General features: G+C 51.1%; 146 protein-coding genes, 2 pseudogenes and 1 riboswitch (1 of these 149 cut by a window edge). Of the genes and pseudogenes, 34 read left to right on the top strand and 114 right to left on the bottom strand.

From position 1 onward, the window contains the following. Positions 1-342 precede the first annotated feature (342 nt). From BJP58_RS24500 to bcp, 25 genes are all read right to left on the bottom strand, one after another. Entirely contained in the window at positions 343-1,713 is a 1,371-nt protein-coding gene (locus BJP58_RS24500; RefSeq protein WP_071220837.1) for an NCS2 family permease, read from the bottom strand. A gap of 211 nt (positions 1,714-1,924) precedes the next feature. Further along, positions 1,925-2,023: riboswitch (purine riboswitch) on the bottom strand. Between the two features lie 344 nt (positions 2,024-2,367). Beyond that, complete coding sequence (locus tag BJP58_RS24495) at positions 2,368-3,306, bottom strand: NADP-dependent oxidoreductase (protein ID WP_194540940.1); 939 nt, start codon at positions 3,304-3,306, stop codon at positions 2,368-2,370. A 234-nt stretch (positions 3,307-3,540) separates the two neighbouring features. Next, the gene (gene guaA / locus BJP58_RS24490; RefSeq protein ID WP_113059352.1) at positions 3,541-5,079 is read right to left on the bottom strand and encodes a glutamine-hydrolyzing GMP synthase; all 1,539 of its coding nucleotides are present in this window, start codon (positions 5,077-5,079) and stop codon (positions 3,541-3,543) included. 78 nt (positions 5,080-5,157) lie between these two features. After that, positions 5,158-6,654 carry a transglutaminase-like domain-containing protein gene (locus tag BJP58_RS33750; protein WP_233354749.1) on the bottom strand — a complete coding sequence of 499 codons (1,497 nt, stop codon included), beginning with the start codon at positions 6,652-6,654 and terminating at the stop codon, positions 5,158-5,160. Then, positions 6,645-7,481, bottom strand: coding sequence for a hypothetical protein (locus BJP58_RS33745; RefSeq protein ID WP_233354748.1), 837 nt, complete (start codon positions 7,479-7,481; stop codon positions 6,645-6,647). Before BJP58_RS33745 ends, BJP58_RS33750 begins: the two co-directional genes overlap by 10 nt. Then, a complete protein-coding gene (locus BJP58_RS24480; protein ID WP_194540939.1) occupies positions 7,453-8,751 on the bottom strand; it encodes a DUF58 domain-containing protein in 1,299 nt (432 codons plus the stop codon). The genes BJP58_RS33745 and BJP58_RS24480 overlap by 29 nt, the downstream gene beginning before the upstream one ends. After that, complete coding sequence (locus BJP58_RS24475) at positions 8,748-9,755, bottom strand: AAA family ATPase (RefSeq protein WP_071220842.1); 1,008 nt, start codon at positions 9,753-9,755, stop codon at positions 8,748-8,750. Before BJP58_RS24475 ends, BJP58_RS24480 begins: the two co-directional genes overlap by 4 nt. Positions 9,756-10,049: 294 nt before the next feature. Next, positions 10,050-14,483: an endo-1,4-beta-xylanase gene (locus tag BJP58_RS24470; protein ID WP_233354747.1), complete on the bottom strand. Its 4,434-nt coding sequence runs from the start codon at positions 14,481-14,483 to the stop codon at positions 10,050-10,052. A 57-nt stretch (positions 14,484-14,540) separates the two neighbouring features. Further along, positions 14,541-15,500 (bottom strand): carbohydrate ABC transporter permease, encoded by a 960-nt coding sequence (locus tag BJP58_RS24465; RefSeq protein ID WP_007127858.1) that lies wholly within the window; start codon positions 15,498-15,500, stop codon positions 14,541-14,543. Continuing rightward, a complete protein-coding gene (locus BJP58_RS24460) occupies positions 15,500-16,459 on the bottom strand; it encodes an ABC transporter permease (RefSeq protein WP_194540938.1) in 960 nt (319 codons plus the stop codon). The genes BJP58_RS24465 and BJP58_RS24460 overlap by 1 nt, the downstream gene beginning before the upstream one ends. Before the next feature lie 85 nt (positions 16,460-16,544). Then, on the bottom strand, positions 16,545-18,248 hold the full coding sequence (locus BJP58_RS24455) for an extracellular solute-binding protein (RefSeq protein ID WP_194540937.1): 1,704 nt from the start codon (positions 18,246-18,248) through the stop codon (positions 16,545-16,547). Between the two features lie 126 nt (positions 18,249-18,374). After that, the gene (locus tag BJP58_RS24450) at positions 18,375-19,907 is read right to left on the bottom strand and encodes a response regulator (RefSeq protein WP_194540936.1); all 1,533 of its coding nucleotides are present in this window, start codon (positions 19,905-19,907) and stop codon (positions 18,375-18,377) included. Next, the gene (locus BJP58_RS24445; RefSeq protein ID WP_194540935.1) at positions 19,879-21,723 is read right to left on the bottom strand and encodes a sensor histidine kinase; all 1,845 of its coding nucleotides are present in this window, start codon (positions 21,721-21,723) and stop codon (positions 19,879-19,881) included. Before BJP58_RS24445 ends, BJP58_RS24450 begins: the two co-directional genes overlap by 29 nt. A 17-nt stretch (positions 21,724-21,740) precedes the next feature. Further along, a complete protein-coding gene (locus tag BJP58_RS24440; RefSeq protein ID WP_194540934.1) occupies positions 21,741-23,288 on the bottom strand; it encodes a helix-turn-helix domain-containing protein in 1,548 nt (515 codons plus the stop codon). A 188-nt stretch (positions 23,289-23,476) separates the two neighbouring features. Then, positions 23,477-24,310, bottom strand: coding sequence for a carbohydrate ABC transporter permease (locus BJP58_RS24435; RefSeq protein WP_194540933.1), 834 nt, complete (start codon positions 24,308-24,310; stop codon positions 23,477-23,479). Positions 24,311-24,341: 31 nt separating this feature from the next. Beyond that, entirely contained in the window at positions 24,342-25,292 is a 951-nt protein-coding gene (locus BJP58_RS24430; RefSeq protein ID WP_113059341.1) for a carbohydrate ABC transporter permease, read from the bottom strand. A 30-nt stretch (positions 25,293-25,322) separates the two neighbouring features. Then, positions 25,323-26,645, bottom strand: a complete 1,323-nt coding sequence (locus tag BJP58_RS24425) for an ABC transporter substrate-binding protein (protein ID WP_194540932.1) — start codon at positions 26,643-26,645, stop codon at positions 25,323-25,325. Positions 26,646-26,785: 140 nt separating this feature from the next. Beyond that, the gene (locus tag BJP58_RS24420; RefSeq protein WP_194540931.1) at positions 26,786-28,339 is read right to left on the bottom strand and encodes a response regulator transcription factor; all 1,554 of its coding nucleotides are present in this window, start codon (positions 28,337-28,339) and stop codon (positions 26,786-26,788) included. Next, positions 28,314-30,092, bottom strand: coding sequence for a cache domain-containing sensor histidine kinase (locus BJP58_RS24415; protein ID WP_113059338.1), 1,779 nt, complete (start codon positions 30,090-30,092; stop codon positions 28,314-28,316). Before BJP58_RS24415 ends, BJP58_RS24420 begins: the two co-directional genes overlap by 26 nt. Positions 30,093-30,404: 312 nt before the next feature. After that, positions 30,405-31,580: an NAD(P)/FAD-dependent oxidoreductase gene (locus BJP58_RS24410; protein WP_071220853.1), complete on the bottom strand. Its 1,176-nt coding sequence runs from the start codon at positions 31,578-31,580 to the stop codon at positions 30,405-30,407. A 31-nt stretch (positions 31,581-31,611) separates the two neighbouring features. Next, positions 31,612-32,082, bottom strand: coding sequence for a DUF1641 domain-containing protein (locus tag BJP58_RS24405; protein ID WP_194540930.1), 471 nt, complete (start codon positions 32,080-32,082; stop codon positions 31,612-31,614). A 270-nt stretch (positions 32,083-32,352) separates the two neighbouring features. Continuing rightward, the gene (locus tag BJP58_RS33740) at positions 32,353-33,057 is read right to left on the bottom strand and encodes a stalk domain-containing protein (protein WP_233354746.1); all 705 of its coding nucleotides are present in this window, start codon (positions 33,055-33,057) and stop codon (positions 32,353-32,355) included. Then, positions 33,054-33,659, bottom strand: a complete 606-nt coding sequence (locus BJP58_RS33735) for a polysaccharide deacetylase family protein (protein ID WP_233354745.1) — start codon at positions 33,657-33,659, stop codon at positions 33,054-33,056. Before BJP58_RS33735 ends, BJP58_RS33740 begins: the two co-directional genes overlap by 4 nt. Before the next feature lie 89 nt (positions 33,660-33,748). Further along, complete coding sequence (locus BJP58_RS24395) at positions 33,749-33,949, bottom strand: hypothetical protein (RefSeq protein ID WP_194540929.1); 201 nt, start codon at positions 33,947-33,949, stop codon at positions 33,749-33,751. A 461-nt stretch (positions 33,950-34,410) separates the two neighbouring features. Beyond that, positions 34,411-34,893: a thioredoxin-dependent thiol peroxidase gene (bcp, locus tag BJP58_RS24390; RefSeq protein ID WP_194540928.1), complete on the bottom strand. Its 483-nt coding sequence runs from the start codon at positions 34,891-34,893 to the stop codon at positions 34,411-34,413. Positions 34,894-35,022: 129 nt separating this feature from the next. Between bcp and BJP58_RS24385 the strand changes: the two genes are divergently transcribed. The 3 genes and pseudogenes from BJP58_RS24385 to BJP58_RS24375 form a co-directional block, all read left to right on the top strand. Continuing rightward, positions 35,023-36,111: an LCP family protein gene (locus tag BJP58_RS24385; protein ID WP_194540927.1), complete on the top strand. Its 1,089-nt coding sequence runs from the start codon at positions 35,023-35,025 to the stop codon at positions 36,109-36,111. Positions 36,112-36,190: 79 nt separating this feature from the next. After that, a complete protein-coding gene (locus tag BJP58_RS24380; RefSeq protein ID WP_194545049.1) occupies positions 36,191-37,507 on the top strand; it encodes a glutamate-1-semialdehyde 2,1-aminomutase in 1,317 nt (438 codons plus the stop codon). Positions 37,508-37,692: 185 nt separating this feature from the next. Continuing rightward, a pseudogene (locus tag BJP58_RS24375) lies at positions 37,693-38,529 on the top strand (aminoglycoside 6-adenylyltransferase); the annotation flags it as partial. Between the two features lie 119 nt (positions 38,530-38,648). Here BJP58_RS24375 and BJP58_RS24370 read toward each other — a convergent pair. After that, a complete protein-coding gene (locus BJP58_RS24370; protein ID WP_194540925.1) occupies positions 38,649-38,801 on the bottom strand; it encodes a hypothetical protein in 153 nt (50 codons plus the stop codon). A 72-nt stretch (positions 38,802-38,873) separates the two neighbouring features. Here BJP58_RS24370 and BJP58_RS24365 point away from each other — a divergent pair, with 72 nt between their 5' ends. Beyond that, the gene (locus BJP58_RS24365) at positions 38,874-39,473 is read left to right on the top strand and encodes an RNA polymerase sigma factor (RefSeq protein WP_194540924.1); all 600 of its coding nucleotides are present in this window, start codon (positions 38,874-38,876) and stop codon (positions 39,471-39,473) included. Continuing rightward, positions 39,424-40,410: a DUF4367 domain-containing protein gene (locus BJP58_RS24360; protein ID WP_194540923.1), complete on the top strand. Its 987-nt coding sequence runs from the start codon at positions 39,424-39,426 to the stop codon at positions 40,408-40,410. Before BJP58_RS24365 ends, BJP58_RS24360 begins: the two co-directional genes overlap by 50 nt. Before the next feature lie 248 nt (positions 40,411-40,658). Here BJP58_RS24360 and BJP58_RS24355 read toward each other — a convergent pair whose 3' ends face one another. The 14 genes from BJP58_RS24355 to BJP58_RS24290 all read right to left on the bottom strand — a co-directional run bounded on the left by BJP58_RS24355 (position 40,659) and on the right by BJP58_RS24290 (position 56,618). After that, positions 40,659-42,107, bottom strand: a complete 1,449-nt coding sequence (locus tag BJP58_RS24355; RefSeq protein ID WP_194540922.1) for an ABC transporter substrate-binding protein — start codon at positions 42,105-42,107, stop codon at positions 40,659-40,661. A 130-nt stretch (positions 42,108-42,237) separates the two neighbouring features. Continuing rightward, complete coding sequence (locus BJP58_RS24350) at positions 42,238-43,104, bottom strand: carbohydrate ABC transporter permease (protein WP_194540921.1); 867 nt, start codon at positions 43,102-43,104, stop codon at positions 42,238-42,240. Position 43,105: 1 nt separating this feature from the next. Continuing rightward, entirely contained in the window at positions 43,106-44,041 is a 936-nt protein-coding gene (locus BJP58_RS24345) for a carbohydrate ABC transporter permease (protein WP_194540920.1), read from the bottom strand. A gap of 96 nt (positions 44,042-44,137) precedes the next feature. After that, complete coding sequence (locus tag BJP58_RS24340; protein ID WP_194540919.1) at positions 44,138-45,457, bottom strand: response regulator; 1,320 nt, start codon at positions 45,455-45,457, stop codon at positions 44,138-44,140. Beyond that, positions 45,457-47,289 (bottom strand): cache domain-containing sensor histidine kinase, encoded by a 1,833-nt coding sequence (locus tag BJP58_RS24335; protein WP_194545048.1) that lies wholly within the window; start codon positions 47,287-47,289, stop codon positions 45,457-45,459. The genes BJP58_RS24340 and BJP58_RS24335 overlap by 1 nt, the downstream gene beginning before the upstream one ends. Before the next feature lie 303 nt (positions 47,290-47,592). Beyond that, the gene (locus tag BJP58_RS24330) at positions 47,593-49,458 is read right to left on the bottom strand and encodes an SLC13 family permease (RefSeq protein ID WP_194540918.1); all 1,866 of its coding nucleotides are present in this window, start codon (positions 49,456-49,458) and stop codon (positions 47,593-47,595) included. Positions 49,459-49,724: 266 nt separating this feature from the next. Next, positions 49,725-50,987, bottom strand: a complete 1,263-nt coding sequence (locus BJP58_RS24325) for an SGNH/GDSL hydrolase family protein (RefSeq protein WP_194540917.1) — start codon at positions 50,985-50,987, stop codon at positions 49,725-49,727. A 74-nt stretch (positions 50,988-51,061) separates the two neighbouring features. Continuing rightward, entirely contained in the window at positions 51,062-51,397 is a 336-nt protein-coding gene (locus BJP58_RS24320) for a hypothetical protein (protein WP_194540916.1), read from the bottom strand. A gap of 185 nt (positions 51,398-51,582) precedes the next feature. Beyond that, positions 51,583-51,849, bottom strand: coding sequence for a hypothetical protein (locus BJP58_RS24315; RefSeq protein WP_071220868.1), 267 nt, complete (start codon positions 51,847-51,849; stop codon positions 51,583-51,585). Positions 51,850-51,913: 64 nt separating this feature from the next. After that, positions 51,914-52,777 carry an inositol monophosphatase family protein gene (locus BJP58_RS24310; RefSeq protein ID WP_411829542.1) on the bottom strand — a complete coding sequence of 288 codons (864 nt, stop codon included), beginning with the start codon at positions 52,775-52,777 and terminating at the stop codon, positions 51,914-51,916. Positions 52,778-53,041: 264 nt separating this feature from the next. Continuing rightward, on the bottom strand, positions 53,042-54,043 hold the full coding sequence (gene uvsE, locus BJP58_RS24305) for a UV DNA damage repair endonuclease UvsE (protein WP_194540914.1): 1,002 nt from the start codon (positions 54,041-54,043) through the stop codon (positions 53,042-53,044). Continuing rightward, a complete protein-coding gene (locus BJP58_RS24300; RefSeq protein ID WP_006208215.1) occupies positions 54,040-54,357 on the bottom strand; it encodes a hypothetical protein in 318 nt (105 codons plus the stop codon). The genes uvsE and BJP58_RS24300 overlap by 4 nt, the downstream gene beginning before the upstream one ends. A 98-nt stretch (positions 54,358-54,455) precedes the next feature. Next, positions 54,456-55,550, bottom strand: coding sequence for a D-alanine--D-alanine ligase (locus BJP58_RS24295; RefSeq protein WP_194540913.1), 1,095 nt, complete (start codon positions 55,548-55,550; stop codon positions 54,456-54,458). 45 nt (positions 55,551-55,595) lie between these two features. After that, entirely contained in the window at positions 55,596-56,618 is a 1,023-nt protein-coding gene (locus tag BJP58_RS24290; protein ID WP_194540912.1) for an amidase domain-containing protein, read from the bottom strand. Positions 56,619-56,934: 316 nt separating this feature from the next. Between BJP58_RS24290 and acnA the strand changes: the two genes are divergently transcribed. Beyond that, positions 56,935-59,652, top strand: a complete 2,718-nt coding sequence (gene acnA, locus BJP58_RS24285; RefSeq protein ID WP_071220873.1) for an aconitate hydratase AcnA — start codon at positions 56,935-56,937, stop codon at positions 59,650-59,652. 184 nt (positions 59,653-59,836) lie between these two features. Next, positions 59,837-59,992 carry a hypothetical protein gene (locus BJP58_RS24280; protein ID WP_194540911.1) on the top strand — a complete coding sequence of 52 codons (156 nt, stop codon included), beginning with the start codon at positions 59,837-59,839 and terminating at the stop codon, positions 59,990-59,992. Positions 59,993-60,195: 203 nt separating this feature from the next. On the opposite strand, the gene BJP58_RS24275 is transcribed toward BJP58_RS24280, so the two are convergent. After that, positions 60,196-60,936, bottom strand: a complete 741-nt coding sequence (locus BJP58_RS24275) for an IclR family transcriptional regulator (protein WP_194540910.1) — start codon at positions 60,934-60,936, stop codon at positions 60,196-60,198. Between the two features lie 221 nt (positions 60,937-61,157). Between BJP58_RS24275 and BJP58_RS24270 the strand changes: the two genes are divergently transcribed. The 6 genes from BJP58_RS24270 to BJP58_RS24245 all read left to right on the top strand — a co-directional run bounded on the left by BJP58_RS24270 (position 61,158) and on the right by BJP58_RS24245 (position 66,161). Beyond that, a complete protein-coding gene (locus BJP58_RS24270) occupies positions 61,158-62,150 on the top strand; it encodes an alpha/beta fold hydrolase (protein WP_194540909.1) in 993 nt (330 codons plus the stop codon). A 133-nt stretch (positions 62,151-62,283) separates the two neighbouring features. Next, positions 62,284-63,459, top strand: a complete 1,176-nt coding sequence (locus BJP58_RS24265) for a Fe-Mn family superoxide dismutase (RefSeq protein ID WP_194540908.1) — start codon at positions 62,284-62,286, stop codon at positions 63,457-63,459. 72 nt (positions 63,460-63,531) lie between these two features. Then, positions 63,532-63,939 (top strand): hypothetical protein, encoded by a 408-nt coding sequence (locus BJP58_RS24260; protein ID WP_194540907.1) that lies wholly within the window; start codon positions 63,532-63,534, stop codon positions 63,937-63,939. 292 nt (positions 63,940-64,231) lie between these two features. Further along, entirely contained in the window at positions 64,232-64,510 is a 279-nt protein-coding gene (locus tag BJP58_RS24255; protein WP_071220877.1) for a hypothetical protein, read from the top strand. 71 nt (positions 64,511-64,581) lie between these two features. Continuing rightward, positions 64,582-65,856, top strand: a complete 1,275-nt coding sequence (locus tag BJP58_RS24250) for a Tle-like phospholipase domain-containing protein (RefSeq protein ID WP_194540906.1) — start codon at positions 64,582-64,584, stop codon at positions 65,854-65,856. A gap of 32 nt (positions 65,857-65,888) precedes the next feature. Beyond that, positions 65,889-66,161 (top strand): hypothetical protein, encoded by a 273-nt coding sequence (locus BJP58_RS24245; protein ID WP_194540905.1) that lies wholly within the window; start codon positions 65,889-65,891, stop codon positions 66,159-66,161. A gap of 108 nt (positions 66,162-66,269) precedes the next feature. On the opposite strand, the gene folE is transcribed toward BJP58_RS24245, so the two are convergent. The 9 genes from folE to BJP58_RS24200 all read right to left on the bottom strand — a co-directional run bounded on the left by folE (position 66,270) and on the right by BJP58_RS24200 (position 76,752). Next, positions 66,270-66,863 carry a GTP cyclohydrolase I FolE gene (gene folE / locus BJP58_RS24240; RefSeq protein ID WP_071220880.1) on the bottom strand — a complete coding sequence of 198 codons (594 nt, stop codon included), beginning with the start codon at positions 66,861-66,863 and terminating at the stop codon, positions 66,270-66,272. Between the two features lie 124 nt (positions 66,864-66,987). Next, complete coding sequence (locus BJP58_RS24235; RefSeq protein ID WP_009594912.1) at positions 66,988-67,224, bottom strand: YneF family protein; 237 nt, start codon at positions 67,222-67,224, stop codon at positions 66,988-66,990. Positions 67,225-67,366: 142 nt separating this feature from the next. Beyond that, positions 67,367-69,208 (bottom strand): tRNA epoxyqueuosine(34) reductase QueG, encoded by a 1,842-nt coding sequence (gene queG / locus BJP58_RS24230; protein ID WP_194540904.1) that lies wholly within the window; start codon positions 69,206-69,208, stop codon positions 67,367-67,369. Between the two features lie 43 nt (positions 69,209-69,251). Further along, positions 69,252-69,854, bottom strand: a complete 603-nt coding sequence (lepB, locus tag BJP58_RS24225) for a signal peptidase I (protein WP_194540903.1) — start codon at positions 69,852-69,854, stop codon at positions 69,252-69,254. A gap of 205 nt (positions 69,855-70,059) precedes the next feature. Then, entirely contained in the window at positions 70,060-70,482 is a 423-nt protein-coding gene (locus BJP58_RS24220; protein ID WP_012819018.1) for a GNAT family N-acetyltransferase, read from the bottom strand. 439 nt (positions 70,483-70,921) lie between these two features. Further along, positions 70,922-72,010: an efflux RND transporter periplasmic adaptor subunit gene (locus tag BJP58_RS24215; protein ID WP_194540902.1), complete on the bottom strand. Its 1,089-nt coding sequence runs from the start codon at positions 72,008-72,010 to the stop codon at positions 70,922-70,924. 33 nt (positions 72,011-72,043) lie between these two features. After that, on the bottom strand, positions 72,044-73,321 hold the full coding sequence (locus BJP58_RS24210; protein WP_233354744.1) for an ABC transporter permease: 1,278 nt from the start codon (positions 73,319-73,321) through the stop codon (positions 72,044-72,046). A 68-nt stretch (positions 73,322-73,389) separates the two neighbouring features. Next, complete coding sequence (locus tag BJP58_RS24205) at positions 73,390-74,157, bottom strand: ABC transporter ATP-binding protein (protein WP_194540900.1); 768 nt, start codon at positions 74,155-74,157, stop codon at positions 73,390-73,392. A 27-nt stretch (positions 74,158-74,184) separates the two neighbouring features. Continuing rightward, entirely contained in the window at positions 74,185-76,752 is a 2,568-nt protein-coding gene (locus BJP58_RS24200; RefSeq protein ID WP_194540899.1) for a hypothetical protein, read from the bottom strand. Positions 76,753-77,079: 327 nt separating this feature from the next. Between BJP58_RS24200 and BJP58_RS24195 the strand changes: the two genes are divergently transcribed. After that, positions 77,080-77,688, top strand: a complete 609-nt coding sequence (locus BJP58_RS24195) for a superoxide dismutase (protein WP_100540176.1) — start codon at positions 77,080-77,082, stop codon at positions 77,686-77,688. 124 nt (positions 77,689-77,812) lie between these two features. Here the strand turns inward: BJP58_RS24195 and mutY are convergent, their stop codons facing one another. Beyond that, a complete protein-coding gene (gene mutY / locus BJP58_RS24190; protein ID WP_194540898.1) occupies positions 77,813-78,961 on the bottom strand; it encodes an A/G-specific adenine glycosylase in 1,149 nt (382 codons plus the stop codon). Positions 78,962-78,990: 29 nt separating this feature from the next. Then, on the bottom strand, positions 78,991-79,383 hold the full coding sequence (gene acpS / locus BJP58_RS24185) for a holo-ACP synthase (protein ID WP_194540897.1): 393 nt from the start codon (positions 79,381-79,383) through the stop codon (positions 78,991-78,993). 190 nt (positions 79,384-79,573) lie between these two features. Here acpS and BJP58_RS24180 point away from each other — a divergent pair, with 190 nt between their 5' ends. Continuing rightward, complete coding sequence (locus BJP58_RS24180) at positions 79,574-80,125, top strand: dihydrofolate reductase family protein (protein WP_194540896.1); 552 nt, start codon at positions 79,574-79,576, stop codon at positions 80,123-80,125. A gap of 73 nt (positions 80,126-80,198) precedes the next feature. Here BJP58_RS24180 and nadE read toward each other — a convergent pair whose 3' ends face one another. From nadE to BJP58_RS24165, 3 genes are all read right to left on the bottom strand, one after another. Further along, on the bottom strand, positions 80,199-81,008 hold the full coding sequence (nadE, locus tag BJP58_RS24175) for an ammonia-dependent NAD(+) synthetase (protein ID WP_071220892.1): 810 nt from the start codon (positions 81,006-81,008) through the stop codon (positions 80,199-80,201). A 114-nt stretch (positions 81,009-81,122) separates the two neighbouring features. Then, positions 81,123-81,557: a BrxA/BrxB family bacilliredoxin gene (locus BJP58_RS24170; RefSeq protein ID WP_194540895.1), complete on the bottom strand. Its 435-nt coding sequence runs from the start codon at positions 81,555-81,557 to the stop codon at positions 81,123-81,125. Positions 81,558-81,882: 325 nt separating this feature from the next. Next, a complete protein-coding gene (locus BJP58_RS24165) occupies positions 81,883-83,607 on the bottom strand; it encodes a two-component system sensor histidine kinase NtrB (RefSeq protein WP_194540894.1) in 1,725 nt (574 codons plus the stop codon). 211 nt (positions 83,608-83,818) lie between these two features. Between BJP58_RS24165 and BJP58_RS24160 the strand changes: the two genes are divergently transcribed. After that, a complete protein-coding gene (locus BJP58_RS24160) occupies positions 83,819-85,096 on the top strand; it encodes a BaiN/RdsA family NAD(P)/FAD-dependent oxidoreductase (protein WP_194540893.1) in 1,278 nt (425 codons plus the stop codon). 390 nt (positions 85,097-85,486) lie between these two features. On the opposite strand, the gene BJP58_RS24155 is transcribed toward BJP58_RS24160, so the two are convergent. Beyond that, entirely contained in the window at positions 85,487-86,749 is a 1,263-nt protein-coding gene (locus BJP58_RS24155) for an ABC transporter permease (protein ID WP_194540892.1), read from the bottom strand. A 14-nt stretch (positions 86,750-86,763) separates the two neighbouring features. Next, positions 86,764-87,495, bottom strand: a complete 732-nt coding sequence (locus BJP58_RS24150; RefSeq protein ID WP_194540891.1) for an ABC transporter ATP-binding protein — start codon at positions 87,493-87,495, stop codon at positions 86,764-86,766. Between the two features lie 251 nt (positions 87,496-87,746). Here BJP58_RS24150 and BJP58_RS24145 point away from each other — a divergent pair, with 251 nt between their 5' ends. Then, a complete protein-coding gene (locus BJP58_RS24145; protein ID WP_194540890.1) occupies positions 87,747-88,211 on the top strand; it encodes a MarR family winged helix-turn-helix transcriptional regulator in 465 nt (154 codons plus the stop codon). A 66-nt stretch (positions 88,212-88,277) separates the two neighbouring features. Here BJP58_RS24145 and BJP58_RS24140 read toward each other — a convergent pair whose 3' ends face one another. From BJP58_RS24140 to BJP58_RS24085, 12 genes are all read right to left on the bottom strand, one after another. Continuing rightward, positions 88,278-89,297, bottom strand: coding sequence for a glycoside hydrolase family 53 protein (locus tag BJP58_RS24140; RefSeq protein WP_233355160.1), 1,020 nt, complete (start codon positions 89,295-89,297; stop codon positions 88,278-88,280). Positions 89,298-89,620: 323 nt separating this feature from the next. Further along, positions 89,621-91,693 (bottom strand): beta-galactosidase, encoded by a 2,073-nt coding sequence (locus BJP58_RS24135; protein WP_269468906.1) that lies wholly within the window; start codon positions 91,691-91,693, stop codon positions 89,621-89,623. A 40-nt stretch (positions 91,694-91,733) separates the two neighbouring features. Continuing rightward, positions 91,734-92,612: a carbohydrate ABC transporter permease gene (locus BJP58_RS24130; protein ID WP_113058259.1), complete on the bottom strand. Its 879-nt coding sequence runs from the start codon at positions 92,610-92,612 to the stop codon at positions 91,734-91,736. 21 nt (positions 92,613-92,633) lie between these two features. Next, complete coding sequence (locus BJP58_RS24125) at positions 92,634-93,524, bottom strand: ABC transporter permease (protein ID WP_113058258.1); 891 nt, start codon at positions 93,522-93,524, stop codon at positions 92,634-92,636. 173 nt (positions 93,525-93,697) lie between these two features. Continuing rightward, complete coding sequence (locus tag BJP58_RS24120; RefSeq protein WP_194540889.1) at positions 93,698-95,383, bottom strand: extracellular solute-binding protein; 1,686 nt, start codon at positions 95,381-95,383, stop codon at positions 93,698-93,700. 97 nt (positions 95,384-95,480) lie between these two features. After that, a complete protein-coding gene (locus BJP58_RS24115) occupies positions 95,481-97,106 on the bottom strand; it encodes a response regulator (protein ID WP_194540888.1) in 1,626 nt (541 codons plus the stop codon). After that, positions 97,087-98,877: a sensor histidine kinase gene (locus tag BJP58_RS24110; protein ID WP_194540887.1), complete on the bottom strand. Its 1,791-nt coding sequence runs from the start codon at positions 98,875-98,877 to the stop codon at positions 97,087-97,089. The genes BJP58_RS24115 and BJP58_RS24110 overlap by 20 nt, the downstream gene beginning before the upstream one ends. A gap of 255 nt (positions 98,878-99,132) precedes the next feature. Then, a complete protein-coding gene (locus tag BJP58_RS24105) occupies positions 99,133-100,653 on the bottom strand; it encodes an MDR family MFS transporter (protein WP_194540886.1) in 1,521 nt (506 codons plus the stop codon). A gap of 170 nt (positions 100,654-100,823) precedes the next feature. Further along, a complete protein-coding gene (locus BJP58_RS24100; protein WP_194540885.1) occupies positions 100,824-102,455 on the bottom strand; it encodes an ABC transporter ATP-binding protein in 1,632 nt (543 codons plus the stop codon). 4 nt (positions 102,456-102,459) lie between these two features. Next, positions 102,460-102,990 carry an ECF transporter S component gene (locus tag BJP58_RS24095; RefSeq protein ID WP_071222298.1) on the bottom strand — a complete coding sequence of 177 codons (531 nt, stop codon included), beginning with the start codon at positions 102,988-102,990 and terminating at the stop codon, positions 102,460-102,462. Between the two features lie 182 nt (positions 102,991-103,172). Continuing rightward, complete coding sequence (locus BJP58_RS24090) at positions 103,173-103,931, bottom strand: energy-coupling factor transporter transmembrane component T family protein (protein WP_194540884.1); 759 nt, start codon at positions 103,929-103,931, stop codon at positions 103,173-103,175. A 1-nt stretch (position 103,932) separates the two neighbouring features. After that, entirely contained in the window at positions 103,933-104,514 is a 582-nt protein-coding gene (locus BJP58_RS24085) for a GNAT family N-acetyltransferase (RefSeq protein ID WP_194540883.1), read from the bottom strand. A 224-nt stretch (positions 104,515-104,738) separates the two neighbouring features. Here BJP58_RS24085 and BJP58_RS24080 point away from each other — a divergent pair, with 224 nt between their 5' ends. Further along, positions 104,739-105,761: an alpha/beta hydrolase gene (locus BJP58_RS24080; protein ID WP_194540882.1), complete on the top strand. Its 1,023-nt coding sequence runs from the start codon at positions 104,739-104,741 to the stop codon at positions 105,759-105,761. A 100-nt stretch (positions 105,762-105,861) separates the two neighbouring features. Here the strand turns inward: BJP58_RS24080 and BJP58_RS24075 are convergent, their stop codons facing one another. Beyond that, positions 105,862-106,167: a hypothetical protein gene (locus BJP58_RS24075; RefSeq protein ID WP_071221900.1), complete on the bottom strand. Its 306-nt coding sequence runs from the start codon at positions 106,165-106,167 to the stop codon at positions 105,862-105,864. Between the two features lie 188 nt (positions 106,168-106,355). Between BJP58_RS24075 and BJP58_RS24070 the strand changes: the two genes are divergently transcribed. Next, positions 106,356-106,841: a GAF domain-containing protein gene (locus BJP58_RS24070; protein ID WP_194540881.1), complete on the top strand. Its 486-nt coding sequence runs from the start codon at positions 106,356-106,358 to the stop codon at positions 106,839-106,841. 57 nt (positions 106,842-106,898) lie between these two features. Here the strand turns inward: BJP58_RS24070 and BJP58_RS24065 are convergent, their stop codons facing one another. From BJP58_RS24065 to BJP58_RS24045, 5 genes are all read right to left on the bottom strand, one after another. After that, positions 106,899-107,234 carry a hypothetical protein gene (locus tag BJP58_RS24065; RefSeq protein ID WP_194540880.1) on the bottom strand — a complete coding sequence of 112 codons (336 nt, stop codon included), beginning with the start codon at positions 107,232-107,234 and terminating at the stop codon, positions 106,899-106,901. Positions 107,235-107,344: 110 nt separating this feature from the next. Next, positions 107,345-107,953, bottom strand: coding sequence for a hypothetical protein (locus tag BJP58_RS24060; RefSeq protein ID WP_233354743.1), 609 nt, complete (start codon positions 107,951-107,953; stop codon positions 107,345-107,347). A 172-nt stretch (positions 107,954-108,125) separates the two neighbouring features. Beyond that, complete coding sequence (locus BJP58_RS24055) at positions 108,126-108,323, bottom strand: YwbE family protein (RefSeq protein WP_053490029.1); 198 nt, start codon at positions 108,321-108,323, stop codon at positions 108,126-108,128. Between the two features lie 189 nt (positions 108,324-108,512). After that, positions 108,513-109,319, bottom strand: coding sequence for a C40 family peptidase (locus BJP58_RS24050; RefSeq protein ID WP_194540879.1), 807 nt, complete (start codon positions 109,317-109,319; stop codon positions 108,513-108,515). Between the two features lie 416 nt (positions 109,320-109,735). After that, positions 109,736-110,500 (bottom strand): pirin family protein, encoded by a 765-nt coding sequence (locus tag BJP58_RS24045; protein ID WP_194540878.1) that lies wholly within the window; start codon positions 110,498-110,500, stop codon positions 109,736-109,738. A 237-nt stretch (positions 110,501-110,737) separates the two neighbouring features. Here BJP58_RS24045 and BJP58_RS24040 point away from each other — a divergent pair, with 237 nt between their 5' ends. The 8 genes from BJP58_RS24040 (at position 110,738) to BJP58_RS24005 (ending at position 119,271) form a co-directional block, all read left to right on the top strand. Next, complete coding sequence (locus BJP58_RS24040) at positions 110,738-111,424, top strand: response regulator transcription factor (protein WP_194540877.1); 687 nt, start codon at positions 110,738-110,740, stop codon at positions 111,422-111,424. Next, on the top strand, positions 111,421-112,914 hold the full coding sequence (locus BJP58_RS24035; RefSeq protein WP_194540876.1) for a sensor histidine kinase: 1,494 nt from the start codon (positions 111,421-111,423) through the stop codon (positions 112,912-112,914). The genes BJP58_RS24040 and BJP58_RS24035 overlap by 4 nt, the downstream gene beginning before the upstream one ends. Before the next feature lie 169 nt (positions 112,915-113,083). Next, on the top strand, positions 113,084-113,785 hold the full coding sequence (locus tag BJP58_RS24030; protein ID WP_194540875.1) for a response regulator transcription factor: 702 nt from the start codon (positions 113,084-113,086) through the stop codon (positions 113,783-113,785). Further along, positions 113,782-114,789 carry a HAMP domain-containing histidine kinase gene (locus BJP58_RS24025; RefSeq protein ID WP_194540874.1) on the top strand — a complete coding sequence of 336 codons (1,008 nt, stop codon included), beginning with the start codon at positions 113,782-113,784 and terminating at the stop codon, positions 114,787-114,789. Before BJP58_RS24030 ends, BJP58_RS24025 begins: the two co-directional genes overlap by 4 nt. Positions 114,790-114,973: 184 nt before the next feature. After that, a complete protein-coding gene (locus tag BJP58_RS24020) occupies positions 114,974-115,744 on the top strand; it encodes an ABC transporter ATP-binding protein (RefSeq protein ID WP_194540873.1) in 771 nt (256 codons plus the stop codon). Then, complete coding sequence (locus tag BJP58_RS24015; protein ID WP_194540872.1) at positions 115,719-117,668, top strand: ABC transporter permease; 1,950 nt, start codon at positions 115,719-115,721, stop codon at positions 117,666-117,668. Before BJP58_RS24020 ends, BJP58_RS24015 begins: the two co-directional genes overlap by 26 nt. Positions 117,669-117,711: 43 nt before the next feature. Next, a complete protein-coding gene (locus BJP58_RS24010; protein WP_113058241.1) occupies positions 117,712-118,323 on the top strand; it encodes a DedA family protein in 612 nt (203 codons plus the stop codon). 105 nt (positions 118,324-118,428) lie between these two features. Then, entirely contained in the window at positions 118,429-119,271 is an 843-nt protein-coding gene (locus tag BJP58_RS24005; RefSeq protein WP_194540871.1) for an undecaprenyl-diphosphate phosphatase, read from the top strand. A 142-nt stretch (positions 119,272-119,413) separates the two neighbouring features. On the opposite strand, the gene BJP58_RS24000 is transcribed toward BJP58_RS24005, so the two are convergent. From BJP58_RS24000 to BJP58_RS23970, 7 genes are all read right to left on the bottom strand, one after another. Beyond that, the gene (locus BJP58_RS24000) at positions 119,414-120,058 is read right to left on the bottom strand and encodes an N-acetylmannosamine-6-phosphate 2-epimerase (RefSeq protein WP_374198216.1); all 645 of its coding nucleotides are present in this window, start codon (positions 120,056-120,058) and stop codon (positions 119,414-119,416) included. Between the two features lie 29 nt (positions 120,059-120,087). Further along, on the bottom strand, positions 120,088-121,578 hold the full coding sequence (locus BJP58_RS23995; protein WP_194540869.1) for a PTS transporter subunit EIIC: 1,491 nt from the start codon (positions 121,576-121,578) through the stop codon (positions 120,088-120,090). Positions 121,579-121,802: 224 nt separating this feature from the next. After that, the gene (locus tag BJP58_RS23990) at positions 121,803-122,633 is read right to left on the bottom strand and encodes a MurR/RpiR family transcriptional regulator (protein WP_233354742.1); all 831 of its coding nucleotides are present in this window, start codon (positions 122,631-122,633) and stop codon (positions 121,803-121,805) included. Between the two features lie 205 nt (positions 122,634-122,838). Beyond that, positions 122,839-123,144, bottom strand: a complete 306-nt coding sequence (locus tag BJP58_RS23985; protein WP_194540867.1) for a DUF4406 domain-containing protein — start codon at positions 123,142-123,144, stop codon at positions 122,839-122,841. A 307-nt stretch (positions 123,145-123,451) separates the two neighbouring features. Beyond that, on the bottom strand, positions 123,452-124,351 hold the full coding sequence (locus BJP58_RS23980) for a helix-turn-helix domain-containing protein (RefSeq protein ID WP_194540866.1): 900 nt from the start codon (positions 124,349-124,351) through the stop codon (positions 123,452-123,454). Between the two features lie 223 nt (positions 124,352-124,574). After that, positions 124,575-125,570, bottom strand: coding sequence for a Gfo/Idh/MocA family protein (locus BJP58_RS23975; protein WP_194540865.1), 996 nt, complete (start codon positions 125,568-125,570; stop codon positions 124,575-124,577). Beyond that, positions 125,567-126,565: a Gfo/Idh/MocA family protein gene (locus BJP58_RS23970; protein ID WP_194540864.1), complete on the bottom strand. Its 999-nt coding sequence runs from the start codon at positions 126,563-126,565 to the stop codon at positions 125,567-125,569. Before BJP58_RS23970 ends, BJP58_RS23975 begins: the two co-directional genes overlap by 4 nt. 275 nt (positions 126,566-126,840) lie before the next feature. Between BJP58_RS23970 and BJP58_RS23965 the strand changes: the two genes are divergently transcribed. Next, positions 126,841-128,304: a carboxylesterase/lipase family protein gene (locus BJP58_RS23965; protein WP_194540863.1), complete on the top strand. Its 1,464-nt coding sequence runs from the start codon at positions 126,841-126,843 to the stop codon at positions 128,302-128,304. A gap of 230 nt (positions 128,305-128,534) precedes the next feature. Here BJP58_RS23965 and BJP58_RS23960 read toward each other — a convergent pair whose 3' ends face one another. The 11 genes from BJP58_RS23960 to BJP58_RS23910 form a co-directional block, all read right to left on the bottom strand. Continuing rightward, positions 128,535-129,353, bottom strand: a complete 819-nt coding sequence (locus tag BJP58_RS23960; protein ID WP_194540862.1) for a carbohydrate ABC transporter permease — start codon at positions 129,351-129,353, stop codon at positions 128,535-128,537. Next, positions 129,353-130,219, bottom strand: a complete 867-nt coding sequence (locus BJP58_RS23955; protein ID WP_194540861.1) for a carbohydrate ABC transporter permease — start codon at positions 130,217-130,219, stop codon at positions 129,353-129,355. The genes BJP58_RS23960 and BJP58_RS23955 overlap by 1 nt, the downstream gene beginning before the upstream one ends. Before the next feature lie 53 nt (positions 130,220-130,272). Further along, a complete protein-coding gene (locus BJP58_RS23950; RefSeq protein ID WP_194540860.1) occupies positions 130,273-131,493 on the bottom strand; it encodes an ABC transporter substrate-binding protein in 1,221 nt (406 codons plus the stop codon). Between the two features lie 205 nt (positions 131,494-131,698). Beyond that, a complete protein-coding gene (locus BJP58_RS23945) occupies positions 131,699-132,559 on the bottom strand; it encodes a transporter substrate-binding domain-containing protein (protein ID WP_194540859.1) in 861 nt (286 codons plus the stop codon). 214 nt (positions 132,560-132,773) lie between these two features. After that, positions 132,774-134,741, bottom strand: coding sequence for a methyl-accepting chemotaxis protein (locus BJP58_RS23940; RefSeq protein ID WP_194540858.1), 1,968 nt, complete (start codon positions 134,739-134,741; stop codon positions 132,774-132,776). Positions 134,742-135,198: 457 nt separating this feature from the next. Next, the gene (locus BJP58_RS23935; protein ID WP_194540857.1) at positions 135,199-136,419 is read right to left on the bottom strand and encodes a sn-glycerol-1-phosphate dehydrogenase; all 1,221 of its coding nucleotides are present in this window, start codon (positions 136,417-136,419) and stop codon (positions 135,199-135,201) included. Next, positions 136,416-137,183: a glycerophosphodiester phosphodiesterase family protein gene (locus tag BJP58_RS23930; RefSeq protein WP_194540856.1), complete on the bottom strand. Its 768-nt coding sequence runs from the start codon at positions 137,181-137,183 to the stop codon at positions 136,416-136,418. The genes BJP58_RS23935 and BJP58_RS23930 overlap by 4 nt, the downstream gene beginning before the upstream one ends. A 26-nt stretch (positions 137,184-137,209) precedes the next feature. After that, positions 137,210-138,526: an ABC transporter substrate-binding protein gene (locus tag BJP58_RS23925; RefSeq protein ID WP_194540855.1), complete on the bottom strand. Its 1,317-nt coding sequence runs from the start codon at positions 138,524-138,526 to the stop codon at positions 137,210-137,212. A gap of 61 nt (positions 138,527-138,587) precedes the next feature. After that, positions 138,588-139,421 carry a carbohydrate ABC transporter permease gene (locus BJP58_RS23920; protein ID WP_194540854.1) on the bottom strand — a complete coding sequence of 278 codons (834 nt, stop codon included), beginning with the start codon at positions 139,419-139,421 and terminating at the stop codon, positions 138,588-138,590. Positions 139,422-139,451: 30 nt separating this feature from the next. Next, on the bottom strand, positions 139,452-140,330 hold the full coding sequence (locus tag BJP58_RS23915) for a carbohydrate ABC transporter permease (RefSeq protein WP_194540853.1): 879 nt from the start codon (positions 140,328-140,330) through the stop codon (positions 139,452-139,454). Next, positions 140,323-141,378 (bottom strand): ABC transporter ATP-binding protein, encoded by a 1,056-nt coding sequence (locus BJP58_RS23910; protein WP_194540852.1) that lies wholly within the window; start codon positions 141,376-141,378, stop codon positions 140,323-140,325. Before BJP58_RS23910 ends, BJP58_RS23915 begins: the two co-directional genes overlap by 8 nt. Before the next feature lie 362 nt (positions 141,379-141,740). Between BJP58_RS23910 and BJP58_RS23905 the strand changes: the two genes are divergently transcribed. Continuing rightward, positions 141,741-142,502, top strand: coding sequence for a DeoR/GlpR family DNA-binding transcription regulator (locus tag BJP58_RS23905; RefSeq protein WP_071221931.1), 762 nt, complete (start codon positions 141,741-141,743; stop codon positions 142,500-142,502). Between the two features lie 1,011 nt (positions 142,503-143,513). On the opposite strand, the gene BJP58_RS23900 is transcribed toward BJP58_RS23905, so the two are convergent. Both BJP58_RS23900 and BJP58_RS23895 read right to left on the bottom strand, forming a co-directional pair. Beyond that, entirely contained in the window at positions 143,514-144,548 is a 1,035-nt protein-coding gene (locus BJP58_RS23900) for a lytic polysaccharide monooxygenase (RefSeq protein WP_071221932.1), read from the bottom strand. A gap of 381 nt (positions 144,549-144,929) precedes the next feature. After that, positions 144,930-145,229 carry a hypothetical protein gene (locus BJP58_RS23895; RefSeq protein WP_071221933.1) on the bottom strand — a complete coding sequence of 100 codons (300 nt, stop codon included), beginning with the start codon at positions 145,227-145,229 and terminating at the stop codon, positions 144,930-144,932. A 205-nt stretch (positions 145,230-145,434) separates the two neighbouring features. Here BJP58_RS23895 and BJP58_RS23890 point away from each other — a divergent pair, with 205 nt between their 5' ends. From BJP58_RS23890 to BJP58_RS23880, 3 genes are all read left to right on the top strand, one after another. After that, positions 145,435-146,850: an NAD-dependent malic enzyme gene (locus BJP58_RS23890; protein ID WP_194540851.1), complete on the top strand. Its 1,416-nt coding sequence runs from the start codon at positions 145,435-145,437 to the stop codon at positions 146,848-146,850. Beyond that, positions 146,843-147,448 (top strand): class I SAM-dependent methyltransferase, encoded by a 606-nt coding sequence (locus BJP58_RS23885; protein ID WP_194540850.1) that lies wholly within the window; start codon positions 146,843-146,845, stop codon positions 147,446-147,448. Before BJP58_RS23890 ends, BJP58_RS23885 begins: the two co-directional genes overlap by 8 nt. 73 nt (positions 147,449-147,521) lie before the next feature. After that, complete coding sequence (locus tag BJP58_RS23880; protein WP_194540849.1) at positions 147,522-148,037, top strand: DinB family protein; 516 nt, start codon at positions 147,522-147,524, stop codon at positions 148,035-148,037. Positions 148,038-148,199: 162 nt separating this feature from the next. On the opposite strand, the gene BJP58_RS23875 is transcribed toward BJP58_RS23880, so the two are convergent. From BJP58_RS23875 to BJP58_RS23835, 9 genes are all read right to left on the bottom strand, one after another. Beyond that, positions 148,200-149,129, bottom strand: coding sequence for an anti sigma factor C-terminal domain-containing protein (locus BJP58_RS23875; RefSeq protein ID WP_233354741.1), 930 nt, complete (start codon positions 149,127-149,129; stop codon positions 148,200-148,202). Positions 149,130-149,303: 174 nt separating this feature from the next. Next, a complete protein-coding gene (locus tag BJP58_RS23870) occupies positions 149,304-150,722 on the bottom strand; it encodes an alanine/glycine:cation symporter family protein (protein ID WP_194540848.1) in 1,419 nt (472 codons plus the stop codon). Between the two features lie 283 nt (positions 150,723-151,005). Then, entirely contained in the window at positions 151,006-151,776 is a 771-nt protein-coding gene (locus tag BJP58_RS23865) for a MerR family transcriptional regulator (protein WP_194540847.1), read from the bottom strand. Positions 151,777-151,932: 156 nt separating this feature from the next. After that, positions 151,933-152,706: a hypothetical protein gene (locus BJP58_RS23860; RefSeq protein WP_194540846.1), complete on the bottom strand. Its 774-nt coding sequence runs from the start codon at positions 152,704-152,706 to the stop codon at positions 151,933-151,935. 160 nt (positions 152,707-152,866) lie between these two features. Beyond that, positions 152,867-153,535 (bottom strand): hypothetical protein, encoded by a 669-nt coding sequence (locus BJP58_RS23855; protein ID WP_194540845.1) that lies wholly within the window; start codon positions 153,533-153,535, stop codon positions 152,867-152,869. Positions 153,536-153,821: 286 nt separating this feature from the next. After that, positions 153,822-155,015 carry an acyl-CoA dehydrogenase family protein gene (locus BJP58_RS23850; protein WP_194540844.1) on the bottom strand — a complete coding sequence of 398 codons (1,194 nt, stop codon included), beginning with the start codon at positions 155,013-155,015 and terminating at the stop codon, positions 153,822-153,824. 111 nt (positions 155,016-155,126) lie between these two features. Beyond that, positions 155,127-155,630 carry a GNAT family N-acetyltransferase gene (locus tag BJP58_RS23845; RefSeq protein ID WP_194545043.1) on the bottom strand — a complete coding sequence of 168 codons (504 nt, stop codon included), beginning with the start codon at positions 155,628-155,630 and terminating at the stop codon, positions 155,127-155,129. Between the two features lie 507 nt (positions 155,631-156,137). Further along, entirely contained in the window at positions 156,138-156,917 is a 780-nt protein-coding gene (locus BJP58_RS23840; protein ID WP_194540843.1) for an alpha/beta fold hydrolase, read from the bottom strand. A gap of 16 nt (positions 156,918-156,933) precedes the next feature. Continuing rightward, positions 156,934-157,539, bottom strand: a complete 606-nt coding sequence (locus tag BJP58_RS23835) for a TetR/AcrR family transcriptional regulator (protein ID WP_194540842.1) — start codon at positions 157,537-157,539, stop codon at positions 156,934-156,936. A 276-nt stretch (positions 157,540-157,815) separates the two neighbouring features. Here BJP58_RS23835 and BJP58_RS23830 point away from each other — a divergent pair, with 276 nt between their 5' ends. Continuing rightward, positions 157,816-160,932: a beta-galactosidase, LacZ type gene (locus tag BJP58_RS23830; RefSeq protein ID WP_194540841.1), complete on the top strand. Its 3,117-nt coding sequence runs from the start codon at positions 157,816-157,818 to the stop codon at positions 160,930-160,932. A gap of 149 nt (positions 160,933-161,081) precedes the next feature. On the opposite strand, the gene BJP58_RS23825 is transcribed toward BJP58_RS23830, so the two are convergent. The 10 genes and pseudogenes from BJP58_RS23825 to BJP58_RS23780 all read right to left on the bottom strand — a co-directional run bounded on the left by BJP58_RS23825 (position 161,082) and on the right by BJP58_RS23780 (position 174,886). After that, positions 161,082-162,149 (bottom strand): hemolysin family protein, encoded by a 1,068-nt coding sequence (locus tag BJP58_RS23825; protein ID WP_194540840.1) that lies wholly within the window; start codon positions 162,147-162,149, stop codon positions 161,082-161,084. 76 nt (positions 162,150-162,225) lie between these two features. After that, entirely contained in the window at positions 162,226-163,524 is a 1,299-nt protein-coding gene (locus BJP58_RS23820) for a hemolysin family protein (protein WP_194540839.1), read from the bottom strand. A 506-nt stretch (positions 163,525-164,030) separates the two neighbouring features. Continuing rightward, positions 164,031-164,525, bottom strand: coding sequence for a pyridoxamine 5'-phosphate oxidase family protein (locus BJP58_RS23815; protein ID WP_194540838.1), 495 nt, complete (start codon positions 164,523-164,525; stop codon positions 164,031-164,033). 230 nt (positions 164,526-164,755) lie between these two features. Continuing rightward, complete coding sequence (locus BJP58_RS23810) at positions 164,756-166,771, bottom strand: alpha-L-arabinofuranosidase C-terminal domain-containing protein (protein ID WP_194545042.1); 2,016 nt, start codon at positions 166,769-166,771, stop codon at positions 164,756-164,758. Positions 166,772-166,824: 53 nt separating this feature from the next. Continuing rightward, positions 166,825-167,717 (bottom strand): annotated as a pseudogene (locus tag BJP58_RS23805) (carbohydrate ABC transporter permease). Between the two features lie 14 nt (positions 167,718-167,731). Then, positions 167,732-168,694 carry an ABC transporter permease gene (locus tag BJP58_RS23800; protein WP_194540837.1) on the bottom strand — a complete coding sequence of 321 codons (963 nt, stop codon included), beginning with the start codon at positions 168,692-168,694 and terminating at the stop codon, positions 167,732-167,734. Positions 168,695-168,727: 33 nt separating this feature from the next. Continuing rightward, complete coding sequence (locus BJP58_RS23795) at positions 168,728-170,299, bottom strand: extracellular solute-binding protein (protein WP_194540836.1); 1,572 nt, start codon at positions 170,297-170,299, stop codon at positions 168,728-168,730. Positions 170,300-170,495: 196 nt separating this feature from the next. Continuing rightward, positions 170,496-172,136: a response regulator transcription factor gene (locus BJP58_RS23790; RefSeq protein WP_194540835.1), complete on the bottom strand. Its 1,641-nt coding sequence runs from the start codon at positions 172,134-172,136 to the stop codon at positions 170,496-170,498. 4 nt (positions 172,137-172,140) lie between these two features. Continuing rightward, a complete protein-coding gene (locus BJP58_RS23785; RefSeq protein WP_194540834.1) occupies positions 172,141-173,955 on the bottom strand; it encodes a sensor histidine kinase in 1,815 nt (604 codons plus the stop codon). 76 nt (positions 173,956-174,031) lie between these two features. Then, positions 174,032-174,886, bottom strand: coding sequence for an AraC family transcriptional regulator (locus BJP58_RS23780; RefSeq protein ID WP_194540833.1), 855 nt, complete (start codon positions 174,884-174,886; stop codon positions 174,032-174,034). Positions 174,887-175,012: 126 nt separating this feature from the next. Here BJP58_RS23780 and BJP58_RS23775 point away from each other — a divergent pair, with 126 nt between their 5' ends. Beyond that, positions 175,013-175,273, top strand: partial view of a sulfatase family protein gene (locus BJP58_RS23775; RefSeq protein WP_194540832.1) — the start only. 1,278 nt of this gene lie beyond the right edge of the window; the window shows 261 of its 1,539 coding nt (coding positions 1-261); its start codon is at positions 175,013-175,015; its stop codon lies beyond the right edge, outside the window.

Below are 175,273 nucleotides of genomic sequence, written 5' to 3'. Positions count from 1 at the left end.
TAATTTTTCAAATTCATTTTGGCTTGTTGTCTCTAGCGTTTGTTTCGACCGTATTTCTTGGCCGGAAATATAATATACCATGTGCAGATCAAGAATGCAAGTCTTTTTCGAAAAGTTTTTTTTATAGAATGCTTTCTATTAATATAATGCTCTTGATGACACGTCTACTCGGTGACAAACCCTTTCTATACTAATATGACTAACTTAACCCTAGCTTCCCCAACATCCTGTTATCTTAGCAATTACCCCTACCTGCATTGGCAGTCATAAAAAAGCGAAAGCTCCGGATGGATACCCGAAGCCTTCGCTCTATTTATTCATTTATATAGTAGTATTCCGAAATTACTCGGCACCGAGGAAAGCGTATCGGATCAGGATGATCACAAACAAGATCCACATCAGCCAATGCACCTTAGTATCTGTGCGTCCGATCAACTTGCCGAATACCGCAAGGATGACATAAGCAATGATACCAGCAGAGATGCCGTTAGCGATACCGCCAGTGAAAGGCATCAGGATGATGGTCAAGAATGCCGGGAATGCCTGCATGAAATCATCCCACTCGATATCCCGAACCTGACTCATCATCAGCACACCGACAATTACGAGTGCCGGCGCGGTAGCAGCCGAAGGAACAACCAGAGCAATCGGAGCCAAGAACAATGCCAATATAAAGAGCACGCCAGTAGTAACAGCGGTCAAGCCTGTACGTCCACCCTCGGCGACACCCGAAGTACTTTCCACGAAAGCTGTGATTGTACTTGTTCCAAGAAATGCGCCTGCGCTTACGCCGCCGGCATCCACGAGCATCGCTTTACCAAGCTTCTTCTCGCCTTCCTCTTTGTTCTTGAGGAGTCCCGCACGACCTGCGGTACCAACCAATGTACCGAACGTATCGAATAGTTCAACGAATGTAAAGATGAAAATAACTTCGATAAGACCAATGCCAAGCGCGCCCTTCAAGTCCATCTGTCCGACAGCCAGATTATCAAATGAAGGAATCCAGCTTGCAGTGCTCAGACCTGACAGATCGGTTACTCCCATCGGAATGCCAATCAGCGTCGTGAGCACGATACCAATAAGCAGAGCGCCTTTCAGTTTCAGGACCATCAGGATGGCGATCAGGAACAGCCCGATGATCGCAAGCAGCGTATCCTTGTTCTCAACGAAATTCCCAAGGCCAAGATTGAAGGCACCGCCTGGTACCGGATGAGTAATATCCGTTCCCGGGTTAATGGAAGCCGTCACAATGTTGCCTAGCTTAAGACCTACGATGGTAATGAACAAGCCGATACCGACCGTAATGGCAATCTTTAAGTTGTTCGGAACTGCAGTCAGCAGCATTTGGCGGACTTTGGTTACCGTGAGAATGATAAATACGATACCGGAGATGAACACTGCACCGAGTGCGGCCTGCCAAGTAATCGCACCGTTCGAGCTTAATACCACCGTCATGAAATACGCGTTCAAACCCATACCGGGTGCCAACGCAACCGGAATGTTAACGAAGAAACCCATGGCCATCGTCACAAGACCGGCACCTACTGCAGTAGCGAAAAATACGCCTTCCTGCGGAATACCTGCGCCATCAGGGCCAAGGAACAGATTGTTGACCAGCAGGATGTAAGCCATGGTCATAAAGGTCGTCAAGCCTGCGATAATCTCGGTTCTTACATTTGTTCCGTGTTCCTTTAGTTTAAAGAAACGCTCCATTGTAGAGATATCCCCCTTAAAATTAATGACCGGCAACATACAAAAAAGACCCTAAGGATAAATCCCCAGGGCCGTCGCTTGAAAAAAGAGCCGCAAAACAATCATTCGCATGCTGCAGGGCAGCATCCTTATCGAATAACCTGCTGCTTAATGGAACGCTGCTCCATCTTGCAGGCCGATATCTCGAATGCTGGACGAGTCCGCATCATTATATTGCCGCTCTTCTTTTCGTAGCGAGATCATTACGGTGACCTGTAGAGACTCCCGGGCCCATTCCCGGGATTATACGAAAAAGCTCGTTATTTGTAGTTGTCATGTCAGTTTCTACACATATTCTAGGACGAGAAGCCCAACCTTGTCAATAACAAAAACGAATATTGTGCTTGTCAATTTAAAGAAACGTTCGGGATTTGATATTCCACAACCTATTCATTCTAGGACAACCGAACTACATACGACAAAATACACCCCCGGAACAGGGACAATGTGCACATGACCCCTCAAATCCGCTCGCGAGGTACATTCGTTTTCAATTTTTAAATCTTAGCTGTCCTTACGCTCCCCACCTAGCCCTCTCATTTCACTCGATGGCAGCAGACGCGATCCAAACCGGATGGTTTCCACACGCAGAATAAACAGGGATCACTGTGCTCCTTAGGAGAAACTTATGGCTATTTTACCGACAGCATGGTGGGTCTCACTTAATGCGTGAGCATCGTAGAGCCCTTTTTGCGAAAAAGGAAACATAGCTCCGACTACGGATCTTACTTTTTTTTGCTCCAACAGGGCTGCTATTTCCTGAAGCTGCTGACCATTGGGATCCAGCCATATATTTTTGGCGGTTACGTCGTATTGTCTTACCAGCTCTTCATCAAAATCGCTGACAATGGATATGATTCGCCCGGTATGTTTCTTCAGCACTTTAAAGCTGTTCTTCTGAACGTCACCGCCCATCGTATCGAACACGACATCCACATCCGATAAAACATCTTCAAAAGGGGTCGTGCGATAGTCAATCATCTGATCAGCTCCGAGTGAAGCCAACAGCTCATGATTACGCTCACTGGCTGTCGTAATCACATAGGCGCCCGCTTGTTTGGCAAACTGGATTGCGAACATGCCAACGCCACCTGCGCCTGCGTGAATCAATACCTTCTCTCCATGAGTCAGTTCACCATATGTAAACAGCGCCTGCCAAGCCGTCAGTCCTGCGAGCGGAACGGATGCGGCTTCCTCCCATGAGATAGCAGCAGGCTTACGCGCCAGCAGGTGATCATCCACCAAAGTATATTCGGCATATGTGCCAAAACGGGTCGTTTCCGGACGGGCAAACACTTCGTCTCCCACCTTCCAATCCGTTACCTCGTCCCCAATTTCCGAAATCGTCCCGGCCACATCCCAACCCAAAATAATCGGAAACTCCCAATCCATCATTTGTTTTAAATAGCCCTCACGGAGCTTCCAGTCTATTGGATTTATCGAGGTGGCGGCCACCTTAACTAAGACCTGATGCGCTTGCGGTGAGGGGGTAGGCACTTCTCTTTCCTGTAGTTCTTCCTTGCCCCCATAACGATCAATGACGATAGCCTTCATTCTTTTTCCTCCTCACAGGTTTAGGTCTTGGTTCAACCTCCCTTAACGCTCGCACCTGACTTTTGCACCCTAACGTATTATTTATCTTAATTCACAAAAGATGCATGCAATAAAACCAATGGCATTTACCCGTCCAGAGGAGAACGGTTTTGGTCGTATAAGCACACAAAAAAAACCTTCAATTCCACAGGTGTGGATTTGAAGGTTTTTGGGTTTAGTACAGCTGTATAAAAACTATTCCCACTCGATCGTTGCTGGCGGTTTGGAAGTCACGTCATACACGATGCGGTTGACGTTCTCGACTTCGTTCACGATACGAACGGAGATTTTCTCCAGCACATCCCATGGGATACGCGCCCAGTCCGCTGTCATGCCGTCGATGGAGGTTACGGCACGGATACCTACGGTGTAGGAATACGTACGTGCATCACCCATGACGCCGACACTCTTCATGTTCGGAAGCGCCGTGAAATACTGCCAGATCTCGCGATCCAATCCCGCCTTCGCGATCTCTTCACGCAGGATGTAGTCGGAATCACGAACGATTTGCAGCTTGTCCTCCGTTACTTCACCCAGTACGCGGATCGCAAGACCTGGGCCAGGGAAAGGCTGACGGTGAACGATCTCATCCGGTAAGCCCAACTCCTCGCCGACTTTACGAACCTCATCCTTAAAGAGAGCTTTCAACGGCTCAATCAGCGTGAATTTCATGTCTTCTGGCAGCCCGCCGACATTGTGGTGGGATTTGATCGTATGCGCCGTGTCCGTACCGCTCTCAACGATATCGGTATACAGCGTGCCTTGAGCCAAGAATGCAAAATCATCAAACTTGCTGGACTCCTCATCGAATACGTAGATGAACTCGTTGCCGATGATTTTCCGTTTTTTCTCCGGATCGTCTACGCCTTTCAACTTGGACATGAAGCGTTCCTGAGCGTCAATCTTAACGACCTTCATATCAAACTTGCCGACGAAGGTTTCCATAACGCTCTCAGCTTCGCCCTTGCGCAGCAGTCCATGATCGATGAACATGCATGTCAGCTGATCGCCGATTGCCTTGTGAATCAGCATGGCCACAACGGAGGAATCCACGCCGCCGCTCAGTGCGCACAGCACTTTTTGCTCGCCAACGACTTCACGGATTTCACGGACCTGGTCCTCGATAAAAGTCTCCATGCTCCAGTTGCCTTCGCATCCGCACACTTCGTACAAGAAATTCTTGATCATTTCATTACCATGGACGGAGTGACGAACTTCCGGATGGAACTGCACGGCGTACAGCTTCTTATCCTCGTTACTCATCGCGGCGATCGGAGCGGATTCCGTTCCTGCATCCAGCTTAAAGCCGGAAGGCAGCGATACCACGTGATCACCATGACTCATCCATACCGTTTGTTTTTGCTCAATCCCTTTTACAAGCGTTGAGTTCGGTGCAAACTCCAATTCGGCTTTGCCGTATTCACGTTTCGAAGCACGTTCTACTTTTCCGTCCAGCTGTTGAGCCATCAGCTGCATGCCGTAGCAAATGCCGAAGATCGGCAGTCCCAGATCATAAATGGCGGGGTCCACATGCGGTGCATTCTCGGAATACACGCTGGAAGGACCTCCTGAGAAAACAATGCCGCGCGGGGAAAGTTCTTTAATTTTCTGAGCGGACGTGTTGTATGGCAGAAGCTCACTATAAACGCCGAGATCGCGAATGCGTCGTGCTATAAGTTGGTTGTACTGTCCACCGAAGTCTAAAACGACGATGATTTCATTAGGCTTATTCATTACCGGGCCTCCCTTGATTAATGAAATTAATTATACGCAACCCTAATTCATACCGTCAAGAAAGAGGGGCTTTTGTTTTCATGCCAGTTTTTTGACAATTCGAATACATTGGCGTAAAAAGAGTGCTTTTTCGGTACGGGACCACGGTTCGTCATCGAATGCCGCCCGCTCCCAGCGCTGCGCAAACTGCTCCAGCTCCGCCCTGAATTCGGCATCGGCAATCGACAAGGCATTGACGTATTGACGCATGGTCTGCCCTTTTTCCAAATCTCCAAACCTTCGCTGGAGCTTGTCCCAAACCCATACCGAAATCGATACGAGTCCCTCCCGCCCGCTTACCGCTATCGTTCTGGCCATCCTCAGAAAGGCCAAACTTTGGCGCACGGTCGGAATTTGATAAACAACCGCCACCAGGATGGGAAGAACTAATAGTAGCACGCCCCCAAACATCACAGGACCGATGGCGGTTATCAGAAAAAGTACTTTAACGGCTCCGTAAATCATGGAGTTCCACAGGCTGTTCCAGTACTTAAGCCCGGCAGAACCGGAATCACCAACCAGTGGAGGCGTGGACATCTGCTCGATGCTAAAGCCCGGGGTCGGATCGAACAGCACCCAGCCTTGTCCCGGAAAAAAAACCTCAACCCATGCATGCGCATTCTTTTGGGCTACCTCATAACGGTCAACCGTACCTGCCACCCGCTCACCCGGTGCAAATCCAGTCACGTAGCGTGCCGGGATGCCTTCGGATCGAAGCAGCACGGTCATCGTCGTAGCAAAATGAACGCAGTATCCTTCCTTCGTATCAAACAAAAAATAATCGGTAAAATCCTTGCCTTCCGGAGGCACGGACGTTTGCAGGGAATAGGTATAGTTCTGCTCCAAATAGGATTCGATAGCTTTCGCCTTTTCATACCTGTTCACAGCGTCCAATGTGATCTCCCTTGCTAAATCCCTCACCCTGAGGGGCAGCTGCTCGGGAAGCTGGAGGTACATTTCCTTCATATATTCAGGATCGTTGTTGGTTGCACTGCGGAGCGATTGCTCCTCAGGCTGACTATATAAAGTTTCTATGGTATAACCGGATACCGCCCTTTCGCCCTGCAAGGATACCGTTTCGGACAGCCTGTCAACGGCGAGCCTCGGTGTACCTCTCTCTTTGGAGAAATGGATCTCCTTTACGCTGGTAATAATGCCTCCTGACAGCACGGACTGGATCGGAGTATCTTGTTCAAAAGTCAGTGTCTGGACAAGCTTGTCTCCGGAAGGACGCTCCCAATAGGGCAGGATGCCACTCAGGTCCTCGGACAGCTTCACGGGCTTGCGGATGGAAGGATCCGCCTCCCACTTCCGTCCATCATACCGATTATATGTGTCTCCTCGCCAATAAGTCGGTTCAGGCGACTGCGCGGTAAAATACAACGCATCACTCAGCGTTAACGGACCTCCCAAATCTTTTCCCTGGGAAGCGTATCCGGCAACCTGGGAGGCAGGAATCGACGGTTCCCTGTTTCCCCAGACAAGGTCTCCCCATCCCGTCAGACGTGCCGCCATTTCGGACACCGTTAATCCCACGCCTGCCGACGGCTCGCTAATAACCCCCCCACTCGGGTAATACCGGCGATCAGACCGGAAGCAAGCAGCACCACCAGACTCCAGCGAAGCACAGGCAGCCCGGACAAGCGGCCGGATCGAACAGGCTCAGGGATGTCCAATTCAAAAGAGGTTCCCTCCACGGTTTCCTGCTTCAGCTTTAGGATCAGCATCATGCCCTGGGCCAGCAAAATGTACAGCACCGCACGCAGCATATCGCCATAGATGCTTTCTTCCATGGCAGATTCCAGCACCGCCAAATAAACCAGCGTCGAACCGCCAAACAACCACACGGTTCGGCGATACAAAGCCAGCATATGGACCGCGGATACCATGATAGCCCAGCCGACAAGCAGAATGATCGTTCTCGTCTCCTGGCTTAAGGCAGTAAACTCCCACGCATTTCCGAATGCCGAAACGTCACCCGGTAGTGTCTCCGAAGCATAATCGGACAGCCATGCCAACGGATGGCTATATTCAAACAACCGGGCACATAGCCAGACCACCAGAACGGCGTTCAGCGGCAGCCATACCCAGCCCCGCAGCGTGAACAATCCTTGGAGCAGCAAGAATAAAGCCCAGATGAATAAGGTTTGCAGCATAAGATGGCTGCCCATGTCACCTGCATCCCGAAGCGGCAATAGCCACTCTGACAGCAGTCCCATAACCGGCAGCGTAATCAATATACGATGAAGAATCGTTCCGTGCATCAATCGGGAGACGAAAATAGAGGGTACATTCCAGGCTCCGGATATTCCGGCCTTACGATGGCCTCCATCCCTAACGGGCGAGCTTCCCGGTCCGCTCATGGTCGGCACCTCCTATCTTCATTGGCTTCCTCTCTGTCCACTTTTCATGCAAGTAAACCAGCTTTCCGCCTTTGTTGAAAAACTCCCGTGCCCACTCAGGCAACGCCTGATTCTCTAATGGACTCACCTCTAAGCCTGAGTTACCAGCCGATTTCAGACGTTTTACACTTTGCGTACAGAAGATGGTAACCTTTCTGCTGCCCTCATTCAGCAGGTGGATTGCTGCGACAGCCGCTCCCTCATGAAAAACGCCCGTAATAATCGCCCAATCCTTATTCTTTTGCGAGGGAGAAAGAGACTTCACGAAGCTTCGGTCCCGTACAGGATCGTTCCCGGTTAGCTGAACGGAGGCAAACGGAACTAACGTGTCCTGCTGGCCCTTGAACACGTCCTTGTATTCGTTTCGCCGATCCTCTATCCCAGCCCCATCGATATATAGTTGATAGGGAACTTTGTAGCGGATGAGCCGGGATACAAATCCTGCTGCCGCAGATACCGCGTCTTCAAATGCATCCTCCGGTTTCAAGGCGCCAAGACCTGCATACCCTTGGAGCGATGTATCCAGCACAACCCCCTGCCTTGATCCATATCCCTCATGCGGCATGAAGGATTGCAGGCGTCCCAGCTTCGCGGAATTCTTCCAATGAATCCGGTTCATGGGATCACCGGGAACATAGTCGCGCACGCCCGATCCTCTCATTTCATTCCAAACATGGAAGCGTACCCGTTCATCTTCGAAGTCCATGACGCTTGCATGCATGGGCACTTGGGCCTCCGGCCACTCGGCGGGTCTTGGCAGCACAATTATGCCGCCAGTATCGCTTTTCACCCTCCGGCTTGTTCTGAACCAGCCGAACATATCGCCCCATTCCACCTCGCTATAGATCGAAGACCAGACTCCGCGGGGAACCTGGTTCAGTCTGTAGGTATACTCGAGCCTTCGCTTCATGCCGGGGAACAGCAGCTTACGGTATTCCCTGATGCCGAACCGGTCGGTTATGATAAGCCACGGCACGGGCAGAAGAGAACGATAGGTTACTTGAACCGTCATCTGAGCAGAATCTCCCGCTTGTATGCATGAAGGGGAGCTTGTATGCGCAATGGTGATTCGTGTTGGACCCAGCAAACTCGTCAAAGCTCCGCCAAGCAATAAAATCGTGCTTGCCCACCATACAAGCCGCAGCGATTCCCCGCCTAACCAAACATAAAGACCCAAAGAAACGGACCAGATGGCCACTCCTCTCGACCATTCCAGCAGACGGCGTTTCATGACGGATTCCCCTTCCGGCTTCGCTGGCGCGGCAGATCAAACCTCGTAATGATGGACTCCACCATTTCATAAGGCGTTATGCCGGCAGCGCGTGCCTCATGAGACAGATGAAGCCGGTGGGTGAGCACAGGAACGGCAACGCGCAGGCAGTCATCAGGGATGACATACATTCGTCCTGTCAAAAAGGCAGCCGCCTGTGAAGCGCGGAGCCACGCCAATGTCCCTCTCGGACTAATCCCTAAGGACACTCCCTGCTGTTTTCGGGATGCATCGGCCACACTGACCATATAACGTTTTATGGTGTCATCCACAAATACGCGGGAAACCATCTGCTGCATTCGTATGAGTTCGGATCCCATCATGAGGGGCTTCAGATCGTCCAGTCTGGAACTGCCCATCCCCCGCTCCAGCAGCTCCAATTCACCCTCCATATTGGGATATCCCAGCGATAATCTCATCAAAAAGCGGTCCAGCTGCGCTTCCGGCAGGCGGCTTGTGCCTTCATATTCGTACGGATTTTGCGTTGCCAGGAGGAAGAACGGGGCAGGCAGCGGATACGTATGGCCGTCCACGGTGACGCGCCCCTCTTCCATCGCCTCCAGCAGCGCGGATTGCGCCCGCGGCGATGCCCGGTTGATCTCATCGGCCAACACAATATTGGACATCACGGGTCCTGGCCTGAATACGAATTCTCCCGTATGCGGATAATAGACCGACGCCCCTGTAATATCCCCTGGCATCAAATCATACGTAAACTGAATTCGGCTGAAATCGCAGCCAATTAACGAGGCCACCGACTTCACTAGCATGGTCTTCCCGACTCCCGGCACATCCTCCAGCAGCACATGTCCTCCGGCCAGCAAGGCAATCATCGTTAACGAGATTTGCTCCTCATGTCCGACAATGACACTCCCGATCCGTTTGGTAACCCTCCCCAGAAGCTCGGGTGCCCACTCCGGGTGGTTCGCTTCTTCAGCATGAACGGATGAACTAAACAAGAACATCAACCCCCAACCTATATTCATAGATTATTAGATAGCGGTAACTTGGAATTTTGAATCTATGAATAGGTTTTCCAAGAAAGCAAGAAGATAGACGTCATTTGCTAGAAAAGCATTGGCCTGTCTTGCATGATTTATAGCGTACGGTCCGCCTGGCCTAATCGGCATTTACACAAAAAAGGCCAGCCCGTTATACAGGCTGGCCTCCAACTCATTCATAATTTTCATTCTGGCTTTCATCGTTCCATTCTGCCTTTCATCGTTCAAGTCTGATCATCGTATTAACGATTCACAGCCTTAATCATTCCAATTCCAAATCCGGTCAAGGATCACAGCCGCCTGAGCACGCGTAAAGTATGCTTTCGGCTCGATTTTGCCGTTCATTCCGTTCACGATGTCCGAACCTGCAAGCGCTGCTGCACTCGATTTAGCATACTCGGCGACCTGATCCCCATCAGCAAAAGAATCCAGTGACCCCTGTCCTTCCAGCTTCTTGCCGGCTGCCTCCAGAGCACGCTGCGTCGTTACCATCATGTCCTGGCGTTTCATTGGCGTGTCCGGCAAGAAACGGTTTCCTCCGACACCTTGAACGAGCCCAAGCTCTGCGGCGATCTGCACGTCTTCGTAATAATATGCCGAAGGCAAAACATCTCCGAACGCTGCCCGGCCTTCGCCCGAGCCTTCCAGCTCCAACGCGCGTACGAGCAGAACGAGGAATTCGGCTCGAGTAATCGGGTTCAACGGATTGAATCTTGTTTCGGTCTCACCTTGAATGATCCCGCGAGATGCCATCGTTTCGATTGCATCGATCGCCCACGGCACATGCTTCAGGTCATGAAACGTCTTGTATGCGGAGGCGACTGCAAACGTGCCGCCATGCGGCAGCGCAGCACGAACGATCCCATCTGCGGAGTTATACCGGCTGCTGGAAAGCGGAACCCCGCGCCCGTTAGAGTCGATATGCCAAACCATGATATGATTCGGTCGTGCAAGCTCTTCCTCGGTGGGGGAATAAGGCACCGACCAGATGAGACGATGCTTACCCTGTTTCCAGGACAAAGCCCTCTCGCCAGCAAGAACCTCTGCCCGGAACACCGGACGATCGCCGATCTTCTCGCGAAGGGCCGCATCCAGATTGCCGCCCGACGATTTCTCCAGACGCAGCGTTACGGTTTCCGTATCCGTTACACCGGTCCCCTGAATCAACACGCTTGGCATTTCCAGCGTACCGAACTCCGTTTGGACTAGGAGAACGGCCTGCGGATTCTCCAGCAGCCACTTACCCGGCAGCAGAATGTCATAGGACTGGGCTCCTCTCTGCGCCGGAACGTTAACAAGCGCCCGCTTCGTTCCGGTAGTTCCAGCCACTGCCTTTTCCATTGCCTGCTGAAGCACTCGGCTCGAGACTCCAACCGTGATCCGCCCGTCATGGTTCCGGATTTCGAGTGAAGACGTACTTGGAGCTGGACTCGGACTGCTTCCGCCACCGCCCGCAGTTCCGCCGCTTCCACTGTTGCCGCCCCCACTCTGTTCTCCGCCGTTTCCATTTCCTCCGCCGGGAGCGGAGCTCTTCGTAAATTCCAGCACGCCGAATCGGGTCGTGTTCTGATAGGATTGGCCGGTCGGATCCGACCATATAGCCACACTGTCTCTTGTACCTTGGCCGTCTTCATCGTTGTTCACCTGAAAATCGAAACCGATCACCGTCCCTTTCTCAGGTTTGATCTTATCCAGGCGGATCGCTGCTTCAACGACATATCCGCCTTCGATAACCTTCGCAGCGGATGCGAAATTATCCTCGCCCGCATGACCGCCGAAGGAACGCGCATTGTTGAAGTTCATCCGGTACTGTCCATCATCTTCTTGGTAAACATCCGTCTTTCCATTATTCTGATCCACAAAAATCTCTACCGAATCCTGCTCCCATACGTTGGGACTCGCATCCGATAACAAGCTGTCGCTAATAATGGCATAAACGTACAGGTGATCCTCATCCCATAGCGTCCGGAATGTGGCGGTCGCGCCGCTGTTTCCCTCGACCCACACGTCGGTTGCCAGTTCCCCGGCATCCTTCCAGATGCCGTCGAGTTCGCCGTCTACCGTTGGGGTGCCATAGCCGGCCTGGGCCGATTTCGGCGCAGCGGAGAGCGTTAGAATGCCGAGTCCCTCCTGATCGCTGTCCTGGGCATGCCTTGGATCGCTCCAGGACACCACCGCTCCGTTCTTGCCATGCTCGGAGCCGTCATCCGAGCCGGAATCCGTTACTCGGACATCGAAATAAATCTCGCCGCCCAGCGCTCCTGCTCCGTTTAACTGGAGGAGGGCTTCCCCAGCGTAACCCGCAGCGGTCTCGACCGTATTGGCGGCTCCACGCTGAATCTCGGCTTTTTGCACAGCACCGTTCACTACAGCGAATATTTCGGCCTGATCTCCGGGAGATATCGAGCCGTCCGACACGTCAACCTTGACGTAGACATGGTCCCTGTCCCATAGCGTCTTAAATTCGGCAGATAGCGAGCCAAGCTGCTCCGTCTTAAAGGCCGGAACCAGATTCCAGGCAAAATCCGGTTGTCCGTCAACAACCGCCTTGCCCTCCACGGCCATTCCGGTCTTTCTTACTATCGTTAGCCTGGAAGGATCGACCATCCCCCAATAGGCTGGCTTGGCCTGATACTGCTTGTCAAAAGGAAACGGGGCATCCTGTCGTCCCGTACCCGCGGGACGGTCATGCAGCCAGGTATGGTCGTCTGCGATCCCCCAAAGGGTGACATTGCTGATCCAGCCCCCTTCCACGCCTGCATCGGCGCCCATTTGATCCAGCCGCTTCAATTCTTCAAACAGCTCTTTGTACCGATAGCCTTGCTTGTCGAGCAATTCCTGGGGAACGGTCTGGTAGGTGTCGGTATTGTTCGTGTACACCGAAACGTCCAGCTCGGTAAGCTGATTATCAAAGCCGGCCTCGCCAAACATCCGGATGGAATCCGAGATTTGCTGGATGGACGGCCCGCTGATATTGATGTGCGTTTGATGGCCCACGCCATCGATTGGAACGCCTTCTGCCTTCAGCTGTTTTACAAGATTCAGCAAATAATCGCGTTTCTTCGGGTTGTGCGTGCTGTAATCGTTGATGTAGAGCTTGGCCTCGGGTCCGGCTGCATCTCGTGCCGCATGAAAGGCGGTCCGGATATAGTCGAGCCCCGTTATCCGGTACCACTGGCTGTCCCGCATGCCGTCCGGACGCCCTTCGTCAATGACCTCGTTCACGACGTCCCAATCGCGGGCATCTCCCTTGTAGCGGCCAACCACCTCATGGATATAAGCTTCCAGTCTCTGAAGGACGAGCGCTTTATTCTCCGGCGTGGCTTCGAGATATTGGCCCTGATCATCCTTCAGCATCCATTCGGCGCCTTGCTGATGCCACAGCAGCGTATGGAACCGGAGGTTCATGCCATGATCCCTGGCATAATCCCTGATGAGATCCGCGTTGGTAAAGTTATAGGTTCCCTCTCTCGGACTGAGAGATTCCGGCTTCATCACGTTCTCGGCAACAAGCGAGTTGTAATGGTAATCCAGAAGCTCCTTGTGCACGCCGGACAGATGCTTGGGCTCCACGGCTGCCCCGATCTCGAAATAATCCGCATACACATCCTTCAGCGCGGGAATATCCGTCTGAATCGAGCCCGGCAGTGCGAGCTTAATGTCATCGATATAGAAATTGGAAAGATCCGAGGTTTCCATATACAGCTTCAATGTTTCCATATCCGAAGTGAAGCCAAAGGTTCCTTTCAGCTCCACCCACTCCGTGCCGCTCGCGGAGGCTGAGGCAACGGTTGTATAGGACGTTTCTGCTGCGCCCGCTGCTTTGTTCTCCATCGAAAGGGATATTTTGACCGGAGCGGCAGGTGCCTGCTCAAGCCTCGCATAGGCTGAGATCGTATACGTTTTTTGGCTCACCATGATGTCTTTAACGTCTTGGCTGGGCCCGTTCCAGCTGTTCGCCCGCTCATGGACCTTTAAGCCGTAGCCGCCGCTATGGGCTGCTTCTGGGACAGCTTCTACGGTCTCCGAATCGCGTGGTCCCCAATCCATCGTCGTTCCGTCTTCAAAATCCCATACGACCGTATTCTTTCCCCCCGGTATCTCAATACCCGGGTCTGGTGCCGGCTCAATCAACCGGACCTTGAATTCGTCCATATAATAAGCGGCGTCCGCACTGCTTGGACTCTGCAGATATACCTGCAAGGCCGAAGCGTTAGCATCGTATTTATAATGGCCCTTCACCTCTACCCACCCGTCAGCAGTTACATCGACCGAACTGCTGAAGTTCACATATTCCGGCTCGGCTCCGGTTTGCTGCATGGCAAGCTGAAGCTGCTGAGTCCCTTGGGTGTCCTCCTTCAAATGGACATATGCGGAAATTTCATAGGTAGCTCCTTTGTCCAGCCGGTTCGTGGCGGATAGATCAAATCCCGGTCCGTTCCAGTTCGCCGTCCTTCCCTCCGTCAACAAGCTCCCTGTCCCTTCATAAGCATAGGTAGCGGAGGTCACCGTCTCCGTCCCCCGCTTAAACCACCCTTCCGTCCCTCCATCAAAATGATGATGAATCACAAGATTCTGATCAGCGGACGTTTGGACCGGTTCAACTGCCGCCGCACTCCGGCTGGGCGGAATGAGCAGCAGGGACGCGATCAGCATCAGGCTGATCCTCCTAATGATTGTTCTCTTAGACACGAAATGCTTGCCTCCTCATTGGTTGCATTTATGGTCTGTCATATAGCGAAACCTGGATTATTCCTTGACGCTGCCCACGTTCAATCCGACTACGAAATATTTCTGCATGAACGGATAAACCAGCAGAATCGGAACCGATGCCACGACCGTTACGGCAGCGCGAATCGAAATCGGCGTTACCATGTTCACCGCAGCGTCCTGCGTCATCCCGGCTCCTGCAGCCACTGCCGGGTTGCTGTTCGCGTTCATACTGGATGACAGCAGCTTCATCAGCTCATACTGCAAAGTGCTCAGCTCTTGGCGGGAGGAGGTATAGATGAATGCATCGAACCAGGAGTTCCAAGCCCCCACGGCCACGAACAGCGCAATGGTTGCCAACACCGGCTTACACAGCGGGAAGATGATCCGGATGAAGATTTTAAAATCTCCGGCTCCGTCAATTCTTGCCGATTCGACCAAGCTTTCCGGAATCGTTCCGATATACGTCCGGATAACGATCATATTAAATGCGCTGATCATCGACGGGATCACATATACCCAGAACGAATTCAGCAGGTGCAAGTCCTTCATCAGAAAATATCCAGGAATCAAGCCGGCGTTAAAGTACATCGTCAGAATAAAGATCAATGTAATCGGCTTGCGGAATACATATTCCCGACGGCTCAGCGTATACGCCAGCATCGTGGTCAAGACCAGATTCAGCAGCGTTGAAAGCACTGTTCTTGCCACGGAAATCCAGAACGCGTCATATATCGTTCCCGAAGCGAATACCGCCTTGTAGTTCTGCCAGGTAAATTCCCTCGGCCAGAGATAGATTCCGCCCCGGATCGTATCATTCCCCGCATTCAGGGAAACGACGATCGTGTTCAGAAACGGATATAATGTGACAACGACAAGACCAATCATAAACAAGGTATTGAATGTATTAAAAAGGATCGGCTCTACTCTTTTTTTTCTGACGGATTTAGGCGCTGCGGCAGCAGTTGCTGGCCCAGGGCTGATTGTTTGATTTGCCATTATAGCAGCCTCTCTTCCCCTAGCCGTTTCGCGACTCCGTTTGCAATCAATAACAGCGTCACACTAACGACCGTTTTAAATATACCGGCAGCCGTTGCTAATGAGTAATTGCCTTGGGCAAGCCCGTACTTCAGCACGAAAATGTCAATCGTTTGCGACCAGTCGACAACAAGACCGTTGCCCAGCAAGTATTGAACCTCGAAGCCTGCTTCCAGAATGTGACCGACCTGCATGATCAACAGAATGATGATCGTTGGCTTAATGCCCGGCAAAGTGACATGGAACATTTTCCGATAGCGGCTTGCCCCGTCCATATCGGCAGCCTCATAAAGCGCCGGGTCGATGGATGCCATCGCAGCCAAATATATAATCGTATTCCAGCCGACTTCTTTCCAAACATGCGACGCCCCGACGATTCCCCAGAAGTATTTGCCTTCACTGAGCCATTGGATCGGCTCCTTGATGAGATGCAGCTTCATAAGGATATCATTGATGATTCCGTTCGAAGCCAAGCTCGTCGCCACAATCCCGGTTACGATGATCCAGGATAGAAAGTGCGGAAGATAGGAGATCGTCTGTACGGTTCTTTTCCAAACCACTTTCTTGATTTCATTCAGTAACAATGCAAGGATAATTGCAGTCGTAAAGCCGAGAATCATATTGATAACACTCATTGCGAGCGTATTGCGAAGCACTTGCAGGAAACTTTCATCCTTAAAAAGAAATTCAAAATGTTTAAATCCTACCCACGTCTGTTCACTAAAGTCTCTAGCCGGCTTGTAGTTCTGGAAAGCCATGGTCCATCCCCAAATAGGAACGTAGGCAAACAAGATGATGTAAGCCATCAGAGGCACCGACATATAGATCAACTGTCTCTGTTCTTTGAGGACGGCCCAGGTGATTTTCTTGTTTGTCTTAGGCTTGCGGACGGCAGAGTCTTTGACTACGGTCTCTTCCATAAGTTTGTTCTCCCCAAAACCCTATATTTCGTAAAAAGGAAGGCAAGGAGCCTTCCCCATTCCGATTCATGTACCTTCCGCTGCTTTACTTAACAGACCAAGTGTCTCTTCTCCATTGCAGCACTTCATTAATCCGATCCTCGTAAGCCTTGATGTTGAGCTTGCGGATATCAGTGACGTACTCATCCCAGACGCTGTCGAATTCTTCCGGTTTAGCAAGAATGGCTTTTGGTAAGTACTTCGTGGACAACTCATTTTGCTTCGTATTCACGATTTTCGCTTCAGATCCGTCTACCAGGTCGACAGACCATGCCGGGTAAGCAATCTCGTTCTCAGGAGCTGGACTGAAGAAGTCAACATAGCTGTTGAAACCGTATTGGGCAAGGAAGTTCTTGTCATACTCTCTCAAAGCGGCTACCATTTCTTCAGGCTGTGCAGCGCCGTCTGTAGCGTTGCTGTCCGAGAATAAACCTTCCATTTTTGGTGCTTGACCGTGGAAAGAATCGGCTTTATTCGCGAGCTTCCAGGTTGCATCGGTAAACAGATCGCGCTGCTCTTGCGTTTTCATGAAGCGGCCGTCCTTGACAATGTAATCTTCCCCCTCGATCCCCCAGGACAAGATTTTTTGCCAATCTTCTTGAATCAGCGTATCCAACAATTTGATAATTCTGATCGCCTGCTCTTCGGATGCGTTGACCGTGATCCCGAAACCGTTATTGAGGTTCAGAGCCGGACGATCTTTGTAATGATCCTTGATACTTTCATCAAATACAAGCGGAAGACCGACATACGTTCTTTCATCTTTCTTCTGGGTAATCAGCGCGTCCTCTGCGCTTTGGAAGTTCCAGTGCTGGTCAAACATGCCAAGAACTGCGCCGCTGGAGATTTTCGCCATATACTGGTCAAAGTTCTGGGTGAACGTTTCCTTATCGATGATACCCAGGGCATTCATTTCGTTCAGTTTTTTATAATAACGTTTGGCATAGTCCTTATCGGCAAAAATTTCCGCCTTGCCGTCTTTAACAACTACACCGCCGTCATTCGGATGACCGATCAAATGCTGAGGAGCATTGAACAGGCCCCAGTTTTTCCAGTCATAGTTCAGAATTTCAAAGCCGATCGTCGGGGTACCGTCAATGGTCGGATGCTTTTCCTTGTATTGTTTAATGATGTCAAAATATTGATCCAAGGTTTTAACCTCTGGATATCCTGCCTCTGCCAATACGTCCTTCTGAATCCAGAAGGCTGGGCCCGAATAATAAGACGAGGTAACATCAGCATTCGTTACACCGTAATTTGGAAGATTGTAAATATGACCGTCATTCGGGTCTTTCATCATGTTCCAGTACTTCTCATAATGCTTCTTCAAGTTTGGCGCATGTTCTTCAATCAAATCCTCGAGCGGGATAAAGGCACCGGCAGCTGTCAGCTTTTGATTCGCTGTCATCATGTCCGGATAATCGCCGCCTGCAATCATAACGCCGAGCTTCTGGTCAATATCGCCTGCCAGGAACTCGAATTTGAAGGATGCTCCTGTCTTTTCCCTGATTAATTTATAAATCTTGTTGTCAGGTGTTGGTTGCTGGTCGGGCTGACCGATAAAAACACTCACCTCAAATGGTTCGATCTTATCCCCGTCCGTCCCGGGTGTTGTTTGTTCTGCGGAGTCCTTTGCTTCCGGCTGGGCCCCGCTATTCCCGTTTCCACCCCCGCAGCCCGTAAGGACGATGCAAAGCGACAACAGCAACACCGTGCCGAGCCGAAGCCATGATTTTGTCTTACCCCCCATAAAAGCACCTCCGTCATAATGTGGTTACATCGTTGGTCGATACGCCTCTTCATGTAACCTTCCTTTATTTTAAAAGCGCTTTCAAAGGCGGACTATACTATAATTAAAGCATTAACCTTAAAAACTTTAGAACATCTTCTTCTTGAACTCATTCGGTGCCATGCCCCATCTTTTTTCGAAATGCTTAAGGAATTGGTTGTAGTGGGTGTAGCCGACCCTTTCGGCGATTTCGCTGTTCTTCAGCTTGTTCTGCTTCAACAGCGCGGCCGCTTCCTCAATCCGCAAATTATGTATGAGTTCGTTGAAGCCAATCCCATTCTTACGCATCAGCAGCTGGCCGAGATAGACGGGATGCAGATAAAAAAGCTCCGCCAATCGCTTAATGGTCAGATTCTCCCGGTAGTGCTGCCGAATATAATCGTTAATCTCCTGGATTATGCCTTGCGAATGCCGGGCCTGCTCCTTGAGAAGAAGCTCGATGCACTCTTCCCCGAAGCGCAGCAGCTCTCCCATCAAGTCGTTCAAATGGAAGGTTCCGTCCGTTAATCCAGCTGCATTGGATTTGGCTGCCAGGATTCGAGCTTCCGCACCTTCCGCCTCCCTCACCAAATCCATGATTTTATACAAAACATGGATCACCATTTTCTTCACGATCCCCGGCGCGATTCGCTGCTCCGCAAACCTGGACGCAGCCAATCCGGCAGCCTCGCGGTATCCCTTCTTGTCTAGGAGTTCCACGGACCTGATGACATCATCCATCAGGTTCGTGGGGTAACGATAATGAAACGGCCGATCCCGTACCTCTTCATATGAAATCATCCCGCCGTACGCCGGATCGTAAAATTGATGCTCGATGGCTTCCTTGGCGGTTTCGTAGCAGCGACGGATATGCACCAGAGACTGCTGGCCTTCTCCTACAGCCATAAACAGCCGCTGTCCTGCATAATGGCGGACCAGCTCGCGGATCGTGCCTGAGGGTACGCTCCCGTTGTCAGGGGAATAACCGTTCACCAAACCAAGCCGGTTCGATTCCAGATCGATGACATACTCCGAATTCGCGTGGGCTGACAAGCGGGCGACGGTTTCCTTGACGTCAGGAAACAAGGCAGACTCTGCTTGGATCAGACATACGTTCCACTCTTGATGGGCGGAGGATAAAACCTGAAGCCTCGACAGGCCGCTAGCCCTAAGCGGCATCTCCAAGAGCGTTTGCATGATCAGCGAAACATCCTCTTCCCTCTTAGCAATCGCGCTCAGGCTTAATCTGCGATGCTCCTGCATCAGCTCAGCATGAATCTTGCCGAGCTCCTCCTCGGCTTCCTCTGCAATAATAGGCTTCAGCATGTAGTGATGGATGCCGTGCCGCAATGCCTTCCTTGCATATTCAAATTCACTGTAGCCGCTCATGATGGCAAATTTCACACCGCTATCCCGGTAGTGCTGCTGCCAGGTTTCAATCATATGAAGCCCGTCCATTAGCGGCATGTTTACATCGGTAATGACCAAATCCGGCGCAAGCCCATGAATCATCTTCAAGCCTTCCACTCCGTTGCCCGCGGTTCCGCAGACGCTAAACCCCAAGCGTTCCCAATCGATCCACAGCGCCAGCCCTTCCAGCGCACCCGGTTCGTCATCGATCAGCAGCACTTTGAAAGGCATGGTTCTCCCCCTCTCCGCCTTCATGCTCCCGAGACTCCAACAGCCGGATCGGAATCTCGAATGAAACGGTTGTCCCTTGATTCGGGGTGCTGGCAATGTTGAAAATGACATGATCGTCGTAGTACAGCTCCAGCCGCCGATATACGTTTCGAATGCCGAAGCTGTTGCCCGAGAACTGCTCGTTGCGAACCGAGAGAATAATGTCCCGTAGCTTGCTTTGCTCAATGCCCTTACCGCTATCCGTAATGACGATGCGAAGATAATCACGGGCAACCGAAGCGCTTATGGTCACCAGACCCGCTCCATCCATCGCCTGAAGGCCATATTTGCATGCATTCTCAACGAGCGGCTGAATGCTCATTTTCGGAATTTTATAATGAAGCGCTTCCATATCGATGTTGAATTGATATTCGAATTTATCCCGAAAGCGAAATTTTTCGATTTTGAGATACATTTCGATAAATCTGATTTCCTCCTCCACGGAGACCAAATCCTCTCTCCAGCTCAGGAGTCTGCGAAGCAGCTTGGACAAGCTTTTGATAATATCCGTCACATCCGTGTATCGATTCTTCGTGCAGACCACCAATATCGCATTCAGGGTATTGAACAGGAAATGGGGATTCATCTGGCTCTGCAAAAAGTTCAATTCAGCCCGAACCCGCTCCATCTCCAGGCTTTTCTTCTGAATCTCCAGCTTGTACACATTGTTGATCAGGGAGTTCATCTTCGCTGTCATCTGATTGAAATTCCGGATGAGTCCGCCGATTTCGTCCCGGCCTTCGTCCAGTTCAATCAAGTCGAATTTCTCGTTGCTCACCTTCTGCATATGACGGGACAAACGCTTCACCCGGTAATTGTAGGACCGGAGCATAACGGTAATAAAGACCGCCGCAACCAGCGTAACAACCGCTGCCAATACAACGGTAAACAGCTGCATATCCAGCATGGCGCTCGTAATCCGGCTCCCCCGGTTGATGCCGATCAGCTTCCACCCCTTCACGTACCTGGCCGTTCCGATCGAGAACACATGCCGATCCTCTTCGTCGTATTGCTCCAGGTCAAGCTTCGAATATGCGCTGTACTTCCCTCTTTCATAACCGCTGCTGGCCGACATAATAATCTCATTGTTCTCGTTCACCAAATACATATCCAGATAATCGCGTTCCCGTACAATAACGTCATAGATCTTGCTCAGGTCGATGTCGATGCGAAGCAGCTTCTCATAAGTGGAATAGCTATCAAAATAATCCATCTTCTCAATGACGCTTAAATACGGAACCGTCGAAGCCGAATTGCTTGCCTCCGTAGCCCTGTATGCCGCCACCAGCACCGGATGGGCCGAGCTCTTCCACAACGCATACCAGTCGCTCTCGAGCACGTTATCGTTGATCACATGATAATTGCCGCCGGACACAATGGTGGAATTTTCGGTGAAGATGCTAATCCGCTGAATCTGGTTGTTAACCGGTATGTAGCTCGTTACCCGATTCCGGAGCTGTTCATCAAAGGTTTCGTAGAAGTCCAGCTGGGACTCATACTCGCGATCGAGCATTTCGTAAAGGGTCTTATCCGTACTCAGCGCATGACTTACAGCCACCCCGCCGTCGATGAAATTATGAATATCCTTCCTAGCCCGCTCCATCGAGATATCGAGGTTCTGCTCCTCTCTCTCCCGGATCAGCTCCGACATCCGATCCATAAAGATGAGGTTGACCACCAGAATAGGCAGCAGTACACCCATGACAAAAATAAGAAAAAATTTAGTTTTCAACGGAATATCGTTCACGAAATTCCCCAGCCTGAACATTCTCTTCATGAAGGCACCCTCCCGGTTTAGCGCTGCTTGCTTTCAACATGATTCTTGTAATTCGAGGGCAGAATCCCGGTTGTCAACTTAAACTTATGGATAAAATAGTCCGCGTTCGGGAACCCGACATGGAGCGCAATCTCGGAAACCTTCATTCCGCTCCGTTTCAGCAGCAGCTTGGCCTCCTCGATCCGCTTGTCATTCAGGTATTCCTTGAACGGCTTGCCAGCATGCTTCTTGAACAGCTGCCCCAAATAGGTGGCGTTCATATGGAAATGTCGTGCCAAATCCTGAAGCTGAAGCCTGCTCCGGTACTCCCGGTCGACATACTGAATCACTTGAAAAATGGTGTTGTGCTCGTTAAGCTTGCTTAACTCTTCCAGCTGCGAAGCGGCCTCAAACGCGAGCAACCGCATATAATTCTTCAACGGCGCTTTATGGCAAGCATCCCTCAGATGACCAAGCTTCCTTTGCAGCCGGTTCATGAATAGATCCGGATCTCCATTCATTTCCGCGATTCTTCGACACAGCTTCAATTCCAGATCGGCCACATCGGCTTGAAAAGCCCTCAGGTGGAGGAGATGATCGGGCATGGCCGCAAAAATCCGCGCCAAGCATGACTCGATGGACGCATGCTCCCCCGCCATAATCATGGAAAGCAATTCGTCCATCCATCCGCAGGGAAGTCCCCGGAGCCGCTCGTCTCCTCTCGGTTCTTGGCAACAAAACACGCCGCTTCGGCCTTGGCTTCGCTTATCGTCGCGCACCTCCGCGCTTTGCCTGTAAAGCTTTCCGATCGCCTGGATTCCCTCCCCTGTGCCGCTTAACGCCACGATAACCGGCCCTTCAAGCTCCCGGGCCAGAGCAGACTGCAACTGCAGCGCAGTCTCCATGACCTCATCCGGAGTCGAATGCTCGACATGCAGCACCACTCCGATGCTCCCGCTATTGTCCTGGAAGCATCCCAGTAAGCTCGGTGGCCCGTAATCGGTCATCCATTCGATCCAATCCACTCCCGTTTCAGTAATCCCTGTTTCAATCAATAGGCACTGCAGCAGCGGCTCGCCCTGGATCTGCATCGCATTGCTGGCTTGCTCGGCCAAATCAGGACTCAACTCTTCCCGAATGAGCCGGTTCAACAAATAATGGACGGCAAGGCCCACTTTCTTCCGGTAGCTGCGTTCAGCGTCTCGTTCGTCCCGGATCTCATGGCTGAGCTTGGCAAGCACTGCCTCGATCTCCTCGTCATCAATCGGTTTCAGCAAATACTCGGCGACCCGTTGGCGCATGGCTTGATGCGCGTATCCAAAATCATCATATCCGCTCAAAATAACGAATTTCGGAGGAAGGGGCAGTATCCGTTTGCTGTGCTCAATCAATTCCAGGCCGTTCAGGACTGGCATGTGGATATCCGTCATCACCAGCTCGGGCTTCAACTGTTCCATTAACTTTAGCGCTTCCGGAGCGCTCAGGGCTTCTCCGCATATTTGAAATCCAAACCGGTTCCAATCGATCATGGTTCGAAGTCCTTCCAGAACCCACGGTTCATCGTCCACCAGAAGTACATTGAACAATACCCTCGTCCCCTTTCATGATATGTTAGATGTAAGCGCACTCATTTTACCTTATACTACCATACTAGTATATCTGTGAGAATATACTGCAGCTCCTCTGCTTTATATTGGTATCCTGGTCAGAACACAAATAACCCGTAAGCGGGGTTCCTATACAAGAACTCCGCTTACGGGCTGCTTAAGCTCGCCTACCCCTTAATTCCGGATAAAGTAACGCCTTCAATAATATATTTCTGCCCGATGATATACACGATGAGAACCGGGACGAGCGCAATGGAGGCCCCCGCCATCATCAGTGTCCAATCCGTTGAATACATGCCCCGGTACAAATTCAGCATCATCGGCACGGTAAACTTATCCGTGCTGCTGAGAAATATCAGCGGGTTAAAGAAGTTGTTCCACATCCCGAGAAAGGTGAAAATTCCGAGTGCCGATAAAGCCGGTTTGATTAGAGGAAGCATGATCCGGGCGTAGATCGTCCAGCGATTCGCACCGTCCACGATGGCAGCCTCTTCCATCTCCTTCGGAATGCCTCTGAAGAATTGCCGGAGCAGAAACACCCCGAAGGCGTTCAGCAGCGCAGAAGGGACGATAATCGCCAGATGCGTATCCAGCCATCCGATATTTTTCATGATCAGATAAAGCGGAATAATGGTCACTTGTCCGGGCACCATCATGGTTGCCAGAAACAGAATGAACAGCGGCTCCCGGAACGGGTACGTGATTTTGGCAAAAGCATAAGCCGCCATGGAGCAGGTAACCAGCTGTGAAACCACGACGATTATATTGATGTAGAAGCTGTTGAAATACGCACGCCCGAACGGCAGCGCCGTCAGTGAATCCTTATAGTTGGACCAGATGAACGGGTCCGGAATCCACTTGGGCGGAACGACGAATACTTGCGACAAATCCTTGAGCGAGCTCAGCACCATCCACACAAACGGCAGGGCCATCATGCAGGCGCCTAGGACCAGCACGATATGCAGCACCACGGTGGACATCCTCAATCCCCGATGTATCATTCATTTTCCCTCCTTCCTAAAGGTTCGACCATCAGTCTTCGTAATGCACCCACCGCTTGGACATTTTCATCTGGAACAAGGTAAGCGACAGAATCATCACGAACAGGATGACCGCCGATGCCGTGCTCTTGCCAAAGGTAAAGTCCGCAAAGGCGGTCTCGTAGATGTGATAGACAAGCGTATAACTTGCCTTCGCCGGCCCGCCGGAGGTCATGACAAACGACTGGTCGAACACCTGAAAGGAACCGATAATGGACATGATCGTTACGAAAAAGGTCGTCGGGGACAGCAGCGGTATCGTAATATGGATCAGCTGCTGCCATTTGCCGGCGCCGTCAATTTCGGCTGCCTCGTAATAACTTCTCGATATGCCCTGAAGCCCGGCAAGGAACAGCACCATGTTGCCTCCCAGCCCCATCCAGACGCTCAGCAGGGCAATCGAAGGCATCACGTACCTGGAATCCGTCAGCCAGGAGGGGCCCGTTATCCCGAACCACTGCTGCAGGTACATGTTAATAAGGCCGAAGTCGGCGTTGAACAGCCACATAAACACAACGGCGACGGCAACGGACATCGTAATGTTCGGCATGAAGTAGATCAGCCGGTACAGAATCTTCCCTCGAACCCGGTTCAAGCCTACCGCTACCAGCATGGCGAGAACGATGCCTGTCGGTACCGACAAAATCGTGTAATACACCGTGTTCACCAGTGCGATGTGGAACTCCTCATCCTGAAGCTGGGACACGAAATTTTGGAGACCGATAAACTTCTTGGCTCCCATGCCGTCCCAGTTCATCATGCTGATGACAAAAGCCGAGATGAGAGGGACCAATGAAAAAGCGATCAAGCCGATCATCTGGGGAAAGATAAAAAAGTAGCCCCATAAACCGTCGGACGTCTTGCTCTTTAAGGTCGTTCTCCTCTCCGGAATCCGCTCCGGAGAAGGAGCGGCTCCGGAGCTTCCTGCAGGCTGCGTGTTCATTTCATCTCACCGTTCCTCCCCAGAGCTGGATCAATTCTTGACGCTCTTGTAATCCTGAATTTTCTTGTTGGCCATATCCTGAATATCCTTCAAGGAGCTTTCCAGATCCTGATCTTTCAGCCACAACGCCTCGAACTTGGACGTAATATCCTGGCTAAGTCCGGGAATACCGGCCTCGAACGGAGTCAGGGAATACCCGATCTCACGCGCGTCCAGGAATAACTGGGCATGCTCCGGCAGATTGCCTTCCAGCACCACTTCATCCGTTCCCTGTACCGACGGGACCGCATTGCCGCCGCCCTGCAGGCGGAAACGTTGACCCTCTTTGCTTACGTACTCGGAGAAGAAGGTGTATGCCGCTTCCTTATTCTTCGATGCCTTGTTCATCACCATGTATGCGGTCGGGATACCGGCCGGCTCGATTTTATTGCCGGTATTGGTTGGCCATGTGACCACGTCATATTCAAGTCCTTGATTCTTCTTGAACAGCGGCAGGTACCAGCGGCCTGCAGCAACGAATCCGACCTGGTTGGACATAAACATGGCATCCCCGCCCTGCCCTTTGGGAAGCGTGCCGGAGAAGGTAATGTTTTTGGATTTCACGTTGTCGTACAGGAAGCGGAACGCCTCCATCGCCTTCGGATCCGAAGCCGCTACGAAGTTCCCTTCGTCGTCGTATACCCGGCCGCCGTTGGAAGTAACCCAGCTGTGATAGCTGTTCCAGGAGTTATCCAGCACGTAGCCGTACTTTTTGCTGTCCCGAATCTTGTCCGACATTTCCTTGAATTTGTCCCAGGTCCACTGTCCGTTCGCCTGAAGGTCGGCCGGCATCTCGGTGATCCCTGCTTCCTTCAGCACCTTCTTGTTGTACCACAGCACCATCGGATTACAGTCCACCGGCACCCCGAAGGTCTGACCGTCCCGAACGGCTGCGCCCCACAAGCCTTCAAAATAATCCTCCTTCTTGATCACGCTTTCCGGTGCGTCCATATACGGCGTCAAATTCTCAATGCTCTGATTCTCGATCAGTTTCACGACCAAGGCGTCCCCTGCATAGAAGATATCCGGGGCGGTCCCTCCTGTTAATTGGGTTAATATTTTCTGATCATATTCGCCCGGAATCGGAATAAATTCGACCTCAATGTCCGAGTGCTTCTTATTAAAGTCCTTCGTGAGCTCCTGAAAGCGGGTAAGCTCGCCGGGATTTCCCCAGGTCGCCCATTTGATCTTGACCTTCTCACCGCTTCCGGACTCCCCACCTTCTGATGTTCCACCGCCTCCACACGCTTGGAGTATGGATGATAGTAGAAGAATGATTGCAAGCAATGACCCTCTCACCTGTTTCCTTGTCATTTCATTTCCTCCATTCAAACCAGATTTGGACTCGCTGGTAAGCTCTTGTAAACGCTTTAATTATAAAATTTTGACAAAAAGCTTTTGAACGGATTTTGTTCCGAAAAAGTGGATTCTTTTCCGATCCTATGAAATTCCCATTATTTTCGATGCTGTCCCTGGTATTCCGCGGGCGTCATGCCTACCAACTTCTTGAACAGTTTGCTGAAGTATTTCACGTCATTGAATCCGGAGCGATCCGCTACCTCATACACGCGCAGCGATGTGGTGGAGAGCAGCTCCTTGGCCCGTTTCAGCCGCAGATCAATCACATAGTCAATGAAGTTATGTCCGGTGACGCGCTTAAACATTTCGCTAAAATAGTTGCGGCTTACAGCCACTTCGTCCGCCACCTCCTGCAAGGAGATCGGCTCGGCAAAGTGGGCCTTAATATATTGAACGGCCTGCAGCACGATCCGCTCATGCAGCGTGGATTCCGGTAAGGGGTGCCGCATAGCCTCCTCACGCAAGGCATGGAAGCCTTGGAGCACCAGCTCTTTCACTTCCTCCACCGAACGAAGCTTGCCCACTTCCCCGATCTGCGGAAGCGGCGGGCCGCCGGGAAGATGAAACATAGCGAGCAAGCTCAGAAGTTCCTCTGCTTCCCGGAGAACCTCCTGCTTCTTCATCCGTCCGGGCTGCCAGCGCTGCATGACCGACTGCAGCCGCTCTTCGGTTTTGACCATGTTTCCGACCGACAGGGCGGCTCTAAGGGCATGCATCTCGGAAGCAGACGTCTTCTGGGCCAAATCGGCATCGGTAAGAGGGAGCTCCTCTGCCCGAAGAATCTGTTGATCTCGATGGAAGAAGAGGCCCTCCAGGCTCTCGCTAGCTTCTCGAAACGCTTCCTGCAGCTTATCCATGCCGTTATATCTCCTGCTGAGCCCCATGGTGCATCGGATCGGCAGATGGATAGCCGCTTCGTGCTCTAAAACCTGCCGATTTGCTTCGTCCCCTAACGGCAAGCATACAGCGATCCGGTCCGTCTCCAGCCGAACTGCCAGCGCCTCCGGCACCTGGTCATACAGCTGTTCCATTAATCGCTCGATCTCGTCATGCCAATCCTTGTGCTGCACCCCTGCCGTGCCAGCCCCTGGGTCAGAATCAAGCTGGAGCACGGCCAGCATATAAGCGCCGTTAAGATTTCGTGCTTCCAGGCTGGCGATTGCGCCCGGCTCTCCGGAAAGAGCCTGAAAGAGCATTTTCTCGGCGGCCTTCTTCTTATTCAGCCGCTGCTGCTGCTCATGCTCGGTCAGAATCCGCTGCATCTGCTTCTCCTCTTCCAGCTTCAGACGCATGTGATCAAGCACGGCACCCAGAGAGTCCGCATCGAGCGTCGGCTTGAGAATGTAATCGGAAGCGCCAAGCCTGATGCCTTCGCGCACGTATTCGAAATCGCTATGACAGCTGAGCAGCAGTACCTTTACCCAAGGACAAAGCTCCCTTGTCCGACGGGTCAGTTCCAACCCGTCCATGACCGGCATCGCGATATCCGTGATCAGAATGTCCAAATCCCCGTTTACGATCCACTTCATGGCCCGCTGTCCATTCGAGGCCTCGCCCACAAGCCGGTAACCGTATTTCTCCCAGTCGAAGGTCGAGCGCAGTCCCGTACGCGCGATCGCTTCGTCATCCACGAGCAGCACTCTGTACATAATCGTCCCCCCTTTGTCTCGCAAACGTGATTGTGACCCGCGTTCCTCCGTCTTCCGGGCTTTCCACCCATACCCCATATCTGCTGCCGTAATACAGCTGAACCGTTTGGTGAACATGACGCAGGCCGATATGGGTCATGCCATGCTTGGAGTGATCCTGCTCATAGGACAGCAGTCCTTTTATTCGTTCAGGCTTAATGCCGATTCCATTGTCCTCGATCCGCACCATGACATCCTGCTGCTGCGATGTTATCCGGATCTGAATGACGCCCCTTTCATCAAGCGGGGCAATTCCGTGAAAGATCGCATTCTCCACGATCGGCTGCAGCAGCATCCGGGGAACATAAAGGCCCTCCATCTCCTCAGGGCAATCGATCCTTAACTCGATTTGGTGGTCATAGCGGTAATTCTGAATGATCATATATTTGCGAAGCAGCTCCAGTTCATCGCCAAGGCGTATGAACACCCCATTGCGCTCCAGGCTCCCCTCCAGCAGATGAACAAGGGCCGTAACCGATTGATCCACGTCATTCGTCCGGTTCAGCTTGGCCATCCAGCGGATCGAGTTCAGCGTATTGTAGAGAAAGTGGGGATTGATCTGATACCGCAGCGCGCGGATTTCGGCTTTTTTCTTCTCGGACTCCTCCGCGGCGATGCGCCGGATTAGGAGGTCGATCTGCTCTATCATTTTGTTGAAGCTTCTGCCCAGCTGACCAATCTCGCTGGGTCCTACATTCTTGCTGCGGACCGATAAATCGCCTGCCTCGCTTCTGCGCATCAAGCGGCTCAGGTGAACGAGCGGATTGCCGATTCTCCGCGTCATAAAATAACCCATGCCGATCGCTGCCAGAATCGATCCGAATACAATCCAGACCGTGAAGCTCCGGATGCTGGCGGAATCGGCCGTTAGTTCCTTCAGCGGCACCATGCCTACCACATGCCAGCCGTTGTTCAGGCGCGAGGGGATCATCAGCGTTTTGTTGTTGTTCAAGTTATATTCCGTCAAATCCGAGGGCAGCTTGATCCGGGACTGCCTCCCGTACATCGAAGGATCCGGATGATAGAAGTAACGATTCTCGTCATTGGCCACGTACATATACCCCGTGTCCCCGAACTGGACGTGGTTTAATTCATCGATCAGGACATCCCCCATAATCTCGATAAACATGACTCCGACAATCTCCCCTGTATCCCAGCTCCGAATCGCCCGACCTAGTCCGAAGACCGGAAATCCCATTCCCGTTTGCTTCAGGTAGGAGGTATCCGACAAGCCGAACCATACCGCCTGTCCGTTCGCCTCCAGAATCGATCGATACCATGGAGAATCCCACTGGTCCGGGATGGACATCAAGGAATCGGCACTGAGAACCGAATTGTTACGCTGCACGTCAAACACGTACACGTCCAATATCTCCGGCGAGTTAATCATGATGGAGGTCAGCAGGTCCTTCCCCTCCTTCACCTTCAAGGTCAGGTCATACTTACTGATATTCTGATCCTCTAGTATGCCGTGAACCACCTTGCTGTTCAGCACCATCATCGAGGAGTCGTCCAGCTTCTTGAAGAACATGTTCAGCTTGTCACTGACTTGAGTGATGGTGAGGGAAGCCACTTTACTGACCTGTTCCTCCACGATCGAGGCCGATTTGTTATACGACAGGAACCCCATAATAAGAACCGGGAGTGTTGTGCCGATGAAAAAAAACAAAAACAGTTGAGTGACAATGGAATGAAGACGATGATATCCCCGCATACAAGCTCCCTCCGTTTCATAAAATGAAAACTGCGAACCTTTTACGATAGCGCTTACATAACTGTTTGACCTTCTTTCTTCTTCCTCTTCACCTTCTGCCTTTCCCTTACCTCCTTCTCTAACATCCCGCTCCGGAGCACCATGAAGGTCCTGCTGTATCCCTCGCTCCCGGGTGTAATCATCGTATTATGTTTTCATGTCGATGTCCCTAAGTCCATCTGCTTATGTTTGGGCTGCGCAAATAAAAAAGAAATGGACCCGAAAATTTCGGGTCCATCTCTTTATATGTGGATATAATGCCGCCTTCTAGGCTTAGTAAGCCAGTGTAAACAAACCGTTGATGTGGGACAGGTAACGCATGTTACTTGCTTCCTTCATCAAGGTTGCAGGCAGACCTTTCAATTGGGTCTTGTTAGCGCCAATGGTACCGATGGCATCTTTACGTCCCAAGCTGCCGAGCGTACCGGAGAATACCGGTGTGAACGAAGCTGGTGCGCCGCCGTTCAATTGAGCGAAGATGTTGTAGCCGATCAGCTCGCCCATTTGCCATGCAAGCTGTGCCGTTGGCGGGTATGGACGACCTTCTGGTCCCATAACCACCGCGCTGTCGCCTGCAACGTATACATCAGGGTGAGATGCGGATTGCAGGAATTCGTTAACAACCGCACGTCCGCGATTGACTTCGATGCCGCAGTTAGCCACAACGGAGTTGCCCTGTACGCCGCCAGTCCATACCAATGTGCTGGTTTCGATCGTGCTGCCGTCTTTCAGTTCAACGGTTGTACCGTCCATTTTGGTGATCGGCAATCCGGTCAGGAAGTTCACGCCGCGTTTCTGCAGGCTTGTAGTCGCGCGGTCAACCAATTCAGCAGGGAAGCCCGGCAGAATCGAAGGAGCTGCTTCAACACAATAAAGCGTGATTTCTTGTGGGTCGATACCGTATTTTCGAGCCAGCTCGCTTCTCATATCGGCATATTCACCAACAAGCTCAACGCCAGTCAAGCCGCCGCCGCCAACCACGATGGTAGCGTCCGCTTTGTTTTTCGTTTTGCTGTATTCCGCAATGCGGGACTCCACATGAGCACGCAGACGATTAGCATCGTTCACGGACTTCAGAATGAAGCTGTTCTCTTGCAGTCCCGGAATGCCGAAGAATGCCGTTTCGCTGCCCAGTGCGATAACCAGGGCATCATAGGTGAAGTTTCCGCCGTCATCGAGGGAAACCGAACGCTCATCCGGCTTGATTTCCTTTACGTTGCCGATGCGCAGGTCAACGTTCGCGCCGCGCAGAAGCTTGTCGAGCGGCAAAGCTACTGCTTTCTCTGCGATGTTGCCTGCTGCCAGACGGTGCAATTCCGTAATGATCTGATGGGTTGGGAAACGGTTGATCAGCGTGATTTTTGCAGCAGCACCAAAATGCTCGCGTGCAGAAAGCGCACTAAGCAAGCCGCCATAGCCTCCGCCCAAAATTAAAATATGTTTAGACATGACCATCCTCCGTTCTTCGTATGATTATGGATTAACGCTTGTTTTGTTGGTCGCGCTCGTTAAGAACGTCCAAAAAAGCCTGAGCATAGCGAAGACCCTTTTGAACCTGAGGATCTTTCAGCATTTTCATCAGACCAAATACGCCGATCTGAGCTTGGTCGCCTTGAGCGTGTACACGGTCTCCGGCTTCGATGGCTGCAGATGCAACGCTTTTTGCTGCTGTCGTGATTGGCTTCGCGAATCCGCTAAGGGAAGCCATGGTGTCTTCCGCAAGCACGGGATCCGTAGCTACGGATTTACCGAAGTCATAAGCTTTAGTCATGACGGTCAGCATTTCCGTAAGTTTTGGAAGATTGTCCACGAGAGTTGTGAGGGATTCCTGAACCTCGGGCTTGAGCAGTTGTTCGAGCAGCACATCAGGACGGCTGGACGCCGCAGCTTCTTGGTTTCCTACAACATTTTCCGGAGTTTCGGACGGCTGTGGAGAAGATGTTTCTGTCATAAAGAATTGCCTCCTTTTCTTTAAGTGAATTCCCAAGATGAACTTGGCGACGATCGAACCGGCTAGCTTTAATTTTGGGATAACCGGTATCTATTATGCATCACTTACAAAAGTGCGAACTTATGGGTGACTCACTATCGCCAAAAATAAAGCAGGGGGAAACTTCCCCCTCCTTTATTCGGAAACAATCTTAGGGATTGTGATAAATATCTCTAAGTACTAGTCTATAACTTGTGAAGCATAATTACAAACATAAAATGCAATTTTCGACTACAAAGTTAGAACGCGATACTCGCTTTCTTCATATGTAACTCTTGTAACAGGGCGGCCGGAAAAGTCAAGCGCTTCCCGAAGCGGAATCCAAGCGGTACCGCCGATCAAATGAATATCCGAAGACACCGGTTTGCCCCCTGTTTGCATGGGGAATAGCAATCCACCCACCGGGTCCGCTTCCCAGCGATTCCCTGCAAGTGTCACCTGCACCGTCTTGTTGTGAGACTTCCAGGTCACGCTTCCGCCGAGCCGCTCCACCAGGGAACGCAGCGGTACCATCAACCGGCCGTCCACCATTTTGTATTCACCTGCCGCGAATGCAGTCTCCATTCCTCCAAATTCCACAGCCAGCGTTCTCCCGGTCTCAAATAGCGCGGCATTGGCTGTGACATGTTCGCGAATCCACTGCTTTGAAGGCTGCGAAGCCTTACGTGCACTCTGCTGTGCACGAAATTGAACAGGCTGGACTTCAGTAGACAATACGTCAAAGGCATAACCTTGCTTTTTATAATAGGAAATAATCTCCGGAAGGGCCTTGACGCTCTCAGCATGCCCTTTACCGTCATGAAGAAGCACGATCGCCTCATTGCCATTCACTTTCGTGGTTGCCCCTTTGACGATGTCTTTAACCGGAACGCCTCGATACTTGGAATCGCCGCTGTCGACGTTCCAATCGAATACATGATATCCCCCCTGCTTCATGTATTGAAAATAGGCTTCATCAAAATGTCCGGCCGTCCCCCGGGAGCTCTGACCAGCTGCGGCCGTTCCCCCGTAATTAAACGAATGATTTCCTCCGTTTTCTTAATCTGCCCCCAGAAATCCTGAAAATGCCCGTAGAGCTCGTCATAACGATGATCATATGTATGATTCCCAATCACATGGCCTTCCTCATAGATGCGGTTGATAATTTCGGGACGGGTCTCCGCCTCCTTGCCCAGTACAAAAAATGTGCCTTTAATTCCTTCGCGCTTCAAAATATCCAGAACATCCAGCGTCAGATCCGATGGCCCGTCGTCAAATGTCAGGTATACCGTTTTGTCACTTTGTTTCTTATATTGAACAGGTGCGGCGTTCGCGGCCGGTGTATTCTTGAATGCAGTCGTGACGATTGGCAGGTTGGCCTCTTCGGGCTTAACCTGTACATCCTGCCGAGTTACTGTCATTGGCGCCGATGCCAGAGGAGCCTGTTCCACATATATGTCTATCGGCCGCTGGACCTCAAGCCCCATACCGATCATGATCAGCAATGCCAACACGCCGAAAAATACCGCAATTGATGTTACCCGCACCATATTTTTCATTATCAACTCTACCTCCATCGTTTCTATGAGTTCGGCTTCCTGATAGATTATATGGAGGACGTTTCAAAAAAAGACTAGGATTTGATATTTTACAACCGGAAGGGATGATAGAACATCCGGGCAAACAAGAAAATGGTACGTTCGTGCGAGTCTTCTCCGTTTCTTCCGGCAATGTCGTATCCGCCCTCCTTGAGAGCAACGGAACCTTCTTGGGGCAATGCCGTGAACGCGCTAAAAGCCCTTGTGACTGGGCCCTGGAATCGACGGGACCAGGCGAATGACGGCAACAAGGCATGGTACTCCCAAACAGCTTGATTCTCCTGGATTAGCGGTACTTGATGATATTCGAGGACTGTGGTTCCGCTATTCCTTTGTTTTCTGCCCTTTAATGGAGGTATGAGGACATGAGATCCGCTATTGCAAGATATTGCGGGCTAAATTCGTGATTTTGGGTGCATTAACGGATCCTCTGTCCGGATGGCCTACCAAATGGATCGGTTATCGGTAAATAGCGGATCGAGTGTCCAAATGGGCTCAAAAACAGCTCGTTTTTACAGCATACAGCGGATCCTATGTCTGCCGGCCCGAAACAGCTCGTTTTCGGTAAACAGCCAAACGCGGGCGAGCCGCTGCGAGAGCCGGTGGCCCCCTACTCTCCCTTCGCCGACCTATACCTCTGGTCTTATTTATTTTAAAAAAAGGTCCCTTATCATGCCTGTTCAGGCATGCTGAGGGACCGTTCTTCATATAGCTATGACAGCACGGCTGCGAGAACCGCTTCGACATGACCTTTTACTTTCACTTTCCGCCACTCGGCGGCCAGCTTTCCCTGCTCATCAATTAGGAAGGTCGAGCGTACAATACCCATATACTCGCGGCCGAACATCTTCTTCATCTGCCACACGTCAAACATTTCGCTTACCTTATGCTCCTCATCAGACAAGAGCAAGTAGGGCAGGCTATGCTTATCGATGAATTTGGCATGGGATTTCAGAGGATCCGGGCTAATCCCGATCACGACTGCCCCTGCCTGCTCCAAGCTTCCATAATGGTCCCGGAAGCTGCAAGCCTCTTCCGTGCAGGTTGGGGTCATATTTTTCGGATAGAAGAACAGCACGACTTTACGTCCACGAAAATCGCTTAAAGCTACCTTCTCCCCGTTCGAAGCCGGAAGTGAAAAATCCGGCACCAGGCTTCCAACTGTCAACTGCGTTTGATCTGCGATAAGTCTCAACTCCTAAAATACGGACTTTAGTCCCGAAAATTGATTGTCTTTTCGAAAAAAATTATAATAGAATGAATGTCGAATGTTCAAATGTTCTATCGAATTCATTCATCAGCGTAATCCGAAAGGAAGAACACAATGACCAAAAAAACAAAGAAGACGATTATATGGAGTGTCAGCCTCATCCTTGCCGCTATTATTGGTTATGGCATTTATTATGCGGCATCGTTCTACGACGGCTTGCAAAGTCTTCAGAAATCAGGTGAATCCTCCCCTTTTCGTGAAATCGAAAAGGTAGATGCCAAAGTTCCGGCACCACCCGAGTGGGAAGGAACGGAGACGGTTAACATTCTGCTGATGGGCGTGGATGCGCGCGGTTTTGAGGAAGGCGAAATTCCTCGATCCGACAGTATGCTTGTTGCCTCGATTGATCCCGTGAAGAAGAAAATGCACTTGTTCTCTATTTTGCGCGATACTTACGTAGAAATACCCGGATATGACCGAAACCGAATCAATACGGCCATTACACACGGCCCGAATACGGCCATGAAGGCTGTTGGCGATCTGCTGGGCATTCCGGTTCAATACTACGTCTATACGGATTTCCAGGGTTTCATGAAGCTGGTTGATTCCGTTGGCGGAGTTGATTTCTATGTTGAGAAGGACATGAATTATTCCAGTAAAGCAGACAAAAACGAATACGACATCGAACTGAAGCAAGGCATGCAGCATCTGGATGGCAATGCGGCGCTGCAATATGTCCGGTTCCGCTATGATGCGATGGGCGACTTTACCCGCACCGAGCGTCAGCGCGAGCTCTTGAAGGCCGTAGCCAAGAAAATGCAGACCACCACTTCCATCATGAAGCTTCCGGACATTCTGAAGTCCGTCAGCCCTTATATCGATACCAATCTCGATGTTGAGGATATGTGGAAGCTTGCGAACGTTGCCTACAAGAGTAAAATGAGCGGCAGCGAACAGGTGCCTCCGATGAAGCTCCTGAAGGAAGAACATATCGGCGGGGCAGCCGTTCTAACGGTCGGCAATTCGGATACGCTGAAACAGTATATCCAGGACATCTTAAATCCGCCAACGCCTGATCCTGAGACAGAAGGCAGCCAAGGTACGGACAGCAATTCTGAAACCACTGGTTCTGAGAATGACGATTCTGAGAATGGTCATTCGGATAGCTCTACTGTTCCATCTGCAACAACGGATCGTAACTAATACACTTACAGCAAGCAGGACAGGAGCTACGTCATTTTAGCTGCCTGTCCTGCTTCATGAAGAAAGGAAGTTAATGATGATGACAACATCAAGAAACCGTTCAGAAACTCTATATCAAGAAGCGCTGCAGCATATCGTAGGCGGCGTAAACAGCCCCTCCCGTTCGTTCAAAGCCGTAGGCGGCGGTGCCCCCGTTTTCATGAAACGCGCGAATGGAGCTCACTTCTGGGACGAGGACGGCAATCGCTACATCGATTATTTGGCAGCCTATGGCCCGATCATAACCGGACATGCCCATCCGCATATTACGGCCGCAATCACGGCAGCCGCTCAAAACGGCACCCTCTACGGTACGCCTACGGAGCTTGAGATCACCTTGGCCAAAATGCTGAAGGCTGCCATCCCGTCCATGGACAAGGTGCGTTTCGTCAATTCCGGCACCGAGGCGCTCATGACCACGATCCGGGTGGCCCGCGCCTACACCAAGCGCAACAAAATCATCAAGTTCGCCGGCTGCTACCATGGCCATTCCGATCTTGTCCTCGTGGCAGCAGGCTCCGGTCCTTCCACGCTCGGCATTCCGGACAGCGCCGGGATCCCGGCCAGCATTGCGACGGAAGTCATTACCGTTCCGTTCAACGATCTGGATGGCTTGCGGGCCGCCCTCGACGCATGGGGCGATGATGTGGCCGCCGTTATGGTAGAGCCGATCGTTGGCAACTTCGGGATGGTCATGCCGAAACCGGGATTCCTCGAAGGCCTATGCCAGATGACGCACGATAACGGCTCATTGGTCATCTATGACGAAGTAATCAGCGCTTTCCGCTTCCACTACGGATCTACCCAAACTTATGCGGGTCTGGACAATCACGAGGCGATTCAGCCGGATCTTACGGCGCTTGGCAAAATCATCGGCGGCGGTCTGCCTATCGGCGCCTATGGCGGCCGTAAACACGTGATGGAACAGGTCGCACCGCTCGGTCCTGCTTATCAGGCAGGAACCATGGCGGGTAATCCAGCCTCCATCGCCGCCGGAATCGCTTGCTTGGAGGTTCTGCAGGGTGAAGGCGTATATGAAGAAATGGAGCGCTTGACCATCAAGCTGACGGAAGGCTTGCAGGCATCCGCCGACCGCCACGGCATTCCGCTCACAATCAACCGCATCCGGGGCTCCTTCTCCACTCACTTCTGCGATCACCCGGTCACGAATTATGACGAAGCGCAGGACACCGACGGCGAAGCGTTCGCCGCTTTCTTCCGCCATATGCTGGACCGCGGCGTGAACCTGGCTCCTTCCAAGTACGAGGCCTGGTTCATGACCACAGCCCATACGGATGCCGACATTGAGGCTACGCTTGAGGCTGCGGAGGAATCTTTTAAGGCCATGAAGAATTAATATAGATAATTAATATAGATAAATGCATAACCCGCGAAAGGAGATCTCCTCATGAAAAAGCGGCTGAACAAGTTATAACATGCTCCACATCCCTGCCGTGCTTCCACGGTCCGAATTCGTGGACCTCCTGACCTGCCCGATTCAAATCGTGAGCAATCTAAATATGAATGCGGAGGCTGGATAACATGAGAAGCGAGCAAGAAATGATGGATTTGGTATTGGGCTACGCAGCCCGCGACGAACGGGTTCGGGCCGTTACCCTGGAAGGCTCCCGAACGAATCCCAACGTGCCTAAGGATATATTTCAGGATTACGATATCAGCTTTCATGTTACGGACATGGAGAGCTTTATTCAGGACCCGGATTGGATCGACGTCTTCGGTGAACGGATTATTCTGCAGACGCCCGAAGACATGGCCCTGTTCCCTCCGGATCTTGGAGGCTGGTTCTCGTACCTGATGTTGTTTACCGACGGCAACCGGATTGACATGACCCTGATTCCCATCGAGGAGAAGGAAAAATACTGCAAGGAGGACAAACTGATCCAAATCCTAATGGATAAAGATCAGGCGTTCCCGGCGATTCCGGCTCCGTCTGACGAGGATTTTTGGGTAAAGCGTCCGTCCGCAGCCTTTTTCGAGGATTGCTGCAATGAGTTCTGGTGGGTATCCACGTATGTAGCCAAGGGCTTGTGGCGGGAAGAAATACTGTATGCCCAAGACCACTTCCACAACATCATGCGGCCGATGCTGATGAAAATGCTGGAGTGGCAGGTGGGCGCCCAGACCGATTTCTCGCTCAGCGTGGGCAAGAACGGCAAGTACTTGAAAAACTACCTGTCTGCGGACAGCTGGAACGAGCTGATGTCCACCTACCCTCGCGGAACCTACGAAGAAGTGTGGGAGGCGTTGTTTACGATGGGAGCGCTGTTCCGCAGAACCGCGCTGGATGTCGCTGAGCAGCTGGGCTTTGAATATGATATGGGGCAGGATCAGCGCGTAACGGGCTTCCTGCAGCATGTCCGGCAGCTGCCGGCGGATGCGAGCGAGATCTATTAAGATATGCGGGACGTTGCGGTACCCTTGATTCAAATTATCGAATCAGGCAGTCGTGCTCGAGGAGGGCTGACCACTGGTCCAAGTCAACTCCCGATCGTAAGGATATGAAACAGCAAAGAGAGACGCCGCTCCGGCGTCTCTCTTTGTTGTGCTGCAGACTTCTCCAAAATCCCATCCGGGGACAGCCGCTCCTTTACTTCAACCCGATCTTGGCGACTGCGCTCTCCTGCAAACAAAATTTATTGAATCCATTTGTCACATTTGTGCTTTGCCCAAACGTAATACAAATTGTAAAGGGGTGAAACCACTTGGATGAACCAGCATTCCATCAGATCGTTGCTGATGTTTTGAAGGGAGAGATCGACAAATATGAGCTGATCATGAACCGTTGCAATAAAGCCATCTTCAACTATTGCTATCACATGCTTGGCGACTATGCCGAAGCCGAAGATTGCACCCAGGAAGCTTTTCTGAAAGCTTACCGCAATCTATCTAAATTCGAACCGGACAAGCCCTTCGAAGCCTGGCTGTACAGCATCGCCTGCAACCAGTGCATCGACTACCTCCGCAAGCGAAAGCTATCCCGATTCCTCCCCTTTCTGTATCAGAAGGATCAGGATAACCGGCATGTCGATCAGGTCATCGAGCACAAATACTACAATCCATCCGTGCTCCGGGCGCTGGCCAGGCTGACCGCCGAGGAACGAAGCCTGCTCATCCTGCGCTGTGTCGAGGACAAGAGCTATCAAGAGATCAGCCTGATTTTGAAACACAACACGACCTATCTCAGGAAAAAATATGAGCGGGCCGCAGCCAAGTTCCGCAAACATTACGCCATGGCAGAGGGGGAAGAAACGAATGAGCAAGGACAACGATCAGGACCTGAAACCACTCTTTCAAAGGGTTGAACCGCCGGGGACGGCCCTCCAGGAACACGTCATGAACCAAATTCGGGAAAAACAACTTAAAAAGGAGCGATTTTTTGTGAAATACAAAGTTAGCATTCTCTTAATGGCCGGCATGCTGCTTACCGCATCGACCGGATTTGCCGCCGTACAGTACCATTCCTTAACCAACAGCAAAGGGGAAGTTCTCTATGAGGAGAAATCGGACGCTCAGGCGCCTTCACCAAAAAACTATTCAAAAAAGGAACTGAACCGCATACATCTCATGAACACCATCTGGGACGAACAGATCAAACCGGGTGAAGCCGCCATCATTTATGTTGTACCGGATAATCCAAAGCATGTCATCGACATCAAATCCACTCCGCATGCCGTCAAGGATTTCGCCAAGCTGCAAAGCATGGTGAACGTGCCCGGTTTGCCGCTGGCCAAGGAACTGTCCGGTTCGGGCACATATACGTTCAAAAACGCCAGCGTGCACATGGAACGCGAGACTGATGTGACCCCGCTGACCGAGCAGGAAAAAGCCGACATCGCCAAAAAGCTGCTTGAAAAAGCCAAAGCCTCCGGGAAGGACTACGCCCTGATGCCGGTGAAGTTCACCGATCAATTCTGGCTTTCGACTGTATATTATGCCAGCGGCAATAAAAAAGTCTCCCTTACCATTCTGAATAACGGGGACCACGGGAGCGTGACCTCCTACTGGGACGAGAGCACGGGCATGACCAGCCGGAAAATCGAGATCAACGGGCAGGACGTGCTGCAAAAAACGTGGAGCGGCGGAAACTCGGAGCAGCTGGCGCAGCTGGACTGGGTCTATGAAGAACCAACCACCGGACATCACTACATGCTTTCGCTCAACTCTACCACGGGTGACATCGCTGCCGAAGAGCTGATCCGCATTGCCAAAACAATCATTCCGAAGACGGATTCCAAGTAAGCAGCGTGATGTCACTTGGCTTAGGGCTGTCATAATAGCAATCATTATACCAATATAAAAAAAGTCGCCTGTGGCAGTTTCGGGATCCGGACACGAATCAGGCGACCGTGTTTAAGAAGGGCTGACCTTTCGTCCGGCTTGAGCAACTATTTCCAAGGATATGAGAAAGCAAAGAGAGACGCCGCCCCGGCGTCTCTCTTTACTGTGCTGCAGAATTCTCCCCAATCCCATTCGGGGCAGCCGCTCCCTTACTTCTGTTCGATCTTATCGAAGAAGTTCTCCTGAACCAGCTTGGCTGTTTCATCCAGCTGTTTCTTGGAATCCGTGCCTTCCTTCGAGAACGACTCCTGTACAACGTTGGACATCGCCGCATAATAATCCTGCGTGCCGAATTGCGCTTCCGGTTTGCCTTCCAACAGGCTGAAGAGCTGCGGATCATATTTGTAGACGTTGTCGTACTTATCGTAGATGGCTTTTACCTTCGCGGCATACTCGGAATCATCGCTGAAATATTCCAGCGGCGTCGGTACAAAGTATTTGCCTTCGGCTTTGCGGGCATTAATCGTATCTTCCACCGATTTCAGCGCATCATCCGTAAAATAATCAAACGTGATGTAACGGAAAGCCATTTCCTGCTCTTCCTTCGTGACATTCGGGTTGATGACCAAATAATTACCGCCCAAAATGCCGTGATGCGCTCCGCCTTTCTCCATGGCAGGCATCGGATATGCCAGCACATCCTCAGGCTTCATGCCGCCCTCGTTCAATGCCGGCTGGATCACGTCAAATGCGCCTGCAATGACCATCGCCGTACGTCCCTGCTGGAACGAGCTGACGGCATCGCCCCAACCGAGAGCCCAGTCCTGCGGAATGGCATTCGCTTCCCATCTCAGCTTTTTATAGAAATCCAGCGCCTTCACGCCGGCTTCCGAGTTAAACACGGCCTTCACTTTGCCACCCTCGTTCACTTCGATATCCCCGCCGGCTTCGAACAGGAAGTTGGTCCAGTTCCAGCCCGCTTCATTACCTTTGCCCATCGGCGCGATGCCGGATATGCCGGCCTTCGGATCTGCGGCCCCTTTCGCCGTGTTGTACATGTCGTCCCACGTCCAATCCATCGGCGGAACCGGTACGCCCTTCGCATCCAGCAGCTTCTTGTTCACGATCGTTGACGTGATATACCCGTTCTGCGTAACGCCATACACCTTGCCGTCCACGATGAATTGATCCTGGAGCACGGGATTCATGTCGTCCTTGTATTCCCACTCGTTCCAGAACTCCGTGATGTCGGCCACCCAGCCCCGCTCTACGAGCAGCTGTGCTTCCGTAGCCCAAGTGTTATAAAATGTCGGCGCTTCGTTCGAAGCCATCTTGACCCCAATTTCGTTGACGCTGTACTGCCAGTCGTCCTTCACGATGGTCACGTTCGGATATTTCGCCTGAAAACGGGCGATTTTATCATCCTCCTGCTGACGCAGCGTTGTATCATCCGGCAGCGGATAGTGGATCTTGATCGTTATCTTTTGATCCGCGATATCCTGTTTCGGTTCATCCGTCTGCGTTGCAGTCGTTCCGCCTGAATTGGCAGTCCCTCCGTCTTTATTGCCGGCCTCCGGCGCTGCTTTGCCTCCGCCGCAAGCGGCGAGCAAGGAGCTGAACAGCATAAGGCAGATCAGTAATGCTGAGAACTTGCGCATGGATACTCCCCTTTTCCTGATTGAATTGATAATGTTCTTTCTTATCTCCATCATAAAATTGAAACTCGGAAAGGACGATGTGCATTCATATGACGATCATGTGCAGGGCTACGATGGTGTACACGCTGCCCTACCCTTTAACAGCCGAGAGACTGACGCTGCGCATAATGAATTTCTGGAACACCAGAAATACGAAGATCGGCGGCACCATAACCATGAACAGGATCGCGAATTTTATGCTGCTGTCCAGGCTCCTTGCGTTGATGACATACTTGTAGATGGCCGTGGCCAGCGTGTACTTGTCCTGCGTCTGCATGACCAGCGACGGCCAGAACCAGTCATTCCATGCCGTGGAGAAGATAAAAATCGCCAGCGTTGCAAAAATCGGGACAGACAGCGGTACGGCAATTCGCAGGAAGCTGCTCAACTCCGAAGCGCCATCGATGCGTGCCGCCTCGAAGATCTCCGGATGAATGCCATCGAAGAAGTTTTTGATCAGCAGGAAGAAGTACGCATTCGCTCCGGCCGGCAGCCAGAAGGCCCAGTAGGAATTCAGCAGCCCCAGCTCCTTCAAATTGACGAAGTTCGGAATCATGTAACTCGACGCCGGAATAAACAAGGTCATGAGAATGAAGAAATAGATGACGCGGTGATAGGGAACCCGGATACGGGAAATGCTGAATGCCGCCAAGCCCAGTACCAGAATCGTCACCAGCAGATTGCCGCCAAAAATAAGCAGCGTATTCTTCAGAAACATCGGCAGATCGATGTATTCCCACCCCTTCGGGAAGTTATCCCAATGCCATTCCGACGGGAAAAAGCGCGGCGGAAACGTATTGATCTCCTGATTGCTCTTCAGCCCGTTAAACATCGTCATGCCGATTGGATACAGCATCGTAAAGATCATCACCGCAATGCACAGCACCATCAATCCGTATATCGCCTTGTTCCACGGTTTTCTCAGATCCGAAGCGGACAGTATGCCTCTCTCTTTCATCCTAGTACTCCTCCCTGTTCATCTTGAATTGCAGGATGCCCAGCAAACTCAGCACCAGGAACATCAAGATGCCCATCGCGGTTCCTGCCCCGTAATCCAGCTGGTTAAACGCGTATTTTACGGTTAGAAGCGCATAGGTGAGCGTGGCCTTGTTCGGTCCGCCGTCCAGCATTGCAAGCTGCGACTGGTACGCCTGCGAAGTGCCGATCAGCTGCAGGATCAGCATGAGCATAATCAAATTGCGCATCGAGGGGAGCGTAATGTATTTAATCCGGGCCCATACGCCCGCACCGTCGATCTCTGCGGCTTCATACCAATCCTTCGGTATGCTGAGCACGCCGGCCAGATAGATCAGCATCGCCGAGCCAAATTGCTGCCATGTCTCCATCACGACCAGCGACACCATGGAGAAACGGCTATCCGAAATAAAGGATACCGGTTCTGCCCCAAAGAAGCCGAACAGGGCGTTGATCGGACCTACCGGGTCATACATCCACCTCCACATGCCGTAAAGCACGACGCCGGGCACGACAAACGGTAGATACGCCGCAATCCGGGCGAAGCCCTGGAACAGCTTCAGCTCCGAGATGGCGATAGAGGCCGCGATGGGCACCCAGAAGCCGATGACCAGCGTTAACAGCATAAAATACAATGTATTTCGAACGGAAACCAGCAGATCGGGATTGCTGAGAACCTTGGCATAATTATCGAACCCGACGAAGGTGTTTCCTTTTACGAAATCGATATGAAAAAAGCTGTAAAAGACCCCTTTCAAGATCGGCACCCACAAAAAGACGATAAAGATCGCAATGGCTGGAACGAGGAACATATACCCCCATATGTACTTCTTCCACAGCGGCTTGCGCTTGTGCTCCTGTCGGGTGCGATGACCGGGCTCTATCCGAGCCTGGCCTTGCGGCATGGCCGTTTCTTCCATCTGACTCCCTCATTCCTTAATTAAATGTCCAGCTTTAATTGTAAAAAGACAGGGAGTCTTACAACATGTCTAAAACTATGTGAAGTATAGCCGTTCTTACTTCTTTAGCTCGCTGGGGCTGACGCCGTAATATTTTTTGAAGATTTTGCTGAAATGCTCCGGAGATTCATAGCCGACTCGCTCCGCGATTTCGTAGCGGCGGAGATCCGTGCTCAGAATCAGGGACCTGCTCTCCTCCATCCGCAGCTTCACGACATACTCCCACAGGCTGCTGCCGGTATATTTTTTGAACAGATAACTCAAATAGTTCGGGCTCACGTGATTGTTCTTGGCTATCTCGTGAATCGTCAATCCCTTCTGGCGGTAATGCTCCTCGATATATTGCCTTGTATTCTCCACGATCCGATTGCCCTGGCTCGAGAGCACCTCATGCGACGTCTCCTGGGCATAGTTGTGCCAATTGAAATCCCCGTAATAAAACACGTGGAAGTCCTGCAGCTGCTCGCTCCACAGCATCGCTTTGTCCGCCTGACGGCTGAGCACACTCAAAAATTCGGGCCCCCTCAATATTTGGCTGATCCCAACGGTACAGCTTCGTTTCAGGTACAGCTCCACATGGTGGTGCAGACTCCGGCCGATCATCTCCAGATGCTGGATCTTGCCGCCCGCATTCTCCTCCATCTCCTGCTCGCTCCATTGGAGGATGATGTTGATGTCCCGCTCCGGCGAATAGAATACGAAGGCGTGCGGCTCCTGCTCCAGCAGCTCCTTGGCGACATTCAGCGCGGCATATTGAATCAGGCTTATATCTTTCCTTGAAAAAGAAGCGCTGCTGTCTTCCCTTAAGCCCAGCTTCATCTTGATAACGGCAAAATAAGGACCGATCAAGCCCAGCTCCGATTCGTCTAGGCCGGCCAGTTGCGGCTGATCCCGCTCCGTGGAGAGCCGCTGATTCAGCCGCTCTATTCGTTCGGACGGAGTCTCCTCCATCCGAAAATGCTCGTTATCGGCCATGAGAAATGGCTCTATCTGAGGCGCCGGTCGATCCATCTTGAGCAGAACGCTGCGAACCGAATCCAGAAACTGCTCGCTGTTCAGCGGTTTGATCAAATAATCCTTGGCACCGAGCTGGAGCGCCCGCTGTGCATATTGAAATGTTTCATGGGCTGAAATAATGATCGTCTGAACCCACGGCTTCACGATCTTGGCCTGCTGCATCAGCTCGATGCCGTTCATCTCGCCCATCTGGATATCGGTGACCAGCAGGTCGATATCTCCCATCCGTATGTAATCCAGTGCTTCCTGCCCGCTGTAGGCCGTAGCAATCCCATCGATGGCCAGGCCCGAGGACGTTAACAGCCCGGCCAAGCCCTTGCAGATCAAAGGCTCGTCATCTACCACCAAAATGTTATACATCAGGAAACCTCCTGTCCGGTTGCGATAATGGTTGTTTCATCTATTCGGGGAATCGTGATCGTCACGCGGGTTCCCCCTTCTTCTCTTGGTTTATATTGCAGACCGCAGCCGCTTCCAAAATGCAGCTGGAGCCGCTCCTGGATATTGCGGATGCCGTAGCCCAGCGAAGGGTCCGGCGCTTCATCATGGAGCAGCCTGTGGATGGACTCGTAGTTTACGGGGCGGAAGCCGTTATCTTCAATGACGATCCGGCATTGTCCCTCTTCTATATGGCCTGAAATCCGGATGATTCCGTCCTCGCCCATATTTTTAATGCCATGAATGATCGCGTTCTCCAGCAGCGGCTGCAGCGTAATCTTCGGCACTTGGTTCACCAGCAAGGACTCGGGCACTTCCCAGTGGACGGTAAACTGATAATCGTAACGGTTCAGCTGCAGATTGATATAAGCCCCCGCATGCTCAAGCTCTTCCCCAAGCGTGATGAGATCCCGCCCACGGCTGAGACTGATCTTCATCAATTTGGACAAATCCTTGATCATCTCGGCGGACTCGGTATTGCCCTCCATCGTGCTCTTCCAATAGATGCTTTCCAAGGTGTTATACAGCAAATGGGGGTTAATCTGCTGATACAGCAGCTGCAGCTGCGCTTCCTTCTGCTTCAGATCCATACGGTATTTGTAGTGGATCAGATCATTCAATCGGCGGGCCATGTCATAGATCGTGGAGATGAGGACACTGACTTCATCTTTTCTGCGCCTGTAGGGGGTTTCCGGCACGACGTTCCCCGGTTCATACCTTCTCACAAAATGCGCCAGCTTCTGGAGCGGCGTCATCAGCGACTGCCAGAAATAAAAAACGATAATGAGACCCACGGCAAAGTAGGCGATGGAGATGACCTGGATAACACGTTTCATCTCGCTTTGCTGGGCGAGCAGCGTTTTGACGGGCACCTTGTAGACCAGCTTCTGATTGAGCACGTAGTTATAGTCAATAACATAGATAAAATCCGACGTGATCACGTCCATGATGCCGATCGTGGATTGACCCGGATCCGCTTCAGGGGGCAATTCCAGCCTCCCTGCCATGCCTTGTACCGACGAAGTCAGGATATGGTCGTTCCCATCCGTAAAATACAGCTCCCCATCCGGAATCGAAACCGTCGATAACGACTCGCCGATCCGGGCGTCTAAATTCGTGACCACCAGAACGCCGATGGTTCCGCCCTTATAAATATTGTTCACGGCCCTTACATAGCTTAAGGTCTCTTGATCCTGGCGCCCTTGTACCGGCGGCGACAGATTCGCTATGCGCTTGAGATACCCGTTCCCTTTCATCGCCACGGCTTCATCGAACCATGCCGGCTTCTCCTTCTCGTCGGAGAAAAAATATACCCCCGCTTTTCGGCGGTCAGGGTAATAGGGAGCAAAGAAATAGCTGTTGTTCGGGTCATACACATAGAGCGAGTAATAAACCGGCTCGCGTTCATCCGTCTCTTGGGAGAAGGACAGCAGCATCTTTTCCAGCCGCTCGTAGTTTTTGACGCGCGCGAGAACGGTGTCCTCGGCAAAGGGATCCAGCTGCTGGATCTGCGAATTTTGGATGACCGTGGAGGTCACTTTGTTAACGGTTTCAATATCACGGTTAATCAGCTTAAAGTTCTGCTTGTTCAGTTCGATATAAGCATTGGTCACATGGCGCTTCAGGATTTGACCGGCCATGGAATTCCCGTAGGCGTTCAGCGCAAACAACGGAATGACCAGCACCAGGAACAGCAGAATCATCTGCTGCTTGATATTCATTCGGCCCAGTGGATTTTTCAAGCGGTTCTTCATCGGCCCTTGCACCTCCGGCTTTCTCAAGCATAGCAACAATCCAGCGGCATCAGCGTAGTCATTTCTACGGAAATGATGCGTATTTTTACGATCAGGCAGAAAGTCCTAAGTGGATGTATTAGCCTTACGACAGGCGATTTCCTGCAAAAGCGGCGGGCGTGTCTGGCGGGAGTCGATCGATCGAGGAGTAAGGGGGTACTGATCGGACAAGGCTTCACGACATGCTGCCCCCAAAATGGAATAACACCCGCATGCGCAATCCTCATCGGATGGAACATGCGGGTGTTATGTGCCGGTTCTCCTTTAGAACGGAAAGAACAGCGGCAGTACCGCCATCATGACCAGGCCGATCACCAGTTGAAGCGGCAATCCGACCTTCACATAATGGCTGAATTTATAACGGCCAGCCGACATAACGAGCGCGTTCGGCGGCGTGGAGAACGGTGAGGCAAAGCACATACTCGCTCCAATGGAGACGGCGAACAGAAACGGATACGGACTGGCTCCCATCTGGATCGCAGCCGATAACGCAATCGGCGCGAATAATACGGCGCAAGCCGTATTGCTGATGAACATCGTTAACAGCGAGGTGGTGAAGTACACTCCTGCCAGCAGGGCAAGCGAACCATAGCTTCCCAGTGAATGGACCAGCATATCCGAGATCAGCGTGGCGGCTCCCGTTTTCTCGATGGCAATGGACATCGGAATCATGCCGCCAATGAGTACGATGCTCTCCCAGTTGACCGTCTTGTAGGCCTCCTCCATGTTACGCACGCATCCGAACACCACCATCAACACCGCGGCAATCATCACGGAGGCCACCGCCGGAATCCATTCGGTCACCAGCAGGATCACCATCAAGAGCATAATCCCGGCCGCAATCGGCGCTTTGTGGTCCATCGTCACTTTGCGCGACTCCTCCACGGGCTGCCCCACCACCACGACATCCGTTTGCTCGGCCGCCAGAAGGGCTATATCCTTCCATGTTCCCTGAACGAGCAGCGCGTCGCCAAAGCGCATTTTCTCTTCCTTCAGATGATGCAGAAGATACTGTTCTTTTCGCTGAATCCCCAATATGTTCACCCGATATTTCTCGCGGAAACCCGAGTGCTTGACGAGCCGGCCAATCAGGCGAGAGGACGGAGTCAGCATCACCTCGGCAATGCCGACGTCACTCGTGGCGTACTGCGACTCCTCCGTACGTTTTCGATGCTCGGGTACACGCTGGTCCAGCATGACAAGCCCATACGTCTCCGCAAACTCCGAGGCCCGCTCGAACGGGCCGTTTACATACAGAATATCGTCTTCCTCAATCATGGTCTCGGGACCGGCGATTTCCTGGTTGATCGTTTTGAAGAATTGATTCTTGGCCGACATTTTACGGCGGATTTCAATGACGTTCACTTCGAACCTCGCCGGAATGTCCAGCTCCCGCAATGTTTTGGATCGAATGGAGGAATCGGCACTAACCTGAATCCGATACAGGTTCTGGGTCAGCCGATACTGTTTGGCCAGCTCTCGAAGCGAGCGCCCGCCCTGTTTACCTGCACCCCCTTCTTCATTGCTGGGAAGAAAACGGCGAAGGAACAATATCGCGAGGATCCCCGTTGCCAAACAGACAAGTCCGATCGGCAAAAAAGCAAAGAACGACAGCCGTTCGTATCCTGCGTTGATCAGCGTCTCCTGAATCACGAGATTCGGCGGTGTGCCGATTAACGTGAGCATGCCCCCCAAGCTGCTGGCAAAAGCAAGGGGCATCAGCAGCCGCCCCGGACTAATCTCGGCGCTGAACGCCAGACTGACAACAATGGGCAGCATGACCGCTACCGTGCCGGTATTACTGACGAATCCGCCAATGAGCGACGTTACCAGCATGATCATAATCAAGAGCCGGGTCTCGCTTCCCCCTCCAAGCTTCAGCAGCTTTCCGCTTGCCATCTTGGCTAATCCGGTATGAAAAATCCCCCCGCCCACAACAAACAAACCGATCATCATGATGACAACCGAATTGGAAAAGCCCGAAAGGGCTTCAGCCGGACTTAAAATGTCCGTTAGCATAAGTACCATCAACACGCCGATCGCGACCAAATCCGACCGCACTTTTCCCGACATGAACAATGCGGATGCCACGGCCAAAACAGACAACGTAACGATCATCGGTCCATTCATTCCTTGATCCCCCTATAATGCCATATCTATGTTTCTTCCAAGATTCGACATTCCATAAGCCTTCCCCTGCCCATTTCACGGATCTGCCACTTTCCATATGTCATTGAAATGGGTTAAAAATCTGATCTGATATCAAACCGATGAAAGGAAATGATGTCGTATTGTACCATCTGCCTGGAGTTACTTATGTTAAAAACATCACAAAAACGCTAATGACAAAAAAAGCTGCATCGGCTCCTTCCAGCCGATGCAGCTTGCTTATGGGATTACAAATTAATGAATGCGGTACGCAATTTGGTGCTGTATTGAACGTCAAAACCAAGACCGGATGCAATCACCGCGAGCGGGACGTAGGTTTTATCCTCTTTTCCTACTTTTTGCAGGAAAGCCGGCGTATCGATCGGTACAGCCGTTCCGTTAACTTGAACGGTTTTGGCACCGATCTTCACTACCACCGTCTGATCTCCAAACGTAATCGTTGCACTGGACGTTTTATTTTCCCATGTGGTCGTCGCCCCCACTGCATCTACGATATCCTGTATCGCTACGTAATTCAGATTATCGCGAAGAATCGGCTTATACGGCGTGTTCAGCTCCTGCCCCTTCACGATGATGCGCATCGGCTGCCCCTGTTCTTGAACAGCGGGATTCTTGTAGCTGCCCCAGATCGTCTCTGCGAACACACCGGCCATCGTCTCATATCCATATTGGTTCGGATGAATATCGTCTTTCAGGATATGGGTCATCGTCAGCTCGGAGCCCACGAACTTCTTCGCCACATGGGCTACCTTAATATTCACGCCCTGAGTGGCAAAACTGTCAGCTACGCCTTCCACCAGCTTCGTAAACTCTCCGGATGCTGCAAGCAGTTTAGCATATGCGATCTCGTCAGCGACTTTGGGCACTGGATTATACTGGTCCGCCACCACAATTGCGGCATCCGGATTGATGGCGCGCAAGTTGGTAATGACGGATGAGACATTATCGGTATAGATCTTGAACAGTTCCTGCATCTTTGTTTTCAACTGTTCATCGCTTAATGTTTCCACGGTACTGACCAGACTCATCATGTCATTGCCGCCGATCGTAATGGTTATCAGATCCGCACCCGCGATAATCGGCTTGGCTTTCGCTGCGTCAGCGCCAATCTGCTTCGTGCGTGGATCGATGCCGCTTAGCCCAGGCTGCAGCTCTTCCGCCGTAATTGCGCGTTCATCCAAGACGGCCTTGACGTAATGGTTCAGCCCATCGGTTTTCAATCCGCCGATCCCCAGATTCGTTACCTCGGTCCGGCCGTGGAACAAACCTTGCTCATACAGCCGGTCAACAAAACCGTAAGGCTTGCTGTTCAGATCCATTCCCGGCTCATACCCGACAGTCAACGAGTCCCCCAGCGCTACAATATGATATGTATCCTTGGCTGTAACCTCATCGGCATAAGCCGGCGCAACGCTCGGTCCAACCAGTGCCACCGCGAGCGTCAAGGTGCCGGTTACTGCCGCCAGCCCCTTCTTCCATTGTTTGAACATGCCTTCACTCCCTCAACGTCAATATCTTAGTACAGCCTTATTTTACCACCAGCAACCTATTAATGGTACTGAACTCAACCAGGACGATAAGGTTTCATGAGAAGATAAGCGAATAAATAGCCAAGAGATGTAGCTCCAAACCAAGCAAATATCCCAGGCGTGGCTGCCAGATACAGGCTTGGCAATATCGACCATCCAAAAGCAACCAGCAGCAGCAACCGGTAGGAATAAAGCACCCCGAGCATCGCCAAGCTGGCTGGAAGAAACAGCATAACGAACGTAGTTAAGGCTGGTTTCCAGCTGGTCTCATCGGAATAAGGGTTGAAAAAGATAAGGATGCACCATAGCAGCATGGAGGCTGCCCCGGATGCGCCTCCCAGAACATGACATATTTGAATCCGAACTCGCATGATCTCCCCCCTATGTGGTCAAGGTCAACCATAGTCACACCAACTTGAGCCAGCCTAGAACAGTGTGATCTTGGCCAGCCATCATAAAAAAATGGACAGCACGCTCTATGCTGTCCATTCCTGGTTCGGGCCTTTAACGAATAGAAATGTCCCACTTCGTAAACATCCCATCCCTTAAAGCGCTATCAAGCTTCTTCACCTGAATCCTCAGGCTTATCCTTCTTAACTGCCTTATCCATGTACTTGTCATAGCGATCATCCACTTCCTTCGCCATGCTGCGGTACTTCTGCGTCTCTTCCACAATAGGATCAAGCTGCGTCTGAATCCGGATCTCGTATTTCGGAGAGAGAAGCCTGCGCTCCTCCTTCTCCCGATCCTTCTTCTGCATTTCACCGTCCGTTAACATCTCGCTGAGCTGGCGCTCCAAATCCTGATCCGACTTCTCATTCATCGTAAGCACACTCCTTTATCAAGCGGTTGTAAGTGACCTGCATTTCTCTGTCGTCCCAGGCCGTTTAGCGAACCAAAGCTTCGCCGGCGTCTTTTAGTGTATCCAGAAAACGCTGATGAATCAGCCCGTTGGTTGCCGCCAAATGACGCACCGACAGATCATATGGCTTTCCTTCCGTATCGGTTACTTTACCGCCGGATTCCTGAACCAATAGTGCGCCTGCAGCAACATCCCAAGCGCTCAAGCCGTGCTCCCAGTATCCGCTGAGGCGGCCGGCAGCCACATAAGCAAGATGAAGCGCAGCGGAGCCGCCTGCTCTTACATTGCGGACCATCGGCAGCAGCGCCTGCAGCTCCGCCATATTCAGCGGCAGGTTGACCGTGCTGTCCAGCGGGAAGCCCGTGGCCAGCAAGCTGTCCGACAATTGATCTTCCTTGGAAACATAGGTAGGGTTGCCGTGAACGTAGGCTCCTTTTCCTTTTTCCGCAACAAACAACTCGTCCCGGGAAGGGTCGTAAATAACGCCGACAATGACTTCTCCATGATGAGCCAGTGCAATCGACACGGAGTAAAACGGAAATCCATGAACATAGTTCGTCGTTCCGTCCACAGGGTCAATAATCCAGAGATACTCTTCGTCCTTGGCGTCCTCGAGTGCCTTATTGTAGGCATCGCTACCCGGGGCAACCCCTTCTTCTCCGAGGATCGCATGATCCGGAAAGTGCGTCAAAATCAGCTTGCGGATCATCTGCTCCGCGCCTTTGTCCACCTCGGTTACGATATCCTGTGCCGAAGACTTGGTGCTCAACTGCTTGACGGTACCGAGTTTGCTCTTAATCCACTCTCCCGCTTTGGCGGCGCAATTAATCGCAACGGCGGTGTAGCTCTTACTGCTGACAACATAAGGAATCTTTTCATTCTCGTTCAAAGCATTCACTCTACTTTCTATATAAATCTAGTGATTTTTGACAATCCCTACATCCTATTCAGTCATGGCGGTAATCGAAAGGGCAACCATGCGAAAATTCCGCCTATTTCAATAAAAGTCCGTCCTATGCTGTGCACCTGAATGCTTGGCGAGAACGAACTTTTTTATCCGATGTCATGTGTTAAGGGGAATCTCTGTTTGGATACTTCCAACGTAACCCAAAATCCATCAACTTGCAAGTGTTAACAATCTCATCTTACCCGGTTATGGGTTTACTTCGATGGAAGCACCGTCGAGAATGGTTACGCCCTCTTCCGTATAATCTCCCAAATCCTTCATCAGATCAAACAAGGCGCCGTCCTTCATCTTCGCTTCAATCATGACGTCTACCTTCGACGTAGCCCCCGCAATATTCCGTAAAAACGCCAGCAATGGCACGACATCCACCCCATCCGCATGGCTGCGGATATCGGTAGGGCTCTTGGGACTGGATACGTGAATCTTGGGCGGGAGCGGCTGCGCCCGGTCCGAATCGGCCTGCGCAAGCGGCGTCTCCCAGGTGCGAAGGATATCCGGCCACAGCTCCCAGGGTGCCTCGCCATCGTTATTGACCCACTGGTGATGAATGTCCAGTACCATCGGCAGCCCGGTCTGCTTACATACGGCCAACGTTTCCTGGGCGGTAAAGGTTTTATCGTCATTTTCAAGGGTCAATCGTTCCTTGATGTGCGGCGCAAGCTCATGAAAATGTTCAACGAATCGCGCCGCTGCCGAGGGCTTGTCCCCATAAGCTCCCCCGATGTGGATGTTGTTCTTCATCGAAGCAGGCAGCTCCATCGCCCGCAGCATATGGACGTGCGACTCCAGATCACGGATCGAATTGGCCAGCACTTCGGGACGCGGCGTGCTCAGCACCGTGAAATGATCCGGATGAAAGGAGACCCGCATTCCGTGCTTTTTCACGAATTCCCCAATAGCCTTAAAGCCTTCCCGCAAAGCCGGGAACGGATTCCAATCCTGCATATCCTGATGCGTGGCCAGCGGAATCAGTTTGGACGAGAAGCGGTACACCTTGATATCGTGAGCCGCATTATGCTTTAGAAGCCGAAGGGTATTATGTAGATTCTCATTCGCGATCCGCTCCAGTTTGTGTAAGCCGGCCTCACGGTCATTCAGCTTCATAAAACTCTTCATGGTCATCGTCTTGGAAGGAGAAGCATTCTGCACGACCGTGGACATGGCCACATAACCGAAACGGACAATCATGCATGATCTCCAAAGAACATTTCGTGAGCCAGCGCTGTTTGTACGCGTGCTTCCTCATCAGTCAATTTGCGGATCAGCTGCAGTTCGACCGAAGTGACCTCGCGGCCCTGGAAGTTAATCTCCGATACGCATGCAGTGATCAGGACGATGGCCACCGCCTGATTATCCGGCGTATAAGCAATAACCTTCTGTCCTGTCGGAAATACCCGGAGCCCGTCCTTCAGCATTTTACCGCGGCCGTATTCCAGCAGCTCATAGAGCTCCTGCTCACTCTTAAACTTACAAACGGAATTGAATTCGGTTTGAAATCCCATAATACGTATCTTCCTTTCATCCCATAATATTAGACTCAAGGGGAGCCGTATTAAATAGCGCGGACTCCCCCTGGTGTTTCATATCCTATTGTGACGGCTTACGCCTGGTTCTCATAAATCAGGGATTGCTTGCGGTTGTACCGCTCAAGACCCAGCTCGATCATCCGGTCAAGCAGCTCGCGGTAGGACACGCCCGTTTCCCGCCACAAGAGCGGGTACATGCTGAACGGCGTGAAGCCAGGCATCGTGTTCACTTCATTGATCAGAATCGCGCCGTCCGAACGGCGGACAAAGAAGTCGGCCCGAGTAATGCCGCCGCCTTCAATCGCTTTGAACGCGGTAATGGCGAGGTCGCGCAGACGATCAGCCGTATCCGGCTCGATTTCGGCCGGAATTTGCATCTGTGATTGTCCATCCGTATATTTGGCCGCATAGTCGTAGTATTCACTGGAAGAGACAATTTCACCCGGAACGGATGCCATCGGCTCATCATTGCCGAGCACGCTGACCTCCACTTCGCGTGCATTCACGAACTCTTCTACGATGATCTTGTCATCGAACCGGAGCGCGGATTCAATCGCCGCCTTAAGCTGCTCCCGGTTCTTAGCCTTGGATATCCCGACGCTTGAACCCAGGTTGGCCGGTTTAACGAAGCTCGGGTAACCGAGTTTATCCTCGATATCCTTCAGCACTTCATGCTGGCTCCGCTCCCACTGGGTACGATTGAAATAACAGTACTCACATTGCGGCAGCCCTGCTTGTGCGAAGAGCTTCTTCATCACGACTTTATCCATCCCCGCTGCCGATGCAAGCACGCCGGTTCCCACATAAGGAATGTCCGCCATTTCGAACAGTCCCTGAATCGTTCCGTCCTCACCGAACGTCCCGTGAAGCAGCGGGAACATAATATCCACCGCCTGACTCTCTTGGCCATACAATCTGCTGAACACGGCGTTCAGCGCGGTTTGCGTGCCTTCCCCTTCAGCCAGCTTCAATTCCTCCAGCTGGGCAAAAGGAGCCGACAGCTTGCTGCCGATTCTCCAGCTACCCTGCTTGGAAATATAAAACGGAACAATCTCATATTTATCAAAATCAAAAGCGTTCATGACCGCGAATGCCGTGGATAGCGACACCTCATGCTCGCCGGATTTACCCCCGTATACTAAACCTACCGTCAATTTATCCTGTCCCATGTTAACCTCTCTCTTGTCCGTATTGCAGCACGACATGCTGTCATCTTAAAAATAATCGGGGATATGGTAAAACCGGTATTCGGTGTTATCATTCCAAGCGTAGGAATCCCGGTAGTCCCAATAGCGATGACGGCTGGACACCGTATGTGCATTAACGAGCGGCATACCGCCCGCGTCAAACGCCGTCACGATGGTGCTGTGCTGAAACGCGCCGTCACCATCCCAGTCGTATACGATGACATCCCCCAGCATCAGCTGCTCGGGACGCTCCACCCGCTCGGCCCGCAGCCCCGAGGCACTGGCGTTCAAATAATGCGCAAAGCTGTTCGATACCGCCCAGCTGTAGCTCCACCATTCCCGTTGGTTTACGTACCCCTTGTACCACCATCCCGTTTCTCTTTTACCAGTATAGTGGATTGGGGCTTTGCCTGCAAAGAGGCACTGGGAGATATAATTCGTGCAATCCACGTCAAATTCCTCAAACTCCGGATTCCCGGAATCCCACCAACGGTCGGCATATGCAGCTGCGGCTTCACGCTCGTAACGGCCGGACCGCGGGCTGCTGCCGGCGGCGTATACGCGTCCGTTCATAAAGGGAGTCGACGGCTCTCTACCAGCCACATCCGCGCCTGCTGCCGGAACATCGGCTCTTTGCAGGGGATGGCGTTCATCCTGCAGACGTTCGATGCCTACGATCAACCAGGCATCCCCGTCCCGGATCAGCGTCAGCCGCTCTTTAAAAACCGTATCCTCCCGGTGCGTCATCCCTCTTTTTTCATAATAAAATACGCTGTGAAGCCGCACGTCCGCGACCACATCATCCTCCGTCTCCCTCAGAATGCGCAGGAGGCGGGCACGAGTCTCGCTCTTAAGCGGCATTGCCTCCCGCTGCGCATACCACGACTGCAGCCGAAACTGCCTTTCTCCTCTCTCTACCAGGAAATTCAGATCCGCTACAATCTGCTCTTTCAGGCCTGAAGAATAGTCCACGCGATTTTGGTTATATTGATTGACGTAAATATATAGAGCTTGCTTCCAAGGCTTCTCTGCTTGCTTCAGACTGTTCATCTACTCTCCTCCTCTAACCTTGCCTTTCACGCTGTTCCCTATCACAACTATATGAAGAAAATGTTCGGGCTATGTACTTCGGTCAAGAGAATACAGAAACACCGGGATCACAGCGACTGTATTCGGGTAAAAAACAGGCTTGTTTTCACCTTTTTGAAATACGTTTCTTCTATAAAAAATGCTTTACGCAGCGAGTTGAAAACGGTATACTTAAAGTAGTTAATTTATGAAATTAGGTTTCACCTAGTGAAACGAAAGAGGATTTATCTCAAACTGTCTTTATTCGATTTATGAAATGACTTAAGGAGGTTCATCAATGCCAGCAAAGGATCAATTCTCCATCTCCCGCAACCTGGAGGTGGGCGGTAAAAGTTACCGTTATTTCAGCCTGCAGGCTCTCGAAGAGCAAGGATACGGCAGTGTATCCAAGCTTCCTTTCTCCATTCGGGTGCTGCTGGAAGCAGCCGTTCGTCAGTTCGACGGACGTGCAATTACCGAAGATCATGTAAAACTCTTGTCCAAGTGGAATGAAGGACGCGACAACAACAAGGAAATTCCGTTCATTCCTGCCCGTATCGTATTGCAGGACTTCACCGGTGTTCCGGTTGTCGTAGACCTTGCAGCTATGCGTGACACCGTTAAAAAATCCGGCGGCGACCCTAAACAGATCAACCCTCTCGTTCCGGTTGACCTCGTTATCGACCATTCCGTCATGGTTGACGCTTTTGGTACCGATCAAGCTCTGGAAACGAATATGAAGCTTGAATTTGAGCGTAACGAAGAGCGTTACCGCTTCCTCCGCTGGGCTCAAACGGCATTCAACAACTTCCGCGCAGTTCCTCCTGGAACGGGGATCGTTCACCAGGTTAACCTGGAATACCTTGCTTCCGTAGCGGCTACGAAGACGGTTGACGGCGAAACGCTGGTCTTCCCTGATTCCCTCGTAGGTACGGACTCCCATACAACCATGATCAACGGTCTTGGCGTTGTGGGCTGGGGCGTAGGCGGTATCGAGGCGGAAGCCGGCATGCTCGGCCAACCGCTGTATTTTGTAACGCCTGAAGTTATCGGCTTCAAGCTGACGGGCAGCCTGGCGGAAGGCGCAACAGCGACCGACCTTGCCCTCACAGTAACCGAGCTTCTCCGCAAGAAAGGCGTTGTAGGCAAATTCGTAGAATTCTACGGTCCTGGTCTTGCTAACATCAGCCTGGCTGACCGCGCAACGGTTGCCAACATGGCTCCGGAATACGGCGCTACCATCGGCTTCTTCCCGGTTGATAGCGAAACCTTGGCTTATCTCCGGAATACGGGCCGTACCGATGAGCAGGTTGAGCTCGTGGAGAGCTACTATAAAGCGCAAAACATGTTCCGTACGGCAGATACGCCGGACCCTGAGTTCTCTGATGTGATCGAATTGGATCTCGCTTCGGTTGTACCGAGCTTGGCTGGACCGAAGCGTCCGCAAGACCGTATCGAGCTTACCAACATGAAACAGAACTTTAACGATATCATCCGTACGCCAATCGACAAAGGCGGATACGGCCTCAGCGATGAGAAAATTGCGGAAACCGTTAAAGTCAATCATAAAGACGGCTCTACCAGTGAAATGGGAACGGGTGCCGTTGTTATCGCAGCCATCACCAGCTGTACGAACACGTCCAACCCAAGCGTTATGCTCGGCGCAGGTCTCCTGGCGAAGAAAGCCGTTGAACGCGGCCTGACGAAGCCTGGCTATGTGAAGAGCAGCTTGACCCCAGGTTCCCTTGTCGTAACCGACTACCTCGAGAAGTCCGGTCTCTTGCACTACCTTGAAGCTCTCGGCTTCTATGTTGCAGGCTATGGCTGCGCAACTTGTATCGGTAACTCCGGTCCATTGCCGGATGAAGTGAGCGAAGCGATTGCCGACAACGACATGACGGTAGCCGCCGTATTGTCGGGTAACCGTAACTTTGAAGGCCGCGTGCATGCTCAAGTCAAAGCCAACTACCTGGCTTCGCCGCCATTGGTTGTTGCTTACGCTCTGGCAGGCACAGTGAACATCGACCTGCAGAACGAACCGATCGGCTACGATCCGAACAATGAGCCTGTCTATCTGAAAGACATCTGGCCAACGAGTGCGGAAATCCGCGAAGCGATCGGTCAAGCCGTTAGCCCTGACGCTTTCCGTGAGAAATACGAGAATGTGTTTACCGCCAATGAGCGTTGGAACAAGATTCCTGTTCCTGAAGGCGAACTGTACGAGTGGGACGATCAATCCACTTACATCCAGAACCCGCCATTCTTTGAAGGCCTGGGCAACGGCCTGAACGACATCCAGGACATCAAGGAAGCGCGCGTGCTGGCTCTCTTGGGCGATTCCGTTACAACGGACCATATCTCCCCAGCGGGTAACATTGCAGTGAACAGCCCGGCCGGTAAATATCTGAGCGACCGCAACGTGGAGCGCAAAGACTTCAATTCCTACGGCTCCCGCCGTGGTAACCACGAAGTCATGATGCGCGGTACCTTCGCTAACATCCGGATCCGTAACCAGGTAGCTCCAGGGACGGAAGGCGGCGTTACGACTTACCTGCCAACGGAAGAAGTGATGTCCATCTATGATGCTTCGATGAATTATCAAGCAGGCGGACAGAACCTCGTCGTTATCGCCGGTAAAGAATACGGTACAGGAAGCTCCCGTGACTGGGCGGCAAAAGGTACGTATCTCCTCGGCGTCAAAGCCGTGCTGGCTGAAAGCTTCGAGCGTATTCACCGCTCCAACCTTGTGGGCATGGGCGTGCTTCCGCTCCAGTTCCAGGAAGGTCACGGCTGGAAGAGCCTTGGTCTGAACGGCCGCGAGACATTCGATATTCTGGGCCTCAGCAACGATGTGAAGCCTGGTCAGGAATTGACCGTTGTCGTTACGCGTGAAGACGGAACCCAATTCGAGTTCCAAGCTATCGCCCGCCTCGACAGCATGGTGGACGTGGACTACTACCACAATGGAGGTATCCTCCAAACGGTACTGCGTCAAATGATCGCATCGAACCAATAAGACACACCCTACAGGCGCTTTAGCCTTAGGAACAAATCCCCATCATCCGCTTATGGATGATGGGGATTTTGTTATTTTTCGGTACTTTTTTCCTGAATATTGGATTTTCCGTTTCGGATGACGCCATGAAGGTTAATTGGTAAAAAACATTTCCGGAAAATCCATACCCAGGAGGAAAGTACCTATGATCAAAATACATACGTTAGCTTCGTTCCAATATCAATACCAACGGCCGCAGCCGGTGGCAGCGCCTAAGAAGGACGAAACGACGGATAAAGCCCTCACCTTTCAAGAGATCCTTAATCAGAAAATGAAGGAAAAGAACACGAAGCTGACTTAAGCTGGCCTTGCCTATTACATAGCGATGCCGTCACGGCAAAAAGGACCGTTCCTACGATCACCAAGATCATGGGTAAGGTCTTTTTGCTCGTTATCGAACGCTCGTTCCCGCATAAAAAATGACCGGGCAGCTGTATCACATGGGGCCGCCCGGTCATTCAATAACTTATAGTGATGCTGTCCGCACTCTCGCAATAGAATGAATTAAATCATCATTCCCATTTCCCGTGCCGCCTCCATCAGGATTGGCGCATGTTCGCGAAGCGTTTCCGCTGACAGGCGGGTGACTGGCCCTGACATCGACAGTGCTGCCGCCACTTGACCATTCCGGTCAAAGATGGGTACCGATACCGCAGCGGCTCCAGGCTCGCGCTCTTCGATGCTGATCGCGTATCCCTTCTCCAGTATTTCGGCCAGCTGCTGCCGGTAAACGATCCGGTCGACGGATTCCGGCCAATCCGGCGCATTCAGCAGCTCCTCCTGATCGGCCGGTGGCGCAAAGGCCACCAGTACCTTGCTGGATGCGCCAACCGACAACGGAAGTCGCACTCCGACCTGGGCGACCCGCCGAATGCCCTGGTTGCTCTGAACCGCTTGAATCCGAAGACGATCCGAACCGTCTCTTAAATACAAGCTCACCGTTTCCCCAAGCTGATCCCGTAAGGCCTCCATCGCGGGCAGAAGGCGAATCGCCGGGTCGTCGCTTTGAGACAGATGCATGGACAGCTCCCATATCTTCAAGCCGAGCCGATATTTCTCCGTCTCTTTGTTACGCACAACGAATCCGTTGTCTTCCAGCGTTGTTAGCAGCCGATGAACGGTACTTTTATGTAATCCGATAAGGGTAGAAATCTCTGTGAGGGCAAGTTCACTGCCTTTCGTAAAACACATCAATATATCAAGCGCCCGCTCTACAGCACGCACCGTCAATTTACGGTCTTCCATCCCGACCAGCTCCTCTCCTGTTTCATTCTATGAAACCTGGTTACAAGAATTATATGAGAATTCTTCTCAAAAGTAAACCATCGAGACAGGGACTTTACAGTTGTCTTACAATCTATGGATTTGCATTGACTTTATAGGCATCCGGGCATACGATTATTATAATTCCACCTCTTTCATGTTAACGAAACAAATCCAGACTATATGGTAAGGAGGGGCCACTTATGAGCACAACGACTGGTAGTAATGCCCCACTCTCCCAATTAAATGACACGCCAGCCGAGCTGTCGACAGGCTTGGTTCGTTTAAAGCATATTATATTAGCGTTGTTATTATCTGTCGTTTTTTTCCTGGTTTTCTGTTTTATTGCGCTTCATGCCTATATTGCATGGGTTTTGTCGAATCCGACGGTTGCTCCGCTCTACTCCAATCCCAAGCTTGCTAAAGATATGAATTACGAGAATATCACGTTCCACTCCATTGACGGCAAACGAAATATAAATGGATGGTATATCCCGGCCGAGAACTCCTCCAAAACCATCGTGCTCAGCCACGGATACGGCGCTAACCGGGAGGAAACCTGGGTACCGATGTACGATATCGCCCATTACGCGCACAACATGAATTTTAATGTGCTGATGTTTGATTACGGTTTTGCCTCACAGACCAGCAAGGAAGTGGCAACCGGGGGCAAGGAAGAGAAACGCCAGCTTCTCGGGGCCATTGAACATGTGAAGCAGCGCGGCGCGAAGCAAATTGTCGTCTGGGGCTTCTCCATGGGTGCCGGTACGGCGCTGCAGGCAGGGCTTGAGACCAAGGATGTAGATGCCATGATTCTGGACAGCGCCTTTTTATTGGAGCCGGACACGCTTTACCACAACATTCACAACCAGATCAATCTTCCTCGTCATCCGTCCCTGGAGATTCTGGAGCTGCTCTTCCCAGTGCTCAATGGCACCAGCCTGGATCAGATCCCGTACAATGAGGTGAAGAAGCACGATTATCCGTTCCCGACCTTGTTCATTCACGGAACGAAAGACGACAAGGCACCTTACCCGATCGCCGAGAAGATTGCTTCCAACCAAACCCATACGGATTCGGATTCCTGGATTGTAGAGGATGCGCATCATGAGCTTATCTTCCGTGAGCACCCTAAAGAATATCTGCGCAGAGTATCCACCTTTCTAGGAAAACTCGAAACACCGGATGAATCCTGATGCTTTATTGATCATACGATCCACTTCCCCCTGCTGCTTTGATGCGGCGGGGGTATTTTTATTTCCCCCTCATAATACAGGCCGTCACGTGAATATAGTGTGTTTAGTGAACCTGATACTGGAGGGAACGGACATGTTATTTATTTACGGAGCAAAGCTCCCGGTACGATTACTCGAAGAGATTCGCTATTGGAAACATCAGGAAAGGAAGCATACTGGCCTTATCAAAGCCGTTGTGCCGGAGCTGGAGCCGGACTATGTCAAAATGCTGGATCAATGGGCCGTGGTGTTCTCCGACACGGAAAAAGCAGCAGACGAACTTCTGCGCCACATTCTCCGTTATGACGGGCCTCCTTCGCCGCAGGTGCTGGCCCAGGTCGAACAGCTGCTGCGCGCTTCCTGCGAGCAATCCAGAGAGTTCATCCGCCAACTGCATGGCTTAAAGGAGCATAGTGAGGCTGTTCGGAAAGTGCCGCTCGCCAGCACGGTGCTGCACCATGTGATTCGGGAGTCCGAATACTTCCTGAACGCGCTGGAGACGCTCAACTCCGCTGGAGCGCTGGAGAGATTTATGGATGTGGAGATGCCGGTGCAATCCATAACGCTTCACGAGGCCTCCTCCCCACCGCCATCTCGCTCTGAGGCTGATCTGTCCATTCAAGGCATGGGAGACAGCGGCAAGGCCGTACCGATTGGCGGACATCGCCTTCCTCCGCTGCCTTACGCATATAATGCGCTGGAGCCTCATATCGACGAGAAAACCATGCGGATTCATCACGATATCCATCACCAAAGCTACGTCGACGGTTTAAACAAAGCGGAGAAAAAACTGGAGGCAGCCAGAAAAAGCGGCGATTTCGAGCTGGTGAAGCATTGGGAACGCGAGCTGGCTTTTCACGGAGCCGGCCACTATTTGCACACGATCTTCTGGGACATTATGAACCCGCAGGGCGGTGGGGAACCGGGCGGGGAGCTTGCTCAGCAGATCAAGAAGGATTTCGGAAACTTCGATCGCTTTAAAAAGCACTTCTCCGAAGCTGCAGACAAAGTGGAAGGCGGCGGCTGGGCAATCCTCGTCTGGAGTCCGCGCAGCCATCGACTGGAAATTCTGCAGGCCGAGAAGCATCAGAACCTCTCCCAGTGGGACGTCGTACCTCTTCTGGCACTGGATGTATGGGAGCACGCCTACTACCTCAAACATCAAAGTAAACGCAAGGATTACATCAAGGATTGGTGGAACGTGGTCTACTGGCCAGCGGTTGCGGAGCGTTTCAAGCATGCCAGTGAGCTGAAATGGAAGCCTTTTTAATTTAAAGCCTTGCTGGGTTGCTTCACATTGGTTAATATTGGGTATGATGTCTATAGCCCTCCTTACTTCATTATGGAGTTTAAGGAGGGCTTTATCCTTATTCAAAGGGGTGATTCTCTGTACACTGGAGCACATTGGATAAAGGGGTCGGGATTGCTTACCTTACTCATCCTTTTTTTTGTATCCGTAGGATGCGGCCATCCGTCTTCCATCAACAATGACAATCGCCATGGCAATGAATCCATCGTTGCAGCAAGCAATGCTGCGATTCAATACTTTAAGGAAACGTACGATCTGGAGGTCCAAATAACGAGCCAAAATAAATTACCTACATATGTCGCCGATGAAATTGATGTTGGAGGTTTTGTCATAGGGCATCCCGATCAGACTTTCAATTTATCTGTAAACTACAAGACCCTTGAAACCGGGCACTTGGTCATGAGTCCAGAATTGGACAAGATTATTAAAACTAAGGAATAACCCGAGCCTATTGTTAGGTCTTTTTTACTACATATCTGGTTATTTATTCGGTTGAACGCTACCATATGCTGGATTATGATATGACAGTAAGCTTGGTGCGCCACTTCTACATTGCCTAAGGCGAAACGAAGAGAAACGCTGCGTTCCAAACTAGTACTGCAAGATTCAGCATGCCTGTAAGAGCAGAACATCACCACTGAAGGGATGGGTCAGTGTGAACAGTAGGTTCAAATCACGTGTTTTCATTTTTGCTTTTGTGCTTATCATTTTAATTGTTGGAGGATGCCAGCCAGTGAACAATAACCAAGCCAATACAGACGACAGCTCGGACGAAGTCATAACGAAGGCTAAGACCACAGCCGTTGAGCATTTTAAAGAGAAATACAACTTGGATGTCGAGATTACCAAAGAAGAGATGATGCCTTCTATTGTAGCGGACAAGGTCAACCTTGAAGGGTTTGTAGTAGATCATCCGGAACAAACCTTTAAAATATCCGTTGATTTCAACACAGGCGAGACATCTAATTTCGTAATGAACCCGGAGCTCAGAAAAGCGATTAAGGGCGAGTGATGGGTTGTGCTGCCTTTTGGCTGTAACTAAAGGTTCTGATCCTGCTGAGTCATGTTAAGGAGGGAGTATATTTGAGTTCACCGCAAGTGGATGACGAGACGTACCGATTGATGTCAGAAGCGGCTTATCTCGATCTGAAAAAAGAAGATACCGTTGAGGACTTGCCTGGGTGGGAAGTCCTTGAGGACTATAAGAGCAACAGCATATCAGGCTTTGATGCGGTAACTTTTTACAACAAGGAAACGAATCAGGCCGTTATCGCTTACCGGGGCACCGAGGCAGGGAAAGACTTATCCCATGCTCTCCCCGATTATTTGGCCGATGCGGACATTGGTATTGAAGAGATCAAAAGAAAAATCCCGGAATTTCGGCCACCTTGGGCGGACCATGTAGACAAAGTCAAAGAAGCCACGGGGATTAACGATGTCACGGATTGGTTCGGTGAACAATCGCGGCAGATCGATAAAAAAACGGATATATTGGGAACCAACCAGTTGTATCAAGCCGAGGATTATGCGCTGGAAATGAAGGAGAAATACAAGGGTGTTGATTTCACCCTCACGGGTCACTCCCTAGGGGGAGCCAACGCGCAATATGCTGCCGCCTATACGGGCATGTCGGCTGTCACCTTCAGTGCTCCGTCGGTCATCGGTAGCCTCTCCCCTGAAGCCAGAAGAAAGGCAGAGAACGGGGAATTCGATTCCCAAATCATTAATTTCGCCCATCCAGGCGACATTATTGCCAGCGGCGCGCTCGGCGGCTTCGATGGCCATGTCGGTTCTACCTATTACATAGACTCCAGTTATAAAGACGCCAATGACGGTCTCAGTTTAAAAGAAAAAATTGATAATACACTGGGCGGCCCCAATTATCATCAGCTTGACCGCTATCGATTCGAGGATGGCTACATTTCGAACCGTCTTTATGACGGCTCTACCGATAAAGCCGTCGATTCGCCCAGAATCCCTTCTCACGGCAATCTCTTGTTTGGTCTTGGCGGACCGCTGAGCAATTTGGGCTTAGGTTTGGGCGGCTCGCTGGGAGCCCTGGGCGGCTCCGCAGGAGGCTCCTCCGGTACCATCCAGGTAACCCCTGCCGAGCTGCGAAGCGTAGCCGAGAAATGGAGAGCACACGCCCATCAAAGTGATGCCGAAATCCAAGGAATCCGGCAGCGTCTCTCCAAATACATGTTCTCCAGCCACAGCAGACGTCTGCAGCCGATTGTCCAGCAGCTGGATACATCCATCATGTCGATGAGTCAATGGCATCTGCAGCATACCACCGACATCGTTCAGTATATTAAATTCAAAGCGGATTTATTTGAACGGACAGACAACAGCGGGTAAACATCAATACGAAACTACCGGGAGGGATGGAGATGAGTCGAGAGATTCTGCTGGAGCTGGATGATTTGCTTCAGGCCGAACGCGAGCTATCAGGACTGCTGGCAGCCATTCGGGCCGACGAACAGGAGGCACGGGTCATGTACGCCCGTCTGCAGGATTGGAAGGGACAATCCGCCAATGTGCTGCGCGATCAGATTGAAACCTTCTTCATGGAGATGTCCCGCCGCATCCGGGATATCGAGGAGCAAAAACAAGCACTCATCCAATATGTGCAGTATATGAAACAAGTGGATGGGGCCTCTTAAGAAGCCCTTGCCTTGCATCGATTAACATATGAGCTCACATTCGTTGCTGAGCACAAAAAAAGGCTTCGCCTCCGTGGGCGAAGCCTTTTGCAATTGTCTGGTTCCTGCTTAGTCTTTAATCAAAGACAGAAATTCTGAACGCTGTGCAGAATCACTCTGGAAGGTACCGCGTACAGCTGACGTGACCGTTTTGCTGCCCGGCTTCTTCACACCGCGCGCGCACATGCACAGATGCTCGCCTTCCACAACGACCATCACGCCGTTTGGCTGCAGCGCCTCCACCATAATGTCAGCGATCTGCGAGGTGATGCGCTCCTGCACCTGAAGACGGCGGGTAACCGCCTCTACCAGACGCGCCAGCTTGCTCAAACCGGCGATTTTGCCGCTAGGGACATAACCGATATGGACTTTGCCAAAGAACGGCGCCATATGATGCTCGCACTGGCTGTAATATACGATATCCTTCACGATAACCAATTCCTCATGATTCTCGTCAAAGGTAACCCCGAGGACATCCTTGGGATCCACTTCGTATCCCGCAAAGATCTCCTCATACATCCGCGTTACACGGGCCGGTGTCTCAAGGAGTCCCTCACGCTGGGGATCTTCACCGATCAGTTTCAATATTTGCTCTACATGATACTCGATCTGCTCCCGGTTATCGCCTACTTTATTGTTCACATAATCCTTTACACCCGCCACGGTACATCCCCCTTTTTCGTTCCATAGAAAAAGCAAACGGTTAACTTATAGCCGCTGTTAGCGGCCTTTTTAAATAGAAATGCCCCTCCGTCATTTCATTTAGACGGGAGCGGGCTTTTTTTCATTATGATTTGCGTTTACGGCCTTGCCCTTTACCCGGCATAGGCTGATTTTTCATCATTTGCTGTGCGCGCTGCATTTGCTTGCTGTTCATGTTATAGCCCATTTGTTTTGCCATCTTCTGCAGCATTTGCGGATCGTTCTGCATCTTCTCCAATTGCTTGCGGAGATAGAATACGCCGATAAAAAATCCGCCAACCAGACCCACGATCAATGTAATAATCGGAATGACTATATCCATCACTTGACCACCTTCTACTATACTAATATTTACCATTTAATGGCGCATATACGAACCTATCATAGCATGTCCTTTTCGCCACAGCAAATGAAAATAACGGATACATGGCAGCGAGCGGCCCTAGTCATGCATATTGTATCCTTTACGACCCTTTTCGGCCTGGCATAGCTCCTTCAATTGTTAACAGAGTGCGTTTGATCTCCGGCCCGCCGGCATATCCGATGAGAGCTCCGTCAGCACCTACCACACGATGACATGGCACGATGATCGGGACCGGGTTCTTGTTGTTCGCTCCGCCTACGGCACGAACCGCTTTAGGACGCCCGATGGTTTCGGCTACATCCTTATAGGAACACACCGTTCCATAAGGAATGGACTTCAGCGCTTCCCACACCTGCAATTGGAATGAGGTTCCGCGCATGTCCAGCTGTACGTCGAACGCCTTTAGCTCCCCTGCAAAATACTGCTTCAACTGCGTGATCGCAGGAGCTAACCTTGCCTCGTCACGCTGGTAGCCGCCGTTACCGGCCCAGGTCCGTGACCACTGCTGGATGACCGCTTCCTTCACATAGAAGCTGCCAAATTCAATAAGACATAATCCCTTCTCCGTTGCGCAGACCGTCAGCGGTCCAATCGGAGATTGAAGTTCATCGTAATACAGCATTTCCGGTCCTCCTTCAGGGATGGCCATCGGCTCAACTCCCTGAATAACAGGACTCTCCTGTTCCGGTTTGTCCCCATTAGAGGAACCCGCAGCAGGAGTGCCAGCGGAAGAAGCATCAGCCGCAGCTCCGGCAGGCGCTTCTTTCTCACTCGGTGTATTCAGTTTATTCAAGGCTTGCTGCAGCATATCTCGTACTTGGGAATCCCCTTCTGATTTCATGCTTTTCTCTAAGTTGTTCAACGCTTCTTCGCCTCCAATACGGCCCAGAGCCCATGCAGCGGTTCCCCGCAGCTCCGGACGCGGGTCTTTCAGCAGTACCTCGCTCAGCTTCGGTACGGCTGAAATATCTTTAAAGTTGCCAAGCGCGATGACAGCATTGCGCTGAATCGGCTTTCGGCCGCGCCAAGCGGCCGAAGTATCTCCAAATGCCTCCTTGAATTCCCGGTTGGTCATATCCAGGATGGGCAGGAGCAGCGGCTTGGCTTTTTCAGGATCGGGCTTAAAGTCCTCTTGATGAGTCCAATTCTTGCCCCGGTTCTTCGGACAAACAATTTGACAGGTATCACAGCCGTACAGCCGGTTACCGATCTTGCGCATGGCTTCTTCGTCCAGAAACCCTTTGGTCTGGGTTAGAAAAGAAACGCAGCGCTGGGCATTCAGCTGCCCGGGACCGACAAGCGCGCCGGTTGGGCAAGCGTCAATGCACTTGGTGCACTCCCCGCAGTCCTCGGTTACCGGCGTATCCGGCGGAAACGGAATATTGGTTACCATTTCGCCGAGGAATATCCAGGAACCGAACTTCGGAGAGATGATGGCGCAGTTCTTAGCGCTAAAACCAATCCCCGCTCGCTGCGAAACCGCCCGGTCAACAAGCGCGCCCGTGTCCACCATACTTTCAAGCTTCGCATCCGGCACGCGTTCTTTAATGTATTCCTCCAGGCGGCTCATGGCCTCGCGGAGAACCTGATGATAATCCCTTCCCCATGCAGACCGCGCCATAATCCCCCTGTACTTGCCAGGCTCTGATTTAGGCGGGTTCTCCATCTTGGAGTGGTACGTTATTGCAATGGCGATCAGGGACTTCGGCTTCGTACCGGGAAGGGCCGGAGTAACCCGCTTATCCAGATCGGACTCCTCAAAGCCCGACTCATACCCTTTATCCCGATGGTTTTGCAATATTCCCTTCAAGGATTCGAACGGCTCCGCCGAAGCAAAGCCGATATCATCAATGCCAAGCTCCGGTGCAACGGTCTTAAGCTCCTGCTTAAGCTCCTCCCATACCGAAGGCGGAGGAGCATACGAGCCGAGTGTGTAGGTCATTCTCCAGCGCCTCCTTTCCTGGGATGATGTTCTGTCTTTTCAGCTACAGCTTTTTGATCTCGGACAACGGCCAGAAAATAAATTCAGCCCTGCCCACGATGTCGCTTTCCTTCACGCTGCCGAACATGCGGCTGTCCTTGCTCTTTCCAAGATGGCGGTTATCTCCCATAACGAAGTAGCGGCCCTCTTCCAGGGTTATGGGCTCAAAGCCCGGGTCCTCGATCGGGACATCGGTATATCCTTCCTGCTGTGCAACTCCGTTTACGTACAGCTTCTGGTCCTTTACCTCAATGGTGTCCCCAGGTACGCCAACGACACGCTTTACAAGAAACTCCTTCTTATCCGGGCCATCGCTCGGGTCCTTAAGCACAATGACATCGCCATGGCTCGGTTCGGCAAAGCGATATACCACTTTATTAATAAACAGCCGCTCCGATGCTACCAGTGTCGGCTGCATAGATTCACCTTTAACCATAGAAAGGTTGAACACAAACATATTTAGAAGCACCATAATAACAAATGCAATCGCAATCGTCTTTACCCAATCCCAAAGCTCGGCAGCCCAGCTGTTCTTCTTGCCAGGTTGATTCTGAGGTCCGTTGTTCTCGCCCTGCTCAGTTGAATCCGGAGAAATCACTTGTCCCATGCTACACCTACTTTACTTCGATTTCGCCTTCGGGTATCAAAGGCGGCACCTTCAAAAAAGGTACATTAATAGAAAAGCATATCTCCCACCCATTTGCAACGGCTGAAAGATATGCTTCATATCGAAAAAATGTCGTTTCTTATCTCTGTCGAAGCTTAAGGCCGCCGTTTGCGCCCGCTCGTATGTACCGCTCTCGTCATGACTACTATTGACCAAGGATACTGAGCTTCTGGAACGACCGCAGGATTTGGCTGGCACCGTATCCCATAGCTTCATAAAATGGCATGGCTGCGGCGTTGTGCTCGTCTCCGGCTACCATGATCCGACTGACTTTCCGTGATTGAAAACGCTGTTCCATTGCCGAAATCAATGCTTTGCCAATCCCTTTTCTGCGGTAGTCGGGATGAATGGCAATGCGGTAATAACAACCATGATTGCGTTCGATCGTACCGATTAAGGCACCAACGATTTCACCGTTTTCTTCAGCCACCATAATCAGATCGGAGTCCCAAGCAAGCTGTCTGGAGAAGGGCTCCATCGTGTTTTCGTAGCATTCTTCCGATAAAGCAATCTGCAGAAGCTCGGTTACGGGGTTACAGTCACTCAACTGAAAGGAACGAACATGCATTTCAAAATCTCCCTTTTCGTTAGCATGATGCGGTTTACCCGGTTTACAAAAATCTAGTATTCCGTTAACGCAAACCTGACATTTATATTACTACAAAAAACCCGAAAATCCTCTTTCCTTGTCCATTAAACCACATCTTTCTCGTAAATTCACGAGTTTTCTTCTGAAAGCGCTTTATATGAAGCGTTTTCATCTTTTTAGCTGGATAATATTCCATATTTTTGTTGAATAACAGGTTTGTTTCCTGCTGTTAAACCATTAGCTCACTGTTAAAATCACACCCATGAATTTCCAATCCTTTTCTTTCTGATTGAGATCTATATTTTAATAAAATAACCGGACTTTCCCAGTCCTGCCGTTGATATAGGCAAGTAAAAAAAACAACAGCGTTCTCTAGGCTATATGCCTTTGAGCAACGCTGTGTTTTCGTTCATGATATTTACTGGAGAACGACGGTGTCGCCCACTTTCAGCCCTGACACAACCTCGACTTTATCCAGCGTCTGCAAGCCGGTCTCGATATCCTGCCGTTCAATCTGGCCGCCTCCCTTGTCCACCATGACGTAGGAGGTGCCTCCGTCCGTCATAACGGCAAGTTTAGGAACCACAACCGCCTTATCTTTTCGTTTGGTTACAATATCTCCGTTCAGCGTCAGCCCGCCGATCAAACGATCTTCCTTCGGCAGCGAGATGATCACCTTAAACTGTGGCGTCTGGGAGGTTTGCTTCTCCTGAGCCGTCGTCTCGGCAAATTTGGCCACTTCCAGCACCTTTCCCTTCAGCTTTAGATCCTTGATGGACGGCAGCTTTACTTCAACCGCCATGTCCTGCTTAATGCTGAATATATCGTTTTCCCCGACATATGCCACTAATCGAAGAGAATCCAGGTCGACGATTTTGCCGATATACTGGTTCGCCGTCACCGATTGCGGCCGCTGCTGCGTCGGATCGAACAGAAACAGGCCTGTTGCAGGTGATAGGTATGTAGCTTTCTTCAGCCTGTCATTCAAGTCGGCCAGCGTCTGGCGTTCAATATCGTTGGTAACCTCGTCCAGCTGACTGCTCAGCCGAGCATTTTCCTGGTCTGCCAGCATTTTAAGGCGCTCGGCCTCCGTTCCTAACGCCGGGGCGTTATCGAGGTCTTGATTTAACGTGAACTCCTTCAGCTCCTGCTCCAGCTTCCGCTTCTGCAGCTCGGCTTCCTTCTGCTGAAGCTGCTGGCGAATGGCCGTTTGCTCCAATTTAAAAAGCGCATCGCCTTTCTTGATCTGCTGGCCGTTCTCTACGTTCCAAGACTCCACTTTCGCTTCAAAAGGTGCGTACACATTGGTCTCCCGCCCGTATTCGGACGTTCCCTTGACCTGCACGGTCGAGACGATGCTTTCCTCGGTTACGGGAAATGAGATGACCTGCGGCTCTTCCATCATGGGAATCTCGGGTTCTTTCGGTTTCACCTGTCCATATCCCCAATATCCCACCAAGCCCAGCACGGCAACGATAACCGTCCATTTTATGATTTTTTTTATCATACCGATTTAGCTTCCTTTCCGAAACTCATTATCCTAATCCCGCTTGATGGCCAGAAGTGCGTTCGTTCTTGCTGCACTGATCGCCGGATAGATCCCCGAGAAGATTCCGGTCATCACGGCGAATGCAATGCCGATCGGCAGCGTCTCCAGCGTAACCGCAATTTGCAGCCCAGACATGCCCGCCGAAGCCATAATGAATGAATTTAGTCCCTTGATGATCAAAAATGCGAATACGATGCCAAGCAATCCGCCAAGCAAACCGAGCAGGCTGGCTTCTACGATGAACATGTTGCGGATTTGCGGCATATTCGCCCCCAGAACCTTCATGATGCCGATTTGTCTGCGGCGCTGATGCGTAGACATCGTCATCGCTACGATGATCGATATCGAGGCCAATAACAGGATAAATACGCCGATGCCGAGAGCGATCGCTTTGAATGTATCCAATTGGGAAGCGACCTGATCACGCATAGCCAGATTGTCGCTCGCATTAAGCGCAAGCTTTGAGATCAATTCCTCGAGCGGTTTAATATGCTGCAGATCATCCACTTTGACGGTTAGGCTATCGTATACCCGCTGTTTCGAAGCTGTCCCATTTTGCAGTTTTAAACTATTTGTTAGCCATTCCGCCGTATCAAAGGAAATATAGGCCTGACGATCGTAGATCGCAAACTGGGCATCTCTCCCTGTAGGCACGTCCAGCACGCCTCCAACATAAAGCTGCGGGCTAAGCTGTTTCTTGTCACCGTCCATCTGCTCCAGCTGAATATTTTTACCGTTCATTTCCGATACGGTGCTCTCATACATCTGATATTCTTCCCATATCTTCGGATTGTTGGGATCGGTATTGATCATATTCATCAATCTTTCGCTCGTCTCTGCATCCTTCCATCCGGTTGTTGCCCCGTAATTGAGCACCATAGCACCGATCTGATCAAGCGGGCCGCCTTCCTTGAACCTGTTACCCTGCTCTTTGAGCTTTGACAGGTCCACGGCCACCACGTTGAAGCCGTCGTTGATCAGGTTGTCGGACGAAATGGCTCTAAAATACCCGAGCTGCTTAGTGGCTATAACGGATTTGACATGATCAAAGCCCTGAATCACCTGAACCTTATCATCTGTCAGCAATCCACGGTCTGCTCCGACCGCGGGGCCGCTGCCTTCCCCTTGCCCGCTTGAGCCCTGCGGAGTCACCGTAATTTCGTCAAGCTTCATGCCGCCTATAATTTCCGTCTCCAAATAATTTTGGGCGCCGTTGCCAATGCTGATCGCTACGATAATAGCCGCGCATCCAATCGAAATACCAGTCATGCACAGGGCTGTCACCACTTTACGGCGTTTGATCTGTCCCCATGCCAGCCGTATGCTGTCTAAAATTATCAGCTGACCTCACCTGCCTCCTCCGCATGAACCGGGACCCCAGACAGGGACGAAGGGGCGTTTGGCCCCCGTTGTCCTGCTGCTGGCGTTGTATAGTCCTCCGGCTGAACCAAATAACCGTCACGGAGCATAATCGTTTTTTTCATTTGAGCAGCGACTTCCATCTCATGGGTAACGATGACAAACGTCGTTTTCATGGACTCATTCAGCGCCATCATAATTCGGATAATTTCTTCTTCCGTCTTGGTGTCCAGGTTGCCCGTCGGCTCGTCCGCAAAAATTACGGAAGGCTCGGTAATCAACGAGCGCGCAATACTGACGCGCTGCTGCTGTCCGCCTGACAACTGGGACGGGTACAGTGAAGCCTTATCGCCGATCCCCGTCATCTCCAGCAGCTCCATCGCTTTCTTGCGGCGCTTGGACGAAGAAACGGATTGAAAGACCAGTGGAAGCTCCACGTTCTCCCGAACCGTGAGCGTCGGGATCAGCTCATAGGCCTGAAAAATAAATCCGATATGCTTGCGCCGGAAGACAGCAAGCTTGTTTTCCCCGTATTTGACAATATCCTGATCGGCAATATAAATATGGCCTTCCGTCGGCTTCATCAGTCCTGCCATTAAGTTGAGCAGCGTGGACTTGCCCGACCCGGAACTGCCGAGCAGGGCAATCATCTCCCCCTTCTGGACTTCGAACTGGATATTATGGAGCACCTTTAACACTTCGTTACCGTTCTTAAAGCTGTGCGATACATTTTCCAAACGCAACATGTTCGCTATTCCTTTCCGGTTCTTAATTTAACTCTCCTCGTCAGGAACTGCAGTAGGCGTGAATATCAAATTGTAGCTTTGGCTGCCCAGCGTGATCCGCTCATTCTGGAATTCGTCCACCAGGGTTAAGTTAAACCAACCGCCGCGAAGTTTTTTGTATTGCTCATCCGACAGCTCCATCGACACCGACCGGGTGCCCGGCACCTGGATATCGGTACCTGGCGTGAGCGTACGCTCTTGTGTCTGTCCGAGGCTGTCTTTGATGATTAAAATCAACTTGTGGCCGGAGTCCGCCGCAACGATGCTCTCGCTGCGTTTTACATCAAACGTGATATTCAGCGGAATGGAAGAACTGCCCTCCTGCAGATGTCCTACCGCTTTCGTAACCGAAACGTGGTAAGGATACCAATCGAGGTTCGTCAGTCCGGAGCTTACGGCTGGTCTGATCGGATTCAGCATCAATTTTTTCACGCCCATGACACCGGTAGCGTCTTTACCCGTCTCCGCAAGCTTGCTTCCGGTCATTGCCGTACCCAGAGCAAGCCCCAGTTCGCTTGCAGCCCCCTTCGGCACTCTGGCCCAAAAGACGATCGACTGCTTGGATCCCGGCTGAAGCGAGGCTTCCGGCTGAATGGTTTCCGCTTCGTAGATCTTGCCATCCGTGCTTTGGAAATACCCCTTCAGCACTGCTGCTTGAACGCGGCGCTGTTCATTGCTGGTCAGCAAGAACTCGGAATAGACAATATCGGAGTCCACGCCTTCATAGATGACCGTCCGCCGTTCCTGCGCCTCTGCGCGCTTACCAATCGCGGTAACCGTATACGGCTTCCCTTTCTCCAAGGTGCTGATCGACTGCGTCATGCCGGACGTGGTCATGGTAAGGAACGACGTTTTGGCTGTATCCTGCTGCGTAAACAGCTCGAAGCGGAGCGAACGGATATCCTTGGTATAAGGGATTCGCGCCATGACATATACCTCGGTTGATGACCCCGGGGGAATCAGGGAACCCTGCTCCTCCGCAATAACCTCCGAACCGGCCAGCGTCGTTTTTTCGTCCGCTGTGACGTTTACTTTAAGCTCAGGCAGCGGCAGCGATTTGGATTCCTGGGTATTCCGCAGACGCAGCTTCGCAACGATCAGATCCTGATCCTGCCATGGCAGACGCTGCATGGATTCCAGCGTGTACGCAAATCCTTTGGCCGTCTGCGCGTCGTACTCCACGCCGATCGATGATTTGCGTTCCGTTTGGTAAGGGATGGCAAAATATGCAATCGGCAGGGTCAATGACTCCTGGACCTCGGTGGTCGTCTCACTGCCCGGTTCACCCGAGCTCGCCGGCGGATTGGATGAGCTGACAGGGCCAGGTGCCCCGATCATTTGCAGCTTCAACCGGTCCTGCTTGAGATCAAGCGGAAGTGTTATTTCCATCACCATCGTTTTCTCTTCCCCGGGACGGAGTGTCAAACCCGCCTTGTTATCCGGAGTGTAAGGATGGAAGGAGCCTTCGGATGCTTTAATCGCATACTCGTAGGCCGGAATTTCCACCGATTTTTTCCCTTTGTTCTTGAAGGCCATCTCGATATTCCATATGCCCTGTCCCCCGGCGGCGCGCAGCGAAGCCTGGCGGATTCTGGCATCGACCGGAATGCCCTTGATGGTCAACTTCTTGGCCGCGCCAGCCGCGACATCCCACTTTGGTGCTGTTGCCGCAGGCAGCTTGAAGGATGCGACCGGCAACGACAGCTTCAGCGTTTCATCGTTTTCGGTCCACAAGAAACGCAAACCGGTCGTTTTAAGATAGGAGGGAACTTCTGTTATGTAATAAACCAGTTTCTTTTCTTTCGGCTGAACAGGCACACCCTCGGCTCCTGCCTCATGACGCAGAAGGAATGAACTGCCACTTCCCGTCACCAAATACGGTTCGAACCCGCGGTCATTCCATACCTTTCCGCCATGGTTCGTCATATACATCCCGACTTTGGCGATGACCTTCCCGTCGTACTTGATGATCTCCAGTGATTCAGCCTGTACGGTAACCGGACTGCCGCCAAGTTGCAGCTTGGAGCTCGAACCGGATGGTACGGCTGCTGAATAGTTGGCCGGCATCCTGTACGTTCCGACACGCTGCAGGTAGCCTTTGACCTGCGGATTCCATACGTCCATCACCAGCTTCATGCCGGACAAGGAGCTGCTATCGGTCTTCGCATAGTAGGTTACACTCAGGCTTTGACCGGGTTCTACCTTCTTCTTGGTAAGATCCTTGGAAATGGGATTGGCTGCCGTCACGGAACCGCCGGGAAGCACCACCTTGGGAAAATAAGATACCAGGCGCGCTGCGCTTTTCCCTCCGTTTTTATAAGTCAGTGTAAATACCGCCACATTCGTGCCGGTTTGCTGCCATATGTCGGCATGGTCAAGCTTTGCCGTGACGTTGTTGCCAAGTTTCACGCTCCAGGCGAGCGCTGCACCCTTCTGCGCAGTCGACTTCGTGATTTGCGATGGCTGCGTCTTAGATGCTGCAGCTTCCACTTGCGGTGCCGCAGCCAGAATGGCAGCCATCAGAATGGCAGCCACTCTGAGCTTTGTACTATTCATGTTATGTACCGACCCCTTTCTACCTCGACATATCCCTTGTATATCGACGTTTAATCATAGATTTGTTCAAGACTATATATATAACGACAAATTTCAAAGAAAAGTTTTCCATTAATATTCATTGCGCTGAAACAACGTTCCATCGTGCAAGAAATTAGCCCTCTGTCGACTTTTCAAACATAAAAGTTGATTTAATCACCCAAAACGGTTTAATATATGTAGTGTAGCCGGATTACATATTACGTTGTTCCGGGATGATAAAGACTTCCTGATGAAGGAAGACCCTTTCATCATAACCAAAAACTAAATTTACAGGAGGTTTTTACTATGGCATTTCAATTACCAGCACTTCCTTACGCAAACGACGCGCTCGAGCCTCATATCGACGCACAGACGATGGAGATCCACCATGATCGCCACCATAATACCTACGTAACCAACTTGAACGCTGCTCTTGAGAACGCTCCTGAGCTTCAAGGCAAATCCCTTGAGGATCTGATCGCTAACCTTGACGCTGTACCGGAAAGCATCCGCACAGCGGTTCGCAACAACGGCGGCGGCCATGCTAACCACTCCCTGTTCTGGGAAGTTATCGGACCAAACGGCGGCGGACAACCGACTGGCGCATTGGCTGATGCCATCAACAGCGAGCTCGGCGGCTTCGATAAATTCAAAGAAGATTTCGCAAAAGCGGCTACAACTCGTTTTGGCAGCGGCTGGGCTTGGCTCGTTGTTAAAGACGGCAAACTGGCAGTAACCAGCACACCAAACCAAGACAGCCCGATCATGGAAGGTCAAACTCCTCTCCTCGGCCTGGACGTTTGGGAGCATGCTTACTACCTGAAGTATCAAAACAAACGCCCTGATTACATTTCCGCATTCTGGAATGTAGTAAACTGGGAAGAAGTCGGCAAACGTTACGATAACGCGAAATAATATCGCTTAACTAAAAACCGATATCATACCAAAAAGGCTGCTTTCCGCTGTAGACCCTGTCTACCGCGAAAGCAGCCTTTTTATATCAATATCATGCTGTTACATTCCAAAGGGATTTTCGGCTTCAAGATGAGAAATACGAGTTCAGAATCCGAATGAACACATTCGGAAATGCGTAACGTTCCATGTCATGAACGTGAATCCAGCGAAAGTTCTCCTCCCCTGTCTCATAAGCCGCTGCACTCTCTGCTGCTTGCAGGGCTGCCGGCGGAACCTCGTGCCACTTACAGCGGTACACGCCCATATTCCATTGAATATGGCTAAAGGTATGCTCAGCGTCCATCACATGGCCGATCGGCAGAACCGGAACCCCTTCTTCCAGTAGGGCATCCCTCAATCGGTTCATCGTTGTCTCCTCCGACATCGCGGCCGGTACGCCGCTCCCTTCGGTCGATACAATTACATGCGGCAGCTCCCACATCCCTGCCAATAAACCGGTGGATGGACGCTTACGGATCAGAATCTTCCCTTCGTGCACGCCGGTGCCCTCTACAATCGCCGTAAGGCGGTATTCAGGACGCGGCGGCTTGGCCTTCGTCTTAATAGGAAGGGACTCCTCTTTGCCCTCAAACCGCGCTGTACAATGCTCCATCACCGGACATACCAGACATTTAGGAGACTTCGGCGTACAGATCAACGCCCCCAGTTCCATCAGCGCCTGAGTGAAATCCGATGCTCGCCCGTCCGGAACCAGCGTCAGCACCAGATCCTCCATCTTGGTCCGGGTTTTCACCTTCATAATATCTTCTTCAATCAAAAAATAGCGTGACAGCACACGCATGACGTTACTGTCCACTGCTGCGGCAGGAATGTTAAATGCGATGCTGCGAATGGCACCCGAGGTATATGGACCAATGCCTTTAAGTCCCGACACTTCTTCTTTGCCGCTCGGCATAACGCCACCATACTGCTCTGTCACCTGCCTGGCGGCAGCCTGAAGGTTGCGTGCCCGGGAATAATAGCCGAGGCCCTCCCAGCATTTCAATACATCGTCTTCCGGCGCATCCGCAAGCGACTGAATCGTTGGAAACCGTTCGATAAACCGGTGGAAGTAAGGAATTACCGTGTCCACCCGGGTCTGCTGCAGCATAATTTCAGATACCCATATATAGTAGGGATCGCGGTGCCTGCGCCATGGCAAATCCCTTTTGTTGATCTCATACCAATCCAGCAGCTCGTGGCTGAAGTATTGTTTGTGTTCCTTGTTATACATCTATAAGTAATCTCCTTCGTTATCCTTACTTAAATCTTCTCAACCACGGCAAAAGCGGAAGCCAGCGTGGCCTGATGCGAAATCGTCAAATGAATCGCATAATGGGCGGACTCCTCCATTCCAAGGCGGTCCCAGGCTTCCTGGGATAAACGTGCCTCAGGCCTGCCAAGAGAACCCGGCAGCACTTCGATGTCACGAAACCCGATTACACCCCCGATTCCGGAGCCAAAGGCTTTGGATATCGCCTCTTTGGCAGCAAAGCGCCCGGCAACAAACTCCGTGCGTTTCGCCCCCTTGCCGGCGGCAATGACCTGCTCGCCCTGCGTAAGCACGCGCTGCATGAACCTCTCTCCATGCGGGCCTGTCATTAACATCTCCATTCGCTTCATGTCCAGCACGTCATGTCCGATTCCGTAGATCACAATCGTCCGCTCTCCTTCATGGATCCAGTCTTCCTGTCCAAAAAAATATACTCCTACTTATTGTATCAGTCGATGTACCTCAACGCGAGACCAACAGTGTTACAACAACATGAATTAAATAAAATTGTTGTGTTTCAAATTTTATCCATATAGACTGTACAAAATAGCATGATTGAGGGGGAAACATATTATGGGCTCATTGATTTATCACGTTGCCGTTTCGCTTGACTATTTTATCGCAGATCAAGCCATGATGGATGGGAGGATCGACCGCACTCTCTTTTTATTCGATGGGGAGCATGTTCCGGACTTCTTGGCAGAGATTCAGGAGTTTGAGGCTGTGCTGATGGGCGGTAAAACCTATGAGTTTGGATTTAAGATGGGGGCTAAGCCGGGTGAACCTGGTTACAAAGGACTCAAACATTATATATTCTCACGGTCATTAGAATTCGAATCCAATGATGAAGTTGAGTTAGTCAAGGAGGACGCCATCCCGTACATCCATAATCTCAAACAACGGACAGACGGTAAGCTCTGGCTGTGCGGCGGCGGGGAATTGGCAGGAAGCCTGCTTCAGCATCAACTGATCGATCAGCTTGTATTAAAGGTCAACCCGGTAATAGTTGGTGACGGCGTTCCGTTGTTCGGCAGTGTCAAACCCCGGCTAAGACTCGAACTGGTCGATATGAAGCAATATGCCAACGGCGTTCTCAAACCAACCTACAACATCATGTATACCTAACCTAGTGCCTCGCTAATTAAATAGCCTTCCGGAGGGTATTTCTCCGGAAGGCTATTTGCTGGGTATTCGTATGTTAGATGCCTGGAATCGTATTGCGCTTGTGCGCGGTTTTATTGTAATAGCTCTCGAGCTTCTGCTGAACATCAGGATTGATCGTCTTGCCTTCCAGATAATCGCTGTTATCCTCGTAGCTGATTCCGAGCTCTTTCTCGTCTGTCTGACCTTCCCAAAGGCCGGCAGAAGGCGCTTTGTCCAGAATCGATTGCGGAACCCCCAAATAGGATGCGAGCATCCGAACCTGACGCTTGTTCAGGGAACTCAGCGGCGTAATGTCCACTGCTCCATCGCCCCACTTGGTATAGAAGCCGGTAATCGCCTCGGAAGCATGATCCGTGCCGACCACGATCAAATTCTGTTCGAATGCCAGCGCATATTGTACCACCATACGCACCCTTGCTTTCACATTGCCTTTGCCGGGAATGCTCATATGCTTATGAACACCGATATTCTTCAGGCCATGCTCTACCTCCAGTGCAACCTCGTTCACGGCTTCCTCGATATTGGTCTCGACGGTATATTTCAAATCGAAGGCCTTCGCCGTGGCGTAGCTGTCGGAAATATCAGCCTGCTCGCCGTATGGCTGGAACACCCCTAGTGTCTTGTATTCCTTACCGGTCTCCTCCGTAAGCTCGTCAGTAGCCCGTTTGCACAGACCGGCAGCCACCGCCGAATCAATCCCGCCGCTAATGGCGATCAGCAATCCGGAAGTACCCGAGTTCTTCACATAGGTTTTCAGAAAATCAACGCGCTTGCGTACCTCTTCCTCCACATTAATGGTAGGTTTGACACCCAGTTCGGCGATAATTTGTTCTTGTAGGCTCATGATAGATGACTCCTTTCAGTATGTTCTCTCTTTTATGAAGTGCTGTGCTCCTATAACAAAAGCCCCGCGGCTTCGGAATATGCCGAATGCTTCGGGGCCTATGTAACTGCCGGATTATTGGCAGTAGCGATTGAATGCGTCGGTCAAATCCGCCGCGATTTCTTCTGCAGAACGATTCTCCACTTGATGACGCTCAATAAAATGCACCAATTCTCCGTCCTTCAACAGCGCAATCGATGGGGAGGATGGAGGATACGGAGCAAAATACTCGCGGGCTTTCGCCGTTGCTTCCTTATCCTGTCCGGCGAACACGGTATACAAATGATCCGGCTTCACCTGATTCTCAAGCGCTATAGCTACACCAGGACGTGCTTGCCCAGCTGCGCATCCGCATACGGAGTTTACAACGACCAGCGTTGTACCTTTCGCTACCGGAAGCACTTCCTCCACCTCTTCAGGCGTTGTCAGCTCCTTGATTCCCAAGCTAGTCAGCTCATCCCGCATCGGTTGAACCATATCGCGCATATATCGGTCAAAAGACATACCCATAACTGCTTCACTCCTTATATAAACAAGATTGTTCGAATTATAACAGCTCATCGATATCTATATTATACAATCCTAAAGAGTGAAAGCAAGAAAATACAAAACGAGCAGCATCACAAAATAGGATACCGCCCGTCTTTCATTGTTTCATTCTTTGAACTAGGTAGCAGGATAGTTTACCCCATCTTTTTTCTTGTCAACGATGGGCTCGCCACGGCGCTCTTTGTTTTCACGCTCCTGCTGCTCCTGTTGTTTGGAATCATTTTTACTCATCCGAATCCCTCCTTTACCCTAAGCTCTACCTTAGAATGCCTAATTACCAATCCGTTTATTCGGAAGCGGCAGCGCTCTCGGTTTCCGGTAAGCTTTGCAGGTAAGAGTGGACGGGAAAGGAAATAATGAAAACCGTTCCTTCCCCTAGCCTCGACTTCACATCAATGGTCCCGTGATGACGCTGTACAATGCTCATGCACAGGGCAAGTCCCAGCCCCGTTCCCTTGCTCTTCGTCGTAAAGAAAGGCTCAAACAAACGCTCCAGCTCATTCTCGGAGATGCCGATTCCTGTATCCGCAACATAAAGCAGGACCTGATCCCCATCGACCCGGGTTTCGATCGTCAACGTCCCCTTGTCGTCCATAGCCTCCATCCCGTTTCGGCACAGGTTCAGAATCAGCTGTTTCATCTCCTTGGCATTCAGATGCAGATGGGGAATTTCGGTTCCGAGTTTCAGCTCAATGCTCTGGCCGCGCAAATTCGCGTCAGCCCACAAGAGGGGACTGAGCTCATGTATAATGTCATGCAGGTGACACTCTTCTTTTTCTGCAACCCGGTTTTGGGCGAGGGATAAAAAATCGCTGATGATACCGTTAGCCCGATCGAGCTCCTCCATGACAATCCGGTAATAATGGTCCAGCGTATCCGGACTCTTCTCCTGCATCAGCTGCAAGAATCCACGCACGACAGCCATCGGATTGCGAATTTCATGGGTAATGCTTGCCGCCATTTGGCCAACCAAACTTAAACGCTCTACATTAATAAATTCCGTCCGAAGCCGCTCCAGCTCCGTAATATCTTCCATAATACCTACCGCACCCAAGATGTCGCCGTTCTCGTTATGTATAAGCGGATAAATGCCCGTGGAATACACCCTGGTAGCGCTTCGCATAATCTCACCGGTGCTTTCGATTCCATCTATCGCTCTATGAAACCGACTGCGCAGATGTTCTTTTTGAATCATGCCATCTAATAAGTCAAACAACGGTCTGCCGATCACATCCTTGGTCGACAGATTAGGAAACACGTTTCGAAAGCTGCGGATAAGCGGTTGATTAAAGGCGATGATATTGCCGCTTCGATCTACCGCGACCATCCCTAAAGGAATCATCTCCATCATTTTGGTTAACGATGACCACTCTCTGTTCTTCACATCATATTGGCCCGCGCCCAGACGCTCATTGGTTAATTCGATCCAATACACAATCATTCCAGAATAAAAAATGCCGATCAGCATATACAAAATGGTCACCAATATCGTATCCGGATTCAGAGCATCATTCTTAACCTTTCCTTCAATCGCGTGGGAGGCTACAATAATCAGCATGGCCGGAATAAGCGCGCTCCACAGCCAACAAATCTTCTCGGTCATGGAGCCTTTCCTGAAATTAGAGGTGATCCAAGGTAATAGCGAATATCCCAGAACCAGCATATTCAGGATGAGGCCGATCGTGGACCAACCATTAATCAGCCCTTGGCTTGTGATATACACAGCTGCAAGAAATAGCCCTGAACGACGACCTCCATATAATATGCCTAAAAATAACGGAATTACCCCAAGGTTGATCGGTACGTAATAATCGTTCATGGCCGAGATCAAGACACATAATACAGTGCTGATTCCGCATGCAATGACAATATGTTTGCGAAATCGAAGCAGATCATCCGGATTCTTCTTGTTCAGGCACTTTAGATGTCTGTCGAGGAGAAGCGGCAGATGAAAGATGAGTGTACCAGACAGCAAAACTTGCAGCAAAATATCTTTCCATAGGCTCAGCACAGTGATCGATCACCTCAATTGGACGACGCATCTAATATTTCTGATTAAAGCATAGGCAACATCATATTACAATATCTTGTAATTTCTCTTTCGAAGCCCGGGTAAACTACATCCTATGTCCTATTCATGAGGTTTGGGATAATTCGTAAAAATCCTATATAATAAGATTCATCTATTAATTGATATACCCCCAAAGGAGCTATGAGCAAACATGCTTGAATATGATATTATTGTCGTCGGCGGCGGACCTTCCGGATTGATGTCCTGTGTTGCGGCAGGGGAAAGAGGAGCTTCCGTTCTGCTGATTGACAAAGGAGATAAACTAGGCCGTAAACTTGGCATATCGGGCGGCGGAAGATGCAATGTGACGAATGCCAAAGAACAGGATGAATTGATTGCCAACATCCCGGGAAACGGCCGTTTTCTATATAGTGCTTTTCAGCATTGGAACAATAAGGATATCATGTCTTTTTTCGAGGGCCTTGGCATTCGCCTCAAAGAAGAAGACAATGGGCGCATGTTTCCTGTGACGGATAAAGCCTCCAGTGTCGTGAATGCCTTGATTGGCAAAGTGAAGGAGCTCGGTACCGACATCCGGACAAACAGTCCGGTGAAAAAAGTTCTCTATGAGAACGGCCGAACGGCCGGGATCGAACTGAAATCCGGGGAAGTGATCAAGTCTTCCTGCGTGATCATTGCAACCGGCGGACAGTCTGTACCGCAAACCGGTTCGACGGGGGACGGGTATCCTTGGGCTGAGGCGGCAGGACATACGATCACGGAGCTGTATCCAACCGAAGTGCCTATCGTCTCCACCGAGCCTTTTATTGCCTCTAAAGAGCTGCAAGGTTTGTCACTGCGGGATCTGGAGCTCTCCGTCTGGAATCCGAAAGGAAAAAAAGTGATTGCCCACCGGGGAGATATGCTGTTCACCCATTTCGGGGTGTCCGGTCCGATCGCGCTGCGCTGCAGTCAGTTCATCCGCCAGGTGCAGCGGAAGTTTGATATCGTAAATGTGGACATGGCCATCGATATGTTCCCCGATCGCTCTCAAGCTGAGCTTGAGGCCGAACTCAAAGGACGGCTGGAGGATGAGCCGAGAAAAAGCATCAAAAACGTGCTCAAGGGCATGCTGCCGGAACGAATGATCCCCCTGCTGCTATCCAAGTCCTCCATCGACAGCGACATGATCTGCAGCGGTATCTCCAAAACGGCGCTGACAACCTTTATCTCGATTCTAAAAAAGTTCACGTTCCGCGCGTCGGGCACCCGTTCGCTGAAGGAAGCCTTCGTGACAGGCGGCGGCGTCAGCCTCAAGGAAATCCAGCCCAAAAGCATGGAATCCAAGCTGATGCCCGGCCTCTTCTTCTGCGGTGAAATTCTGGATATTCACGGATACACCGGCGGTTACAATATTACGGCCGCCTTTGCAACCGGTTATACGGCAGGCAAGCATGCTGCCGAAGCAGCAGCGGTAAGTAAATCATAAGAAAAACGTCGATCGACGTACTTTCACAGATGACAGACCGCAGTTAGATGAAGTTTTTCTTGCGATATCAGGAAGTCACTAGCTTCGAAGTTTATACTTTCTGATATCTATAAGAAAAACGTCGATCGACGTACTTTCACAGATGACAGACCGCAGTTAGATGAAGTTTTTCTTGCGATATCAGGAAGTCACTAGCTTCGAAGTTTATACTTTCTGATATCTATAAGAAAAACGTATATCGACGTACTTTCACAGATGACAGACCGCAGTTAGATGAAGTTTTTCTTGCGATATCAGGAAGTCACTAGCTTCGAAGTTTATACTTTCTAATATCTTGAATAAAAGCGCGCTGTATGCCCCATCCCTTGGAGCATTCCAGCGCGCTTTTTATTATTCTTGTGGGTGTCTCTCCTCTTTGTAGACCGGCCAAGACATAAGCGATGGCGCAACCATGACTGCCAGCACAGTCAGTGCAAGCACGGCGAGCCATCCCATTCCCCCTTGCAAAAGCGTTAGCCCAGCCACGAGCGAATAAAGAAATGCGGGAAGAGCGAGCAAGGTTCGGACCGCGAGGACGCCAGCCGTACGATGCTGCTGATTCGTAAACGGGAGCACCTGCATAAACTCGGCTTTGGCGAACACCGCCCATCTTGTATTCAGCCAATACGACATCATCAATACCAGAGCAAGGTATACGATGATTTTGATGATCGGCGGCGGCAGCCAGACAGCCGGAATGCCGACCAGCGTAATCTGAATGTACAATAACAAGCTCTCAGGGTGGCGCAAAATCGCCTTTAACCCCGCATCGGCCAACCTCTTCTCCACTGTACCTTTGAACAATCGGCCGGACTTGCGCATAAACCAGGTCTTGCTTCGTACACTTGGTGGTTTGCCGACGGCTTGAACGAGCAGCTTCTCCGTCAACTGGACCCTTGTCTTCGCATCCTCACGCGCATCTGCGATGAAGGTTCCTTGCATGGCAAGCCGCTTGCGGCTAAGAAGAAACAGCACCATAAGCAGAATCAAGGCAGCTGCCCACAATACAGCATAGGACTCAAGCCAAAATGTAACAAGCAGCGCTAACAGTCCGAATGAGAGCCAGCGTACGAGATAAGTCATTCCATGTTTCCGCCAGCCTTTATAGCTGGAGCGAATCATAGCGGTTAATAAATTCGCGCACCAGGCGCATAGAGCCGTCATCATCAGCAAGGTCAGCAGGGCAATGCCGGTTATCTCATGTTCCCTGACCAGAATTGGCAGCGCAAGCACTGTAACGACCAATCCCTTGATCGCTGAGACCGTATGACTGTATGCCATGCCCCTGATCATTAACCCCTTCATCCAGCCTCGCTGCTGGCGAAGAAACAATACGTCAGCCTCTTCCAGGAACAGCAGCACTCTGCCTGAGAACATAAAGAGCAGAAGACCTACCACCGCCTGCAGCGGAAAGAACTGGGCCCATCCGGGAAGCGGGCTCGTCCATAACTCGCGGTAGAGCCCGCCTCCCAGCAGCAGACCCGGAACAATGATATACAGCATTACGATCCAGTCGACCACGGTTGCCAGATTGTCGCGTTGATTCTTCCAATGAGCGGTCACCCTTCGCCAAAAGAGGGAGCCCGGATGGCTAAAATGATAAGATCGATCCATGTCCATTCCCTCCCTCATGTCAGCGCATCGAAACAATCAAACAACGATGCGCCGGGAAGATCAGCGGCCTGGCGGATTTGATCCAACGTGCCCTCCGAGGCAATCCGGCCTGCGGATATGAGCACAAAGCGATCGCAAATTTTCTCTGCAGTATCCAGCACATGGGTGGACATCAATACGCCGGCTCCACGACTTCTCTCCTCAAGCAGCAGATTCAAGAAATCTCGGGTGGCTCGGGGATCCAATCCAATAAACGGTTCATCTACAATATAGACGTCCGGCTTGGAGAGAAATCCGATCATCAGCATCATCTTCTGCTTCATTCCTTTGGAGAAGCCTCCCGGCAGTTCATTGCGCACCGGCTCCATTCCAAACTGACGGAGAAGCTGATCGGCCTGTCTCTCGAAATGTTCATCATCCATTCCAAATGCAGCAGCCGCCAAATCCAAATGCTCCCACAGCGTCAAATCCTCATAAAACACCGGCTGCTCGGGAACGTAAGCATATCGGGGAGGCTGACCTGCAATAAAGACGTCAGCTTTACTATCTTTAAGCAGCCCCAGCACCGTCTTAATGGTTGTGCTCTTTCCGGCTCCATTCGGACCGATCAACCCCAGCAGTTCGCCGGGTGCCACTTGAAACGATATATCCCGTATGCGCGGGCGGCCTGGTTCGTAACCCGCCTGCTGAATATCCACCTTCAGTACCGGTTCGGTACCCCATTCATTCTCTTGAATCTTATGCATCCTAACACCCCATCCGTTAATCCTTATCTCAGTATTACGCAGATGGACAAAGATTCGTTGCATTTAGCAAAACATTCATTTAAATCCCTCTGATTCCGGCTTATCGAGCTGGAGGTGTAGTTGATACGAGCGGAGAATGAAAATGTTTCGGCCGGATTGTGACAAATCACATGTTGAATTTACTCATTTCAGCGTAATCTTAGATTTGAAGTAATTCAGGACATGAGTCCATATCAAAGGCGGGAGAATGTATGAAGGTGTCACATGAACGCGATACACAGCTTGCTATGCACCTGTATCGGGTGTTTGCCAAGTCATTCAAGAGCGTCAACGAACATGTCGTGAATAACAGTAAAATCGAAGGCTTTAATCCAACTTCATTTGCCGTAATGGAAGTACTGTTCTATAAAGGCCGCCAGCCCATCCAGCAGATCGGGGCACAGCTGCTCCTGCAGAGCGGAAACGTAACCTATGTAGTTGATAAGCTCGTTGAAAAAGGTTATGTGCGCCGCAAACCCTGTCCCGAGGACAGAAGAGTCATTTACGCCGAGCTGACTCCGCCCGGAGAGCAATTAATGCAGAAGCTATACCCCCTGCATGAACGACACATCGAGCATGCCCTGGGTGGATTGGATGAGGAAGAGAAACATCAACTCATTGGGCTTCTGAGTAAAATGGGGAAACATGCGGAACAGGTACAAATCGTGCGCCAGTAGAGCTGACAAACAAAGAGAAGAACCCTTTCTCCTTCTTGGAATCAGGGTTCTTCTTGTTAAATACACTCAGTCTTTAAAGCCTTCCAAGGCAATAGTCGGCTTCCCGTCCGCCTGCCAGGCTCCCTTGTTGTATCCCGCATTGTATCCCGGCGCTGCTTCAGGCTCCCAGTAGAACACGCCCAGCCCCGTACCTCCCGCTAAGCCTCTTACCTTGGTCTTAATGCTCTGGATAAAGCTCTTGGCTGCCGCGGGCTGATTGTAATCCATGCCGATTTCGCTGATCATGATGCTTTTCCCATATCTGGCGGTCATGTCTTTGGCATTGGCAATCGTTTGATCGACCTTCGATGACCAATCGCCTGCTTCCGGGTACAGCGACATGCCGATAATATCAAAGTTCGCGCCGTTGCTGATCAAGCCGCCAATGTTCCACTTGAACAATTCATTGTCGTAGCCATTCGATAAATGAACGATCGTCTTGGTCTGGCTGCTGACGGACTTCACTGCATTATGCCCCGTATTGACGAGCCAGGCGTAATTCTTCATGTTCGCCGAGGCTTTGCCGTCCTCCCACAGCATCCCGTTGTTGGTTTCGTTGCCGACCTGTACCCAATCCAGCGTCACGCCTTTGTTCTTCATGGTGTTCATCACATAGACGGTATGGGAATAGACCGCATCCATCAGCTGCTGAAAGGTAAAATTACGCCAGGCATACGGCTTGTACTGCTGTCCCGGGTCCGCCCAGGAATCGCTGTAATGCAGCGTAAGCATAATGCTCATGCCTTTATTCTTGGCACGCTGGGCCAGCTCGGCGGCTTTTTCCGCATTCAGATAGCCGTTCATGTAATCATTCATATTGGGATTGACCCAGACTCGAATCCGGGCGGAATTGATCTGGTAATCGTTCTTCAGAATGTCCAGAATATCGCGCTGAACCCCTGTCTTGTCCTTCCACTTATATCCTTGAGCTTCCATACCGGGAACCCAGCTGATGTCCGCTCCTTTTGCAAAAGCAGGCGCCGCCTCGGCGGAGCCGTTACCCGAAAAGCCAAACGATAACGCAAGCATCGATACGCATAGAAACATCCTGAACCAAACTCCTTTCGCAATTTCAGTCATCATGATACCTCCTTGGTTTTCGTTCACTGCGCAAGTGACCCCCCCTATTGTAAGCGCTCTCCAAATGAAGCCACAGGGCATAATGCCAACATTTCCGGTCCTTTTCCAAGCAAAATGAACCCCGTGCGCAAGAGGGCGAAATGTCAGATCCGGTGCGGATAAGACGATCCTATGGTATAGACAAAAGAGCTACGCTGTATATGAAGCAAGGACAGGCACCTTACGAAGGCACCTGTCCCTGGAAGAGGCATGTTTTGTAAACGAATCGGAGCATCGAATGCTAAGACGGCTTACGAAATCCCGCCTTTTATGATCACCTTCACTCCATAAGGAGCCAACACAAGTTCAGCCCCTATGGCTTCGCCTGAAATAAAATCGCTGTACCGGGTTCCGTCCAGCGTGATCCGCTTCGCTTCGCCAGAGAAGTTCATCACGAAAATGTAGTCCGACTCTCCATCCGTACGAATGGAGGAGCTTACGCCCGAAGGCAGCTCCACTGGAAGCGCCCGAAGGACGCCAGTCTGTTCAACGAGTTTCCTGTAAAAATCGGAATGAAACGGCTCCTTGTTCCGGGAGGCAATATAATAGGCCCGGCCCTTCCCCAGCTGATTGACCGTCAAGGCAGGCCGTCCCGCATAGAAATCGGAAGAGTAAACGGCCAGCGCCTCCGCCGTCTCTAGATGAATGAGGTCGCAGAGCTCAATGGCTTCATAAGCTTTGGCCAAGCCAAGCCCCCCTCCGTCATTCGTTACGATCCCATTGACATCGTGATCATGCAGAGCATCGATTTCTTCCGACCATACGCCGAGCGTCTTACGGAGGGGGCCCGGAAATCCGCCAAGGAAGCAAAGGTCAAACTCGTCGACGATTCCCGACCAATACGTTGCAACAAACGTGCCGCCCGCTTCCACAAATTGTTGAATCCGCTCGCCCACGCCTGGGCGCACCATATACAGCATGGGCGCTACCAAAAGTTTATATCCGGAGAAGTCCTGCTCCATATCGATGACGTCGATCGGGACTCCCAACTTCCATAAAGCCCGGTAATGCTCTTGCACGGTCTCTTCATACTTGACTCCCTTGTTCCGCGGACCCTGCGCATCGTTGATGGCCCAGCGGTTCTCCCAGTCAAAAATGACCGCCGCTTCCGCCGGAATGCCCGTTCCTACAACGGCATCCATCTTCTTGAGATAGTCCCCGACCTCGGCCACATCGCTGAACACCCGGGTGTGTTCATGACCGACATGATCGACGACGGCGCCGTGCAGCTTCTCGCTCGATCCCCTGCTCTTGCGCCATTGAAAATATTGCACCGTATCCGAACCATGGGCAACGGCTTGCATGGAAGACAGTAAATGCATACCCGGACGCTTCAGCTTGCTCACCGGCTGCCAGTTGGTCAGACTTGGCGTGCTCTCCATCAGCATCCAAGGCTGTCCGCCTTTGATCGAGCGGATAATATCATGCATCATGGCAACGCGGGCTGCCTGCACGGCCTCATCCCCGCCCTGATCATGCCAGGTCGGATAGCTGTCCCAAGATACAACGTCCAGCAGATCAGCGAACTTCCAGTAATTCAGACCTTCAAAATATTCCATCAGATTGGTCGTAACCGGAAGGGATGGATTGACCCTCCGGAGGGGTTCAATTTCATGCCGGATGAGATCCGCCGTCTGATCGGTTACAAACCGTCTCCAATCCAGGTTCATTCCATGGACCTGCGTCTCACCGTGCGGTGCTGGGGATTCGATCTGGCTCCATTTCGTAATCGTGTGACTCCAGAACGCAGTCCACCAGGCATGGTTCAGCTCATCCAGCGTTCTATACTTTGTCTGAAGCCAGGACCGGAATGCGTCCTGACAATAGTCGCAATGGCAATCGCCGCCAAACTCATTCGAGATATGCCAGCCGATTACAGCTGGATGATTGCCGTACCGCTCCGCAAGCTTCCTGTTGATCGTATGGACCTTCTCCCGATAGACCGGCGAAGTATAACAATGATTATGCCGGAAACCGTGCAGGTTACGGACCCGTCTCTCGCTTACGCGCAGCACCTCAGGATACTTCTCCGACATCCAGGCCGGTCTTGCGCCGCTTGGCGTTGCCAGAAAAGCATAAATTCCATTGGCGGCAAAGCGGTCCAATACGGCGTCAAGCCAATCAAACGTGAACACGCCTTCCTCGGGCTCCAAGGAAACCCATGAAAATATGCCAACGGACATCACATTGCAATTCGCCAGCTTCATCAGCCGGATATCCTCTTCGAGGACTTCGGGATAACGAAGCCATTGCTCCGGATTATAATCGGCTCCATGCAGCATGTGCGGAACGCGCGAGCTAATCGGATTAAACGTTCGTTTCATAGTAAGTTAAACCTCCTGTTTCCTGTTATGTTTGCATCTCTTATTCTTTGACAGAGCCCAGCGTCATCCCTTTAACGAAAAAACGCTGCAAAAAAGGATAGACCAGCAGGATGGGCGCCGCGCCGATAAAGATCTGTGCGGCATTCACCGTCGTCTGGGACAACAGCTCCATCTCTTTCGGGCTCATGCTCATCGAGCTCATGTCTCGCTGGATAATAACCGTCTGCAGGAAGGTCGCCAGCGGGAAGTCCTTGGCATTGTTCAGGTATAGCAGCCCGTCAAACCATGAGTTCCAATGGAACACCATGCTGAACAGCGCAATCGTGGCAATCGAGGGCAGCGAGATCGGCAAATAAATTTTAAACAGCGTTTTAAAATGGCCGGCTCCATCAATGAAAGCTGCTTCCTCCAGTTCTTTCGGAATCCCCCTGAAGAAGTTCAGCATCAGGATCACCAGAAAGGTATTCACGGTGCCGGGAATGACCAGTACCCAGAAGGAGTTGATCAAGCCCAGCTTCTGAATCACGATATAGAATGGCACCAGGCCGCCATTAAAGACCATGCTGAACACAAACAGCCAGGAATAAATACTGCGGCTGCGGAAGACGCGGTTCTCCTTGGACAGCGGGTATGCGGCCAGGAACGTTACGGCAAGCGTTAGAGCCGTTCCTAATACGGTACGCGCAATGGAGATCCAGATCGAGTGCAAAAACGCCGGGTTATTGATCGTTTTCTTGTAAGCCTCCAGCGAAAAATCGACCGGCCATAATCCCACCAGACTGGCGTCGGCAGCGGCTTTGGAGCTGAACGAAATCGCCAGCACATGAAGCAGCGGAATGATGCAGAGAATGGCAAGCGCGACAAGCAAGCAGGTATTAAACACGTTAAATATGCGGTATTCCATCGTTTTATGGTACATGGCTCTCCCTCTTTCGCTCTGCTAGAATATACGGTAGCCCGCCCACTTGTAGGCCAGCCGATAGGATACGAGAATAAGGGCCATGCTGATCACCGATTTAAACAAGCCGATGGCCGTTCCAAACCCCATCTCGCCATTCAGGATTGCTGTACGGTATACAAAGGTATCGATAATATCGCCTTTCTCGTATACCAGCGGATTGTACAGGTTGAAGATTTGGTCAAACCCGGCATTCAGGATGTTGCCCAGCGCCAATGTTCCGACAACGATCGTGATGGGAATCATGGCAGGGATCGTGATATGAAGCGTTTGCTTCAGGCGTCCCGCTCCATCCATCTCCGCAGCTTCGTACAAGGTCGGGCTAACACCGGCCAGCGCAGCCAGGAATACAATCGTATTGTAGCCAAACTCCTTCCACACGTCAGACACGATCACCGTGAACCGGAACCAGTTATTGTCTCCGAGAAAAAAGATCGGATCGATGCCGACGGCCGCCAGAATCCGATTGGCAAAGCCGTCCACGGCGAGCATTTCGATCAAAATTCCGCCCAGGATGACCCAGGACAAAAAGTGGGGCAAATAAACCATCGTCTGGATGCTCCGCTGAAGCGCCGTTTTTCGAATTTCATTCAGCAGGATGGCAAACACGAACGGAATCAGCAGATTGAACACGATTTTCATCACCGCGATGACCAAGGTGTTCCATATGACCTGCATGCTGTCCTGCCTTTCAAACAAATAACGGAAATTGTCCAAGCCCACCCATGCGGAGCCGCCAACGCCCTCCCACGGCTTATAGTCCTGAAAAGCCATAATGATGCCGCCCATCGGCAAATAACTGAATAAAAACAGACAGATAAGGGCCGGCAGCAGCATGACGTGGAAAGGCCATGTTTTTTTCATCCTCTTCATCCAAGATCCTCCCGTTAAATCAATCTACCTCTTGATTATAGGACCCGTCCCACGGGACGCAGTAGCCCACAAAACCAATATTCATGGCACGATAGCAATCAATTTGCGGCGGCTCCAATGGCACAAAAAGGACGGCCTTTGGCAGGCCGCCCTTCATAAATCGGTAACCAAAACTACTTCACGCTTTGATACCATTCGTTAACCTCTTTGGTGATCTGTTCACCGCCTCCCGCTTTCCACGTCTCTACAAATTTATCAAACGATTCAACCGGCTGCTTGCCGTAAATGATCTCGTTCAGGGTTTGATTCTCGATCTTCAGGAGATAATCCCACTTCGATTTCATGGTGGCGGTAACCGGTCCCGTAAACATGTTCTTCTTGGAGATCTCCTCTTGGGAGAGGAGCACCTCGGCAGCGGCCGGCGTATCCTTGCCATAGTTGACCGCGACATCTTTTTCGAGACGGCTCTGCGGCTTCTCCCCTTTTGCCAGCTTCAGCAGTGCTTTCATCTGCTCGTCCGGAATCCGGGCGCCGTCGCGGACCAGCAAATAACGGACGACATTGACATAACCGCCTTCGATTTGATCGTTCGGAACCATTTCGCCATTGGCATCGAGCTCGAAGTCATAGCCTTCAAACAGTCCATTGGCAAATTCGCCGCCTTCCTTGGACACGGCAAAGTTATCAAACAGGTAGTTCTGATACGTGAAGAAAGCTTCAGGATGCTCCATGTCTTTATGGATCAGGGTAACGCCATTCGTATACTGCGTTCCATGCCGCATCGCAGTGCCATCAGGACCAGCCGGAATTTGCACAGGCTTCCAGACGGCTTCCGGGGCATTCTTCACGGTATCGATCAGCGGCCAGCCGCTCATCCAATAGGGCCCCGGAATGATCCCGGCCGTTCCGGCTACAGCCGGCTCGGCAGTCTTATTCTCATCCCACAGTGCGGCTTCCTTCGGAATATACCCTTTATTCATCCACTCGTTCAGCTTCGCCAAGCCTTCCTTCATGCCTGGATGGACCGAGCCATATTCCAGGCTTCCGTCCTCAGCCACGTTCCACTGCTGCGGCAGCGTTCCGTAAGCGCCGAATATCCAGGACGGATCTCCCATCCAGGTGCTCATGGACGTTTTGAAGCCAATGCTGAGCGGGGTGACTTTGTCCGGGGCTAGACCGGAAGGGTTCTGGTTCTTGAAGGCCTCCATCACCTGCTCAAGCTCATCCATCGTCTTCGGTGCGCTCATCCCCAGCTTGTCCAGCCAATCCTGCCGGATCCATAATACATAGTCGTGATTATAGGCAAAATCCAGTACCGGAAGCCCCATTCGCTTACCGTCCCGGCTGTACTGATTCCACACATTGGAATCCAGATTCATCGCGTTCTTCCACGTTTCCGATGCATACTGGTCAAACAGCGTGCCTACCTCGGCAAACATGCCGGAATCGATTAAATCCTGGGCCAGCTGCTGATTTTCGGTGCCGAGCGTGACGATATCCGGCATCTCCTGTCCGGAGGACATAGCCAGACGCAGCTTGGTTGCAAAAGCGCCGTTGGTATCCGTAATGGACCACAGCGATTTGATGTTGATGCCGAACTTCTCCTTGGCCCACTTCGTAGCCACGTTGTTCTCGATCGTTTCCCCATTCTTGAATTGCAGCGTTGGATCGACGCCCCACACCGTCGTAATCGTAACTTCCGGTTCGTATTTGTCTTTGTAGACGTTTTCAGTTTTGGATTCGGCTGGCTGCTGTGCCGCTTCCGGCTTCGGCTCGCTCCCGGAGCATCCGGCCAAGGATCCGGCCAACAGCAAGGACGCAGCCAGGATCGGGAACCATTTCTTTCTTCTAGCGTTCATATCTAAATCCCCCTTCTACCACCTTATGGATTACATGTTTAATTATAGAGGGGCCGGCAGTCGCATCCTATGTCACGAATCGAAGATTTCTGCACCTTTAGCAACATCCTTGGTCTCTGTATTCGTTCGGCGTCATCCCGTAGTGCTTCCGGAACATCTTGCTAAAATACTGCGGGTTCTGGTAGCCAAGCTCAGCGGTAATTTCATAAATCTTCTTGTTTGTATGCTTCAGCAGGTATAACGCCCGCTCCATTCGCTTGCGGATAATATAATCGCCAAGTCCCTCTCCGGTTTCACCCTTATAAATCTTGGATAAATACACCGGATGCAGGAATACCCGGTCCGCAATCGTCTTGACGGACAGGTCATGACCCGAATCGGCAGTCACCATCTCCTGAACCTGTTTGATGATATGGCTCTTGCTCGTTGTCTCCTGCTCGGAGGAGATATCATGAAGTTTGTTCAGCATATCAAGCGACCAGGAACGCAGCTTCGCAGCCGACTGAACCACCTGCTGAATATACAGGGGATCCCAGCCGGCCTGATCGAGCTGATGAACGTAATGGCCCTGCTTATGAGCCAGGTACATAAAGGCATTCGCAACCGATAAAAACATTTCATACAACGCCGTCTGCCCAATGAATGCGGTTTCAAGCTCTGCAAAAACTTGTTCTATTTTGTCCCGGGCGGCATCCCACTGCCTTGTCTCCAGCAGATGCAGCAGACTGGGCGGTTTGGCAAAAGCCTGGGTCACGTCCCATACAGGCTCACGCAGCCTGCCATCATGGTCTTCAGCAAACCGGATGGCTTCATGATCTCCGTTTCCCCAGAGGTAAAGCGAGCTTAAACCCGACCGGTAAACAGATGCCAATTCCTCCGGAAAATCAAAGGAGGCCGATACGAGAACTGAAATGCTTCCCTTCAGATAGCTGTCCACATCCTGTTGAAACTGGATTACATACTGTTTCAATGCGCGGGAATCCGCGAATGCATCCATTTCCTCTGCCTTGTACTGAGCCAACAGAATCAAGCCGTTATGCGGCGTTTTGCTGGACCACACATGGAGCAGCTCGGCAAATACCTCCTCCGCAATATTACCGATGGCATATTCCATCAGGCTGACCGAATGGTCGTCCATCCTTGTAAATTTCTGCCCGAGCTGGATCAGCAGCATGACCGTCCGCCGGTCTGTTCGGAGCGGGATCTCGTATTCATGCAGCTTGTGTTCGAGTGAAGGGCGCGGTATCTCGCGTCCAAGCAAGAGATCATGCATGAGGCTGTTCCGCAGAATGCCGAGATCCGATTTGCGGCTGTACATCAACTGATGGTACTGCCCAAGCTCCTTCCGCTCCTCCTTGATTGACGCCAAGGCGGAGCTCACGCTGCGTATGAATTCATCATCGTCCACCGGCTTCAAAATGTAATCGGATGCCTGCAGCCGAATCGCCTGCTTGGCATATTCAAAATCCGAATAACCCGTAAGTAAAATGCAGCGGATATGCGTCCAGCGCTCGGTTATGGTCTCCATCAGCTCCAGGCCGGTCATGACCGGCATCCGAACATCCGTGACCACCACATCGATGTCCTCCTCCTCCAGCAGGTCGATCGCCTCCAAGGCGGAAGAAGCCTGATACACTTCTTCAATATCCAGCTCACGCCATGGTATCGTCTGATATAAACTTTCCGTGACATAACTCTCGTCATCAACCAATAAGATATTCATTCATTCCCTGCCCCCTGCCCTGACTTTGATTGATTCCTTCCGAGCGATCCGGCAGCGGCCAATAGAGCACAGCCCGTACGCCGCCCTGTGGAGATTCCGCAAACCGCAGGCCCGCTTCTTCGCCATAACGCAGCCGCATGCGCTGGTGAACATTCCAGACGCCGCATCCCATCTCCTGATCCATCGGCTTGTTCAACCGAGCCTCCAGCTCGGCCAGCTTCTGCCCGTTCATGCCTATTCCGTTATCGTCCACTTGGATGCAGGCCATGCCGTCCAGAATTCGGAAGGTTACCCTGATCTCGCCATCACCCGAATGAGGTTCAATGCCATGCAGTACGGCATTCTCTACCAAAGGCTGAATGACCAGCGGCGGGATCTCCATGCCTTCAGCTTCTTCCGTCAAATCGAGATGATATTTCAGACGCCTCATTCGCATCTGCTGTATTTCCAAATAATGCGTAACGAACTCCATCTCATCGGGCAAGGGAACCAGTTCCCTTTCCTGACGCGTGGTATAGCGGAAATACCGGGACAAGTTGTGCGACATCGCCACGACGGCTTCGTATTTCCGAAGCTTCGCCATACTGGTGATAAACGAGAAACAATTATAGAAGAAATGGGGATTGATCTGGGACTGCAGCTGCTTCAGCTTCGCTTCCCTGACGTGGATCTTCTCCATGTATACATGCTCGAACAGCTCCTGGATCTGCTCCACCATTGAGTTGAATCTCGTAGCCAGAAAACTGAACTCGTTTCGGCCCGATACCTTCATCCTCACCGCGTAATCCCCGGCCTGCAGCCTGCGGAACACATAAACCAGCTGCTTGATCGGAACCTGAACCTGGGAGTACAGCAGGTATGCGGCGAGGCAGCTCATCAAGAGCAATGCGGCGATCGATATATAAAAGAGCCTGTTGGACGTATGGATCGGCTTCATAATGTCCGATAGCGGAATATAGTCTATCAAATACCATCCGGTCGTTTCCGATAATACGATGCTGACCGAATAGGTTTTGCCGCCCACTTCCTTCACGCGGTTCTCCACGTCTTGAAGCGGCTCCCGACCCAGCTCCGCAATCATATGGTTAATCAGTTCCTGGTCCGCGGTACGGTTGTAAATAACGCCGGTATCCGGTTTATAGTAGAACGGATCGCTCCTTCCGTCGCTTTTAAAGCGGTCCAGCATATCCTGAATGTTGGTGCTGTCGAATTCAACCTTGATCACGGTATTCGCCTTGCCTGTATGATGCTGGGTGGAATACGGTGCCACCGAATACCAGACAAACAGGAACCGCCGATCGCTCCCCTCATCATAAGAAGTAACCTGCCAGCCCGGCTTCACGTCCTCCGCAAGCTCTTCTGGCGAGTAAAAGCCGGCATCACTTTCGGTGACCACCCGCCCAAGGGACGGGGAATAAATGGCCAGATGGCTGCGCCAGTTCGAAGAGCTCTCCTGTATGCTCAGCTTCGTCTGGATCTGCTTCACGAGGTTAATCGCGTCCAGGTTCAGATATTTATCCTGCAAATAAATATCCCGAAAGCTTGAAATATCCGGGTCATGCAGCAGCAAATTCGGCCACGATGCCAATATATCGATATTTGTGTTCACCTGATTCTGAAAGAAGACAAGCTGGTTCGTATTCGATTGGCTGAGCTCCTTGCTGAGCACGTTTGTCGTGGTTTGGTTCGAATAGAAATAGAGGCCGACAATCGGAATCAACATCAGGAAAATAAACAGCATGATTTTTCGGAACAGATTAAATTTGGACATACATCGGCAGCCCCTTGGGTTTATGTAGTATGAGAAGTTCATTTATAGAGCGAAATATGTTTATTATATCGGAGTTCACTCTGCACCGTGTAGGGCATATTAGCAAGATTTCAGACACTTTCGAAGGGATTGTTGCGAAATGCGTTAGCGTCCGCAAAGAGTTGCACTAAACAAGAAAACAGGATCCCGGCCTGAGAGACCGGGATCCTGTTAAATATGCTATGAAAAAATATATACCTTACATGAGTCCATCCATCAATGGCCTGACGGCTGCGTCTCTTCCGTTCCCGTCTCGGGTTCAGGAGGCGCATTGCGGAAGGCGGCCACGATCAGCATACAGATCACCGCCATCACGGCCATCACCACAAACAGGGAATTCAGGCTGCCCTCCAGTATTCCGCTCAGCAGGCTGCCTGAACCTTCGGGCAGTTCAGCCATGCCATGCGGAGAGAGCAGCTTATTAATATCGTCGCTGGTAATGCCTGCGGCATCCGGCTCCGCCGCAAGTCTGCCCGCAATTCCCGCATTGACCCATAATCCGAACACCGCTACGCCCACGGTCTGACCGAACGTGCGGATGAAGGAGTTCAGCGCCGTGGAAGCTCCCCGGACCTCATAACCCACCGAAGATTGCGCGATGATCTGAAACAAGGTGGAGATATATCCGAAGCCGACCCCATAAATGAACGTAAAGACCAGCAGCACGCCCAGCGCCGTATCCTTATGCATGAACGCCAATCCCACCGCTCCGATGATTAGAAATACGACGCCGATAATCGCCGTTTTCCGGGAACCGGATTTAATGATCAAGCGCCCGCTGATAATCGAACCGATCAGCCATCCGATCGACATCGGGGCTAATGTCAGGCCCGACAAGGTCGCGTTGCCGCCCCGAACCCCTTGAATCCACAGCGGCAAATACGTGGTCAGCCCGATAATAAGCGCGCTTACCAGAATATTGGCTACCGTCGATACCGTAATATCCCTGATCTTGAACAGATGGAGCGGCAGCATCGGCTCCTTCACCCGGCTCTCCACCACCAGAAACGCAGCGAGCAGCACCACGGAACCGATCATCAAACCGAGCATGAACGGAGAAGTCCAGGAATAGCTCTCTCCGCCGCCTACCGCGAGCGCAAACAACAGCGCCGTCATTCCCACGGTAAACAGGGCCGCTCCCCCGTAATCGATCGATACTTCGCGGGTGGTGCGCTCCTCTTTGAAATAACGGAAAATCAGCCATATCGATAACAGCGCAAACGGTACATTAAAAACAAAGATCCAGTGCCAGGACAGGTAATCCACGAAATACCCGCCAAGCAGCGGTCCGATCAGAGAAGAGATTCCCCATACGGAGCTGATCATCCCCTGAATCTTCCCTCGTTCCTCCAGATTGTAAATGTCTCCGACAATCGTAAAGGTCACCGGAATAACCGCACCGGCCCCAATTCCTTGGATCGCCCTGAATATGATCAGCTGCGTCATGTTCTGCGACAGGCCGCACAGCAATGAGCCTACGAGAAAGATCAGCGAGCCGTATAAAAATACGGGCTTGCGTCCATATAAATCGCTTATTTTACCGAAGATCGGCGTTGTTACCGCCATCGTCAGCAGGTAGGCCGTAAAAATCCAGCTCATGAGGCTTACGCTGCCGAAGCTGCTGATAATGGCCGGTCCCGCCGGGCCGACTACCGTTCCTTCGATCGCAGCCATGAAGGTGGATAACAAAATACCGACCAGGACATAACTGCGTTTGTCTTGTTTTAATACACCCACGTTCCTTCGTCCCCTTTACTCTAGACAGCCCCGGCATAATTCCAGTCCCTGCTGTATCAGGTTTCCGATATGTGTCCTTCTGATAAGGATAAAAACCGGGGCCAACAGCATAAAAGCGCCTCCCGATACCAGGAGCGCTTTCACATCATGTAACATTTCTATTATAAGGGTTACAACGAAGGTTGCACAGTCATTTTCCCGCTTCGCAGATGAATAAAGGAAGTGGCATGTCTCTTCATGAGCTCGGGATCGTGCGTAATCATCAATACGGCCGAACCTTCCCCAATGACAAAACGGCACAGCTCGATCACCTTATCGATGGCGGCATAGTCCATCCCCGACGTCGGTTCGTCCAGGATGTACAGCGCTCTTTGCAGCATCAATTGGCTGATGATGCTCAGAAGGCGCTTCTCCCCCTGACTGAGCAGGTAGGGAGACATTTGAAGCCGATCCGTAAGTCCCGCTTTCTCCAAAAGAAACCTAGCGCGCTGCTGCTGGCCAGCAGACAGCTCCGGACGCTTCTTCACGGACACCCCTCCATGAAGACTGTAAATCAGTTCCTCCCACACATTCGGGGCGGTAAACATATATTCCGGCTGCTGGAACACATAGCCGATCATCTCGGCTCTGCGGTAGACGGCCATTCCCTTCGTATCTTCCCCTTGCCAGCGTATGCTGCCTGCCGGGGCCTGCAGCAGTCCCATGATCAGTCGGCTGAGGGTCGTTTTGCCGGACCCGTTCTCCCCGGTCAGCAGCACCCAGTCGCCGGGATCAATCTTCGCATCGATATCGCGCAGCGCCTCCCGGCCGCCGGGATAGGCAAACGTCAGCGAATCGATCTGGAGCAGCGGGGAGACGGCAGACAGCCTCGCGCCTTCCGCATTGGGTACCGCCGCAGGCACGTCACCTGCGGGGATCGGTACTTCCGCACGGGATACCGATGCAGGCAGGGAACCTGTGGGGATCGGCACTTCCGCACGGGGTTCAGCCGACTGCGGAGGAGTTGCCGCCGGGACAGGCTTGTCCCCGGCGGCGGCACCCGCTGCCTCGCCTGCAGGCCGAGGCAGCAAACCCAGCTGCACCAACTGCTCCCCGCAGCGGTGCAGCAGCTCCTCCGGCGGCCCGTCGAGCACGACGGTGCCGCCGTCCAGGACGATGACGCGCCCTGCGGCGCGCGCGACATCGTCAAAGCGGCCGGACGCGGTGATCAGCGTCCGGCCCTCCGCCTGCAGCTTGCGGCACAGCTGCAGGAAGTTCGCCTGCGCCGCGGCATCCAGGCTGGCGCAGGCGTCGTCGAAGACGAAGAGCCGCGGGCGCAGCGCCAGCACCGCGGCAATGGCCGTCCGCTGCCGCTGTCCGCCGGACAGGCTGCGCACCGGATCCATCCGGCGCTCCAGCAGCTCGACCGCCGTAAGGGACTGCACCACCCGCTCCTCAATCTCAGCGGGTGAAACCCGCATATTTTCAGGACCGAAGGCCGCCTCGTCCTCTACGATGCCCTGAACGAGCTGTGCATCCGGATCCTGAAATAATACCCCTATCGCCTCGGCCACCTCGGCAATCGGCGCCGTGGCGGGATCGAAACCATTAAGCAGCACTTCCCCAGTTCTTGTACCTCCGCCGCTCCGCGGAAGAAGACCGCACAGCAGCTGGCACAGCGTTGACTTCCCGCTGCCGCTTGCCCCGAGGATCGCGACCCACCCGTTCTGCTCGATCTCCAGATGGAGATCCTGTATAACCGGGCGCTCTTCTCCATCGTAAAGAAATCCGAGGTCCCGGCATGTTACCGTTGATCCCGACATGGAACTATCCCTTTACGGCGACGGCAAACCGGCGAAGCAGGCCTGTCTTCACTAACGCCTCTCCTAACACTTTGGTTAACAGACCGCAGAGGAGCACGCCGCTCAGAATGCGCACGACCAGCGCAATACCAAGCACTTCAAGCGGCCAAGACGTATATCCGAACATGTTGGCCGCGAACAGAAACCACAGCGGTACCATCGCGCCGCCAACCAGCATGAGCACGCCGGCACTCCACTTTTTGTGGCGGTAGATGGCAAAAATCGTCTCGGCTACGATCATATAACAGCCTGCTGCCACAAAACACGAAGCGATGCCGTATACCGTCCCCGTCAGAGCCTGAATCGTGCCGCCAATCGCAAACGTGACAACCGCCGTTCCCGGTTTACGAATGATGTAATAGGCCAAGAGCCCATATACCATGTAGATGCCTGTTGTCGTCGAAGTTGCGATGGGCCCGCCAAGACTGCTCAGCAGTTTGTTAACCGGCCCTATGTACACCGTTAGAACGGCATTGACGGCAGCGAGCATCGCCATCAGGATAATTTCCTGGGTCGTAAAAGCAAACCATTTTTTTGGAGATGATGATGTATTCAAATGTAGTCCTCCTTAATTCCAGCCATGATTGGCTGTACTAGCACTTTCGGATGCTTCATTTCATATTTTGCATGCTTCCGCCCCAATCGTCAACCTTATTTTGAATATAAAAGGTTAACAATTTAAACAATCCACCACACAAAAACCGTTGCTAACACATACATGACAGCCGATATGACCGCCCATAAAGGAATGTTAACCTCCGTACGGTACGTTCGTTCCGGATACGCGCCAAAGCCTTTGGACTCCATGGCACCCGCCGTTTGCTGCACGCGCCGCAGCGCATTGAGCAGAACAGCCGAGACAAACTTCAAGCCATAGCTGATGCGGTTACCGAGGCCCCTTGGTGGTCGATGGCCCCGTACCTGCTGGGCAGCCAAAATATGGGTTCCTTCTTCCTCCAACAGCGGGATAAAGGTTAGCGCAGCGGATATGCCAAACGCAAACCGGTAAGGGATTCGAAGACGTCTGGTCAATTCGGCTACCAGTTCTCTCGGATCTGTCGTCAAAATATAAGCCATCGAGGTTAGAAACAAGGTAAACATCCGGAGCGTCATGGCACCCGCAGCGTTTAGCGCCTCCACTGTCAAGGAGATGGGTCCCCACTGCAGCCATACGGTCTCTCCTTTGACCGTCAGGCTGGTCAGAATGAAATAGGGTACTGCAACAATCGCAATCAGCCGGATCCCTCCAAGCAGCCGCTTGCCTGACACCTGGCCTGCAAATCGGGCTTGTCCAATGCATAACAGAAAGAATAACGCCTGCTGCCAGGCCTGATCAAGCAGCATGGCTATCACAGCGGTGCAAAATAATATCACCAGCTTGCTTAATGGATCATATCGATGAAGAAGCGTGTTACCCTTCTCATATTGAATCAGCATATTACAACTCCTGCCTTTCTATCGACCTTGCCCAATCTTTTCTTAACCGTGAAAAAACGACGGCATCCACATAACCGCTTGGCGTATGGCGATAATCTCTTAAGACGCCTTCGCGCGTATAGCCGATCCTCGTAAACCAGCGGCATGCCCGTTCATTTCTCGAATCAACAAAAGCTTCAATCCGGTTTAGTCCCATGGTCGTATACCCAAATGCCGCAGCCATTTCGGCCGCCTCCGACATAAAGCCCTGCCCCCAAAAAGCGCTTGTGAGCTCACAGCCGAACTCGCCTTTGAACGCGCCATCCAGCTGCCAAATATTGAACCCGCAGTTGCCGATCAATTGGCCTGTGTCGATGGCTTCGATGCCCCAGCGGATGGCCTCGTCCTGCTCGGCAAGCAGATGCAGCCAATGAATCAAAGCCTTTGCGTCCTCAGCCGAATGCATGGCGGGCAAATCCAGAAAAGCGGTCGTATTCGGATCGGACCAGCAGCGGAACATCGCTTCCGCATCATCCGTCTCCAACCTGCGCAGCCGTATTCGCCGGCCATTCATTTCCGGAATGATTCCCTTGCAGACATACATGGTTTTTGCACCTCCTTGCAAAAAATCCGACTTGTATCGGCTGTTTCCGGTGATACTATGTCGTGTATAAAAGAGTATAGCGAATATTTAACCCGCGTCCTGGTCATCCTTCAGTATCTTTAGAAGCTGGATGTATCTATATTGATGGATTCGGGAGGCTTCCGTCAATATGCATGTTACAGCCCCGTTGAACAGTACCGAAGAAGGAGGAAAATCATCTGAGTATGAATATCGCGATTATCTTGCTGTTCACCGTCGTTATCATTCCCGCTGCCATTACACAAATCGGATATCTGCAGATTACAAGGATGAGAGTAAAGAACGATCTAAGGCTGTTCACCGTTCTGGAAAAAGCCGGACTGTACAGCAGAGAGCAATATGAGTCCCTTCAGAAGAACGAAGTCGTCATCACAAGTTTTGACGGTTTAAAGCTGTGCGGCGCAGCCATTGAGAACAATCCCGGCTCCAAGCATTGGATGCTTCTCGCACACGGCTATACCGGATCCCGAGCCGTATCCACCCAATTCATCGATTTGTTCACAGAAAAGGGCTACAATGTCCTTCTCATCGACCAACGCCGCCATGGGCGAAGCGAAGGACGTTATACCACATACGGCTATTATGAGAAACACGATGTGCAAGCGTGGGTACGCTGGCTTACTCGGCAGTATGGCCAGGATGTGGCCATCGGGCTTCATGGTCAATCGCTGGGAGGCGGGACCGTGCTTGAATATTTGTCCATTGCCGAGCCGCAGGTCAAGCTTGTCATCGCCGATTGTCCGTATTCCGATTTGACCGATTTAATGCGGCATCAGCTTACACGCATTAACAAAATCCCTTCGGTGCCGTTCCTGTCTTGGGTCAATGCCAGAATACGGCGCAAAGCCGGGTTCAGCCTCGATCAAGTCAGTCCGATCCGTGCTGTTCGGAACAGTACGCTCCCGGTTATGTTTATCCATGGAACCAAGGATAATTACGTGCCTACCCGAATGAGTATCGAGATGTTTGAGGCCAAACCGGAACCAAAAAAACTTCTTCTTATCGAAGGGGCTATCCATGCAAACGCTTATCACGTTGATCCCAAGCAATATCGGGAAAGCGTGCACTCTTTCCTTCGTGAACATATAGATCAACCCGTAAGAGCACCGCAGGTGGACGCTGAACGAGCATCACAGCCGGATACGGAAGCTGCGCCTGCCCCGCATTCTTTCCAGCTGGAGTTGGACGGCTCACTTGAAACGATATAGACCGGAGCTGATACTTCATATCTCTTCAAAAAAGCCCCCGCCTGCACGCGTAAGAACCAGCGTGAGTCGGGGCTTCTTCTAATGTTATGCTGTTATCTGCCTACGCCATGGAGTCTGCCTTCTTCGGATTTACCGGTTTAAGCACTTCATCACAAAGCTCCTTAAGCCTGCTCTGGATTTCCTTGAATTCCTCGATCCCGGCTCCAGTGAGACTGTATCCTTCCCCGTGAGCCGTCAGAAAGTTCTCCTCGGTCAAGCGTTCGAGCTCATGCTTAACCTCCCGGTCGCCAACCTTATATCCATGGCGCTCCAGCTCGGGCTGCATCTCGCTGATCGTTAGGTCCCGCTCATGGGCGTGATAGAGCATGTGAATACCGATAAACAAATTCTGTACGTCTGCCCGCATTAAGGTCTCTCCCTCCATCTGATTAAAATTAATACCTGGTCATGTCATACATTACCCTTGCGCCTGGAAGAGGAATCAGCCGGATCCTTTTGATGCTTCTCTTCTCCGTGGCTTGTCCCTTGACGAATATCATATACTTATACTAAGGTCATAAAACCAACGCGAATAAAGGAAGGACGGAAATCCACATGTTTCAAAACACACCCTATGAAGGCACCCGGAGCGAGCAATACACCCAGGTCCTGAACCAGTTAAAAGCACTTATACACGATGAGCCCAATGCCATTGCCAATTTGTCCAATGCCTCTGCGCTCCTCAAGCAGTTTTTATCGGATACGAACTGGGTCGGCTTCTATCTCTATGATGGCAAAGAACTGGTGCTCGGGCCGTTCCAAGGACTGCCCGCTTGCATTCGGATTCCGATGAATCGTGGCGTTTGCGGCACGGCTGCGGCTGAACAGACGACACTGCTTGTTCCCGATGTACATGAATTCCCCGGGCACATTGCCTGTGATGCAGCTTCGAACAGCGAGATTGTCGTTCCGATAATGGTGGATGGAGCATTGTATGGCGTTCTCGATATCGATAGTCCGCTAAAGAACCGTTTCGACCAGGAGGACCAGGCTTTTCTGGAGGAGTTTGTCCATATATTGGAGGGCCAACTCACTTTATAATCAGGATGTTTTCACGTATTCTTCCGTACACTAACCAAGGATTTGAAACCACAATTCTTAGGAGGAATACACGCTATGTATCAAATGAACAACAATTCGCAAATTTCGCAGCAAATTCGTCAGTGCGAGCAAATTCTTCAGCAGTTGACCCAGCAAACGCAGCAGGGTTCTGCTATGTACCAGCAGCTGATGCAGCAGGAGCAGCAGAATGCAGCCCGCCTGGAGGAGCTCGCTCAGCGTGAGCGCCAAGCCGTACAGATGCTCCAAACAGCCCTTCAAGGCCATCAACAGGCGATGCAGCAGTATCAGCAAATCTCCCAAATCGTTAGGCAAGTCGAGAATTCCGTGCAAGCTCACAACCAAACACAGCACATTCAGCCTTCGTTTGGCCAACAGGGTTTTCCTAATACACATCAGGGCCAAGGCTTCCAATAAGCATAGGAATGTTAAAAGGGGTATCTCCTAGGTCGATAAGACCTGCGAGATACCCCTTCCATCATTATTTACTTCTTCTCTTCACTTACGCTGAATTCGATCTCGGCTTGTATCTTATACCTCTTCGGCTCTTCCCCGCTCGAACCGCCCTGGTTCGCGCCGTGCGACTGTAAATCAATCACGAAATCCGCAGATCCGTAGACGACGTAGCGCCCGCCCGGAAAACCATCCTTCAGCGAATGGATGAAATCCTTGTACCTTTTGTCGTCTCTGTTGTCGTAACCGCCGCCGATTTTGTAATATTCGCGCAGTGGCTCGCCCTTCTTCAGCTTGGTGGTAATATAGGGCTCATTCATAGCGTAACTGATGTTGTAGTCCCTTGTGAGCTCTTTCATCGGGAAATAAAAGGCGGAGGCCGCATGACCGATCGTAATCTCATCCTTTTCGCCGATATACTCCAGCTCCCCGTATACTTGAACTTGATCTCCCTGTTCATACTTCTCTTTCTCGCTAACGATTCGATACACGAAGTCGCCGTCGGTCATTTCCGCCTGACTACCCCTGGCAGCATTATTCAATGTAGGATCAGACGGAGCCGCCCCCTGTGTCTCCTGCTTCACACAACCTGTTAGCATAATAAGCATCAAGATAAACCCCATATAAAGGTATCTTTTCATCTTTACTTTCACCTCAACCTCCAGACGGATGAACAGAAGGCAATGTTGCATAGAAATGCAAAAAAACCGATCCAAAACCCCTCAAATTTGCGAAGTTTTGGATCGGCTTATAATCAAACTGTTCTATATAATGGCAGCCTGAGTTATGATGGCCGCAGGATACATTGAATTTTCATGACTCGTAAATGTTCTTTACCCGTCCCACCTGGCCATCTTGAAGGCGTACTTTAATGCCATGTGGATGGTTCGGGGAATTGGTCAGAATATCCTTGACCACGCCACGGGTTAATTTGCCCGTTCGCTGATCCTGCTTCAATACGATATCAACCTCAAGTCCCGGTTTGATATTGGAACGCTGCCCACCATTCATCGTCGTCCCTCCTGTCCATTTCTTGATGCTGTCCGTTCTCTATTGTCAACCTTACTGAAATCAATGGTGAAAAGCAAATCCCAAATAACAAAGGACTGCCCGTTACAGATCATTCAGATCGATTCGGACAGTCCTTCTATCTCATGCTAAGTATGAATATATACTTCATGAAAAAATGACACTGATGCGTTATAGGACGCTTCCGCCATGCACGAAGCGATTTTTCCAGGAATCACCGAAGGTACCTACCAGGACACCACCGGATTGTTTCGAATACGTATGCAGCAGCTTATTGTCTCCCAGATAAATAGCTACATGCGTGATCCGCTGTTTGGACTTGTCCAATCCGGCATAGGCGGATGCCGATGAACCTCTGTAACTCATAAAGAATACCAGATCCCCGCGTTTTAATTGATTAACGTTATATACAGCAGTTCCTTTGTCCTTGATGTACTGCCCTTGCTTGCGGGAATCGCTTGGCAGCGTAATGTTAGCGCCGTCCATAAATGCGCGGCGGACAAAGGCCGAGCAGTCAAAGGTTCTCGTTGAATTGCGGTTAGAACCGAATTCATATGGCGTGCCCAGATACTTCATGCCTGCACTGATTACTTTTTCAACGCTTGCGCTCGCAGAAGGCGCAGTGCTTCCCGAATTGCCGGAATTGTTAGAAGAGCCGCTGCTTTGGTTAATATATTTAGAGGAAGCATAGCCTTGCTTACCCTCCGAAGTTTTAATCTTATACCACCCTGAGCTGCTGCCCAGAATTTGAACGCTGTCACCTTTATACACACGGTCCAAGACTTTACCCGAAGTCGAAGGCTGATTGCGCATGTACACATTCGAGCTTGCTACACCTTTGGTTACAGACTGCACGCTGGCAGCAGACACTTCATTCACAGACCCATATCCGTAAGAACCAAGAACCGCTGCTGATAACAGCGCTCCGGCCATCAATTGTTTAAAGCTTTTTTTCGAGAAAATAATGATCTCCCCCATCTCGTTAGATTGTGGAATGACGAAATTGTCATTTTTCGTGATCCCGCAATCATTATAGACAAGCTATGTCTCGGGACGCATGCTACCATCCTCACAAAAACGCATGCCAACTATTGGTAAAGAGGGGGACTTTAGTCTCTTTTTATACTTGAATTTAGTATAAATAGATTGTTTTAGAAATAATACATGCCAAAATAACCCAACCATTCCGGTATAACGAACGCCGGAATTCTCTGTTGGGTCTTTCTACTTACCATATATACGTATCTTTTCTTGTTATTGTTGCATGAGAGAATATATTTGAATCCTTCCGACAGCTAAAAAAGCCTGTCCAGACGGGTATCCCCCATCTGACAGACTCTAGTTTATCGTACATCCTAAATTTCATTCCACTACAATTTTGTAAACATTTAACCTTATGGCCTCTTGGAATAGAGCGGATACCCAGTGTTTTCCGGTACGTCAATCAGGATGACCCTGACATTCTCTTGCGCCTTAAGGCTTAGCGTCTCGCCATGCTTCGTATCCATTACCATAAAGTCCCGCTGACGAAATTGGAGGCTCTCCTCTTCGGCACAAAAGCTGCCCGCTCCCCTCACGGCAAGCACAGCCGCTCTCCTGCCGGACTTCAATTCATACTGAGCTTCGTTCCCGGCCAGAATCTGAATATCCAGCATCCTCACATCAACGGATAAATCAGTTGGTGCAGAACCGCCAATCATCGTTTTAACCAACCCTCCCTGTATGCGGGTTACCGGAAAGGAATCCGGTCGATACTGACGACAGGCAGGATTCTGTTTCAATGAATCGCGAAGATACGGCTCGAACCAAATCTGAAATCCTTCTGCATCCGGCCCAGTGAGACGTTCCTCGTGCGTTAGTCCGGAACCCGCCCTCATCAATTGCAGGCCTCCAGGCCCCAACTCATTATGCGTACCATGCGAATCCTTATGAACGCCCTTCCCCTGAATCATATAAGTTACGATTTCAAAACCCTGATGGGGATGAGGCGCGATATAACCTTCGACGGGCGAACGGAACCAGGACCAATAGAAAAGCGGTCCCACCCGGGTCACGGCAGACCCTTCTCCGGAGAAACCGATCGGCTTCTGCTCCGTTATCCTTCCTCCATCGAGAACGCCCTTGCTCTGATCCTCAGGTGGATATACATTTCCTATCATGTCCAGTCTCCTCCTTTCACCCATCCATGATGACCTTGAACAGGTGCTGCATTGATTGTCTCGGCTTTAAGATAGTATCCACGATAACAGAATATATATCAACATCCTTAAATTCCCTTATTGAGGATGCATATTTGCGAATCACTTTTCAGTTTATTTTCAGTTTACGTTCAGTCTTCATTCAGGATGAGCACGTATGATAAAGTTGAAGGAATGAGATAAGGGGAGTTTTGTGCTATGGAATCAATGCATCGTATTCGCATTTTGCTCGTGGATGACGAGCCGCATATCCTGCAGTTTCTGGAGCTTGGTCTCCATAATGAAGGGTTTGAGGTGCGAACGGCCCCCGATGGGGAACGTGCAATAATGGAAGCAAGCCGATTCGAGCCGCATATCATCGTTCTCGATGTGATGATGCCGGGAATGGACGGACTTGCGGTATGCAGACGGTTGAAGGAGGAGAGCCGGGATGTCGCGATCATCATGCTTACCGCAAAGGACGAGATTGATGACCGTGTGAAGGGCCTCATGATTGGCGCGGATGATTACATGGCCAAGCCCTTCAGTTTCGAAGAGCTGCTTGCCCGAATTCAAGCAAGGCTGCGCAATCAGTTCCCGAGCCTGCTGGGTGAACTCCAGCTTGGCCCATTCACCATCGACGACCGCAAGAAAGAAATTGCATACCATGGGGAGGCTCTTGAGCTGTCACCCACGGAGTATAAGCTGCTTAAACTGCTTGTGACCAAACACGGCAGTGTTTTGAGTAAACCCAACATTTTGAATATTGTGTGGGATTATGACTTTGGCGGAGAGGACAACATCGTGGAGGTTTATATCCGATCCCTGCGCGAGAAGCTCAGCGATAAGGAACACCGGGTCATTCGCACGCTTCGCGGAGCCGGCTACCGGGTTGATTTGCCATGAGTTTACGAAATCGGACAGGTTCATCCGGACCTACGTCTCTACGTACGCAGCTCTTGTCACGATCCCTCATCGTCTTGGCGCTTCTGCTCGTGCTGATCGGCGCATTGCAATATGTGTTAATGAAAAATGCCCTGTTCCGCAATCAAGCCGAAGCGCTTTTCCTTCAGGCCCGCTCTATCCCCGTGGAGGTGTGGGAGCCTGATCGGGAGCCGCGTAACCGGTCTGCAGGGCGAAATAACGAAGCCCTTCCGGAAAATCCGCGTCAGGGAGACAGACCTATGTTTTTTCTGCCGAATATGTCGCTTGCCAAGATAGAAGCTGATGGAGGCTACACCGACCTCGCCGCTGGCAATGGTCTGTCCGCGCCACAGCTGACAGCAGAGGCTTATTCAGCGATTCTGGAGAAATTCCAGGGGCATCAGCCTATTTCGTATGAAGTGATCGACAATGCCGAAGGCATCGAGCAGATCATTGTCTTTCGTCCTTACGGCAACCCAAACAGCCCCTCAGGTGTGCTGCAGCTTGGATTGGATACGCAGCCGCTGCATGCCGTTCTGTTGCGGCAGCTGCTGATTTTTGCCGTACTGGCTTTACTTGCCATGGCTGCGGGGATTGCATTGTACCTGCCATTGCTGCGCCGGACGCTCCACCCGCTGAACCGAATGGTCGAAACGGTCGAACGCACGGATGCCGGAAATTTGGCGGAGCGTTTTCCCGCCGTGCAGGGTCAACGGGAGATTGACCGCTTGGCCGAATCGTTTAACGGCATGCTGGAAAGGCTCGAGGATGCGTTTGAAGCCGAACGCGAAGCCAAAGAGCAGATGCGGAGGTTTATTGCCGATGCTTCCCATGAGCTGCGAACGCCGCTTACTTCGATTCACGGCTTTCTGGAGGTGCTGGGCCGCGGCGCCGCAGACAACCCGGAGCAGCTGCATGCTGCACTATCCAGCATGCACGGGGAATCCAAGCGCATGAAGAAATTGGTTGAGGATTTACTTCTGTTAGCCAAGCTTGATCGCAAGCCGGAGCTCCATCTGCAGGAAACCCGGCTGGATCAGCTGCTGCTTGAAATGGAGCCTCATCTACAGATGCTTGCCCAAGGCAGGAGTGTAGCGATTCAAACGATGCCGGTGCTGTGCCGGTGTGACCCCGATAAGATCAAACAGGTCATCTACAACCTCTTTCATAATGCGGTACAGCATACTGACTCTACCACAGGGCAGATTACCGTATCGGTTAATAAAACCAAGGACCAGGTCGTATTGCGGGTTGCCGATAACGGAGCCGGGATTCCGAAGGAGCATCTCCCCCATCTGTTCGAGCGCTTCTACCGTATCGACGAATCCCGGACCAGACAGTATGGCGGTGCGGGTCTTGGATTATCCATTACCCAATCCATCATTTCCGCGCATGGGGGGCAGATGAGCGTAGACAGCACGGTCAACCAAGGAACGGTTTTTCGTGCCGAGTGGCCGGGCATCATTCCTTAGCCTGTAATCCCCTTCATGCACCGTTCGTTCACGGAGCGGCTGTCTGTAGATACCTTTCGTTTCAGCAGTGGTTTCCGCTGTCTTTGCTAACATATTTTTTCCTTAAATCTTTACAATTTGGTACAATACAGTCGGTACTAGAATGTCGAATGAAGGGACTATGATCGATATGTTCAAAATCTTTATTGTCGAAGACGATACCGGACTGGTTAACCTGCTGAAAGAGTATCTTCATAAATTCGGTTACATGACGCAGTCCGTTCATGACTTCGAGACGGTACGCGATCAATTTGAATCGTATGACCCCCACCTTGTGCTTCTGGATATCAATCTGCCAAAATACGACGGCTATTACTGGTGCCGCCAGTTCCGCAGCCTCTCCACCTGCCCGATTATTTTCATCTCCGCCCGTGACGGGAAAATGGATCAGGTGATGGCCTTGGAAAACGGCGCCGACGATTATATAACCAAACCTTTTGACTACGAGATTGCCATGGCCAAGATCAAGAGTCAGCTCCGGCGTGCCTACGGCTCCTATGCTGTCGCTCAGAATGAGCGGGTTCTGAGCGTCGCCGGACTTACGCTCGACGTTGAACGTCTCTCTCTGTCCCTTGAGCATACCCAGACGGAGATCAGCCATACCGAAGCCAAAATATTGGACGAGTTAATGAAGAAGCCCGAGCAGATCGTCAGCAGAGACCGGCTTCTCGAGAAAATATGGGATGATCAGGCCTTTGTGGACGATAATACGCTGAACGTATACATCACCCGCGTCCGCAAGAAACTCGCTGCCCTCGGGATCGAGGATGGCCTTCAAACCGTGCGCGGTCGCGGCTATCGACTGGTACCGAACTGGAGGGACGAAGCATGAAGCTATTCCTGCAAGAACAGCGTCCCTTAATAATGGTATACATTGCCCAGCTTATGTTGATAACGCTCATTTACAGACTGGATGGTTATCGCAATTTGACGGTCAGTCTATACGCGGGCATCATCAGCTTACTGCTGCTTCTCGGCTATCTGGCCTTTCGCTTTATTGCCAACCGTTCGTTCTATAAACGATTAGAGCAGCCACTCCCGGGAGAATCCCTCACCGGCGAATCCTCGGCAGAATCCTCTCACACTCCGCTCGCTGAAGCGCTTCATCAGCTGCTAAAAACCCAGTTCCGGCATTACACCACGGATCTGCATAACTATAAACATAAAATTGAAGGACATCTTCAGTTCATCAACCAATGGGCCCACCAGATGAAAACGCCGATTTCGGTCATTCACCTGATTCTTCAGGATGACGATGATCCCCGTTTCGCCGCGATCGGCGACGAGCTGGACCGACTCAAAAAAGGGCTTGATCTGGTGCTGTATACCGCAAGGCTTGATACGTTCGAGCATGATTTTCACGTGGAGAACCTGCCGCTTCAACGAATCGTCCGTCATGTCACTTCCGAGCAAAAGCGTTTGTTTATCCGGCGGAGAATTTACCCGTCCATCCGGATCGATTCCGGACTAACGGTGGCCACCGACGAGAAATGGCTCTCTTTTGTGCTGACGCAGCTGCTGACCAATGCGGTTCGGTATACGCTGAAGGAACAAGGCACCCTCTTTTTTAACGGCTACACCCGGGAGAATCAAGTTGTGCTTGAGATCCGGGACGAAGGGATCGGCATTCCCCAAAGCGATCTCCCGCGGGTGTTCGACCCCTATTTCACCGGAGAGAACGGTCGCAGGTTCCAAGAATCGACAGGCATGGGGCTGTTTCTTGTCAAACAAATATGCGATAAGCTTGGACATGCCTTCGAGATCGAATCCAAAGTGGATGAAGGAACGACGGTCCGTATCATTTTTACGGATTCTTCAGGCCACATTGTACAATAGCTTAATGACGAGCAGGGCAGCTGCTAAAGTGCCCATTCGGATACTATGGCAGTGGCAGCCCCTGATCTAACTTACGGCCGTTCAAGAAACCTTACAAGGTTGTAAGGTAACTGTAAGTTACGAATATGGCATGGAGGCAACCGAATCTTTTACAATGAGATCATCGTTATAGAGGAGTGAAGATATGCCCATCCTGAGCGTCAAGCATCTATCCAAAATCTACGAGGGCAAAGTGGCGTTCCAAGCGCTGAACAATATTCACTTCAACGTCGCCAAAGGAGAGTTCGTCGGCATTATGGGTCCATCCGGCAGCGGAAAAACCACGCTCCTCAATCTGATTGCAACTATTGATCAGCCCACGGCCGGGGAAGTGATCATCAATGGGCGCAATCCTCATCTGCTCAGCAGAAGCGACACCGCTCTGTTTCGGCGCCGGGAGCTGGGCTTCGTCTTCCAGCACTTCAACCTGCTGGATACGCTCACCGTTGAGGAAAATATCGTTCTCCCGTTAACGCTGGAAGGCGTGCCGCTGGACGAAATGGGCAGCCGGCTGAGCCGGATCGCGGATCGACTCGGCATCGGGTCCATTCTGCATAAGCATACCTATGAGATTTCCGGCGGACAGATGCAGCGTACTGCCATTGCCAGGGCGCTCATTCAGGAGCCCTCCCTGATTCTCGCTGACGAGCCCACCGGCAACCTGGACTCCAAAGCCTCCAAAGAGGTGATGCAGACGCTTTCCGCATCGAGTAAAGAGGCTTCCGCAACGATTCTCATGGTCACTCATGATCCGGTGGCAGCCAGCTACTGTGACCGCGTCTTGTTCATCAAGGACGGACAACTATATAATGAAATGTATTGCGGTGACAACCGCCAAGCCTTTTTCCAGAAAATCATCGATATGCTGGCTTTACTGGGAGGAGGCAGTCATGACCTTTCGACAATTCGCTTTTAGGAATGTCCTGAGGAATAAGCGGACCTATGCGGCCTATTTCTTAAGCAGCGCATTCTCCGTCATGATATTCTTTGTGTGCGCGCTGTTCCTGTTCCATCCTTCGATAGCCGACGAGATGTTCTATCCGGTTGTTATCCAAGCGATGCTCGGCGCCGAGCTGATCATGTATGTATTCTCGTTTTTCTTCGTGCTGTATTCCGTCGGGGCCTTTCTAAAGACGCGCAAGCGCGAGTTCGGCATTCTGTTCATGCATGGCATGACGGATCGCCAGTTTAACAAGATGGTATTTCTCGAAAATATGATCATCGGCGTTAGCGCCATTGCAACGGGCATCCTATTCGGCGTCATTACAGGCAAGCTGTTTCTGATGGCTGGTTCGGCCTTTCTTGGAATCCCGCCCCTGCCGTTTCGACTGCCCCTGCGTGCGCTTGGACTGACGGTCGCAAGTTACGTGCTGCTGTTTATCATCATCTCGCTGTGCACATCCTGGCTGCTGCGTCCTAAAGCGTTGATCGATCTGTTTCAGTCCGGACAGCGGCCGAAAACGGCGCCCAGGACATCGCCCAGGTTATCCATATTGGCAGCCGTGCTGCTGGTGGTCAGCTACAGCTTGGCGGCCACGACAAGCGCGTCGACTCTCGCGCTGCGAATGTTTCCGGTTACCTTCATGACGATGATCGGCACCTATCTGTTGTATACGCAGCTAGGCGTTGCTCTTGTGCGAAGGCTGAAACAGAGCCGCCGGTTAGCCTGGAGACGGACCAGGCTGATCTCGCTATCCAGCCTGCATTACCGGCTTAAGGATCATGCACAGATGTTCTCGATGGTAACCATCGTGCTGGCTGTTTCCTTTTGCTCGGTAGGCGTATTTGCCTCCATCCCGGTGCTCACGAAGCAATTCAATGAGGATTTCCCTGCTGCCATCGGCTATCTTGCCAAAACGGGAGACACCTCCGAGAAGCAGCATTTACATGAAATTCGACAGGAGCTTGAATCGAAGAAAATACCGTTTGAAACGCTATCGTTTCGCGTGAAATATACGGAAGCCCAGCCGGCTTCCGCGCAGGTCGGGCAGTTGCAAAATCCGTTGGCACTGATCTCCTTCTCCGACTATAAGGCGGCGGTGCTGATGGCGGGGCTGCCATTTGATGAACAGCCGCTGAGCGGTGAGGATGCTCTTGTTCTCATTGCCTCGCAAAATGACAGAGCTTATATCCGTGATCGGGAGCACGCTTCATACCGGATCCATGATTCCGAAATCCTCCTGCATGAAACCGGTTATTCCGATCATGTCGGCGTACCGGAATATTTGCTGCCGGAAATGGACAACGATTCCCGCTTCGGCGGGCTTGTGGTCAGTGACGAAGCCTTCGCCGCCATCACGAATCCGGTTCGGCTAGAGCGGTACACCGGCTTCTATGTGGATGATTTCACGAAGACTGAGGGCATCGTCCCTCATCTGGCCCCACGCGGGGCGGTGCGTTATGAGATGGACCAGCCTTATGCGCTGGCGGTCAGCGGCACGCTGTTTGCCCTCAGGGACAGCCTGTACAATATGCTGCTCTTCGCGGCACTGCTTGTGGGTACGGTGTTTTTTATCGCGGCGGGAAGCTTCCTGTACTTCCGTCTCTATGCCGATCTGGATTATGACCGCAGGCATTATGCCACGATATCCCGGCTTGGAATGACCGATAAGGAGTTCCGGCGGATCGTCACCGGACAGCTGGCGCTGCTGTTTTTTGTACCGATCGGCCTTGCGATTGTGCACAGCATCTTTGCTTTTGTGGCGCTGCAGAGCTACTTCTATTTATCCATTGCGGCAGAAATGGGCATCGTGCTGATCAGCTTCCTGATGATGCAGGTTCTGTATTTCTTCTTCATCCGCAGTCAATATCTGCGCAAGCTGAAGCAGACCCTTATATAAAGGATGGCAGTGGCATCCTTATCATTTGAAAGAGGTGTAACTTTTGGAAAACTGGATTACGGATATTATGGAGCAGTTCGGCTATATCGGCATCCTGCTGATGATTGCCCTGGAAAACGTGTTTCCTCCAATCCCCTCCGAGGTCATTCTTACCTTCGGCGGATTCATGACCACCTACACAAAATTGACGGTGCCAGGCGTTATCATTGCCGCTACGATCGGATCTATAGCCGGTGCTGTTATTCTGTACGGGATTGGTCGCCTGCTCGATGTCGAGCGGCTTGAAAAAATCGTGGATCGTTGGGGACATATCCTCCGCGTCAAAAAAGAAGACATCCGCAAGGCGGATGCGTGGTTTGATAAATACGGCTACTGGACCGTCCTGTTCTGCCGCATGATTCCACTGATCCGAAGCCTGATCTCCATCCCGGCGGGGATGTCCAACATGAAGTTCGGCATGTTCCTCCTCTTCACGACGATCGGTACACTGATCTGGAACGTTATTCTGGTATGCGTGGGAGCCGCCGTCGGCGGTTCATGGGAAAAAATCGTGGCTTTCATGGACGTCTATTCCAATATCGCTTATGCTGTAATAGCTGTGGCCGGGATTGCGTTTCTGTTCCTTTTCTTCCGCAAGCGGAGAAAGTCAGCTTAAAATCGGGTGCCCGCTGAAAAGTTGAAGATTGAATCACGCACTTCATGCCATTCATCATTCATATCATTACATTTAATATTTTTTGTAAGGGAGAGACTATAGGTCATGGATTTTTTAACCATCCTGAAAGCAATTATTCTGGGAATCGTCGAGGGACTGACCGAGTTCGCTCCTGTATCCTCAACCGGACATATGATCATCGTTGATGATATGTGGCTGAAATCCGAGGAGTTTCTGACGAAATACGTAGCCAACACCTTCAAGGTTGTCATTCAGCTTGGCTCCATTCTCGCCGTCCTCGTTGTGTTTAAGGACCGCTTCCTGGATCTCTTGGGACTCAAACGCAAAAAGCCTGAAGCCGGCGTACCGGCGGGTACAGGCAGATTGAAGCTCAGCCAGGTTATCGTCGGTTTGATTCCGGCCGGTGTTCTGGGCGTCTTGTTCGAAGACCTGATTGACGAGCATTTATTTTCCACCGAAACGGTGCTTATCGGACTTGTGATCGGAGCCGTCTTCATGATCGTTGCCGATAAAGTCAGCTCGAAAAAAGAACCGAACGTGGTCACTGTCGACCAAATTACGTACAGACAGGCATTCAGCGTCGGTCTGATTCAGTGTCTGTCGCTCTGGCCGGGCTTCTCCCGCTCCGGCTCCACCATCTCCGGAGGCGTCATGCTCGGAATGAGTCACCGCGCAGCGGCTGACTTCACCTTCATTATGGCTGTGCCGATCATGTTCGGAGCCAGCTTGCTGTCGCTGCTGAAGAACTGGGAATACTTCACGCTGGAGGCTCTTCCGTTCTTCATCGCCGGTTTCGTGGCAGCCTTCGTCTTCGCCTTGATCTCCATCCGCTTCTTCCTGAAGCTGATTAACCGGATCAAGCTGGTGCCGTTTGCGATCTATCGGATCGTGCTCGCTGCTATTATTGCGTTGGTGCTTTATCTGTAAAACCACTCGTTCATGTATATTGAATGCACAAGATTGAAAAAAGGCGGGGCTGTCCCTAAGTCATCCTCAATGACTTTGGGGACAGCCCCGCCTTTTATTAAGGGTGCGCGGATAGCTATCGTACAACTGTATGCCTCTTTTGTTATAGAATTTCGTTTACCGCATTCGAGAACCATTTCGTGATGATTTGCGGCCTTGTTATGGCACTGCCTACAACCACACAATAAGCTCCCATTTCGATCGCTTTTGCCGCCTGCTCCGGTGTGTTGAAGTTGCCTTCTGCAATGACTGGCTTCTTACACTGCTTAATCAGTTCTTCCAGCACAGTGAACTTCTCCACATGCTGGGACTGCGGTGTATAACCAATAAGGGTCGTTCCAATGTAGTGGAACCCCAATCGATCTGCTCGCACCCCCTCTTCCGTTGTGGAGATATCCGCCATGAACTTCTGAGAAGGATATTTTGTAAAGATCGATTGCAGGAATGCCTCATCCTGATCCATCGTTGCTTGCACAGCAATAATCTCAACCCCCGTACCAACAAGCGCATCCACTTCGGTCATGGTCGCTGTAATGAACGATTGCATGCCCGGATAGTCTTTTTTGATAATGCCAATAATGGGCAGCTCAACTTGCTTCTTTATTTCCTCGATGTCTTCAACGCTATTCGCACGGATCCCCACCGCACCGGATTCGGCTGCCGCAATGGCCATACGTCCCATAATAAATGAACTATGCAACGGTTCGCCTGGCAAAGCCTGACATGATACAATTAATCCTCGTTTCACAATATGTTCCCTCCATGCCATATCCTCTTTTATTCTTCTCCAATAGCCTCATTTATCTTTTGTTTAATTAAGTCGGCTTTTGCGCCAAATACAGCCTGAATCCCGCCTTTTACTTCCAATACTGCAGTAGCGCCCAGTTCTTTAATTGTATCCTTATCTACTTTCGATACATCTTTGACTGCAACGCGAAGTCTCGTAATACATGCATCGACATCTTCCAGGTTCTCCTTGCCACCAAGCGCATTCAGCACTTTCATCGCGGTCTCTCCAATGCTGTCCTTGGTTTCGACCGATACGCTCTCCCCATCACTTTCACGTCCAGGTGTCGCCACATTGAATTTCGCAATTAAGAAGCGGAACACAAGGTAATAGATGATAGCCCAGAAGAGCCCCACAATAATGACATAGATCCAATTCGTTTTGGCATTCCCCTGCAGAACCCCAAAGAGCATGAAGTCGATGGCCCCGCCAGAGAAGGTATTTCCGATACGAACGGATAACATATCCGCGATCATAAAGGATAGACCATCTAGAGCCGCATGAATCACGTATAACCAAGGAGCGACGAATAAGAACATAAACTCAATCGGCTCCGTAATCCCTGTCAGGAACGATGTCAGCGCTGCACTAAAGAACAAACCAAACACAAGTTTGCGACGGTGCTTCGGAACGCAATGATACATCGCAAGACAGGCCGCAGGAAGACCAAACATCATCGTAGCAAAACGTCCTGCAAAAAAACGGGTTCCTTCGGAGAACATTCCAGCATGATTCGGATCAGCCAGTTCGGCAAAAAAGATTTTCTGCGCACCCACCACTTGCTGACCTGCAACCGTGGCGACACCGCCCAGCTCTGTGAACCAGAACATCGGATAAATCATATGGTGTAGACCGACAGCACCTGTAAGACGAAGCAGGAATCCGTATAAATAGGTACCGAAATATCCCATTCCGGCTATAGCAGTCCCTGCCGCTACCAGCCAGCCTTGAAATGTAGGCCAGATTAAGAAGAAGATCCCGCCTACGAAAATAGCACTAAACGATGAGACGATCGGAATAAACCTCGAGCCTCCAAAAAATCCTAGAAAGGAAGGTAATTGAATCCCCCGGTATCGATTGTTCAAATAAGTAACCAGGATACCAATGACAATAGCCCCTACAACTCCGGTGTCAATGGATTCAACGCTTGGATTAAATACCGTGATCATTGCACCAATCGATGCATTCATAACCAGGAACGAGACGGCCGCCGCCAGCGCAGCAGTACCTTTATCTTTTTTCGCTAACCCCACGGCAAGACCAATACACATGATTAGCGCTAAGTTGGCAAACACAACATTGCCGGCTGCCGACATAATTTGAAAAACAGCTTGTAAAAACCGCGTATTCAGAATCGGATATGCAGCAATCGTATTCGCATTCGATAAGGCTCCCCCAATCCCAAGCAGCAAACCCGCAGCAGGTAGGATTGCAATCGGTAACATAAATGACTTACCAAGCTTTTGCAACTGTTTAAACATGGATTTTCCTCCTAATGGATCAATCATTGTATTCCATCGCGATATGTCAATTCTACATCATGAAATTATTTTAGTAAATATAATTTCACTAAAATAATTTTATTAATTGGTAATTACTCTATGACACTTAGTATGAACAATGGCAATAAAAAAACCTGTGTCCCTCCAGTAGACGCAAAATACGTCAACTTCTGAGGTTCACAGGTACGATGAAAGCTTTATTTTTAATCCATTCGATTATGTTCAAGAATCGTATTAACTGTAATTTGCATCCGACTATTTAAATCCGGATCCGCAAGTAAGATCATGCATAAAATATCTATCGCATACATGACGGAAAATTGACTGTTTACAAACCTTTCTTTATCAACAAACAATGTATTGGAGACCAAAATAAAAGAGTCCACTTGTTGCGCCAGCGTACTTTCGGAGAAGCTGGTCAGACAGATGACTTTGCACCCATTATTCTTTGCAATTCTAGTTGCGTCGACAATAACAGACGTTTCCCCTGAACTGGAAATCGCAATAACGAAATCATTCTCATTCAATATCGAACTATTGATCAGCATTAAATGAGAATCCGTAATACTCTGCACATTGAAGCCCATACGCAGCAAGCGAAGCATCATTTCCTTCGCTGAAAGTCCCGAGCTCCCGATTCCGTATATGTAAATTCGCGCTGCGCTCTTAATCGCTTCAGCAAGTCGATGCAAATATGTAATGTCCAGTAATTGATTCGAACGCTCAATGACCGTCTGATAGAATTTTGATACTTGAATGAGAATATTGTCCTCCGCCGAAGGAGCCGTCGCAGTACGAAGCCTGCCCAACTGAACCTTCAATTCGGCAAAATTATTGCAACCAATCTTCTTGCAAAAATGCGTGATTGTCCCATTCGAGACACCGACATGGTTCGCCAGCACAGATATATTCATGTTATTAATTGATTGACCTTCTTGAAGAATATAATTCGCTACCAACTGTTCTTTCTTCGAGAAAGTCGGATATAACTGCTGAATAACCATATAAATATCCATTGAATCCACCACCGCCATTTGGGAATTATAACAAAAAAAGCATATGGATTCAATATCATTGCCATGGGCGTGAATGCTAGTGCCCATCCTGAATCCTAGTTCGTAAAAACGGGTATACAGAGAAAGATATCGAGCTCGTTCGGAAGACCGTTTTTTAGTAAACAAACGTCCGATCTGTCCGTCAACGAATATCATAAATGCGGGGGCTTCGAGGAGCAGACTACTACAGTTGCTCCTTTGAATAATACCGTACCTTCTTACCATGACTGCTGGCGTATTCAATCTCGGCCCGAGTGCTGTCTCCAATATAGCCATTCACATCGATTACAAAGATTTCGTCCGACCTATCGATTTTGCGGAAGTGCAGCTCTTTAAGCTGGCGCTCCTGCTTCCCCGTGATCTCCATCCCGTCGCTCTGCTCAAAAAAACCGACACTAAGAACGATATGTCCGCTTAACGTAAGCGCAGCTTCGACTTCCCGAAACTGTGCTTTAAACTTGGTCGATCCGCATAGCGTTATTACGTGCATGGTACACCTTCCTTTTGGCAAATAGATGCTCGTTTTCTTCAGAAATATCGTATACAAGAAAAGATGCGGATAATAAGAGTTGTTTCTAATGCGCTGAAGCTATCTATGATTATCATAATGATAGGGATAATTGCTCAAGACCATCATAGGAGTAAATATGATGCAACGCAACCATTCATCCATGGAGAAAAAAAGAAGAAGCCCTCCGATAAGGAAGGACTTCTGCCTAATGGTTGTACGGGGAATCCCCTATCCATCGACGATCCAGGATTCATTCATTTCCATAGCAGCGTGAACCCCCTCCACCTCACTCTTCAAACGATAAATTGGTAGGCTCCTCCAGCAGCTCATAGTGAAGATCGAGGTTCGTCGTCGGTACGCTAAGTTCCGCCTCTTCAAAACGGAGGCTGTCCAGCCACACCTCGCCTGCCCCCATCAGCAGAACACCGATCGAGATCGTGGCGCTCTCCTCGGGTACGTCGAGCACGATGGCGTAGTGATTCCAGTGTGTACTGCCCACAATGCGCCGATCGTTCATATTATCGAACTGAAGCACGTCCTCCGCACGGTTATCGACGCGCATCCACAGTCCGCAGTATTCTTTGACGTTCTCGGTTTTGACAAATCCGGAGAACCGCATCCGCTTGCCCGCATACTTATCGGCTTTGAATTGCTGCATCATGGTCGCAAAAGCGCCAGCCTCCATGGGGGTAAGGGCTTTTAGGTAACCGGAAGTCCTTCCTTGGTGGACGATGGAACGATCGACGCCGATTTCATAATCATGCGGGTGGCTTCCGCTCAGAAACCAGCCTTTTAATTCGGATTGAGATTGCTGCTGCATGTGATCCTCTCCTTTATAGTGGCTTGAGTGATGAGCGTGAACCGCAAAGATTTTCCGGTAACGCCCCGGCGGCATGCCGTATAATTTTTTGAATGCTCTCGTAAACGACTCCTGACTCTCGAAGTGGCAGTGCAGGGAGATGTCGATAATCGCAGCCTCGGAGTGCAGCAGAAGCTGTGCTGCATAACAGAGTCTTCGTTTTCTAAGGTAATCCGCGATGTTCATACCGACCTCCTTCCGAAACAAGCGGTGGAAGTGATATGGCGAAAAACCGGCATGGGCCGCAATATCCGCGAGGGTCAGCTGCTCCTCCAGATGCTGCTCCATGTACGCTATGCTTTTTTGGATGATACGCTGGGTACTCAAGGTCAGGCCCTCCTTTGTTATTAAGAATACCAAATGGAAGAAGGACGTTTTTGATCTTTTTTGCCAACATCAAAAAGCCCCTTCGATTACAAAGATCGAAAGGGGCTTTTGCCATGATATGATTCTCATTATGGATCCCGGGAAAGGCTTCCTGCGTGTCGTCGACGGCGACACCTAACCGAGCGTGCATCCTGCTGTACGGCTATAGCCGGAAAAATCGCATTTACCCCAGCGGTTTCAGCTGAACGGTACGCTTGGTGCTTGCGGATTCATACGCTGCAATGGCTACACGGGCAGAATAGTACCCGTCTTCCCCTGTTATTTCGACCGGCTTGCCGTCGCGAATGCTGTCGATAAAGCTGTTGACAAGACCTGCATCCATATCATCGCCCCAGAAGCTCCACGCAGCTTTACCAGTTACATCGCTGTAGACATCGTTCTTCTGGGCAAAAGAATCAATGTTCAGCACACCCTTGGTGCCGATGATCTCAAGCGTTACGTCTCCCCAGGTCGGGAAGGTACGATTACGGGACCAGCTTGGGTCCAGTACAGCAACAACGCCATTCGCGAATTTGACGTGGACCATGCCGGCATCGTCAATCTCCGTGTCATTGAAGAGTGTTTCCGCATGGGCGTACACTTCCTCTGCCTTGCTGCCGGTAAACCAGTGCATCAGGTCCATCACATGGACGGTATGGTCCAATACGGCTCCGCCGCCCGATTTCTCCCGTTCGATAAACCAGCCGCCAGGCATGCTTCCCCGGTTGGTTCCCTTCATGGCCAAAATCTCACCGATTTGTCCCGCGTCAATCGCTTCCTTCGCCTGACGAACGGAGGTAATATAACGGCAAGGAAAAGCCGTCATAAGCTGAACGCCATGATCCTTGCACACTTGAATCATCTCCAGCATCTCGGACTCGGACAAACCTAATGGCTTCTCGCACAGCACATGCTTACCCGCCGCAGCGGCAAGCTTGGTAAATTCTGCATGTCGTGCATTTTCCGAACAGATGACAACCGCATCCAGCTCCTGTGCCAGCAATTCATTATAGTCTGCATAATACGGGATTCCCCGGTCCACAGAGTAAGGACGCACGCGCTCCGCGTTCTCATCCGCGACTCCGACCACCTCGACATCATCCCGCTTCAACATGCCTAAGAGATAACTCGCTGCATGCATATGGGCAAAGCTAATAAAGCCTACTTTAACTTTTTTCATGAAACTGTCCCTCCGATCATCACGGGCTGTCCAGTCTGAGCCGATTGCTCCGCTGCCTGAGCGATTTCAACGGCATAACAAGCATCCTTGATACTGACGAGCGGCTCGCTGCCGTTCCGGATGCAATCGATAAAATGCTGCACCTCGTAATAATATGGGTCATACAAGCTTGGGCTTGAAGGAACCTGTACGGCTGCTCCCTCTCCTGCCTCCGCATTCACCAATTTAATATCCAGAGACTGCACCTGATTGCTATCAAATCTTATGATTCCTTGGTTTCCCGAAATTTCGAACTGCGTCGTAAACGGTCCGGGATATCCCCAATAGCCGGTTAGACTCGCGATTGCTTTATTTTTAAAATGAAGCGTAAGCTGAGCATACTCCATCTCAGGCACATCCCGCTTAACAGTGGAAGCATATACCGACTCCACTTCCCCGAACAGCCAGCAGGCAAAATCGATATCGTGAATCAAGAGGTCCATGATAACACCGCCGCTCTTGCCCGGATCGTTATACCATCCATCCATGCCCTGCGGATACGAACCGTACCGCTTAAAGTGAGCCATCTTTGGTGTTCCGATGCTCCCGGAGTTGGCCTGCCGATAGGCATCATGATAGTTCGGGAAGAATCGAACGACATGTCCGATAAACAAGCGGACTCCATGCTTTTCGCAGGCTGCCCTCATTTCCAGTGCGTCCTCCAGGGTCAATGCAGCCGGTTTTTCGCAGATGACGTGCAGCCCTCTTTCAGCTAACATCAGCACAAACGGTTTATGGAGATAGGTGGGCAGACACACCGCAACCGTTTCCAAATCTTTTTGTTCAAACAGCGACTCTACATCCGTGTATGCCTTCGCCCCAGTCAAAGCTGCTGCCCGCTCAGCCCGCCCGGCGTTAATATCAACCACGCCTGTCACCGTTACTCCCGGCATTTTCGCCAAATTGTGCGCATAGGCTGTCCCCATCGTTCCGCAGCCCAAAATCGCTATGTTCATGCTTATCCCTCCAGTATACCTTAATGACTTGGACCAGAAAGTGATACCGTATTCGTTGTCCACGAATACGACTCACCCTGTTACATTCTTCATGTGACATGACATTCCTGCCTCAATTTCGCATGATTCGTGCTTTTTTGAACTTATGCCGCTAACTTGATAAAGTGTATATATAGAGTAGTAAAAATCTTCTATATGACGCTTCAGCCATTATGAATAACATTCGAATAGGGTCGACAGGAAAGATCCACAGATAGAAAGGGTGTAGAGTGAACATGTCAGAACTTGTCGTTCAAACGAAAGCCGGGCGTATTCATGGCAGTTCGGAAAACGGAGTACGCGTATGGAAGGGAATTCCTTATGCGAAGCCCCCGGTTGGCCCGCTTCGATTCCGTGCTCCTGTGCCCCCCGATCCATGGGACGGGATAAAGGATACCACGGCCTTCAGCCCCATGTGCCTTCAACCGCTTGAATCCACTTCAAGCATGCTAGGCGGAGGCGTTACCAAAACCGTGTCCGAGGATTGTCTCTATCTCAATGTGTGGGCACCCCTGAACACGCCAGCGGAGCCGCTGCCGGTCATGGTATGGATTCACGGGGGCACTTTCGTCACAGGCTCAGGCAGCTTGCCAAGCTATAACGGCACGCCTTTCGTACTCCGGGGCGACGTGATTGTGGTAACGATCAATTACCGGCTGGGTCCGCTCGGCTTTCTCCATCTCTCCCCATACGGCGAAGCCTACTCCTCCAATACCGGTTTATTGGACCAGATCGCTGCCCTGGAATGGGTGCGGGACAATATTGCGGGCTTCGGCGGCGATCCGGAGCGGGTTACCGTATTCGGAGAGTCGGCCGGCAGCATGAGCATCGCAGCCTTACTTGCAATGCCGGCAGCCAAAGGGTTGTTTCACCGGGCTATCATGCAAAGCGGCGCTGCCCAAGTCATGGCTCCGGAACAGGCAAAGATGGTAACGGCAGGTTTGCTTAAGGAGCTGGACATAACGCCTGATAAGGTCCATGAGCTTGAATCGCTCACAGGTGAGTTAATATTCGAAGCCGGAGAACGATTGAAGAAACGTTTTGGCTCCGGCGTCAGCATGATCTTCCAGCCGGTGCTGGAACCGGGCACTTTGCCTCATGATCCGCTGCAGGCTGTTCAATCGGGCTGGGCCAAGGACGTGCCGATCCTGATCGGCACAAATCTCGATGAAGGCGCCTTGTTCTTCCGGCCGGACATGCCGCTTGTGAAGGAAGACGATCTTGTACGCACCGTTGAAATGATGACCGGTATCCAGGATGCCGCGCCTATCACCAAGGAATACCCGTACAGCATCGACGGACATGCCCAGATTATGACTGACCTGTATTTCTGGCGTTCGGCCCTGCAATTCGCTTCCGCTCAGAGCAAACACGCGCCGGTATGGATGTACCGATTCGATTGGACGCTGCCAAATCATCCGGTTCTCGGCAAAGCGATGCATGCCCTGGAGATACCGTTTGTATTTAACACCCTGGCGCTGTTTCAGAACATCGGTGTTCAAGTCGATGCCGCCACGCAAGCCCTGTCCAACCGGATGCAGGATGCTTGGATATCATTTGCGCGCCATGGTTCGCCGGATACGGAGGCGCTGCCGTGGCCAGCTTATGATCCGGCATCGCGCTCAACGATGATATTCAACAACGACAGCAGGATCATCGAGGACCCGGATGCGGAGAAACGGAACATGCTGCAATTATAAAATGGACGAGCCTTAAGCAAGGGCCCTTTCGCGGGAGGGGCTCCTTATAACAGCAAAAAAGCTGTACTCCTGGCATGACATCATGGACATCATGCCGGAGTACAGCTTTTTGTTAATTTTAGCAGGCCGCACATGCACATACACGACTAACCTCTGGCGTACCTCTATCCTACAGCATCCGGTTCAGGCTCTGTCCGTCGAAGTAAACTTGGATCGGACCGAGCCGCTCCTTATTTCACAGCTCCCTGCGTAATGCCATTGATGATCCACTTCTGGGCGAACAGATAAATGATGATCATCGGCAGCATCGCCATCAGATATGAAGCAAAGGCCAGATTGAAATCTGTATTGAACTGCCCCTGGAAAATATACTGCACAAGCGGCAGCGTGTAGGAATCCGTATCGCTGATAATGATGAGCGGCAGCAGGAAGTCATTGTAAGTCGAAAGGCAGATCAGAATGCCTACCGTCGCATTGATCGGTGCCATAATCGGGAATATGATTCTCCAAAAGGTTCCCCAAGTCGACGTGCCGTCCACCCGAGCCGCTTCCTCCAGCGCAACCGGAATGGATTTAATATAACCAACATACACAAATACGTTAAATGCCAATGCATACACGGTATGCAGGATGGTCAACCCGACCAGGTTCGTCATATTGAACCCGGCTGTCAGCTTGACCAGCGGCAGCATAATAATCGGGAACGGAATGAACATAGCGCTAATGAAATAGAAGTATAAACCCTTGAAGAACTTCCGGTTCATATTGCGGGCAATGGCATAAGCGACAAGCGAATTGGTCAGCAGGGTCAGTACCACCGTTGCCGTCGTTACCATCGCACTATTGCCCAGCGCGTTGAAGAAATTGGTCATTCGAATGGCATTCGTAAAATTCTCGAAATGAAGCTCCTTCGGCAGGCCGAACACGGAAGCCAGCATGTCCTCCGGCGTTTTGAGCGCAATCGTGATTGTCATATACAGCGGGAACAGGATCAGTATCGTCCCCAATGTGATGAGAATCATCACCGTCCAGTTGGTTTTCGTCCGCATTACATGTCCCCCTCTCTTCTCTGCAGGAATCGAATCTGCACAATCGATATCGTGGCAATCAGGATGAAGTAGATCACGGAGTTCGCGGATTGATAGGCAAACTCCCCTCCCTCGAAGCCGCCGGTGTAGATCAGATGGGAGATGGACTGCGTGGCCCGGCCTGGACCGCCGTTGGTAAGGGCGACGATCTGGTCAAAGACCATCAGGGAATTCTTCATCGCAAGCACCATGTTGATCGTAAAGAATGGCGCGATCAGCGGAAACGTTATTTTCCAAAATTCCTGCCAGCGGTTCGCCCCATCGAGGTTGGACGCCTCGTACAGTGTTTGAGGGATAGTCTGGAGCCCCGCGAGATACAGGATCGTGTTATAAGCTATGCCCTGCCATACCGCTACCACCACGATACCGATCCAGGCATGCTGTTCACTGCCCAGAATATTGGTGGACAGCCACTCGATCCCCAGGTTTTGGCCCCAGATGGTGAACACATTCGAGAACAGATAGTTGAAGATGTAACCAACGATCAGCACACTCAGAATATTCGGAAGAAAGTAGATGCCTCTGAGGAAATTCCTCGCTTTGATTCTGGCATTTAGCCCCATGGCAATCAGCAGACTGAAGATGTTGATCAGGATGGTTACCACGACCGCGAATTTGAATGTGAACCAATACGCATTGCCCACGTTGCCGTCCTTGAGCAGATTGATGTAGTTCTTGAATCCGATGAAATCGAAGTTATCGCCGAATCCATTCCAGTTCGTGAAGGAGTAATACACCCCCTGCAAGGCCGGCAGTGTCAGAAATACGAAGAACAGCACGACCGCTGGCACGGTCATCAAATAATAAGGCATAAGACGCTTGTTCATGTTGGGTCCTCCTCAATGCTCATGGATATCGTGTCACAGCGTTGATCGCTCCGTTAGCGTCTGTCCGCTACCTTGTCCCATTCGGTGTCCAGCTTCTGTAGATACCCGTCAATGTCCCTGTTCTGGAGGAAGGATTGGATCACCGAGTTCAGCTGCACAGCGGCAGGAATATAGTGATCGGCAAAGTCGATAACTTGGCCCCGCTCCAGATAAGGCAGCAGCTCTGCAACGGCAGGATCATCCTGCGTTACGCCCTCAACGGTCGAGAACAGCGTTTGCTCCGTAATATATTGCTTGCTATTCTCAGGCTCCAGCAGAAACTGAATGAAACGCTGAGCCTCCTCTTTATGCTTCGAATCCTCGGAAATAGCCAGTAGAGTATCAACGCCCGAAATCAGTTTATTCTCCTCCGGATGATCGCCGGTTGGCAAAGGAAAGAAGCCGATCGGCGCATCCGGATTGGCCTTCCGGATTTCCGGAATTGCCCAGGTTCCCTGGATATACATGGCCGATTCACCCCTCGCAAACCCCCGGTTGCCGTCCGCGTAGTTCTTGCCGAAGTTATCCCCATGGCCATAGTCCATCAACGCGAGCTGCTTCTCCGCAATCTCTCGATACTTCTCGGCAAACGTTACCGTGCCTCCCCGGCGATCCATGTAAAACTCTATGCCTTCCAGATTGGATGCCAATGCGTTAAACGGCAGCACCGTCTGCCAATCGTCTTTATAAGTGAAATAAAACGGGATTATCCCCGCATCCTTGGCCTTCTGCGCCGTAGCTAACAGCTCGTCCCAGGTCTTGGGAACGCTGAGCCCCAATTCCTTGAAAATTTCCGGATTGTACATGACGCCGTTAGCGTTCGTTGAATAAGGAATGCCTGTAACCTCGTCCATCCCCGCTACGTCTTTCAGCATCTGAACATAGGTCTCATCCACCTGACTCAGCAGCGGATTATTCGTCAAATCCATAAATATGCCGCTTTGCGCAAGCAATGAATACGTATCGGTTGCACCCATGCCGATAATGTCAGGAATATCATTCTTGACAACTCTTGTCTTGAGTACGGTCTCCGCATCCGGCGGATTCACCTGAACAACCTTGATCTCGGACTGGGATTGATTAAATTTCTCAATTAGTGCGTCAAAGGAGCCCTTAGCCTCAGGCTTATTCTGAAAAAATTCAATCTGCACGCGTCCCGATTCCTCTTTTGCACCGCACGCGGCCAGCATCAATACCATCACCAAACACGCCGCGATCCTTGTACCAAGCTTCATGGTCTGCCCCCCATTTCATATCCTGATGTAGTTTTGGTCAAAGTCCATGTCTATTTACTACCCTTTTTGCTTGGTTGGTAAACCTCCCGGACGCCGAGGGGACGCCCTCTTCACTTTATTGGACAAAACAAAAAAGCCAGCAGACCAGGCTCTTCAGCCTGGTCTGCTGGCAGGGATTGGCTATCTGCTCATAGCCTGATTCAACCTACTCCAACCATTTTTTATGAATGTCCGCAAACTTGCCTTGCAGCTTCATTTCGTCAATCCACATTTCCAGATAGCTTGCATATTCAAAGTCGCCGCGAGGAATCATGTAGCCTTTTTCACTGTTCGTGAACGGCTTATCCGTCAATGCAGCATACAGTCTGGAATCTGCTTTTGCATACGTAATCGCTTCGATCGTATCGGTAATCATCACATCATACGTACCGTCAGCCACCAAATGCGGGATATCCAGATTATTTGGAACGACAGTCACATTAGCTTTCGTCAGATGCTCGCGTACGAACACCTCGTTCGTTCCGCCCGGATTCACGCCAATGCGAACCGAAGGTTTGTTAATGTCTTCAATCGTCAGGTATTTGTCCTTGTCTTCAGCACGAATCAATGGGGCTTTACCGAAGGAAATGTACCCTTGGGATACATAAGCCGTTTTTTGTCTTGCCGTGTTGCGGGTAACGCCGCCCACTGCGATGTCGAATTTATCAGCCTGCAGGTCTTTCATCATGCTGGACCATGTGGTGTTGACGTAACGAACTTCCACGCCTAGATCTTTACCGAGCTCTTCCATAGCGTCAACGTCATAACCTTCATACTCTTTTGTAGCAGGATTTAAATATGTAAACGGTTTGTAATCCCCTGTCATACCAACCCGAATGTAGCCTCTTTCGATAATTTCGTCGAGCTGGGAAGCCGATTGTTTCTTAAGTTGTCCGGGTGCATTGGTCGAAGCTGATTTAGCGGATACCTCCGGTGATGTGAGCACTTCGTTTGCAGCAAAACCCGTTGCCACCAATGATAAGCTGACTACCCCTGCTAGTAATACCTTTTTCCAATTCTTAGCCATGTCTTCATTTCCTCCAGTTTTCATCTAGTTGTACATCGTGATGCCCCTTGGTTGGCAGCGGCATCGATCTGCCTGAAACACTCTGATCATCGTCTTGCTGGTACTTACTGGTACTTTCCGTGACTTACTGCCTTCCTCGTTACGATTGGAGCCTCTTTTCTTCCAGGCATCCCCCTCTCAAGTACCCATACGTGCGGTCCATACGAACGGAATGTTAAAGCCTGAATTTGGCAAGCTCTTTGCTAAGCTCCTGAGCGACCGTCTCCAGATGTTTAACGGAGTTCGAAATTTCCTTGATGGTTGAGATTTGATCTTCCACTGCGGCAGACACATTTTGGGCGTCGCTGGAAGTCAGATCTGCGATGGATTTCAGCTCTTCCACCGAAGCGCTGACCTGTTCGGATCCCGCCGACATTTCCTCGGAAGCTGCCGATACCTCCAGAATGTGGTCAGCCACGTTGCGTGTCGCACTCAAAATGTTATCGAATTTCTCGCGCACCTCTTCAATCAGCGCAATTCCATCCTGTACATCCTTCCGGCTTACGTCCATCACCTGTACGGCGTTAATTGTGTCCTCGCGGATTTCCGTTATCAGCTTCGCGATCTGATCGGTCGATACCTCGGATTGTCCAGCCAGTTTCTTGACTTCTTCAGCCACGACTGCAAAACCGCGTCCATGCTCGCCTGCTCTGGCTGCTTCAATCGAAGCATTCAAGGATAGCAAGCGAATCCGGGAGGTCACTTCCGTGATGAAGCTCAGAATCTGCTCGATTTCGGAAGAACGCTCATTCAAGCGCTCAATTGCCGTGCCGACCTTGGTCGTGCCCGCGCCGATGTTGCCGATCTGCTTCACCGCTTGTTCAACGACAACCGATCCGGTCTCCGCTTGACTTGCCGCCTCCTGTGCAGCTTCAGATACCATGGAGGACGTTTCGGCTATTTTGACGATCCCGCTAGCCATGTCACTCATCGATACGGCGATTTCGTTGGAGCTTGAGGCGTGAGCATTCGCGCCGCTGGCAATTTGACGAATGGAGGCGCCGATACGATCCACGCTGTCCATAGCCGTCTCCACCCCGCTCGAAACGGTCTCCGTTACCGACATAACTTGTCGGGAGGAATCATTCACACCGAGGACCAGATGTTTCAGATGCGATACTGTCTGGTTAAAATCGCCGGAAAGGACGGCAACTTCATCCTTGCCGCTAACCTGAATGGTCTTGGTCAAATCGCCTGCCGCAACTTCCTTAACTGCCGTGTTGAGCCTGCGGATCGGCCGGACGATCTGTGCCGTGAACCAAACCGCTGCACCGGCGGAAACGACCAGCGCGGCAACGGAAATAATGACTAACGTAACCGACATCTCCGTGATCGGAGCATTCAGCTCCTTGGTCGGTGCCGTTACGAATATGCCCCAATTCAAATTGGATGGCGCATAGGCAGCCGAGTACTTGGTACCTTCCAATACATAATCGAACTCGCCAGGTGCGCCTTGACTGACCTCCTCGTAGGCCTTCGTTAATTCCGCACTATTAACCTCCTTCACAGTCATTTGTAGAACAAGTTCCTCTTGCGGATACCACATGAACGTTCCCGCTTTGCTCAAAAGAAAAGCGTATCCGGTGTCTCCAAAGGTTTGGGAGGATACTTTTTTCTGCACCTCGTTGATCGGAAGCGTAGAGCCCATATAACCGTACTGTTTTCCATCCTTCATCAACGGAATGATCATCGTTACAATGTTGTTTCCCGTACGCTTGGAAAGCACCGGCTCGGATACAACCAGCTTGCCTTCTCCCTTCCCGGCTTCCTGATAATGGACGCGATCGGACACATCGGTCACCTCGCCCAGAAAGTTAATGACGTTCTTCCCCGTCAAGTCGTACGAGAAGAAGAAGGTCTCAAATTCCGGGTTCACTTCCTGTGCAGCCTGAATCAACTGCAGATCCTGCTCTTTATTCCCTGTTATAAATTTCCCCACGCTCTCAACCTTGGCAATTTCCACGTCAAGAAATTGATCGATCTGAAGCGCCAGCTTTTCTGCTCTAAGCTGTGCTTCCTTGTCCAAGCTCTCCTGCAGTAAGTCAGATGACCGGTTGTAAGTTACGGCAAAGACGGATCCAAGACTGACGAGCAAGAGCAAACAAATCATTGTAATCATTTTTTGCTTGAGACTCTTAAGCATGCTGATAACCCCCCCAAAAAAATAGTTCCTGGGTCCTATCCGATCATTCGTCCAAAATTTTTGCAAGTGCTCTTTTTTCTGTAAGGACTTTCTCTCTACAAACAAAAATGAACAAATCACATCGAAAAATCATGGTATAAAATGGTGAAATAAGACTCCACTTTATTAGTTATCGGTAGGGTATGTTCGTTTTTTGAGAGGTTAATGAGACATTTTACACAATTCGACATTAACGTGAGAGAGCGAAAATCCAGGAGTTCATCTAGTTCAAAAGATTTAATATATATAAATACTTTCATACATCTTTAGTCCCTGCCAATATATAGCGGGATTTTCCTGAGTTTATATGGAACGGAGGAATAGGAGCACGGCTAAGATAAGAGCAAAGAAGGCTGTCCCCTATCAAGCAGAATAATCCGCTTTTAGGGAACAGCCTTATTTCATTGCATGAGGATTCTTAATTTACGAACAGATATCCTTGTTCATTGTAAGCATGGAGCAGCGTGTACCGGCTGTTTCGAACCTTGTGAGCCTCACCCAGGCTCCGCTTTAACAATTCGCTCTTGATCGGAAGCTCCGACACTCCAGCCGGTCCGCCGACCGTTCGCATCATATCAGCCAGCTCTGCCGGCTCCGGGATTTGCGTTATATGCAACCGGATTTCATTCCAGTGCTGCGTGATCCGAAGTGCAGCGTCATCCGCACCCTGGGGGGCGCCTTTGTTCAACTCAAGCCCCTGTTCCCCGAGACGGTGATACAGCTTCGAGATTTCCACGCAAGCGGCACCTACCTTGGCACCGTGCAGCAGCTGCTTCTCCCCCAGCCGGATAAACTCCATCTCCCAATAGTGGGACAGATGATGCTCCGAGCCTGAAGCCGGATGGGATTGACCGAACAGCAGCATGGCTAAGCCGGATTCGACGAGCGCACCCATTAAGAGGCGCACCCCCTCCTCGGTTCGCTCCGCAATCTGTTTCATCCCTTTCACGCACTGGTTAAGCGCAGATCGCGTAATATCCGCCGAGATTTGCAAATAGGGTTCATCGGCCACCAGGCTTCCGAATTTCCAGTCGAACAGGGATGTATACTTGCCCAGCATATCCCCGAACCCGGCTGCGGTAAGCTGTGGGGGAGCCGACATGAGAATATCGACGTCCGCAAAAATCGCGCTCGGTCCAATGGCCGGAATCGTCTTTTTCTCCCCTCGTATAATGATGGGTGCTCCCTTGGAATTAAATCCATCCACCGAAGCGGCCGTGGGTATGGAGATGAACGGAATACCCGCGGTATAGGCAGCATACCGGCTAATATCGTGAATCGTTCCTCCGCCTACCGCCAGCACCGCCTTCGCCCCGCTTTGCTGGATATCCAGTATGACCTGAATCAGGGAAACCTCATCCGCGATAACATCTCCCTTCCGGTCCGGATGAAGCCTGGTGACTTGGACCTGAATCGAGGATTTCGTGAGCAGGCTCGCAAGTGGCTGGCCCGCTACGTCATAGGTATTGCCGTCGACGACCATCACCACCGAGGTCCAGCGTTTCGTCTCAAGGTAACCCGCGACCTCGCGCAGAGCTCCGGACTGGATCCGAACCAGCTCCACTTCATCCAGATTCGAAAGCTGCCTAGCAGGTAAGTCCGCCGCCAAACTTCGGACATTCGATAAAATGGAGGTCATATCGGCGTGCCCTTCTTTCCGATCACAGCCATCGCCGGCAGCGGGTCATTGCAGGTCATGCCGGTAACCCCGCATTCCAGCGAATAGCGGACACCCTCCTCATCGTCCGGACAATAGCTCCAGACCAGCAGTCCCTGCTCCTGAAACCGGGCAACGAGCTCCGGCGTAAGCAGCGGCATCTCCACGCCGATTGCCCACATCTTGGAGTAGGTTCCATCCTCGCCGAGGACAAATCGGGACATTTTCTCGCCAGGAAAACCCTGGGTCTTCAGTCCATGCGTATCATGAATATGGGTCAGAACTTCTGCATCGAAGCAGGTGAATACACAGCGCTGCAGGTACCCGTATCGGTTCAGCACATCAATCGCCAGGTCTGCTGCCTCTATAGCATCAGGGCTTGGCTTAATCTCCACGTTGCACAGAACTTCGGGATATTCCCGGAGCAGTTCGCATAGCTCCGCAAGCGTCGGGATCTTAAATCCCTCAAACTCCCGAGCGAACCAGCCGCCCGCATCGAGGGATTTCAGCTCTGCAAGCGTATAATCCCTCACCTCGCCGGCGCCGCTCGTCGTGCGCTGAACCGTTGCATCATGGATAACCACCACTTCCTTATCCCGCGTCAGCCGAAGATCAAACTCCAGCATATCTACCCCTAACTCCAGCGCCTTGCGAAAGGCCAGCAGCGTATTTTCCGGATAAGCTGATTTATACCCGCGATGTGCAGCCACCATCGTACAGGATGGTTCCCGTAGTCGTTCGATCATATGTCCTGCCACTCCTTTACCAGTTGTTATTGGGCCAAAATCCGTTCCGTCTCTTTCTTGAAGGTATCCAGCGTAGCCGGAATATCCTTGCTGTCGTACATGATCGCTTCCATAGCCGAGAAGAACTCATGCATAATCTCCGGCCATGCTACGTCCTTATTGGTATCGGTCGCAAATTCCAGCTGATCATAGGCGACTTTGCGGTTCGGTTCCTTGGCCCACAGCTCTTGGATCTTCTCCGACTCTACCATCTTCTTCGTGAAAGGCAGATAACCGGATTGCAAAATAAATTCAAGACCGCCTTCCTCTTCCATCTCCATCCACCGGATGAACTCCCATGCCGCTTCCTTGTTCTTGGAAGAGGACAGCATCGTCACATTCGCGCCTCCGGTCGGATTCGCATATACTTCGTCCTTAGGCAGGAATGCCGTCACGTAATCGAAATCCACCGCGCTGGACAGCCCGCCAATCGATCCCGTCGATTGATACATCATTCCGACCTTGCCTTCCACAAACATGCTGTTCACAATGTTGCCGGAATCCTGAGCCGGCGGATAATACAAGGCGCCTGTGCTTTGCAGGTCTTTAAGGTAAGTGAACATCTTGGCGCCTGCGCCGTTATCCCCGAAGCCGATCGACGTATTATCATCGTTGAAAAAAGTGCCGCCAGCCTGCGAGATCATGGCAATCGGATACCAAGTGTCATAAGGCATCGTAACGCCGTAGCGCTTATACTCGCTGCCTTCCTTAACCACCAGCGCATTGGCGACCTCCTTCAGCTCCTCCCATGTGGTCGGAATTTGAAGACCCTGCTCATCCAGCAATGTTTTGTTCACATGCAGAATCGGGGTGGAACGGTTCAGCGGCAGCGATACTAATTGATCATTGAAGGTGGAATGTCCCATCAGTCCCGGCGTAAAGTCGTCAACGCTGATGCCAGAGCCTTCTAGATAAGGCGTCAGATCTTCAAGCACTTCCGAATCGGCGAACATCTGAACGTAGGCTCGCTCCAGCATACTGACGTCCGGACCGGTATCGGATGCTATCGCTTGCTGCAGCTTGGTTACCGTCTCGTCATAACTTCCCTGGAAGGTGCCTATCACCTCGATATCCTCATGGGATGCATTAAAACGCTGGATGAGCGCGTCCATGTATTCCCCGTTCTTGCCGCCCAGCGAGTGCCAGAACTGAACCGTGGTTTTCCCTTTGTCTCCGGACGGGGCTTCGGTTCCCCCGCTGCCCGGGGCTTCGCCTGGATCACTGGAAGTTCCCCCGCCACCGCATGCGGCAAGCAAACTGAACAGCATGATGACGGATAGCAGTGTATACCATTTGGATTTCATATGACTCATTCCTCCATTAATTATTCGATTATGAATTGCTGAACCCTGTCATTTCCTGTAATTATTTAATGCCTGAATAAACAAAAGCCTTCACGATGTGTTTCGAGCAGAATACATACACAAGCAGGATCGGCACCACCAGAATCACATTCCCGGCCATAATGATATGCCAGTTGCTGATGCCCTCAGTCTCCCTTAGCATGGCGATCCCCAGGGTCAGCGGCCGGACAGCAGCAGAATCGGTCATGACGAGCGGCCAAAAATAGTCATTCCAGTGGCTGACAAAGCTGAACAGCGCAATGGTAGCCAGTGCCGGCTTCGACATGGGAATCATGATTTTTCGAATGATTTTGAATTCACTCGCATTATCAAGGCGGGCCGCTTCAATGATTTCCTCCGGAATCTGCATGAAATATTGCCGCAGCAGGAAGATGCCGAAGGCATTCGAGATGAACGGGATAATCTGCGGCAGCAGGGTTTTGACCAATCCCCAATCGGCCATCATCAGATAGACCGGAATGAACGTCACCTGGCCCGGGATCATGAAGGCCAGCAGGATCATGCCGAACAGCAGCGTTTTTCCCGGAAACTTATACTTGGCAAATGCGTACGCGGCCGGGATCATGATCAGGAACTGCAGAACGATGATGGATCCCGTGACAACAACCGAGTTCCTGAAATAGGTCAGAAAAGGACCTGCCTGCATCGCCTCCGCGAAGTTGCCCCACTGCGGCGAGGCTGGAATCCACGTTGGCGGAAACGTCATCGTTTCCCGGAATGTCTGGAGCGAGGTGGAGATCATCCACAGAAACGGGAAGATAAATATCATGAGCACCGCGGCTTTCAGCAAATAACCTAGCATTGTCCATACGATTTTTAAGTCAAAGGTCTTCAAACTGTGCCTCCTTTCTGCATGGCCAAAGCCTTATTGATAATGGACCTTTTTGGACAGCAGCCGGAAATAAATGAACGTGAGCAAACCGATAATGGCCATAAGCACAACGCCTGTCGCGGCCGAATAACCGATATTGGTCGTCCGGAAGCCGTATATGTAATACACAAGCGTAGTCGTTGCATTATTCGGTCCTCCGCCTGTCATCACCTGAACGGTATCGAAGACTTTGAAGGAACCGATCGTCATGATGATCAGGATAAAAAACAGCTGCGGCGAAATCATCGGCAATGTGATTTTATAAAACACCTTGAACCTGCTGGCATTATCCAGCGCCGCCGCTTCATAAATGCTTGGCGATATGCTCTGCAGGGCTGCCACGATAATCAAGGTGTAATAGCCGATAGCCTGCCAGACCGATACGATAATGACGGAAATCAATGCGGTCTTGGAGCTTTGCAGCCATGCGGACGGCGGGAGTCCCACCAGCTTGAAGATATAGTTGAGAAGTCCTTGATTCGGCTCCATCAGCCACAGCCAGACCAATGAGATCGACACAATCGAAACGACGTGCGGCGTAAAAATCCCGGCCTGAACGACCGAATTGAAACGCCCCTTCTTGTTAAGCCATACCGCAATCAGCAAGGATAGCAGCATGGTTAGAATAACGACGCCGACTGTGTAGATGGACGTGTTCCAGAGCGCTTTGTAGAAATCCCCGCGGCCCAGAATCTGGGTGAAATTGTCCAGTCCGACAAACTTGCTCTTATCCTTGTTCATCAGGTTGTATTTGAACAGGCTTAAGTAAATCAGATAACCTACCGGATACATCACAAACAGTATGATACCAGCCATGGCCGGCGCGATCAGCACATAGGGCCTGATCCCTTCCCAGATCCGCTTCTTATCCATGAGCCAGCCCTCTCAGCCGCTCCATGAACTCCCTATAGCGGACGTCCTGCGCTTCGATCCGGTTCTCATCCGCTCCGAAGAAAAACAATTTATCCGCCGGTACGCCGAGATGTACCTCCTGATCGACATGGAACTGGTCATCCTGACACTTCACCATGAATGCCTGGCCCTCCGTTGTCCTCACCTGATAAATCGTCTCGGATCCCAGCATTTCGCGCGTGATGACCTCCCCCTTGGTCGTATAATGAAACGACTCCGGTTCTGTGCCGATCACGACGCTCTCCGGACGGAATCCGAATGTGGTGCGATCGTCGCCAAGCGGCGCAATGTTCATGGGGGGAACCCCGATAAACTGGGCCGCAAACAGATTGCTGGGCTCCCGGTACACCACTTCAGGCGGCGCTTCCTGCTGTATGATGCCTTTGTTCATAAGGACGATGGTGTCTGCCATCGACATGGCCTCGATTTGGTCATGGGTCACATAGACAAAGGTCGTTCCCAGCTTCTTATGCAGCTCAATCAGCTCGATCCGCATCTGAACCCTGAGCTTGGCATCCAGATTGGACAACGGCTCATCCATCAGGAAAACGGACGGATTCTTAACCATCGCCCGGGCCAAAGCCACCCGCTGCCGTTGTCCGCCGGACAAGGTGGATGGCTTGCGATCCAAGTAATCGTTCAGTCCAACGGTTGCCCCTATAGTCTCCACCAGACGTGTACGCTCGGCTTTGGGAACCTTGTTGTTCACGAGACCAAACTCGATATTCTCGCGGACCGACATGGTCGGGTAGATCGCGTAATTCTGGAATACCATGGCCACGCCGCGTTTACCCGGCGCAATGCGCGTAACATCCTTGCCATCGATAAGAACGGAACCGGAGGTTTGAGGGTCAATGCCCGCGATCATCCTTAGGAGCGTTGTTTTCCCGCAGCCTGACGGACCGACCAGCACGGTGAATTTTCCGTCCTCGATGGTAAGGTCCAGGTCCTGTATGACGGTTTGACGATCAAACGACTTGCTTACTTTCACAAATTCAATGGATGCCAAGAGCGATCCCCCTCACGAAAGTGTAATGATGCTGTCATGACAAGCGAATAATAAATGAATCCATAAAAATGAAATCCCTTACATGCATCTGATAATAAGTACGCACCAAATGCACATGTAATGATCACTTTTGTTCATTTTTATTTAATTCGATTGTAGATGTGCAATATTAGGAGAGTGTTAGACCTTCGTACGGATTTTGTAAATTCGCTTCGCATCAAGGGATTTAACATGGCATTAACATACTGGGAGTACACTAGATAGACATGGAATCCTTAAGCATAAAAGAGCAAAAGTGCGCATTGTATGTACAAACGTACCTGCACAGCTCATTGTCTATTTAGGAAGGGAGAAATTATCGATTGCTAGCACATGAACGAAAGAAAAGGATTATTGATTATGTAAGGCAATACCGAACAGCAACGGTTGCTGCGCTGGCATCTGAATTCGGTGTTCACACGGCAACCATCCGCCGCGATCTGGCGGAGATAGAACAGGAAGGCGCTTTGAAACGCACGCATGGCGGGGTCATCATGGAGCAATGGACGCATAACGAGCCGTCCTTTAATGAGCGAACCAACTTTCATCGGGACGAGAAAATACGCATCGGTCAGCTCGCGGCTTCTCTCGTGGAAGACGGGGAGAATATCATCATTGATTCGGGAACAACCACCCTTCATATTGCAACGCATCTTGTGCACCGCTCGGACATTACGGTCATTACGAACGATATGAACGTGGCCGTCGAACTTCGCGATGCTCCGGGCATCAAAGTCATCCTGACCGGCGGGGAGCTGTACCCCTCGAGTTACATGCTAAACGGCATGTTTACCGACCATGTGCTGAAATCCCTGCATGTCGAGAAAGCATTTATCGGTACCCCTGCCCTGCATCCTCAGCATGGCCTCATGCACCCGGAAGCGCTGCTCGTCCCGGCCAAGCAGAACATGATTCAGGCCGCAGGTGAAATTGTCGTTGTCACCGACCACAGCAAGATCGGCAAACTGTCTCTGCACACGGTCGCCCCCAACAGCGCGATACATACTCTTGTCACCGGCACTGAGGCTTCCGACTCGGATATCAAGCCGTTCCAGGAACGGGGCATTACCGTGTACAGAGTTTGAGGCTTTCACACTTTGCATACCTTCATACTTTGCATACATTGCATATCTTGCATACCTTGCATACTTTCATACTTTGCATACCTTGCATACTTTCATACTTTGCATACTTTGCGTACCTTGCATACTTTCATAATTTGCATACCTTTGTGTACCTTGCATCTTTTGCATACCTTTGTGTACCTCAGCATTCCTTCGCACACCTAGGCATTCCTTTGCGTACCTTTGCGTACCTCGGCATTCCTGAACTTCTTTCAGAACACACATAAGGCACCCCTAGGGGTGCCTTATCAAGCTGCTGCTTGCTGGCAGCTTGTTTATTTATATTCCACTGCTATGTTTCCCATCCATGCCCGCTCTTTTTTCGCCATCCCCCCGCTTAGACCAAAAGAAATAAGCAGATAATTCACTGAACGTCCAAAAATTACGATCGCTATTTCGTTCAATATGTCCAAAAATACGATCGCCATATCATTCAATATGTCCAAAACTCAACGGTCGACAGTCGATCCAAGCATGCCCCGGGCCACGTACCGTGCGCTCAGGGAGCAGTGCGCACGATGTACTTGTTCTTTGGTATAAGAAACTCCTAACGGACTCAGAATACCTTATTTCATTGAAAACAGCCCTTTTAGTAACTTTAGCGGACCCAGCGGACCTTATTTGCGGTTTTAGTTGGTATTTGCTCCCGTATTTCTCATAATAGCGGATCTGGAGTCCGGTACATTGTGAAAAATCGGGTTATGATCTTAAATAACGGAACTAGGGTCCGTTAAAGTTGACGAAAGCCATGAAATCATCGAATAAAGACATCGACAGTCAGTGAACCCACAACATTTCGATCGGTAATTTCAAGAGCCACCAGGGACAATACGTAGCCGACGGAAGCTATTTCCTCTACGCATATTAATGGAAGTAACAAAAGGAAATCTCCCCCCACTCTCTCATTCCCTGCCCGGCTGCCTAAAAAAAAGATCCGGCAGTCATAAGACGCCGGATCTCTCACCCTATCGATTAAGGAATGACCTTCCAAACTTCGGCAGATCCAGGAGTTTCGCCTTGAGTCCACCATCTTGCTTCATAGTTCACGCCGTTGTGGCTGACTTTGCTGCCACCTAAATAAACGGCTGTTGCGCTCCATGCCGGATAGGTCGCTGCGCTTCCGGATGTTGATACGGTAAGCGGAGCGGATGCGGATGATTTGCTGCCCGTACTGCTCACGGCGACCACAGTATACGTATAGGACGTTCCTTCGGCTAACCCCGTATTGGTATAGGAGGTTGTTGTGGAAGTACCTACAAGGGATCCGTCACGGTAGATTTCGTAACTGGAAGCACCTGTGGAAGCTGCCCATGCCAAGGAAACACTGTTGTTGGTTTGGGCTGGGGAAGTAAGTCCTGTCGGTGCCGGTACGCCTGGGTTCGGCGTTCCACCACCGCCAAAGTCCACATCGATAACGTTATAGAAAGCGTTAGCTGTGTCAGCTACTTCCCATACCGCCAGAATGACATGGTAACCGGACTTTGCAGGAACGTTACAAGTGGATGCATAGTTTGTCGGAGGTTTTACACCGCCGTAGTTAATGGAGCAGAAAGGCGTCAGATCAAACGAAGCTCTGCTCAAAGGAGCATTTTGATTCCAGCCGTCTTTTGTAATGTAGTATTTCCAGCTTGCCGTCGCATGGTTGGCTGTCAAATGCCATTGGAACGTTGTGGTTCCCGGGGAAATGCTTACTTTGCTCCAGCGAGTTGCGGATTGCTCGTCAAGTTTAGGGAACACGCCGCCTGCACTGGCGATTTTGCCATCGGCAGGGCCTGCGTTCGGCCAGCCTTTAGGAGCTTCCAAGCTTTGAGGCTCATACACGACTGCGCCGCAATCGGTATTTTGCCCCTGCTTACACAGAATGGCGCGGCTGCCTGGGGAATCGACATATCCGTGGGCAGAAGCTTTATCAGCAAATAATACCATGAACAAGGTCATCAACAACATCGTGGAACCGGCAATGATCAGATTCTTGAGCCAAGTTTTGTTCGGCAAACTTAAAGTCATACAATTAATCCTCCTTTAATATAAAAGATAATAAATAAAGCGTTTACACAACCTCCGGCTGCTCGGCCCACCTCCCTTTCTTTGATCCAGTAGTCACCCTCTTAATTTGACTGATAACTTGATTAAACTTGGAAATCTTCCACAACCATCGTCCAAGCTTTACCAGTACTATAATTATTTTAAAGCATATGGAAGCCCTATCCCATAACACTAATCAACGATTTGTTACACATTTCAATGAAATTGGATAAATATGTAACCTGAAATGTTATGAAAACACACGGAAATTGCAGAAAAAAATCACAAAAAAAGCATGCCTCCCCTGGGGGAACCATGCTTTCGTTCCATGCTGTTCTTTCCGTTTTGACCGCGCAACAACTCCTATTCCACGCCGTCCTTAAAGTGCTTCTGATAATGCTTATCCCCTTTATGCTCCAAGTCCTCGATCGTAAGCTCCAGGGTATGAATGATCTGCTCCTTGACCTGATTCAACGTGTCAAAATACACGTTCTCCTCCGATCCTACAATGCGTGTGCCGCTGAGTGCCTGAACGGCCTGGTAGATCCGGTGCTGTTCGGCCAAATCGTCAACGGCTTTCAACGTATGCTTCATCTGAAGGAACAGATCCCTATGATGCTGGGTCGTCAAACGTTTTTCAAGTTCCTCGATTCTGGCATTCATGGCGCTCCCTCCTTCACAATAAGCTGCTTTTGATTATATTTCCCTGACATTTTGCATTTCCAAAAAATCCTTCTTATATATATCACGGTTTCTTTATACTGAAACAGGAAATTGACCACTGCTCAGCGAACTATGATAACGTTAACATTTTGCATAGTTACATACACTGAGAATGTCGAAATCGATCAAACATTTGGAGGTAACAATGGAAAACAACGGACTCGGAGGAAAGAGCATTATCCTCAGACTAGAAATGAATACACAAGAAATCAAATTCGGTCAGGTAGCATCCGCCATATTTGAAGCCGGGGGAGACATGGTCGCTATCGACGTCATTCAGGCGAGCGGCCACATTACCGTACGCGATATTACCATTACGGTCACGGACAGCGTCGATATCGGAAAAATTACAGATGCCGTGAAAAATCTGAAAGGCGTCCGGCTCGTCAACGTTTCGGATCGTACCTTCCTGCTGCATCTCGGCGGCAAGATCGAAACCCAGCCTAAAATTCCGATCCAAAACCGCGATGATCTGTCGCGCGTCTATACGCCAGATGTTGCCCGGGTGTGCGCAGCCATTCAGGAAGACCCGAAAAAAGCCTTTACACTCACGATTAAAAGAAATACGGTGGCCGTCATCTCGGATGGAAGCGCCGTGCTCGGTTTGGGCAATATCGGCCCTTATGCGGCCATGCCGGTGATGGAAGGAAAATCGATGCTCTTCAAACAATTTGCAGGTGTAGACTCCTTCCCGATTTGCCTGGATACCCAGGATACGGAAGAGATCATTTCTTGCATCAAAGCCATGGCACCGGCTTTTGGCGGCATTAACCTGGAGGATATCTCCTCCCCGCGCTGCTTCGAGATCGAACAACGACTGCGGGATGAGCTGGATATTCCCGTATTCCACGATGACCAGCACGGCACAGCGGTCGTTCTGTATGCGGCACTGATCAATGCCCTGAAAATTGTCGGAAAAACAATCGATAAAGTCAGGATCGTTGTGTGCGGAATCGGCGCTGCGGGCGTGGCATGCAGCAAAATCCTCCTGTCGGCCGGTGTCAAGGACATCATTGGCGTAGACCGCGAGGGTGCGCTGGTTGCTGGAAAAGAGTACAGTAATAGTATGTGGCAATGGTACGCAGAGCATACGAATCCGAATAAAGTTGAAGGTTCCCTGCGCGAAGTGATCCAAGGTGCCGACGTGTTTATCGGCCTATCCGCCGGCGGCCTGCTTCGCCGCGAAGACGTACAAGCCATGGCTAAGGATCCGATCGTGTTCGCAATGGCAAACCCTACGCCGGAGATTAAACCGGAAGAAGTCGAGGATATTGTAGGCGTCATTGCAACCGGACGTTCGGATTATCCGAACCAAATTAACAACGTCCTCTGCTTCCCAGGTATTTTCCGTGCTGCCCTGGATTGCAGAGCAACCACGATCAATGAGGAGATGAAACTGGCTGCAGCCGAAGCCATCGCGTCCGCCGTATCGGATGAGGAACGCAACCCGTCGTATATTATTCCAAGCGTATTTAACCAGAACGTCGTGAAAGCCATTCGCGAGCTTGTCGTGAAAGCGGCGATCAAAACCGGCGTCGCCCGGAGAATCCCGCGTGAATAAGCAATTCCTCATTCGGAAGTTCAATAAGCAGGCAGCGATATATGAAAGGAACACCAGACAGCGCAGGCTCGGTGAATGGAGACAGCGGCTGCTTCACGATGTAGAGGGTAGCGTGCTTGAAGTAGCTGTCGGCGCCGGCGCGAACTTCCCCTTCTATCATCGTGACAAGGTGAACGTAACGGCTGTCGACTTCAGTCCCGAGATGTTAAGCTGTGCACGGCGGATGGCCTCCGAGATGGGTATCCGGGCCCATTTCCTAGAGCGGGATATCGAGACGCTGGAGCTGCCGGAACGTTCCTATGATTGTGTTGTATCCACCCTGTCGCTATGCGGCTACGAGGATCCGGTCAAAGCTCTGAATAAAATCAATCGCTGGGCCAAACCCGGCGGCCGCGTTTATTTACTGGAGCATGGCATGAGCACGAACCGGTTCCTAGGCGCTATTCAGCATCTGATCAACCCGGCAGCACGGCGGATATCCGGCTGTCATTATAACAGGGACATGATCCAGATTGCGAATGCCTCGGAACTGAACATCCTGAAGACAGAACGCTATTGGAACGGCATCGTTCATCTGATCTGGGCGCAAGCAACCTGATCCATTCATTCATTTTGACCTGTCGGCATAAATTTTAACGAAGCTCTTATTAATTAATCTGGAGGAACTTGTTATGAACACAAGGCCTGATTCTAATGAATATTTGCCCCTCGCCGAAAAATACGTCTCTCTTGTCCCCGAAGGCCATATTGCTGAAGTTTTGCAGCGGCAGCATGATGAAACGTTACGATCGCTTAGCGATCTGACGGAAGAACAAGCGAATGTTCGCTATGCGGCAGGGAAATGGAGTCTAAAACAGGTGGTCGGACATATCGCCGATGTAGAGCGCTTATGGAACTACCGCATTCTCTACATCGCGCGTGGAGATGCCCGTGAATTCTCGGGGTACGACCGGGAGATTTTTGTCCAAAATTCTCCCTTCAGCCATCTTCCGTTACGGGAAGCCCTCAAGGATTATGCTGCTGTCCGGCAGTCTACCATTACGCTGGTTGGAAGTTTGACGGAGGAAGCGCTGCTTCGCCAGGGCACGTTCAACAATTACCCGCTCTCCGCCCGGGCAGCCGCCTATGTCATTGCCGGTCATGAGCTTCATCACCTGAATATTCTACGGGATAAATATTTAACGTAGTTTATAAGGGGCATCCTTACACGGCATTTGGCCTGAAGGGATGCCCCTTGGCATGCTGCCGATCCACATCGTCTGCCTTCACTTCCTTAAATTTAAAAAGGCCTCAAGCTGAGGCCTTTTTTTCTACCATATTATGTAATGATTCAGCAGAGCATGACTGTCTTAACTCCAATTCCATACCTCGATGCGGCCCAAACGGAATCCCCAGAATTCCGACTCCTCCTTCAGCTTCTCCAGCTCACGCACAGGTCCCGTAACGGTCGCTCCGTAAACTTGAACCCCATTTTTCTTTAAGTAAGCCAGCCGCAGTTTGTCTTCATCCACGCCGTTATATTTGATGTTGTCCGTCATCCATTCAACGTCGGCGATCAGTTGCTGCACATGATCCGTGATCCCGGCATCCAATGAGAAGAAAGTATGCCAGGCAGAAAGAAAATGATTATCGCTAAACTGAACCATGGGTCTTAACGTTAGATGAGGAATCATGTAATCTGCGCCGCTAGAGCTATAAGTACTCAACTTGAAATCCTTCAGTTCGCCTGCAAAAACAGCCATACTGGTTACTTTAACATCATAGTCCGACAAGAGCTTTAAGACCTGCTCCGGCGACTTCAACGTTCGAAGCGAGAAGAATATTTCCGCCACGTTGCCGTCCTCAAGCTTTTCTAACTGATTCATTGCACCATTCTGATGAAGGGAGTCTGTAATCTTCCCACCCTCCAGCAGGGCAGAGTGCAGGTAAAAGGGATTTCTTTCATCCCCGTTCAGATAATGCCCCCGTTCTTCAATGGAATAGGTCAATTCTCCCCATAACCTCTTCTTCGCGTGAAGCTCTCCAACGATTACCTGCCATTCCCCCACATCCCTGTACACTTTCAGCGTTTTCTTCTGGGTGAGGAAGGGCGTCACTTCTACCGAAGACAAGCCGCGCTTATCTACCACAAGTCCACTCTCATGCAATTCAACCGTTGTCATGACAGACCTTAAGAATTTATCGTTCAGGCCGGATTCTTCATGGTAGATGTAGACGGCTGCATAATACACGCCATAAATAAGAAACGCAGCTAACAAAGCATTTATAAGCTGCTTCACCCTTATCTGCCAGGTTATCCGATTCATCACTTCCGTATCCATCTCCTCTCTACCTTCTCATGTAGACAACGGTTTAATCGCGCTAATGTTACGGTAAAATAAGAAAAATCGCTACAGCAGCTGAAGACACGCAGCTACCGTAACGATTCCATATGACGAATATTCTATATTATTTCACTTAGTGAATGGGGCGTTCTGTCCGTCCCAGCACTCCACATCATCAAGCCCTTTGATGCTATCCTTGGTGAAGACAGGATTCAGGCCTGCCCGTTTCTGCTTCATGTAATCTTGAAGCGCGGCAAAGGCCGTTCGGGATAGCAGCGTAATAGCCACAAGATTCACAATCACCATCAATCCCATGAACAGGTCGGCCAAATCCCACACCAGCTTCACGCTGGTAACGGAACCGAAGATAACCATGGCCAGCACAGAAGCTCGATAAACCCATATCCATGCCCGATTCGACTTCAAAAACTCGATATTGGTTTCCCCGTAATAATAATTGCCGATCAGCGTGCTGAACGCAAACAGGAAGACCATAACGGCCAGGAAGTCGGACGCCCATGCCCCCATCTCCATGCCCAGCGCGGCCTGCGTCAGGGCGATTCCATCAAGTCCGGTCTGCTGATAGGCACCGGTAAACAGAATGATGAAGGCGGTGCTTGTACATATGACCAGCGTATCGATCAATACGCCCAGCGCCTGCACCAGCCCTTGCTTGGCTGGATGGCTTGTCGTTGCGGTAGCCGCTGCGTTAGGCGCGCTCCCCATGCCGGCTTCGTTGGAGAACAGCCCTCTTTTGATCCCGTTCATGAGAGCGGCACCGATCGACCCGCCAACAACCTGCTCATAGCCGAACGCGCTTTTGACGATAAGAGTTAAAACTTCCGGCAGCTTGGTGATGTTCGCCAATACGATAAACAGCGCGGCACCGACATACAGGACAGCCAATACCACAACGATCAGCTCCGACATTTTGGCAATCCGCTTCACGCCGCCAAAGATAATAACCGCGAAGATAACCGCCATAATAATGCCGATGGTTAATCGGTCAGTTCCGAATGAATTCTCGAAGGCAATCGTAATCGTATTGGATTGGACCGCATTAAAGACAAGACCGAAGGACAAGGTGATCAGGATCGCAAACAACACGCCCATCCACCGTTTCTTTAATCCTTGCTGCATGTAATAAGCGGGACCGCCGCGATAACCACCCGCCCCATCTTTTACTTTATAGATCTGGGCCAGCGTACTCTCGATAAAACTGGATGCCGAACCGATAAGCGCAATAATCCACATCCAGAATACGGCCCCGGGTCCTCCAAGCGAGATGGCCAGAGCCACCCCGGTTATATTCCCTGTCCCGACACGGGCTGCCATACTGATGGCAAATGCCTGAAAGGGCGAAATGCTTCCCTTCGCTTTGCTCTTGGGTTCGCGGATGACCCGGAACATCTCGCCGATCAGGCGAAATTGCAGAAACTTGGTCCCCACCGTGAAATACAGGCCAACGGCAATCAGCAATACGATGAGCAGCTTAGACCATAAAAAATCATTAAAGATATTGACTACATTCTGTACAATTTGATCCATATTCTACCCTCGCTATAGAAGTCATCACCCATGGTGTAGGTTTTGTGTAAAATAGTCCACGTTTCATCTAACCATTACTTCCCCATCCAATACAAGAGGTTAATTGTGGAAAATGCTGCACCTAACCTGGGCGGTTTCGTCATTTCTTATTCGCGGCGATTCTTTGTTGATCTCAAGGCGGGGATTTTCGGACATTCATATTAAAAAGGACCCTCTCCTCTGCGTGTTAAAGCGCAGGGAAAGGGTCCTGTCCTCATGTCAGGCTGCCTACCTACCAGCCTGTCTATGATGAAGAGTTCATGCCCGTATAGACCAGAATCGCATCGCGGAGGAATACCGCCGTTCCAGGCTGCTTCTCATCGTAATGAGCGGTAAAGCGCTCATCGTCAACATACATCTGGGCGAGACCTGCGTGGGCCTCTTTGCTGTAATCGTTCCAATAATAAGTGAGCCAGCGCTTGTGAAGATCGGCCGCCTTCTGGGCCAGCTCACTGGCAGGATCGCCTTGCTTAAACGCTTCGGCCAGCGTCTCGTACAGCTCATCAGCTAGGCGCGTTATTTCCTCATGCTGTTCTTGCGTCATATTTTTCAGCTGGGCATTGGATTTATTTACAATCTCATCGCCATACTTCTCGCGAATCTCCTTACCGTATTTCTTCTCATTATCATCAATCAGCTTCTGCTTGAATCCTTCAAATTTCTCTTGGTCACTCATGGTTATTCTCCCTTCGGCGGAGGCGATCGTGTTCTCCACATTGGTAATCAGCAAATCCAATTGCCTTCTTTTGTCTAGGAGCTGCGCATGGTGTTCTTGGAGCGCCTTGATTCGGTTGAAGGATGGTGAAGTCATAATCTCTTTGATATCGTCCAATTGAAGCCCGAGCTCCCGGTAAAACAAGATCTGCTGCAATTGATTGACCTCCTCCTGCCCATAGATCCGATATCCCGACGAGTTGATTCTGGCCGGCTTCAGAATACCGATCTCATCGTAATAACGGAGCGTCCGGGTACTTATTCCTGCCAACCTTCCAAGCTTCTGCACCGTGTATTCCATGGTTTCTCACCTCCTGACAACATCAATGTACACCTTTACGTAACGTTAAGGTCAACACGCTGTGCAAAAAAATTTTAAATTTCTTAAACAAAAAAGAAACTGAATGTATTCTCAACAGAATATCATCCAGTCTCCCCTACGATCCACTTCAGTATGTTACTCCGCGTCCGCTTCCGTGTCTGCCGCAGGATCTGCTGCCTCATGAGCGTTCGTATGCTTCTCGTTCACCCACTGCTTCAACGGCTCGGTCATTTGATCCTTCAGCTTCTGAATCAATTGATCCTCCGTAATCCCCTTCGCGGCCGCGATCTCGGCCAGCGACTGCCCTTCCTTCATTTCTGCCTTCAATTCGTCCTCAGATAATCCAAGCAGAGCTGCAAGTTCCTCCGGATTACCGAATGTGCCGAAGCCTCGGCTGCCTTTGCCATGGCCTTTTCCAAAACCGGCTTCGCTGCTCTCCACGATTTGAGTAAGACGGTCGCTCAGCCCCTCTTTCCACTCGGCTGCTTCGGTTTCCGTAATGCTGCCTTCACTCAGGCGTTCATCAATCTTGGCGGTTTCCAGAACGGTCAGCTTCTGCACAAACACGGATTGGGTTATTCCTTTGCCTTCGGCAATTTCAACAAATGTGCTGCCTGCTTCAAGCGCTGTGCGAATCTCTGCCTCCGTGAGCCCAAGAACTTCGGCCGTCTCTTTGACGATGTTTGCGCCGCGAGGACCGCCACCCTTACGTTCCATCCACTTTCCATCTCGGTTCTTGCCTGCATCGGCAGCTGATGAGCCTGTCCCCGTCTGTCCATCCTCGGATACCGAGGTGGAAGCGTCTGTGCTCGTCGCGGCAAAAGCCTTGCTCTGAAGATACCCGGCTCCCCCTAGCACAATCGCTGCTGCCATACTGCTTACTAATACTTTTTTACTAATCGGATTCATCGTCATCTCTCCTTAGGTTCATGGTTTGTCTTACAATTTGAAGTATAGAGAGGGAATCTGAAAGTAAACTTAGGGCAACGTTATGCCAGGCTTAGGCTCAGCTGAAGGTTTGCTGAATGTGACGGTATGCCAACGGGCCTCAGCACATCATAAAAAGCAACTACCGAAAAGACAACGTACGGTAGGAGGCCAGCTTGCGAACCGTCAGCCACAAGGATAAGAGGAGAAGCAGCTCAAATACGTTCGTGGCAGCCGAACTTTCGATCGGAATCGAAATGGCGCTCCCGGCAGCCATCAGCACCGTACCGATAAACAACAGCGGCGTCTTTCTCCTCCGCCATACGATAACGCCTGCCATCAGCAGAGGGATCAGGATCAGGATGACCATGAGCGGCGGCCCCCCGGATTCGGTCGGAACATAACGAAGCGCTCCGTATTCCATGGAAGGCTGGAGCTTAAGCGGCAGCGTCTCCGTCAACACCTCCAGCACAATAAGCGCTGCGGTCAATATCCAGGCTCCCCAAGCGGCAGCCCGCTTGTTGGCCCAAGGGCTTCCTGCCTTGCGGATCATATCGAACGACACGAGCACAAGCAGCGGCGTTGCCAACGCATGCACCCAGAAACGCGTAACGTTCAGCCCCTCCAGCAGATCCCCCTCCCCGATGTATTTCCCGATGCCGATCACGCAATTATCCCAGACCAGTCCGGCCGTCACGATCAGCAGCAAATACCGAAGACCCGGCGAAGAATCACGCTTCAACACCACGCACCCATACAGAAGCAGCGCAGCATATACAACGGCCAAGCCCAAATACAGTACAGAATCCATGGTCCATATCTCCTTTCATCTTAACGCCTGACGATCGGATCTTGATTGACCCTGTTGCAGCACGTACTGATAGGTTTTATACCCGTTAGCCCGCCATCCTAACCCAAGTGTATGTATATGAAGCAGGGGAGACTAACGATGTGGAGATTTTTAATGGAGTCACGAAGAAGATCCTCTATCCAGCGCAAAAAACCGCCGTAGACATCCCTCTCCAGCGGTTTCTATCCATAGATCCTTCACGAATTCATATGCAATCCATGCTTCCCATTCAATCGGATCAAGCGTCTTACTTCCCCTTCTCCTCAACTTCCGAAATAGCCCGGTTGGCCAGATTCGTCAGCACGACATCGTCCATAGGCGGATTATGAAGACCTGCCCGGACATCCCTGTACATTCGTTCCAACGGGAGCTGCCGGGAGAGACTCAATCCTCCAACGATCCGCATCGCATGATCGACAATCCGGAGCGCTGCATTGGTTACAACATATTTGGCAAGACCCAGCTCAGGCTTAAGCGCAGCGCGGTTCTCCACTTCCTTGTCCCAGCGGTCGGCGGTTTGATATAAATAACTGCGGGCCGTAAGCAGGTCCACTTCGATTTCGGCGATATGTCTTTGGATATTCGGCAATTCGGCAATAGGGACCGTCAAGGAGTTCGGTTTATGATGACGGGCAAAATCGATGGCAAAATTGCGCGCGGCATAAGCAATCCCCATATAACATGCCGGTATGTGAAGCAGAATGCCTTCCGTCGGCACGGGAAATTCAGGTTTCTCATAATCGAGTCCCCGAATCACTTCCGCCTCCGGCACGAAGACGTCCTCCAAAATCATGTCATGGCTTCCCGTAGCGCGCATGCCCATCGTATTCCAGGTTTCCTCGACCTTGACCCCGGGTCCACTTCGAACGAGGAATGCACCAACCTTCTCGCTATGCTCGATACCGGCCGTAACCACAAACTGCTTCAAGATCGGGCTTAATGTGCTGAAGGTTTTGCGTCCGGTAATGCGCCAGCCGCCCGAAACTCGCCGTGCCGTGGTCTCCGGCCTCCCACCCCGGCTGGGACTTCCTGTCGCAGGTTCGCTTGCCAGTTCATTAATGAGCACGCCTTCAGCTACAACGTCCTTGCACAGCCTCTCAAATAAAGGTTCCGGCCAAGCCTTGGATAGGCGCAGCTGGAGTATTTGCCCGATATGCCAACCAACCGCCAGCGCCGTAGAGCCGTCGCCTCTGGCGAGTCGTTCCTGGGCAAGCACCATTTCGTAAACGGAAGCTTCTTCTCCTCCATAGGATGCCGGGACGGTCAGCTTCAGATAACCCGACTCCTTCAGATCATCAAAATTTTCGAACGGAAACGAACCCTCCAAATCGTGCCGTGGAGCTCTTTCCGCGAATTTCGCCCCAAGCTTATCGGACCGAGCTGCGATCATGGCTTCGCGTTCATTACGTATGAATGGATCTGTGGAACCGGATCGATTCAAGTTCGTCCCCTCCTTGCTATCCCTTGTATTCCGATGGATATATACTTAAAATTGTAGCAACCCTATTTGGGGGTGTCAATGAAGGAGGGCGCCGATCGCCGCTCCCCCCCTTTAGTTCGGATATATCCAGTGTATGATTTCCGAATCCTCGTGACTCTTCTGGAATCCCAGTTTAAGCAAAACATGCTGAGAAGCCGCATTTCCGGGTTCGCATCTAGCGATGATGGATTTGACGTCCCGCTGCCCCGAAGCCCAATCCAACAGTTTCTGCGCCGCTTCATGACAGTAACCTTGTCGCTGATGGCTTGGATTGGTCGCAAAGCCGATTTCGATTCTGCCCTCCGGATCAGGATCTCCCAAGAATCCGATGCCGCCGACAATATCGCGCGTGGCCTTGTCTACCATAATCCATGAATCAAACCCCCGCGTACCCTTATTCTTGACCAACAACTCCCGGAAAAAAGGCAATGCCTCATAAAAGTCGGTGCCCGGCCATTCGCCGTTACTGTGGTATCCTAAATCCTCGAATGCCTTCGGATCCCGGCGCGATGCCGCGTCAATCAAATCCAAATCCAATGTTTTAAGCAGCAAACGTTTTGTTTCCAGTTCCATGATGTGTTCACCTGTCCTTCTTAACATTTATTTTTATTAGAAAACATAAACAGGCGGAAAATGAACTTGAGTCATTCTCCGCCTTTATATGAAGTCTATATGCTAATTGCATCCATAAGAAAAACATCAATCAACGCACTTCATAGATGACAGACCGCGTTTAGATGAAGTTTTCTTGCGATTATCGAATGGTTCAGCTTAGCTGAAAACTTACAAATTCAATAATCTAATAAAAAATCCGCGCTGCAGAAGCAACGCGGATTCAAGACGCAAATAGGATAGCCTACCCAAGGCTTCCTTGATCTCCGCAGTTCTTAACTCCTCCATATCCGGCTGAAGAATGCACCTTGAACGAAACCTAGCCAATGGCGGCTATGTCAGGCGTTCCTCAGAACCTATAGGTTCAAACAAAGTTAAGAACAATAAATCTCTCCTTAAAGTAGGTTTTACATATTGTACCTATGACCAGATGAGCGCGTCAAGCTGTAAAGCCCCCTTCTGGTCATAAGACTACATCGCGTTCTCCTTCAGAAATGAAGTGATGGATTCATTCACTTCATCCGGATTATCCATATTCGTTGCATGGTGAGCGTTCCGGATGATTCTTAATCGCGAATTCGCCATTTTCTCCTGCATGTACGCCTGCTGCCTTCGGATCATCGTGTCGCTCTCTCCTTGAAGAAGCAAGGTCGGACAATGGATCTTATGCAGATCCTGCGTGCTGTCCATTCGGGTCACTGCATCCCATATCCGAACCCAGTTGGAATGCGGGATGGAGCAAAAGGCTTTCTCTATATAAGCTTGGTTACTCTTGTTGTACTTGGACAGCATTTTCGCTTGCCATTTTCCCGATAAGGACATCGGCATCAAGTAACTTGACCAGCGATTCAGCGGCACGAACATTCGCTCATACCAATTGAACGCATTCGTGAACGGCGTGCCGATCAGTACCAGGGCTGCAACCTTCTCAGGATAGCGAACGGCCGTCTGCAGCGAAATATGCCCGCCCAGGGACAGCCCGCAAAGAATCGCTTTTTCAATGCCCAGTCCGCTTAGCAGATCCGCCAAATCCCTGCTGAAATCCTCCGAATCCACCTTTCCGTCCGGCAAGGAAGAGGAACCATGCCCCCGGATATCCCATACCAAGGTCTGATACTGACGTGAGAAATAATCGACTTGCGGCCGCCATTGTTCATGATTCCATGAGGCACCATGCGTAAAAACAAGCGGCTTTCCTTCTCCCTTTACTTCATAGTACAGATCGACTTCCCTTCCTTTGAAAATCGGCATATATCCATCCTCCTTGCTATATTTGAAAAGATTGCGTACCGACATTCCGTAACGGAGCAAATATCACCTGAAAGCACTCATCAAACAGTTCCTCCAACGTTCGGTTTGACTCTTTAATCCAGATCATCATAGCCCCGCTGATGGCGGCTTGCAGTACCCGGCTAACCATAGCCACGTCGCATTCTGCGATTTCTTTGTTCGTAATCGCCTGGCTCAGCAACTGCCGGGTAAACGCATCGATCAGTTGCAGTCGGTACCGGGTTTTCTCCATCAAATCGGGGTCATTCGTCCCTTCTAAATAGAAGGAAGTATGGTTCGACAATTCAACAGGATCTTTCATATGGGAAACCGCATGCATAAATACGGCCTTTAGTGCATCAAGTCTCGATTGATCGGATAGGCTAGCCTCCTGGAAGGCATGTCTGGTTAGTTCAATAACATAATCGCTATAGGCCAGAAACAAATTCTTCTTCGAACCGAATCGCTTCATTAAGGCTGCCGGTGAAATATTCACTTCATGTGTGATGTCGGTTAATGCTGCTTGTCCGTATCCTTTTTTGGACAGTGCCCGGTAGACACCGTAGAAGATAGCCTCATCTTGAAATTCGCGAGGTCTTACCATGCGTAATCTCCTCCCCATAGTTAGTGAATGATCATTTACTAACTATTGTTTCATAAACTTTCTCGAGTGTAAACCGTGAAATGCCTGGAGATGAACTCGCACATCAACATACGGCCTGCAGCCAAAAAAGGCTCGGTCCCCCTCCGCTGACCACTCTGGTGAGTAAATCAAGCTGTCTTTTTTAATAGAAAAACGCAACTTCTTTATACTCTTGGGGCGAATTAACCTCTATACTGACAGTAGAAGGAAACCATAATCTAGGAGGAGCTGAGCACATTGCGTACCAAATTCATTTACCAGGCACCTGCAAACGGTTATCCCGAATGGAATAATAATCCGAATATTTTTCAGCTGAACCGTCACAAAGCCCATGCTTACATGATGACGTTCCCATCGGAGTCTGAGGCGCTGGACCGTGCCCACTCCATGTCCCCCTGGTATCAGTCATTGAACGGGATGTGGAAGTTTGCGTTTGCCGAAACCCCTGACAAGCGCATCCAGAATTTCTATGAGGTCGATTATGATTCCGGCAGCTGGGCCGATATGCCCGTCCCTTCCCATTGGCAGCTTCAAGGCTATGACTATCCTCAATATACAAATGTTAGATACCCCTGGTCCGAATCGGAGCCGGAATTGAAAGCCCCCTTCGCGCCAACGCGATACAATCCCGTAGGCTCCTACATCCGTGAATTTACGGTGCCGGACACTTGGAAGGAGCAGCCCGTGTATATTAGCTTCCAAGGTGTTGAATCCGCTTTCTATGTATGGGTGAACGGCGAGATGGTCGGATACAGCGAAGATACGTTTACGCCGGCCGAGTTCGATATTACGCCCTATCTGATCGATGGCGAGAATAAATTGGCTGTAGAAGTGTATCGCTGGTGTGACGCGAGTTGGCTGGAGGATCAGGATTTCTGGAGGCTTAGCGGGATTTTCCGCGAGGTCTACCTCTATTCCGCCCCGACCATCCATATCTCCGATTTCTTCGTGCGGCCGGTTCTTGATGACGAATACCGGGATGCCGAGCTCGAGATCGATGCAACCGTTACGAATTACTTTAATGAAACCGTCGATAAGGACAAGCTTCAGCTTGAGGCGCTGCTATACGACCAGGACCGTCAGCTGGTTCGGAAACAAACGCTCGCCATAGCGGATTACATTCTGGAGGAGAGCACCTTCACCCTGAGCATGAACGTCCCCGAACCAAGAAAATGGAGCGCAGAATCGCCTTATCTGTATACCGTTGTTCTGGCATTAAAGGATACGGACGGAGCATGCCTTGGAGCCGTAAGCTGCCGCACCGGCTTCCGCCGCTTCGAGCTGAAGGACGGATTGATGCGGATTAATGGTCAGCGCATTCTGTTCAAAGGCGTGAACCGGCATGAATTCTCCCCGGATACCGGACGGGCGCTTAGCCGCGAAGACATGATCACCGATATTGAGCTAATGAAGACGCATAACATTAATTCGGTACGGACCTCCCATTACCCGAATCAATCCGCATGGTATGATCTCTGCGATGAATATGGCTTATACGTGATCGATGAGACGAATCTGGAGACGCACGGAACATGGGAGTATGGGCAGCAGGAACTGAAAGAAACGGTCCCCGGCAGCAAGCTCGAGTGGCGCGACAATGTTTTGGATCGCTGCAATTCGATGTTTCAACGAGACAAGAACCACCCCTCCGTCATCATCTGGTCGCTTGGCAATGAATCCTTTGGAGGCGACAACTTCATTGCGATGCACGATTTCCTGAAGGAGGCCGATCCATCGCGGCTCGTTCACTATGAAGGGATCTTTCATTACAGGGCGTCCGAGGCGGCTAGCGATATGGAATCCACCATGTATGCAAAACCTCAGGAAGTGGAGAAGTATGCAACCAGCAACCCGAGCAAGCCTTACATCATTTGCGAATACAGTCACGCCATGGGCAATTCCTGCGGCGGTCTTCACCTGTATTGGGAGCTGTTTGAGAAGTATGACATTTTACAGGGAGCCTTTATATGGGACTGGATTGATCAAGCGATCCGTACCCAAACGGCCGACGGTATCGAATATTTAGCGTATGGCGGGGATTTCAACGAAAAGCCGCATGACGGCAATTTCAGCGGAAACGGGCTGATCTTCGCGGACCGCAGCAAAACCCCCAAGCTGGACGAAGTGAAAAAATGCTACCAGAACGTCAAGTTCGAATGTTTGGACATTGCTGCTGGTCGGATTCGGGTCAGCAACCGTTTCTTGTTCACCAATCTCGATCAGTATCTTGTGAGATGGAACATTCAGCTGAACGGAGAAGAAAGCCAATCCGGCACGCTCCAGCTCTCGCTCCAGCCCGGTGACCATACCGAAATCGAGATTCCGGATTCCCATATAGAGGACGGTGGAAAGGAAGCGGTGCTCACCGTCTCCCTGGTTCGCAGGGAAAGCGCCAAGTGGGCACCCGCAGGACATGAAGAGGCTTGGGAGCAGTTTGAGCTAACGCCCTATATAGCGAATAGATCGGAAACGGACGCTCTTTCAAACGCGAAGACTCTGGAAGTTACCGAATCGGATGAAGAGCTTCTCATCGCGGGTTCAGCCGTTTCGTTACGCTTCCACCTGGGCACCGGCGATCTGACATCTTACGCGCGATCCGGCAAGGAGTACCTGCTGGCGCCGGCCAGACCGAATTTCTGGCGAGCCGTGACTGATAACGATCTGGGCAACCGGCTCCCTGAACGCTGTGGCGTGTGGAGAACGGCCCACGACCGGCGGAAACTGCTGTCCCTGCGCTGGCATACGGAAGGTCCTGCCGTCGTGGTCTCCAGTCACTACCAGATCGAGACGACTCCTATATCCGGACTGACCTTGGAGTATCGAATCTTCCCGGATGGAACCATCCGCGTGCAAGAAACCTTTGTCCCGGGCAGCGGTCTGCCTGACATTCCGGAAATCGGCATGCTGTTCTTGCTGGATGAAGGCCTCGATAAACTCAGCTGGTACGGCCGGGGGCCTCATGATAATTATTGGGACCGAAAGACAGGAGCCAAAATCGGTCGATACACGGGAAGAGTCGCCGGTCAGTTCGTTCCTTATTTGAGACCTCAAGAATGCGGAAACAAAACGGATGTCCGCTTCGCGAGCCTTACCGAAGGAAGCAGCGGGGAAGGTCTGCGGTTCGAAAGCTCCTCCCTCATGGAGTTGTGCGCCCTGCCGTGGACGCCGGAGGAACTAGAGGGCAGCGACCATGCGTACAAGCTCCCGCCAAGCGATAAAACCGTCCTGCGCATAAACTACAAACAAATGGGCGTAGGCGGCGACGACAGCTGGGGAGCGCCAATCCATGAAGAATTCACGCTGCCAGCGAACCGTACGTACAGCTTCGGCTTTACGATGGGGGTAGCACGCTGAACCTAATCAATAGGAAAAAATACAAAAAAGAGCAGCTTCGTATTGAAGCTGCTCTTCTCATGATCCCGCAAGAGCATGCCCTCTCACTACCGAGCGGGTAGCAAAAGGCATTATCTCTTAGAACGTCCCCGATGCTATTTCGCCATCGCTTAGACCTGTGCACCCTGCAGCTCGCGGCGATCCGATTCGTCCCGGATGTCACCCACGATTTCCTCCAGAATATCCTCCATCGTCACCAGACCGATCACCTCGTCGGATTCGTTCGTGACGACGGCCATATGAACGCGGATTTGCTGCATCTTGATCAGGACGTCCTTAATCGAAGAAGACTCCGGAAAACGCGGCATGTCATGAATAAAGTCATTCACGCTGCAGTTTCTCCCGGCCGCTATGCCCGTCAGCATCTCTTTCGTATGGATAAACCCGATGAAATCCTCCGCACGTCCCGCTTCCGTCACCGGATAACGGGTATAGTCGTAATCGCCGAGAACTTCCAGGATATTGGCAAGGGGCCACCCTCGTTCTACCGTGACGATGCGATCTTTCGGGACCATGATTTCCCGCAAAGTGCGCTCTTCAAAAGCAAATATATTGGTCAAATACCCCATCTCGGTCTGGTTAATTTCGCCGCTCTCGTAGCTCTGATCCACAATCCACTTCAATTCCTCTTCGGAATGGACCGTTTCATGCCCTGCCGGCTTTACACCGAATAATCGAAGCAGATGACGCGAAGCTCCATTCAGTGCATAGATGAACGGATACATGATCTTCCCAAACCAATACAGGGGAGATGCCAGCAGCAGCGTCATTTTCTCGGCAAATTGGATCGCCAATGTCTTTGGTGCCAGTTCCCCGATGACGACGTGCAGGAATGTAATGATCCCAAGAGCAATGGCATAAGAAAGTACCGTTGCAGCGGCCGCCGGCACGTCGAATCGTTCAAACAGCGGATGGAGCATCCTTTCGACGGTCGGCTCGCCCAGCGCGCCCAGCACGAGGGCCGTAATCGTAATTCCAAGCTGGCAGGCGGACAAGTAGTAATCCAGCTCATGGGCTACCTTTCTGGCCGTAACCGCCCGTTTATTCCCTTCTGCGATCAATTGATCGATCCGGGACAGCCGCACCTTCAAGATGGCGAATTCGGCGCCAACGAAAAATGCAGTCAGTCCTATGAACACGGCAACCAAAAATAAGTTTAATGCGATTATTCCGTCCAATAATTTCCCTCTTGCGAGGGATTCACCTCCAAAAAAGTTATGGTCTGAATGTACAGGAGATCATGCCCTTCCTGGATCATCCGTGTCTGAGAATGACGTGTTTGATCTGAAAATTATCCGTTTCCGCTACGGCCCATATATGCTCGCCATGCTGAATCTCATCGCCGTCTTGAGCTGTTGTGCCTTTCTTGTACTGTATCCAGCCGCCGATCGTATCCATCTCCTCGTTATCCTCGAATACCAAGCCGAAGCGCTTCTCAAGCTCCTCCAAGAGAACCCGTCCGCTAATCAGGTATTCGCGTTCCCCAATCTTCCGGATATCCGCTACTTCATCTTCGTCGAATTCGTCGCGAATTTCCCCTACGATCTCTTCCAGCACATCCTCAAGGGTCAGAATCCCGGCCGTACCGCCGTATTCATCAATCACCAGAGCCATATGCATCCGCTCCTGCTGCATTTTCAACATGGCATCCTGGATCGGTGTATTTTCAAGCACGACCGGGAGGTCCCGAACGAATTCCTCCAGCTTGCGTTCTCGTCCGGCCACGATGTGGGGCAGCATCTTTTTCACGTTGACGACGCCAACCACCCGGTCCTTGCTCCCATCCTCGATGACAGGGTACCTCGTATAGTTGTGCTCATCCAGGATACGGACGATGTCCGGGTATTTCATTCCTTTATCCAGGGTGATCAGATCCGTTCTCGGTACCATAATGTCTTTGGCCACCCGCTCATCAAACGAAAACACGTTTTCCATGTAAGCCAGCTTGGTCCCATTGATCTCGCCGCCCTGAAAGCTCTGCGCCATGACGATGCGCAGTTCCTCTTCCGAATAAGCCTGCTCATGCGGAGCAGGTTTCACGCCGAACGAACGAAGCAGCACGCGCGAGGCCCCATTCAACGCCCAAATGAACGGATACATCAACTTTCCGAACCAATACAGCGGGGCTGCAAGGAGCAGCGTCGTCTTTTCCGAGAATTGAATAGCCAAGGTCTTGGGCGCCATCTCCCCCACCACGACATGCAAAAATGTAACGAGAATGAACGCAATGGCGTAAGAGGCAATCGAGGCCGTTGAAGCCGATACGTCAAACCAATCGAATACGGGGTACATGAAACGTTCAACAGCCGGCTTGCCGATGGCCCCAAGCCCCAGCGCCGTCACCGTAATGCCGAGCTGGCAGGCCGAGAGATAGTAATCGAGATCGCCGGCTACCTTTTTGGCAACAACCGCCTTCTTGTTTCCTTCCACAATCAATTGATCGATCCGCGACATGCGGATTTTAACAACGGCGAACTCGGACGCCACGAAAAAAGCTGTCAACGCAATCAGTATGGCAAGAATGATTAAATTAGTGATGGTAATTATGTCCAATAATTTCCCTCTTCAGAGGGATTCACCTCCAGATTGAATTAAATGCCCTATGTTTGGGCATCAGAACAGGTCATGTCTATATACGATATTTCCATAAAAAAGAGGTAGTTCGCAGATGAGAGTATTACAGCCTAATTCCGCATTCGGATCCATTTGCAATAACGCCTTCCCAATGAACTCCCTCCTCTCCTGGAATCTATTTTTCATATTTATGAAAAAAGTATATCATAACGGATGCCAAACCATCCAGTTGCACGTTATGGTTTGGGAGCGGATTTCAATACGAATTCACATAATTCTCACTTGTTTGATGAGGTATATTCTTATATATGTTAAATCTGTCCTGTTATGTATTAAAATGCTCACAATCTCGGTGCTTATCCAAACAAATCAAAAGGTCGCCGTCTTGAAGGATATGCGCATGCGGATTTAACATACTATTAAAAAACCGCAGGATCATGGCTGGATCCTGCGGTTTTCCCTCTGCTAATTATCGTACCTCGTAATCAATGGAGATCAACGGTTTTGTTAATATCCGAGTCGCCCTCCGGCTCTTGGCCCACCATTTTCTTGAAGAAGGCTTTTACCGTTTTGGTTTTGTTTCCGGTTTCCCAATACTCTGCGGTGTCCGTATCCACCTTGATCAGAATAATGTTAGGATCGTCGTAGGACGTCTGCAGAAACTTCTCATATGCCACGTTCCAGAGCGCCTTTTTCCGTTCTAGGTCGTCCACGGCTTGGGCCGTTCCCCGAATCGATACATAGGATTTGCCGACATAAGCGATATTGACGTTGGGATTAGCCATAATTTCTTGATATTTGCTGGTGTCCCTTTTCGTCAAAAACCACAAATCGCCGTCGAATTCGATATCCTGCGTTTGCATCGGTCTGGAGTTGATCCCGCCCTCCGATATCGTGGAGAACATCGCCGTTTCAATATCCTTGATAATATCCTTCACGGTCTCGACCGCTTCCCGGTTCACTACGGTTCCGTTTGACATCTCAATCACCCCATCCTTGTATTTAGTCTCTAATTACACTTCCCATAAATAAGTTAAACGATGAATCCTTTATAACTCCGTTTCCCTTTGCTGAGTCATCCATTATGATTAGACAAAGCTTTAACCGTCGCCTGCACCAAAAAAAGCCGGAAGCTGCCAGCACAGCCCGACTTTTTTAGCGGATCGATTCATTTAGAAGCCTACTTCATTCCTTTGTACCTTGCGCCACACTATGAGCGCGCTTTGAATTCAAGCGCGTAAACAGATGAAGGTCGTAACAGGTGCCCCCGCTGCCATGCCTCTGCCGGCACTTTACTTTCCTGGCACACGATATAATCCGGCTGGAACACGGAGTTCACATCATCGTAAGAATTGCCGGTGATTTCATAAAGGGTCGTTTCCCCGGAAGCCTCGAAGGCCTGCAAATCCAGTACGGCCGTTACCTCCTCCAGGCTGCGGTTAACGATAAGTACGGTGACTTGGCTGCCGTCGTCATTCGTCCCGGCCACAATGTCCAGTTCCGGAAGCGCATCAAGCTCCATAGGCGTCTCCTTGTTTGATGCCACGGAGAAAGTGCCGCATTCCGCTTGGACGGGGAGAAGACGACGCACGTCGCGATTCGCGTAAAGCTTTAACACTTCATAGGTCGGCGTCCCGTATATCGTGAGCGGAAGCCCGCTCCATCCGGGCTCCTTGCCGCAATACTGATCCGCGTAGTAGTCCCCGACCCGTATGCATCCTCCGAGCCAGCCATTCACAAGATCGGAGAAGCTGCCGATATGCACCATGTCGCTGCAGCGAATCATTTCGTTCAGGTTGGCGGCATTGGCCACCGCGGCACCTAATGTATGCTCGTTCGGCAGCCCTTTTCGCACCGTATTCGGATAGTACATCGTGTTGTATTCGGTGATAGCCAGCTTCACGTGACTATGCTTCGACTGGGATCGGATCAACTCCGTTGTCTTCCGGACATGGTGCCGGGTCCACTCGGGATAAGAGGCAATCGCTTTATAGCGTTCCTCTGCCGGCGTATCCCGGTTCATGCCGAAAGGGCCATAGCCGTGATATAAATGCAGCGTCAAATAGTCCATATACTCGCCGGCCAGATCCAGCACGGCCTTGTTCCATTCCTGCTCGTAATGCCCGCAGGCCAGCAGCACGATAGAAGCGTCCGCCTCCTTCATAGCCTTGGCAAACGATATGGTCCGCTCCGCAAACTGTTCTGCCGTACAAGTGCCGACCTGCCATTGGCCCCATACCTCATTGCCGATCTCCCAATACTTGACGTTATATGGCTCAGGGAAACCGTTTCGGGCACGTAAAGCGCCCATGGGTGTATCCACGCTCCCATTGCAATATTCGATCCACTGCGCAGCTTCTTCAGGGGTACCCGATCCATCGTTCACGCAAATCAGGGGCTCCACCTGCAGCTCGCGGCAAAAGCGGATGAATTCGTCCGTGCCGAAATATTTGCTGGTCCATCCTCCCCAGGCTTCGTTGTACATGACCGGTCTCTCCAGAACCGGACCGATGCCATGCTCCCAGTGGTAAGCGCTGATGTAATTGCCCGCGAGCCTCATCATGCCCGCATTCAGCCCTCTCGTCATCTCGATCACTTCACGCTTCACCATCGCGATGCTATCGATCGGCAGCAGGGACGCGTGATCAATCCAGAGCATGCCGGTGGAGACGTGATCGATCCACCTTGGATGCTCGGCCGGAACATACACCCGGATCTCGGCATCACTGCAAGCGCGTGTGATCGACAGCTCACCCACGTATTCATGCCAGTTGTGGCTGCCGAGCTCCACGCGAAGCTGTCCAAGCGTTTCTTCCGTACGCCGGTCCACGGCTTCGACCATCGCGTATTGAAGCTCGATGGAAGCGCGGGCAACAAGCCGGACCGTATACTTCATCGGACCCTTTAATGCCGCTTTCTGCGCAATGCCGGCATAGGCTTCGTCATCGCTCAGGATCCGGATGCGCTGGGCGCGTCCCGAATGCCGGGGCGCCGGGGCTTCCATGGCGTACCCGGTGTTGCGCCCGTTGGTATAGGCGCGCCAGCTTCCCGACACCGGCGTCTTGGTCTCCGCCTCGCTTTCAAAATCCATGTCCCTCAGTGGAAACGCAAGCATCGCCTCCATATGATCCCGAATATCCTCCACAAAATGACCGAACAGGTAAGGATTGATCGTGTGCTCGCTCTTGCGGCTGCAATCAATGGTAATCGCTGCGTTCTTATTCAACATATAACCTCCCCAAGCAATTTTAGGCTGGCCCGTGCGATCGGTATCGGAAATTAACCTTTAATCGAGCCAATCATGACGCCTTTAACGAAATGCCGCTGCACGAACGGATACATCAGCAGTACAGGTAAACTGGAGACGATAATGACCGCGTATTTGATGCTTTCGGCAAGCAGGATGCTTTCTTCCAGTCCCACGCTGCCGTCCACGGCATCCGATTGGCTGATCAGCAAAATTTCGCGCAGCACCAGCTGAAGCGGATGCAAATTCTCGTTACGAATATAGATGAGCGCATTAAAGAATGAATTCCAGTGGCCGACTGCATAAAACAACACCATCACCGCCAGGATCGGCTTGGATAGAGGGAGAATGATACTGAAAAGCAGCCTCCAGTTGGAACAGCCGTCGATATGGGCGGCCTCCTGCAGCTCCCAGGGAATGCTCGATTGGAAATAGGTCCTCATCACGATCAGATTGTAAGTGGCAATCGCGCCGGGAACAATCAGCGCCCACATCGAATCGACCATTCCCAAATCCTTGACCAGCAGATATGTTGGAATCAACCCTCCACTGAAGAACATCGTCAGCGTGATAAACACCATGATCGCATTTCGCCCCGGAAGGTCAGGCCTTGATAGCGGGTAGGCCGCCAAAATCGTCATGATGATATTGATCACTGTGCCGACGACCGTATAGATAATCGTGTTGCGATATCCCGTCCAAATTTTTTCGTTTGCAAAATATTGGTGTAGGCATCCAGCGTTACGCCTTTCGGCAGCAGCCAGACTTCGCCGTTCAATACCCTGGTCGGATCACTGAACGAAGCGCTGACAATAAAGATCAACGGGTACAGCACAATGACGATAATGATCGCGGCGATCACGTATATGATGACATCGAATACCCGTTCATTCGCGGCCTCTTTTACTGTCGACGGCTTGGACATGGCGCGTCCCCCCTTTACCATAAGCTTGTCTCTGACGTCTTGCGCGCAATCCGGTTTACGAACAGCAGCAGGAACAGATTGATGACCGAATTAAACAGTCCGATCGCTGCCGTGTAACTGTATTCTCCCTTTAAAATGCCTGTCGTGTAGACAAACGTGGAGATGACGTCGCTCGATTCCAGATTCAGGTTGTTCTGCATCAACAATATTTTTTCAAAGCCAATGTTCATGAAATGACCGATATCCAAAATGAGCAAAATGATAACGACAGGCGCGATTCCTGGCAAAGAGATGTGCCAGATGCGCCGCAGCCTCGATGCTCCGTCCATCTTGGCCGCCTCGTAGAGCTGCGGGTTCACCCCGCTCAGCGCCGCAATATAGATAATGGATTGCCACCCCATGTTCTGCCAGATGTTAGAGCCGATAAAGATGGTCTTGAACCAGCCGGCTTCCTCAAGAAAACGGATCGGCGTACCGCCGACGGCCTCGATTAACAGATTGATCGGACCGCTATTGGGCGAGAGGAACACGTTTAGAATGCCAACGATCACGACCACCGAAATAAAATGCGGTATGTACGTAATGTTCTGCAGCCATTTGCTGAAGGTCTTGCTGCGTATTTCATTGATGATCAACGCCAGCAGGATCGGAATCGGGAAGGCAATCAACAAGGAAAACAAATTGATGGACAGCGTATTCCACAGCAGCCGCCAGAAATAATACGAATCAAAGAAGCGTTCGAAATGCCCGAAGCCCTCCCAACTGCTGCCGAGGATACCTTTTGCCGGATTGAAATTTTTAAACGCGATTTGCAGCCCGTATAGCGGACCATAGTGAAAGACCAGATACCAGACGACCGGCAGAAGCAGCATGAGATACAGGTCATATCGCTTGGCCATTTGCCTTAATAGGCGGGAACCCCGCCTCGAATCGCTTCGAGGCAGAGCCATCGATGAATCGGCTTTGACACGCTTCATGGGCATCCACTCCTTATCCATGATGTAGCAGCATTATTTCTGCATTTTGTCATAGGCATCCTGATACAATTTCTCCAGCTCGCCGATTTTCATCTTCTGGAGCGTGGATTGGAATTCTCCCCACTTGTCGAAGCTAAGCGCGCCAACAATGAACTTCGTGCTTTGCTCTTCGTAGTATTTGTCGATATCGTTGCGAAGAATGTTGACCTGCTGCGCGGTTTGCTCGTCAAACATCGGAGCCGCATAACGAACCTTCGGCATGAACGGATCCAGCTGCTGCTGCGCCTCCTGTACCTGCGGCGGATTGATGAACGAGGCAACCTGTTCGCTGATGAGATGAGGTGCCCCTCCTCCCGCATAAGGCGTGATTTTGGCCTGATTGGTAATATCCTTCAGGAAATCCTCCGTGTAGTACGGAATTCCGTCCTTGAGCTCGTAGTGCTCCCCTTCCCTGCCGAACCTCAGAAGCGTCGAACCTTCGTCACTATAGAAATAATCGATCCAGCGCATCGTGACTTCCGGGTATTTATTAATGGACGTGATCGCAAAAGCTCCAAAATCCCGTGCAATCGGCAAGGCCTGGCTTTGCATCCGATCTCCGCCCGGGCCAGCCGGAGGTGCTATTCCGGTGTACTGGTCCTGAATCGACAAGAAGTTATTGTTGGTCTGGTCAAAGAAGAATCCCGTATTTCCCGAGCCCTGCTTGGCCAAATATTGCGCTTCGGTGTGGGAGAAAATCTCGGGATCCAGAAGCTTCTCCTTGTAAAGCTTGTTTAAGTACATGAGCATCTCTTTGTTCTTGTCGCTGCCCATCCAGATGCTGACTTTGTCATTCTCGATGTTGATGTTATATCCGAGCTGCGTATCCAGTCCGAATGAACCGCTCATCGCAGCCACGATCGCCAATCCGACACGGGCCGTCATCGGAATTTCATCCTGCTTCCCGTTACCGTTCGGGTCACCATCGCGGAAGGCAAGCAGAACATCATACAGTTCGTCCGTCGTCTGCGGCACCTCCAGATTCAGCTTCTCCAGCCACATCTGGTTGATCCATTTCTTATCCGTCCGCGCCGCGCCCAGCGTTACAATGCCCGGAATTGCATAGATATGCCCCTCCGGCGTTGTGATGCCCGCGCGAATTTCCGGATATTCCTCCATCAATTTTTTCAAATTTGGCGCATATTCATCGATAAGGCCTTCCAGCGGGATCAGCTGTCCTGCCGATCCGTAACGAACGGCCTCAAGCGGCGACAGACCGGAGCGGAACAAGGCATCAGGCAGCTCATTGGAGGCGAACAACAGGTTTTTCTTCTCCTGGAAGCCGTCCGTCGGCGCTTCGATGAACTCGACCTTCACATTGCTCAGTTTCTCGTAATCCTGGAACACCGGCATCTCCTTGAACGGACCGTTCACGGGCGCAATCCGGGTGAACATCTTGAGATCTACGGTCTGATCTACGATTGGAAACCCTGTAGTATGAACGACATTCTCTGTACCTTCGGGTGCAGCTTCTTTCTTCGAACCTCCATCGGAACTGCATCCGGCCAGCATCAAGCTGGAAGCGATCATCGTGATGACCGCGTTTCTTCCCCAGCGTTTACGCATAAATAAGCGACCCCCATATCCTTCATTCACCAAGCGCCATTTGTAAGCGTTTACCGCCTGGTGTGTGATTATTATAATTCACCCTTTAAGACGGCCCATTACAAAAATATGACCATTTACTCCACATATTTTACGATCTGTGAACGGCAGCTTCGCTGCATGCTTCACCTGCCGATCCGAATACTGGGGTTTTTGCCTAGCCTCTTCCCAAGCGGTTCAAATACTCCTGCGGGGTTACCCCCGTTATTTCCTTGAATACTTTAAAAAAATAGTTATGGGTCGTGAAACCCACTTGATTGCTGATTTCCTTGATCGAGTATTTGCCGCTTTCCAGCAGCTTCCGCCCTGCGTCGATCCGAACCTGATTCAGATACTCCGAGAACGTCCGCTGCGTCTCTTCCTTGAAAATCCTGCTTAAATAAGAAGAGTTCAGGCCGATGGCACCCGCGGCCAGCTCCAGCGTGACATAACCCGGATACCTCTCCAGAATAAAATGAACGGCCTGTGTGACATGTCGTGAATACGGTCCCGCCGCACGGTGCTGCTTTAGCAGGCCAAGCAAACCCGCATAGTAGGATTGCAGCCATTGCACCAGCTCCTCGACACTGCCGATTCTTCCGAGCTCGCTTCTTGAAGGAAGCTTCTCCTTCACGGCTTCCGCAGATGGCATCCATGTCTTCCATGCCTTATCCCCGGTTAACATAAGCTCGCTGACGATCATCTGGATTGTATATGAATGGACCGGCAGATGGCGGATCGAAGCAAAGATGGAGGAGATTAACCCGTGCACGTCATCGATATCCAACCTTTCAATTGAAAGCAGAAGCTGCTTGTGTTCCTCGATCGTCAAAGATACACGCTGATCGTTTCCGCCAGCAAGTCCCCCGGCCCGGACCGGCATCCTTGAAACCGCATTGCTTCCGGACGGCTCCATGGTGGAGGCGTCGAGCACCCGCTCAGCGGAGCTATAACTTGAGCCGAGTTGTGACAAGCTGGTGCATACATGTCCGACGGAGACCATGCATTTTAAATTAAGGAACAGCTCGAGCGCATGTTGAAGCTTCCTCATCCGTCCGGCGATCTCGTTCTTTATGGCATGTTCGCTCCGCTCCTTGAACGCGAACACGACAACAAACCGCCCATCCTCCACGTAAGCCGTCGTCCGCTCCTGAATATCCCCCAAGCTCTGCTGCATCATATCGACCGCCTGCTGAACCAGGCGGTTCGTTTGCACGTCGCTGTATGACTCCGTCAGCAGCAGGAACGGAACAATCTGCACGGCCGCTGCCGCATAGCTTAACGCGTGGGTGTACAGGCTGTTTTTTTGTGAGAAAGCCTTAACCTCCGTGGTTGCATCCCTCCGTCCGCTAACCAGGTACACAATATAATCGCGGATCAGCGCGGGATTCAGCCTTTCGGCTACGGCCTCATGAGTTATGCGTTCTTCCAGCCGATCCTGCTGCCGTATTTCCAGAACTGCTTTGTTTAACAAGGCAACCAGCGCTGCACCGTCCAGCCGATGCTTCAACAGATAATCGATGGAGCCGTTCTTCAGGCACTCCCTGACGTAATCATAATCATCATAGCTGCTGAGCATAATCGTCTGAATGAACGGAAACCGTTCCTGGATCGCCCGATTGAGCTCTACGCCGTTCATTTCGGGCATATTTACGTCAATAATTGCAATATGCGGAGGAGACTGCTCAATCATGGCCAAGGCCATCAATCCATTATGCGCTTGGCCGCATAATTCGAATCCATGCTCATTCCAGTCCAATAACGTGCGCAGATCATGCCGTACCAATGGCTCATCATCAACGAGCAGCACTTGAAACATGGCTTTATATCACCTCTTGTCGGGATTTATCCGCACTGGATTTGTCCGCACTCTCCATTTTTTTCGGCAACCGGACCTCGGCCTTCGTATATAGCCCCGGCTCACTGTACAGCTTGACGCCGTACGAATCGCCGTACATGTGCACGATCCGCTCATGCACACTCCGCACGCCCATACCGCTAAAACGGGAGGTTTCCCCCTTCTTGCCCGTCTCGCCCAGCAGGCGCGCCCTTTGCCCTTCCGTTATGCCCTTGCCATTGTCGATCACTTCAATCTTCAGGTCGCTGCCCTCATCGCATACGCGTATCAGCACGAGCCCTTCCTGCTCCATCGCGCCGATACCATGAATGACGGCATTCTCCACAAGGGGCTGCAGCATCAGCTTCAGCACCCGGCATTCCAGCAAAGCATCGTCCTCAACCTGGGTGACCATCCGGATCGGCTCCATATACCTGTACTTCACGATCGAGATATAGCGTTCAACATAATCCAGTTCCTCCCTCACCGTCAGATATTCGCTCGAATTGCCCAGAACGCCGCGCATGAGCTCAATCAGCGATCCGGACACCTCTTCGATATTCGGCACGCCGTTCATCTTGGCCAAATACTTGATGGTGTTAAGCGAGTTGTATAAAAAATGCGGATGAATTTGCGCCTGTAGCGCCGTCAATTCGGCCTCCCGCTTCTCCTTCTCGCTGACCCGAATCCCTTCGAGCAGTCGCTTCAATTCCTCCACCATACTGACAAAGACGCGGTATAGCTGCCCGGTCTCGTCCTCGCTGGTTATATCCTTTCTCGGAAACGTCAGATTCCCTTCCTTCACAAACATCATTAAGGATTTCAACCTCCGAATGTTGAGGGTAATTCGGGAAGATACCTGCAGCGAACCGATCAAGACTACGATAAAGACGATAACCGATACCTCCGCCAACAGTTTACGGAGCTTTGTTGATTCACTAAGCAGCGAATCCATCGGTATCAAAGCCAAGGTAGTCCAGCCCGTATAACCGGATTGGCGGCTGACTACGATATAGTCCCTGCCGTCAATGGCTTGCTTGATGGCGTCCCCATCCCCTGCGAGTTCCCCATGAATGTTGAGGATCTTCTCGAACGAAGGGGCAAAGGACGGTGCCGATTCAGCCTCATAGACAAACCCGCCCTGCTTGTCCAGCACGTAGATCATGCTATCGGTGGTCGGCTTCACGCCGTATGTTTTTTGGATGAAATCATAATTCAAATCCACCATGACAACCCCGATCGGTTCACGGTTATATCGAATCTCCCGCCCGACCGTGATGGCATCGGACACCCCGGTCTGCTTGAAGTACGCGTGACGCGATCCATTCTGGAGCATATAATCCATCATTCCGGTCCCCAAGACCGTCTTATCCAGCCACGGACCGCCTGAGAAAAACACCTTGCCGTTTAAACCGACTACGGCAATCCGAGAAATGTAAGGCTTGTAATCGATCAGAACGGATAGAAACTCATCGATCCGTTTCTGCTCTTGAAACCATTCATAACTAATTTCTTCATGAGGGCTCAGCAGGGTGTCGATCACCGTGTTTTTGTTGGTCACCACGACGGTGTTCAGCCTGTCGATCTCTTCCAGCATCATATTCAGCGATTCATCCGCCTGCCTGATGCTGTCCGAAACCGAGGTGATCGCATTCTGCATGATCGTCTCGCGCATGCTCATATACACGATGACCGTAATGGAGACGATGGACACAAGCGTTACCGCACTGAACGCAATAAAGATTTTCCCCTGAATACTTCGCCTCGGTGATATCCACCTTTGAATCGTAGAAAATTTCATGGCGCGTGTCTCCTTTTTCCAGATCAGAAGAACCAGATCGTAAACGTTTACAAAAACGCAAATACCGTCCGTACGGTCAGCATCGAGCTCCGCGCATGGTTATGGGAGGCACCTTATAATAGATCTTGAAAGCCCTGGTGAACGAATATAAATTCGGATAGCCGAGAGACAAGGCAATCTCGGTAATTGTTGCGTCCGTTTCTTGTAACAACCGTTTCGCCTTTTCCATTCGAATGCGCTGAAGGTATTTTAACGGCGGCATCCCTACCTGATGGGTGAACATGTTGGAGAAGTATGACCGATGCACCCCCGCGAATTCGGCAACCTGCTGTACGGAAATCCCCTCGGTGGCATGCAGCTCCATATAATCCAAACACTCGTGAATCCATCCCGCAAGTTCCGTCGGCTGCGCGGAGGCCATATCCGGGACCATGCCGGCGAGCAGTCCATAAATCAAGCCGTGCAGCTCCAGCGATACCGCCGGTTTCCAGCGCTCGACTCCGGCCAGGGCATCAATCACGCGTTCGGAGGATTCCTTGACCTTAGAGGATATCATTTGTTTGCCGAACGGGTTGTCCGGACATAAGCCAGCCAGCTCCAGCAATGGCTTGACCCTGTTCCCGTCCACTGCCAACCAGCTCATCTGAAGCGAGGTATCCGCAGGCAGCATGTGATAATAATAGGTCCGGCCCGGAAACAGGCAGAACAGATCATTCTTCTGCAGGTCCACTCGTTTGTCATCGAACTCCAGCCTTACCATGCCTTCATGTACAAAATGCAGGCTGTAACACTCGATTCGTTTCGGTCCGACCCTGTAATTGGGCTTGGCTATGCTTCGTCCCGCCCGAACAGGCCAGATCTGTTCCTCTTTATCCAGATATCCAGGCGTGTAATAGATGAACTCCGCATACTCATATTCGTATTCCTGCATAAAAGGCTCCCTCCTCTTTTCTTCATTTTTTCCATCAAGAATAACAAAATGACAACAAAAATATAACACCCCGCTATTTTTATAACCTGATATTTTCAATATCATCATACTAGGAGGCGATTACACTTGTCGAGAAGACCTAACATTTTGCTAATCACAAGCGATCAGCAGCATTGGAATACAATCGGAGCATTTCAGCCTGAAATCTCAACGCCCAACCTGGACCGCCTTGCGCGTCAAGGAACGACGTTCGATCGGGCGTATTGCCCCAATCCCACCTGCACGCCGAGCCGGGCATCCATCATTACAGGGCAGTACCCGAGTCAGCATGGAGCATGGACCCTGGGGACAAAGCTGCTGGAAGACCGCCATACCGTGGGAGAGAGC

Origin of the sequence: Paenibacillus sp. JZ16, assembly GCF_015326965.1 — a bacterium.
GTDB lineage: Bacteria > Bacillota > Bacilli > Paenibacillales > Paenibacillaceae > Paenibacillus_AQ.
Note: the sequence above shows the minus strand (reverse complement) of the source record. Positions and strands in the feature narration are given on the sequence as shown.

What these genes read in the sequence shown, in the direction of transcription:
- BJP58_RS33740 (WP_233354746.1), bottom strand. Translation starts at nt 33,057, where the DNA reads ATGAAGCAGGGGGGATATCATGTATTCGATTGGAACGTCGACAGCGGC.
- BJP58_RS24070 (WP_194540881.1), top strand. Translation starts at nt 106,356, where the DNA reads ATGTTTCAAAACACACCCTATGAAGGCACCCGGAGCGAGCAATACACC.
- BJP58_RS24180 (WP_194540896.1), top strand. Translation starts at nt 79,574, where the DNA reads ATGGGCTCATTGATTTATCACGTTGCCGTTTCGCTTGACTATTTTATC.
- BJP58_RS24150 (WP_194540891.1), bottom strand. Translation starts at nt 87,495, where the DNA reads ATGCATAAGATTCAAGAGAATGAATGGGGTACCGAACCGGTACTGAAG.
- BJP58_RS24095 (WP_071222298.1), bottom strand. Translation starts at nt 102,990, where the DNA reads ATGGCGATGCTCGCTGCCGTCAATGCCGTTCTAACGGTGTACATAGGG.
- BJP58_RS23865 (WP_194540847.1), bottom strand. Translation starts at nt 151,776, where the DNA reads ATGGAATACACGGTGCAGAAGCTTGGAAGGTTGGCAGGAATAAGTACC.
- BJP58_RS24200 (WP_194540899.1), bottom strand. Translation starts at nt 76,752, where the DNA reads ATGAATAGTACAAAGCTCAGAGTGGCTGCCATTCTGATGGCTGCCATT.
- nadE (WP_071220892.1), bottom strand. Translation starts at nt 81,008, where the DNA reads ATGAGCCTACAAGAACAAATTATCGCCGAACTGGGTGTCAAACCTACC.
- BJP58_RS24360 (WP_194540923.1), top strand. Translation starts at nt 39,424, where the DNA reads ATGAGCAAGGACAACGATCAGGACCTGAAACCACTCTTTCAAAGGGTT.
- BJP58_RS24385 (WP_194540927.1), top strand. Translation starts at nt 35,023, where the DNA reads ATGACCAAAAAAACAAAGAAGACGATTATATGGAGTGTCAGCCTCATC.
- BJP58_RS24355 (WP_194540922.1), bottom strand. Translation starts at nt 42,107, where the DNA reads ATGCGCAAGTTCTCAGCATTACTGATCTGCCTTATGCTGTTCAGCTCC.
- BJP58_RS23790 (WP_194540835.1), bottom strand. Translation starts at nt 172,136, where the DNA reads ATGTTTCAAGTGCTGCTCGTTGATGATGAGCCATTGGTACGGCATGAT.
- BJP58_RS24430 (WP_113059341.1), bottom strand. Translation starts at nt 25,292, where the DNA reads ATGAACACGCAGCCTGCAGGAAGCTCCGGAGCCGCTCCTTCTCCGGAG.
- BJP58_RS23935 (WP_194540857.1), bottom strand. Translation starts at nt 136,419, where the DNA reads ATGACCTCCATTTTATCGAATGTCCGAAGTTTGGCGGCGGACTTACCT.
- BJP58_RS23855 (WP_194540845.1), bottom strand. Translation starts at nt 153,535, where the DNA reads ATGGATTCTGTACTGTATTTGGGCTTGGCCGTTGTATATGCTGCGCTG.
- BJP58_RS24420 (WP_194540931.1), bottom strand. Translation starts at nt 28,339, where the DNA reads ATGTACAGAGTGCTGCTCGTGGATGACGAAGCGATCGCGCGTACGGGA.
- BJP58_RS23840 (WP_194540843.1), bottom strand. Translation starts at nt 156,917, where the DNA reads ATGCCGATTTTCAAAGGAAGGGAAGTCGATCTGTACTATGAAGTAAAG.
- BJP58_RS24465 (WP_007127858.1), bottom strand. Translation starts at nt 15,500, where the DNA reads ATGGCAAATCAAACAATCAGCCCTGGGCCAGCAACTGCTGCCGCAGCG.
- BJP58_RS24435 (WP_194540933.1), bottom strand. Translation starts at nt 24,310, where the DNA reads ATGATACATCGGGGATTGAGGATGTCCACCGTGGTGCTGCATATCGTG.
- BJP58_RS24345 (WP_194540920.1), bottom strand. Translation starts at nt 44,041, where the DNA reads ATGGAAGAAACGGCCATGCCGCAAGGCCAGGCTCGGATAGAGCCCGGT.
- BJP58_RS24350 (WP_194540921.1), bottom strand. Translation starts at nt 43,104, where the DNA reads ATGAAAGAGAGAGGCATACTGTCCGCTTCGGATCTGAGAAAACCGTGG.
- BJP58_RS24500 (WP_071220837.1), bottom strand. Translation starts at nt 1,713, where the DNA reads ATGGAGCGTTTCTTTAAACTAAAGGAACACGGAACAAATGTAAGAACC.
- BJP58_RS24290 (WP_194540912.1), bottom strand. Translation starts at nt 56,618, where the DNA reads ATGAACAGTCTGAAGCAAGCAGAGAAGCCTTGGAAGCAAGCTCTATAT.
- BJP58_RS24145 (WP_194540890.1), top strand. Translation starts at nt 87,747, where the DNA reads ATGAAGGTGTCACATGAACGCGATACACAGCTTGCTATGCACCTGTAT.
- BJP58_RS24075 (WP_071221900.1), bottom strand. Translation starts at nt 106,167, where the DNA reads ATGCGGGCAGACGTACAGAATTTGTTTATCGGTATTCACATGCTCTAT.
- BJP58_RS23930 (WP_194540856.1), bottom strand. Translation starts at nt 137,183, where the DNA reads ATGATCGAACGACTACGGGAACCATCCTGTACGATGGTGGCTGCACAT.
- BJP58_RS23900 (WP_071221932.1), bottom strand. Translation starts at nt 144,548, where the DNA reads ATGACTTTAAGTTTGCCGAACAAAACTTGGCTCAAGAATCTGATCATT.
- BJP58_RS24005 (WP_194540871.1), top strand. Translation starts at nt 118,429, where the DNA reads ATGGATTTTTTAACCATCCTGAAAGCAATTATTCTGGGAATCGTCGAG.
- BJP58_RS24215 (WP_194540902.1), bottom strand. Translation starts at nt 72,010, where the DNA reads ATGATAAAAAAAATCATAAAATGGACGGTTATCGTTGCCGTGCTGGGC.
- BJP58_RS23965 (WP_194540863.1), top strand. Translation starts at nt 126,841, where the DNA reads ATGTCAGAACTTGTCGTTCAAACGAAAGCCGGGCGTATTCATGGCAGT.
- BJP58_RS24055 (WP_053490029.1), bottom strand. Translation starts at nt 108,323, where the DNA reads ATGAATGGTGGGCAGCGTTCCAATATCAAACCGGGACTTGAGGTTGAT.
- BJP58_RS23970 (WP_194540864.1), bottom strand. Translation starts at nt 126,565, where the DNA reads ATGAACATAGCGATTTTGGGCTGCGGAACGATGGGGACAGCCTATGCG.
- BJP58_RS24275 (WP_194540910.1), bottom strand. Translation starts at nt 60,936, where the DNA reads ATGGAAGACCGTAAATTGACGGTGCGTGCTGTAGAGCGGGCGCTTGAT.
- BJP58_RS24380 (WP_194545049.1), top strand. Translation starts at nt 36,191, where the DNA reads ATGACAACATCAAGAAACCGTTCAGAAACTCTATATCAAGAAGCGCTG.
- BJP58_RS23895 (WP_071221933.1), bottom strand. Translation starts at nt 145,229, where the DNA reads ATGAATGCCAGAATCGAGGAACTTGAAAAACGTTTGACGACCCAGCAT.
- BJP58_RS24330 (WP_194540918.1), bottom strand. Translation starts at nt 49,458, where the DNA reads ATGAATGGACCGATGATCGTTACGTTGTCTGTTTTGGCCGTGGCATCC.
- BJP58_RS24140 (WP_233355160.1), bottom strand. Translation starts at nt 89,297, where the DNA reads ATGTTTCTATGCGTATCGATGCTTGCGTTATCGTTTGGCTTTTCGGGT.
- BJP58_RS24090 (WP_194540884.1), bottom strand. Translation starts at nt 103,931, where the DNA reads ATGCTGATTCAATATGAGAAGGGTAACACGCTTCTTCATCGATATGAT.
- BJP58_RS24025 (WP_194540874.1), top strand. Translation starts at nt 113,782, where the DNA reads ATGAAGCTATTCCTGCAAGAACAGCGTCCCTTAATAATGGTATACATT.
- BJP58_RS23940 (WP_194540858.1), bottom strand. Translation starts at nt 134,741, where the DNA reads ATGCTTAAGAGTCTCAAGCAAAAAATGATTACAATGATTTGTTTGCTC.
- BJP58_RS24030 (WP_194540875.1), top strand. Translation starts at nt 113,084, where the DNA reads ATGTTCAAAATCTTTATTGTCGAAGACGATACCGGACTGGTTAACCTG.
- BJP58_RS23950 (WP_194540860.1), bottom strand. Translation starts at nt 131,493, where the DNA reads ATGAAGCTTGGTACAAGGATCGCGGCGTGTTTGGTGATGGTATTGATG.
- BJP58_RS24210 (WP_233354744.1), bottom strand. Translation starts at nt 73,321, where the DNA reads ATGACTGGTATTTCGATTGGATGCGCGGCTATTATCGTAGCGATCAGC.
- guaA (WP_113059352.1), bottom strand. Translation starts at nt 5,079, where the DNA reads ATGAATAAGCCTAATGAAATCATCGTCGTTTTAGACTTCGGTGGACAG.
- BJP58_RS24100 (WP_194540885.1), bottom strand. Translation starts at nt 102,455, where the DNA reads ATGTCGGGATCAACGGTAACATGCCGGGACCTCGGATTTCTTTACGAT.
- BJP58_RS24245 (WP_194540905.1), top strand. Translation starts at nt 65,889, where the DNA reads ATGAGTCGAGAGATTCTGCTGGAGCTGGATGATTTGCTTCAGGCCGAA.
- uvsE (WP_194540914.1), bottom strand. Translation starts at nt 54,043, where the DNA reads ATGATTGTCCGTTTCGGTTATGTGGCCATGTCCACGGTCGTGCAGAAT.
- BJP58_RS24195 (WP_100540176.1), top strand. Translation starts at nt 77,080, where the DNA reads ATGGCATTTCAATTACCAGCACTTCCTTACGCAAACGACGCGCTCGAG.
- mutY (WP_194540898.1), bottom strand. Translation starts at nt 78,961, where the DNA reads ATGTATAACAAGGAACACAAACAATACTTCAGCCACGAGCTGCTGGAT.
- BJP58_RS23955 (WP_194540861.1), bottom strand. Translation starts at nt 130,219, where the DNA reads ATGAACAAGCGTCTTATGCCTTATTATTTGATGACCGTGCCAGCGGTC.
- BJP58_RS24340 (WP_194540919.1), bottom strand. Translation starts at nt 45,457, where the DNA reads ATGTATAACATTTTGGTGGTAGATGACGAGCCTTTGATCTGCAAGGGC.
- BJP58_RS24035 (WP_194540876.1), top strand. Translation starts at nt 111,421, where the DNA reads ATGAGTTTACGAAATCGGACAGGTTCATCCGGACCTACGTCTCTACGT.
- BJP58_RS24170 (WP_194540895.1), bottom strand. Translation starts at nt 81,557, where the DNA reads ATGGGTATGTCTTTTGACCGATATATGCGCGATATGGTTCAACCGATG.
- acnA (WP_071220873.1), top strand. Translation starts at nt 56,935, where the DNA reads ATGCCAGCAAAGGATCAATTCTCCATCTCCCGCAACCTGGAGGTGGGC.
- BJP58_RS23780 (WP_194540833.1), bottom strand. Translation starts at nt 174,886, where the DNA reads ATGCAGGAATACGAATATGAGTATGCGGAGTTCATCTATTACACGCCT.
- BJP58_RS23860 (WP_194540846.1), bottom strand. Translation starts at nt 152,706, where the DNA reads ATGAATCCGATTAGTAAAAAAGTATTAGTAAGCAGTATGGCAGCAGCG.
- BJP58_RS24325 (WP_194540917.1), bottom strand. Translation starts at nt 50,987, where the DNA reads ATGTTCAAACAATGGAAGAAGGGGCTGGCGGCAGTAACCGGCACCTTG.
- BJP58_RS23880 (WP_194540849.1), top strand. Translation starts at nt 147,522, where the DNA reads ATGAACACAAGGCCTGATTCTAATGAATATTTGCCCCTCGCCGAAAAA.
- BJP58_RS24280 (WP_194540911.1), top strand. Translation starts at nt 59,837, where the DNA reads ATGATCAAAATACATACGTTAGCTTCGTTCCAATATCAATACCAACGG.
- BJP58_RS24085 (WP_194540883.1), bottom strand. Translation starts at nt 104,514, where the DNA reads ATGTATGTCTGCAAGGGAATCATTCCGGAAATGAATGGCCGGCGAATA.
- BJP58_RS24235 (WP_009594912.1), bottom strand. Translation starts at nt 67,224, where the DNA reads ATGGATATAGTCATTCCGATTATTACATTGATCGTGGGTCTGGTTGGC.
- BJP58_RS23915 (WP_194540853.1), bottom strand. Translation starts at nt 140,330, where the DNA reads ATGGATAAGAAGCGGATCTGGGAAGGGATCAGGCCCTATGTGCTGATC.
- BJP58_RS24450 (WP_194540936.1), bottom strand. Translation starts at nt 19,907, where the DNA reads ATGCCTTTCAAAGTGCTGCTGATCGATGACGAACCGGGTGCGCTGGAA.
- BJP58_RS23925 (WP_194540855.1), bottom strand. Translation starts at nt 138,526, where the DNA reads ATGAAATCCAAATGGTATACACTGCTATCCGTCATCATGCTGTTCAGT.
- BJP58_RS24205 (WP_194540900.1), bottom strand. Translation starts at nt 74,157, where the DNA reads ATGTTGCGTTTGGAAAATGTATCGCACAGCTTTAAGAACGGTAACGAA.
- BJP58_RS23795 (WP_194540836.1), bottom strand. Translation starts at nt 170,299, where the DNA reads ATGCGTAAACGCTGGGGAAGAAACGCGGTCATCACGATGATCGCTTCC.
- BJP58_RS23995 (WP_194540869.1), bottom strand. Translation starts at nt 121,578, where the DNA reads ATGTTTAAACAGTTGCAAAAGCTTGGTAAGTCATTTATGTTACCGATT.
- BJP58_RS23990 (WP_233354742.1), bottom strand. Translation starts at nt 122,633, where the DNA reads ATGGCGGTGGTGGATTCAATGGATATTTATATGGTTATTCAGCAGTTA.
- BJP58_RS24260 (WP_194540907.1), top strand. Translation starts at nt 63,532, where the DNA reads ATGGAGTTTAAGGAGGGCTTTATCCTTATTCAAAGGGGTGATTCTCTG.
- BJP58_RS24265 (WP_194540908.1), top strand. Translation starts at nt 62,284, where the DNA reads ATGTTATTTATTTACGGAGCAAAGCTCCCGGTACGATTACTCGAAGAG.
- BJP58_RS24295 (WP_194540913.1), bottom strand. Translation starts at nt 55,550, where the DNA reads ATGGGACAGGATAAATTGACGGTAGGTTTAGTATACGGGGGTAAATCC.
- BJP58_RS24405 (WP_194540930.1), bottom strand. Translation starts at nt 32,082, where the DNA reads ATGACAGAAACATCTTCTCCACAGCCGTCCGAAACTCCGGAAAATGTT.
- BJP58_RS23870 (WP_194540848.1), bottom strand. Translation starts at nt 150,722, where the DNA reads ATGGATCAAATTGTACAGAATGTAGTCAATATCTTTAATGATTTTTTA.
- BJP58_RS24130 (WP_113058259.1), bottom strand. Translation starts at nt 92,612, where the DNA reads ATGTACCATAAAACGATGGAATACCGCATATTTAACGTGTTTAATACC.
- BJP58_RS23800 (WP_194540837.1), bottom strand. Translation starts at nt 168,694, where the DNA reads ATGAAGCGTGTCAAAGCCGATTCATCGATGGCTCTGCCTCGAAGCGAT.
- BJP58_RS24425 (WP_194540932.1), bottom strand. Translation starts at nt 26,645, where the DNA reads ATGACAAGGAAACAGGTGAGAGGGTCATTGCTTGCAATCATTCTTCTA.
- BJP58_RS24475 (WP_071220842.1), bottom strand. Translation starts at nt 9,755, where the DNA reads ATGTTCTTGTTTAGTTCATCCGTTCATGCTGAAGAAGCGAACCACCCG.
- BJP58_RS23945 (WP_194540859.1), bottom strand. Translation starts at nt 132,559, where the DNA reads ATGGCTAAGAATTGGAAAAAGGTATTACTAGCAGGGGTAGTCAGCTTA.
- BJP58_RS24110 (WP_194540887.1), bottom strand. Translation starts at nt 98,877, where the DNA reads ATGTCCAAATTTAATCTGTTCCGAAAAATCATGCTGTTTATTTTCCTG.
- BJP58_RS24020 (WP_194540873.1), top strand. Translation starts at nt 114,974, where the DNA reads ATGCCCATCCTGAGCGTCAAGCATCTATCCAAAATCTACGAGGGCAAA.
- BJP58_RS24315 (WP_071220868.1), bottom strand. Translation starts at nt 51,849, where the DNA reads ATGAATGAGAAGTCGGATCAGGATTTGGAGCGCCAGCTCAGCGAGATG.
- BJP58_RS24270 (WP_194540909.1), top strand. Translation starts at nt 61,158, where the DNA reads ATGAGCACAACGACTGGTAGTAATGCCCCACTCTCCCAATTAAATGAC.
- BJP58_RS33745 (WP_233354748.1), bottom strand. Translation starts at nt 7,481, where the DNA reads ATGAGCGGACCGGGAAGCTCGCCCGTTAGGGATGGAGGCCATCGTAAG.
- BJP58_RS24125 (WP_113058258.1), bottom strand. Translation starts at nt 93,524, where the DNA reads ATGAAGAGGATGAAAAAAACATGGCCTTTCCACGTCATGCTGCTGCCG.
- BJP58_RS24060 (WP_233354743.1), bottom strand. Translation starts at nt 107,953, where the DNA reads ATGAAAAGATACCTTTATATGGGGTTTATCTTGATGCTTATTATGCTA.
- BJP58_RS24300 (WP_006208215.1), bottom strand. Translation starts at nt 54,357, where the DNA reads ATGGGATTTCAAACCGAATTCAATTCCGTTTGTAAGTTTAAGAGTGAG.
- BJP58_RS24015 (WP_194540872.1), top strand. Translation starts at nt 115,719, where the DNA reads ATGACCTTTCGACAATTCGCTTTTAGGAATGTCCTGAGGAATAAGCGG.
- BJP58_RS23835 (WP_194540842.1), bottom strand. Translation starts at nt 157,539, where the DNA reads ATGGTAAGACCTCGCGAATTTCAAGATGAGGCTATCTTCTACGGTGTC.
- BJP58_RS23960 (WP_194540862.1), bottom strand. Translation starts at nt 129,353, where the DNA reads ATGCGGACGAAAACCAACTGGACGGTGATGATTCTCATCACATTGGGG.
- BJP58_RS24050 (WP_194540879.1), bottom strand. Translation starts at nt 109,319, where the DNA reads ATGGGGGAGATCATTATTTTCTCGAAAAAAAGCTTTAAACAATTGATG.
- BJP58_RS24455 (WP_194540937.1), bottom strand. Translation starts at nt 18,248, where the DNA reads ATGGGGGGTAAGACAAAATCATGGCTTCGGCTCGGCACGGTGTTGCTG.
- BJP58_RS24495 (WP_194540940.1), bottom strand. Translation starts at nt 3,306, where the DNA reads ATGAAGGCTATCGTCATTGATCGTTATGGGGGCAAGGAAGAACTACAG.
- lepB (WP_194540903.1), bottom strand. Translation starts at nt 69,854, where the DNA reads ATGGGACAAGTGATTTCTCCGGATTCAACTGAGCAGGGCGAGAACAAC.
- BJP58_RS24480 (WP_194540939.1), bottom strand. Translation starts at nt 8,751, where the DNA reads ATGAAACGCCGTCTGCTGGAATGGTCGAGAGGAGTGGCCATCTGGTCC.
- BJP58_RS24160 (WP_194540893.1), top strand. Translation starts at nt 83,819, where the DNA reads ATGCTTGAATATGATATTATTGTCGTCGGCGGCGGACCTTCCGGATTG.
- BJP58_RS24040 (WP_194540877.1), top strand. Translation starts at nt 110,738, where the DNA reads ATGGAATCAATGCATCGTATTCGCATTTTGCTCGTGGATGACGAGCCG.
- BJP58_RS23975 (WP_194540865.1), bottom strand. Translation starts at nt 125,570, where the DNA reads ATGAAAAAAGTTAAAGTAGGCTTTATTAGCTTTGCCCATATGCATGCA.
- BJP58_RS24415 (WP_113059338.1), bottom strand. Translation starts at nt 30,092, where the DNA reads ATGCGGGGATATCATCGTCTTCATTCCATTGTCACTCAACTGTTTTTG.
- BJP58_RS24320 (WP_194540916.1), bottom strand. Translation starts at nt 51,397, where the DNA reads ATGCGAGTTCGGATTCAAATATGTCATGTTCTGGGAGGCGCATCCGGG.
- queG (WP_194540904.1), bottom strand. Translation starts at nt 69,208, where the DNA reads ATGACCTACACACTCGGCTCGTATGCTCCTCCGCCTTCGGTATGGGAG.
- BJP58_RS24135 (WP_269468906.1), bottom strand. Translation starts at nt 91,693, where the DNA reads ATGAAACGAACGTTTAATCCGATTAGCTCGCGCGTTCCGCACATGCTG.
- BJP58_RS24120 (WP_194540889.1), bottom strand. Translation starts at nt 95,383, where the DNA reads ATGAACGCTAGAAGAAAGAAATGGTTCCCGATCCTGGCTGCGTCCTTG.
- BJP58_RS24335 (WP_194545048.1), bottom strand. Translation starts at nt 47,289, where the DNA reads ATGAAGAACCGCTTGAAAAATCCACTGGGCCGAATGAATATCAAGCAG.
- BJP58_RS23785 (WP_194540834.1), bottom strand. Translation starts at nt 173,955, where the DNA reads ATGAAATTTTCTACGATTCAAAGGTGGATATCACCGAGGCGAAGTATT.
- BJP58_RS24460 (WP_194540938.1), bottom strand. Translation starts at nt 16,459, where the DNA reads ATGGAAGAGACCGTAGTCAAAGACTCTGCCGTCCGCAAGCCTAAGACA.
- BJP58_RS23815 (WP_194540838.1), bottom strand. Translation starts at nt 164,525, where the DNA reads ATGTCAAACGGAACCGTAGTGAACCGGGAAGCGGTCGAGACCGTGAAG.
- BJP58_RS24410 (WP_071220853.1), bottom strand. Translation starts at nt 31,580, where the DNA reads ATGTCTAAACATATTTTAATTTTGGGCGGAGGCTATGGCGGCTTGCTT.
- BJP58_RS33735 (WP_233354745.1), bottom strand. Translation starts at nt 33,659, where the DNA reads ATGAAAAATATGGTGCGGGTAACATCAATTGCGGTATTTTTCGGCGTG.
- BJP58_RS24220 (WP_012819018.1), bottom strand. Translation starts at nt 70,482, where the DNA reads ATGCATGTTCGTTCCTTTCAGTTGAGTGACTGTAACCCCGTAACCGAG.
- BJP58_RS24045 (WP_194540878.1), bottom strand. Translation starts at nt 110,500, where the DNA reads ATGATAGGAAATGTATATCCACCTGAGGATCAGAGCAAGGGCGTTCTC.
- BJP58_RS23985 (WP_194540867.1), bottom strand. Translation starts at nt 123,144, where the DNA reads ATGCACGTAATAACGCTATGCGGATCGACCAAGTTTAAAGCACAGTTT.
- BJP58_RS23890 (WP_194540851.1), top strand. Translation starts at nt 145,435, where the DNA reads ATGGAAAACAACGGACTCGGAGGAAAGAGCATTATCCTCAGACTAGAA.
- BJP58_RS24445 (WP_194540935.1), bottom strand. Translation starts at nt 21,723, where the DNA reads ATGAAGAGAATGTTCAGGCTGGGGAATTTCGTGAACGATATTCCGTTG.
- BJP58_RS24155 (WP_194540892.1), bottom strand. Translation starts at nt 86,749, where the DNA reads ATGGATCGATCTTATCATTTTAGCCATCCGGGCTCCCTCTTTTGGCGA.
- BJP58_RS24080 (WP_194540882.1), top strand. Translation starts at nt 104,739, where the DNA reads ATGAATATCGCGATTATCTTGCTGTTCACCGTCGTTATCATTCCCGCT.
- BJP58_RS24115 (WP_194540888.1), bottom strand. Translation starts at nt 97,106, where the DNA reads ATGAATATCTTATTGGTTGATGACGAGAGTTATGTCACGGAAAGTTTA.